This is a genomic window from Azospirillum sp. CT11-132, from assembly GCF_047302835.1.
In the GTDB taxonomy this organism is placed as follows: Bacteria; Pseudomonadota; Alphaproteobacteria; order Azospirillales; family Azospirillaceae; genus Azospirillum.
Window position 1 is genome coordinate 57672 of the sequence record NZ_JBGLZA010000009.1, and the last position, 229133, is coordinate 286804.

A 229133-nucleotide genomic window follows, 5' to 3' on the forward strand; every position below is an offset into this window, starting at 1 on the left:
GACCGGCTGCGCGCCGTCGGCATCGAGGAGGCGGTGGCGGTCGATCTGACCAAGCCCGAATTTGGTATCCCCGTCGTGCGCGTCGTCGTGCCTGGGCTGGAGGGTGCCGACGAATCCCCCGATTACCTGCTGGGTGAACGCGGCCTGCGCGTGCTCGGCACCCAAGCCATGGAGAAGGCGGCATGAGCGGCGTCTATGTCTTTCTCGGCCCCACCCTGCCGCGCGAGGACGCGGCGCTGGAGCTGGACGCCACCTATCTGCCGCCGGTCGCCCAGGGCGACGTTCTGCGGTTGTGCGCGGAAAAGCCGGCGGCCATCGGCATCATCGACGGTTTCTTCGAAAGCGTGCCGTCGGTCTGGCACAAGGAAATCCTCTACGCCATCCATGCCGGCATCCCGGTGTTCGGCGCCTCCAGCATGGGGGCACTGCGCGCGGCGGAGCTGTATCCCTTCGGCATGGTCGGCGTCGGCGCCATCTTCGAGGCGTTCCGCGACGGCCGGTTGGAGGATGACGACGAGGTGGCGGTGATTCACGGCCCGGCCGAGCTGGGCTACACCTCCCTGTCTGAGGCGATGGTCAACATCCGCCGCACCCTGTCCGACGCGATTGCCGACCGGGTGCTGACCGCCGAGACGGCCCTGCGCCTGGAATCCATCGCCAAGGAACTGCCCTACCGCGAGCGCGGCTATGGACGAATGTTGCGTCTGGGTGGCGATATCGGCCTGCCGGCGTCCGAATTGGTGGCTTTCCGCAGTTGGCTGCCGCAGGGCCGGTTCGACCAGAAGCGCGAGGATGCCAAGGCGATGCTGCGCACCATGGCCCGGCGGCTGGGCCGTTCGACGGGTGACGATGCGGCACCGGAGGCCCGTTTCCACTTCGAGCGCACCGTCCTTTGGGAACGTGCCCTGCGCGACGCGGCTCCGCTCGCGATGTAAGGGCGTATCCGCTAGACTGATCGCGCCGGGGTGGCGATGACCGCCAGCCCCGCGCGAAACTGTGCCTGGACGGACGGATGAACGCGCCGATGGATGTTGCGGCGGTGCTGAGGCGCAACCGGCTGCTCGGGGAACTCGATGCCGAGCAGATGGCGGAAATGCTGACGCTGGGCCGTATCGCCCGCTTCGATGCCGACCAGATCATCTTCGACAAGGGGGACCCCGGCGACAGCCTGTTCGCCGTGTTGAAGGGGCAGATCGCCATCCGCACCTCCTCGGCGGACGGCAAGACGATGCTGCTGAACATCCTGGAAGCCGGCGATGTGTTGGGCGAGATCGGCCTGATCGACGGACGGGAACGCACGGCGGCCGCGATCGCCCTGCGGCCGGTCGAGCTTTACCGGATCGACCGCTCCGACTTCATCCCCTTCCTGGAGCGCCACCCGCGCCTGTGCACCCGCATGATGATCGTGCTGTGCGACCGGCTGCGCTGGGTATCGGAGAACATCGAAGACGCGGTTTTCCACGACGTGCCGCGCCGGCTTGCCCGCCGGTTGCTGCTGCTGTCGGACAGCTACGGCCAGCAGACTCCGACCGGCCTGCGGCTGACCCTGCCGTTGTCGCAGGAATCGCTGGCCAACATGTTGGGCGTTACCCGTGAAATGGTGAACAAGTGCCTCGGCGCCCTACGAAAGGCCGGAGTGGTGACATATGCCAAAGGGTTTATCGTCATCAACGATCTGGCATTGCTTAAGGACATGGCCGGTGACCCCGAACGGGTTCCCTAGGGGGAATCCTTACCTGCCTAAAGTTTTGTTCCCAAAACCGGTTGTGGTCGCGTTATAGTGTGCATGCGTTGGGGGCAATCGCACGGGTAGCACGAGGGCTTAAGAGCATGTCGAGCGAAGGGAACAGGAAATCTCGCGTCGATCAATCTACGGGCGTCGCTTCACTGACTTCCCGCACGCTCAAATTGTCCGGGCGCGATGTCACAATCAGATTGGAGCCGTCCTATTGGGAAGGGCTCGAAGAAATTTGCCGTCGGGAGGATCTGACGGTGGACGAACTCTGCTACGACGTCCGTGACCGCATGGAGCAGCAGGGCCGCCGCTCTTCCCAGGCCGGCGTGTCGCTTGCCAATGCCTTGCGCGTGTTCGTGGTCGGCTATTTCAGGCAGGCGGCGACCGAACGCGGCCATGCGCGTGCCGGTCATGGCCAGGGCCGCCCCTTCATCGCGACCCCCTTCGACATCGTCCCGGTCACCAGCGACAGCTGACACCTGAAAAAAGCCGGTACTCTTGGGGACAGGCCTTTCGACCCGCCCCCAATGTGTTGTACCGACCGTCTTATTGGGCGGTCCAGCCGCCATCCATCGTCAGGGCCGCACCGCGCATGTTGCCGGCGGCCTCCGAGCACAGGAACACTGCCAGTTCGCCCAGCTGTTCCGGCGTGACGAAGGATTTGGACGGCTGCTTCTCGCTCAGCAGCTCGCGCCCGGCCTCCTCCACCGACAGGTTGCGCGAGGCAGCCAGCGCGTCGATCTGCTTCTGCACCAGCGGCGTCAGCACCCAGCCCGGGCAGATGGCGTTGCAGGTGATGTTGGTCTCCGCCAGTTCCAGCGCTGTCACCTTGGTCAGGCCGATCACGCCATGCTTGGCGGCGACATAGGCCGACTTGTTGACCGACGCCACCAGCCCGTGCACCGACGCGATGTTGATGACCCGGCCCCAGCCGCGCGCCTTCATGCCCGGCAACGCGGCGCGGGTGCCGTGGAAAACGGCCGACAGGTTGATGGCGATCACCGCATCCCAGCGTTCCACCGGAAAGGCATCGACCGGCGCCACATGCTGGATGCCGGCATTGTTGACCAGCACGTCCAGCCGGCCATAGGCCGCCTCGGTGGCGGCGACCATCGCCTCGATCTCCGCGGGCTTGGACATGTCGGCGCCGTTGTGGGCGACGCGCACACCGAACTCCGTCGACAGCGACCGGCACAGCTCGGCGATGTAGCCGGCATCGCCGAAGCCGTTCAGCATCAGGTCGGCGCCCTGCCCCGCAAGCTGCCGTGCGATCCCAAGGCCGATCCCGCTGGTGGACCCAGTAACGAGCGCGGCCTTCCCCTTCAGATTGGTCATTCTTCTTTATCCTTCGATCGGCATGGAACGGAGGTCCGGGGCGACGATCAACTCGCACCCGGTGTTGGCGATTACCTGCTCCACCGTGACACCGGGGGCGGTTTCCTTCAAGACGAGCCCGACGTCGGTCGGCTCGATGACGGCGAGGTCGGTCACCACCAGGTCGACCCGACGGACCGAGGTCAGCGGCAGGGCGCAGCGTTCGACGATCTTCGCCTCGCCCTTGGCGCTGTGCTGCATGGCGACGATCACCCGGCGGGCGCCGGTGACCAGATCCATCGCCCCGCCCATACCCGGCACCATCTTGCCAGGCACCATCCAGTTGGCGAGCCGCCCCTCGCGGTCCACCTGCAGGCCGCCCAGCACGGTGACGTCAAGATGGCCGCCGCGGATCAGCCCGAAGGAGAGGGCGCTGTCGAAGGACGCCGCCCCCGGCAGGGCCGAGATGGGCGAGCCGCCGGCGTCGGTCAGGTCATGGTTCTCCGCGCCGGTGATCGGGCCGGACATGCCGACGATCCCATTCTCCGACTGGAAGAACACGTGGCGTCCGACGGGGACATAGCGGGCCACCAGGGTCGGCAGGCCGATACCCAGGTTGACGAGGTCGCCGTCCCTCAGTTCCAGCGCGACGCGCTTGGCGATCAGGGTCTTTTCATCCATGGCTCGATACTCCCCGATCAGCGCGGCTTGGAGGTGACGATGTGGTCGACCAGAACCGACGGTGTCATCACCGCGTCGGGCGGGATGCAACCGACGGGCAGGATGTCCTCGGCCTCGGCGATGACGGTGGCGCCGGCCATCGCCATCAGTGGGTTGAAATTGCGCGCGGTCAGCGCGTAGGTCAGGTTGCCGTACAGGTCGGCCTGTTTGGCGGCGACCAGCGCGAAATCGGCCTTGATCGGCATTTCCAGCAGATAGGTCACGCCGTCGATCTCGACCTTGCGCTTGCCCTCCTCCACCGTGGTGCCGACGCCGGTGGGGGTCAGGACGCCGCCCAGCCCGACGCCGCCGGCGCGGATACGCTCGGCCAGCGTGCCCTGCGGCACCAGTTCCACCTCGATGTCGCCGGCGATCATCTGCTTCTGCGTCTCGGGGTTCAGGCCGATGTGGCTGGTGACGACGCGGCGCACCAGCTTCTCCACCACCAGCTTGCCCAGTCCGTTGTTGGGCCGCGCAGTGTCGTTGGCGATGATGGTCAGGTCGCGCTTGCCCTGGCGGATCAGTTCGTCCACCAGCCGGTTGGGGCCACCGACGGCCATGAAGCCGCCGATCAGCAGGGAAGCGCCGTCCGGAATGCGCGCGACGGCCTCTTCCAGGGAAATGAGCTTGTTCATCGTCAGACGATCCCGGTCAGGTAGTAGACGGCGATCACGAAGAAGACCGCCAGCGTCTTGATGCAGGTGACGGCGAAGATGTCGCCATAGGACTGCCGGTGCGTCAGCCCGGTGACGCCCAGCAAGGTGATGACGGCACCGTTGTGCGGCAAGGTGTCCATGCCGCCGCTGGCCATCGAGGCGACGCGGTGCAGCACCTCCATCGGGATGCCGGCGGCATTGGCGGCGGTGATGAACTGGTCGGCCATGGCGGCCAGCGCGATGCTCATGCCGCCGGACGCCGACCCTGTGATGCCCGCCAGCACGGTGACCGTCACCGCCTCGTTCACCAGCGGGTTGGGGATGGCGGACAGCGCGTCGCGGATCACCAGGAAGCCCGGCAGCGCCGCGATCACCGCACCGAAGCCGTATTCCGACGCCGTGTTCATCGAGGCCAGCAGCGACCCGCCGATCGCGGCCTTCGTGCCCTCGGCGAAGCGCTGGGACACCGGCTTCCAGGCGAAGGCCAGCACCATCAGGATGCCGCAGAGCAGCGCCCCTACCACCGCCCAGATGCCGGCGACGGCGGAAACCTGCGTCACCAGCGGCTTGGCGCCGGGGGTCAGGACAACTTCGCTGGTCGTGCCGTAGATGACGGGGATCGCCATGGTGAACAGCTTGTTCAACACGCCGACGGCGACCAGCGGCGACAGCGCCAGGATCGGATTCGGCAGCAACTCGGAGGCCACCGGCTCCGGCTCGTTGGTGTGGCCGCTGCCGTAGCCCTCGCCGCGCGCGATGGCAGAGCGCACCCGCCATTCCAGATAGAGCAGGCCCAGCGTCAAGATGAAGACCGAGCCGATCAGGCCCAGCCAGGGGGCGGCATAGGCGTCGGTCTTGAAGAAGGTGGTGGGAATGATGTTCTGGATTTGCGGCGTGCCCGGCAGCGCGTCCATCGTGACGGTGAAGGCGCCCAGCGCGATCACGCCGGGGATCAGGCGCTTGGGGATGTCGCCCTGGCGGAACATCTCCGCCGCGAAGGGATAGACGGCGAAGACCACGACGAACAGCGACACGCCGCCATAGGTCAGCAACAGGCAGACCAGGACGATGGAGGTCACCGCACGCTCGCGCCCGACCAGCTTGATGACGGCCGAGACGATCGACTTGGAGAAGCCGGACAGCTCGATCACCTTGCCGAACACCGCGCCCAGCAGGAAGACCGGGAAGTACAGCTTCACGAAGCCGACCATCTTGTCCATGAACAGGCCGGTGAAGACCGGCGGCACGGCGGACGGGTCGGTCAGCAGCACCGCCGCCAGCGCCGCCACCGGCGCGAAGAGGATGACGCTGAAGCCCCGGTAGGCGACCAGCATGAGGAACGCGAGCGCTCCCAAGCAGATCAGGAAACTCATTTGGACGATGCTCCCTCGGTGATTCTTTTCGGATGGCCGACGTCTTGGATGTCGGTTCCGGGCGTTGCGGCTGAAACAGCCGGCGCAGCCTCTCGTGGTGGACCCGGCTACGGGTGCATGCATCGATATGAGCAAAGGTCGTGCCACTGGCAGGGAGCATGGTCGTCGCAAGCGAAACCTTTGACACCGCCGACTTTTTGCACTGCACACTAAACCGCCAGCCGGGCTCAATGTCTCAGGCTGGAGACTGCGCGCGGCAAAAAAGTCTCATTTTCGAGATATCGTCTCATTTTATGGACAGGGTAGCGACACGAGACGATCCCATCGGGCGGCGGTTGAGCGGGCCAATGGAATGCCGCTTGACCTTCCAATCGCTGGAAGGAGCAGCCTGTCCCCATCGAGCATCGCCAAACCGTCAAGGGAGAAGACCCATGCTGACATTGAAGGTTTCCGGAATGACCTGCGGCCACTGCGCCCAGACCGTGACCAAGGCTGTGGAAGCCGTTCCCGCCGTGGACCGCGCGCTGGTCGACTTGAAGGCCGGCCAGGTTGCCGTCGAAGGCAACGCTGATGAATCCGTCATCCGCCAAGCCATCGAGGATGCCGGTTATGAGGTACAAGGCCGGGCGTGAGACGTCATCACAAAAAAGAAAATGGGCGCCGGACCAATTGGCCGGCGCCCATTCTCGGTGACGTCTTCCCGGAAGGTTCGTTGAAGGTCTTTTATTTGGTCAGAATCAGCTTGTTGGCGCGGGTCACGCGCAGGCGGTAGCTCTGCCCGGCGTGCTGGATCACGATCTCGCGGCTGCCCGACATCAGGCGGGCGGATTCGACCACCGGCAGGGACGCGGCGATGAAGGAAGCCGGAGCGGAGACGGCGCTGTCGTGCATGGCGTGTCTTTCTTGCTGGACGGACGTTGCGGTCGGCGATGCCCGGGCGTGAACCCTGAACCGGACCCTACCTCTGCTCGCTCCTAATTGCAAGTCATTCTCATTCGCTTTTGTGGCGCGCCGCTCCGAATTCCTTGGTCAAACCCGGACCACACTGCGGACCATCCAGCGCAGGCCCACCACCAGCAGCTTGTTGTATTCGTTGACCAGCAGGTTCGCGGTGCCGGGCCACATCCACCAATCGTCCAGATGGACGGTGGGAGCGACGACGGGATGGGGGACCAGTTCCACGTCGGGCATCGCCATCGCCAGTTCCAGCATGCTGCGGCGCATGTGATAGTTGGCCGTCACGAGGCGAAGCGACCGGAACCCCTGGTCGCGCATCCAGTCCGCCGTCTCATAGGCGTTGCCGATGGTGCTGTCGGCGGAATAGCCCAATGTGATGCAGCATTCCATCTCGGTCGGGGAATGACGGGAGAGCTTCAGCAGTTCCTGCACCTCCACCCCGTCATAGACCCCGGACACGAAGAGCTTCTTCGCCCGCCCGGCAGCCAGCAGCTCCAGCCCGGTGACCAGCCGGTTGCTGCCGCCGGTCAACACGACGATGGCGTCGGTCCGCCGTTGGGCATCGGCGCCGGTGGGGGGCGAGCGCGGCACGTCGGCGGCATACCAGAACAGACCGGCCAGCCAGGCAACCGCCAGCACCAGCGCACCGGTCAACAGATGGCCGATCGCCCGCGCCATCACCCCGCTGCCGCGCTGCCGGTGGTGGGTGAGGCTCATCGCGACCCCGTCACGGCATCGACTCCAGCGTGCGCAGCACGGTCCAGCGCGCGGTCGCCAGCGCCAGCAGGGCCAGCGCCGCCGGGACCAGCAGCAGAACCACCCATTGCCAGGGCTCCAGCGCCAGATCCGGCAGCAGGCTGGCCCGCAGGCCCTGGGAGGCGCGGTGCAGCCCATACATGGTGCCGCCGGCCAGCAGCAGACCGATCCCGCCGCCGCGCAGGCTCAGGGATACCACGTGACGCTCGAACTGGCGGGAGACATAGCGGTCGGTGGCGCCCATCAGATGCAGCAGCTCCACCACCGGCCGATGGATGGCGAGGCCGGTGCGCACCGCGAAGACCACGGTCATCACCGCCGCCGCCCCGATCAGCAGCACCACGCCCAGCGCCGCCAGCCGGATCGCCCCGGCGAAGGAGCGCAGGTCGGCCAACCAAACCGCATGGTCGTCCAGCGTCGCCCCCGGCGCTGCCGAGGTCAGGCGCAGGCGCAGGCCCGCGATGTCGACCGGCCCGTTGGCGACGACGTCGATCATCCGCGGCATCGGCAGCAGCGGGTCCGAAGCCCCCGATCCCAACCAGGGCTCCAGCAGCCGGGCGATCTCACCGCCGCTCAGCAGGGTCGCCGATCCGATTCCGGGGGTGGAGCGCAGGACCGTCAGCGCCGCCTCCGTCCGCTCGTCCAGCGGTGCCACGGGAGCGCCCGGCATCGGCGCCACCTGCACGGTCAGCCCGCCGGCCAGCCCGCTGTCCCAGCGTTGCGCCATGTCCGAAACCAGCATGGCGCCGGCCAGCGCCAGAGCCGCCAGGAACGCCATCAGCGCGGTGATCCAGCCGAGAAAGCGCGAGGAGGGATCGACCGCCAGCGGCAGGTCGGACCGGGGCCGAACGGGACGAAGCGCCATGCCGCTACTCCCACCGCGGGTCATTGGCCCGCTGATCGTTGGCCCGCGCATCCTGCGCCCGGCCCTCATGCGTCCGGCCCTCTTGGACCCGGCTGCCGCGCGAGGGCACGACCATCAGCCGGCCGCTGTCGAGATGCAGGCGCGGATGGTCGAAACGGCGGATCAGCGCCTCGTTGTGGGTGGCGATCACCACGGTGGTCCCCAGCTTGTACAGTTCCTCGAACAGATAGAGCAGCCGCATGCCGATGCCGTCGTCGACGTTGCCCGTGGGTTCGTCGGCCAACAGCAGCCGCGGCCGGTTGATGACGGACCGGGCGATGGCGACCCGCTGCTTCTGCCCGCCCGACAGGGTCGACGGCTTGGCGTGCAGGTGGTTGCCCAGCCCGACCCAGCGCAGGATCTCGCTGCAATGGGCGACCACGTCGGCCTCCGGCGTACCGGCCATGCGCAGCGGCAGCGCCACATTGTCCAGTGCCGACAGATGGTCGAGCAGCGCGAAATCCTGGAACACCACGCCGATCTGGCGGCGCAGTTCCGGCAGGTCGCGGCGGGTCACCATCGCCATGTCGCGGCCGAACAGGGTGACCAGCCCGCGCGACGGCCGGTGAGCGAGATACATCAGCTTCAGCAGCGACGATTTGCCCGCCCCGCTGGCGCCGGTCAGGAAATGGAAGGATCCAGGCTGAAGGGTAAAGCTGATGTCGCGCAGCACCTCCGCCTCGGTGCCGTACCGCAAGCCGACATTCTCGAAACGAATCACGGTCCCACCACAGCTCGTCAACCCCTCCACGCCGGGGACAATGCACCCGGCCGGGGGCGGAGTCCACCCCGCCCCGCACCCTGCCACGATGTCCCGGACCTCGCGGAATACTTGAGAAGTCGGCGAAGACCTGACAAGTTGCCGGCCATGATCTGGATCCGGTCCCTCGCCTTCAACATCGCGTTCCATCTGTGGACCGCGCTGATGTGCTTCGCCCTGCTGTGGATGCTGCTGTTGCCGCGTCCGCAGATGGTCGCGGTGGTGAAATGGTATCTGCGCACCGTCGGCTGGCTGGAGCGCACGCTCGTCGGCATCCGGTATGAGGTGCGCGGGCGCGAGAACCTGCCCGACGGCCCCTTCCTGCTGGCGGCCAAGCACCAGTCGGCGTGGGAGACGATGAAGCTCCACCTTCTGGTGAAGGACCCGGCGATCATCCTGAAGCGCGAGCTGATGTGGATCCCGATCTGGGGCTGGTACGCCGCCAAGGCGAAGATGATCCCGGTCGACCGTGGCGCCGGCGGGGCGGCGATCAAGTCGCTGATCCGCAACTCCCGCCCGGTGCGGGACGAGGGTCGCCCGATCGTGATCTTCCCGCAGGGCACCCGCGTCGCGCCGGGCACCTACCGGCCCTACCGCATCGGCGTCGGCGTGCTTTACGACAGCCTGGGCATTCCAATCGTGCCGATGGCGCTGAACGCCGGGCTCTATTGGCCGCGCCACAGCTTCCTGAAGTATCCCGGCACGGTGGTGGTGGAATTCCTGCCGCCGATCATGCCTGGACGCCCGCGCGCCGAGGCGATGCACGACCTGGAGGAGCGGCTGGAGGCCGCGAGCGACCGTCTCGTCACCGCCGCCGGCGGCCCGCCGACCCTGCGCCCGTCGCAGCCGGAACCGGAACGGGGCAAGCGGACGGTGACCGCCGTCTCCTGACGGGCGGCATAAGAGCCGATCGCGACGGTTATCCTTGAGCGCGGCGGCGTATCTGCCTACGCTCGCGCAACGAATCGCCGGAAGGGCCGGTTGAACCGGCTCCGGATGACGCGCGAGAGGAAGATGACGCAAACCGAGAAGCCCCAAAGGCCCACCCGGCGTCAGGACCGCTGGACGGAGCGGTGGCGCGCCGCCGCCGTCGCCCTTCTGATGACGGTGCAGCCGCTGTCGGTCCCCGTCGGCGCAGTCCTCACCGCTCCCGCGGCCCCCGCTCCGCTTGCCATAGCCGCCACCGCGGCAGCCATCACCCTGACACCGGCGGACGCCGAAGCCCGTGCCGGCTCCAGCAGCCGGTCGTCGGGCGGCTATTCGCGACCGTCGCGCACTCCGTCCATCGGCGGCGGCAGCGGCGGCTACACCCGCCCCTCCGCCCCGCGCACGCCCTCCACCGGTAGCGGCGGCGGCTGGTTTTCCGGCGGGCCATCCAGTTCCAGCGGCGGCTATGCCCGGCCGGGCAACAGCGCCCCGTCGGTCGCCGCCCCGCCGACGTCGGCAGGTGACAAGGCCTTCAGCCAGCAGGGCTCGGCCGATGCGCTGAACCGCTACCGGACCAAGCAGGACGCCGACCGCACGCCGCCGGCGCAGCCAAGCGCTCCGCCGCCCGCCGCCTCCACCCAGGGCCGCAGCAACGGCTCGAGCGGGTCGGGCTGGGGGTGGGGCTGGGGATCGGGCGGCTCCTCCTACCGCACCCCGTCCACCCGGCCGGCGCCGGCCAATCCCTATGGCGGTTACGGCTGGAGCCCGCCGCCCTACACCTACAGCGCGCCGCGCCGTTTCGGCATCTGGGACGGGCTGTTCCTGTGGTTCATGCTCGACACGCTGACCCGGCCGGGCCATGCCGCCTTCTTCCACAACAACGCCGACGACCCCGGTTATCGCGAGTGGCGGCAGGAGGCCGACCGGCTGGCCCGCGACAACGCCGAGTTGCGCGGCAAGCTGGACCAGCTCGATCAGTCGATGGCCGCCCAGGCCGGAACCCCGCGCGAGGCGGGACAGCTGCCGCCGGACGTGCCCGCGGATCTGGCCCGCGCCGGCTCCGCCAGTTCGGTGGACAGCGCCAGCGCGGCACAGACATCGCGCGGATCCGGCGGGCATGGCTTCTGGTGGTGGGGCCTGCTGCTGCTTGGCGTCGCGGTGCTGTTCCTGCTGTGGCGGGCGCGGCGCCGGATGGAGTCGCCACCAAAATCGGGTCCAGTTTCCAACGGTCCCGTTTCCAAGGGAGGATCGGACGTGCCCCTGTTCGGAACGCTCGGCAACTACGTGAACCAGAAGCTCAGCGGCAAGGCCTACAGCCCGTCGCTGTTCCGGCTGGGCATGACGGTCACCATCGACCCCACCCCCTTCCTGCTGGCGGAGAGCGCCACCAAGGTCAAGGCGCCGGACACCGGCACCGACCGGCTGGTGTCGATCGAGGCGGTCGGCACCGTCACCTCCGGCCCGGCCACCGTCTACCGCCTGCACCTTCCGGGGGGTGGCTTCTTCCAGATTCACCTCGGCCCCGACGGGCAGCCGGACGAGTGCCGCTATTTCACCCCCATCGACAGCGTCACCCCGTCCGACGAGGGCGAGTGGGGATTCTGGCTGGACGATGCGGAGGGGATGATCGGCTGGCCGGAGTTCCAGACCAAGGACGGCAAGCTCTATCCCCGCGTCTGGCAGCCGGGAGCCAGCCGCATCCAGCCCTTCACCCTCAGCGAGGCGCGCCAGACCCTGCGCGGGACCGAGACGGTGACCAGCCAGTCGATGCTGTACGGCGCCACCACCGGAGCCGCAGCCCCGGCGCCCGCCACCGAATATATCCTGGTGGAGGCGGTGGAGCGGTCCGGCCGCGCGTCGGTCGAGATCGCCGCCGGCATCGACGTGAATCCCGCCTCCCTCTCCCTGTCCTAACCCACACGACAAGAGTGCCGGCCCCATGGAAAGCACCTTCGGTTCCATCCTGACCGCGCTCGGCACCGGCCTTCCGGTGCTGCTGGTCCAGCTCGCCGTCACGCTGGCGCTGCTGGTGGCGGGCGTCGCCGTCTACACCCGCATCACCCCCTTCGACGAGCGCCGGCTGGTGGCGGAAGGCAATGCCGCCGGCGGCCTGACGCTGGCGGGATCCATCGTGGCGCTCGCCATTCCGCTGGCGGCGACGCTGGCGACCAGCGCCTTCGTGCTGGACATCCTGTTGTGGGGTGTGGTGGCGCTGATCCTGCAGCTGGTCGCCTTCGCCGTGGCGACCCTGCTGATCCGCGACCTGCGCGGCCAGATCGAATCGGGCAACGTCGCATCGGCCGCGGCGCTGGTCGGCGTCCAGCTTGGGGTGGCGCTGATCAACGCCGCCGCCATGGCGGGATAAATCTCCCCCGAGAGGTAAGGATGGGGGTCTGGTTCCCGGATCGTCCCCTCCCCATCTGTGCAGGCGAAGCGTCCGCGCTTTCGTGCGGGCGCCTCCAACAACCCTCCTTCGACAGGAATCAGCCATGCTTGCCTTCATCCGCAACCTTATGGGTGTCAAGACCGACCAGGCCGTCCAGGGCGCCATGGAGGCGCTGGTGCGCTGGGATCCGAAGTCCGCGACCGAGGCGGAGCTGCGGACCATGGAGCAGCATCTCGACCAGCTGGGCCGGCAGGTGGCGGAAGCCCGCGCCATCCATGACCGCGAGCAGCGCGAAGCCGACGAGATCAAGGCGCTGTCGAACCAGCGCATGGCCGCGGCCGAGCATCTGCAGCGCCAGATCGACGCCGAGACCGACCCGTCGCGCAAGGCCGGCCTGGAAAAGAGCCTGGAGACCATCGTCGCGATGCTGGAGGAGATGGCTCCCGACATCGACCGCGAGGTCCGCGATGCGGTCGAGGCGCGCGAGTTCCTGGAGATGCTGGAGAAGAACTACGCCGACGCCGGCGCCAAGCTGAAGGCTGCCCGTGCCGACCTGACCCGCGCCCAGCGCGACATGGGCCGCGCCGACCAGCAGCGCGCCATGGCCGAGCGTCAGGCCGAAGCAGCCCGTCAGGCCGCCGGCCTTGCCGGTGCCACCAGCGGCCTGACCGTGGCGCTGAAGGCGATGCAGGACACCGCCGCCAAGGATCTGGCCGCGGCGGAGGCCGCCAACGCCAAGGCCAAGCTGCTGCGCCCGTCGGCCCCGGAGAAGGAAGACCCCAACATCGCCGCCGCCCTGGCCGCGGCGTCGGGCAAGACCGTACCGACCAGCCTGTCCGACCGTCTGGCGGCGCTGAAGGCCAAGCAGGGCTGAGAGTGACGGGATCGGCGGGGGCTCTCCGCCGATCCTTACCGCTTGGGGGATGGAACGACGTGGAACAGTTTCCGGCGGCTGTTTCATCTCAGCGGCGCCGTCCGCTCTACAGGCGGCGGAAGGCGGCCTTTCCGCCCCGACGCTCCTGCACCGAGCCGAGGTTGGGATAGGGATCGTCGGGGTTGAGGGTCCAGGGATAGACGCCCTTCGGCCCGGTCGATTCCGGGCGGGCCAGGATGGCGGCGACGGCGCGCGGGTCGGGCGGCGTACGCTCACGGATCGCGCCGGGGATGTGGTCGTCATCGTCCAGTTCGGTGACGATGTCGGCGGGCGGGTCTTCCGACGGCTGCGGGGTGACGGAGTCGGGCGGTTGGCGGAATTCCGCCTGTTGTGCCGGCTGTTTGGCAGAGGGGGCGCCGAGACCGTCGAGAAGACCGAGCCGGTCGGCCAGCCAGCGCACGGTCGACGGATCGCCGGCCGAGACCAGCCGTTCGATCTGCTCCGCCACCAGGGCGCGGAGAGAGGAGAGCCGGAGTTCGGCCTCACGGTTCAGCGCCTGCCGTTCCCACCACACCCTGTGACGGAAGTCCTTCGATCCGTAATAGGCGCGCCAGAGAGTCGTCCGGCTGCAGCCCATGGCGCGGGCGACATTGAGGAAACTGCTGCCGCGCGCCAGCATGCCGGCGGCCATGATCTGTTCCTCATGGAACTGCGAACCGGGGACCAGCGAGCCTTCGGAGGGCACCGGCGGCTCTTCGGCCCAGCAGGGGAAATGGTCGCCAAGAGCGTTGGGGGTCAGGGTACGGCTGTCGAGGGGCATGGGGTGGCTCCGCAAGGGGTTGGGACGGGGTGCGGAGAGGGTATAGGAAAGTTGTCTCTTGGTGGCGCGTTTTTGCGAAATCCGTGGCGAGCGATGGGTTGGGCCGTTGCACTGGAGCCAGTTACTGCGGGCCACTAGTTGAACTTCGTGGCTCTCCATAACGTCCAAAGGCTGTTCGGTTGGTAAGGGGAGGTAAGTCCCTGTTCCGCCACGCCTTCGTGCGGGAGGTGGAAGTTATTGGAAGGCCTGATAGGGCGGGTTCCCCAACATTGCGTCAAGTACCCCAGATTGCAGCCCGGCGCAGGTTGTATCCGGCTCAAATTACCCTGGTGGTTCGGGCACGAAAAACGCAGGGTAATCGCATATGGAAATTATAATCCTACACAAGGAAGCACCTCATTCCCGCGAAGGCGGGAATCCAGCCGTTTCAGTCGTTTTGCACGATAGTTTCCTGGATCCCCGCCTTCGCGGGGATGACGGAAGTCCTTTTATGGGATTCCGGATTCCATATGCGATTGCCCTGACGAAAAACGACCCGTCCCTTGCGGGATCCGGCCGTTCGCCGCATAGTGATCGTGCCGGTGATCGGGTGGTGAGACACCCGATCACCGGCTTGGTCTTCAGCCGCGCAACGCGCGGATGATGACCAGGATGCCGCCGATCAGGCGGACCCACAGCGTCCAGATTTCCAGACGCTCGCGGTCCAAAATCGACCGGCGAGGGGGACTCTTCATACGAGTACTCCATAACAATTGACGATGCGCTTCATGGATGCCGTGGGGGTTGGCGCCAACCTTTCCCCCACGGCCCCATGCGGCGTCACCTGCATGACACCCTCATCATTGCCCGGCCACCAACCCTCTGGCAAGATGAGAGTGAAGGAAAACCATAAGATTTTGTGTCTTTCTGGGTACCAGAGCGCAATATCCTTCGTTTTTTCCCATGAGCGCTACTTACGTACTCAAGTGCTTAATTGTGTACGCATGCTACACGCCGCATATTTTCCGGTGTTTCCCTATGTTCGTCTCTGCAAATAACATTCGCTAACGTCGCTAACGGTCGTATGATTTGCCTACGCGTCGTTACGCGCGTTTGCGTCAACGTTTTTGGCAAATTTGCATGAGCGTCGTTGCGCACGCTTGAAAATCGCTTTTAGGAAATTTGCCTGTGTGTCGTGGCGTACGTTTGCATCATCTGTCGTGGTAACCGCTCGGAACACTCAGTTCCGCGTCGCACGCTCGGTTGATTCCCACCTTCCCGTGAGATTCGATCCCCCCACCAGTTGGTCGCGACAGCCCCTCTTGACACCGCCTCGCACAAATTTTGTGTTCAACGCACCCAAAATTTGGGGCAGATTCAGTCGTCACCGATGGAGGCAAGATGAGGAAGCTGGCGACCATCCGGGTCTTCGGCAACGACCACCTTCCCCCGCATTTCCACGTCAAGGATACCGATTTCGAAGCACTGGTCTCGATCGAGACCTTCGAGGTCATCGCCGGGGACCTGCCCACCGCCATCCGCAAGGAGGTCCAGACCTGGGCCGCCGCCAACAAGGACCGGCTGGTGAGCGAATAGAACGCCTGGAACCCCAATATCCCCTTCGCCTGAAAGGAGGCGCGCCCATGATCCCGCCCGTCCTGCCGCAAGGCCCGCGCAAAATCCCTCGGCTCGCCGCGGTCGCGCCGGACGCCGGCGCCGTCCTGGCCCTGACCTGGGAGGATGGCCGCGCCGACCGCGTCGACCTGACCGGCTGGCTGGAGTCCGGACACCCCTATTTCCACCAGCTGCGCGATCCCACCGTCTTCGCCTCCGCCCGTCTGATCGACGCCACCACGGTGGAGTGGAACGGCGACGAGGATCTGGCCATCGACAGCATGCACTTGGCTCTGCTGGCCGAACAGCAACGCCCCTTCGGCCAGCCCGAACTGATCGCCTGGCAGGATCGCCACGACCTGTCCAACCAGGAAGCGGCCGACCTGATGGGGGTGCATGTCAACACCTGGTCGAAATGGCGCACCGGCGCCACCGCCGTGCCGGCCATGCTCGGCATCGTCTGCCGCGCCTTCAGCCGCGACCCGCTGCTGTTCGCCGCCCGCTACCGCCCCCGTCGGCCCGGCCGTCCGCCGGCGGCGGCCGAATAGGGGCGGCTATCGGCACAGCTGACCCGCTGTCCGCATCTCAATCATCCGCCCCTCACAGGAAGCGAGGGCTTAGCGGTCGCCTGCCTGCTGGGCAATCTCCCGGCGAGCGGCGGCGGCGAGAAAGCCGGCGCGGGACGTGTCGCGGCGCTTGGCCTCGGCGTCAATGGCAGCGAGCAAAGCCTCGTCGAACGTCACGTTGACGCGCACGGACCGGCCGGGCAGTTCACCGCGTACCAGCAGCCGGCCGGCCTCCACGACCTCCGGATCTGCGGGGACCTGATCGAGATCGGACGGCTCGGGGATGTCGTCGCCGTCCTCGATCATGCCGGCGATGTGCAGGGCAAGGCCAGCCTCGGCGTTGGCGGTGACGGCTGCCTTGGTGTCACCGAAGGCCGTCAGGCCAGGAAAGTCGGGGAAGGTCGCGTGGAGACCTTCGGAGCCTTGCTCCAGGATGATGGGGTAGTAGCGAGCGGGCATTGCGGGTCGTTCCTGTCAGGGGATAGCGAGGGGGAATGGAGCGGAGTTGGGGGAGGGCGAAACCCCGGTTTTCAACGGAGTTTCACACCTGACTGCTTTTCAATGGACTTGATATCCCCAATGCTGAGTTCTCTCACCGGGACCTGAACCGTGACGCGCCCTTTCTTCGTCGGATGCTTGAATTGCTTGTGACTGCCGACTTGGTTCACCTCGTACCATCCGTCGGCGATGAGGGCTGCGATGGCCTCACGGCTGCTGACAACCTTTCCCATCACCTCGCTCCATTATCACTGTGTGTAACCATACACACCACCAGCGAGGAAGGCAAATGGGGAGTGTGTATGAATGCGCATGCCGGTCAGCGCCGGCTGGACCCTTTTCACGTCGTGTTCGTACATCCCGGACGATCCGATCACTCTCGCGTAGTGCCCCTCGTCACAAGCGGCCACCCCAATCCTTACGTCTCGGGGGAGGCTACCTTCGCCGCCTTCGGCTTGCGCGCCGCCACCTCGAAGGCGACGTCCTCGATCATTCCGGCGGTGAGGGACGACAGGGCCGATTTCAGGCTCGGCCAGTGGTTCATGCGGGCGGTGTCGGCGACGGCTGGGTTTTTCGCCTTCAGGACGAGGCGGCGGCCGCCCTGGGGGGCTTCCTCCACCCGGTCCGGCTCCAGTTCGGCCAGCAGCGGGGCGGGGACCTTGCCCTTCAGGGCGTGCAGGACGGCGGCCCACAGGGCGGTCACGTCGTCGGCGTCGGGCAGCGGGCCAAGGTCGGCGAGGCCGGCTTCCACCGGATCGGCGGGGGCAACCGTGTCGACCTTGCCGATTCGGCGGGCGCGGCGGCCGGCGCTGTGGCGTTCGCGCTCCAGATAGGTTTCGGCCGCCTCTTCCTCGTCCTTGGCGTCGAAATCGAGGGTCACCGCCTCGATCTTGCGGCCTTTCCGCTTCATCTTGTCTTCCGGCATGCTGACGCGGAAGGGGGCGAGCTGGTTCACCTCGGAGATGGCGCGGTCGATGGTGCGGGTGCGCAGGATGCCGAAATCCTTGTAGGCGCCCTCCGGCACATTCATCAGCTTGCGCAGCGTGTCGATGTCCAGTTCCAGCGACGGATAGTCCATCTGGTAGCGCTGCATGCCGATCTCGTAGAGCTTCAGCGCGTAGGTGCTGGTGACCTTGACCATCGCCGGCCCGGACAGCTTGGCCCACAGCTGCGACGAGCGCTGGATTTCCAGGAAGGCGTCGGTGAACTGGAAATGGATGTCGGCGGCGTCGCTGTCCTCCTCCTCCTCCGGCCGGACATAGCTGGAGAGGATGCGCAGCTCGGCGCGCGACCGGCGGCCGCGGAAGGGGCCGATGACCACGAGGCTGGAGTCGAAGATCTCCTTCAGCGCGTCGAAGATCCGCTCGTTGCCCTTGTGGTTGCCGCGCACCACCCGCTTGGGCAGGCGGTAGAGCTTGTTGGCGAAATTCTGGCTGCCGGCCAGATGGATCATGAAATTCAGCATCTTCTGTGCCGGCAGCGACAGGCGCGTGCCGTTGGCGGGATAGCTGTAGACCGCCTCGGCCGCCTTGATCAGATGCTTGTAGCCGTCGCGCTCGAAGGTGGCGCTGGCGACGCGGGCAGTCAGGCCGGCGACCGGGGTGGCGGATTCGGTGCCGACCGCCGGCAGGGCGGCGGCGGCACCGTCGCCGTCGATCACCGCGCCGCCGGCCAGATCCTCCGGACCCAGCACGACGAGATTCGCAGCGGCCTTCACCGTGTTCGCCTTGGTGGGCGCAGCCGCGTCCGACGGGACGGACTCCTCCGTCACCGCACCGCGCGCCTTCCTGCGCCCCGTACCCGCCATCGCCTGCCTCCCGCGAAATCGAGCGAGGCTAAATCAATCCTTACCCCAAAAACAAGTAAGGAAAGGGTCGCACCGCAGAATCCTGAGCATCCTTACACCCTGGGGGCGGAACCCTTACGCCCCGGGGGGTGTGCGACTCGCCCCCACCCGGTAAGGCTGTTTCCCCCACCCTGTAAGGAAGATTCGATGCGACTCGCGGACTCTCCTGGAGATTCGCGCCGACGAATCCTCTTAAAAGGGAAAGGGAGAGGCGAGCGCCTGCTAAGTGCCGGATCTGCCGAGGCTTCCCCTGTGCGAATCTCGGCCGGACAGCCCGGTCGGGGAGCCTTCATGCCGCGAATCGCGGCGACTCGAGTCTGCAGAACGGTGTTATCGGGCGGGCTGTATCCTTACTGCCTGGGGGCGTTCAGGCATTTTTGCTGTTCGAGGGTTGGTGGACAAGCGCCATCCTTACGGCTTGGGGGCACCAAAGGCCGGATCCTGGCCCCCGAGAGGTAAGGATGACGGGAGTCTGCAGATCTGTCGGTTCGATTCTAGGGCGTGTCAGGAGTCTCAAGGGCTTATCCGCCCCCAGGATGTAAGGAAGCCCGCCCCCAAGCCGTAAGGATGGGAGGGCGGGCTTGATCGGCGGCTTCGGGGCGGGATCCGGCCCCCACGGAGTAAGGATGGAAAGGAGGAATAGGATAATAGATTGATTTAAAATGTGTTTTTCAATGGGCCGCCAGCAGGAACAGGCCCTGGCCGAGATAGACGCTGGCGGTTCCCATCACCAAATAGCGGCTCCACAGGCGGAATTGGGCGTCGCTCATGCGGTCCAGAACGCGGCGGGAGAGATTCGTGCCCAGCAGGGCCATGGCGATCGACATCAGGATCACCGTCGCTTCCACCGTCTCGCCGGCATGGCCGGCCACCAGCGGGGCGAAGTAAGCGATCTTGACCAGATGGCCGACCGACTGGATGGCGGCCTTGGTGGCGACCACGCTCTGGCGGGTCATGGCGCTGCGGATGAAGAAGGCGTCGAGCAAGGGGCCGGAGATCCCGGCGACCAGCTGGATGCCCATGCAGAGGAAGCCGCCCAGCACGCCATGCAGCGGCTTCTGCGCGTTCAGCGCCCAGCGGGCGGGAATGGCGAGCGCCAGGAAGGGCGTCAGGCCCAGAATCAGAAGCGAGACCGCACGGTCCGGCACGGCGCCGACCAGGGCGAACAGCAGGCCGGCCACCGATCCGCCCAGCGCGAATCGCAGGATGATCGGCCAGACCACATGACGCCGCCACAGCCACGCCCGCCAGCCGTTGGAGGCGAACTGGGTCACGCCATGCAGCAGCATCGCCGAGGGCACCGGCAGCAGGATCAGCAGCAGGCCCATCAGCACCATGCCGCCGGCCATGCCGAACAGGCCCGACAGAAACGAGGTCACGAGAACGGTGAGGCCAAGCCCCACCATCAGCGGAAGCGTCAGCATGAATCAGCCCAAATGTCGGAGATCAGGCTGAAAAACTCGCACGCGCGCGGTTGCGCCGCAAACGGCATTGTTCGATGCTCAGCCTCAGGAAAAGTTGGGGTGAAGTAAGGATGGACGCATGCGCCGATTGCCCTCGCTGAACGGCCTGCGCGCCTTCGAGGCGGCCGCCCGCCATGGCAGCTTCACCGCGGCTGCGGCGGAGCTGCATGTCTCGCAGGCCGCGATCAGCCGGATGGTGAAGCTGCTGGAGGAACGGCTGGGCTTCGCCCTGTTCGACCGGCGGGCCAACGCGCTGGTGCTGACCGAACGCGGCCGGGCGCTGCAGCCGGCCTTGACCGAAGCCTTCGACGGCATCGCCCGGCGGGTGGAACAGGTGTCGGCGATGCGGGCTGGGCCGGTGCTGACGGTGGGGATGGGGGCGACGGTGGCGGTGCGCTGGCTGATCCCGCGCCTGTCGAGCTTCCACCTTGCGCACCCGGAGATCGAGGTGCGGATCGCCACCGGCGGGGCGGGGGCGCCGATGAACGACGACTGGACCTGCGCGGTCCTGCTGGGCGACGGCCAGTGGCCGGGCTATGAGGCGGAGCGGCTGTTCTCCTCCAGCCTGCAGCCGGTCTGCGCGCCGCGGCTGGCGGCGGAGTTGCGCGGGCCGGCGGATCTGGCCGGCGCCACCCTGCTGCATGTGTCGCATTGGGGGGAGGACTGGCCGCGCTGGCTGGCCGCCGCCGGGGTGGCGGAGCCCTCTTCGAAAGGACTGTCCTTCGGCAGCTACGCCATGACCTTGCAGGCCGCCATCGACGGCGTCGGGGTGGCGTTGGCGCCGCGGCTCTATATTCTGGACGACATCGCCGCCGGGCGGCTCGCCACGCCGTTCGGGCTGGCGGTGCCGATGGTCCTGTCCTGGTATCTGGTCTATCGCGCCTCCCGTCGGGAGGATGCCGGCTTTGGGCCGTTCCGTGACTGGCTCTATGCAGTGTGCGCGGAGGTTGGATAGCCCCTTGGTCCTTTGGGCGCATGGCCGGGCGGCGCAATTGACCGATGCGCGGGCCGCAGGTGCCGACTTAGGCTGCGCGCTGTTTTGTGCCCGTTCCAAGCAGTCACGACCCTACAGGACCGCGCGATGCCGCCCACCGCTGTTCCCCATTCCACCGAAGAGGCAGCCCACCCTGCCCTGTCCCGCTCGCTCGTCGTGCTGATGGCGCTGGCCTGCGGCGTGGTGGTGGCCAACATCTATTATGCCCAGCCGCTGGTTGGGCTGATCGGACCGGCGGTCGGGCTGTCGCCGGAGACCGCAAGCCTCGTCGTCACTCTGACCCAGGTCGGCTATGGCGCCGGGCTGGTGCTGCTGGTGCCGCTGGGCGATCTGCTGGAGAACCGCCGGCTGGTGGTGGTGACCCTGTGCAGCACGGTGGTGGCGCTGCTGGTGGCGGCGGTCGCCCCGACCGCGTCGCTGTTCCTGACGGCGGCCTTCCTGATCGGCGTCACCTCCGTCGCCGTGCAGATGCTGGTGCCGCTGGCCGCCCACATGGCGCCGGAGGCCTCGCGCGGGCAGGTGGTGGGCAATGTGATGAGCGGGCTGCTGCTGGGCATCCTGCTGGCCCGCCCGGTGTCGAGCCTGATCGCCGACAGCCTGGGATGGCGGGCGGTGTTCGCCCTGTCGGCGGTGGTGATGGTCGGCTTCGCCCTGCTGCTGTGGCGGGTGCTGCCGCAGCGGCGGCCGAGGGGGCAATCCAGCTACGGCGCGCTGCTCGGCTCGCTGGGGCGACTGCTGGTGCGGACGCCGGTGCTGCAGCGGCGGACCGTCTATCAGACCATGATGTTCGCGGCCTTCAGCCTCTATTGGACCTCTGTCCCGCTGCTGCTGATGGGGGCGCCCTTCCACCTCAGCCAGCGGGGGATCGCGCTGTTCGCCTTGTCGGGGGCGGCGGGCGCCCTGGTCGCGCCGATCGCCGGGCGGATCGCCGACCGCGGCTGGACCCGGCCGGCCACCGGCTTCGCGCTGGCGATGGCGGCCTTGTCCTTCTTCGTGGCGCGGGCCGGCGAAGGGTCCATCGCGCTGCTGGTGCTGGCCGGGCTGCTGCTCGACATGGGCGTGCAGATGAACATGGTGCTGGGGCAGCGCGCCATCTATTCGCTGGGGGCGGAGACTCGCAGCCGGATGAACGCCATCTATATGGCGATCTTCTTCCTGGGCGGCGCGGCGGGCTCGGCGCTGGCCGGCTATGCCTTCGCCGTCGGCGGCTGGGCGCCGGTGACCTGGATCGGCTTCGCCTTTCCTGCCGTCGGGCTGCTGTTCTACCTGACCGAATTCCGTGGGCGGCACGCCGCCTGACCGGTGACCTTCAAAGGAGACGACGCAATGGATCGACGTCAACTGGGCCGCAGCGGCCTGACGGTGTCCCCGCTCTGCTTCGGCGGCAACGTGTTCGGCTGGACCGCCGACGAGGCCACCTCCTTCCGGCTGCTCGACGCCTTCGTCGATGCCGGCTTCAACTTCGTCGACACCGCCGACGTCTATTCGGCCTGGGCGCCCGGCAACTCCGGCGGCGAGTCCGAGACCATCATCGGCAAATGGATGAAGAGCCGGGGCAACCGCGACCGCATCGTCCTGGCGACCAAGGTCGGGTCGGAGATGGGGCCGGGCAAGAAGGGCCTGTCGCCGGCCTGGATCCGGACGGCGGTCGAGGATTCGCTGCGCCGGCTCCAGACCGACCGCATCGACCTCTACCAGTCCCATTGGGACGATCCCGAAACCCCGTTCGAGGACACGCTGGGCGCCTACAAGGAGCTGATCGACCAGGGCAAGGTCCGGGCGATCGGCGCCTCCAACCTGACGGCGCCGCGCCTGCGCGAGGCGCTGGAGGTCAGCGCCCGCACCGGCCTGCCCCGCTATGAGACCTTGCAGCCGGAATACAACCTGTACAGCCGCGAGGGCTACGAGGCGGAGCTGGAGGGGATTTGCCGGGAGAACGGGCTGGGCGTCATCCCCTACTATTCGCTGGCCGCCGGCTTCCTGACCGGCAAGTACCGCTCGGCCGAGGATGCCGGCAAGAGCGCGCGCGGCGGCGGGGTGGTGTCGAAGTATCTGAACGAGCGCGGCCGGGCCATCCTGGCGGCTCTGGACGAGGTCGCCGGGCGGCACAAGGCGACGCCGAGCCAAGTGGCGCTCGCCTGGCTGATTGCGCGGCCCGGCCTGACGGCGCCGATCGCGAGCGCGTCGAAGCCGGAGCAGATGGGCGACCTGATCGCCGCGGCCAGGCTGCGGCTGGATGCCGAGGACATCGGGCGGCTGGATCGGGCCAGTGCCTATTGAGGCGTCTGGTCACGGGGTGAATATCCCCTCTCCCGCCCCGGGAGAGGGAAGGGGCCCGCCGCGAAGCGGTGGGAAGGGTGAGGGGTGATCCAAGGAACCATGCGGTTCGGGATTCTTGGGTTCCCCCTCACCCTCCCCACTTCGTGGGTCCCCTCCCTCTCCCGGGGCTCTCAGCGGATCTTCGATCCGCCTGACGCCGTCAGCACAAACGAAGTTTGTGCGAGAGGCGGGAGAGGGCATCAGGGAGTGGGGATCGCCGCCGCTTTGGACGACGCCGGTTTGCCGGCCGCGTCCGTCTTCAGCACCGCCAGGAAGGCGTCGGCCATGGCGTGATAGACCGAATGCGGGCAGACCAGCCGCGACAGGGTGGTGGCGAGCGCGGCGCTCAGCATCAGCGGCAGCAGCATCTCGGGCGAGGCGCTCATCTCCGTCACGATGACGACGGCGGTCAGGGGGGCCTGCACCACGCCGGCGAAATAGGACACCATCGACAGCAGGACAATGGCGCCCAGCGAGCTGTCCGGCAGCAGCCCGCCGATAATCGAGCCGATGCCGGCCCCGACCGACAGCGAGGGGGAGAAGATGCCGCCGGGAATGCCGCAGATGCCGGACAGGACGGTCGCCAGCAGCTTTGCCGGGGCATAGTACCAGGGCAGCGTCTCCACCCCGTCCAGCACGGCGCGCGCCTGCTCATAGCCGGTGCCGAAGGTCAGGCCGCCGGTGGCGGCGCCGATCGCCGCCAGGGCAAGGCCGCAACCCAACGCGATGAGCAGCGGGTGACGGGCCAGCCGTCCACCCAGGCCGCAGCGGATCCAGCGCGTCAGCCACAGCAGCAGCGAGCTGAATCCCCCGCCGGCCAGACCGCCGACGACGCCGGTCGCCAGAACCGCTTCCCAGTCGTGCCAGCTGGCCGAGGCGGCGGTGTGGCCGAAATAGGCATAGTTGCCGAGCAGGCCGACGGCGACCAGACCGGCCGCCACCACCGCGATCAGGACAAGGCTGCTGGTCCGCCTTTCGAAGCTGCGGGCCATCTCCTCGATGGCGAAGACGATGCCGGCCAGCGGCGTGTTGAAGGCCGCGGCGACGCCGGCCGCGCCGCCGGCGAGGATCAGACCCGGCTCCCGCCCCAGCCCGGCGATGGAACCGGCCATCAGCATGATCGAGGCGCCGACCTGCACCGTCGGTCCCTCGCGCCCGATGGAGGCGCCGCAGGCCAGCCCGACCAGGGTCAGCAGGATCTTCCCCACGGCGATGCGCGGCGACAGCAGCCGGCGCTTGGCCGCCGGGTCCTGGACATGGCGCGCGGCGATGGCCTGGGGAATGCCGCTGCCCTGCGATCCCGGCACCACGCGAAGGGCGACCCAGGCGGAAAAGACCAGCCCCAGCGGAGTCAGCAGGAAGGGCAGCCAGGGAACTGCCCCGACGGCCAGCCGGAACAGCTGCTGGGCATAATCCGCGGCAACGGCGAACAGGACGGCGACCAGCCCGACCGCAGCGGCACCGGACCAGAACAGCAGGCGCCGCCGCCAGTTTCTGGGGGACATCCAGACATGGTGGGGCCGGCGCAGCCGGTTGGGCAGCGGGTGGTGCGGGCGATTGGCAGAAGGCATCGACGGGGGCCGGAAGCGGGGGAAAAGGACGGATGAAACGGCAGGGGGCCGAGTTTAGGTCCGTTTTTTTCCGCAGGTCCAGCCACGCTCGTGCAGATCTGGCCCGAAGAGGCCGTTCGTGCACGAAAATATGGCGTCAGCGGCGGGCGGTGCTGCCCGAATGGGGCTGGTGGGGCCGGGAGGAGCGGCCGCGCGATGCGATGGCGGCGCCTTGCAGGGTGCGCTGGCCGCGGCGCGCTTGCGCCTGCTCCACCTCGCGGCGGAAGTTGGGGCCGAGAGCCTCGTAGGCGGCCTTCAGCTCCGGGTCCTTCATCCAGAATTCCTGGCGATCCATGGTTTCCTCTTATATTGGCTGGCCGCCGGCCGAATGCCGGGCAGACCTGCGGCATGCCGCCCTTGCAGAAGCTGCTTCAGAAGCTGTTCCGGGGCGGGTCATCCGATGTTTTTATCGGGATGACGCCCACCTTCCTTTTCCGAAGGACGGGGCGGCATGACGACTGACAGGTTGGGGTGGCTGGTCTTCACTTCAAGATACCCCCGGTGTCTGACCGGGCGACTTTTCGAAAGCGATAACGTCCTGTCCACCCCAAGGTTCCAGCCGGCCCTCCCCCGGCCGCCGGTACTAGGACCGGCGGGGGGTATGGGAGATCTCCCTCTCCCCCCCGGGGAGAGGGTCGGGGTGAGGGGGGTGCATGGTGTGGATTCTATGGAGAATGGGGACCGCGCGATGCTTGAAAATCCTCGCCGCGCGACCCCCTCACCCTAACCCTCTCCCCGGGGGGGAGAGGGGATATGCGCCCGACGAAGGAGCAGGATCAGGCGTGCAGCAGGCCAATGTCATTGTAGGCGATGTGGTCGAAGCCATGGGCGTAGACCGGCGAGGTCGACGACAGGCTGAAGTCGTCCGCACCCGGATTGACGAAACCCGGGTTCAGCATCACCGAACCCTTGTCGTACCCGGCGGCCTGCCAGTTCGCCAGAGTGCCCCAGGCGCCGCTCGACATCACCTGCGGCCAGGCGTCGAACTCCTTCTCGGCGGTGTTCAGGCTGCTGTAGAAGTTGTCGTGGAGGTTGCCGACATTGGCCGGGCCGTAGATGTGGACGGCGGTGCCCTCGCGCACGTCGATGACGTTGCCGGAGATGTCGTTGCCGGTCATGGCGTGGCCCTTCCAGCCGCTCCAGGCCACCGGCTGCTGCAGGCCGATCTGGGCGCCGCTGTTGCCGGCGATCACGTTCTCCGTGACCGTGTTGTTCCAGCCGCCATGCAGGAAGACGCCGCCGATGTTGTCGTGGACGACGTTGCCCTTCACCGTGGTGCCGCTGGTCCAGTCGTCGAGATAGATGCCCCAGCTCGCCACCTGACCCGTCGGGTTGGTCGCGGTGGTGCCGGACACGTCGTTGTTGACGACGGTGTGATTGGCCAGATCCTGCTGGCGGTTGATCAGGTAGATGCCGCCGCCGTCGTTCGATTCCAGGTTGGCGTTGATCACCTTGTTGTAGGAGATGGTGACGCGATAGGCCGCGTCGCTGCCGTCGGTCTGGACCGAGCCGACGGCGATGGCCTTCTCCGGCGAATTTTCGATCTGGTTGTGGGTGACCTTGACGTCGGAGCTGCCGTTGACCCAGATGCCGGCGTCGCCGCGGTCGGCGGCGTTCGGGTGCCGGATCAGGTTGTCCGACACCTGCGTGAAGTTGGAGCCGGCCTTGACGAAGATCGACTCGGCGCCGGTGTTGTCGAACTGGTTGCCGGTGACCTTGCTGTTGGCGCTGTTCTGCACCGTGATGCCATAGCCGCCGCCCTTCACCACGTTGTTGGCGAAGGTCACGCCGGAGGCGTTGTCGGCGAAGACGTAATGGCCGGTGGTGACGCCGTCGGCGAAGCTCAGGCCTTCGATGGTCACGTTCTTGGCGCCGCCGAGGCCGAAGGACACCGACGCCGTCGAACTGCCGTGGATCACCGCCTTCTCATTGCCATAGCCGGCGAAGGTGACGCCGGAATCCTGGCTGTTCAGCCACAGCCCGTTCTGATGGTAGTCGCCGCCGCGGATGTAGGTGGTGTCGATGTTCGGATCGGCGCGCATCGCCGCCTGGGCCTTGGCGAGGCTGGCGAAGGGGCCGTCGGTGCCGGCGGCGTTGGGGGCGGCCAGCTTGCCCGACCAGCTGTCCTTGCCGTTGGTGGCGACGTAGAAGGCCGGGCCGGTGGGGGCCGGGGTGGTCGGCGTCGGCGTGGTCGGGGTGGGGGTGGTCGGCGTCGGGGTGGTGGTGGTGCCGGCCGGGAAGTCGGAGGCCGGGGCGTTGACCACCAGCGTGCCGTTCCACCACATCCCCTTCTGGCCGGCGATCACGTCCTTGCCGTCGAGCGCGCCCTTGTCATAGGTGACGGCGCTGCTGGTCGAGGCGTAGCTGTGGCCGTTGATGGAGATGCTGTTGACGGTCAGGCTGCGGTCCTGGCCGTTGACCATGGCATCGTTGTCGTACTGGACCTGCACCTTGTGCGCGACATGGTCGGCGGCATCGGTGGTGAAGGTGAAATTCTTGGCGGTGGTGCCGGCGGTCGCCTCGCCGATCTGCTTGCCGTCGACCAGCACCTTGAAGTGGGCGTTGACGCCGCCCGCCGCGGTGCCCGACGCGTTCACCACGATGGTGTCCTTGCCCGCCGTCGCGGCCGGGGCCGGGGTGGGGGTCGCGGCGGGGAAATAGCTCTTGTCGGCGTTCACCACCAGCGTGCCGTTCCACCACATGTTCGACTGGCCGGCGGCGACGTCGCGGCCGTCGAGCGTGCCCTTGTCGTAGCTGACGATGCCGGCGGTCGGCGCGATCGTCTTGCCGCCGATGCTGATGCTGTTGACGGTCAGGCTGCGGTCCTGGCCGTTGATGACGGCATCGTTGTCGTACTGGATCTGCACCTTGTGCGCGGTGTCGGCGGTCAGCACGGGCGTGAAGACGAAATCCTTCGCCGTCGTGCCGGCGGAGCCCTCACCCACCTTCTGGCCGTCGACCAGCAGGGTGAAATGGGCGTTCACGCCGGCGGCGGCCTTGCCCAGGGCGTTGACGACGATCTTGGTGGAGGTGGTGGCCATCGGTTCGGTGTCCTCGCCTGATGTGCCCCGGGGCATTGCCGTGCCCCTGGGGTCTGATGTCCGTTTTGGGCCTGAACCCGGATGCCGGCGGAGGATGGCGAGGAGCGGCGGGATCTTTGTGTGATGTTTTCGCTTAAAAGCGCCGAATCTGCGACAAATTGTGGCTAATCCTGCGGTGGGCCGATTTGCACGATGGTCATGATTGCAGTGCAGCATTTCCGCAACAGCGACCCGTGCGAAAATTGCGGCTTTCCCGTATTCCTGCAGGAAGCCGTTGAACGAAAGGTGCTTTTCCCGGATTGTTTGGAATAGCCACAACTGTCTGCCGCCGGAACGAGACGCGGTGACCGCGAGGCTTCGGACCCCCATATGTCCGGACGCCGAGCGGAACGAGGATTGACTGAGAGATGCACGAGTACAGCGAGCGGCCGCGCCGCGCCGACGATCACCCCAGCCACCGGCCTTTGCCGCCGGGCTGTTTCCGGGTGCAGCGGCCCATTCGCTTTTCCCACTGCGACCCGGCCGGCATCGTCTATTTCCCGGTCTATTTCGACATGTTCAACGGCGCGGTGGAGGACTGGTTCACCCAGGGGCTGGACATCGACTATGCGACGATGATCCTGCAGCGGCGGCTGGGCCTGCCGATCGTGCATGCCGAATGCGATTTCGTGATCCCCAGCCGCATGGGCGACACGCTGACGCTGGGCGTCCTGCTGGAGCGGCTGGGCCGCAGCTCGCTCAAGCTGCGGATCAACGGCGAGCATGAGGGGCAGGTGCGGCTGTCGGGCAGCCTGACGGTGGTCACCACCTCGCTCGACGATTTCGCCGCGGTGCCGATCCCCGACGACATCCGCGCCGCCATGCAGCGCTATCAGGCGGGTTGCGACGCGTAAGGGGGGGCTTGGGTATTTCCCCCCCTCTCCCGCCCCGGGAGAGGGAAGGGGCCCGCCGCAAAGCGGTGGGAAGGGTGAGGGGTATTGCAAGGAACCATGCGGTTCGGGATGCTTGGATCAACCCTCACCCTCCCCACTTCGTGGGGCCCCTCCCTCTCCCGGGACGGGAGAGGGCCTTTTTGTGCGCCCTGCCCTCTCTGACGGACCTCCATGGACGACATCGACCGCCGGCTGATCGATCTGTTGACGGTGAACGCGCGCACCAGCACGGCGGCGCTGGGCCGTGCGCTGGGGCTGTCGCGGTCCACCGTGCAGGATCGCATCGCCCGGCTGGAGCGGCAGGGGGTGATCTCCGGCTATACCGTGAAGCTGGGCGATCCGGCGCCGCGCCGCGGCGTGTCGGCGCTGGTGATGATCAGCGTGAACGCCCGGCTGGCCGACCGCGCCGTCCATGCCCTGCGCAAGATGCCGGAGGTGATCCGGCTGCACAGCATCAGCGGCCAATACGATCTCTGCGCCACCGTCGGCACCGAGACCCATGACGCGATGGATGCCGCGCTGGACAGCATCGGCCGCCTGCCCGGTGTGGAACGGACGATGTCGTCGATCGTGCTGTCGACGAAGATGGAACGGTAGGAGACGCTTCCCCCGTCCGGTAAGGAACGGGGGAAAGTCTCCTTGAGTCCTTACGCCTTCCCGTCCATCTGGATGACGCGCAGGTTGTTGGTGGTGCCGGCCTGGGCGAAGGGGATGCCGGCGACCACGACCATGGTGCCGATCCGGCCGGCGAACTCCTCCGCCCGCGCGGTGGAGATGGCGCGGTCGACCATCTCCTCGTAGGTGCGGATGTCGTCGGACAGCACGCTGTGGGCGCCCCACAGCAGGCAGAGCCGGCGCGAAACCGCCTTGTCCGGGGTGATCGCCAGGATCGGCACCTCCGGCCGCTTGCGGGCGATGCGCGCCGCGGTGGTGCCGCTGGAGGTGAAGGCGACGATGGCCGAGGAATGCAGGCTGTTGGCCAGATCGGCGGCGGCGGCGGCGACGGCGTGGGGCGGGCTGTGCTCCTCCCCCGGATGGGTCGCCTGGATCAGCGAGTGATAGAGCTTGTGCTGCTCGGTGGAGCGGATGATGCGGTCCATCATGGTGACCGCTTCGACCGGATACTGGCCCGACGCCGATTCGGCCGACAGCATCACCGCGTCGGCGCCGTCATAGATGGCGGTCGCCACGTCCGACGCCTCGGCCCGCGTCGGGGTCGGGGCGGAGACCATCGAATCGAGCATCTGGGTGGCGACGATCACCGGCTTCACCGCCAGACGGCAGGCGCGCACCAGCTCCTTCTGGCGGCCGGGCACGTCCTCGTGCGGGATTTCGACGCCGAGGTCGCCGCGCGCCACCATCACCGCGTCCGACAGGCGGATGATGTCGTCGATCCGCTCCAGCGCCTGCGGCTTCTCGATCTTCGCCATGATGCCGGCGCGGTCGCCGATCAGGCCGCGGCCCTCGATGATGTCGCCCGGCTTCTGCACGAAGGACATGGCGACCCAGTCGACGCCCAGTTCCAGCCCGAAGGCGAGGTCGGCGCGGTCCTTGGATGTGAGCGGCGACAGGTCGAGCACGGTGCCCGGCAGGTTGACGCCCTTGCGGTTGGAGATGGTGCCGCCGACGACGACGCGGGCCTCGATCCAGTCGTCGCCCAGCTCGGTCACCTCGACGCGGACGCGGCCGTCGTCGATCAGCAGATGGTGGCCCGGCATGATGGCGGCGAAGATTTCCGGGTGCGGCAGCGGGATGGAGCGCTTGTCGCCGTCGCTGCCCTGCAGGACGAAGCGGATCGATTCGCCGGTGGCGACGGCGATCTTGCCGTCGCGGATGGTGCCGACGCGGATCTTCGGGCCCTGGAGATCCTGAAGGATGCCGATGGGGCGGCCGACCTCCGCCTCCAGCTCGCGGATGGCGCGGTGGACCTTGGCGTGGTCGTCGTGGGTGCCGTGGCTGAAGTTCAGCCGGAAGGTGTCGACGCCGGCCAGGAACAGGGTTTTCAGCATCTCGGGCGAGTTGCTGGCCGGTCCGACGGTGGCGACGATCTTGGCGCGGCGATGACGGCGCATGTGGTTCCGGCCGCGGGGGCCGTCCTCTTTGGCTGGGCCGTCCGGTGCGCCGACGGGACGGCGGCCACCTTGGAGGGACGGCGGGGTGACTGGTCAGCAATGGAACGGCCGGAGCGCGCACCCGTTGGGGTAGCCCGTCGACTGTTCGCGTGCCTGAACAAGGTGTCGCCATCGCCGCCGGAAAGCAAGGCGACTGGCGGAATTGGAATTCTTCCAACTGCCCGTGCGGATCCTTGATGGTGCGGATGGGGGAGCGGCGGGGCTGCGCGTCTCGCAGCGGAAGGTCAGCGGCGGCGGGGTTGGGGATGGGCGGGTGGAGGGGAAGGTGACCATCGCCAGTCGAACGATTTGGGCGTGAAAGGAATATAATCTTTAACGCAATCCCTTAACGAAGCGGTCAAGCGACGTTGCGCGCCCACGATTGTTAACTTTTTTGCCGACGCGAAAGGCCATTTTCGAATTGGAATTACCTCCGTCGCTGTAGCCCGTCGTGCCGGATGTTTGCCAATCCTGTGTCCGAATGGATAAATATAATCGGCAATCATCTGGTGAAATCTCGGGCACATTTTGGAAGAATTATGCGCATAAGCGAGTTTGGTGGGATTGGTGTTGGTCTATGTCTTTTGAGATCATCTTGAGAAAGTGAGTGGAAGCAAAGCGGATACTGATGTGATGAAAAGAAGACTGTGTGTTGGATCGCAGAACCTGTGACCAAGATGGGATATAGTTTGCCAATCTGACTCCGCCCCCTTGAACGACCCTGTGATCGGCTGAGCCAAATTTGCCACAAGCTTCGAGAAAAGTTAACCGGACTTGGAAAGGTTTCGTTAACCATTCAAGCCCCAGCATGGCTTCAACACAACGGACATAGGATTGAAGTCATGAGCACGACCACCGCGCCGAGCAAGATCGTCGTCAACGCCTACGGCCAGTCCCAGGATGGCGTCGCGCCGCATTTCAAGCTGCTGGTGGATGGTCAGGAGGTCGGGTCGGCCAATGCGGCCGCCACCTCGTCGAAGGCATACAGCTTCACCGCCGACCTTGCGGCGAACACCGCGCATACGGTCCAGGTCGTCTACGACAATGACACTGTGAACGCTGCCAATCGCGACCTCTATGTTCAGTCGATCGAGGTGAACGGCCACACGCTGAAGCCGACCGACGCCATCTATGAGCGCCATGACGATGCCGCCCCGGCGCCGACCCAGGCCGGCCAGGAAGCCATGTGGTGGGACGGCGCGCTGACCTTCAAGACCCCCGCCGGCCATTACGCCGCCCCGGTGGCCGCCGCTCCGGCCGCCCCCACCACGGCCCCGGCCGCCGGCACCGCGCAGAACGTCATCACCGTGAACGCCGCCGGCGATGCGGCGGGCGGCGAAGGCGCGCACTTCACCGTGCTGGTCGACGGCAAGGCGATCGGCGAGGGCACGGCCACCAGCCCGGACGCCAAGGACTACACGTTCACCGCCGATCTGGCGCAGGGCACCGCCCATGCGGTCGAGGTGAAGTACGACAACGACGCCGTCATCGGCGGCAGCGACCGCAACCTGTATGTCCACAGCGTCGGCGTCGACGGCAAGACCGTGGCGGCCACCGATGCCGCAATGTCGGTCCACCGCACGGCGGACGGCGCCGAGCTGGGCGCCACCAGCGACCTCTATTGGGACGCCACGCTGACCGCCAAGCTGGACGCCAGCCATTTCGCGGCCACCGGCAGCAGCACGGGCGGCTCGACCGGCGGCTCCACCGATGCGGGCAAGGGCGGCAGCAGCACGGGTGGGTCCACGGGTGGGTCGACTGGCGGCTCCACTGGCGGCTCCACGGGCGGTTCGACGGGCGATGCCTCGCTGTCGCTGAAGGTCGGCAACGTCACGACATCCGATCCGGGCATGGTGCAGAGCAGCGGCTCGATCAACGGCTTCCTGCACACCAACGGCAACCAGATCGTCGATGAAAGCGGCAACAACGTCCGCCTGACCGGCGTGAACTGGTTCGGCGGCGAGGGCTACAACTATGTGCCCGCCGGCCTGTGGGCCGACAGCTACCAGGGCCACATCGACAGCATGAAGGGCCTGGGCTTCAACGTCATCCGCCTGACCTGGGCCGACGACATGTTCGACAGCGAGGCCGTGACCAACGGCATCGACTACTCGAAGAACCCGGACCTGAAGGGGCTGTCCCGCCTGCAGGTCTATGACAAGGTCATCGATTACGCCGGCAAGGTCGGCATGAAGGTGATCCTCGACCACCACCGCAACGACGGCGGCGCCGGCACCAACGAGCATGGGCTGTGGTACACCGCCAACAACCCGGAATCGAAGGTGATCGAGAACTGGAAGATGCTGGCCAAGCATTATGCCGGCAACGACGCGGTGATCGGCGCCGACCTGCACAACGAGCCCAGCGTCACCGCCACCTGGGGCGACGGCAACCAGGCCACCGACTGGGCCGCGGCGGCCGAGCGCATCGGCAACTCGATCCAGACCGTCAACAAGGATTGGCTGCTGCTGGTCGAGGGCACGGAGTGGAGCAGCACGCTGGCCGGCGTGAAGAACCATCCCATCGAATTCGACGTGCCGAACAAGCTGGTCTATTCGCCGCACGCCTATGGCCAGAGCGTCGGCAACTTCAGCTGGCTGAACGACCCGGCCTATCCGAACAACCTGCCGGCCCAGTATGACGGCATGTGGGGCTTCATCTATAAGAACAACATCGCCCCGGTCCTGATCGGCGAGTTCGGCGGCCAGATGAACAGCGCGGCCGAGCAGACCTGGGCCAACGCCTTCGTCAAGTACATGAACGGCGACTGGAACCTGGACGGCAAGAGCGACCTGCCGGCCGGCCAGCAGGGCATGAACTGGACCTATTGGGCCTGGACCCCGGAATCGGGCGACGTCGGTGGCCTGCTGGAGAAGGACTACAAGACCATCGATCCGACCAAGATGAACATCATCAAGGCGGGTCTGGCGTCCAGCTCCGGCCACTCCGGTTCGGTGCCGGGCAGCGACGAGGCGGTCTTCACCGTTCAGCTGGCCAAGGCGGTCACCACCGCCACCACCATCGACTACTCGACCGAGGACGGCACCGCCAAGGCCGGCAGCGACTACACCGCCGCCCACGGCAGCCTGACCTTCCAGCCGGGTGAAACCAGCAAGACGGTCTCCGTCCACATCAACGGCGACAACGCCACCGAGGGCACGGAGAACTTCCTGCTGCACCTGACCCACGGCACCGCCAACCTCGGCACCGCCACGGGCTACATCACCGACCACGCGGCGTAAGGGACAGGTTTTCTAACGCACTACCAAGCCGGTCCGCGTCGTCACTGACGCGGGCCGGCTTTTTCCGTTTTTGGGAAGAACTTTCGGGGAAACGGCGTTCGGCACGGAAGTTATGCGGTTGTTATGAGTGTTCGAGTATGTCGTTGCGCTCGATCTGTCTGATCCAGAACGGCCATCTTTGCGGTGAAAGGAGAGCAGGGAGCCATTTTTCACTGTGGTAGAACGCATCATGCGTATCTTCACTTGTGTCAGGTGCCATCTTTGGGGGTAATCTGACCGGCGGGGGAAAGCCCTGGGCTTTAAGCCTACTCAAGGAAGCGGATTGCACATCCACACATGTGAGGACCAGTAATGAGGCGGTTGAAGGTTGCGCTGGCGACGGTCGTGCTGGGGGCGTTGGGCCTGTCTGGGTGCGGCGGGACGAACAACGCATTGGCTACCAAGCAGCAACAGGTTGAGTATTACAGAATTTTCGACCTGAAGACCAATGCGGGCAGGCAGGTGATCGCCAAAGCCGCGACCGACGGCCTTGGGCAGAATACAGGAACGATCAATACAGCCATGCCTATCCCTGCCTCGGCGGAACCCCCGGAGAAGCCCGGCCGGTTCAAGGTGGTCAATCCGCTGGCGGGTTCCAGGCTCGGCATGCTTGCGGCTGCCGGCGGGGGGCTCGGGATGAAGATGGCCGATTGCGACGGGGCCGTCTGGACCGGAAACGCCATCCGCAAGGTGTCGAATTCTAACTCCCTGAACCTGTGGGCGTGCCTTTATCCGTATAAGGGTGGCTATCACCTCGACATGTATGCAACCTTCACCAAGGTCGAAGGCGGCCTTGCGGAGATCAGCCGTCAGATGGCCTACGCGGCGGTCGGCACGCCGGAGGAGTGGACCGAGAAGACGTTCACCGACGTCATCCGGCAGATCCATGATCAGACCTATGCCGACATCACCTATCTGGAGGGGTACCCCGATCCCGGCCCGCTTCCTTGGCACGATCAGGGAAGCCGTGCGGCGGCGGGCGTTCCAGTCAAGCAGGGACAGTGATCCCCGCCTGCCTCCCGTCTGTAGACAGGCTGACAGGAGGGAAAGGCCTAGCCCTCCGGGGCGTTTCCAAAGGGGGCCGCAACCATCGAAAACCCTCCGATAGGGGGCGGCCACCCAAGGCTCTCGACCGCCGGCCACTCCACCGCCGGATGCCCGGCCAGACGGTCGAGCAGGCGGTCCAGCAGGTCCCAGATCGCCGCGTCATGCACCAGATGGTGGGTCAGCAGGCCGATGGGCTCGGCGGGGTTGCCCCTGCCCTCTTGGCGGCCCTCGCGGCGATCGCGCAGTTCGCGGCAGAGGAGGTCCAGCAACCCATCCAACGGGACGGCAGAGCGGGTGCCGTGCCAATCGATCAGGTCGAGGTGGGTGTTGATCCAGGTTATGCCGTCTCCACCCTCTGCCCGGCTGGCGGGCGCCGGGCCGAAGGCGGAGACGGCGCGGTAGCCGGCGGCGGACAGGCGGGACGGCATGTCGGCGGCCATGCGGTTCCAGGGCGGGACGAACAGCGGCAGCAGGCGGTCGCCGAACAGGGCGCGCAGGACCGACAGGCCGCGTTCGGCCTCGGCATGGCGGATTTCGGCGGGGCGTTCCGGGCCGAACTCGCACTTCTTGGCGCCGGGGGCGGCGTGGTCGGTGTGGGACCAGCCATGGACCAGCGGGGTCGCGTGGGGCTGGCCGGCAAGCGCTTGCGCCAGCGAGGGCTCGGCGTCGGCGGGGATGACGGCGAGGCCGAGCGGGATGCCGGCCTGGGCGCAGCGATGCAGCAGCCGGTCGAGTTGCGGGCTGGCGGCGATTGCGTCGTCGTCGCGCAGCCAGAGGGAACAGCGGCGGCCGAGATCGGTCCAGCGCGCCAGTTCGTCTTCCACCGCGGTCCAGTTGGTCATGACGTCTTCTCCGCCAGCAGGGTTTCGACGATCTCCACGCTGCGCGCCGCACCGGCCAGCGAGGCGGGGCTGAGCGGTGGGATGCGGGCGCCCAGCACGGAGGTCAACGCGCGGGCGAGGCTGTCGGGCGTGAGGTCGGCCTCGCGCAGGGTGGCGATGCCGGGCTGGCGGGCCAGGATGGCGGCGCGGATGGTCTGTTCGACCTCCTTGCCGTCCTCGAAGGGGCAGAAGACGCTGGGGACGCCGGCGGTCAGGCAGTCCAGCGCGGTGTTGTAGCCGCAGCGGCCGACGGCGGCGGATGCCCGGCCCAGCAGGGCGCGGAAGTCGGGGCGCACCGGCTCCACCAGCAGGCGGTCGGCCGGGGCCATGGCGCGCAGCCGGTCGGCCAGCGCCGCGTCGCCCTTCGCCACCAGCAGGCGCCAGCGCTGCGGCAGGGCCCAGGATGCCGCACAGCGGGCCGCGGCCTCGAAGACCGGGCGGCCGACCGGGCCGCCGCCGGCGGTGACCAGGATCTCAGCATTGCCGTCGGTGCCGTCGTCGGGGACGGGCGGCGGCGGGACGACGAAGCCGGTGTAGCGCAGCAGCGGGCGCATCGCCGGGGTCAGCGGCCAGCTGTCCTCCAGCGGGATCAGGGTGGGGTCGGAATGGACCAGAACGCCGTCGTAGAAGCGGAGAAGGCGGTCTTCGGTCTCGGCGACGCGCTTCGGTTTGGAGGGCGGGGCCAGGATGTCGCGGATCGATGCCAGGGTCAGCGGCGGGTGCGGCAGGGCGCGGGCACGCTCCAGCAGGGCGTCGAACTCGGCGGCGAGAGCGCGGCGGCCGAAGGGGAAGAGTTCGGTGATGAGAACGTCGGGGCGGAGGCTGTCGAGCAGGCCGGTCAGCATCGCCTGGCGGACGGCGAAGAGGGCGGCATCGGCGGGGCGGCCATCAGCGGCCAGCAGGGTGGCGAAGTCGGCACCGTCGCTCGCCAGCGGCGGCAGCTGGTGCAGGGTGGCGCCGCTGCTGCCGAGATGGGGGGCGGGACGGCCGCCGCTGACCACATCGACGCTCCAGCCGCGGGCGGCGAAGGCTTCGGCCAGGGCGAGGGCGCGGCTGAGATGGCCGGTGCCGAGTAGGTGGGTGACGGCGATCATGAGCTTCATGACAGGCGTTGCCCCTCCCGTGGGCCGGCAGGGTGGAGCGTGCCGTCGGCGGCGAGCGCCATGGCGTAGAGGCGGTCGCGCTTGACCGGAACCGGCGGCGGGCCGCGGAAGTCCCAGCCCCAGGCGAGCGCCAGAGCGACGCGGATGACGCCGATGTGGGTGACGACGAGGTGGGGGGAATGCGTTTCCGCGGGGACAATCGCCCTCTCCCGCCCCGGGAGAGGGAGGGGACCCGCGCCGCAGGCGTGGGGAGGGTGAGGGGTGGGGCTAGGATCAGGAAGCGCATGGTTCCTTGGATCACCCCTCACCCTTCCCATGCTTTGCATGGGCCCCTTCCCTCTCCCGGGGCGGGAGAGGGAGTCTAGCCATCCAATCAACCGATCCCGCACGTCGGCGGGGCTTTCGCCGCCCGGGGGGCGGAAGTCCCAGCCCCAGTGTTCGAGGTCGCGGTAGCCGCTGGCGGGGTCGGCGCGGAGGTCGTGGCCGTGCCGGCCCTCCCAGGCGCCCCAATCCATCTCGATCAGGCGGAGGTCGGTGTGGACGGGGCGGTCGTTGCCGAGGAGGCGGGCGGTCTCGATGGCGCGTGAGAGGGGGCTGGCGTGCAGGGTGGCGTCGCGCCACTCCGCCGGCAGGGTCAGGCGGGCGAGGCGGTCGCGGCCCTGCGGGTCGAGCGGGATGTCGGTGCGGCCCTGGATGCGGCCCTCGCGGTTCCAGGCGGTGATGCCGTGGCGCAGGAATGCGAGGCGGATCATGACATCAGTCCGGTCAGCAGGCCGCGCAGACGCTCCGCCGCCGCCGGCAGGGCGTGGTGGGCCTCGACATGGGCGCGGGCGCGGTGGCCGAGCGCGTGCAGAGACGGCGGATCGGCCAGCAGGGAGGACAGGGCGGCGGCGAAGTCCTGCGCGGTCGGGCCGGTCAGCCGGCCGCCGATGCCGTCGCGGATGACGGTTCCGGTGCCGGCATTGTCGATGGCGAGCACAGGCACGCCGTGGGCCTGGGCCTCCAGATAGACCATGCCGAAGGCCTCGTTCAGGCCGGGCCAGACCAGCAGGTCGGCGGCGCGGTAATGGGCGGCGAGGTCGGCGGGCGGGCGGGCGCCGAGGAGACGCACGCGCTGGCCGAAGGGGGCGAAGAGGGCCGAGACCTCCGCCGCCGCCGAGCCGTCGCCGACGATGTCGAGCGTCCAGGGCGGGACAGCAAGACGGGACAGAGAGTCGGCGAGCAGGCGGTAGGAGGCCAGCTTGTCGCCAGGGCGCATCATGGCGACGGTCAAAAGCCGGGGCGGAGAGGCCGGTCCAGGGCGTTCGACGGCAGGGGGGAGGTCGAGAAATGGTGGCAGCATCGCCACCTGCTGGCTGGGCGGGCCATAGGCCTCCACCGCATGACGGTCCCGGGCGCTGACGCAGAGGACGAGGGCGGCCTGCTCGATGGCGGACTCGGCGGCGGCGGCGAAGGCGGACCAGGGGCCGGTCAGGCGCTTGCGGGCGCGGGTCGCCTCTACCACGACATAGGGGATGCCGAGGGCGCGGGCGACGGCCGGGCCGATCAGGTCGGGCGCCTTGTAATAGACATGGTAGCTGAGCCACAGCGCCGGGCGCCGCGCCGGTTCGGCGGCGTAGAGCGACAACAGGCGGTCGCACTCGGCGGCGGCGGCGGCGGTCAGGCGGGCCTGCGCGGCGGGGTCGCCGGTGCCGTCATAGACGCGCAGGCCGCTCGCCACCTCCACCGGTCCGGTGGACTGCAGCGCGCGCAAAATCAGCCGCGCCATCTGGCGGTCGCCGGAGGGGATGGGGTGGTCGACCGGTTTCAGCGGGGCATAGAAGGCGATGCGGGAGGCGGTCACGCCGCGGCCTCCTCCAGGCGGCGGACGAGGCGGTCGATGCCGGCGGTCATGCCGAACTCGGCGCGCAGGCGGTCATGGGCGGCCTCCCCCAACCGCAGGCGGAGCGCCGGGTCGGTGGCGAGCCGTTCCAGCGCGGCGGCGATGGCGGGCGGCGTGCCGTCGGTCAGCAGGCCGTGGGTGCCGTCGGCGATGAATTCGGGGATGGCGGAGACGGCGGTGGAGAGGATGGCGAGGCGCTGGCTCGCCGCCTCCATCAGCACGTTGGGCAGGCCGTCGCGGTCGCCGTCGCCGGCCACCACGCTGGTCAGAACGAACAGGTCGGCATGGCGCAGCGCCTGGATCACCGTCGCCTGATCCTGGGCACCGCGCCAATCGATGCGGTCGGTCAGGCCGAGCCGCTCGGCCTGGGCGCGCAGGGACTGCTTCAGATCGCCGGAGCCGATATGGACCAACCGCCAGTGCAGCCCGTCCGGCAGCGTCGCCAGCGCGTCGAGCAGCCGGTCATAGCCCTTCTTCTCCACCAGCCGGCCGACCGACAGGATCTCCACCGCAAGGGTAGGGGTGGAGCCGTCGCGGGCCGGGGCGTCCGCCCGGTCCGGCGGGGCGGGGAAGCGGGAGAGGTCGAGGCCGTGATAGACGAGGTCGATGCGGCCGGGGTCGGCGGCGAGGCCGCGCAGATGGGCGGCGCCGACGGCGGTGCAGGTGGCGCCGAAGCGGGCGTCGGCCAGCTTCTCGCGCTTCTCCCACTCCGGCGTCGTCCAGATGTCCTTGGCATGGGCGGAAAAGCCCCAGCCGATGCCGCGGATCGCGGCGGCATAGCGCCCGACCGACGCCGGGGTGTGGAGGAAATGGGTGTAGAGGAAGGGCACGTCGGCCGGCAGCTCCGCCGCGAGAACCAGGGCTTGGCCGAAGCGGCGGCCCCGGTTGGCGGTGCGGTCGCGGCTGAGGTCGCGCAGCCAGCCCACCGCCGTGCGGAGCAGACCGGCCGGGTGGCGGAGGATCAGGCGGCCGAGAGCGCGCAGGACGCGGCCCGGCTCGTCGCGCAGATATTCCGGCAGGTAATGGACGGGTGCGGTGATGCGGTCGTGCAGGGCATGGCGGCGGCTGTCGGTGGGGTGGCGCAACGACCAGATCGCCAGTTCGATGCCGCGCTGCTGCAGGGCCAGAAGCTCCTGCGCGATGAAGGTTTCCGACAGGCGGGGATAGCCCTTCACCACGACGGCGATCTTCAACGGCGAAAACGGCGAACGGGTCGGCACGCCGGACGGCGGGTGGCCGTCCTTCCCCAATCCAGGCGTCATGCGCGCTTGCCCGCCATCGCGCGGGACATCCGCTCCGCCGCCCGGCGGATCGGGGTGACGGGGGTGGCGCGGGCGATCACCGAGTCCGCCTCCAGCACCTCGCGGGTCAGGCCGACGATGCGGTCCAGCCCGCCGAGCAGGCCGGGCAGCGGGCTGGCCGAGGGCGGCGGCTGGCTCGACAGGGCGCGGATGGCGGCGGCCATCGCCAGCGGGTCGGTGCCGTCGCGGTCGCTGTCCAGCGTGCGCAGCAGGCCCAGGGCCTCCGCCGCCTCGGCACGGATGCGCTGTTCCAGGCGCGGGCGGGTGCGCGGGGCCAGGACCGACGGCTTGTCGAAGGACAGGATCTCGCAGAAGGTGTTGTAGCCGCCCATCGCCACCACGCCGATGGCCCCGGCATAGAGGTCCTCCATGCGGGAATGGAAGTTGATCGTCTCCACCCTGCCCTTCAGCCGGCGGATGCGGGTGGCGAACTCCTGGCGGCGGGCATCCTCCAGGAAGGGGCCGTAGACGATCAGGGCGCGGGGGGTGAGGTCCGGATCGGCTTCATAGGCGGCGATGGTCCAGTCGACCAGGGCCGCGCCGTCGCCGCCGCCGCCGGGCGTCACCAGCACATAAGGCGCCGCCATGGGCAGGTCCGCGGCCTGGACGGCACCGCCGCCCTCGGTCGGCTCGCGCTTCAGATAGCCGGTGTAACGCACCCGCGCCGCGATCTCCGCCGGCAGGTCGAGACCGTCGAGCGGGCGGTAGACCTCCGGCAGGCCGTAGATCCAGAGCTGGTCGTAATAGCGCTCGATGGCGGCGACCGCCTCCTTGCGCTCCCATTCCGGCTGCAGGGCTTCGGGCGCATCCAGCACGTCGCGCAGGCCCAGCACCACGCGGGTGTTGCCGGTCGCCCGCATCTCCTCCAGCGCCGGCAGGAATTCGCCGTGCAGGCCGGTCGGCTCCTTGTCGACGATGGCCAGCGTCGGGCGGAAGGCGCGGGCGGTGGCGCGGATGATCTCCGCCCGGATGGCGGCGGTCTCCTCGATCGGCAGGCCGAGGTTGCGGGCGGTGTAGCCGCCGTCCGGCAGCTTCACCACGCCGGGCAGGCGCACATGGTCGACCCGCTCCGGAAAATCGAAGCGGCCGGCGACCGGCGAGCCGGTGAGGATCAGTGCCGAGGCATCGGGAAAGGCCGACACCAGCGCTTGGGCAATCGTCCGCGACCGCCGCAAATGGCCCAGCCCGAAGGTGTCGTGGCTGTAGAGCAGGATGCGCGGCGGGGTGCGGTCGGGATGGATGGAGCGAAGGGGGGCCAGGGGCTGGTGCATGCTCGGACACTCCGCTTCAGCACTGCGTCGGAACCGAAAAGCCGTTGCAGAACAATTCACTGTGCTCGTCTGAGGACCGGCTCGGTCCCGGTGGTTGCGCGACTGGTCCAGGGACCGGCAGCAGCGCTCCAGCCTGGATAGAACCCCTCACATGGATCGGGCCGCGCATCAACCCGCCTTCCGGCCAGGAGGCGGCAACCCAGCTATGCGCTGTGATATATGAGTTATAGCCAAGCTCACGCTTCGGGGAGCCGGCCGTTTCGAGGGGTCAGTCGCCATGATAGGGATCCAGGGCGTCGCGCAGGCCGTCGCCGAAGAAGTTGAAGGACAAGACTACCAGGATCACCGGCAGCATCGGCAATGACACCCAAGGATAGGTTTCCACCGCCATAAGGTTCTGGGCGTCGTTCAGCATTACCCCCCAACTGGTCGCCGGCGGGCGCAGGCCCAGCCCTAAGAAGGACAGTGCGGTTTCGCCCAGGATCATCGCCGGGATCGACAGGGTGGCGCTGGCGAGCAGGTGGCTGGCGAAGTTGGGCAGCAGATGGCGGCGGATGATGCGGGCCGGGCTGGCGCCCATCAGCTCCGCCGCCATGACGAAATCCTCCTCGCGGAGCGCCAGGAAACGGGAGCGCACGGCGCGGGCCAGCGACGGCCAGTCGAGCAGGCCGAGGATGACGGAGATGCAGAGGAACACCGTCACCGGGCTCCATTGCGCCGGCACCGCGGCGGACAGAGCCAGCCACAGCGGCAGCTCCGGCAGGGATTTCAGGATTTCCGACAGGCGCTGCACCCCGGCGTCGATCCAGCCGCCGAAATAGCCGGCCATGCCGCCCAGCGTGATGCCGATGGCGAAGGACACGGCGATGCCGAGCAGCCCGACGGTCAGCGACAGTTGCGCCCCGATGGCGAGGCGGGAGAGCATGTCGCGGCCCAGCCGGTCGGTGCCGAGCAGATGCAGCGAGGCGTCCGGCGGCGGGCAGACCAGCCGCGTCCGCAACTCCACCAGCCCGAGGAAGCGGTAGGGAACGCCGGGGCAGAGGAACTCCAGCGGCATCGGCCGGCTGGTGTCGGTCTCGTAGCGCCAGCGATAGTCCTTCAGGTCGGGATGGCCGACGGTCGGGTAGACGAAGGGGCCGATGAAGGTGCCCTCGTGGAACAGGTGGATGCCCTGCGGCGGGGCGTAGAGATGTTCCACGTCGCGCTCGTTGGCGCCGTAGGGCACCAGGAAGTCGACGAAGGGCAGGCTGAGATAGGAAAGGCCGAGGAACAGGGCCCCCAGCACCGCCAGCCGGTGGCGCAGGAAGCGGCGCAGCATCAGCCGCCCGGTGGAGGCACCCGGATCGAAACGGGTGGCCGGGGCGTCCGGCGACTCCGGATCGGGATAGGGCCGGCTGTCGACGTAATGTTCCCAGCCGCCGCCCGTGGCCCCGTCCTTCATGGTCCCATCCTTCATGGCCCCGCCTTTCATGGCCCCGCCTTTCATGGCCTTGTCTTTCATGACTGGGCCTTCCTCGCCTTGCCCAGGCGGATGCGGGGATCGAGCAGGGCGAGCGCGATGTCGGAGACCAGCATGCCGACCAGCACCAGCAGCGAGATGAACATCAGGATGAAGCCGGACAGGAAGATGTCCTGCGCCCGCAGCGCCTCCAGCAGGGCCGGGCCGATGGTGGGCAGGCTGAGCACGACGGAGATCAGCACCGATCCCGACACCAGCGACGGCAGCAGCGAGCCGATGTCGGAGACGAAGGGGTTCAGCGCCATGCGCAGCGGATAGCGGGTCAGCCGGCGCAGCGGCGGCACGCCCTTGGCCTTGGCGGTGACGACATAGGGCTTGCCCAGCTCGTCCAGCAGGTTGGCGCGCAGGCGCCGCACCATGGCGGCGGTGCCGGACAGGCCGATGACGATGGTCGGCACGATCAGGTGTTCCAGCACCGAGCCGATCTTGGCCCAGCTGAGCGCCTGATCCTCATAGCGGGCGTCGACCAGCCCGCCGATGGGAAGCCCCAGCCATTTCTGGCCGTAATAGAGCAGGATCAGCGCCAGCAGGAAGTTGGGCGTCGCCAGCCCGATATAGCCGATGGCGGCGGCGAGGTAATCGACCCAGCTGTTGGCGCGGATCGCCGCCAGCGCCCCCAGCGGGAAGGACACCAGATAGACGAACAGCACGGCGGCGAGGTTGAGGATGACGGTGAACCACAGCGTCTCCCCCACCACCTCGACGACCGGCTTGTTGAACTCGAACGACCAGCCGAGATCGCCCTGCAGCAGGCCGTGGAAGCCGTTCGGCCCCGGCCAGACGCCGATCCAGACCAGATACTGCTCCGCCAGCGGGCGGTCGAGCGCATATTCGTGGCGCAGGAACTCCGCCTTCGCCAGACCGGCCTCCTGGCCGGTGGCGCGCAGTTCGGCGATCTGGTTGGACAGGTAGTCGCCGGGGGGGAGGTTGATGACGATGAAGATCAGCATCGACACCACGAGCAGTGTCGGCACCATCACCAGCAGCCGGTGCAGGATGAAGCGCAGCATGGGCGGTCACTCCCCCCCGCGGTGGCTGCCGGCCGGCTCCGGATCGGCCGGGCGGGCGTCGGCGAAATAGAACTCGTCGGGGCGGTAGACGCCGAGATAGGCGCCGGGATCCCACAGCCACAGCCCCTTGTCCGGGACGTTGCGCAGGCGGTTGGAGACGGCGATGGGCTGCGGCGTCTTCGACACCACGCCGATGGCGTAGAGCTGGTCGGCATGGATGTCGAGCAGCGCCGACCACAGGGCGCGCCGTTCCGTCTCGTCGGTGGTGTGGCGCCAGCGCCGTGCGAGTTCCATCAGCTCCTGCGGGATCGGCATGTCGATGGGTTCGCCGGCGCTGCCGGAGGTCTGGTAATACTGCCCCCATTTCGGCCAGCTGAAATTCTCCTGGGTCATCGGCGCCAGCTCCTCCGGACTGCTGTCGGGGGTCGGAACGCCGTTGTCCCAGCCGCCCCAAACCGCCATCATCGTCTGGCCGGCATAGACCCGGTTGCGCAGGACGTCGCGGTCCACCGTGCGCACCAGCAGCCGGATGCCGATGTCGCGCCAGGTCTCGGCGATGATCTGCAGCGCGTCGGCCACCTCCGGCTTCTCGCCGGCGGTCTCGACGATCACCTCCAGCGGCCGGCCGTCGGGAAGCTGGCGGTAGGCGGCGCCGCGCGGGCGCTTCAGCCCCATTTCGTCCAGCAGGGCCGCCGCTTGGCGCGGGTCGTAGCCGGTCCACACCCCGGTGCGCTCCGGCTTGTAGAGCGGGCTGCGCGGCAGCACGTCGACGCCGCTTTCCTCCGCCAGCCCGAAGAAGAGCGAGCGGTTGATGATGCGGCGGTCGATGCCCATCGACAGGGCGCGGCGGAACCGGACGTCGCGCAGCACGGCGCGCCAGACCGGATCGTTGTAGTTCAGGTTGGGATAGAGCGCGATCTCCGCCGCCTTGCCCTCCGGCCACAGCAGGGTGCGGTAGTCGCCGGCCTGCTCCCCCGCCACCAGAACCGGGACCTGGGAGAAGGTCAGCCCTTCGGCCTGCAGGTCGGCCTTGCCGGTGGCGACCTGGGCGGGGATCAGGCCGCCGGCCATCACCGTCACGTCCAGCCCGTCGGTGTAGGGCAACTGCATGCCGCGCGCGTCGAAGCGGTGGTAATAGGGGTTGCGCTGGAACAGCAGATGGGTGCCGGTGCCCTTGGAGATCGCCATCCAGGGCTGCAGCGTCGGCTCGTCCGGGTTCTCCATCCGGAACATGTCGTCGCGGGCGTTGTGCAGGGCCGCCCAGTTGCGGACCTTGTATTTGGCGATCAGCGGGGCGAGGTCGGCCTCGCTGGTGTAGCGGGCATGGAAGCGCTTCAGGTAATGGGCCGGGCGGTAGATGAAGGGCGGCCGGGCGGCGGCCAGCGCCGGGAGGAAATAGGGGTTCGGCTCCTCCCAGCGGAAGCGGGCAGTGACCGCGTCGGGGAAGCTGACCTCCGGCGGCTTGCCGTCCACCAGCATGAAGCGCGGCGGGCCGGACGGCGACAGCATCGGGTTGTTGGCGATGTCCTCCCACCAATAGCGGATGTCGTCGCTGGTGAAGGGGGCGCCGTCGGACCAGCGGTGGCCGGCGCGCAGGGTCAGGGTGAAGTCGCGGCCGTCATGGACCGTCACGTCCTTCAGGATGTCGGGCACGATCTCCCGCTTGGCATTGTAGCCGACCAGCCGGGCATAGCCGTAGAGCACGGCGATGCGGCTGTTGCGCCGCTGGGTGATGAAGGTGCGGATCCAGCCGCCGGAGCGGCCGAGGTCGCGGCCCTTCGCCTCCAGATCGACGATCAGCGGCTCCTCCGGCATGCGCTGGCGCACGGGGGGGATCAGGCCGTAGACGACCTCGTCGCGGAGAAGGGCCGGCTCCTGCGGGGTGAAGGCGGCGGCGGGGGTGGCGAGGAGGAGGATTGCGACTACCGCACTCCACTTCCCTCTCCCCCGCTCTCGCGCAAACGAAGTTTGCGCTGACGCGACAGGCGGACCATAGGTCCGCCGAAAGCGGGGAGAGGGTCAGGGTGAGGGGGATGCGTTGCAGGATTTTCGCAAGCATCACGCCACGCGTCCCCCTCACCCTTCCCACCGCAGAGCGGTGGGCCCCTTCCCTCTCCCCGGGGGGGAGAGGGTGATTCAGAGCGGCGGGGCGAAAGAGCGTCCTCATGCCGCCCTCCTCACGAAATGCCCGGGCGCGGCTTCCACCAGCGGAAGGGGCGCGCCGTCGGGGGTGGGGCGGAAGGGTTCGGGCCACAGGTCGGGGCGGCCGGCGCCCAAGGCCACGGTGGCGATGTCGATCGGACGGTCGACGTCCGGTTCCGGCGAGGCGGCGATCAGCGCGCGGGTGTAGGGGTGCAGCGGGGCGGAGAACAGCAGGGCCGGCGGCGCCTCCTCCATCACCCGGCCGGCGCGCATCACCGCGACACGGTCGGCCAGCCGCGCCACCACTGCCAGATCGTGCGAGATGAACATCAGGCTGAGGCCCAACCGCTGCTTGATCGATTCCAGCAGGTCGAGCACCTGCGCCTGCACCGACACGTCGAGTGCCGAGGTCGGCTCGTCGCAGATCAGCAGTTGCGGGTCGAGCGCCAGGGCGCGGGCGATGCCGATGCGCTGGCGCTGGCCGCCGGAGAAGGCGTGGGGATAGCGGTTGGCCCAGGCGGGGTCGAGGCCGACCTGCGCCATCAGCGCCCGCACCCGCTCCCGCCCCTCGCCGCGCCCGCAGACGCCGTGGATCGCCAGCGGCTCCGCGATGATCTCGCCGACGCTCATGCGGGGACTGAGGGAGGCATAGGGATCCTGGAAAACCATCTGGGCACGGCGGCGGTAGGCGGTCAGCTCCGGCCCGGTGGCGGAAAGGAGGTCGAGCGGCGGTTGCCCGGCGGAGGCGCGGAACAGCAGGCGGCCACCGGGATCCGGCCGCTCCGCCAGCATGGCCAGCCGCGCCAGCGTCGTCTTGCCTGATCCTGACTCGCCGACGATGGCCAGCGTCTCGCCGCGGCCGACCGACAGGTCGACGCCGTCCAGCGCGCGGATGCGCAGGTTGCCGCGCTCGTAGGTCTTGGCGACGCCGTGGAATTCCAGGATGGCATCGCGCACGTCCTCGCCCGGCGGCGCGCAGGTCATCGCGGGGATGGAGGGGGCGGCGGCCATCAGCTTGCGGGTGTAGCCGTGCAGCGGCCGGCCGAGAACGTCGGCGCAAGCCCCCGATTCCATGACCCGGCCGGCGCGCATCACCACCACGGCGTCGGCCATGTTGGCGACCACCCCCAGATCGTGGGTGACCAGCAGAACCGCCATGCCGGTCTCGCCCTGCAGCTCCTTGATGAGGGCCAGCACCTGGGCCTGCAGGGTGACGTCGAGCGCGGTGGTCGGCTCGTCGGCGATCAGCAGTTGCGGGCGGGCGACCATCGCCATGGCGATCATCGCGCGCTGGCGCAGGCCGCCCGACAGCTGGAACGGATAGGAGCGGAAGGCGCGCACCGGATCGGGGAAGCCCACCCGCTCGAACATGGCGAGGCAGCGTTCCCGCGCGCCGGCCCGGTTGCAGTTGCCGTGCAGCCTCAGCACCTCGATCGTCTGGTCGCCGATGGTGTGGAGCGGCGACAGCGCGCTCATCGGTTCCTGGAAGATCATCGAGATGCGGCTGCCGCGGATGTCGCGCAGGCGGGATGCCGGCAGGCGCAGCAGATCGACCGCCTCGGCACCCTGGCCGAACAGGATCGAGCCGCCGGTGACCGTCGCCCCGCGCGGCAGGATGCCGAGGATGCTGCGGCAGGTCAGCGTCTTGCCCGATCCGGACTCGCCGACCAGCGCGACGCTCTGGCCGGCGCCGATGGAGAAGCCGACGCCGTCGACCACCGGACGGGGGGCGTTGCGGAAGCGGATCGTCAGGCCCTCGACAGTCAGCATCTTGGCGCTCTCCCGCCTATTTTCGAAGGCAATTCCAATCCGGAGCCATACCCCCTCTCCCCCCCGCTCTCGCGCAAACTTCGTTTGCGCTGACGCGACAGGCGGACCGGAGGTCCGCCGAAAGCGGGGAGAGGGTCGGGGTGAGGGGGATGCGTGGCGTGGCTATCCCGAGAATCCTCGCTGTGCGCCCCCCTCACCCTAACCCTCTCCCCGGGGGGGAGAGGGGATGCTTGGCGTCCCTGCCCCATGGCGTTCATTCCATCAAGCTTGTGTTGCGGATTGGCTGTCGGCCGTGGTTTCGGCAGCCGATGCAGGGGCCGGGGCCTGGGCCGGAGGCGGAGGCGGGACGGCCGGCGCTTCGCTGGTCAGGCGCTTGCCGACCTGCTGGATCACCCGCAGCGGCAAATCCGGCACCGACGACAGCAGCCGCAGCATGTTCGCCCCGTCCAGCCGCAGCAGGCGCAGGTCGGTGCGGGCGCGGATGGTGGAGAAACGCCGCACGCCGGCCAGCAGCTCCAGATCGCCGATCACCTCGGGCGGCTTGATGTAGGCGATGTGCAGCGGCGGCTGGTTGTCGGGCATCAGCCGCACCAGCTCCGCCTCCCCTTCCGCAAGGACGAAGGTGAATTCCGACGGTTCGCCGCTGCGGTAGATGAAATCGCCGGCCGCCACCGTGCGCCATTCCGACGCCGTCAGCAGGCGGCGCAGCACCGTTTCCGGCAGGTCGGAGAAGACGGGGGAGCGCGACAGCAGGCGCAGGGCCGGCTCGTCGGTCTCCTCCGCCTCGCCCGGCATGGTGTCCTCGTCATGGTCGGCGCCATTCTGGCCGCGCCGGACCAGCCGGCCGTCCTCCAGGTCGTAGAGCGCGTCGAAGGCCGGGTTGTCGGAAATCCGCTCCTCCAGCACGATCAGCGTCATGGTCGGCAGCAACTCCTTCATGGCGAGGAAGATGCGCAGCCGTTCCTCCGGATCGTAGCTGTTGAGCGCCTGATAGATCACGAAGATGTCGGGCTTCTTCATCAGGCCGCGGATCAGCTGCACCCGCTGGCGCACGCTGATCGGCAGCAGCGAGCCGCCGATGCCGACCTCGCCCAGCGCCACCAGGATCAGCACGAAGGCGCGCGCGTCGGTCCGCTCCAGCGCCTCGTCCACCAAGGCCCGCAGCTGGGTGATGGCGCGCGGATCCTCCGTCGTGATGCGGCCGAACAGAAGGTTGTCCATCACGTTCAGGCGCGGGTGGTAGAGGTCGGGATCGAAGACGGCGACCTTGTCGCGCAGCTCGTACGGCATCTCGTTCAGCAGGCTGCGGCGGATCGCCAGGATCGCCTCGCGCTCCGCCGGGGGCACGAAGTCCATGCCGTCGCGCTTGGGCACGATCATCAGGAACATGGTGGCGAACAGCAGGGTGTCCGCCTCCTGATGGCGGCGCTGCGGCCGTTCGGAGCGGCGCTTCAGCCGGGTGACCGCCTCCACCAGCTCTTCGAACAGGGCGTCGTCGATGTGCGGGTAGCGCATGATCATGACGTCGCCGTCGGCGCTGTCGCGGTAGACGCCGACCACCCGCAGGGCGAAACGGCGGCCGATGCGGACGGCGGAGTCCCACAGCCCGTATGTTTCCATCAACTCGCGGACGGTCGGGTTGCAGACCATGCGGGCGACCGTCAGCCGCTTGCCGTCGGGCAGGCCGAACAGCATGTTCTCGGCAAGGCTGGCGTAGGGGTTGAAGCAGTCGCGTTCGAACCGGGCCAGCAGCTTGTCCATCCCGCGTTCGGTGATGGCGTCGCGCAGCCAGTGGCGGGCGCGCAGCAGCGGCTGGGCGACGAAGGGATAGTCGTCGGGGTCGAACACCTCGCGCAAGCCGCGCTGGTAGACGGCGGTCTCGCCGCCGGTCGCCGCCAGACACTGCATGAACCAGGGACGCAGGCTGGTCCAGTCGGTGGCGCCGATCATGGCGAAGTCGGTCCAGATCCCCTCCATGCTGTCGGTGGAGTTGCCCGACGCCTCGGCCTCCACGATCTCGCGCCGGCGGGCGGGCGACATGCTGTCCGGATCGTCGGCCGGCGGGCGGTGGCGCAGCCCGTAGGTGATGTTCTGCATCATGCTGCCGGTGAACATGCGCGGTTCCGGGCTGGCATAGGCCATGCGGCGGCCCAGCAGCTCCAGCGGAATGGCGTCCAGCGACTGGTCGCCGATGGTGATGCGGCCGGAGGTCGGCGGCGACAGCCGCACTAGCACCTCGGCCAGACGGCGCAGCGCCAGCGCGTTGGTGCCGGCTATGCCGACCAGCGAGCCCGGCGGCACCTCCAGCGACAGGCGCTGCAGCATGCGGTCGCCATATTCGTTGGCCCAGGTCACCGCCTCCAGCCGCAAGGGAGCCTTGAGGTCGGGGGGCGTGGCGGGCGTCGGCGGTGTCCACTCGAACAGGAAGGGAGGCGAGAACTGGTCGGCGATCTGCTCGTACTTGATCTGGGCGTCGATCATGTTCTGGTAATAGTCGAGCAGCTCCTTCCAGGGGGCGGTCAGGTCCTTGAAGGCGGAGAGTGCCGCCACCAGCGCGCCGATGGACATGTTCCCGTGCAGAACCAGATAACCGCCGATGGAGAACAGGAAGAAGGGGGTGATCTGGTTGATGAAGTTGTTCAGGAACTTGACGAAATACTTGCGCTTGTAGATCTCCAGCCTGATCCAGTAGATGCTGCCGAGATATTGGGAGAATTCCGCCATCACGTAGCGGACGGTGCCGTTGACGCGGACCTCGCGGACGTTCTCCACGCTTTCGCCGATGCGTTCGGACAGCTGGCGGACCTTGCGCACCCGCTCCTTGCCCAGCAGCTTCACCTTCATCTGAAGCTTGGGGATGATGTAGGCCTGCACCGGGATCAGCGCGACCGAGACGAGGCCGATGGTCGGCTGCTGGATGAACAGGAACAGCAGGATGGTGAGCATCGTGCCGCCCTGGTAGAGCGGCTGGGCGAAGGAATCGCCGATGAAGCCGGCCAGCGGTTCGGTTTCCGCCGAGATGGTGGAGATCAGCTCTCCCTGGCTGACCTTTGAGAAATGCGGCAGCGGGAAGCGCAGCATGCGGTCCAGCAGCATGAAGCGCAGGCGCCGCACCTGCCGTTCGCCGACCACGCCCTTGAAGGTGTTGATCCGCATCTTGAAGGCGCCGTTGGCCAGCACCAGCGCCAGGAAGGTGAAGCACAGCACCAGCAGGTAGGTCACCGGCCCCATGGACACGCCGAGGATCTCGCGCACCGGCTGGGGATCGGACAAGGCCCGGTTGATGATGATCTTCGGCAGTTCAAGCGAGGCGTAGAGCACCGGGAAGGACGCAACCGTCAACAGGGCGAGCAGGATCTGCTGGCGTCCACTGTGCTTCCAAATGAACTGAAATATGTTGCGGTCCATCAATGGCCTTCAGCGTCACGGCCGGTCAGGGCCGCAGGGGTCACGCGCGGGGGGATGAAGGACGGAAGATTGGCGTGGGCCGGGCCATTTTCCATCGGTGCTTTTTCCGCTGCCGCTTTCTCCATTACCGCCCGCTCAGCTTTCCACCTTCCAGGCGTAGTAGCTCCAGCGATCGTCGGGCGGCAGGGGCAGCGGGGTCCAGTTGGGGCGCTCCAGCGGACGGTCGGACAGCACGACGCCGCCGGGCAGCATCAGCGCGTCGATCAGCGGCGCCAGCCACGCCGCCTGTTTGGCGTCATGGTTGCGGTCGGTGCTGCCGAAATCGGCATGGGCCAGCCGGGCGCAGCGGCCGAAACGCTCGGCGGCGGCCGGCATGGTTTCCTGGAAATCGCCGACGAACAGGCGGTCCTCGTCCGGCGTCAGCTCCGGCGGCACGCGCACCCACATGTCGAAGACCAGGATGTCGCGCGGCGGGAACAGGTGGCGCAGATGGTCGAAGGTGCGGCCCTTGCCCAAGCCCACCTCCAGCACCATGCCGTCGCGCCCGGCGACCGCGCGCTGCGCCCAGGCCAGCGCGTCGCGCTGCACCGTCATCCGGTCGATCATCCGGTCGAGCAGCGACCGGCTTTCTACGGCATTCCCGATCGCACCAATACCAACATCGGCCGCCATCGGCCCCCTCCCCTTGCCAAGCGCCCGAACGGCACGACGCAGTTTGAAAGGCTGCGTGCGCGCCGTCGAGACAAATTGTCGCATGGTCGGGTCCGGCGGGTGCGGCTTCCCTGACTTCCGGCCGGCTTATGGCCGGTTCGGGTCGAAGCGCTTCGCCAGCCCCTGCCAGCAGCGGTAATAATCGTGCTGAAGCTCGGCAGTTTCCAGTGCGTGCCGCGTCGGACGGATGACGGCGCGGGTTTCGAACATGAAGGCCATGGTGTCGCCGACCCGCTGCGGCCGGGCGGTGTCGGCGGCAGTGGCCTTGGCGAAGGTCTCCGCATCGGGGCCGTGGCCGCTCATGCAGTTGTGCAGGGAGGCGCCGCCGGGCAGGAAGCCCTCCTCCTTCGCGTCGTAGACCCCAACGATCAGGCCCATGAACTCGCTGGCGATGTTGCGGTGGAACCAGGGCGGGCGGAAGGTGTCCTCCTGCACCAGCCAGCGCGGCGGGAAGATGACGAAGTCGATGCTGTCGACGCCGGGGGTGTCGCTGGGCGATTGCAGCACCAGGAAGATGGACGGGTCGGGATGGTCGAAGCTGATCGAGCCGATGGTGTTGAAGCGGCGCAGGTCGTATTTGCAAGGGGCGTGGTTGCCGTGCCAGGCCACCACGTCCAGCGGCGAATGGTCGATGCGGGCGGTCCACAGGGCGCCGTCGAACTTCGCCACCAGTTCGAACGCGCCGTCGACATCCTCGTACCACGCGTCGGGCGTCAGGAAGTCGCGCGGATTGGCCAGCCCGTTGGAGCCGATGGGGCCGAGGTCCGGCAGGCGGAAGGGCGCGCCGAAATTCTCGCAGACATAGCCGCGCGCCGTGCCGTCCGGCAGCTCGACGCGGAAGCGCAGGCCACGGGGGATCAGGGCGATCTCCTGCGGTTCGACCTCCAGCACGCCAAGCTCGGTGTAGAGGCGCAGGCGGCCCTGCTGCGGCACGATCAGCAGCTCGCCGTCGGCATCGTAGAAGAAGCGACCCTTCATCGACCGGTTGGCGGTGTAGAGATGGATGCCGCAGCCGGTCTGCGCCTGCGGCCCGCCATTGCCGCCCATGGTGGTGAGGCCGGCGACGAAGTCTGTCGGCGTGTCGGGCATCGCCGGCGGGTTCCAGCGCAGTTGGGTCGGCGGGGCCGGCACCTCGTCGAAGCGGCTGGTCAGGCGGCCGGACTCCAGCGGGCGGAAGGGTTCGTGCACGACCGCCGGGCGGATGCGGTAGAGCCAGGAGCGGCGGTTGTGGGCGCGGGGTGCTGTAAAGGCGGTGCCGCTGATCTGTTCGGCATAGAGGCCGTAGGGCGGGCGCTGCGGCGAGTTGCGGCCGACGGGCAAGGCGCCGGGCAGCGCCTCCGTCGCGAACTCGTTGCCGAAGCCGGACTGGTAGGTGAAGGCGGGGGACGTCATGCGGGCTGCTCCCTGTTCCGGGGGATGCGGCCGGCCTGGGCACCGGGCGCGACCATTTGTCGCTCATATAGTTTCTTCTGAAACTATGCGCCAGAGGAAAATGTAGAGATCCCCTCTCCCCCCGGGGAGAGGGTTAGGGTGAGGGGGATGCACAGAGAGGATTTAGTAGGGAGCGGAGAGTGCGCGGTGCTTGAAGATCCTCGCCACGCATCCCCCTCACCCCGACCCTCTCCCCGGGGGGGAGAGGGAGAATCCCCATCTCAGTTCATGGCGCGATCCGGCAGGTCCAGGATGAAGTCGCCGCCTTCGTCGTAGCCGGCGGTGCGGATCACGCCATATTGCGGGGTCTGCGGCGCCTCGCTGGTCACGTCCTGGCGGACTTCCTGGTAGAGCGCGTAGCCGTTGCTGTCCTTCGGCAGGGCCATCACCCGCTTCTTCAGGGCCACCGCGAAGGGCGAGTTCACCTCGCCGTCGGCGACCGGCTCGTCGCCGCCCGACGACAGGGCCATGACGGAGCGGCGCTGCCGGATCTCCTGCTCGTTGGCGAGGCGGCTGGCGTCGATCTTCTGTTCCTTGGTGAAGGCGCCGGAATAGCAGCTGTCCGACACCACCATCACATGCTTGGCCGGCATACGGCTGAGGAAGCGGCCGATGTCGTTGTTGGACACCCAGTTGCGGGCGCTGGTCGTCTCCGCATCGGCCGGCAGCCAATAGCCGGTGCCGGTCTCCGCCAGTTCATAGCCGTGGCCGGCGTAATAGACCATCACCTGATCCTGCTCGCCGACCTCGCGGCCGAGCTTGCGCAGCGCCTCGCCGATCTGCGCCTTGGTCGGGTTGCGCAGGGTCCGCGTCTCGTAGCCGAGATGGTCGTTCAGCGCCTGCGCCACCGCCTTGATGTCGGCGCCGGGCGTGGAGAGGGCCGGGATGGCGCTGTCGCGGTAGCTGTCGACCGCGATCATCAGGGCGATCTTGCGCGGCTTCGGCGGGGCGGCGGGATCGGGGGCGGCCGCCGCGCTGTCGATGGCGATGCGCTGCTCGGTGGTCTTGCCGGCCTCGTCGGTCATGGTCAGGGTGGCTTCGGTCGCCCCTGGGTCCACCGGGATGCTGGTGCGGAACTGGCCCTTCTCGTCGATGAAGACCCAGCGGCCGTTCACCCGCGCCTCCGCGAGGTTGGCGCTGTCGGCGACGATGCCGCGCAGGGTCATGCTGCCGCCGCGGGTGCGGCCGCCGCGCGCCTGCTGCAGGCTGGGCGGGGCCGAGGAAGCGGTCGGCCGGCCGAACATGTCCGCCGCCCGCGGGTTCGCCACCAGCTGCCGCAGCGCGCCCGAGAAAGCCTGGGTGCGCTGTTCGCGCTCCACCCGCTGCACCATGGCGAGGTAGGTGCGGGCGACCTGGGGCGGCAGGTTGGCCTGGGTCACCGCGGCCCGCACCTGGGCATAGCCGCCGGGCTGGCCGGACGCGCTGTTCTGCAGGATGCCGCCGACGCGCACCGCCACCGGATCGCCGCTGGCGGTCAGGCCGCCGATCAGGGTGGGGACGGGGACGCTGGCCAGCACCGCGCGCTGTTCCGGCAGCGAGAGGCTGCCGGTCGACAGACTCGTCACCGCCTGGACCATGCCGCCGCTGCCGGCCGCCTGGATGAGGGTGCCGGCCGCCACCTGCACCTGCGGCGCGGCGAGAAGCTGCGGCCCCGGCTGCGACAGGGTGGCGCCGGAGGCGTAGGCCTGCGTCGCCTCCGCCGTGAAGGTGACGGAGCGTCCGGACGGCAGCACCACCGTCGCCGGTGCGGGCGGCGGTGGCGGCGGAGAGGTCGGGCCGTTGCCGGCCGGCCGGGTGCCGTCGGAGGTCTGGCCGCCTTGCCCGGTCCCTTGCCCTGTCCCTTGCGCCGTCCCCTGCCCTGCCCCCTGCTCCAGCGCCGCCAGGAAGGTCTGCGGGGTGGTCGCGGTGGTCGAGGAGCCGGGGGATGAACCGGTTGTGACGGCGGCTGTGGTGCCGGCCGTGGTGCCGGTGGCCGTCGAGCTTGAGCCGGTGGCCGTCGTCCCCGTCGGGCTGGATGCGATCTGCGCCACCGTCTGCAGCACCGTCTGCACGGACGTGCTGCCGGTCGTGGCGGTCTGGCCGGTCGACGGCGATGTCGTGTCCGTCGTGCCGGTTCCGCCGGTGGTCGGCGTGCCGGTTCCGTCTCCATTGTCGGTGCCGGGGGTGGTCGGCGTGGTGGGCGTCGGGGGCGTGGTTGGAGTGGTCGGGGTCGTCGGCGTGGTCGGCGTGGTCGGGTCATCCGTGATCGGCGGCGTGATCGGCGGCGTGACCGGTGGTGTAACCGGGGGCGTCACCGGCGGCGGAGGGGGAGGTGGCGGCGGCGGAGGCGGCGGCGGGGAGCTGGTGACCACCACGTCCCCGTTGCTGTACAGCGCCGTCGCCTTTTCGCCGGTTCCGGCGGTGCCCTGAAGGCTCGCCTCTCCGCCGCCCGCGGCGATGCGGATGCTGCCGTCGGTTTCGGCATCGAGGCCGATGCCGGCGACCTCGTAATTGACGGCCGACGTGCCGCCCTTGCCGATGATGGCGAGGCCGCCGGACGAGGTGATCGTCGCCGTGCCTTGGACCTTCACGCCCCAGGCCTCCTCGGCATCCACCTGGGTGGCGTCGCCGTCGATCAGGATGGCGTCGGAGGCGGTGGAACTGGAGCGGATGATCGGGCTGCCGTCGTAGCCGGCGGCGATCAGCACGCCGGCATTCCAGCCATAGTAAGACACCGCCTTGCCGCGGATGGCGATCTTGCCGGTGCCGGAGAGAATCTCGCTGGTCCCGGTGATGGCGACGCCGTGGCCCTCGCTGTCGTAATCGGCCCCTTCGCCTCGGATGGAGATGGTGCCGCCGCCGGACTCCAGCTTGGCGTTCTCGATCGTCACGCCGGCCGGGCTGTCCGAATTGCCCTTGGCTGCCTCCTGCGTCGGATCGTTGCCGCCGCCCAGGGTGATGGCGCCGCCACTGGTGGTGATCGAACCGCCGGTAATCAAGATCAGGCCGCCGGAGGACGCACCGCTGTTTACGGTCACCGGCGTTCCGGAGGAGATGATGGTGGAGGACAGCAGCGAGACGCTGTTCCCTGCCTTGAGCGTCGTCGGGCCGCCGCCGGTCAGGGCCAGGGTCGACGCTTTCAGGTCACGCGCTGCGTCGACATGGATGGCTCCCGATTGGGTGGACACCGTCGATGAGTCCAGCACGATGTCGTCGTTCCACCCGCCGCCGCTCGTCAGGGTGATCGACGTGTTGCCGAGCCCGATCAATTGAGAGGACGCCTCGACCAGAATTGCCTCGTTGCCGGAGCCGAACTCGTTTCGGTCGGTTCCTCCCGCACCGGCGACGATGATGGCGCCATTGTCGCTCTCGAGCGTCGACGCTCTCAGTCGAACGCCGAAGGAATTCCCCGAAGAACAGCCAAGGTAGCAGTCCTGATCGTTGTGTCCGGCGGCACCCGTGACCGTGACGATGCCGCTCAAGCTCTGTACCGTCGCCGTGTCGAGCAGAACACCGAGGTTGTCGCCGGTGTACAGGTCGGGATCGCATCCCACTTCCGAGCAGGTGCTGGTTCCACCTGTGCCGGTGAGCGTGATGGCCCCGCTGCTGGTCAGCAACTGGCTGTTGCGGATCGCGATGCCGTGGTTTCCGCCACCATCATAGCGTCCACCTTGCCCGTTGACGGTGATGGAGCCGGCACCGGTATCCACCGTGGCATTGAGAAAATTGACGCCTGACGCATAGCCGGCGATCGACAGTCCGGTTGCCGGGTGGGTCGACGGATCCATCCCGCCTCCCACCAGAAACGAGCCGCCGCGGGTGTTGATCGAAATGGCTTCGCCTTCTTTGCCGATCTGAACGGCACCCTCATAGGTGTCCGGGTTTCCGGTGTGTCCAGCGTTCAGGATCAGGTTCAGCGCACCGGCGTCCGACCGGATGCTGCTGTTGACGATGATGTTCCGGTAGGCATTCAACGTCAGCGAAGCGTCGCCGCCGAACGACTTCACGATGGGCTGGTTGACGGTGATGTCGCCGTCTTCGGATCCATTCGTGTCGGTCTGCAGCGTGACGCTGGTTCCGCTGTTCAGCGAGGTCTGGATCGTGCCGGCGGTGATGGTGCCGCCGGTGTCCGCCACGATGATGTTGGTCGGGTCGAGCAGCCAGGAGCCACCCTTCCCCTGCCCTGCCCCGGCCCCTGCATCCACCCTGCCCCGCACATGCAGCGACAGTTTGCCGGAGGTTTCGACGAAGCCGCCGTCGCCGCCGGCCGTGCCGCCACGGGCGGAGACGGCGCCGTCGAAGCGGGTGGCGTTGTCGGCCCACACCACCACCTTGCCGCCCTTGCCCGCCTGGGTGGCGTCGGCCGCGATGGTGGCGCCCGGGGCCACCACGGTGTCGGTGGAGGGCGGCACCGGCTTGCGCGCCGGGCGGATGTTGTAGCCGGCCAGCGTGGCGGCGGACGCCTTGCCGCCCTGCACGTCGCCGCCGATCAGCACCTCCCCGCCCCCGGCCGGACCGGAGGCGTTGACGCGCGCCGATGCCGCCAGCGTGGTGCGGTTGCCGGACACGGTGACGGAGCCGCCGGCTTGGCCGGCACCGCTGCCGCTGGCGTCGAGCGTGCCGGAGACCTCGACCGCGCCGCCATCGCCGAGCAGGACGATGTCGCCGCCCTGCTGCTCCACCCGACGGGCCTGCACTGTGCCGGACATGTTGACGACGCGGTCGACCAGCCCCTTGGCTGCGCTGGCCGTCATCTGCACCCGGCCGCCGTCGGCGAAGATCTTGCCGCTGTTGCTGACCAGCGCATCCACCGGCTTGCCGTTGGCGCCGACGGGACGGGCGTCGGTCTTGGCATCCACCGCGATGTTGATCTTCTGGTCGCCGAACAGGTCGACGACGAAGCGCTTGCCCGAGGCCAGCGTCACCTCGCCCAGCCGGGCCTGGATGGTGCCGCGGTTGGCGACGCCGGGGGCGACCAGCGCCGCCAGCCCGGCCTGTGCCACCGTGATGGTGCCCTCGTTCTCCACCGTCGCGGTGGAGCCGGCGCGCCCCTCGAACTTGTAGCGGCCGGCCATGAAGTCGTCGTTGCGGATGTCGTGGGTGGTGGCGAGCAGCCCGCCGACATCGACCTGGGCGTTCGGCCCGAACAGGATGCCGTTGGGGTTGACCAGCCAGACCTGCCCGTTGGCGGTCAGCCGCCCCAGGATCGCCGACGGGTCGGGGCCGGTGACGCGGTTGAGGGTGATGGAGCCGGCGTCGGGCTGCTGGAAATTGGTGTGCTCGCCCTCACGGATGCCGAAGCGCTGCCAGTCGATCACCGCCTTGGAGGTCGACTGGATGATGTCGAGCCGGCCGGGGGCGGTCGGCCGGATGGTGGCGGTGCCGTCGGTGACCACGCCGCCTTCGGGATTGGCCAAGGCCGGGAGGGCCAGAGGGAGGGCCAGGGAGAGGGAGGTGATCGCGGCGACGATCGCGAAACGGGCCGCACCCGCCAGCGCCGTGCTGTGGCGCAACGCTGTCCGGTGCCGCGCCATGCCGCGCCGAACCGCCGTCCCGCCGAACGCCCCTGATACTCGCATCACCGATCCAATCCTCTCGCCGCCCCCGAAACCCGATGGGAAGGCAATACGCTGTCACAAACCAATGGATACGAAACATTTTAGCGACCCGACGGCCGCACGGAAATCCCGAAAGTGGTGACAGAATGTTTCGTGCCGGCAACAGAGGTTGCGCGTGTGCCGGCACCGGAAGCGTTACCGGTAACGGAAACGGAGTGGCAGGCGTTACCGGTAACGGTTTTTGCGGTACAGGAATGGCCTATTTCCATGGCGCAGGTATCGCCTTTGCCCTTTCGAGCCGTTCGCCGATCCGCTAATAAGAAGGCCATCAAGTAGACTGGCACGCGATGCAGGGGAAACAGATGGCCGATCCGACCGCCGTCGCCACGAGGAAGTCTGCGGGCAAATCGTCAGGTAAATCAAGCGGCAGGCAAGCGACCCAGGGCGCCGGAGCGCCGGTAAAGGCAGTCGCGCCGAAGCCGGCGCGCTGGGTGGTGTACAGTGCGCCGAAGGGCGGTACCGGCAAGACCACCAGCTGCAAGAACACCGCCGTCGCCGCGGCCAAGGACGGCATGCGGGTGGCGACTCTGGATTTCGATCCGCAGCGCACGCTGGGTCAATGGCACGAACTGCGCCGGCCGCACGACGTGGCGGCCATCGACCATTATGAAGGGACGCTGGACGAGATCGACGCCGCGCTCGCCCAGATCGACCCCGCCCGCTACGACGTGGTGTTCATCGACACGCCGCCGTCGGTGGAGCTGTATCCGGAGGCGACCAAGATCCTGCTGCGGCGCGCCGATCTGGTGCTGGTGCCGACCGGGGTCGGGCGCTTCGACAAGATGAGCGTCATCCCCTGGATGGAATTCCTGCGCGATTACGGCCGCCCGGCCGCCTTTCTGCTGAACCGGGTCAAGCGCCGCTCGGTCAGCCTGCGCGAAGCGAAGCTGGAGCTGGGCCGGGTCGGCCGGCTGGTGCCGCACGAGGTGCCGGACATCGAGGACATGCACCGGGTCGACGACATCGGCTGTTCGATCGTCGATGTCGGCGCGGTGAACGGTGCCGACGAATGCCTGGGCGCCTGGTACTTCATCCGGCACGAGCTGGGGATCTGAAGATGGCCAACGTGAAGTCCTTCATGAAGAAGGTGGCGGAGCAGGGCAAGACCGCTCCCCCGCCGGCGGCCAAGCCGGAGGTAGCGTCTACTCCTGTCCGGTCAGGGACGGCGGTGGCGCCGTCCAAGGCGGACCGCCGGGCGTCGGACATCAGCGACGCCATCGTGCCCTGCCACACCCGGCAGGAGTTCGCGCAGGAGATCCGGTATCACTGGAACCGCAGCCGCAAGGAGTTCCTGTCGATCGGCCGGTATCTGAACCGCGCCAAGGAAATCCTGCCGCATGGCGACTTCGAGGCGATGATCGAGAGCGACATGCCGTTTTCGGTCGAGACCGCCTTCCGTTTCCGCGCGGTGGCGGAGGCGGTGGACACCGGCCGGCTGTCGCTGGAGGTGCTGCCGGGGGCGGAAAGCGTCGCCTACCAGATCGTCACCATGACGCCGGACGAGTTGGAGCGGGCGAAGGCGCAGGGGCTGATCCGTCCCGACGTGACCCGCCGCCAGCTGATCGACTTCAAGCGGTCGCTGCGCCCGCCGAAGGACGTGACGCCGAACGACCGGCGCCGGCAGCTGCTGGCCGAATATGCCCGGCTGCGCGTCCGCATGGCGGAGGTCCGCGACGAGCTGCGCCGCGACCATGGCATCGATCCGGAGCATGACCATGGCCGGTCCGGCCGTACCGGCGTCACCATCGACGTCGAGGCGGAGGACATCGGCCCCGGTACGGACGGCGAGGCCTGATCCGCTTTAATGGTCGTGCGACGAGTGGGAGGCGATGCCGTCCCGGCTGCCGCTGCGGCCGGGGGAGGAGCCGCTGCCCAGCAGGTTGGTCAGCGCGTTGAAGTCGCGCTGGAAATTGCCGAAGAAATCGACGCCGCCGCCATTGCGGGACGCCCGCGCGGCGGAGGCCGTCATCTCGTGGGCTTCGCTGTGGCTGGACTGGCGGCTGGCGCTGCGCACGTGGCGCTTCGGGGCCTTCGGCTTGCGCAGCGGCGTGACCGCCGGCGGGGGAGGGGCGTCCGGAAGGGAGGCGGTTTCCGGTGCACTGGCGAAGGCGTCGTTGCACAGGCCGCGATCGGCCGCCCGCTCCAGCCGGTTGGGGTCGAGAATCCAGCAGTCGAAGGCGTCGGTCTGCGGCCGCTTCGGCGCCTGCACCGCCACAGCGACCGGGGCCCCCGGCGGTGCGGCCACCGGCTCCGGAGGAGCGGGGGAGGGCAGGGGGCTGGCGGTCTCCGGCGCGTGCAGCAGCGGTTCCGCAGCGGCCGGTCCTGCAACGGACAGCGCAAGCAGGGCGGCGAGTGCCGCCGCCATCATCGTCCCGCTTCCGGTCGTCGTCCGGCCCTCGCCCGGCATCCTCCGTCCTTTCGATCGTCGCGCTCGCGTCTCTCAACAGATAAACGCATCAGCGCGCCTCTTCGTCCGCGCGAAATGGGGGCGGTGCCCGGGAGACGCGGTACTCCTTCCGTGCGTGCACTTTCAGCAGCGGGCCGCTTCCAGGGTGCGGCGTTGTCGCAGGGGCGGGTTGGCGCTCTTGTCAGGCGGGCGGGTTGGTGGGAAAGTTCGGCCCCTGTTTCACCAGCGAGAATGGACGGCGGCGCCGGCGACATGGCCGATTTCAACTGGAACGACCTGCGCTTTTTCCTGGCGGTGGCCCGCGCCGGCACGCTGACCACGGCGGCCCAGCGCCTGCGGGCCGATCACACCACGGTCAGCCGCCGCATCACCGCGCTGGAGGACGCGCTGCGCGTCACCCTGTTCGAACGCCGTCCCAGCGGCTTCACCCTGACGCCGCAGGGCGAGCGGCTGAAACAGACCGCCGAGGTGATGGAGAGCGCGGCGCTTCTGGCCCAGGGGATGGTGGCCGACGGCGACCTGTCGCTGGCCGGTGCGGTGCGGATCGGCGCGCCGGACGGCTTCGGCAGCTGTTTCCTGGCGCCGCGCATCGGGGCGCTCTGTGAGCGGCATCCGGAACTGGAGGTGCAGCTGGTCGCCATGCCGCGCGTCTTCAGCCTGTCTAAGCGCGAGGCCGACATCGCCATCAGCCTGTCGCGCCCGCAGGAAGGGCGGCTCTATGCGCGGAAGCTGACCGATTACCGGCTGGGGCTGTACGGCACCGCCGCCTATCTGGACGCCCGGCCACCGATCCGCAGCCGTGCCGACCTGCGCGGCCATTCCTTCATCGGCTATATCGACGACCTGATCTTCGCGCCCGAACTGGATTATGTCGAGACCATCGGGGAGGTGGCGCCGCGCATCAAGAGCAGCAGCCTCGTCGCCCAGCTGAAGGCGACGCTGGCCGGCGCCGGCCTGTGCATGCTGCCCGCCTTCATCGCGGCCGGTGAGCCGGATCTGGTGCAGGTGCTGCCGGAAGAGGTGACGATCACCCGGTCCTTCTGGCTGATCGTGCACGAGGATCTGCGTTCGCTGGCGCGGATCTCGATGACCGCCGACTACATCGCCGATCTGGTGCGGCGGGAGCAGGCGCTGTTCCTGCCCCCAACCGCCACCTGACTTACCCTTCGCCGCGCAGCATGCGGATGATGCCGGAGAAGTCGGTGCCGCCTTCGCCTTGGGCGTTCATCATGGCGTAGAGCTGCGCCGCCGCCGCACCCAGCGGGGTGGGGGCGCCGGCGCTCTGGGCCGCTTCCTGGGCCAGCTTCAGGTCCTTCAGCATCAGCGCCGCCGCGAAACCGGGCTGGTAATCGCGGTTGGCCGGGCTGGTTGGCACCGGGCCGGGAACCGGGCAGTAGGTGGTCAGCGACCAGCACTGGCCCGACGAGGTCGAGGACACGTCGAACAGCGCCTGATGCGACAGGCCGAGCTTTTCCGCCAGGACGAAGGCCTCGCAGACGCCGATCATCGAGATGCCGAGGATCATGTTGTTGCAGATCTTCGCCGCCTGACCGGCACCGGCGCCGCCGCAATGGACGATCTTCTTGCCCATGGCTTCCAGGATCGGGCGGGCGCGTTCGAAGGCTTCCGGTTCGCCGCCGGCCATGAAGGTCAGCGTGCCGGCCGACGCGCCGCCGACGCCGCCCGACACCGGTGCGTCGAGCGAAGCGGCACCCTTGGCGGCGGCCAGCGCATGCGCCTTGCGGGCGGAGTCCACGTCGATGGTGGAGCAGTCGATCAGCAGCGTGCCCGGCTTCACCGCCGCGACGATGCCCTTGTCGCCGTCATAGACGCCCAGCACATGCTTGCCGCCCGGCAGCATGGTGATGACCACCTCCGCCGCGGCGGCGATGGCCGCGGGGCTGTCGCCGATGGTGACGCCGGCCGCCTTGGCCGCGTCGATCGCCGCCGGCGACAGGTCGAAGCCCGACACCTGATGCCCCGCCTTCACGAGGTTCGCGGCCATCGGGCCGCCCATGTTGCCCAATCCGATGAAACCGATCACCGCCATCGTCGCGTCTCCCGTTGGTTTGGTTTTTATGGTGCTTCCCCCTCTCCCCCCCCGGGGAGAGGGTCGGGGTGAGGGGGAGGCACATGCTGGATTTTTGTCGGAGGGCCGCCGCGCGACCCCCTCACCCTAACCCTCTCCCCGGGGGGGAGAGGGGATGAGGTTCCGTGTTGGTCAGGCCATCCGTCCGATCTCGCTGCGCGAGACGATCAGGCGCATGATCTCGTTGGTGCCTTCCAGGATCTGGTGGACCCGGAGGTCGCGGACGATCTTCTCCACGCCGTAATCGGCCAGATAGCCGTAGCCGCCGAACAGTTGCAGGGCGTTGTTCGCCACCTCGAAGCCGGTGTCGGTGGCGAAGCGCTTCGCCATGGCGCACAGGCGCGTCGCGTCCTTGCTCTTGGCGTCCAGCGCCGAGGCGGCGCGGTGGACGAAGGTGCGGGCGGCCTCAAGCTCCGTCGCCATGTCGGCGATGCGGAACTGCAGCGCCTGGAAGCGGTCGAGCGACTGGCCGAAGGCCTTGCGCTCACTCATGTAGGTCAGCGCCTTGTCCAGCGCGGCCTGGGCGCCGCCGATGGAGCAGGCGGCGATGTTGATGCGGCCGCCGTCCAGACCCTTCATGGCGAACTTGAAGCCCATCCCTTCCTGCCCCAGCAGGGCGGAGGCGGGGACGCGGGCGTCCTCCATGATGACGGCGCGGGTCGGCTGGGCGTTCCAGCCCATCTTGTGCTCGTTGGCGCCGAAGGAGAGGCCGGGGGTGTCCTTGGGAACCAGGAAGGCGCTGATGCCGCCGGGGCCGTCCTCGCCGGTGCGGGCCATGACGAGGTAGAGGTCGGAGCTGCCGGCGCCGGAGATGAACTGCTTGGCGCCGTTCAGGATGTAGCTGTCGCCGTCGCGCACCGCCCTGGTGCGCAAGGCCGCGGCGTCGGAGCCGGCGTTGGCCTCCGTCAGGCAATAGCTGGCCAGCCATTCCATGGTGCAGAGCTTCGGCAGCCAATGGGCCTTCTGCTCGTCATTGCCGAAATTGTCCACCATCCCCGCCACCATGTTGTGGATGGAGATGTAGGAGGCGATGGTCGGGCAGCCCTGGCTCAGCGCCTCGAAGATCACCACGGCGTCGAAGCGGCTGAGCGCCGAGCCGCCATGGTCCTCCGACACATAGATGCCGCCCATGCCGAGGTCTCCGGCGGCGCGCAGCGTGTCGACGGGGAAATGCTTCTTCTGGTCCCACTCGACGGCGTTGGGCGCCAGCTCGTCGCGGGCGAAGGACAACGCCATGTCGCGGATGGCGACCTGGTCTTCGGTCAGTTCAAAGGACATGCGTCACCTCGATCAAGGCCCTCTCCCGCCTCTCGCACAAACTTCGTTTGTGCTGACGGCGTCAGGCGGATCGAAGATCCGCTGAGAGCCCCGGGAGAGGGAGGGGACCCACCGTAAGGTGGGGAGGGTGAGGGGTGATCCAAGGATAAGCGCAATGATCCTTGTCGTCCCCCTCACCCTTCCCATGCTTCGCATGGGCCCCTTCCCTCTCCCGGGGCGGGAGAGGGAAGCTATGGACCCATCAATCCATGGTCGGAATGACGAAGCTGGCGCCTTCCTTGACGCCCGAGGGCCAGCGGGAGGTGACGGTCTTGGTCTTGGTGTAGAAGCGCACCGAATCCGGTCCGTGCTGGTTCAGGTCGCCGAAGCCCGAACGCTTCCAGCCGCCGAAGGTGTAGTAGGCGAGCGGAACCGGGATCGGAACGTTGATGCCGACCATGCCGACATCGACGCGGGACGCGAAGTCGCGGGCGGCATCGCCGTCGCGGGTGAAGATGGCAACGCCGTTGCCGTACTCGTGGTCGTTCGGCAGGGCCAGCGCTTCCTCGTAGCTGTCGGCGCGGACGACGGAGAGGACCGGGCCGAAGATCTCCTCCTTGTAGATGCGCATGTCCGGCTTCACCTCGTCGAACAGGCAGCCGCCCATGTAGAAGCCGTTCTCGTAGCCCTGCATCTTGAACTCGCGGCCGTCGACCGCCAGCTTGGCGCCTTCCTTTACGCCGAGATCGACGTAGGACTTCACCCGCGCCAGATGCTCGGCGGTCACCAGCGGGCCGAAATCGGCGCTGCTGTCGGTCGAGGGGCCGACCTTCAGGCCTTCCACCCGCGGGATCAGACGCTCCATCAGGGCGTCGGCGGTCTTCTTGCCGACCGGCACGACGACGGAGATCGCCATGCAGCGCTCGCCGGCCGCGCCGTAACCGGCGCCGATCAGGGCGTCGGTCGCCTGATCGAGGTCGGCGTCGGGCATCACCAGCGCGTGGTTCTTGGCGCCGCCGAAGCACTGCACGCGCTTACCGTTGGCGCAGCCGCGGTTGTAAATGTATTCGGCGATCGGGGTGGAGCCGACGAAGCCCACCGCCTTGATGTCGTGGTCGTCGAGGATGGCGTCCACCGCCACCTTGTCGCCGTGGACGACGTTGAGGATGCCCGCCGGCAGGCCGGCCTCCAGCATCAGCTCGGCCAGCTTGACCGGCACGCCCGGCGTGCGCTCCGACGGCTTCAGGATGAAGGCGTTGCCGCAGGCGATGGCCGGGGCGAACTTCCACATCGGGATCATGGCCGGGAAGTTGAACGGCGTGATGCCGGCGACGACGCCCAGCGGCTGGCGCATCGAATAGATGTCGATGCCGGGGCCGGCGCCGTCGGTGAACTCGCCCTTCAGCAGGTGCGGGATGCCGCAGGCGAACTCCACCACCTCAAGCCCGCGCTGGATGTCGCCCTTGGCGTCGATGATGGTCTTGCCATGCTCCAGCGACAGCAGCAGCGCCAGCTCGTCATAGTCGCGCTGGACGAGGTCGAGGAAGCGCATCAGCACGCGGGCGCGGCGCTGCGGGTTGGTGGCGGCCCAGCCGCGCTGCGCCTGCTTGGCGTTCTCGACCGCGGCGCGCATCTCCTCGACGCTCGCCAGCGGCACGCGGGCGCGCACCTCGCCGGTCATCGGGGAGTAGACGTCGGCGAACCGCCCCGACGTTCCGGAAACCAGCTTGCCGCCGATCAGGTGCTGAAGTTCGGTGGTCATCCTATTGTCCTCCCTCGGGATTGTTTGTCACCATGTGGACCTGAGCGGCCCTTTGGCGCGACCCGAAACTTTGCGCATCGGTTGTGCAGGAATGCGGCAAGCGCCCTCCGATGGCCGCCCGCAACCCTCGAACGTGTGGGGAGACTTGGGCGCGCCCGACGCTTATAGTGCGCCCGCGCTCCAGCCATGGGGATTCCTGGGGTGGGGCGGGGGATAGCCGCAGAAACGGCGAAGCGGAATGAACATGACCAGCCACGAAGACGTCTTCGACACGCCCGAGACACGGCAGCCGACCATCCTGTCGGTCTACAACCAGAAGGGCGGCGTCGGCAAAACGACCACCTCGGTGAACCTCGCGCTGGCGCTGGCGGCGCTGGGCAAGAGCGTCGTGCTGATCGATTTCGACCCGCAGAGCAGCGCCACCAGCAACTTCCTGCTGCGCGACAAGGCCAAGGTCGGCATCAACGACCTGCTGCGCAAGGAAACCTTCGTCGAGGACGCCATCACCCCGACCGCCTTCGACGGGCTGTCGATGATCGTCGGCGCGCGCAAGCTCTACTCGCTGGAACATGCGCTGGACAGCCGCGGCGGCTCGCAGCGGGGCTTGCGCAAGGCGCTGCATTTCTCGCGCAACCCGCCGGACTATGTCGTCATCGACTGCCCGCCGGCGCTGGGCCATCTGGCGGCCGGCGCGCTGGCGGCGTCGGACCGGCTGATCGTGCCGGTGTTTCCGGGGCGCTATGCGCTGGACGGTCTGCGGCGCACCCTGCAGGTGGTGGAGCATATCCAGAACGGGTTGAACCCCAGCCTGTCGCTGGCCGGCATCCTGATGCTGTCGATCACCAACGACGAGGTCGGGCGCGAATCGCTGACCCAGCTGCGCAACGAGTTCCCGGAGCAGATGTTCCGCACCGCCTTCCCCTATGACGTGGACGTGGTGAAGGCGACCTACCGCCGCATGCCGGCGATGATCTTCACGCCGGACGGGCGGACCACCAGCCGCTTCGCCGCGCTGGCCTGGGAGATCGTCCATGGCCGCGGCAGCACGCCCGACGACGCCCAGCTGAAGCCGGCGCTGGAGCGCATCCAGGCGTGGCACGAGGCGACCGACACCTCCTACAGCGCGCGGCGCGCGTCGTCGATCGACGAAGGCGACGAACCTGGCGGCGGCGGCAATGGGGCGCGGCAGGCGGAACGCGGGGGAGCGCGGTCGGGTGGCGGAATGGGGGCGGGGCTTGTGGGGCTGGTGATCGGGCTGGCCGGCGGCTTCGCATTGGGGGCGGCCGTGGGGCAGCCGATACTTGGGAAATTGCTGGGGCTGGGGGGATGAGATATCCCTCTCCCCCCCGGGGAGAGGGTTAGGGTGAGGGGGACGCGTGGCGAGGATTTTCAAGAGTAGCGAACCTCTGCACCCCACTTAATCCACACTATGCACCCCCCTCACCCCGACCCTCTCCCCGGGGGGGAGAGGGGGATAGGTGGATCCCATGGTCAACAAGAAGAGGGCACTCATGCTTCCTGTCGATGCCGTTCTGCGCAAGGTGGACGAGTCCTTCGAGGAGTCGGTCGGCCGGCTTTGCGAGCTGCTGCGCATTCCCTCGGTCAGCACCGATCCCGCCTATGCCGGCGAGGTCCGGCGCGCCGCCCGCTGGTGCTCGGACAGGCTGACGGCGATGGGCTTCAGCGTCACCATCCACGACACGCCCGGCCATCCGATCCTGGTCGCCCATCATCCGGGGCCGCAGGGGGCAGAGACGCCGCATGTGCTCTATTACGGCCACTACGACGTGCAGCCCGCCGATCCCATGGAGCTGTGGACCAGCCCGCCCTTCGATCCGGTGATCGTCGAGGCCGAGCGCGGCCGCCGCGTCGTCGCCCGCGGGGCCGCCGACGACAAGGGCCAGACCATGACCTTCATGGAAGCCTTCGAGGCCTGGCACGCCGTCCACGGCTCCATCCCGATCCGCGCCACCGTGCTGCTGGAGGGCGAGGAGGAGACCGGCAGCCCGTCGCTGCCGCGCTTCCTTAAGGAGCATGCGGACGAGCTGCAGGCCGACTTCTGCCTGGTCACCGACACCAACGCCTGGGACGTCGACACCCCGGCGATCACCACCCGGCTGCGCGGGCTGCTCTATCTGGAAGCCACCGTCACGGGCCCCAGCCACGACCTGCATTCCGGCCTGTTCGGCGGCGCCGTGCCCAACCCGCTGAACGTGCTGAGCGGCATTCTGGGCCAGATCCACGATGCCGACGGGCGGGTGCGCTTCGACGGCTTCTATGATGGCGTGCGCGAGCTGCCGGACGAGCTGCTGGCGCAGATCCGCGGCCTGCCGCTGGACGAGGCGCAGTTCCTGGGCGCGCTGGGCCTGACCCGCAGCCATGGCGAGGCGGGGCGGACGCTGCTGGAGCGCATCTGGACCCGGCCGACCTGCGACATCAACGGCATCTGGGGCGGCTATACCGGCGAGGGGTCGAAGACGGTCATCCCGGCCAAGGCGTCGTGCAAGCTGAGCTGCCGTCTGGTGCCCGGCCAGGACCCGGCGGCGATCGAGGCGTCGGTCCGGCGCTTCTTCGAGGAGCGGCTGCCGGCGGACTGCACGGTCAGCTTCCGGCGCTTCAGCTCGTCGCCGGGGATCGAGGTGCCGACCGACACGCCGTGGATGCAGGCGGTGCGCAGCGGGCTGAAGGAGGCGACGGGCCGCGACGGCGTGCTGATCGGCGGCGGCGGGTCGATCCCCATCGTCGGCTGGTTCCGCGAGCATCTGGGGCTCGACACCATCCTGGTCGGCTTCGGGCTGGACGACGACCGCATCCATTCGCCGAACGAGAAGTTCGAGTTGAAATGCCTGCGCAACGGTATCCGCAGCCATGCGGCGATAGTGGGCCGTTTGGCGGCCGGGCGGGTTGGCTGAGGCTGGGGCGGACCTAAATCTTCCCGATCTGCGGCAGGGGTGGGCTGACGCCTCATCTCCTGCCGCCACCGACAAGATCGAGACGGGAATTCGCATGTCCGCCCTGTTCACGCCCTTCACGCTGAAGGACGTCACCCTGCGCAACCGCATCGCGGTTCCGCCGATGTGCCAGTACAGCGCCGTCGACGGCGTCATCAACGACTGGCATCTCGTCCACTACCCCGGCCTCGCCCGCGGCGGCGCCGGTCTGGTGATCGTCGAGGCGACGGCGGTGTCGCCGGAAGGCCGCATCACGCCGGGCTGCACCGGCCTGTGGAACGACGCCCAGGCGGACGGGATGGCGCGCATCGCCGCGTCCATCGCCGCCGCCGGCGCCGTTCCCGGCATCCAGATCGGCCATGCCGGCCGCAAGGCCAGCGCCAACCGCCCCTGGGAAGGTGACGACCACATCACCGACGGCGATCCGCGCGGCTGGGAGACCATCTCGCCGTCGGCCGTGCCCTTCGGCCATCATCTGCCGAAGGTGCCGAAGGCGATGACGCTGGACGACATCGCCCGCGTCCGCGCCGATTTCGTGGCCGCCGCCGTGCGCGCCCGCGACGCCGGCTTCAAATGGCTGGAGCTGCATTTCGCCCACGGCTATCTCGGCCAGAGCTTCTTCTCGGTCCATGCCAACACCCGCACCGACCAGTATGGCGGCGACCTTGCCGGGCGCAGCCGCTTCCTGCTGGAAACGCTGGCGGCGGTGCGCGAGGTGTGGCCGGAAAACCTGCCGCTGACCGCGCGCTTCGGCGTGATCGAGTATGACGGGCGCGACGAGCAGACGCTGGCCGAGTCGATCGAACTCGCCCGCAACTTCCGCGCCGGCGGGCTGGACATGCTGAGCGTCAGCGTCGGCTTTTCCACCCCCGATGCCCGCGTTCCGTGGGGGCCGGCCTTCCTGGCCCCGGTCGCCGAGCGGGTGCGGCGCGAGGCGGAGCTGCCGGTGGCGGCCGCCTGGGGCATCGACGCGCCGAAGATCGCCAACCGCACCGTCGCCGACGGGCAGCTGGATCTGGTGATGGTCGGCCGCGCCCATCTGGCCAACCCGCATTATCCCTACCGCGCCGCCAAGGAGTTGGGCGAGGAGCGTCCGTCCTGGGTGCTGCCGGCGCCCTACGCCCACTGGCTGGAGCGTTACCGCGCCACTGATGCGGCGGAGTGAGGTTGGTGACTTTTTAGGACGGAGGAATCCCCCTCTCCCCCCCCGGGGAGAGGGTCGGGGTGAGGGGGATGCACCTCGTACCTTCTCAAGAATCCTCGCCGCGCGACCCCCTCACCCTAACCCTCTCCCCGGGGGGGAGAGGGGATAGCAGCCTTCCGGCGTCAGCCGGCCTCGGCGGCGGAAGAGGCGCTCCACAGGTTGATGCCGGCGTCGGCGACGGCGTGGGTGTCGATCTCCGCCAACTCCTCCGACGTGAAGGACAGGTTGTTCAGCGCGTCCAACGAGTTGTCGAGCTGCTCCACATTGCGGGCGCCGATCAGGGCGGAGGTGACGCGCGGATCGCGCAGGACCCAGGCGATGGCCATCTGCGCCAGCGTCTGGCCGCGCCGCTGGGCGATGGCGTCGAGCGCGCGGATGCGCTCCAGGTTTTCCGGCGACAGGAAGTTGGCGCGCAGGGTCCCGCCCTTGGCGGCGCGGGCGTCGGCAGGCTGGCCGCTCAGATACTTGTTGGTCAGCATGCCCTGGGCCATCGGCGAGAAGGCGATGCAGCCCATGCCGAGATCCTCCAGCGTCTCCAGCAGTCCGCCCTCAACCCAGCGGTTCAGCATGGAGTAGGAGGGCTGATGGATCAGGCAGGGGGTGCCCAGATCCTTCAGGATGCCGGCCGCCCGCCGCGTCATCTCCGGCGAGTAGGAGGAGATGCCGACATAGAGCGCCTTGCCCTGGCGGACGATGTGGTCGAGCGCGCCCATCGTCTCCTCCAGCGGGGTGCGGGGATCGACGCGGTGCGAATAGAAGATGTCGACATAGTCGAGACCCATCCGTTTCAGGCTCTGGTCCAGGCTGGAGACCAGATATTTGCGGGAGCCCCAGTTGCCGTAGGGGCCGGGCCACATCTCGTAACCGGCCTTGGTCGAGATCACCATCTGGTCGCGGTAGGGCCGGAAATCGGTGGCGAGGATGCGGCCGAAATTCTCCTCCGCCGAACCCGGCGGCGGGCCGTAGTTGTTGGCGAGGTCGAAATGGGTGACGCCGCGGTCGAAGGCCCGGCGCAGCACGGCGCGCCCGGTGGCGAACACGTCGGTGCCGCCGAAATTCTGCCAAAGCCCCAGCGAAATGGCCGGCAGGTCCAGCCCGCTGCGGCCGGTGCGGCGATAGCTCATGCCTTCGTATCGCCGTTCGGCGGCAAGATAGGGCGGCTGCATGGCGTTCTCCCGATGTGATCTTGAGTGATATATCAGCATAGGGCGGCAGTGGGGCCGGGCGCAATGGCGCGGCCGGTCATATCACTGCGGGAAGGGGCAGTGGCCGGCGGGGCGGGCCACGCGACCGGCACAATGCCACCATGACAATCCGGTGGTCCGGCCGCAACTTGTCACGCAAACCATCCGCAAGACAGAACCATTGCCGGGAAGACCGGTGGAACCCTTCGTTTCACAAGGATTTTCCAGTCTGTCCAAGGCAGCGCTTGTGCCTGTGGCCGAAAAGATACATCCGACATCGGAAATGTAATGGTGACAATGTTCCATTTGACCCCGCCGATTACGTCTCCATAATCCTGATTGTCTCGATTGTTCGAGCGATGTGCGCCAGATGATGGAGGATCCGATGCGCCACACCGACGTGACCCGCAGTTCCGGCCCGTACACGGCAGCCCCGGGCGCCGTCCCGGCCGCCGACCGCGTCACCCGTGTCGCCTCGCGCCCCTTCTGGCGGCTGCTCGACGTGTTGTTTTCCGCGATGGAACGGCGCAAACAACGTCATGCACTGGCAAGGCTCGACGACTATCTGCTGAAGGACATCGGCGTCAGCCGGTCCGAGGCGGAGCAGGAGGTGTCGAAGCCGTTCTGGCGGGGATGAGACGATGGCCAATGAATCCATACAGAGCCAACCCATTCAGATCGAATACGCAGTCGAACCGGACCTGAGCGCCGACGATTTCATCGACGTTCTGGAACGCTCCGGGCTGGCGGAACGCCGGCCCGTGGGCGACCGCCCCCGGGTGGAGGCGATGCTGCGCAACGCCGGCCTGATCATCACCGCGCGAGAGGATGGACGGCTGGTCGGCGTCGCCCGGTCGATCACCGACTTCGTCTACTGCTGCTATCTGTCCGACCTCGCCGTCGACCGCGCCCTGCAGGGGCGCGGCATCGGCAAGGAGCTGATGCGCCGCACCCGCGACGCGATGGGGCCGGGCACCATGTGCCTGCTGCTGTCCGCACCCAAGGCCATCAGCTTCTACGAGGAGGCCGGGCTGAAGCGGCACGAGCAGGCCTTCCTGTTCACCGATCTGGAATAATACCGGGGGGAGCACCGCCGCCATGCCCGACACGATCACCAGCACCGTGGCCGATACGACTGGCCTCGCCATCTCCTATGCCGATGTGGCCGGGGCGGCGGAGCGGATCGCCGGCGTCGCCCACCGCACGCCGGTGCTGACCAGCCGCACCGCCGACACGCTGACCGGCGGCGAGCTGCTGTTCAAGTGCGAGAACTTCCAGCGCACCGGCGCCTTCAAGATCCGTGGCGCCTACAACGCCATCGCCCGGTTCACGCCGGTGCAGCGCGCGGTCGGCGTCGTCGCCTATTCGTCCGGCAACCACGCCCAGGCCATCGCCCTGGCGGCGTCGATGCTGCGGGTGAAGGCGACCATCGTCATGCCGATGGACGCCCCGGCGTCCAAACTGGCGGCCACCCGCGGCTATGGCGCCGACGTGGTGCTGTACGACCGCTATGCCGAGCCGCCCGACGCCGCCGTCGCCCGCGTTCTGGAAGAGCGGGGCGGTATCTTCATCCCGCCCTTCGACCATGGCCATGTGATGGCGGGGCAGGGCACCGTCGCCAAGGAGCTGATCGAGGAGGTTCTGGCGAGCGGCGGCGCACCGCTGGACCTGCTGGTGGTGCCGACCAGCGGCGGCGGGCTGCTGGCCGGCTGCGCGGTGGCGGCGAAGGCGCTGAACCCCGGCTGCCGCGTGATCGGTATCGAGCCGGAGGCCGGCAACGACGCCCAGCAGAGCCTGCGCAGCGGCAGCATCGTCCGCATCGAACCGCCGAAGACCATCGCCGACGGCGCCCAGAGCCGCAATGTCGGCCAGCTGACCTTCCCGGTGATGCAGCGGCTGGTCGACGACATCGACACCGTCACCGACGACCAGCTGGTCGACGCCATGCGCTTCTTCGCCAGCCGGATGAAGATGCTGGTCGAGCCGACCGGCTGCCTCGCCGCCGCCGCGGTGCTGTCCGGCAAGATCGACGTGCGCGGCAAGCGCGTCGGCATCGTCGTCACCGGCGGCAACGTCGACCTCGGCCGCTTCGCCACGCTGGTGGCGGGCTAGACTCCCTCTCCCGCCCCGGGAGAGGGAAGGGGCCCATGCGGAGCATGGGAAGGGTGAGGGGTTAGGCACGAAGCCATGCGGTTCGGGATCCTTGCCCTACCCCTCACCCTCCCCACGCCTGACGGCGCGGGTCCCCTCCCTCTCCCGGGGCGGGAGAGGGAAATGACGCTTCATCGATAAATCGCCCCCAAGACGTAAGGAACGCTCGCCATGACCGGGAAAGCCATGCGCCTGCCCATCTATCAGGTCGATGCCTTCACCGACCGCGTCTTCGCCGGCAACCCGGCGGCGGTCGTGCCGCTGGAGTCCTGGCTGCCCGACGCGCAGATGCTGGCCATCGCGGCGGAGAACAATCTGGCGGAGACCGCCTTCTTCACCCGCAGCGGCCAAGGGGCGAGAGAGGGGTATGAACTGCGCTGGTTCACCCCGGCGGTGGAGGTCGATCTGTGCGGCCATGCCACGCTGGCGACCGCCTTCGTCATCTCCACCATCCTGGAGCCGGGGCGCGAGCGCATGGACTTCGCCACCCGGCAGGCCGGCACGCTGACCGTCACCCGCGACGGCGACCGCTACACGCTGGACTTCCCCAACCGTCCGGCCAAGCCGGCGGAGCGGGTCGATCCCAATCTGCTGGCGGCGCTGGGCGGACCGGCGCCGGTCGCGATCCTGAGCGGGCGCGACTATCTGGTGGTGTACGAGTCGGCCGACGCGGTGCGGGCGCTGGCGCCGGACATGGCGCTGCTGTCGAAGCTCGACCTGTTCGCGGTCTGCGTCACCGCGCCGGGAGAGAATGGGGTCGATTTCGTGTCGCGGCTGTTCGCCCCGGCCCAGGGCATCCCGGAGGACCCGGTCACCGGCTCCACCCACTGCATGCTGACCCCCTATTGGGCGGAGCGGCTGGGCAAGACGGTGCTGACGGCGCGTCAGGTCTCGGCCCGCGGCGGCGACCTGCTGTGCGAACTGGCCGGCGACCGGGTGAAGATCGGCGGGCAGGCGGTGCTGTATCTCGAAGGCTCGATCCGGGTGTGAGGAAGCGATGACCGTTCAGTTCGAGCGGGTGGCACCGATCCTGCCGGTCCGCGACGTCCGCGCTGCGCTCGCCCACTACTGGCAGCTCGGTTTCACAGTGACCGCCTATGACGAGGCTGCCGCGGACCCGGTCTATGGGTTCTTGGATTGGAATGGGGTGAGCCTGCATCTGGCGCGGATTCCGGACCTCGATCCGGAGCGCTCGGTCGTCGCTTGCTATCTCTATGTCAGCGACGCCGACGCCCTGCATGCGGCGTGGCAGGCGGCGGGAGTTGGCGGCCGGCTGACGGCGGTCGCCGACACGCCCTATGGCCTGCGCGAGTTCGCCCACATCGATCCGGACGGCAATTTGCTGCGCGTCGGGGCGGAAGCAAGGAGGGATGGCGATGGCTGACGATCCGGTCCTTCTGTTCTCCTACGGCACCCTGCAGCAGGAGAATGTGCAGATGGCGTCCTTCGGCCGGCTGCTGGCCGGGCGGGCGGATGCCATGCCGGGATACCGCCGCGACATGCTGGAGATCACCGATCCGGAGGTGATCCGCACCAGCGGCAAGCGCTTCCACCCCGTGGTGAGCGAAAGCGGCGATCCGGCCGACGAGGTCGCCGGAACCCTGTTCGAGATTACCGCGGAAGAACTGGCGGCTGCCGATTCGTACGAGGTCGCGGATTACAGGCGCGTCATGGTCCGGCTGAAGTCGGGGGCGGAGGCCTGGGTGTATGTGAAGGCGTGAGGGTGGAGGCGTGAGCGCGGGGCCCGTCACCGCTTGGCCGCCGCTGCTATCGCATCACCTTCTCGAAGCGGAACATCTCGCCGCCGCCGGGCAGGCCGGAGGGGCCGGGCCAATGCGGGTCGGGGTGACGGGCGCCGAAGAACTCGACGATCTTGAAGCCGCACTTGTTCACATAGAAATGGATGTTCCGTTTCTCGAAATAAGGCGTGTGGGTCTGCCAGACCAGCGTTCCGGGATAGCGCCGCTCGATCGCCATCCAGGCTTTGAAGCCCAATCCCCGGCCATGCTGCGCCGGCGACAGGAAGAACAGGTCCAGCGAATTGCGCTGCGTCGCCTCGTCGATCACGACGACGGCGCCGCCGACCCTTTGGCCATCGCAAAGGATATGCAGAAGCTCGGTGCCCGGCGCGTTCATCGACTCGTCGAGATCGCTGCCGCGGGGAATCGAATCGTCGGGAAGGCACCCGAACTCCTCGATGACGGCGACCGCGAAGGATGCCTCCATCTCGCTCTTGAAGGCCGGCAGATCGCTCGGATCGACGACCGCGAGCGTGACTTCGGTATCCTGCATCGTTCCCGTCATGACTCTGTTGCGGTGGCGGGGGACCTCCCCTTATGCCTCCGTCTCCATCTTCTGTTCGACCGCGGCTGCCTTGATTGCCTTCTGCAGCTTCTCGAAGGCGCGCACCTCGATCTGGCGGACGCGCTCGCGGCTGATGCCGTATTTCTGCGACAGGTCCTCCAGCGTCGTCGGTGCCTCGCGCAGGCGGCGTTCGGTCAGGATGTCGCGTTCGCGGTCGTTCAGCGCGGTCATGGCGTTCGCCAGCAGCTTGCGGCGCTTGCCCAGCTCCTCGCGGTCGGCCAGCGTGATCTCCTGGCTGGCCGTCTCGTCGACCAGGAAATCCTGCCATTCGCCCTCGCTCTCCGCACGCAGGGGGGCGTTCAGCGAATGGTCGGGGCTGGCGAGGCGCCGGTTCATGTTGACGACGTCCTGTTCCGGAACGTCCAACTTGGTGGCGATGGCCTGGACCTGCTCCGGCGACAGGTCGCCTTCCTCGATCGCCTGCATCTGGCCCTTCAGCCGGCGCAGGTTGAAGAACAGCTTCTTCTGGGCGGCCGTCGTGCCCATTTTCACCAGCGACCAGCTGTGCAGGATATATTCCTGGATCGCCGCGCGAATCCACCACATCGCATAGGTCGCGAGCCGGAAGCCGCGGTCGGGGTCGAAACGCTTCACCGCCTGCATCATGCCGACATTGCCTTCGGAGATCAGCTCCGACAAGGGCAGGCCGTAGCCGCGGTAGCCCATCGCGATCTTGGCCACCAGACGCAGATGGCTGGTGACGAGCTGATGGGCGGCGCCGGAATCCTCATGCTGCTGCCAGCTCTTGGCCAGCATGTATTCCCGCTCCGGCTCCAGCATCGGGAACTTGCGGATCTCCTGGAGATAGCGGGACAGATTGCTCTCGGACCCGATGGCCGGAAGATTGGATGCCGTCGCCATGACCAAACCCCTCTCCTGACGGCCGGTATACCCATGAGAAGGAATTCATGGGCACGCGGCCATTCTTCAGCGCGGGTTCCAAAGGCCCCTCGCAATGAGCGGGCGGCGGAACCTCGCCATTGACCGGGAGTCTATCCAAGAAAGATTACCCGGTGTACCGTTTTAAAGCGACTCCAAGGTGACAATTAGTTCATGAATATCCGCCGGAATTGGGGAGCGGAATGCCACAATTTCGCCACTGACCGGATGACGGAAGGTCAGCGCCGCGGCGTGCAGCGCCTGTCGCGGAAACCCAACAAGGGTGCCCCGAACCGGTTCCGGAAGTTGCGAGGCGAATTTGCCCCCCGGCCGCCCCGACCGGCCGCGGCCATAGAGCGGATCGCCGACCAGCGGGTGGCCGATGTGGGTCAGGTGGACGCGGATCTGGTGGGTGCGCCCGGTCTCCAGCACGCATTCGACCAGCGAGGCGGCCATGCCGAAGCTCTTCACCACGCGGTACTTGGTGGCCGCGGGTTTGCCGCCGCCGGTCACCACCGCCATCTTCTTGCGGTCGGCGCTGCTGCGGCCGATGTTGCCCTCGATCCGGCCCTGCGTCGGGTTGGGCACGCCCCAGACCAGCGCCAGATAGGTGCGGCTGAGCGTGCGGTCGGAGAACTGCTCCGACAGGCCGTGATGGGCGCGGTCGTTCTTGGCGACCACCATCAGGCCGCTGGTGTCCTTGTCCAGCCGGTGGACGATGCCCGGCCGCTTCACCCCGCCGATGCCGGACAGGCTGTCGCCGCAATGGGCCAGCAGGGCGTTGACCAGCGTGCCGTCCGGGTTGCCGGCCGCGGGATGCACCACCAGACCGGCCGGCTTGTCGATCACCAGCACGTCGGCATCCTCGTACACCACGTCGATCGGGATGTCCTGCGCCACCGGCTCGGCGGCCTCCGCCCCCGGCACCTCGACCTCGAAGCGCTGGCCGGGTTTGACCCTCAGGGACGGGTCCGTTATCGTCCGGCCGTCGCCGCGCACGCAGCCCTGTTCCAGCAGGGCCTGGACGCGCGACCGCGACAGGTCCGGCAGGCCCGCCGCCAACGCCTTGTCCAGCCGCTGGCCCGCCGCCTCGTCGGGAACCGTGTAGGCGAGGGCACGGGCAGTGGCGTAGGCGGGCGGGCCGGCGTCGTCGTCCGCATCGAGGAAATCGTCGGACAGATCGTCCGGGTTGGTGTCGTCCGGCATGTTGGCGGCCATCGGCTTTGCGTATCGCGTCCTGTTTCAATCGTCCGGGAGTGGACCCCAAACCGTGCAGATCCTCAAGGCACTCGTCGTCATCATGGGCGTTCTGATCATCGCCGGCTTCACTTATCTGGGGGTGGAGCTGTACAAGCGGATGTCGGACCCCAACCGCGCCTCCCTGACCGGGCCCTCCACCACGACCACCGTGATCGACCGCCCCGCCGAGGTGACGCTGGACGTCCCGGCCGGCGCCCGCATCGGCGAGATGCTGGTGGCGGGCAACCGCGTGCTGTTCAAGGTGACCCTGCCGCAGGGGCCGGACCGCCTCTATCTGATCGACCCGCGCACCGGCGCCGTCACCGCGACGGTCATTGCTGGCCCCTCTGGCGGCAAAGCCGCTCCGTAACAGACAGGTCTCGCGATCATGCATGATTTCCGCAGCGACAATGTCGCCGGTGCCGCCCCGCAGGTGATGACGGCGCTGGCGGCCGCGTCCGCCGGCACCGCCTCCCCCTACGGCAACGATCCCTGGACCGCTCGGGTGACCGAGCGGCTGTGCGCGATCTTCGAGACCGACGTCGCGGTCTTCCCCGTCGCCACCGGCACGGCGGCCAACTCTCTGGCGCTGTCGGCGCTGGTGCCGCCCTTTGGCGCTGTGCTGTGCCATGAGGACGCGCACATCATCATCGACGAATGCGGCGCGCCGGAATTCTTCACCGGCGGCGCCAAGCTGGTGCCGCTGGCCGGCGAGCATGGCAAGCTGACGCCGGAAATGGTGTCGCGCCACATCGCCAAGGCCGGCGTCGGCGTCGTCCACCGCGTCCAGCCCGCCGCGCTCAGCCTGACCCAGGCGACGGAGGCCGGCACCGTCTATACCCCGGCGGAAGTCGAGGCGCTGGTCGAGACCGCCCATTCCAACGGCATGGCCGTGCATATGGACGGCGCCCGCTTCGCCAACGCCATTGCCCGGCTGGGCTGCGCCCCTGCCGACGTGACGTGGCGCGCCGGGGTCGACGTGCTGACGCTGGGCGGTACCAAGGGCGGCTGTCTCGCCGCCGAGGCGGTGGTGTTCTTCAACCCGGCGATGGCCGAGGATTTCGGCTTCGGCCGCAAGCGTGGCGGCCATCTGGTGTCGAAGATGCGCTTCCTGTCGGCCCAGCTGGACGCTTGGCTGGAGGACGGGCTGTGGCTGCGCCTGGCCGCCCACGCCAACGCCATGGCCGACCGTCTGGCCGCCGGGCTGATGGCGCTGCCGGGCGTCGAGCTGGCACACCCGGTGGAGGCGAACGAGCTGTTCGTCCGGCTGCCCGGACCTTACGCCGAGGCGCTGGAGGGGGCCGGTTACGGCTTCTATCGCTGGGACGACGGCACGGCGCGCTTCGTGACGGCGTTCGACACGCCGGCGGCGGCGGTTGACGGTTTGCTGGGTATTTTGCGCAGCCTGCAAGAAAAGGCTTGATCGGCGGGGCTGGCTTGGTTAGAAACCCGCCCACGCCGATGACGTCCCCATCGTCTAGAGGCCTAGGACACCGCCCTCTCACGGCGGTAACAGGGGTTCGACTCCCCTTGGGGACGCCAACCTTCCAAGGTTGGGTCGCGCGGCCGGTGGCAGCCTCCACCGCCGCGAGTTGCGCATCGGGACCAGACGTCCCCTTCGTCTAGAGGCCTAGGACACCGCCCTCTCACGGCGGTAACAGGGGTTCGACTCCCCTAGGGGACGCCATCCACGCGCTGGATGCGTTGTTGAGCGCGGGCTTGAAGGTACAATGTCCCCGTCGTCTAGAGGCCTAGGACACCGCCCTTTCACGGCGGCGACACGGGTTCGACTCCCGTCGGGGACGCCACACTCCTTTTGCCCTCATGTACCAAGGGCTTCTGGACACCTCGCGCACGTTTTGCACACACGTCTGAGCGGTGGCTCGCGTACTTTCATCGGCCCGAATCGGTTTGCAACCATGATGCTGATCGCATTGCCGAAGCTCGGCCATCGCGCTACGATTTCGTTAGACAACGGCCGAGCGTGTACTTTGGCGCTAGCGCCGCGGCAAGCGCAGCGGGATCTCCTGCCGCGGGCGTAGTGGTTGCAAGCGCGTTCGATACCTATTGATAATTCTCTCGTAGAGATCAGTCATGCGTTTGTTCCTCAAAGTCAGGACCAAAGCAAACCGTGTTTGTGGATCCCTTCGGCCGCCATGCCCATGCTCTCGTGCTAGGTAACTAACATCGAAGGCAGGTTGGTTCAGAGAGGAGCTGCGTTTGGTTTTAGCTGCACTTAGAGTAGTTTCCCATTTTTGGGCGTCCTGGCGTCTCTCAACTTCAGTCGAATAAAAATCGTTCGCTCCAAAAAATGAGTCTGACGGAGGGGTGCGTGGTGTAATTAGCCGGCCATCTTTTTGATACGGCTTTCCCCTCTTCAGGGTATCCGGTCGAAATTGGATATCGAGTCCGGCGCGAGTGTAATTGAGTGCGTCTTCCGGGTCGATGTCACAGTAGTATGAGAAAGTGGCTTTTATGAAAACATCTCCTGTCATGCCGTCCGGTATGGGGAGATAAAGACGTACGGAACCTGTAAGTGGCATCTGGCGTTGGTAAATGATGTGGGCCTCTCCATCTCCGCATAAGACAAGGTCGTCCAGTTCATGAGAGAGACGCCCCCAACCCACCTCGTGCTTAGGGGCGCCTTCTGGATTGGCATGGTGCACCATCAGTGCTTTTATGGTCGGAGCCCACAAGTCCTCGGTAAACTTCGCACGTATCCCTGCCCCAGCGCGCATTGCCAAGGGTGCTGCAAAGCTTGTTCCCATGTCACCGCGACCCAAGCCCGGTGTATCGGCGTCGAGGACCAGAAACGGTGTGCTTGGGGAACCGCCAAAGGCTAAAAAGTCTGGCTTTACATAACCAGGGCTTCGGCCGGGCCCCGTCGCACTGTATGGTGCTCGACTCCATCCTGTCCCCACCGTGTCAGTGGCGCCAACGCCGATCATATTGACGCCGTCGGATGGCGGTTGCACACGGTTGAGGCCAAGCATGCTGTCCGCCTCGCCATTGTTTCCGCAGGCGACCGTGGCGACGGTCTTCCCCTCGACCAAAAGGCTATCTAGTGTGGACGTCCATGCGTTCACGTCGTCATCTTCTAGGGCGCAATCTGGGCCTAAGCTTATATTGATAAAATCGTAAGTCTTGGATTCCAGAACATCCTCTATGCGACTCAGGACGGAGTACAGTTCAAAATCATCGTGAACGGTATCGTCGCCAAGTACTCTCCAGTGCTCAACTCGGGAGAAAGGGCGCGGTGGTGTCGCCCCCGGCTTGAGTGGCCCGAAAAGAAATGCCGAGGTAACGGCCAAGCCATGGCTTTGATATGCTGGTACGGGAGTCCCAACGTCTGCCGCATCGTGTAGATCAACCCATCTGCCGAGCGCGTGGCCGTCCGGCAGGCCGCCATCGAAGATGGCGACGGCAAGGTCCGAAGCTAAAGGGTCTTCATCCGGTAAGGTTACCTGAAAGCCCGACGTCAGGCGGCGCACGAAAGGGTCGAGTGGCACCAGACGCGGCACGCGACGAAGCGCCCTCAAAAATGAGAACTTTGTAATCTCTGGCAGGGTTTCGTAAGGGGCAAGCATCGGTACGAAGCAGAGTCCACCGGTGTGTCGACGCCTTTTGAGATCGACGTCCAACCCAAGCGTCTTCACATAGTCTCTGAAGCCGGCAAGGATGGCCCTATTGTCCTGTCCGTTAGAAGCATGCAGTACCACTTCGAGGGGGACGATTGCGCCTGGGGAGCGGTACTGCTCCGGGATTGGTTTCAAGCGTTCCTCGCCGGGAAGCGAGACGAGTTCGATCTGCCGAAACTGGTCGGAAATGTCCTCATCGAATGGCGCCCAGCGATCTACCTCGGCAGCAAACCGTTTAATGCGATCGGCATCGGCTGCAAGGTAGTACTGTGGCGCGGGCTGTGGTTTGGCTTTGCCGAGTGCCGCTGCGGCTTGTGCCTTTGCGCCTGTGGTGCGCTCCGGGATGAGGTGTACGGCTCGACTCCCTACATGGCGTAGATCCAATGCCTCGAGCAACTTGTCGGGGTAGTAACTTTTTGCAAGATATGTCGGATGGAGCGTCAGTGAAATTACTGCTTGCCCCCCAGGGCAGGCGCGAGGCGGAAGGCTGCGCAATTTACTTGCCGCATCCTTCCACTGAGGGGCTAGGCGTTGCCGAGCCGTTTCGAAGGAATAAGGGTGAGCCTTGTCCCCTGGGTTGCGTCCTGGGCGAGGAACATCCTCCGCGAGTTGTTCGCCCCCACCAATGAGATAACGCGGAGCGGCCATGCTCACCTCCTAATTTAAAGAAATTATTGAGGGCTTTCCACAGATTTCCACATTTTTCGAAGTGTATCTCTGGCTAATCCTGTAATTTCATTGACTCTTCGGTCTGAAACTCCATCAGCATGCAGTTTTTCCGCAAGTAACCTGCGATCAACTGACGACGCATTACGCGCATCATCGGAAAGTGTATCAATTAGCACGTCTACAATGGGTCTAGTAAACACTACAGCCTGCCGCCGCATGCGCCGAACAGTGCGCATAATGTCGCTGTAAGATCTGCCTTCCCACATGCGGGTGAGCACGGGGATCCAGTCGGCCAGTGCGGTTCGGTCTTCACCGAGTGCCCGCTCTATCGCCTGTTGGCGAAGGTCGTCTTGGGGAACATCGAAATTCAGCACATCGTCAAACCGGCGCCACGCGGCGGGGTCTAGAAGCTCTCCATGGTTGGTGGCGGCGATTAGAAGGCTTGTATCGGGCCATTCGTCAACTTCTTGCAATAGTACGGTGACGAGGCGCTTTAGCTCACCAATTTCTCCCTCATCATCTCTACGCTTTGCTATAGCATCGAATTCATCTAAGAGAAGAACTGATTGTATACCTTTGGCATAATCCAGCACGTTTCTCAGATTGCTTCCGGTTTTTCCTAGGTAGCTGCTCATAACTGCAGAGAGATCCAGCACTAAGAGGGGGCGGTCGAGTTGTTGGGCAAGCCACCGAGCGCTCAAAGTCTTGCCCACCCCTGGCGGTCCTACGAAAAGCAGTGAGCGAGTCGGGCCAAGCCCTTCACGCTCCAATGCGGCAAGGTTGCGGCGTTCCGCAACTACCTGCTCAAGGCGCGTGCGAAGTTGCGTTGGAAAGATGGGCTCGTCGGCTAGGACGACAGGGTGCTCTTGCCGTAGGAGGTTGAGGCGGGAGTCCACATCAACGGGCACCATGCTCATTCCAGCGTCGCGGGTGGGCGCAGCCAAGTAGGGGGAACTGGCGAGTAGGTCACTGATTTGCCCCGTTAACTCGTCACCAGGCCCGAGCTTGCGGATGATCCGGCGCAGGTAGGCTTGCACATCCTGCGGCCGTCCAGACAACCCGAGTCGGGCTACCTGGACCAAAAATTCGTTCATATTGTTCATTTCGCCCGCTGCTTCGCTACGAAGCCCTTTCGTCCTCGTTTTTAGCATGGACGAGAAATTGTTCTCAAGAATGAATTCGTCCACCCACCTACACCAAATTGCTTGTGAGGTCGGCGGCTTTTTGGTGGGGACGCTGTTCCTGCTGCCGGTGCAGGCGATGCAGCACGACGCGCGCTGGTTCCCCGAACCGCTGGCCATCCGGCCGGAGCGCTTCGCGCCCGGCGCACCCCCCCATCCCGCGCGGCGCCCAGATGCCGTTCGGGGCGGGCCCGCGCGTGTGCCTGAGGCAGCATCTGGCGATGACCGAACTGACGGTGATCGCGGCCATGCTGCTGCAATGCTTCGCCCTTTTGGTCCCTGTCGGCGTGGCGCCGCCGCGCCCGGTCATGCGGCTGTCGTTGCGGCCGGACAAGCAGCTGTGCCTGCAGCTATCGCCCGTGACCGGCGGGTGAGCGGTCAGGGCAGGGGGGCGGTCCGATACAGCGTCACCCTGATCCCCCCGTTCGACACCGACACGCCCCCCTCCTCGAACGGCAACTCCGTTGCCTTCGCCAGGGCGGCTTCGTTGGTGATGATGCCCACGCGCCAGCCTGCAAACCGCGCTTTCAGGGTCTGGCCCATGGCGTGGTAGAGCGGGATCAGGGACTTGCCCTCGCCGATGCGGGCGCCGTAGGGCGGATTGACGATGACGAGGCCGGGGGGACCCTCGGGCGGGGTCAGGTCGCTGATGGCGTGGTGGGTGAACTCGGTCCAGGCGGAGACGCCGGCACGCTCGGCGTTGGCGCGGCTCATGGCTATGGCGCCGGCGTCGCGGTCGCTGCCGTGGAAACGGACGGTGGGCGTCGTGGGCGTGCCGCCGGCGCGCAGGCTCTGCCAGAGGGCGGGGTCGAAGTTGGCGAGCTGTTCGAAGGCGAAATGACGGGAGCGGCCGGGCTTCAGGCCGGCGGCGATCTCGGCGGCCTCGATGACGAAGGTGCCGGAGCCGCACATCGGGTCCACCACCGGCTCGCGGCCGTCATAGCCGCACTGGCGCAGGAACAATGCTGCCAGCGTCTCGCGCATCGGCGCCTTGTTGACCGCTTCCTTGTGGCCGCGCTTGTGCAGCGACTCGCCGGAGCTGTCGACGCTGATGGTGCAGAGGTCGTCGTCGATGCGGGCCTTGATCTGGACGGCGCGGGTGTCCTCCGCCTCCGTATCTCCGGCGGCGTCCTTGCGGGCGGTCTTGCCGGTCGGTTTGGGGGCGGCCTTGACGATGGGGGCGCCGAGTTCCTCGGCGATGGCGCGCTCGATGCGCTGCGCGGCGGCGCCGGCATGGTAGATGCGCGAGGCCTTGCAGGACGCCTCGACCCGCACCGGAACGTCGGCGCGCAGGATCTCGGCCCAGGGAACCCGGCGGGCGCGCTTGTCCAGCTGCGCCAGATGCAGGGCGCGGAAGCTGGCGATGCGCGCCAGCACGCGGGTGGCGCCGCGCAGCTCCAGATTGGCCCGCCAGACCTCCGGCCAGCCGCCGGTGACCGTCACCCCGCCCTTCACGGCGGTGGGGTTGGCGAAGCCGCGCTCGCGCGCCTCGGCGCACAGCACGGATTCCAGGCCGGGGGCGGCCACCAGGAAAATCTCGAAGGGCTGCGCGGCGCCGGTCTTGTCTTGGTCGGTGTTCATCCCGCCTACATAGCCCGAAGGCCGGCCGTCTACGACAGGATTCTCGCAGATCCGGGAGGGGCGCGGCCGACCCGGCAATTGACGGCGGGCCGCCGCCCCCTATGATCGGATTGGAACACGAACAATCAAGCCGGCTTTCGATTCCGAACACCGGATCGGCCGGCCAGCAGGGAGAGCGCACGTCATGACCGCAACCGACACCGCAACCAACACCGCTACCGACATCAGCAACTGGCCCGCCGACCTGCTTGCCCGGGAGTTCCGGGACAAGCGGGTGCTGGTCACCGGCAGCAGCCGCGGCATCGGTGCCGCGGTGGCGGTGGCCTTCGCCCAGCTCGGCGCCCGCGTCGCCATCCATGGCCGCGACCGGGCGGCGGTGGACGCCGTGGCGGCCTCAATGGGGGCAGGCATGGGCAACGGCGTGGTCGGGCTGGCCGGCGACTTCGCCGACAAGGGGCAGACCCGTGCGGTGGTGGAGCAGGCGGTGGATCGGCTGGGCGGGCTGGACGTGCTGATCAACAATGCCGGCACCATGCTGGGCCGGGTGGCGCTGGCCGACATCGACGATGATTTCCTGCAGCAGCAGTTCGACCTGAACGCCGCCTCGGCGGTCGTCGCCAGCCGCGCCGCCCTGCCGGCGCTGATCGAGTCGAGGGGGGCCATCGTCAACACCGGCTCCATCTCCGGCCGCACCGGCGGCAGCGCCGGCTCGTCGCTCTACAGCGCCGCGAAGGCGTTCCAGGCCAGCCTCGCCCGCTCGCTGGCGACGGAGTTGGCACCGCACGGCATCCGCGTCAACGCGGTGTCGCCCGGCACCATCGACACCGATTTCCACCAGCGCTACTCGACCGCGGACAAACTGTCGCAGACTGCGGCGCGCATCCCGCTGAAACGGCTGGGGACGGCGGAGGATTGCGTCGGCGCCTACCTGTTCCTCTCTTCCAACCGGCTGGCAGGCTATATCACCGGCCAGACGATCGAGGTGAATGGCGGTCAGTTCTATAACTAAAGGCTAGGATTTCGCGAATGCGAAGGTCAAGCTTTGGCAAAATGCAAAGCGATCTCAATGATCTTGGCAGAATGCGAAGGGTAGGTGGCGCAGTCTATTGGAAAGGGGTCATTTCACAGGGTAGAAAAACACCGCGGCGTTAATGGTCCTTTGGCATTGTTCTTGTAGGCTACCTCGTTGATAACCGATCGCACGAAAGATCGGAGAGTTGCCAGCAGCCGGGTCAGAAGACGAGGTCCCCAATCATGAACGCCGCCCACCCAAGCCGGCAGACCGCCGCCCAACCGACCAAAGCCGGTCCCTTCGCCAATCTGCGCACGGCGACCAAGATCTACACCGGCTTCGGCGTGACGCTCGCGCTGCTGGTCGGCTTGGGGGCGGTGTCCTGGACGGGCTTGCGATCGAGCGACGACGCGCTCCGCCGCTATGCCGGGCAGTCGCATGTCGCCATGGCGGTGGCGGAGGCGGACACCAACATGGCCGACGCCCTGGGGGCGGCGGAGGAGTTCGTGTCCAGCGGCTCCGCCGCGGTGGCCGACCGCTTCCGCGTCGACGTGGACAAGTTCGCCAGGAAGCTGGACGCCGCCACCACGCGCATGACCAGCGCGACCGACCGCCAGGCGGCGCAGGAGATCGCCAGCCTGCAGAAGACGCTGACCGGCGGCTTCGACCAACTGGTCGCCGCGCGGACGGAGCGCGACTCGATCGTCGCGTCGGTGGTGAACAAGCTGGGCGCCGACATCCGCCGCACGCTGAGCGAGACCGTCAAGGCGGAGAAGGATCTGGGCGATCTCGACCGCACGGTGCAGGCCGCCGATGTCAGCGAGCAGTACCTGCTGGTCCGCGTGCTGGTCGCCCGCTTCGTGGCGGAGACGCAGGCCGAGGATCTGGCGCGCATCCGCAAGGATCTGGCCGATGTGACCGCCAAGGCCACGGCGCTGCGCGACGGCATGGCGGACGGGCCGGTGAAGGCCAAGCTGTCCGATGCGGTCGCCAAGCTTCCGGCCTATGGCACCGGCATCGACCGCATCGCCAGCTTGAGCGACCAGCTGAAGTCGCTGAACAATGAGACGCTGGGCAAGGCCGGCAAGGAGATCGGCGACAAGATCGGCCTGATCCGCGACCATTCCGCCGATTTCCTGTCGCAGCTGGAGACCACCGCCGCCGCCGAGGTGAAGGCGGCCGAAGGGCGCGGCACAATGGTGACGGTCGCCGCCCTGCTGATCGGCCTGCTGCTGGCCTGGGCGATTTCGCGGGCGATCACCAAGCCGCTCGGCAACATCACGCGGGCGATGGGCCGTCTGGCCGAAGGCGACCTGAGCGTCGCCGTCACCGACGACGCGCGCCGCGACGAGATCGGCGCGCTGGCCCGTGCGCTCCAGGTCTTCAAGACCAACGCCTATGAGATGGAGCGGATGCGCAAGGCGCAGGAGGAGAGCGAGCGGCAGGCCGCCGCCCAGCGCCGCCAGACCATGATGCAGATGGCCGACACCTTCGAGAGCGCGGTGAAGGGCATCGTCGACACGGTCGCCAACGCCGCCACCGGCATGCGCGACGCCGCGACCGAGCTGACCGCCACCGCGCAGGAGGCGACCGAGCGGTCGCTGCTGGTCGCCTCGGCCTCCGAACAGGCCTCGGCCAATGTGCAGACCGTCGCCACCGCGACGGAGGAACTGTCGGCCTCCATCTCCGAGATCGGCCAGCAGGTGGAGAACTCCACCCGCATCGCCACCCAGGCGGTGGCCGATGCCGACGGCGCCGACCGCACCATGCGCGATCTGGTCTCCGCCGCCGAGCAGATCGGCGCGGTGGTCGAACTGATCAGCGGCATCGCCGCCCAGACCAACCTGCTGGCGCTGAACGCCACCATCGAGGCGGCGCGGGCCGGTGAGGCCGGCAAGGGCTTCGCCGTGGTGGCGAGCGAGGTGAAGGCGCTGGCCAGCCAGACCGCGCGCGCGACCGACGAGATCCAGGCCAAGGTGCAGGAGATTCAGCAGACCACCGGCGGCGCCCAGAAGGCCATCGGCAGCATCGGCAAGACCATCGGCCACATGAGCGAGATCACCACCGCCATCGCCGCGGCCATCGAGGAGCAGGCCGCCGCCACCCGCGAGATCGCCTCCAGCGTCACCCAGGCGGCGCAGGGCACCGAGGAGGTGTCGAGCAACATCGCCGGCGTCAGCACCGCCGTGCATGAGACCGGCGACGCCGCCGGCCGCGTCCGCGGCACCTCGCAGGAACTGGCGGTCGAGGCCGAGCGCCTGCGCCGGGAGGTGGGGACCTTCATCGCGACGGTGCGGGCGGCGTAGGGGGTGTTGCTATCCCCCTCTCCCCCTCGGGGAGAGGGTCGGGGTGAGGGGGATGCACCGCGTGGATTTGATAAAGGAGCCGGGGGTGCGCGATGCTTGAAGATCCTCGCCGCGCGCCCCCCTCACCCTAACCCTCTCCCCGCTTTCGGCGGACCAGAGGTCCGCCTGTCGCGTCAGCGCAAACTTAGTTTGCGCGTGAGCGGGGGGGAGAGGGGATTGTCTGCCGAACCCACGTCACCAGGGCCGGAAGCGGCATTGCGCCGGCGGTGCGGGCGATTTCGCGGCCGTGATGGACCAGGACCAGCGACGGGATGCTGCGGATGGCGAAGCGGCCGGCGAGGTCGGGAGAGGCCTCGGTGTCGATCTTGGCGAGGCGGACGTGGGGTTCCAGCTGGGCCGCGGCCTGGGCGAAGACGGGGGCCATCATGCGGCAGGGGCCGCACCACTCGGCCCAGAAGTCGATCAGCAGCGGCAGGTCGCTCTTCTCGGCATGCGCGGCGAAGCGGCGGGCGTCGAGCGCCACCGGCTTTCCTTCGAACAGGGCGTTGCCGCAGCGACCGCACTTGCCGCCGCCCAGACGGGCCGGAGGCACGCGGTTCAGCGTGTCGCAATGCGGACAGGCGATGTGCAGGCTGTCGGCGGCTGTGGAAGAACCGGGGCCTGTGGAAGACTGACCGGAAGCTTGGGCGGTGGGCGGCATGGCGGGGCTCCTTCCCCTGGCAGCTTGTCCACCGTCGATGTATGGGGCCGGAGCCGCCCGCTCAAGATCCCCTCAAGGCAGGCGGGCCTACTCCTGACGGCCCATTAGGCCTTCCAGCTTTGCGAAATCCACATATTGCGCCGGCCGGTCCTTCAACAGGTCCGGGGTCGCCTGGGCATTCTCCCGCGCGCATTCGGCGACGTAGCGGGCCAAGAGGTCGCGCATGACCTCGGCCAGAGGCGTCTGCCGCTGACGTGCGTAATTCTTGGCGACATCTTTGATTCGGCGGTCAACGCGCAAAGAGATCGTCGCCTTCTTTGGATGAAACGGATCTCCGATCATGACGATCCCCCACCAATCTTGCTGATCCACGTTATTTGGATATGCCGGATCGGTGGTGGATACAAGGATCCATGGGAAGGCAGGCGATAAAACTTGGGGATGATAACTTGTGAATTTGTGTGGATAAAATTTCCGCTGGTTTTCTTCTCCACAGAATCTGTGGATAGATGTGTGCGCAATCTCCGAACAGAATCATCCACACCCTTCCGGCTGGCCTGTCCGGCCTGTGGATGAGTGGGTTTGCCTATTTTTTGGGCGGATGGGACTGCTTCTCCGCCCCCGATCCGCCGACCAGCCGCAGCCGGCCGGCCGGGGACAGGTCGGGCAGGATGGACAGCACGGTTTCCTCGGTCAGTTCGCCGATCTGGCGGCGCTTGGCGCGGGCGGCGGAGGTCGCGGCGCGCAGGGAGTCGAAATCCACAGGCTCGGCCTGGAGCAGGGCGCGCACCCGCTGCCCGGCCTCGCGGTACTCCTGGGACAGCGCGTCGTAGCGCGGGCGCAGCGGCTCGAAGGCGGCGCGCAGGACAACGGCGTCGGCGTCGGACAGGTCGGCCGCCACATGCTCGACGAAGCGGTCAGGCATCGGCCGGTAGGGCGGGGGCGGCGGGTTGCGGATCGTCGCCACCAGCATGGCGCCGAGGAACAGGTTCAGCGCCAGCGATGCCAGGGCCAGCGTGCGCAGGCTGATCCGCTGGCGCAGTCGGGTCAGGACGGACGGCTGGGGGGCGGCGAAACCGCTCATCGGGAGTCTCCGTCGAACAGGGTGACGACCTCGTCGCTCAGCAGGGCCAGTTCCTGGCTGCGCGGCGCGGTGGGGGCGGGGCTGGCAAGCTGTCCGGTCAGCCAGCCGAGCGCGAGCAGGGCGACGCAGAAGCCGGCGACCGTCCGCCGCGGCATCCGGCCGAGCAGGAGCATCGCGATGCTGTCCTGCGGCATGGCGCGCGCCGCCTTGCCGACGGCGGCCAGCAGCCGGTCGACGCGGGCATCCTCCACCGGCGGGGCGGGGGTGGCGAGCAGGCGGTCGAAGGACTGCGCATCCTCCAGCGCCGTGCGCAGGGCGGGGGAGCGGGCGAGCGCGGCGTCGGCCGCGGCGCGCAACTCCGGCGGCCAGCGCTCCGGGGCGGCGCCGTACTCGTCCAGGTGGCGGAGGAAGTCTTCGTCGGTCATGGCATCCTCCCTCCTCATGGGGCGTCGGCGGCGGTGAGCGCGGTCTTCAGCGCGGCGCGGGCGCGGGCCAGCAGCGAGGCGAAGGCGCTTTCGCTCATGGTCAGGACCTCAGCGGCCTGCCGCAGGCTGAGCCCCTCCTGGTGGAACAGCACGACGGCGGCGCGCTGGCGGTCGGGCAAGGCGGCCAGCGCCCGGTTGACCCGCTCGGCGGTCTGGCGCTCGGCGATGCGGGTCAGCGCGTCGGGGGACTCGTCGGGCGGATCGCCGGCGTCCTCCAGCGGCGACCAACCGGGACGGCGGCCGCGGTCGATGGCGAGGTTCATGACGATGCGGTAGAGCCAGGTGGTGAAGGCGGCCCGCGCCCCGTCCCAGCGGCCGGCATGCTGCCAGACCCGCAGGAAGGCCTCCTGCGCGATCTCGTCGGCGTCGGACGGGTTGCCGGTCATCCGCTGGGCCAGCGCCACGGCGCGGCGCATGTGGCGGGCGGCCAGCCGGTCGAAGGCGGCGGCGTCGCCACCGGCCACGCGCTCCATCAACCCGTCGTCGCTGTCGGTGTCGTCGGCCACCGGGGCTCCGCTCATGCCGTGGGCGAGAACTATGCCCAAGAGGGGGGAGAGGCGCCACCTCCCTCTCCCCCCCGGGGAGAGGGTCGGGGTGAGGGGGATGCATTGCGGGACCTTTGGAAACGGGCCGCCGCGCGACCCCCTCACCCTAACCCTCTCCCCGGGGGGGAGAGGGGATCTCGCGGGGGTGATAAAGATTCTGAAAGTTGAGAGCATCGCACCCATCCGCCGCCCTCCTATTCCGCCGGAGCGGCGATGGCGTGCCGGCTGCTGCGCCGCAGGGCCAGACGCTCCAGGGTCAGATAGACCACCGGCGTGGTGTAGAGCGTCAGCATCTGGCTGACCAGCAGGCCGCCGATGATGGCGATGCCGAGCGGGCGGCGGATCTCGCCGCCGGTGCCGAAGTCGAAGGCGAGCGGAACCGCGCCGAGCAGCGCCGCCATCGTCGTCATCATGATCGGGCGGAAGCGGACCAGCCCGGCCTCGCGGATCGCCTCCAAGGGCGACAGGCCGCGTTCCCGCTCCGCCTCCAGGGCGAAGTCGATCATCATGATGGCGTTCTTCTTGACGATGCCGATCAGCAGGATGATGCCGATCAAGGCCACGATCGACAGGTCGTAGCCGGTCAGGATCAGCGCGATCAGCGCCCCCAGCCCGGCCGACGGCAGGGTCGACAGGATGGTCAGCGGGTGGATCAGGCTTTCGTAGAGCACCCCCAGCACGATGTAGATGGTGATCAGCGCCGCCAGGATCAGCAGCGGCTGGCTGGAGGAGGATTGCTGGAAGGCGCGCGCGTCGCCCTGGAAGCCGGCGCGGATGCTGGCGGGCATGCCGATGTCCTCCGCCGCGCGCTGGATCAGCTCGGTCGCCTGGGACAGCGAGACGCCGGGGGCGAGGTCGAAGGTCAGGTTGGCGACCGGGAATCCGCTCTGGTGCTGGATGCTGGCGGCCTGGTTGCCGATGACGACGCGCGACACCGCCGACAGGGGCACCATGCCGCTGCGGCCCGTCACAAAGATGCGCTTCAGGTCGTCGGGGCCGAGCGCTTCGGCGGGATCGACCTCCAGCACCACCTTGTGCTGGTTCTGCGCCAGATACATGGTCGAGACCTGCCGCTGGCCGAAGGCGTCGTAGAGCGTCGCCTCCAGGCTGCTGAGCGACACGCCGAGGCGGGTGGCGGCGTCGCGGTCGACGATGACGTTGGCCTGGATGCCGCCGTTCTGGCGGTCGTTGGCGACGTCGACCAGCTCCGGCAGGGTGCGCATCTTCTCCACCAGCTTGGGCGCCCATTCGTTGAGCGCGCCGATGTCGGCGTCCTGCAGGCTGTAGCGGTACTGGCTGCGGCCCTGGAAGCCGCCGACGCGGATGTCCTGCACCGGCATCAGGTAGAGCTGCACCCCCGGCACCCGGCCGGCGCGCTGGCGCAGCCGCTGGGTGACGGTGGGCAGGTCGTCGCGCTCCGCCTTCGGTTTCAGGGCGATGTAGATCTGGCCGGAATAGGTGCCGCCGGGACCGCCGCCGCCGATGGTGCCGCCGACGCTGGCAACTGCCGGGTCGCCGGAAACGGCCTCCTGCAACGCGCGCTGGCGCGTCACCATGGCGCGGAAGGAGATGTCGGGCGGCGGGTCGCTGAAGCCGATCAGCAGCCCGGTGTCCTGCTGCGGCACGAAGCCCTTCGGCACCTGCCCGTAGAGCCAGACGCTGACGCCGATGATGGCGACCGTCGCCAGCAGCATGGTGCGGCGGTGGGCCAGCACCCAGTCGAGGCCGCCGGCATAGAGGCCGAACAGGCGGTCGCCGATCCAGCCGAGGGCGCGGGCGAGGCGTCCGGGGGGTGCGCGTTCCGCCTCCGGGGTCAGCAGATGGGCGCACATCATCGGGGTCAGGGTCAGCGACACCACCGCCGACACCGCGATGGCGACCGACAGCACCACGGCGAACTCGCGGAACAGCCGGCCCTGGATGCCGCCCATGAACAGGATGGGGATGAAGACGGCGACCAGCGACAGGCTGATGGAGATCACGGTGAAGGCGACCTGCCGGGCGCCCTTCACCGCCGCCTCGAACGGCTTGGCGCCCTTTTCGATATGGCGGACGATGTTCTCGATGACGACGATGGCGTCGTCCACCACGAAGCCGACCGAGATGGTCAGCGCCATCAGCGAGAAATTGTCCAGGCTGTAGCCGACGATCCACATCACGCCGAAGGTGCCGGCCAGCGACAGCGGCACCGAGGCCGCCGGGATCACCGTCGCCCACAGCCGGCGCAGGAACAGTGCCATCACCATCACCACCAGCGCCACCGTGACCGCCAGCGTCTTCTGCACGTCGTCGATGGAGGCGCGGATGGTCGGTGTGCGGTCGGTGCGCACCGACAGGCTGACCCCCGGCGGCATCCAGCCGCGCAGGGTCGGCAGCTCCGCCCGGATGCGGTCCACCGTCTCCACCACGTTGGAGCCCGGCTGCTTCTGGATGTTGATCAGGACGGCGCGCTGGCCGTCCTGCCACGCTGCGGTGCGGCTGTTCTCCGGCGCCTCGATCACCTCGGCGACGTCGCCGAGACGGATGGTGGCGCCGCTCTTCTCGGTCACGATCAAGCGGCGGTAGGCGTCGGCGCCGAACAGCTGGTCGCTGGCGCCGATGGACCAGGACTCGTGGGTGCCGTCGAAACTGCCCTTCGGGCCGTTGGCGTTGGCCTGGGAGATGACGCTGCGGATCGATTCCAGGCTGACGCCCATGTTGGCGGCTGCGGCGGCGTTGACGCGCACGCGCACCGCCGTCTTCTCCGCCCCGTTGATGGAGACCTGGGCCACCCCCTCGATCTGGCTCAGGCGCTGGCCGATGATGCTGTCGGCGAGATTGTAGAGCTCCGCCGGGGCCAGCGTGGTGGAGGTCATGGCCAGCGTCATCACCGGCGCGTCGGCCGGGTTGATGCGCCGCATCTTGGGCGGGCTGGGCAGGTCGGCCGGCAGGTCGCCGCCGGCGGCGTTGATGGCGGCCTGCACGTCGCGCGAGGCCGATTCCACGTCGCGGTTCAGGTCGAACTGCACGACGACGGTGGTGCTGCCGAGCTTGCTGTTGGAGGTCATCTCCGACACCCCGGCGATGCGGGCGAGCCGGCGTTCCAGCGGCGTGGCGACGGAGGCGGCCATGGTCTCCGGGCTGGCGCCGGGCAGGGCGGCGGTGACGATGATGGTGGGGAATTCCACCTGCGGCAGCGGCGCCACCGGCAGGAAGCGGTAGGCCACCATGCCGAGGATCATCAGCCCGACCATCAGCAGCGACGTGCCGACCGGCCGCCGGATGAACAGGGCGGAAAGCGAGGCGGCGGACGCCAGCGGGTTGATGTTGAGGGAGGCCATGGTCGGCTACTCCGCCGCCGCCCGGCCGGGAGCCTGATCGTTGCCGGGCTCGGCCGCCGGCTTGCGCCGCCATGGCCGCAGCCAGCGGCCCAGCCGGTTGCCCAGCCGGTCCATGTAGAGATAGACCACCGGCGTGGTGTAGAGCGTCAACACCTGACTGAGCAGCAGGCCGCCGACGATGGCGATGCCCATCGGCTTGCGCAGTTCCGACCCGGTGCCGTTCTCCAGCGCCAGGGGCAGGGCGCCGAGCAGCGCCGCCATGGTCGTCATCATGATCGGGCGGAAGCGCAGGAGCGACGCCTCGTAGATCGAGCGTTCCGGCGCCATGCCCTGGTGACGTTCGGCCTCCAGCGCGAAGTCGATCATCATGATCGCGTTCTTCTTGACGATGCCGATCAGCAGCACGATGCCGACCAGCGCGATCAGCGACAGGTCATGGCCGGTCGCCATCAGGGCCAGCAGCGCGCCGATGCCGGCCGACGGCAGGGTCGACAGGATGGTGATGGGGTGGATCGTGCTCTCGTACAGCACGCCCAGCACGATGTAGACCGCGACCACCGCCGCCAGGATCAGCCAGGGCTGGGTGTCGAGCGAGGAACGGAATTCGGCGGCGGTGCCGGCGAAGCGGGCGGTCGCGGTGTCGGGCATGCCGATGCTGTCGCGCGCCTGCTGGATCGCCGCCACCGCCGCGCCCAGCGAGACGCCGTGCGCCACGTTGAAGGACAGGGTGACGGAGGGGAACTGGCCCTGGTGGGTGATGACCAGGGGAGCGGTCTTGCGCTCCACCGACACCACGGCATTCAGCGGAACGACGGTGCCGCCGCTGGCCTTCACATAGATCTTGGACAAGGACGCCGGGTCCATCTGGAAGGACGGCTCGACCTCCAGGATCACGCGGTACTGGTTGGTCTGGGTGTAGATGGTGGAGACCTGACGCTGGCCGAAGGCGTCGTAGAGCGTGTCGTCGATGGCCTGGGGCAGGACGTGCAGGCGGCTGGCGGCGTCGCGGTCGATGGTGAGATAGACCTGCAGGCCGTCCGGCTGCTGGTCGGTCGCCACGTCGGTCAGCTCCGGACGGGCGCGCAATGCTTCCAGAAGGCGCGGGGTCCAGTTTTCCAGCTCGCGCGGGTCGGCGTCCTGCAACACATACTGGTACTGGGTGCGGCTGACGCGGCTGTCGATCTGCACGTCCTGCACCGCCTGCATGAACAGCGACACGCCCTTGAGGTCGCCGGTGGCGGCGCGCAGGCGGGCGATGATCTCCTCCGCCGAGGAACTGCGCTGGTCGCGCGGCTTCAGCGCGATGGTCAGGTTGCCGGTGTTGGTGGTGGCGTTGACCGTGCCGGTGCCGACGAAGCTCGCCACCCCGGCCACGTCGGGATCGCGCCGCACGATGTCGGCGACCTCGCGCTGGCGCTCCGCCATCGCCTTGACCGAGATGGACGGGGCGGCGTCGGTCACGCCGATGATGACGCCGGTGTCCTGCTGCGGCAGGAAGCCCTTGGGCACCACGTCGTAGAGGTAGAGGGTGGCGGCCAGCGTCGCGATGGTGACCAGCAGCGTCGCCGGCTGGTGGCGCAGCACGAAGCGGAGCGAGGCGGCATAGCCGTTCAGCAGCGCGTCGAAGCCACGCTCGGTCCAGCGGAACAGGCCATTGGGCTTGCTCTCGGTCTCCGGTTTCAGCAGGCGGGCGCACATCATCGGCGTCAGCGTCAGCGAGATCACCGCCGACACCAGCACGGCGATCGACAGCGTGATGGCGAACTCGCGGAACAGCCGGCCGACCACCCCGCCCATGAACAGGAGCGGGATGAACACGGCGATCAGCGACAGGGTCAGCGACACGACAGTGAAGCCGATCTGGCGGGCGCCCTTAAGGGCGGCCTGCATCGGCTTCTCGCCCTGCTCGATGTAACGGACGATGTTCTCGATCATCACGATGGCGTCGTCGACGACGAAGCCGGACGCGATGGTCAGCGCCATCAGCGACAGGTTGTCGAGGCTGAAGCCGCACAGCGCCATGATGCCGAAGGTGCCGATCAGCGACAGCGGCAGGGCCGCGGCCGGGATCACCGTCGCCCACGCCTTGCGCAGGAACAGGAAGATCACCAGCACCACCAGCCCGGCGGTCAGCACCAGCGTCTTCTGCACGTCCACCACCGAGGCGCGGATGGTCTCCGTCCGGTCGGTCAGCACCGCCATGTGGATCTGCGGCGGCAGGCTGGACTGGAGCGCCGGCAGCAGCTTGCGGATGCGGTCCACCGTGTCGATGATGTTGGCGCCGGGCTGGCGCAGCACGTTCAGCAGGACCGCCGGCTTGCCGTCATGCCAGGCGGCGAGGCGGGTGTTCTCCACCGAATCGACCACGGTGCCGATGTCGGTCAACCGCACCGGGCCGCCGTTCTTATAGGCGACGATGATCGGGCGGTAGGCGGCGGCATTCTCGATCTGGTCGTTGACGCCGATCGACCAGGACTGGCGCGGGCCGTCGAAGCTGCCCTTCGGCGCGTTGACGTTGGCCTGGGTGATGGTGGTCCGCACATCCTCCAAAGTCAGGCCGAGACCGGCGACGGCGGCCGGGTTGACCTGAACGCGCACGGCAGGACGCAGGCCGCCCTCAATCCCGACATAGCCGACGCCGTCGACCTGGGACAGCTTCTGCGCCAGCAGCGTGTCGGCGGCGTCGCTGACGGTCTCCAGGCGGAGGCTGTCCGAACTCAGCGCCAGCACCATGACCGGCGTGTCGGCGGGATTGACCTTGTCGTAGACTGGCGGGTTGGGCAGGCCCTTGGGCAGCGTGCCCGACGCGGCGCTGATCGCCGACTGCACGTCCTGCGAGGCGGCGTCGATGTCGCGGGTCAGGTCGAATTGCAGGGTGATGACCGACAGCCCGAAGGAACTGGTCGACACCATGGAGGAAATGCCGGCGATCTGGCCGAGCTGGCGTTCCAGCGGGGCGGTGACGGACGACGCCATCACCTCGGGTGCTGCGCCCGGCAGCTGGGTGGTGACGCGCACCGTCGGGAAATCGACCGTCGGCAGCGAGGAGATCGGCAGCGCGCTGTAGCCCAGCAGGCCCAGCAGCACCACCGCCAGCATCAGCAGCCCGGTGGCGACCGGCCGCAGGATGAAGGGGGCGGAGATGTTCATGAGGGCTGCCGTCCCTCACGCTGCTGGCGGTCGCGCCGCCATTCCTCCTGCGGCGCCGGGGTGGTCGCCGACGCCGGTGCCTGTGGTGCCGACGAAGCGATGGGTTCAACGATGCGGATCTTGGAGCCGGGCTGCAGACGGTACTGGCCGTCGACCACCACACGCTCGCCGGGGGTCAGGCCTTCGTCGATGATGGCCTTGTTTTCCTCCTGGCGGGCGACCTTGATCGGGCGCTGTTCCACCGTCTGGTCGTCCTTGATGACATAGGCGTAGGTGCCCTGGGGGCCGCGCTGCACCACGGTCGCCGGCACGGTGGTGGCGCCGCGGCGGACGGTGGAGAGCAGGCGGACATTGACGAACTGGCCGGGCCACAGCTTTTGCGGATCATTCGGCATCTGCGCCTTCAGGCGGATGGTGCCGGTGCCGCTGTCGATCAGGTTGTCCACCACCGCCAGTGCGCCGGTGTCGAGAACGCGGCGGCCTTCCCGGTCCTGCGCCTCGACCGTCACCGCCCCTTGCGCCTGGGCGGCGAGCACGGCCTGCAACTGCTTTTCCGGCAGGGTGAAGAGGACGGCGATGGGCTGGATTTGCGTGATGGTGGCGATGCCGCTCTGGTCGCTGGCCCGCACCACGTTGCCCTGGTCGACATTGCGCAGGCCGATGCGGCCGCTGATCGGGGCGGTGATGGTGGTGTAGTTCAACTGGACCCGCACCGCCTCGACCGCCGCCTCGTCGGCGCGGATCTGCGCCTCGTACTGGGCGACCAGGGCGCGCTGGGTGTCGACGGTCTGGCGGGAGGCGAATTCCTTCAGGTTCATGTTGCGCTCGAGGTCGCGCCGCGCGTTGGCGAGCTGCGCCTCGTCCTGCGCCTTCTTCGCCTCGGCCTGGGCGAGCTGGGCCTGGAGCGGGCGGGAATCGATGGTCGCCAGCAGGTCGCCGGCCTTGACCAACTGCCCTTCCTGCAGGGAGACGCGCTGAAGCTCGCCATCGACGCGGGCGCGCACGGTGACGCTGTTGAAGGCCTGGACCGTGCCGATGCCGTCGAACCAGATCGGCACATCCTCCCGCGCCACGGTACCGGCCTGCACCGCCACCACGTTGCTGCGTGCGCCGGCCGGGGGGCGGCCCGGCTGTGTCGCTGCCTGGGGGGCCAGCTTTTGCTGAACCGCGTAGCCGACGCCACCGACCAGACCGGCGAGAATCACACCGGTGACCACCGGCTTCCAACGAATCGTCATGACCTGTTCCGACGCTTGCCCCGGCGCTTGACCGGACGGCGTTTTCGGCCGCCCCGGTCTTGCTGTTCCTCCCTGATACGCAGCGGCGGGAGGGATTCGTCGGAGGGCGGCGAAGATTTTTTACGGAGTGGCGTCGCTCATCGGGTCATCGCGGTCGTTTGCCAGGATCTCCGCCGCAAGAGCTTCCTCGTAGCGATCCAGATGCCTGGAGATCGCGGTCTTGAGGGAGTCGAGGTCCGTGGGGCCATCATCGACCAGAGCCGTCAGGCCCGGGTCGGTACGGGGCAGGCGCGCCGGCAGCAGATGGGTCCGGAGTTTCTCGTAGGAGAGGTATGGGTTCTCCTGCGTCGCGGCGGCGAGGATCTCGCCAATGGTCTTGCCGTGTTCGAGGAACGACCAAAGATCGAACAGGTCGCGCGATGTCGTCCGACGCAGGACGAGCTGGGACTTAAGAACGAAAATCCCGTCCGGCGGCATCACCTTGACGCAACGCAGGCGCGACGGCTCCAGTGCGTAGGGTTCGTGCCGCTTCGGTGAATAGTCGGCAAAGAAGGTCAGCTTGACGCCGGTCTCCGCTCTGCCAGTCCGGCAAAGCCAGTCCTGCTGGGTGTCGGCAAGGTCGTCGCCGTCGTTCTCGGCATACATGCGCGCCATCTCGCTGGAGATGTCCGAGATCCGCCAGCCCTGGGCATCGAGGCGGTCAAGAATGATTCGGCAGCTGTCGCGCGGCAGTTTGTTTCCGGGGAAGGCGAAATCGAGATCCTCGCTCCGGCGGTGCCCCCATGTCAGCGCCAGGGCCGTGCCCCCGATCAGCGTGAATCGACCGATTTCCGGAATGGCCGAAATCGCCTTGTGTCGTGGGAAAGTCCTAAATTGATGCCCAGACGGCCCGCCATTGGCGGGCCGTCTGGGCTGACCGACCCCGCAATCACCTTGGCGGACAGGCCGTGACTGAGCTCGGAGGCGGTCAGCCCTTCCTTGAAGTCCGAACGGTTGCTTGGGCTCGAGCCCGCACCACAAGGAAGGAACAGCAAGGATGTCCACCATCGAGATGGCCGCTGGTATTGACTGCGGCAAGCGCTTTTTGGATGTGGCGGTTTCCGCCACCGGTGACACGATCCAAGTCGCCAACACGCCTTCTGGGCATCAGGAACTGGCGGCGTGGTTGGCTCATCGAGGGATCACGGATGTCGGCATCGAGGCCAGCGGCGGCTACGAGCGGCCGGTCCGTGATGCGTTGCGCGCGGCGAGCTTGTCGGTGCGGGTGTTTGATCCGGCACGCGTGCGTTTTTATGCAAAAGCCATGGGGCGGCGGGCCAAGAACGATACCATCGACGCCGCCCTGATCGCGGCCTTCACCGCCTCCGGGGCTGCGTCGACCGCCACGCCGGTGGATCCGACCCGCGAGGAATTGGCCGGCTTGGTAAAGGCGCGTCGTCTGCTCGTCGACAAGCGAGGCGATCTGCGCCGCGCCTTGATCTCCGCTCCGGCAGCAGCCAAAGCGGCGCTGGAAGAGGCCATTGACGCTTTGACCGAGGCGCTGACCACGCTGGAAGCCGCGATCGAGCGCACGCTCGCCACCGTGCCGGTGATGGCTGAAACCGTGGCTGCGCTCCAGACTGCTCCCGGGGTCGGACCGGTGGTGGCGATCGGCCTCGCCGCTTTGCTCCCGGAACTGGGCCACACGACCGGTCGGAAGGTCGCCGCCCTGGTCGGCGTTGCGCCCTTCGATCATGACAGCGGGCAAGCGCATGGCCGCCGTCGTATCGGTGGCGGCCGCCCCGATGTTCGGCGAATCCTCTACATGGCCGCCGCCGTCGCAGCCCTCCATACCACCGGCGTGATCGCCGACCACTATGCCCAACTGACCAAGCGCGGAAAGCCGCCGAAGTTGGCTCTCGTCGCCTGCATGCACAAGCTGATCGTCCGCCTCAACGCTATGCTCGCAAAGGGACGGACCTGGGAGATCAAAACCGCCTGACGATGCCGGCGGTCGGCGCTCGCCGCCGACCCCATGCCAAACCCAATGAACCGGGTGCGCGGACGGGTCAAGGCCGCAGCCGCCCGAAGGGCGGGCGCGCGTCCGCGCGAGCCTTGACGCGGAGCACATCCGGTTCAAGCACGTTTCGTCATTAAGACGGTTGCTCAAGCAGCCGCTTGGTTTCGCCCGGCAGACAGTCGACGCGCAGCATCCCGGAACCCCTTTTCGACGTTGTCCAGGCGATGCCGCCATTCCGAAGCCAGCACGGGCGGGACGTCATTCTCCGCTTCGAGGTCGTTCAGGACACGGCGCACCCGGCCGACGCCATAAGCTTTGCAAAGCCGGGCGACGTCCCTGAAGGTCGGCCGGGACAGCGTCATGGCGATCAGGTGGTCGGGGTCGAACCTGCCGCCGGGATTGCTCCAGGCCCGGTTGAAGGCAAGACGCGGCTCCCCTTCCGGCAGGACGCGGTAGAGGCCACGCTGGATGGGTTCGAGCTTCTCCGCGGCGACGAGTTTCCTCAGCGCACGGCTTACCGTCGATGCGGACCCAAAACGCCCGACCAGCGTACCCGACGCGACGGTCACCACGCCGCTGCGGCGCAGGTCGTGGAGGATCCGCATCGGCAAGGTTCCGTTCATCGGCGCCGTCACGATTTGACATCCAGGGAAAATATCCAACTAGAATCAATATGATTGGTTGAACGTAGAGAGTCAATGAGCCGGTCGCTCGCGGGCGGTCGGTGCGCGCTGTCATGGCGCCGGTGGCGGCTCAGCGGTGATGGGACCGCCAGCAGGATGCGATTGTCGCGCCACATACGCGAATAGGCGTTGAATTTGAGAATGAGTTGCATTATGAGGGCTCTCAACTGCGAATGATTCTTATTCGTGCTGGGGGCAAGCAAGTGAAGAAACGGGTTGAGGGCGGCCGGGTGTCGCGTGGGGCGGCGTTCGGCGCCATGGTGCTGGGCGGTCTGATGGTGCCGGCGGTGGCGGGGGCGCAAAGCGCGGGCGGACAGAGCGCCGACAATGGCGCCGCGCTGCAGATGCCGGCGGTGACGGTGACCGGGCAGGGGGAAACGGCGCTGTCGCCGGTGACCGGCTATGTCGCCAACCAGCAGGCGACCGGCACCAAGACCGACACGCCGCTGATCGAGACGCCGCAGTCGATCTCGGTCATTCCGGCCGACCAGATCCGCGACCAGAACGCCCAGACGCTGAATCAGGTGGTGCGCTACACCGCCGGCGTGACGGCGGAGACGCGCGGCGCGGTGGCGACCCGCTATGACCAGCTGAAGGTCCGCGGCTTCGACGCCGACACCTATCTGAACGGGCTGAAGCTGCAGTCGCTCTACTACGCGGCGTCGCAGATCGACCCCTATCTGCTGGAACGGGCGGAGGTGCTGAAGGGCCCGACCTCCGTGCTGTACGGGCAGTCGCCGGCCGGCGGCCTGATCAATCAGGTTTCCAAGCGCCCGACCGCCACCGCGCTGAACGAGGTCGGGATCGAATACGGCACCGACAACCACTGGCGCGGCACCGCCGACTTCTCCGGCCCGATCGACAAGGACGGCAAGTTCCTCTACCGCCTGACCGCCGTCGGCCTCAGCGAGGACGGCCAGATCCGGATGACGGAGAACGAGCGCATCGCCGTCGCCCCGTCCTTCACCTGGAAGCCGGATGCCGAGACCAGCCTGACCCTGCTGGGCTTCTACCAGCACGATCCGAAGGGCAATTCCTATGGCGGCATCCCGCCGCAGGGCACGGTGCTGTCGAACCCGCTGGGCAGGATCCCGGTCGATTTCTATGACGGCGATCCGAATTTCGAGAAGTTCGACCGCCGTCAGGCCTCGGTCGGCTATGCCTTCGACAAGAAGCTGAGCGACATCTGGACCGTGCGGCTGAACGGGCGCTGGCTGAACGCCAAGGTCGCCTACGACAGCCTGTACGCCAACGGCCTCGCGCCCGACTACCGCACCCTCTATCGCGGCATCGCCACCTCGCGGGAGGAGATGAACAGCTACACCTTCGACAACCAGATCGAAGGGCGCTTCTCCACCGGTCCGGTCGGCCACACACTGCTGGCCGGCGTCGATTACCAGCGGCTCGACGGCCATTACACCGCCGGCTTCGGGCTGGCGCCGTCGATCGACGTGTTCAACCCGGTCTATGGCGTCGCCGTCACCCCACCGGCGGTCAACCGCACCGACATCGACGGGCGCCAGACCGGCATCTATCTGCAGGACCAGATGCGACTCGGCGGCTTCATCCTGACGGTGGCCGGGCGCCGCGACTGGGCGAAGACAACCTCCAACACGGCCTTCGGCAGCAGCACCCAGTCCGATCAGGCCTGGACCGGCCGCGCCGGCCTGACCTATGTCTTCGAGAACGGCATCGCGCCCTACATCAGCTATGCCGAGTCCTTCACGCCCAGCAGCGGCGTCGATTTCGCCGGCACGCCCTTCAAGCCGGAAGAGGGGACCCAGTACGAGGTCGGCGTGAAGTACCAGCCGCCCGGCCTGAACAGCCTGTTCACCGCGGCCGTGTTCGACCTGACCCGCAGCAACCTGACGACCAGCGATCCCGCCCACCCCGGCTTCTCCGTCCAGAGCGGCGAGGCGCGGTCGCGCGGCATCGAGCTGGAGGCCAAGGTCGGCGTGACCAGGGACCTGGAGCTGATCGGCACCTACACCTACCTCGACACCAAATACACCAAGGACAATGACGGGCTGGAGGGCAAGCGTCTGGCGGCGGTGCCGCGCCATCAGGCGTCGGCCTGGGCGATGTACCACATGCCGGAAGGCACCCCGCTGACCGGGCTCGGCGTCGGCGCCGGCGTGCGCTTCACCGGCAGCACCATGAACACGGCGAATACTTTCAAGGTGCCGTCCTTCACCCTGGTCGACGCCACCGTGTCCTACGACCTGGGCGCCCTGTCGCCGAAGCTGCAGGGGGCGGAAGTCACCGTCAACGGCAAGAACCTGTTCAACAAAGAATATGTCGCCTCCTGCTATTACGGCGAGTGGTGCGCCTACGGCTATCAGCGGACGGTGACCGCCGGCCTGCGCTACCGCTGGTAAGTGTCCGTGCCGATCCTTCCCCTTCCCCATTGGCAAAGGAAGCCGTCATGACGCCTGCGAGCCTGCGGGGCTGGCGCCTCGTCCACCGCTGGACCAGCCTGATCTGTTCGGCGAACCTGCTGATCCTCTGCGTGACCGGGCTGATCCTGGTGTTCCACCACGAGATCCAGCATCTGATGGGGGAGGAGCTGGACAGCAGCTACGCGGAGGGGCAGGCCCGCCTGCCGCTCCAGTCGCTGGTGGACATCGCGCAGAAGGCCGATCCGGCGCTGCAGCCCAAGCTGCTGTCCTTCGATCCGGAGGACAAGGCGGTCAACTACATCTATCTGGGACCGCCGGAGGAAAGCGGGTTCGAGCTGGGGCGCTGGGTGGTGCTGAACGGCTTCACCGGTGCCAACCAGATGCTGAAGCAGCCGACGGAGACGCTGGTCGGCTTCCTGCTGAAGCTGCATGTCGACCTGTTCACCGGCTTCGCCGGGCAGATGTTCGTCGGGGTGATGGGGCTGCTGTTCGTGGTCAGCACGGTCAGCGGGCTGGTCGTCTACGGCCCCTTCATGAAGAAGCTGGCCTTCGGCATCCTGCGCTTCGGGCGAGGGACGCGCATCGGCAACATCGACCTGCACAATCTGTTCGGCGTGGCGACGTTGGTCTGGGCCTTCGTCGTCGGGCTGACCGGCGCCATCCTGTCCTTTTCGCCGCTGATCACCGGCTATTGGCAGAAGACCGAGCTGGCGGCGATGACCGCCCGCCATCCGGAGCCGATGACCGGAAGCATGGTGTCGATCGACCGGGTGGCCGAAGCCGGGCTGGCGGCCTTTCCCGGCAAGGATCTGGCCTTCATCGCCTATCCCGGCAACGAATATGCCGGCAGCCGCCATTTCAGCGTGCTGGTGCGCGGCCACACCGAACTGACGCAGCGGCTGCTCAGTGTCGCGCTGGTCGATGCCGAGACCGGCGTGGTGGCGGAAACGGCCGGCACGCCCTGGTACATGACGGTGCTGATGCTGTCGGGGCCGTTCCATTTCGGCGATTACGGCGGGCTGCCGCTGCAGATCGTCTGGGCGCTGTTCACCATCGTCACCGGCGTGGTGACGGTGACCGGCTTCGTCGTCTGGCTGAAACGGCCGCGGGCGCGGGCGGTGCCGGCTGCACCCGGCGCCAAGCTGGGGAGCAAGGCATGACCGGCGTCTGGCGCATTCCGGCCGCGCTGGCCGTGCTCTCCGTCATCGGGCTGGCCGCCGCCATCCTGGGCGACGGGGTGTGGGACTGGCTGTGCTGGGCGACCCTGTCGGTGCCGCTGGCCGTCTGCGCGGCCAAGCTGTGCCGGCAGTGGCCCTCCTGACCGGCCGGCTCTCCGCCTGCTAGCCGATGCCGTTGCGGCCCGGCGACAGAACGCCGGCCGGGTCGCCCACCGCACGCAGCTCCGTCAGCAAGGCGGCGGCGGGTGATCGGCGCAGAGCCTCGGGCACCGGCAGGCCGTTCGCCAGCCGGTAGGGCGCGAAGCCCCGTTCCAGCGCCGTTTCGATCAGATCCCGGTACGCGGCGAGGGCGGCCTCGTCAGCCCCCGGCATCATCCGGTCGAACCCCAGGGTGAAATAGGTCAGCAGACAGCGGAAGCCGTTGGACTCGATCCCGACATTGAGGTCGATGCCGGCCGTTTCCAGCCGGTCGCGCGCCCAGCCCAGGTAATCGGCCAGCGCCTGGAACTCGAAGGGGAAGGCGAGGCAGAGCCAGATCAGGCCGCAGCCGTCGCGGTCGGGATCGGCCGTCGCGAGGTCGGGGTGCCGATCCTTGCGCCAATAGACCGTTCGCAGGTTGCGTCCGTCCGGCACGCCCAGCCAATCCTCGTATCCCTCGATCCAGGCGCCGTCCCGCCGGGCGACGTCCAGTTCCACCGCCTGGGACACCGCGGCGAAGCGGCGGGACAGGCGGTCGGCGCGGGCCTCCAGCACCTCCGGCGCCTCCGCGCGGACCAGGGCGGAGGCGTGCCACTCGTTCAAGGCCGCCGGGGCGAGCCGGTCGGTCGGGACGGAGGCGCGGACATCGTCCAGCGCCAGCCATTTGATGCCGTTCCACAGGGTCAGCGACCGGTCGGGCAGGGATTGCTCGCGTTGGCAGTCGCGCCACAGCTCCAGGAAGGCGGGCAGGGCGTCGAGGCCGCCGATGTCCACCGACAGGATGGCGAGGTCGCTGGGCATCGCCTCCAGCCGGATGACGGCGCTTGTCACCACCCCCAGGTTCGACTGGCTGAACAGCCCGTCGATCAGCGGCCCGGCCGGCGCCGGGTCGAGCCCGACCGTGCGGTCGGCCCCCAGCGGCCCGCAGCCGGTCCGCAGCCGCCGGCCGTCCGGCAGGGCGACGTCCAGCTCGCACAGCGAGGTCCAGCGCTCGCCCATGCTGCCGTCGCCGCGGTCAAGCGCGTTGGCGAGGGCGCTGGCCTCCGCCGGGCCGCCGATGACCGGGACGAAGAAGCGGTCGGTCCGCTCCGCCAGGAAGGCGGCCAGCGCCTGGAAGGTCACTCCAGCCTCGACCCGCACCAGCCCGCGCTCGCCATCGAAGCCGGAGATGCGGTCGAGCCGCCGGAGATCGAGCACCACCGCCCCGTCCCGCGTCGGCGCCCGCGACCCCAGCCCCCAGTTGGCGCCGCGGCTGACCGGATGGACCGGCAGGCGGTGCCGGGTGGCGACGGCGAGGCAGGCGGCGGTCTGGTCGGCATCGCCCGGACTGACGACGGCCGAGACCCGGACATCCGGCGCGAAGGTGCGCCGGCCCCAATCCAGGCGCTCGGCCTCCGCGGTTCGGACATGCTCCGGCCCGACGATGCGGCGCCAGTCCTCCAGCGCATCGGCGGGCGGTTCGCTGGCGGCAGGCGAAGCGGCAAGGAGGGTGGGCGGCGTGGGCATTTTGGGGCGGTCCCGATGCGGTCGTCGTGGCGGCGGTGCGGTGCATGGTGGCAGACTGCATACCGGGGAAGGCATCCCGTTTTCATGGTATGGCGATTTGCAGCCGCGGCCCGCTATGATGAATTCCGAATAGAAGATTCGATCCGACAGTCCGCATGGGGTCGTCACAGTGGATCAGGCACGATCGGCCGCCGGAACCGGCGGCGTCATCTCCGTGGTCCTCGTGGAGGACGACGCGCCGACCCGTGATTTCCTGGCCGCATCGCTGGCCGCGGGCGAGGGGATCCGTCTGCAGGCTTCGGTCGGAACGCTGGCGGAGGCGCGCGCGGCGCTGGAGCGCAGCCGTCCGCGCGTGCTGGTGACCGACCTGAAGCTGCCCGACGGCCATGGCAGCGATCTGATCCGCGAGGTGCGGCAACGCATGCCGGAAACGGAGATCATGGTGATCTCCGTGCTGGGCGACGAGCCGTCGGTGATGCAGGCGGTGCGGGCCGGCGCCTCCGGCTACATCCTGAAGGACGCGCGGCCGATCGACCTGATCGCGGCGGTCCACGACCTGACCAACGGCCGGTCGCCGATTTCCGCCTCCATCGCCCGCCACATCATCCGGCAGACCCAGTCCGCGCCGCCCGCCCTGGCGGAGGAGGCGCCGCCCGCCCTGACCCCGCGCGAGATGGACATCCTGTGGGGCATCGCCAAGGGCTTCACCTACAACGACATCGCGGCCCGGCTGGGCATCAGCCGGCAGACGGTTCCCAGCCACATCAAGAACATCTACCGCAAGCTTGAGGTTAATTCCCGAAGCGAAGCGGTCTACACTGCGGTGGAGCGGAGAATCATCAAGCTGTCGGACTGACGCACTTGAGCCAACACATCGCCGGGTTGCCGGCGTCCGGTCCGTCCCTGCCGCGGCGCCTGCGGGCTTGGCTGAGAGGCCGCGGCCCGCTGCTGCTTCTGTATTACGGGTTGGCCGCGATTTTCGGTCTCGGGCTGGTGACGGCGACCCCGGAGATGCCGGACGGCGGATTGGCCGTCGCCGAGGCGACCTTCGCCCCGGTGGCCATGGACCAGGCCATGGAAACTCCGCCGCCCGAGACGATGCCGCCGGGGGCCGCCGCCGTTCCGCTGCCTTACCGCTGCAAGGCGGTTCCCGATCCGGTCGGCTGTTCCGGCCTGTTCCGCCTGACTTTCCATTACGATCCCGTCGGCGAGGGCCGCGACGAGGGCCGCTGGTCGATCTACGTGCCGATCCTGTCCGGGCACGCGACGCTGTGGCTGAACGGGGCGCTGCTGGTCGACAGCGTGACCATCCAGTCCGACGTCGTCGTCAACCAGTCGCTGCCGCTGATCCAGCCGATCCCCCGGCCGCTGTTGAGGGATGGCGAGAATCGGATCGACATCCGCATCGCGGCCTGGAGTCAGTCCGGTGGCTTTCTCGACACGGTGGTGGTCGGCCCGGATCGTCTGCTTCGCCCCGCCTACAGCCAGCGAGAATGGATGATGGTCACGCTGCCGCGCCTGCTGGTGGCGTGGCAGGCGGCCCTGTGCCTGTCCCTGCTGATCGTGTGGGCCGGCCATCGCGACGAGCCGATCCATCTGGTGATGAGCCTGATCCTGGGCTTGGGCGTGCTCCAGGGCCTGCCGATGTTCGGCACCGAGCCGAACGGCCTGGAGCGGCTGTATCGCGTCCTCAACTTCGCCGGCCAGTGGCAGGGGGCGCTGCTGCCCTTCGTGATGTCCCGCCTGGTCGGGCGAGAACTGGCGGTTCCGCTCCGGTGGCTGCTGGTGATCCCGGCGGTGGTCGCCGGCGCGTTCCTGCTTGCAGCATTTGACCCGCCAACGTTGCAGCCGTGGTTCGCGTGGCTGTGGCTCGTCCTTGTGATCCCCTGGGCGGTGGCGATGCTGGGCTGGTCGGGCTGGATCGTGCTGTCGGCGGCGATCCGGCGGAACCATGCCGCCGCCCAGCTCGTGCTTGGCGGCCTGATCGTCATCGTGATGATGGCCGGCCACGACATCCTGGCGGTGACCGGCGTTCTGGACCTGCGGGTGCCGTCGATGACCCGCTACATGGCGCCGCTGCTGATGACGGTGGTCAGCGCGACGCTGATGTGGCGGTTCGCCCAGGCGCTGGGCGAGGTCAGCCGGTTCAACGACATCCTGCGGCGCGAGGTGGCGACGGCGGAGGCCGAGCTGCGGGCCAGTTTCGCCCGCGAACAGGCGCAGACCCGCGCCGTCGCGCTGGAAAGCGAACGGCTGCGCCTGACCCGCGATCTGCATGACGGGCTGGCCGGGCAGCTGGTGTCGATCGTCGCCCAGTGCGAGCTGCCGCAGCATGATTACCGCCGCATTTCTGCGGCGGCCCGGCAGGCGCTGGACGATCTGCGGCTGGTCGTGGCGTCGCTGGACGATGTCGGCAACGACCTGGGCATGATGCTGGCGCAGTTCCACGAGCGCATCGGTCCCCAGCTTCAGGCCCAGGGGATGGAACTCGACTGGCAGATGGCGCCGTTGCCCGACGTCGAGGGACTCAGGTCGGAACATGCCCTGACGCTGTTCCGCATCCTGCAGGAGGCCGTGACCAACGCGGTGCGCCATTCCGGCTGCCGCCGGGTCAGCATCGTCATGGCGCCGGCGCCGGACGGTGCCGCCACGGGTGTGACGGACGACAAGGGACGGTTCGCGGTCCGCATCGTCGTCGGGGACGAAGGCCGCGGCATTCCGGACGGAATTGCCGCCGCAAGGCCCGGCAAGGGGCTGAACAACATGCGCCAGCGCGCGGCATCGCTGGGCGCCGACCTGACCCTGGTCACCGGCCCGATTGGTACCCGCGTCGTCATCGATCTGCCATTCCGCCTGCCGGGCTTTTAAAGCATCCGATAGAAAAGACGCCTGCGACACGCCACCATAACTTGCGAAAATCCCGGTTTCGCCAGCTCTCCCATAAACATGGGATTACCTAGAACGGTTAGTCCTCATACAAAAGATTTGGCGCAAACCTTGCGCAAATCCCGGCGGCGGTGAAAGCCGGGGCGAATGACTTCCGATCATCCAATAACCAGGGATTGCAGGCATGAGCAAGACGCAGGCGGCGATGGTCGACATTTCCGATGACGAGCTTCTGGTGGTGGTGGGCGGAACCGGCTCGACCAACGCCCAGTCCGGTCATGCGCAGGAGGACGAGAACGGGGTCAGCGTCAGCGTCGGGGTCGAGGTCGCCAGCGCTTCGGGCAGCGTCGGCGTTTCCACCTCCTCCAGCCACGACATCGGCGGCGCCACCGTGACCACCGAGGTCGGGGCCGGCGCCAGCGGGTCGGCCGGCGTCACCGTCGGGTCGGGCGGCGTCACCGCGACGGCGGACGGCTTTGCCGGCAGCCACGGCAGCGTGACGGTGACCAACGGACCGGTTACCCAGACCATCAGCTATGAGGCCGGCGCCAGCGGCAGCGCCAGCGTGTCGGTTTCCTACACCGGGGTGGAAGCGTCGGCATCCGGCTCGGTCGGCGTTTCGGTGACGACCGAAACCACGGTCGGCGGCAATGTCGGCCATGGCGTGACGGTGGAGGGCTCGGTCACCCAGACCATCGCGGTCGGTGCCGGCGCCGAGGTCAGCGGCTCCATCGGGGCGAGCGGCGTCCATGGCGACGTCAGCACCTATGCCGGCAATTACGTCGAGGTGACGGCTTCGGTCACCGCCGGCAACAACGACATCAGCAGCACCACCACGGTCGGCGTTATCGATTCGGGGTCGGTCGGTGCCGGGACCGAGATCACCGCGGGCTATTCCGACGGCCATGTCACGCTCGGGCTCGGCGCCACGGCGGCGATCGGCATCGGCGGCGTCACGGTGGGCCAGGAGGTCACGGTCAACACCGCGCCGCTGGAACATGCCGGCGCCCAGGCGGTGGCCGCGGCCACGCCGGCCGTCACCGACGCCGCCCACACGGTCGCCAACACCGCGCAGTCGGTCGCGACCACCGCGGCCCCGGCGGTGACCGATGCGGCGCACACCGTCGCCAACACGGCGCAGAACACCGCCAGCACGGTCAGCAATACCGCGCAGTCGGCCGTTCACGACGTGTCCAGCACGGCGCAGAGCACCGTCAACAGCGTGTCGAACACCGCGAAGAGCGTCACCAACTCCATCAAGAAGAAGATGAAGAAGTGGTGATGCCGGGCGGATCGGCGGCATGAGCGACAGCGCGACGACTGAACGGCCGGCGGATCGGCCGGTGGCGGCATCTGCGCCGGCCGGCGGCGGTCCGGCCGCTTCCGGCGGCAATACCGGCAAGGCGAGCTTCCGGGCCGAAGCCGCGGAGGCCGCCACCTCCGTGTCGCAGGTGGACGATGCCCTGGAGGTGGTGCGGCCGCCGGTGCTGGCCTTCTGCGTCACGCTGGCCCTGCTGGTCGTCGGCGTCGTCGTGTGGGCGTCCTTCACCGACGTGCCGATCAAGATCACCGGGCAGGGCATCCTCGTCAGCCCGGGCGGCGTCATCGACGTGGTGTCGGAATCGAGCGGCCGGATCAACGACATCCGCTTCAAGCCGGGCGACCTGATCCACCCCGGCGACGTCGTCGCGCTGGTCGACCAGAGCGAGCAGAAGCTGAAGCTGGCGGAGGCCGAGGGCGAGTTGCAGGACGCCATCGCCGCCCGCGACGACATGCAACGCTTCCAGGAGCGCGACCTGCATGCCGACGAGGTCTGGCGGCAGGCGCGCGAGCAGGCGGTCAACGGCAACATCGCGTCGCTGCAGGAACGCCAGCGCATGATGAGCGAGCGCGAGGAGCTGGTCCGCCAACTCGCCGAACGCGGACTGATCACCCGCGACCGCGCCATCTCCGCCAAGATCGAGCTGTTCACCATCCGCTCCGACCTGGAGGCTCAGCGCAACGAGCTGCAGACCATGGCGCTCGACGCCGCCCGCCGCCAGACCCAGCGCGAGAAGGACATGCTGGCGGCCGAGCAGCGGGTGGCGACCGCCTCGCGCGCGGTGGAGTCCGCCCGCGACCGGCTGAAGCGCTATGCCGCGGTGCTGTCGCCCTATGGCGGCCGCGTGGTGGAGGCGAAGGCGAACATCGGGCAGGTGGTGTCGAGCGGGGCGCCGATCGTCAGCATCGAGCGAGACGGCGCGCTGGCCGGCCAGGGGGGCGATCTGGTGGCCCTGGTCTATGTCGGGGCGCAGGACGGCAAGAAGCTGCGCCATGGCATGGAGGCCGACGTGTCGCCGGCATCCGTCCGCAAGGAGGAGCACGGGCACCTGATCGGACGGGTCGACCGCGTGGCCGACACCCCCGCCAGCAGCGTCGGCATGCTGCGCACCCTGCAGAACGACGCGCTGGTCGGCGAATTCCAGAAGACGCTGCGCACCCCCTTCGAGATCATGATCCGGCTGGAGCGCGACCCGGCCGGGGCGCTGCGCTGGTCCACCGGCAATCCGCCGAAATTCTCGATGGATGGCGGCACGCTGGTGTCGGTGGAGATCACCGTGCAGAAGGTCCGGCTGATCGCGCTGGCCCTGCCGATCCTGCAGCAATGGCTCCGGCTGGATCTGACCGACGTGGCGCCCGCAGGGGCGCCGGCCGCGTCCGGGGCCTGAGATGCGCACCCCGTCGATCCTGCAGATCGAGGCGGCGGAATGCGGCGCCGCGGCGCTCGGCATCGTCGCCGCCCATTACGGCCGCTGGCTGACGCTGGAGGACCTGCGCGAACGCTGCGGCATCTCGCGCGACGGCAGCCGCGCCGCCAATCTGGTCCAGGCCGCGCGCGAGTTAGGCTTGCAGGCGCGCGGCGTGCGCACCGAGCCGGAGGGGCTGGCCGGACAGGCCGGGCCGATGATCCTGCATTGGGGAATGGACCATTTCCTGGTGCTGGAGGGGCGGCGCGGGCGCTGGTGGTATCTGAACGACCCGGCGCGCGGCCGGCGCCGCGTCGACGATGCCGAATTCCGCCGCCAATTCACCGGCATCGCCCTGCTGATGGCGCCGGGGCCGGAGTTCCGCAAGGGCGGTTCCGCCCCCAGCGCGCTGCGCGGCCTCGCCCGGCGGCTGCGCAAATCCTGGGGGGCGGTGTGGTTCGCCGCCGCGATCAGCCTCTTGCTGGCGATCCCCGGCATGCTGTTCCCCGCCTTCCGCCAGATCTTCATGGACAGCGTGCTGGTCGGCGGGCTGGCCGACTGGATGACCCCGCTGATCGGCGCGATGATGCTGGTCGGCGCGGTCACGCTGACCTTCACCTGGCTGCAGAAGAGCGTGCTGCACCGGCTGGAGACCCGTCTGGCCCTGCTGGGCGGCATCGGCTTCATGGAGCGGGTGCTGCGGCTGCCGATGGGCTTCTTCGGCCAGCGCGGCCCGGCGGCGGTCGCCGACCGCATCATGCAGAGCGACCGGCTGGCCGAGCTGCTGGCCGGCGAGATCGGCGGCTGCCTGTTCGCCATCCTGACCGCGCTGACCTATCTGGCGGCGATGGCCTTCTACCAGCCGGCGCTGGCGCTGGTCGCCGTGGCCGCCGCCGCCAGCCTCGCGCTGGCGCTGGCCCTGCTGTCGCGCCAGCTGGAGGAGGGGCAGCAGCGTCTGCTGAACGAATCGGCGCAGGAGGGCGCCGACGCCAAGCAGGGGCTGCGCATGATCGAGACCTACCGCGCCGCCGGGGCGGAGCGGCTGCTGTTCGAGCGGCTGGTCGCCCGCCATGCCCGCGTGCTGAACATCCGACAGTCGCTGATGCTGCGCCGCGCCGTTCTGCGGCTGCTGCCGGCCTTCGTCGGCGGGGTGGCGTCGGCCGCCGTGGTCACCGTCGGCGGCGGCATCGTCGCGGAAGGCGGCATGACCATCGGCGCCATGATGGGCTTCATGGTGCTGATGTCGGCCTTCCTGGCGCCGGTGTCGCGCCTCGTCCAGCTCGGCGCCCGCATCCAGGAGGCGCGGTCCTACCTGCGCCTGCTCGACGACACCATGCAGCATCCCATCGCCGAGGAATTCCGGCAGGCGCAGCCGCAGCAGGCCCCCGCCGTGCTGCGCCGGCTGACCGGGCGGATCGAGCTGCGCGACGTGACCTTCGGCCATTCCCGCCGGGCGCCGCCGCTGATCCGCGGCCTGTCGCTGACCATCGAGCCGGGCGAGCGGGTCGGGGTGGTCGGCGGCTCCGGCTCCGGCAAATCGACGCTGGCTCTGCTGACCGCCGGGCTTTACGAACCCTGGTCGGGCGAGGTGCTGCTCGACGGCAAGCCGCTGCGCGAGATCCCACGCCGGGTGCTGCGCCAGAGCGTGCAGGTCGTCGATCAGAACGTGACGCTGTTCGAAGGCAGCGTGCGCGACAACATCGCCCTGTGGGACCCGACGGTGTCGGACGAGCGGCTGTTCGCCGCCGCCCGCGACGCGGTGATCCACGACATCATCATCGATCGCCGCGACGGCTATGCCTCCCCGGTCAGCGAAGGCGGGGCCAATCTGTCCGGCGGCCAGCGCGCCCGCATCGAGATGGCGCGCGCCCTGGTGCAGAACCCGCGCATCCTGGTGATGGACGAGGCGACCGCCGCGCTCGACGATCACACCCAGGCGCAGCTGCTGTCCAACCTGCGCCGCCGGGGATCGACCATGCTGGTGATCGCCCACCGGCTGACGGCGATCCGCGACTGCGACCGGGTGCTGGTGATGCAGAGCGGCGAGATCGTCGGATCCCGACCACTGTTCACACGAAAACAAGCACCGCTGCACTCAGTGTGCCTGTGTGTGGACGCACAGGCACACGCTGGGGCTGGAATGGGCAACAGGAATGGCGGCCATGGCAGAGAGCATAACTACTACACCCGGATACGTATCCAGGTACAGGCGTGGTGCCTGTAATCAGCTACTCAGCAGCATGTGGTGGCACTCGGGAGGCCAAGGCTGAGATCGATCTGAATATGGAGGAACGGAGCCATCTGCCCGTCCCATATATGGGCGCTCAACTAATCGCACCCTGCCTGGCGCTCTTCAGCTCGCTGGTGGGTGGTGTGGGTGGCACTCCGTGCTGCCTGTGCGGGAATGCAGATGCGTGCTCCTCGGCGCCGGGTCAGAACGGGGGTATCAGAGCCGCTCGGAGAGTCGACCGGACACCCACGTGAGACCAGGAGGGGCTCAGGACGTGTCCCGGCCCTGGTCTCGGCATCTGCTGCTCTCTGCGACATCCTGTGGCCATCAGCCAACGGACGCTCGCATCGACGGATGGCTTCCCAACCGCCGAGCCTTCCGCCGATGGTGCAGGAGACCCCGGATGTGTTGCCGCAGTCCCACCCTCCCCAGCGCCTGCTGCTGGGGCTGGAGATCCATCCCTCCGAGCACTGTGCACCCTGCCCGTGTGGCTGAAGACGACAGACCGTCCGTGTCATGCTCGGCATATCCGCTGCTTCATTCACGAACTCACTTCACAGCCAAAACATCATAACGTACGAGACCTGAATAACAGAAGCCATATCGGAACAGATCCTCAACAAGACAGAAAGAGACAAACTCCTCTCACCAGCAGCATGCACCCAAAAGTAGGAATACCGCAGGCCTATCCATCAAACCATGGACGCAAAACTGCTCGATAACACCAGCAATAACAGCAATAAGCAAGACAAGAGCAACCCACTCTTGATCCATTCTGCAGCGTGACACTGTGCTGCCGATATACCCTTTTCAACCACGTAACGCCTGCGTGCGCCGGAAACCGTACTACGCGCGAGCGCGAGCCTGGTATTCGCTCGGCGCGCGATGAAGGAGATCGGCATGCCGCGCCTCGAAGACCTGGCATGGCGACCTGGTGACGCCTGCTGAAGGCGCCAGGCCGGGCGCCGGCGCCGCGCGAGATCGCCTGGTCGACCCGCGAGCACCTGGACGGCCGGCCGGTGGCGCTGCTGCCGAAGGGGCGCGGCTACGACCTGCTCGCCGGCGAGGGCGCCAAGCCGGTCCGCGTCACCGCGCCGGTCGCCGCCGGACTGTCGCCGTCGGCCTGGACCATGGTGGAGCCGCTGCCGGACCGGCCGCAGACTGTCGGGTCGCTGATGCGGTTCGTCCGGACCCCGCCGGCCTTCTGGCTGCTGACCCTGGCGGTGGCGGCGCTGGGCGCGCTGCTCGGCCTCGCCAGCCCGTTCGGGATGAAGTTCGCCTTCTCGTCGCTGGTGCCGGCGCGCGACCATGGCGGCCTGCTGGAGCTTGGCATCCTGCTGGGCTGCGTCGCCGCGGTCACGCTGGTGATCCAGCTGGTCGGCGAGGTGACGCGGCAGAGCATGCAGACGATGCGCGAGGCCGGGCTGCATGCCGGCCTGTGGGACCGGGTGCTGCGGCTGCCGATGCCGGTGCTGCGCCAGCATTCGGCCGGCGACATGGCGGCGCGGGTGGGGATGGCGATGGCGCTGCCTCTGGCCGCCCAGGGCTTCACCGTCGCCGGCATCGGCACCGGCGCGGTGCTGGTGGCCAGCATTTTCGCCATGGCGTCCTTCCATGGCGGCGGCGCGGTGGTGGCGGTGCTGGCGCTGGCGGTGCAACTGGGGTTGGCGGTGCTGTCGGCGGTGCTGCGGGCGCGGGTCTACAAGGTGGGCGAGGCGCTGAGCGGGCAGGCCGATTCCCTGGCCATGCAGTTCCTGACCGGCATCGCCAAGCTGCGTCTGGCCGCCGCCGAGCATTGGGCGCTGACCCATTGGTCGGAGCGCTTCATCGGCATGCGCGAGAAGCGCATGGAGGTGCAGGAGATCGAGGGCCGGATGGCGGCGGTCAACTCCGCCCTGCCGGTGCTGGCGATGGCGGCGCTGTTCCTGGTCTTCCATTCCGCCGGGACCGACAGCGCCAGCATCGTCGCGATGATGACCGCCTATATGATCGCCAACGGGGCGGCGGCGGCACTGGGCGACGGGTTCGGCGCCTTCTATCAGGTCTACGCCGCCCGCGCCTTCGCCGATCCGGTTCTGCAATGCGCGCCGGAGCCGGCGCTGGGACGGATCGACCCCGGCCGGCTGTCCGGGCAGATCGCGGTCAGCGGCCTGTACTTCAATTACGCCCAGGCCGAGACGCCGGTCTTCGCCAACCTGAACCTGTCCATCGCCGCCGGTGAGTATGTGGCGATCCTCGGCCGGTCGGGCTGCGGCAAGTCCACGCTCGTCCGGATTCTGCTGGGGCTGGAGCGGCCACGGGTGGGCAGCGTCACCTATGACGGCAACGACCTGTCCTCGCTCGATCTGGGGCTGTTGCGGCGGCGGGTCGGCACCGTGCTGCAGGGGGCGCAACTGCCGCCCGGTGCGCTGATCGACGTGGTGCGCGGCCTGAGCGACGCGACCGAGGCGGAAATCTGGGACGCGCTGGCGGCGTCCGCCATCGCGGATGAAATCCGGGCGATGCCGCTGGGCGTGCGCACCCCCATCGCCGATGCGTCGCGCACGCTGTCGGGCGGGCAGGTGCAGCGGCTTCTGCTGGCCCGCGCGCTGGTGACCAAGCCCGACGTGCTGATCCTCGACGAAGCGACCAGCGCGCTGGACAACGCCACCCAGGCGGCGACCATCCGCACTTTGTCGTCGCTCGACTGCACCCGGATCGTCATCGCCCACCGGCTGGAGACCATCCGCGGCGCCGACCGCATCCTGATTTTGGATGGTGGCCGCGTCGCCCATGCCGGCCGTTTTGCCGACCTGCAAGCCCGCGGACTGCTGGGCGCGTAGCGCATTTCCGCGTGTCGATCGGCGTCAGCCGCGCTTTCCGGCGCCGGACGCCGTCACCATGGCGAAGAACTGCGCCTCGTCGATGATGTCGGGCTTGCCGTATTTGGCGCGCCGGGCGGCGGCGGTGTCCAGCTTGGTGGCGCCGGGGGCGTGGCCGACGACGAGATAGTCGGTGTCCTTGCGGACGCTGGGATGCCAGTGTCCGCCCAGCGCCAGGATACGGGCCATCACCGCGTCGCGCGACAGGCCGGTCAGTTCGCCGGTGACGGCGAAGGCATAACCGCCGATGCCGTGCGTGATGGGAGCGGCCGATGGCCGGACCACCGGCGGCGGATCGATCTGGTTGGTCGGCGCCAGATGGGGAACCGCCAGCATCTCGGCGCTGCCGAGGATCATCTTCTGGAACAGGCGGCTGGTGATCTCGGCATCGACGAAGGCGCCGTGGAAGCGCGCCCGGATGCCGACATCGATGCCGAACAGGGTCGCGACCGCATCGAGCGACGCGCGCCCGGCCACCTGCGCCCGCGCGTGTTGCCCCCTTGCATATTGCATCGTGCAGACCGACTGGCCCGGTGCCCAGGGAAGGCCGCAGAGCCGGAATTCATGCCGCAGGAAGTCGATGTCGAAGCCGACATTGTGGCCGACCAGCACCGCGCCGTCGAGGAAGTCGCGAACGTCCTGGGCGACGCTGTGGAAGGGATCCTGGTGGCGCAGCAGGTGATCCGGCAGCCCGTGCACCCTCAGCGCATGCGGGTTCGACTTGCGGCCCGGATTGAAGATGAGGCTGAGACAGCGGCCGGTCGGCGTCGCCTCCGCCAGTTCGATCGCGGCGAAGCTGACCATGCGGTCGCCGCCGGCCGGCGACAGCCCGGTGGTCTCGCAGTCGATGACGACGAAACGGCGGGCGGAGGTCTGCGTCCGGGCGGCTTTCGCCGCTGCCGCCGGACGGGCACGCACTGCATCGATCAAACGGCTCATGACCTCTCGTTCCGGGGGCAGGACGGCCCTGCCACGTCAAACACGCGCCGACTATAGGCGGGTCCGCCACCGCAGGTCGAGAGTCCGTGCCGTCGCAGGGCCGGCGACCGTACGGTCGCCGATCTGCGGCCGATCCCGCCTCTTTCGACTCCGGCGCGCCCTGCGGCTTGGGGAGACGCATAGCCGATATGACGTGACGATCTGCTGAACCGGCTCAGTGATTCCGCAGGCCGCCTGTCATGGTGGCTTCTATCCGCCGGCAACGTTCGGTGGAGTCATGGTCGAATCAAACGAGGAAGGTGTCGTGTGGCACGGAGCCGGTGGCGTTCGCATCATACCGGAAAGGTCCTCCCAACGGCCTCCGGAACCGGACCGGGCCTGACGGTCTATGCGCAGCTTGCCGGGATCGTCCTGTTCTGGGGCGCCAACTGGCCGCTGATGAAGCTGGCGCTGGTCGACATCGGGCCGCTCGCCTTCTGCGCCGTGCGGCTGTTCGGAACCGCGCTGAGCGTCGCGGCGCTGGCGCCGATCCTGCGCTTTCCCCTGCTGCCCCAGCGCGGCGAGCGGCTGATGCTGGCGGTCGCCGGCCTGCTGCAGGTCGCCGGCATGATGGGGCTGAGCAACATCGGGCTGCAGTTCGTCTCGCCGGGGCGGGCGTCGGTGCTCGCCTACACCATGCAGATGTGGGCCTTGCCGCTCGGCCTGCTGCTGCTGGGCGAGCGGATCACCGGGCGGCGCGCCGCGTCGGCGGGGCTGACCTTCGCCGGGGTGGTCGTCTTCTTCAACCCGGTGCTGGTGGATTGGAACGACGCCAACGCGCTGATCGGCAACGGCCTGCTCATCGGCTGCGCGCTCAGCTGGGCGCTGGGGGCGACCCTGTACCGCCGGCGGGTCTGGCGCACGCCCTTCTGGACCCAGACCTTCTGGCAGATCGCCGCCAGCGCGCTGGTGATGGTGCCGCTGGCGCTGTCCACCGAATCCGGGCACCCGATCCACTGGTCGGGCTCCCTGCTGGCGGTCGTCGCCTACAACTGCCTGATCGCCACCGGGCTTTGCTATTGGTGGTGGGGCAAGGCGCTGTCGGTGATGCCGGCCAGCCAGGCCGGGCAGATCGTCTGTCTGGTGCCGATCACGGCCCTGCTGTTGAGCGCGATCTTCTACCACGAGCCGCTGAGCGCGGGCGTGCTGGCCAGCGTGGCGATGATCGCCGGCGGCATCGTCCTGTCGGCGCGGGCGCGCTGAGCGGACCCGGCGGCGCCGGAATAGGAATTGTGGTCGTCAGTTGGAGGCGGGATAGAGCGGCAGCAAATTCTGCTGGCGGCGCTGGTAGCGGACCAGTTCCAGCGCGCTCAGCGGACGGGCACCCTGCGCCCGGCAGGCGGCGGCGACCTCGAACATCAGCGCCTGCTGGTGGAACAGGGTGGCGTAGGCATCGCCCAGCCGGAATTCCGGATCCCACATGTGGATGGCCTCCGCCCCGGCGCCGTTGACCTCGATGATGCGGAAATCCTCGCCCACCGCCAGCCGCTCCACCGAGGCGAAGCGCACGTCGAAGCGGCCGAAATGGAAGCCCGGCATCTCGTCGGCGATCTCGTCGAAGCGGGCGGTCAGCGTCGCCGTGACATGGCCGCAGGCATCCTTGTAGAGGCCGCCGACCCGGCTGCTGCCGACCAGCGACAGCCGAACCGTGCGGCCCGCCTCCGGCACCTCGTCCAGCCGGTCGGCCAGCGCCTCGTGATGCAGCTCCGCCTTCCAGGAGGCGCGCGGGTCCGCGGCGATCAGCTGGCGCAGGGTGGAGCGGCCGTCGCCCACCACATGCGGGTAATAGCGGAAGGTCATGGAGAAGATGCGCCCGTGCCGCTCCCCCGGCTTGCGGACGTAGAAGATGCCGGCCTCGCCGGCGTAAGGCACATGCTCCTGCAGGATCAGGCGGGCGTCGGCCGGGAAGCCGCGGAGATAGGCGTGGAGGTCGGCGCTGTCGCGCACCAGCCGCACGCCGATGCCGCGCCAGCCGATGTCGGGCTTGGCGACCAGCGGGAAGGACAGGCCGGCGCCCGAGGCCAGCGAATCCAGTTGGGCCGGGGTCAGCGACGGGCGGTTGACCAGGGCGACGGATTGCGCGGCCCATCGCCGCGCCGCCGGCCCGATCAGGTCCATGCAGGCGATCTTCGATTCGCCCAGCAGGCCGCCGGCCTCAATCGACGGGTTGGCGGCGGTCGGCAGGGTCAGGCTGCGGTGGCGGATGCCGAGCGCGAACCACTGCGCCACCAGCGGGATGTAGAACAGCAGCGGCGGAATGCGCTCCGCCCAGCCGATGGTGGGGGCGCCGGCCGGCACCACCGGCAGGCCGGGCAGGGCAATGGCGCGCGGGGTCGGGCTGCCGTGCAGCGCATCGCGCAGTCCGGCGGGCAGATGCGGCTCCAGCTTCGCCCGGACGCGGGCGAACAGGGCGCCGGCGATGGCCTGGGCGCGCCGCGTGCGCAGGAGCATCAGCGCCGCCGCGCAGCCGATGCCGATCACCTGCACCTGCACCGCCGCCGATTCCAGCGAGGAGGTCATCAGCGTCAGCAGCAGCCCGACATGGACGCCGGCGGTCGCCAGGGTGATGGCGACGAACCGCAGGAACGGCACCCGCATGACGCCGCAGGCGAAATAGGTGGGGAACAAGACGCCGGGCACCAGCCGGCAAGTCACCAGCGTCGGCAGCAGGTTCTTCTGCAATGCGTTGCGGCAGCGCTCAAGCATCGGCCCTTCGGTCCGCCGCCGGATCCAGGTGACCCGCAGCGACAATAGTCCGAGGACATAAATGAACAGGTCGCCGGCAACGATCCCACACAGTAGCGTGAAGGCGGTCACGCCAATGCTGACGGTGCCGACGCTGACGAGGCTCGCACCCGCTGCAATCGCAACGTCTTCGTGCAAAAGCGTCAGCAAAGCAAGGCCCAGCAACAGGGGGAAACCAGCGAGGGCGGTTATTGGTTGCAATGCAGCAAACACGGGCGGGCTGTCCGTTGAAGTCGGGGCGGCAAGGATGCCACAGGCAAAATTGCATAGGAAAAGGTAAGCTTCACGTTAAAACTTTTGTAGAACCGTGCGGCATAGAGACTGTTTCCTTTAGGTCATATCGAAACGGTATGACCATGATAGAAAATATGTGTTTGCAGCTATGGCGCTGGCGCGGCACAGTGCGTCCCAATGAAGACCGGCCAATCGGTGACCGGCGGGCGAAGCGCCAGACGACACGACCCAGACGATACGACCAGGAGACGCACCGTGCAGAGCATCCAGTGGGACGACGCCTTTCTCCTTGAAGCCCAGCTGACCGAGGATGAGAAGCTGGTGCGCGACAGCGCCCGCGCCTACTGCCAGGACCGGCTGCAGCCGCGCGTCATCTCCGCCTTCCGCGAGGAGCGGTTCGACCGCGAGATCATGACCGAGATGGGCGAACTGGGCCTGCTGGGCCCGACCATCCCGGAGGAGTACGGCGGGCCGGGCGTCAGCCATGTCGCCTACGGTCTGGTCGCTCGCGAGGTGGAGCGGGTGGACAGCGGCTATCGCTCGGCGATGTCGGTGCAGTCCTCGCTGGTCATGCACCCGATCTACGCCTATGGCAGCGAGGAGCAGAAGAAGAAGTGGCTGCCGCGGCTGGCCACCGGCGAGCTGATCGGCTGCTTCGGCCTGACCGAGCCGGACCACGGCTCCGACCCCAACGGCATGAAGACCCGCGCCACCAAGGTCGACGGCGGCTATCTGCTGTCGGGCTCCAAGATGTGGATCACCAACTCGCCCATCGCCGACCTCGCCGTCGTCTGGGCGAAGTCGGAGGCCCATGACAACAAGATCAAGGGCTTCGTGGTGGAGCGCGGGACCAAGGGCTTCTCCACGCCGAAGATCGAGGGCAAGCTGTCGCTGCGCTCGTCGGTCACCGGCGAGATCGTGCTGGACGAGGCCTTCGTCCCCGAAGAGAACCTGCTGCCCAATGCCTCGGGTCTCGGCGGCCCGTTCGGCTGCCTGAACAAGGCGCGCTACGGCATCGCCTGGGGCGTGATGGGCGCGGCGGAGTTCTGCTGGCACGCCGCCCGCCAGTACACGATGGACCGCAAGCAGTTCGGCCGCCCGCTGGCCCAGACCCAGCTGGTGCAGAAGAAGCTGGCCGACATGATGACGGAGATCACGCTGGGCCTGCAGGCCTGCCTGCGCGTCGGCCGCATGATGGACGACGGCAGCTGGTCGCCGGAAGCGGTGTCGCTGATCAAGCGCAACAACTGCGGCAAGGCCCTGGACATCGCCCGCGTCGCCCGCGACATGCATGGCGGCAACGGCATCTCCGAGGAGTTCCAGGTCATCCGCCACATGGTGAACCTGGAGACGGTGAACACTTACGAGGGCACCCACGACGTCCACGCCCTGATCCTGGGCCGGGCGCAGACGGGCCTGCAGGCGTTCTCGTAAGGTCGCTTTTGTAAGGTAGCGATTTCCCTCTCCCGTCCCGGGAGAGGGAGGGGCCCACCGTGAAGCGGTGGGAGGGTGAGGGGTGAACCGAGAATCGGTGTGGTTGCGGATTCCCGGACTACCCCTCACCCTCCCCACTCCGTGGGTCCCCTCCCTCTCCCGGGGCGGGAGAGGGCGTTTTCAGGTTCCGGTCGCCTGCTGGCGGACCTCCGCCAGGAAGCGGTCGACCTCGGATGCCAGCGTGCGGGTCTGGCCGGACAGGCCGCGGGCGGCGTCCTGCACGCCAAGTGCGGTGCTGCCGGCGCTCTCCGCCGTGTGGGCCAGGGCGGCGATGGTCGCCGAAACGTCCTGGGTGCCGAGCGCCGCCATTTCCACTGCCCGCGCGATCTCCTGGGTGGCGGCGTTCTGTTCCTGCACCGACTGGGTGATGGTGCCGGAAATGCCGTCAATCTCGGTGATGGTGCTGCCGATGGCGCCGATGGCGTCGGCGGCCTCGCGGGTCACCGACTGCATGGCGTTGACCTGGGCGGCGATCTCGTCGGTGGCCTTGGCGGTCTGGTCGGCCAGCCCCTTCACCTCGGTCGCCACCACTGCGAAGCCCTTGCCGGCCTCCCCGGCGCGGGCGGCCTCGATGGTGGCGTTCAGCGCCAAGAGGTTGGTCTGCTTGGCGATGGCGTGGATCAGCCCGACCACCTGACCGATGCGCTCGGCATTGGCGATCAGGCCCTGGACGGTGGCGTTGGTGCGGTCGGCGTGGGACACCGCCTCGCCGGCGATGCGGGCGGAATGGCCGACCTGTTCGGTGATGCCGCCGATGGAGCTGGCGAGTTCGGTCGCCGCCGCCGCGGCGGAGCGGACGTTGGACTGGATGTCGTCGGATTCGCGGGCGACGTTGCGGGTCTGGCTGGACGCCTCGCCCACCACCATCGCCATGCGGTCGGCGCTGTCGGCCATGCCGGACGCCGACTCGGCGATGCCCTCCACCAGACGCTTCACCGTGCCCTGGAAGCGGTCGGCGAGGTCGAGCAATGCTGCGCGCTTGGCTTCCTCCGCCCTGGCGTCGGCTTCGGCCTGCGCGGCGTGCATGCGCGCGATGGCGCGGGCGTTGTCGCGGAAGACGGTGACTGAGCCGGCCATGGCGCCGATTTCGTCGGAGCGGCCATTGCCGGGCACTTCGACCGCGGTGTCGCCGTCGGCAAGCTTCGCCATCGCCGCCGACATGGCGCGCAAGGGGCGGATGACGATGCGGCCGAGCATGACATTCAGCAGGACGATCTGCACCACCAACGCGATCAGGCAGATGGCGATCTGGTTGCGCATCTGGGTGGCGATGGCGTCGATCTGCTGGTCCAGGCTCCAGGCGATCTGCAGGGCGCCGACCAGCCGGTTGCTCTTGCCGGTCACCACCGGCACGGTCACGACGATGTGGCCGCTGGCCGAGCGGGTCTGCGCCCCCTTGCCGGCCAGAACCGCCTCGATCAGATCCTTGTCGGCCTTCAGGTCGTACTTGGCGAAGCGCGGGTTGGAGAAGTCGGCCAGCGTGTCCGACGCGGTCGCGGCGCGCAGCGAGGCGAGCTGCACCTCGTGGCTGTCGGCCAGCGGCATGAACTCCGTCTCGATGGAGGCGCCGTCGCTGGCGATGAAGCTGGTCTTGGTGGCGTTCGCCAGCATGTCCGTCTTGACGCGGGCGTCGTGCGTGGCCAGCCGCACCGCGTCGTCATACTGCATCTTGGCCTGCAGCCCCATGATGACGATGAAGCCGCCGACGATGGCCGCCACGAAGGCCGCCGTCACTTTCCGCCCGACGCTCCAGAACCGACGCGGCCGGGATGCGGCCGCCTTGTCCACTGCCATGCTCTTGCCCTTCCCATGCCGCCTTCGCGTCGCATCGACCGTCAAGGCATGACGGATCAGCCGCCGGAATGACCGGCGTTCGCTGTCGAAGCGTCAACGAATTGCAAAATTTAAATGGTATTGTAACGGAACGTCATGGTCTGCGCCATGATCTTCTTCTCTGACTTTCGGATGGTTGCCAATTGACACAGCAATCCCAAAGTCGTGGGTCGGCGCGGCCAAAGTGAAGACGACGCCGTTTCGTTGACGGAACGGCGCCTTTCCATGCCGGATATATCGCTAATCCGGCTTCTGTTCTTTTGGTTGTGCGTTATGCTGGGGTGTCCGGGTCCTCCATGGGAACCGGGACACCCCAGGATCATGGCCCAGGATCATGGCGTCTCAGCCGCGGGCCGGCTTGCGCTCCCGCCAGCCGAACGGGCCGGCAGTCTCGTAGAGCCACGGATACTGGTTGACCATGCGCCGGGCGATGGCGATGCGATGCGCCGTCAGCGTGATGAGGCCGAGCACCAGCGTGTGGACGATGAAGCCCCACGGCGACAGCAGCTCCTCGCCGAACAGGCCCCAGGCCAGGAAGCGGTCGCCCACCCCCAGCAGCAGCGAATAGGCCAGCACGCTTCCCACCGGCTTCCAACCCTCCGCCAGCGTCTGGCCGGTCAGAACGCCGCAGCCGCCGAACACCAGAAGCGTCAGGAACACGAAGACCGGAAGCGAAGAACCCAGGATCGTCTCCATCTCAGTGACCCCCTTCCAGATAGGCGGACCGCACCTCCGGGTCGGCCAGAAGCTGCGCCCCGGTTCCCGTCATCGTGATTTTCCCCGTCACCATCACATAGGCCCGGTGCGCCAGCTTCAGCGCGTGGAAGGCGTTCTGCTCCACCATGAACACCGTCATCTTCTGTTCCCGGTTGATCTCCTGGATCACCTGGAAGATCTGCTTCACGATCAGCGGCGCCAGACCAAGCGACGGCTCGTCCAGCAGCAGCAGGCGCGGCTGGCTCATCAGAGCGCGGCCGATCGCCAGCATCTGCTGCTCGCCGCCCGACATCGTGCCGGCGCGCTGGTTGATGCGCTCCTTCAGCCGCGGGAACAGCGTCAGCACCCGCTCAAGCTCGCGGTCGAAGCTGCCGGGCTGCGCGACGATCGAGCCCATCTGCAGGTTCTCAAGCACCGTCATGCGCGGGAAAATGCGACGGCCTTCCGGAGACTGCGCGATGCCGCGCCGCACGATCTCGTGGGTCGGCAGGTCGGTGATGTCCTCGCCCTCGAAGAACACCCGGCCCTGGCGCGCCCGCGGGCTGCCGCAGATCGTCATCAGCAGCGTCGACTTGCCCGCCCCGTTGGCGCCGATCAGCGAGACGATCTCGCCGGCGCCGATCTCGATGTCGATGCCCTTCAGTGCCTCGATGGCGCCGTAGAAGGTGTGGACGCCCGATACCTTCAGCATGGCTCAGGCCCCCTTCTGCGCGAGGTTCAGGTCCGACGCGACCTCCGGCGGCAGCGCTTCGTCCTCGTCCTCGCCCAGATAGGCGCGGATCACCGCCGGGTCGTTCTTCACATGCTCCGGATCGCCGTCGGAAATCTTCCGGCCATAGTCCAGCACCACCACATGGTCGGAAATGCGCATCACCACGCTCATGTCATGCTCGATCAGCAGAACGCCGGTCCGGTGGCCCTGCGGGGTCTGCACATCACGGATGAAGGTCAGGATCTCGGCCAGCTCGCCCGACTCGCGCGGGTTCAGGCCGGCCGCCGGCTCGTCCAGGCAGAGCAGCACCGGCTCGGTGCACATGGCCCGGGCGATCTCCAGCCGGCGCTGGGCGCCATAGGGCAGGTTGCCGGCCTCCCAGTCGGCGAACTCGGTCAGCCGCACGCGGTCCAGCCAGTATTTCGCCAGCTCCACCGCCTCATGCTCGGCCTTGCGGAAGCCCGGCAGGCCGAGCAGGCCGCCGATGGCGAAGCCCGACGCCCGCATCAGCTTGTTGTGCTGGGCGACGATCAGGTTCTCCAGAACGCTCATGCCGCTGAACAGCCGGATGTTCTGGAAGGTGCGCGCCACCCCGGCCAGCTGGGCGATGCGGTAGCCCGGCATCCGCTCCAGCAGGAACTCCTTGCCCTGCGGGTGGCGCAGCGTCAGCCGGCCCACCGTGGGGGTGTAGAAGCCGGTGACGCAGTTGAACAGCGTGGTCTTGCCGGCGCCGTTCGGGCCGATCAGCGCGGTGATCTCGCCCGCCCGCGCCTCGAAGGACACGTCGTTGTTCGCCACCAGACCGCCGAAGCGCATGGTCAGGTGCTCGACGCTCAGCAAAGGCTTGTCAGTGCTCATCGGTGCGGCGCTCATTTCGCGGCTCCCGCCGGGATCGGCTTCTTGCCGCCATGCAGGAGGATGGTCGGGTCGCGGTGGGCCAGCAGGCCGCGCGGACGCCACAGCATGATCACCACCATGCCGGCGCCGAACGCCAGCATGCGGTAGTCGGCCAGCTCGCGGAACGCCTCCGGCAGGCCGATCACCAGCAGGGTGGCGACCACCACGCCGATCTGGCTGCCCATCCCGCCCAGCACCACGATGGCCAGGATGATCGCCGACTCGATGAAGGTGAAGCTCTCCGGGCTGATGAAGCCCTGGCGCGTCGCGAAGAAGGAGCCGGCGAAGCCGCCGAACATCGCCGCGATCGCAAAGGCCGCCAGCTTCATGTTGGTGCGGTTGATGCCGAGCGAGGCGCAGGCGATGTCGTCCTCGCGCAGAGCCTCCCAGGCGCGGCCCAGCGGCAGCTTGCGAACGCGCAGCGTGAACAGGTTCACCACCAGCGCCAGGGCCAGGATGAGGTAGTAGAGGAAGACGATGCGGTGCAGCGGCGAGTATTCCAGCCCGAACAGCTCGTGGAAGGCGGCCATGCCCTCGGCCGGGCTGCGGCTGAAGTCGGCGATGCCGAAGAAGCTCGGCCGCGGAATGCCGGAGATGCCGTTGGGGCCGCCGGTGAACTGGTACCAGTTGACCAGGATGATGCGGATGATCTCGCCGAAGCCCAGGGTCACGATGGCGAAATAGTCGCCGCGCAGACGCAGCACCGGGAAGCCCAGCAGCACGCCCGAACAGGCGGCCAGCAATCCGGCCAGCGGCAGGCAGACCCAGAAGCTGAGGCCGAAGTAATGGGCCAGCAGCGCGTAGGAATAGGCGCCGACCGCATAGAAGGCGACATAGCCGAGGTCGAGCAGGCCGGCGAGGCCGACGACGATGTTCAGGCCCCAGCCCAGCATGATGTAGGTCAGCAGCAGGATGCCGATGTCCAGCAGCATGCGGTCGGCCAGCGGCGTCATCGGCAGGACGGCGGCGAAGACCACGGCGACCGGGCCGATGTATTTGCTGGCGTGCTGCACCTTGGCGGCGATGCGGTCCATCCGCTTGTCGCGGTCGGCCTGGCTCAGCTTGGAGCGGCCGGTGGCCACCGTCATGGCGGCGCGCAGCGCGATGACGCCGCCGCCCAGCACCAGAACCAGCCGCAGCACCTGGGTCGGCATCGGCAGCACCAGCCCGACGCCGGCGCAGATCAGCGCCAGGATCAGCACCGGCAGCGCCATGCCCTGGCGGATCAGCCCGAGGCCGAGGCGGCCGAAGAAGACCAGGAGGAGGGAGGCGATCACCTCCTCCGGCCGGGCTTCGATGCCGAGACCGGTGGGGCGGTCGACCGTGCGCAGGCCGACCAGCGGCACGGTCAGCAGCAGGGCGACGAAGGCGGCGAGGCCGGCGTCCTTGACGGTGGCGGCCCAGTCGACGCCGGGGCGCTTGCCGTTGATGTGGAAATGGGGGTGCGACGGCGCGTGGGAAGGGGTGGTCATGGCGCTTACACCTTCTCGATCTCGGGCCGGCCGAGCAGGCCGGTGGGCCGGAAGATCAGGACGAGGACGAGGATGGAGAAGGTTGCGACGTCCTTCCATTCGGAGCCGACATAGCCCGACCAGAAGGCCTCGATCAGGCCGATGACCACGCCGCCGAGCATGGCGCCGGGCAGCGAGCCGACGCCGCCGAGCACGGCGGCGGTGAAGCTTTTCACGCCGGCGAGGAAGCCGATGTAGAAGTCGATGACGCCATAGATCAGCAGCACCATCATGCCGGCGACGGCGGCGAGCGCCGCGCCCATGACGAAGGTCAGCGAGATGACGCGGTCGACGTTGACGCCGAGCAGGCCGGCCATCTTCTTGTCCTGCTCGCACGCCCGCTGGGCGCGGCCCAGCGAGGTGCGGTTGATCAGGATGGTGAAGCCGACCATCAGGACCAGGGTGATGATGATGGTGGCGAGGCGGACGTAGCTGACGGAAACGGCGCCGTCCATCAGGGTGAGGTTGCCGGGCAGGATGGGCTGCAGCGGCTTGGAGCGGGCGCCCTGGAGGATCTGGATGTAGTTCTGCAGGAAGATCGACATGCCGATGGCGGAGATCAGCGGCGCCAGGCGGGGCGAGGAGCGCAGGGGCCGGTAGGCGATGCGCTCGACCGTCCAGCCATAGACGCTGGTGAACAGCATGGAGGCGACCAGCATGATCAGCAGGGCCAGCGGCACCCAGGTGACGCCGAGCGCGCCGATGGCCAGGAAGGTGATCAACGCGACGAAGGCGCCGATCATGTAAATCTCGCCATGGGCGAAGTTGATCATGCCGATGATGCCGTACACCATCGTGTAGCCAATCGCGATCAGGCCGTAAATCGCCCCAAGCGACAAGCCGTTGATCAATTGCTGTATGAAATAATCCATCAGACAGGCTTCTCCCACTCTCCCAGGACACCGATTAGGCAGGCACGCGAGACTTGGTGCTCAAGACTTGAATTAAGCCGTGTGCGGCAGCGGAGTTCCGATCCGGATGAACGGGGGAGAACATCCAGGACCGAGGCAGGGGACGCTTGGAACCCCGCCGCCGCACCCGGTTCTTGCCGAAGCCCCGCCGGATGCGGGATCCGGCGGGGCTTCGGGCGAATTCGTTATCGGGGACCGCTGCGGGTCTGCGTCTGGCGGGTCTGAATGTGTCGGCTCGGAATCGTCCGGCGGCCCAAGGTCGGGCCTTCCGTCGTCCGGATATGCGACGACAGCGCGGGGGTGCGGTTCTGCACCCGAGCGGCGTTCCGTCGTTCGACCATAGCCAACAGCTCCCACTTGCGCGGCACGGCCGGCGGCCGTGGCGTCCCCACCGGCATCGCTGCCGGACATCTTGTTGTGAATCTCGGCTCAGATCGGACGGAATGACCGCCCGGTCCGGACCAGTCGGCAAAAGGCGCCGCGCCTTACCCTGTTCAAAACTGTTCTTTGTCTTCGGCCCCGGCACTTAGGTGCCGGTTGCGTATGCTGTCAGTTTTCTTGACACAGACAGGTAATGCAACTTGATCAGTAGGCGCAACACTCTCTTTCCGCGGGCCGAAAAAAACAACAATCATTCTGAACACATGGAGATGTTCCGATGAAAATTTCTCGGATTTGTCTGTGCGGGAAACATCATTCAGATCCTTGTCAACAGCTGTTCACATCATCCGCCGACCAGGTCTCGGGGGTCGGTGAAGGGCTGTCCCAGGGCCTCGGCCACCGCCCGATAGGTCAGCCGGCCGGCCTGGACGTTCAGCCCGGCCAGCAGGTGCGGATCCTCGGCCAGCGCCCGTTTCCAGCCCTTGCCGGCCAGCGCCTGGACGAAGGGCAGGGTGGCGTGGTTCAGCGCCTCCGTGCTGGTGCGGGCGACCGCGCCCGGCATGTTGGCGACGCAGTAGTGGACGACGCCGTCGACCACATAGGTCGGGTCGGAATGGGTGGTGGCGTGGCTGGTCTCGAAACAGCCGCCCTGGTCGATGGCGACGTCCACCAGCACCGACCCGCGGCGCATGCCGGCCAGCTGGTCGCGGCGCACAAGCTTCGGCGCGGCGGCCCCCGGCACCAGCACGGCGCCGACCACCAGATCGGCATCGGCGACCAGCCGGTCGAGCGCGTCGGCGGAGGCATAGACCGTCTTCAGCCGCGGCCCGAACAGGTCGTCGAGCTGGGCCAGCCGCGGCATCGACCGGTCGGCGATGGTGACGTCGGCGCCCAGCCCCATCGCCATGCGGGCGGCATTGGCGCCGACCACGCCGCCGCCGATGACCAGCACCTTGCCGGGCAGCACGCCGGGCACGCCGCCGAGCAGGATGCCGGAGCCGCCGTTGCTCTTCTGCAAGGCGACGGCGCCGACCTGGATCGCCATGCGGCCGGCAACCTCCGACATCGGCGCCAGCAGCGGCAGGCGACCGGCGCGGTCGGTGACGGTTTCATAGGCGATGGCGGTGCAGCCGCTTTCCATCAGCAGCCGGGCCTGTTCGGGATCGGGGGCGAGGTGCAGGTAGGTGAACAGCACCTGATCCGGCCGCAGCCTGCGACATTCCGCCGGCTGCGGTTCCTTGACCTTCACGATAAGGTCGGCCTTCGCGAAGACCTCCTCGGCGGAGCCGGCGATCTCGGCCCCCGCCGCGCGGTAGGCCTCGTCGGAAAAGCCGATCTCGGCACCGGCGCCGCTCTGCACCAGCAGGGCATGGCCGTCCGCCGCCAGTTCGCGGACCGAGGCCGGCGTCAGCCCGACGCGGTACTCGTGGTTCTTGATTTCCTTGGGAACGCCGATGCGCGTGACCATGCGAGAACTCCCCGATCCGAGCGACTGCTCCAGCCAATCCGCCTGATCTGGTATCCGAGGAAACCATCGGTCTGGCTGATTGTCTCAGTAAAGTCACTATACGGCCGGCGGACGGAGAGAATCTCTGCAAAGCCTTGCATGAATCCCCCATAGTGTGGTGGTGCTTTCGCACGATCCTCCACGTCTTCGAATAAAGTTGCATGCACGCCCTGGATGCCCTGGACCACAAGATCCTGCGCCTTCTCCGCAAGGACGGCCGGATGAGCAACGCCAAGCTGGCGGCGGAGGTCGGGCTGTCGCCATCGGCCTGCCTGCGCCGCCTGCACATGCTGGAGCATTCCGGCGTGATCCGCGGCTATACCGCCATCATCGAAACGGCGGACGAGGAGCGGTCGGTGACGGTCATCGTCCAGATCACGCTCGAACGGCAGACCGACGATTACCTGCGCCGCTTCGACGCCGCCGTCCGCCGCTGTCCGGAGGTGCGGGAATGCTATCTGCTGTCGGGCAGTTCCGACTATCTGCTGCGGGTGGTGGCGCAGGACCCGGCCGATTACGACCGCATCTACAAGGACTCGCTGTCGCGCCTGCCCGGCGTGGTGCGCATCCAGTCGAGCTTCGCCATCCGCAGCGTGGTGCGGCCGGGCAGCCTGCCGGTGCTGGAGGAGCAGGCGGACTGACCGTTGAGGGAACGTCTTCCTCTCGCCCAAGGGGCAGGTTCGCTCAGGAAGGGCTTGCTTCAGGGAGTGGGGGCCGCGTGCCACCGTCGTGATCGTGTAATCCTTGAATTCCGGAGCGAACCTGTCCAAGCTCGGGGAACTATGACACTGCCGCCCCGCCATATCCGTAACCTCCTGCGTGCAGGCCGCGTTCACGCAGGCCCGCTCGCCCCGGATCTGGTCGCCTGAGGCAAGGCCCCCGGACCGTCCGGGGCCAACATCGTCTCCAAATCCAAGAGAGCCGCTCGAACCGCATCCATGCGGTAGCGGGTTTATCACGTGCAACCGCTGCATGACCGATGAGGCGTCCACCGGGGGGCGCCGCCTGGCAGTCGGTTGTGCATGCCGAGAAAAGCGAAGGAAGACCTCGATGCGTTCCGCAGACCAGTTTCCGCCCATCGTGCTGACCGCCACCGACCATGACCGCCTCTCGGCTCTGGTAGAGGCCGTTTCCGAGAGGTTGCCCGATGTATACGCGTACCTCACGGTCGAACTGGAGCGCGCTGCGGTGATCGATGCCAGCGAACTCGTGACGACGGTGGTCACGATGGGCGCGCGCGTGGCGTTCCGGGACGAGGTAACCGGACAGGAGCGGACTGTCACCCTGGTTTATCCGGGTGATGCCGACCTCGCGGCTGGTCGGGTGTCGGTGCTGACCCCCATTGGCGCGGCCCTCATTGGCGTCGCGAAAGGACAGTCGATCACATGGTACACGCGCGAAGGCGAGGCGAAGACCCTTACCGTTTTGGCCGTAGAGCCTCCCATTGCGGACAGGGGCGCCGTCGCCGCATGATCCGCGGTCGGACGAGCGACTGCATGCAAGACGCTTCACAACCGCTTCGTCGGCTGGGCGGCTATAGCCTCGCGACGTTGCACCGGTTCGTGCCGTCCGATGGGAAACACGCCCTGTGCCAAGGCCGCTGATCTTTCATGTTCCCTCTCACCCGAACAGGTCCAGTTCCGGATCCGGCGCGGTTTCCGGGTGGGTCAGGTCGGTGCAGCCGATGCCGATCAGGCGGAAGGCGCGGCCGTCCGCCTCGCGCTCCAGCAGGGCGATGCCGGCGGCGAGGATCGCGTCGGCCGAGCGGGTCGGCTCCACCCGGCGGGAGCGGGTCAGCTGCTGGAAATCCTTGGTCTTCAGCTTCAGAACCACGCTGCGGCCGAGCAGACCTTCGCGTTCCAGCCGGCGGGCGACCTTGTCGGCCAGCGGGCGCAGCTCCTGTGCCAGGGCGGGCAGGGTGGTGACGTCCCAGTCGAAGGTTTCCTCCGACGAGATGCTCTTGCTCGGCGACTCCGGATGGACCCGGCGGGAATCTTCGCCGCGGGCGTAGCTGTAGAGCACCCGGCCCATGGCGCCGTAGCGCTTGACCAGCCAATGCTCGTCCTTGTCCTGCAGGTCGCCGACGCGGGTGATGCCGTCGGCGAACAGCTTGCGCTCCAGCGCCGGGCCGACGCCCCACAGGATGGTGACCCGCTTGGGCGCCAGGAAGGCCGCCGCCTCCGCCCGGCCCAGCGCCGAGAAGCCGCGCGGCTTGTCGAGGTCCGACGCGATCTTCGCCAGCAGCTTGTTGTAGCTGAGGCCGATCGAGGCGGTGATGCGCAGTTCCCGCTCGAAGCGGCGGACGATCTCCACCAGCGCCTGGGCCGGGCTGATGCTGAGGCGATCCTCGACGCCGGTGAGGTCGAGATAGGCCTCGTCAATGCTGATCGGCTCGACCAGGGGGGTGAAGGCCTCCATGATCGCGCGGGCTTGGTGGCCGACTTCCCGATACTTGGCGATGTTGGGGCGGATGATGGTGGCGTCGGGGCAGCGGTCCAGCGCCTCGCGGATCGTCATGGCGGAGCGGACGCCCGACATGCGCGCGACATAGCAGCAGGCGGCCACCACCCCGCGATGGTCGTCGCCGCCGACGATCACCGGGCGGCTCGCCAGTTCCGGCCGGTCGCGCTTTTCCACGGTGGCATAGAAGCTGTCGCAGTCGATGTGGCCGATGGACAGGCTGTGCAGCTCCGCATGGCGGAACAGCCGCCGGCTGCCGCATTTCGGGCAGCGCGTCAGTTCACCCGGCTCTGCGCTTGGCGGGGCGGCGGCGCAGTCGCGGCAGACGCTGTGCAGGGCGGTGGTCATCGTGGCGGCAGCTTAGCAAAGGCGCGTGCCAACCGCCAGCTTATGCGTACAAAGGAAGAACAGAGTGTCTTGTCGGAGACGCAATCCGTCCATCGGCCGTCATTCCCGCGAAGGCGGGAATCCAGACGGTTCAGCGGCTTACCTGCGGAGCTTGCTGGATCCCCGCCTTCGCGGGGATGACTACCGAAGAGCGTTGTCGAAGAGGGGTGAGTCTTGGGCGGGGTTGATCAGCGCGACGGCGACTTCGCCCGGTCGCCGGCGGCGATGCGCGAGGCGAGGGCCTGCAAGCCGCCCAGCAGCAGCTTCGCCATTGCCCAGTGGTAGAGGGCCGACCCTGCCAGGACCGCCAACAGCGCGCTCCAACCGCCGATCCAGCCGGCGAGCAGGGAAACGACAAGGGAGACGGCGGCGGAGACGATCAACGCCACCAGGATCGTCAGCCCGTTGGCGCCGTTAATCCGGCCGAGGATCGCCGCCCGCACCATCGCCGCGGCACCGAGCAGGACGACCAGCGACAGGGTCAGCGACAGGCTGAGCAGTATGACCATGGCGGCGCTCGGGGTGCAGTCAGTGGAAAGAGGCGGGCATCACCGCAGCAGATCTCCGCCCACTGCCAGCCGGCCGGCGACGACGGCGGCCTGGGTGCGGCTGACCACGTTCAGTTTGCGCAGAATGCTGGAGACGTGGACCTTCACCGTCTGCTCCGACACGTTCAGCTCGCCGGCGATCTGCTTGTTCAGCTTGCCGTCGACGATCATCGTCAGGATGCGCAACTGCTGCGGCGACAGGGAGGCGAAGCGGCGGGCGGCGTCGGCCTCGTCGGCTTCGGACGAGGCGGCGGACAGCGGCGGCGCCCAGGTCTCGCCGGACAGGATGGCGCGGATGGCGTCGGCCATCGCCGGCATCGACAGCGATTTCGGGATGTAGCCCGAGGCGCCATAGGCGAGCGCCCGGCGGATGGTGTCGGAGTCCTGCAGGGCCGACAGGATGGCGACCGGCACGGTCGGGTGGTGGGCCAGCATCAGGAACAGGCCGGCGAAGCCGTTGGTGCCGGGCATGTTGAGGTCGAGAAGAACGAGGTCGATGTCGTCCGGCTGCCGTCCCACCGCGGTCATCACCGAGTCGAGGTCCGGGCATTCGATCACCCGCACCTCCGGCATCGCCTTGCCCAGCGCGTCGCGCAAGGCGGCCTGGACCAGCGGATGGTCGTCGCCGATGACGATCGTCGTTTCAGTGGCCGCTTCTGTAGCCGTCGCCTGTCCGGACGTCGTTGGTTCGCTTACCGCGCTGTCCTCGCCCATGGTTTCCGCACTCCCCCCATTTGCGGCCGCCCGGCTTTTGTCCGGTTCCGGCCTTATCGCTCGGCCACGGCCGCCGTCTGCAGCGCCGCCCCGTTCAGGAAGCGGCGCAAGGACGCCGGCTTCACCGGTTTGTAGAGCACGCCGCAGCCGCAACGCTCCGCCTCGGCCCGCACCGCTTCGGAACGGTCGGCGGTCAGCAGCAGCCCCTTGACCGGACGGTCCCACAATTCCCGCAACCGCTCCAGAACCGCAAGCCCCGTCTGGCCGTCACCGACGTGATAATCGACGCAGACCACGTCGGGAAGCGCCCCGTCGAAGGGAGCGAGCGCCGCCAGCGCCCCGGTGACGTCCGACGCCGTCGCCACCCGGCAGCCCCATTGGCCGAGCAGGGCGCGCAGGCCGGCGAGGATCGGCTCCTCATTGTCGATGCACAGGACCAGCAGCCCGGCGGACAGGGCGGCGGGGGTGGAGACCGGGCGGTCGACCGGGGTGGCGCGGGCCTGCTCCAACGGCACCTCCACCGCGAAGCCGGTGCCGCGCCCGACGGTGGAGCGCAGGGTGACGGGATGGCCGAGCAGCCGGGCGATGCGGTCGACGATGGCGAGGCCGAGTCCCAATCCCTTGTCGGCCGGGTTGCCGCCGCCGTTTTCGCCGCCCAGCCGGCGGAACTCCTCGAACACCTCGCGGCGCTTGGCCTCGGGGATGCCGGGGCCGGTGTCCCACACCTCGATGCGCAGCCGATCGCCATGAACAGGGTCGCGGCGGCGCCGGCAGCCGAGCAGCACCCGGCCCTTCGGCGTGTAGCGGATGGCGTTGGACAGGAAGTTCTGCAGGATGCGGCGCAGAAGCTGCGGGTCGGACCGCACCACGGCGCCGCATCCCACCACCTTCAGTCTCAACCCGCGTTCCTGCGCCAGGGCGGAGAACTCCACCCCCAGCCCGCCCAGCAGCTCGTCGATGGCGAAGCTGCGCATCTGCACCCGGACATTGCCGGCGTCCAGCGAGGAGATGTCGAGCAGCCCGCCCAGCAGCATCTCGGTCGAGCGCAGCGAAGCGGCGGCGTTGTCGATCATGCCGCATTCGGCCGACCGCTGCTCGGGCGTCGGCAGGGCCCCTCGCATGCTCTCCTCCAGCGCCGAGACGAACAGGCGGGCGGCGTTCAACGGCTGCAACAGGTCGTGGCTGGCGGCGGCGAGGAAACGGGTCTTGCTGGCGTTGGCCGTCTCGGCCTCCGCCTTCGCCTGCTGGAGGGCGTCGGTGCGCTCCTGCACGCGCTGCTCCAGGCTTTCGTTGGCCTCGCGCAGGGCCTCGGCGGCGCGGTAGCGCTCGGTCACGTCGGTGTAGGTGGAGACGTAGCCGCCCTCCGGCAGCGGGTTGGCGACAATCTCCAGAACCGTGCCGTCGGGGCGGCGGCGCTCGTAACGGTAGGGCCATTGCTGGTTGGCGGTGTCGCGGTTGGTCAGCAGCGCCTTCATGTCGTGGGCGCTGTATTCGCCGCGCCGCTCGTTGAAGCGGACGAGGTCGGCGAAGGGCACGCCCACCCGCACCATGTCGGCCGGCAGGTCGAGCAGTTGCAGATAGCGCTGGTTCCAGGCGGCGATGCGGTAATCGGCGTCGATCACGCAGATGCCCTGGCCGATGTTCTCCAGCGTCGCCTGCAGCAGTTTCCGGTTGAAGCGCAGCGCTTCCGACGCCTCGTCCAGCATCGCCATGGCGTCGCCGCGCGACAGCGAGCGGCCCTGCAGCGAGGCGGCCATCACCACCCGCGCCGACGCGGCGCCGATGGCGCCGGCGATCAATGTCTCGGTGAAGCGGACGGCGTCGAGGTCGGCCGGGCCAGCCTCGCCCTTGCGGCCGGCGGCATAAGCGTCGAAGGCGGCGTTGCCGCGCTCCGCCCCGACGAAGCGGATGGCGAGCGCGCGCAGGTCGGCCAGCTTGGCGAGAGCCTGCGGGGTGTCGTCCTCGTCCCGGTCGGCGGTGGCGGTGGTGTAGAAGACGGCCTGGGTGCGCTCCACCGCGCTGGGGCGGGCCAGCAGCGATCCGGCGACGAAGGCGATCAGGTTGGCGAGCAGGCTCCACAGGCTGGCGTGGGAGATGGGGTCCAGCCCGTCGATCCCGAACAGCGCCTGCGGGCGCAGCCAGCCGATGCCCCAGGGACCAAAATCCAGGAAATCGGCCGACACCGGGATGATGCCGCCCATCGACGGCACCAGCAGCGTGTAGACCCACAGCAGGAAGCCGGCGCCCAGCCCCGCCAGCGCCCCCACCCGGTTGGCGCGCGGCCAGTAGAGCCCGCCGAAATAGGCCGGCCCGAACTGCGCCACCGCGACGAAGGACAGGAGGCCGATGACGGTCAGCGGGTAATCGCGGTCGACCAGCCGGTGCATGATATAGGCGAGCAGCAGGATCCCCAGCACCGACAGCCGCCGCACCAGCAGCAGCGTGCCGACCATGTCGCGCCGGCCGACGCGGGCGGCGAAGCGGGGACGGCTGAGCAGCAGCGGCATCACCACGTCGTTGCACAGCATGGTGCTGAGCGACACCGCCGCGACGATGACCATGCCGGTCGCCGCCGACAGGCCGCCGATGAAGGACAGCAGGCTGAAGCCGCCGGCCCCCGCCGCGATGGGCAGGGTGATCATGAAGGTGTCGGGGTTGATGCCATCTCCGAAGGTGATCAGACCGGCCACCGCGATGGGGATCATCAGGGCGCTGAGCGCCAGCAGGTAGGTCGGGTACATCCAGGCGGCGGCGCGCAGATGGCGGGGGCTGTCATTCTCCACCGTCATCACATGGTACATCTGCGGCAGGCAGAGGAAGGCGATGATCGAGATCGCCGTGTTCGACCACCAGGTCGGGTCGGTGAAGTCGGGCGACAGCAGCGGGTCGGCCTGCGGCCGGGCGAGCAGGTCGGTGTAACCGTCGAACATGCCCCAGACGATGAAGGCCGCCACCGCCACGAAGACGGTCAGCTTCACCAGACTTTCGAAGGCGATGGCCAGCATCAGACCGCGGTGATGCTCGCTGGCGTTGATGTGGCGGACGCCGAACAGGATGGTGAAGACCGCCATCGACAGTGCCACCGCGAAGGCGGTGTCGCCCCAGATCGGCGGCGGCAGGGCGGCCGGGGCGGCCAGCGAGGGCGCCGTCAGCACGTCGAAGCTGGCGGCCACCGCCTTCAGCTGAAGCGCGATGTAGGGTAGCACGCCGACCAGCGCGGTCAGCGTCACCAGCGCCGCCACCGCCTGGCTCTTGCCATAGCGGGCACCGATGAAGTCGGCGATGGAGGTGACGTTCTGCGCCTTGGTGATGGCGATGGTCTTGGTCAGCACCGGCCGCGCCGCCAGCAGCAGGATCATCGGCGCCAGATAGATCGGCAGGAAATCGAAGCCGCTGGCCGACGCCCGCCCGACCGAGCCGTAGAAGCTCCAGCTGGTGTTGTAGATGCACAGCGTCAGCGCATAGAGGATGGCGGCCGTCCGCGGCGACGCCGACAGCAGCCCACCCCCGGCGGTGCGGCGGTCGCCCCACCAGGCGATGGCGAACAGCACCCCCAGATAGGCCGCCGAAACGGCCAGCACCAGCCAACTCTGCACGACCGACGGACCTGTTGTGGGAGGGAAGGAATCTCCCTCTCCCGTCCCGGGAGAGGGCATGGGAGCGAGCCTATCCCAAGGTTCGACCCGCCAACAACGGCCGGGCTCGATGTTGCCCAAAAACTGTGCAGCGCTGAACGAAGGTAGGGGGCACACATGGTTCGGCGTTCGAACTATTCTGCGCCTGCCGGACGCCGCCGTCCCGGTCGCCGCTGGTGCGACGGCCGGCGTTCCTGCGCCCGGCCTTGGGCATCCGCCCAGGGTCGGGGACCGCTGAAGCGGCCGTTTCCGTCTCCTCCCTCGTACGGGGACGGCCGCTTCCGCGCTTCCTGTTTTGGACCGGAAGAGTGGGGCAAACGGGGGTCCCGGTCGGTTTACTGCGTCGTCCTCGCTGGGAAAGCGCCACGAACGGTCCAATCTATGGCAAGATGGTCCATCGTGAGGGAGACCGGCCGTCGGTGCCGGACCCGGTGCGTGGCCTGAAACGGAAGACGGACGCCCAACAGAATGCTGATCGACGCCTATTTGGGATTCCGGGTCGGGGACGTGGTCCTTGACCGTGCGGAACTGGCGGCCGGCACCGCCACCATCAAGGAAATCCACGTCGTTCCCTGTGACTGGGCGCATGGCCTGACCGGCATCGCCGTCATGGAGAATGGTGCCGAGCGTTTCATCGTCCAGTTGAAGAAGGTGCGCCCGGCCGAGGAAGAGGTCGAGACCGAAAGCAACGTCCGGCCGCTGCGGCATCGCGCACGCTGAACGGCTCCCGCAATCGCCGAAAACGAACAGGCCCGCCGCCCCGGATCGGAGCGGCGGGCCTTCGTTTTCTCGGCGCCGGCGGAGTCGCCGGCCGCTCAGTGGCGAAGCTGGACGCGTCCGCCGTTCCTGCGCGCGTCGTCGACGCTGGCGATGACCGGAAGGCCGCGCAGGAAGGCGGCGCCGGTGTCGGTCGCCTCGAACAGGACATGACCCTGGCGGTCCTGGCCGCGGAAACGGGCCTCGGTCGCCATGCCGGCATTGCGGACGGCGGCCGACAGTTCGGACACGGCCCTCCAGATGCGGGCGCGGTGTTCGGCGGCGCTGGCGCAACCGGTCGCATCCGCGACGGCCAGCGTTACGGTGAAGGAATGAAGCTCGATCGCCATGGTGGCACCACGGAACTTGGAGTGCGGGATTGGAAAACCCGGATCGTTCCGGCCATCGCCGGATACGGTGCCGGCCCTAGGGATCGAGAAACTCAGTCGTAACGGGGAAGCTTCGACAGGACGATGTCGCTGATGAGGCCGCGGAGCTGGCTGACCGGGAGCTGTTCGACCGGAATGCAGACGGCGCGGGCGTAGGTCTCGCACACGTGCCAGGCGTGGTCGGGTTCGACCAGGATGTGCCGGGCAAGATCTTGGTCATCGGCGTTCGCCCGACCGGGGAGCGCCTTTTCACAAGCCAGGACGGTTTGAACCATGTCGCTGGCCAGACTGTGCAGATTCATGGATGGCACCTTCCCATGTTCGGGAATTTGTTGGGAACACGAACAGACTAGACCTTCGGACCGGTTTCCACAACGGTGCCTATGACGTTCGGCTGTGACAATTCAACGATGGTGCCACATCGCACGTCCCGGCGCCCGTTTCGGCGAAAACGCTTTGACGATGCCGCCGCAGGCCGGCCGATACCAGCATGAACATAGGTCGGGGCGAATTATTCCGCCTGTGACCGTTTCGCGGGTCTGACGCGGCAAATTCCGGCCCGGTCCTTCGGCAATCCCCTCTTGCGCCGGGAGCGGTTTTGCCCATGGGGTGGAGGCGGCGATTGCCGCCGGTCAGGTCCGGATCAGGCCGTCCTGCTTCGGCGGGGCCGGGGTTGGAACCGGAGCCGGAGCCGGGGTGGCGGGCGGCGAAAGCTGCCAAGTGTCCAGCGCCCGCCTCAGCGCGTCCAGCCCGGCGCCGGCGGAGGACTTCGCCTCGTCGGCGGCGCGGGTGATGGCGGCGCAAAGCGCGGCGCGGCGTTGCGGATCGTCGCGGCTTTCCTCCAGCGCGCGGCCGAGATCATCGGTCGTGTCGCCGCCCCTGGCATCGGGCTGCGCCGTTTTCGGGTCGATGCCCAGCAGCGGCAGCAGATACTCCCGCCCCTTCTCGCGCGCCACCGCCACCGCCTTGTCGCCGAACCGCTCCGCCGCCGCCAGACCGGTGTCCCAGGCGCCGAGCGCGGCCGAGACGGTGGGGCTGCAGCGGCCGGCCGGTTCCTCCGGGGGAGGCGCCGCGGGAGGTGCCGTCTGGGCGTGCAGCGGTGCGGCGCTCAGCAGCAGGGCGGCGATTGCTGGTATGCCAAGGCGGCGGAAGGGATTGGTCGGGCACGTCATGCGGGAGGACCTGCGGTCGAAGAGGGGGCTTCGGGAGATTTGGGGAGGCGGCGGGCGGCTTTCCATGGCCCCCTTATGGCGCGCGGTCTGGCCGGTGCGGTGGCGGGAAAAGCGGCGAAATGCCGCGACCTGTGGCGATTTTGCTACCGAATGACGTTTTCATGGCGTTTACATGACATGCCGCCGCTGCACCGCACCGCGAAGCGTGGTAAGAGCAGCCCGAAATCTCACCAGTCCCCTATCCAGATACAGGCGAGTCACCGTCCCATGCTGCTGCGCGCATTCCGTTCGCTGATGCCGAAGGAGGAACGCTTCGTCGACCAGTTCGTCGAGCAGGCCCGTCACATCGTGGCCGCCGCTGCTGCCCTGGAAGCGGTGATGGACGCAGGACCGGACGACCGCACGCAGAAGATCGCGGCGCTGAAGCGGGTGGAGAAGGACGCCGACCGCGTCGCCAAGGATGCGGGGCGCGACCTGCACCGGGCCTTCATCACGCCGTTCGACCGGTCGGACATCCTGTCGCTGATCAACGCGCTGGACGACGCCATCGACCTGATGGACGAGGTGCCGCGCCATGCCGGCCTGTACGGCGTCGAGGTGTTCGACGAGCCGATGCGCCGCTTCGTCGCCCTGATCCGCCAGCAGGCCGACGTGCTGCTGGAACTGATGCCGCTCCTGGGCGCCATCGCCCGCAACGCCGAACGGATCGACCATCTCTGCGGCCGGCTGTCCGATCTGGAGGACGAGGCCGACGACGTGCTGCGCGAGGCGCTGAAGGCGCTGATCGCGGAGAAGCCGGACATGATCGCCTTCCTCGGCCGGCGCGAGCTGTACGAGATGCTGGAGGCGGTGACCGACCGCTGCGACGACGTCGGCGACCTTGTCGCGGGCATCACGCTCGATCAGGTCTGAGGCCGCGTCGATGGAGGCCCTGCAACTCGGTCTGCCGGCGATCGTCCTCATCATTCTGGTGGCGCTCGCCTTCGACTTCATCAACGGCCTGCACGACGCGGCGAACTCCATCGCCACCGTGGTGTCGACCCGCGTGCTGTCGCCCAAGCTGGCGGTCCTGTGGGCGGCCTTCTTCAACTTCATCGCCTTCCTGTTCTTCGGCCTGCATGTCGCCACCACCATCGGCACCGGGCTGGTCGATCCGCTGGTAATGGACCCGGCGGTGATCCTGGCGGCGCTGATCGGCGCCATCGGCTGGAACCTGATCACCTGGTATCTCGGGCTGCCGTCCTCCTCGTCGCACGCGCTGGTCGGCGGCATCGCCGGGGCCGGCATCGCCAAGGCGGGATTCGGCGCCATCGTCGCCAGCGGCTTCACCAAGACGGCGGTCGCCATCGTGCTGTCGCCCGGCATCGGCCTGCTGCTGGCGCTGTTCCTGATGCTGGTGGCGTCCTGGGCGCTGCGCCGGGCCGCCCCCTTCACGGTCGACCGCCAGTTCCGCCATCTGCAGCTGGTTTCGGCGGCGCTCTACAGCCTGGGCCATGGCGGCAACGACGCGCAGAAGACGATGGGCATCATCGCCGTGCTGCTGTTCAGCCAGGGCATGCTGGGCGATACCTTCCACGTCCCCTTCTGGGTCATCATCGCCTGTCAGGTGGCGATGGGCATGGGCACGATGATGGGCGGCTGGCGCATCGTCCGCACCATGGGCTCGCGCATCACCGACCTGAAGCCCTATCAGGGCTTCTGCGCCGAGACGGCGGGCGCCATCACCCTGTTCGGCGCGACGTGGCTGGGCATTCCGGTGTCGACCACCCACACCATCACCGGCGCCATCGTCGGCGTCGGCTCCGCCCGCCGCACCTCGGCGGTGCGCTGGGGGCTGGCGGGCCGAATCGTCTGGGCCTGGGTGCTGACGATTCCCGCCTCCGGCATCGTCGCCTGGCTGTCCTACCTGCTGGTCGCCGCCCTGCTGCGCCCGTAAGGGCGCCTTTCCGGGGGGAGAACGCCCGCAGAACGATGGGGCGAACGGATAAGCCCTTCGTGATGCAGCGCGGCCTTGACCCGCAAGGGCGGGAACGGCAGGATCGGTGCGGTGGAGACAGGATACCGGTCATGCCGCATATCGAACGCACCGATCAAGGTGAGCAGTATGTGTTTCCCGGCACCGAACGCCGGACGGTCCCCGGCTTGCCCTATGCGGCGGAAGCCGACGGCCAGCTGACCCTGCATTTCTACGCCCCGCCCGAGAAGTCCGAACGCCGCCCCCGCCCGACCTCGGCGCGCGCGTTGTCGTCCACGCCCCTGCCGGTGACGGCGCTTCCGGCCAACGCGGCGATGCCCCCCGCGATGGCGCAGGCGCAGACGGCGCCGGCGGCGACCGACTCCGCGCCGCAGAGCCTGTTCGGCCGCCGGCTCGCCCATTTCCCGCGGGTGTTCGACCAGCCCTGAGCGGTTTCAGGCTGAGCGGCTTCAGGCTGCGCCGACCTCAGGCGGTGCCGGTGCGGCTCCGCGTGGCGTCCAGCATGCGGGCGACCTGACGCAGCAGGACCTCGCGGTCATAGGGCTTGCCGACATGCCCGTTCATCCCGGCCTCGCGGCATTCGCGCCGCTCCTCCTGGGACGAACCGGCGGTCAGCGCCAGGATCGGCAGGTCGCCGCGCGGCGGCGGCATCGCGCGGATGGCGCGGCTCGCCTCCAGCCCATCCATGCCCGGCATCTGCACGTCCATCAGCACGAGGTCGTAGTCGCCGGCTTCCACCGCCTCCACCGCCGCGGCTCCGTCGGCCACCAGATCGATGGCGTAACCGCTGTCGCGGAACAGCGCGGCCAGCAGTTCGCGGTTGATCGCCAAATCCTCGGCGATCAGCAGGCGCAGTGGTCCGGGGGAGCGTTCTTCGGTGGCAGGGGCAGTCGGATGGGCGGCGGGACGGGCCGCGGGGGACGGGGAGGGCAGACCGGCGGCCGTCGCCGGACGTGCGGCGCCGCCTTGCCGGGCGGCAATGCGGGCGAGCTGCCGGCGCAGGTCGTCGATGGCGAAGGGCTTGGCGATCATCGCGACGTCGGGGCCGAAGGCGGACGGGGTGCCGGCGGCATGGGCGGCGAAGCCGGAGGCCAGCAGCACCGGCAGGCCGGGGCGCATGCGGGCGGCGTGCCGCGCCAGTTCCGTCCCGTCCATGCCCGGCGGCATGACGACGTCGCTCAGCAGCAGGTCCAGCGGCTCAGGCCCGTCCAGCACCACCAGCGCCTCGTTGGCGTTGGCCGCCGCGATCACCCGATGCCCCCAGCCGCGCAGCAGCCCGGCCACCATGTCGCGCACCGTCGGGTCGTCGTCCACCAGCAGGACCGACAGCGGCCCGGAGGACGGCGGCCAGGACGGAACGGCGGCCGGAGCGGGAGGCGGCGCGGCAAAATTCACGGCGGTATCCGGGGTAAGGTCCGGGACAGAATTCTGGGTGGCGGCGGGCCCCACCGGCGGCGTCCCGGCCTCCCTGGGGGCCGGCTCCGCCGGCAGCAGGCGGCTCGCCGGCAGGCGCACCGTCACCGTGGTGCCGACGCCCAGCGTGCTGCGCAGAGCGAGAGTGCCGCCATGCAGTTCGACCAGCCGTTTGGTCAGAGGCAGGCCCAGCCCGGTGCCCTCCGCTTCGCGACTGGCGGCGTTCCCGGCACGGGCGAAGGGCTCCAGCACGCGGTCGATGTCCTCGGCCGGGATGCCAAGCCCGGTGTCGATGACGCGGATCACCGGCATGCCGTCGTCCAGGGCGGCGGACAGGGTCACCGACCCGCCCGACGGCGTGTATTTCACCGCGTTGGCGATCAGGTTCAGCAGGATCTGGCGGATGCGGCGGTCGTCGCCGTGCAGGTTGCGCACCGCCGGTTCCACCACCGCCGACAGAAGCACGCCGGCGTGTTCGGCCCGCGGGGTCAGCATGCGCACGGCGAAATCGGCGGCATCCTCCAGGTCGCAAGGTCCTTCCTCGAGCGTCAGCGCCCCGGCTTCCGCCCGCGCGTGGTCGAGGATCTCGTTGATCAGTTCCAGCACATGCTGGCCGGAATCGCGGACATTGGCGGCATATTGCCGGTAGGAGGGCGTGCCGACCGGCCCTTCCGCCTCGCGGGCGATCAGGTCGGAGAAGCCGATCACCGCGTTCAGCGGCGTGCGCAACTCGTGGCTCAGGCCGGCCAGGAACTCGCTCTTGTCATGGTTGGCGGCCTCGGCGGCCCGGCGCGCGGTCTCCGCCATGTCGCGGGCCTTGTCCAGCTCGGCGGCGAGTCGCGCGGTCTCGTCGCGCTCGGCGCTGGTCCGCTCCACGGCGCTGTGCGCCTCGGCCAGAGCCACCTGCGCCTTGCGCTCGCGGTCGAGGTAGCGCAGGCCCCAGCCCAGCATCGCCAGGATCGCCAGCAACCCGACGATCGTCTCCAGCACCGTGTGCAGGGTACGGGTGCGCCAGTCGGCCATCGCCTCGTCCCGGCCGATGCCGGTCAGCACCACCAGACCATAATCGCGCACCGTCCGGTAGGCGGCGATGCGCGACACCCCGTCCAGCACCGATTGCAGCAGGAACTGCCCTTCCGGCGCCTCACGCAGCTTGGATTGGAACAGCAGCCCGCCGGCCACCGATTTGCCTGCCGACTCCAGGGTGGCCGGGCGGCGGGCGATGACCTCGCCGGCCGGGCCGTAGACGCCGATCAGCGGATCGAACTCGACACCCAGCAGGGCGTAGAAATCTGTCAGCGAGTCCACCCGGATCGTTGCCGACGCCATCCCGACGAAACGCCCTTCATCGTCATACAGGGGACGCGAGACCGGGAAGACCGGCGGCTGGCCGCCGCTGCGGACGGTCTGCGCCGCACCGACATGCAGGCGCGCGCCGCCGCGCAGGGCCTCCAGCCCGGACGGATCGGCGAAGTCGGCGATGCGGTTGGGAAAGCTGGCCGATTCGAGAACGGCCCGGCCGTCGGCGTCATAGATCCAGATGGCGTCGGCGCCCTCGACCTGGGCGGCATATTCGCGCAGCCGGGTCCAATGTTTCAGGTCGCGGACCTTCTGCGGGCCGCCGGCTTCCGCCACCATCGCAGCGGTCTGGTCGAGCGCAACATCGGCGGTGTGCACCGTGCGGTGGACATGGTCGTCGACCAGCCGGGCCATGTCCCGGACCATGGCGAAGCGGCGCTGCAGCGTGTCCTGGTAATCGTGGTAGATCCGGTGGCCCGCATTGCCCGCCAACGCGGCCAGCACCACGACCATCACCAGCGCGCCCCGTAGGAAGCGTCCCACGAATCCCCCTTCTTATGCCGCCCTTATGTGCCGCCCTCATGTCCCAATGCGCGGTGCGGCCCGAACAATGCTTCAGGCTCAAACTATCACGAATCCGGGCGGTCGGATGCCGGATTCGACCGGGCGGACCCCTGGGGTTTGTCCTGATGGCCCGCCGATTTTCAGGAGGGATGGTCAGGCTTCCTGAACGGTTTCGATCTCCGACAGGTCGGACAGGCGGCGGGCCAGACGTTCGGTGCAGCGGATTTCGAGGATGCCGAAGCCGGCGTTGGGGGCGATCGTGTGCAGGTCGCCGGCCATGCCGTTCTCGCTGGCCAGCCGCCGCACCCGTTCCACCATGGCGTCGCGTTCCGGCCGTCCCGGACGCAAACCCGGCAGCGGGCGGGTGAAGTGGAGCTTGTAGCGCTTGAAGATCGAAGGGGCCATCAGGTCACGGGTGCGAAGTGGGGGCGGTCACGAGGGAGAATTGGGTCCCTGGATGCCGTCCCCCGGATCTCGCACAGGCCGGCGGTGCGATGCCAGCCCGAAAAGGCTTATTTCTTGGGTTCGACGTTTTCGGCACCGGCGCGGGTGCCGCCGAAGCGGTCGGCGCCCTTGGCGTCGGGGGCGTCCGGCTTCTTGTGGTTGCCGGTGTTCTGCTCGCCCTCGGTGTGGCGGACGGTCTGTTCGGTGTGGGGCTGCTTGTTCTGCTGGCCGGTCATCGGGTGAGTCTCCCTTATATAAGGTGTCCCCCCTTAACCGGATCGGCCGGCATTGGTTTCGGTCGTGGTTGCGGTTGACCTCAGCTTTGCCGGGCAATCGCCTGCGCCACCGCCATCCACCGCTCCTCCTCCGCCCACTCGTCCGCATCGCGCAGCGCGCGCAAGGGAGGCCAGATGCCGAGCCGGCTGGAGCGGCGCAGCGCGAAGAAGCGGTCGAGTTCCTCCCCGGTCGGCAGCCGGTCTTCCTTGCGCTGGTTGCAGCGGCGGTGCGCCAGCACGACGTTGGCCGGATCGTCGATCCCGCCATAGGCCTGGGGTATCAGATGGTCGAAGGTGGCTTTCGCCCCCACCGGCCCGTCGCAGAAGAAGCAGCGCCCGCCCTGCTGGACGTCCATCAGCCTGGCATCGTCCGGCGTCACGGGCATGGCGCTCTCCATCAGCGTGTCATTGGCGGTTGGCCAGGGTTACAGGTCGCGCTCGACGCTGCCCCACAGGTCGTATTCGTCGGCATGCTCGATGGTGACGTCGACCATGTCGCCCGGCTTCAGGCCGGTCTCGCCGTTCAGGAAGACGTTGCCGTCGATCTCCGGCGCATCGGCGTAGGAGCGGCCGATGGCGCCCTCCTCGTCGACCTCGTCGATCAGCACGCCCAGCGTATAGCCGACCTTCTGCTGGAGCCGCTCGGCGCTGATCGCCTTCTGCGTCTCCATGAAGCGCTCCCAACGCTCCTGCTTGACCTCTTCCGGGACGGCCCCGGGCAGATCGTTGGCGGTCGCGCCCTCCACCGGCTCGTACTTGAAGCAGCCGACCCGGTCGAGCTGGGCTTCCTTCAGCCAGTCCAGCATGAACTGGAAGTCCTCCTCCGTCTCGCCGGGGAAGCCGGTGATGAAGGTGGAGCGCAGGACCAGATGCGGGCACTCGTCACGCCACTTGCGGATGCGGTCCAGCTGCTTTTCCTGGGCGGCCGGGCGGCGCATCGCCTTCAGCACGGTGGGCGAGGCGTGCTGGAACGGGATGTCGAGATAGGGGAGGATCTTGCCCTCCGCCATCAGCGGGATGACCTCGTCCACATGCGGATAGGGGTAGACGTAGTGCAGGCGGACCCACAGGTCGAAATTCGCCAGCTCGTTGCACAGGTCGAAGAAGCGGGTGCGGACCTCGCGGTCGTACCATTTCTCCGTCTTGTACTTCACGTCGACGCCATAGGCGCTGGTATCCTGGGAGATGACCAGCAGTTCCTTGACGCCGGCGACCGCCAGCTTCTCCGCCTCGCGCAGGACCGAATGGATCGGCCGGCTGACCAGATCGCCGCGAAGGCTGGGGATGATGCAGAAGCTGCAGCGGTTGTTGCAGCCCTCGGAAATCTTCAGGTACGCGTAGTGGCGCGGGGTCAGCCGCAGCCCTTCCGGCGGCACCAGATCGGTGAAGGGGTTGTGCGTCGGCGGCACGGCGTCATGCACCGCGCTGACCACCTGTTCATACTGGTGCGGACCGGTGACGGCCAGCACGTCGGGGTGGATTTGCCGGATCATGTCCGATTCCACGCCCATGCAGCCGGTGACGATGACCCGCCCGTTCTCCTTGATCGCCTCGCCGATGGCGTCCAGCGACTCCTTCTTGGCGCTGTCGAGGAAGCCGCAGGTGTTGACCAGCACGACGTCCGCGCCGTCGTAGCTGGGGGAGATCTCGTACCCCTCCGCGCGCAGGCGCGTGAGGATGCGCTCTGAATCGACGAGCGCCTTGGGGCAGCCGAGGCTGACGATGCCGACCTTCGGGGCGCCCATGGTCTGGGCGGCGGCCGGCGATGCGGACTTCGGAACGGGGGATGTGGTCATCGCGCGCGTATACCGCCGAATCGAAGATTACGCCAGTGAAACATGGCGACGAAGCGAGTCGGCATGGCCGATATGCCGATTCCGCCTGCGTTTGCCTGGAGTCCGGGAACTCGGCTTCTCTTGCCGGGCTCAAAGCGATGCGACAATTTGCAACAAAAAGATGAAGTGTTCGATGTTCCGTTTTTCGTTTGAACGCGCTAATATATGTGCTGGTGTCATGATCGACGTGGCTGCCGCCTTACAGCGATAGCTGCCTGCCTTTTGATACGCCCATCGTATAGCCACTAAACCTTATAGAGTGGAACAAATGGACTTTGCAAAAGTGCGCGGCGTTGCTGCGGGCCGGATGGCGACGCGGAACAACGCGGCATCCATCGGCGCCGGCGTCACGGGAGCCGGATCCATCGGAGCGGCCATGGACTTCACCGAACCGGATCATGCCGGCGGCGCGTCGCCGCAGGCCATCGCCGACGTCATGCTTCAGATCGCCCACATCGCCGACAGCCTGGGTTATACCCACGGATTGAAGCCGTCGCAGTGGACGGCGCTGCGCTATTTCGCCGGCGCCAACAACAGCCAGCGCACGGTGTCGGCCTTCGCCGACTTCCACGCCACCACCCGCGGGGCCGCCTCGCAGATGGTGGAGGTGCTGGTGGGCAAGGAGCTGCTGGTCCGCGTGCCGGTTCCGGAGGACCGCCGCGTCACCCAACTGCACCCGACGCCGAAGGCGCTGGAACTGCTGCGCCACGACCCGCTGAACGACTTCGCCGGCGTCATCGCCGAACTGGCGGGCGACGACCAGTACAAGCTGGCCGAGACGCTGACCAGCCTGCTGCGCGGCCTGCTGGAAAAGCGGCAGTCTGTCTGATTCAGGGCAGTCCGATTCCGGGCCGTCTTAACCGGGGCCGCTCCGATCGCAGCCGTCAGGGCTTGCGGCAGGCGGCGACCGCGGCCTCCAGCCCGCGCTGATCGCGCTCGCTGAGGCGGTTGGCGACGAACCCCTCCCACACCCCGATCCGCGCCAGTTCCGACTGCACGCAGCGGCAATTGGCGGTGCAGGTCGCCGACGCCACCCCGGCGCGCTCGCAACTCGACACGCAGGCCGCCTGGAAATCGCGTGTGGCAGGCGTCTCCACCGGCGACAGCTGCGCCGCGGCCCAGGCGATGCCGAACAGCAGCGGCTGGTGCAGCAGATAGACCGCGAGGCTATGCCGCCCGGCCAGGGCCAGCAGCCGCCCGGCGCCACTGGTCACCTCGACGCCCTCGCCCATCGCCGGCCACAGCCGCGCCAGCCCGATCCCGGCCAGAACACCGCCGATCCAGGGCAGCAGCGGCACGAAGTCGTTGGAGTCCGGCGCCACCGTGGTCAGCCCGATCCAGCGCAGCCAAGGGCTGTCGAACAGCGGGAGGCCTTGCGTCGTCCCGATCAGCACCGCGGCAGCCGCCGTCGCCAGGGTCATGGCGGCCGGCAGGCGGACGAAGGCGAGGCCGATGACGCTCGCCACCGCGATGTGATGCAGCACGCCGAAGAAGATCGGGCTGTCGGGGAACAGGGCATAGGACGCCGCCGACACCGCCGCGGCCCCCGCCGCCACCCGTCCCAGACGACGCAGGAAGCGCCCCGGATCGAGGCCATTGCGGGTCGCCAGCACCAGCCCGATGCCGGCCAGCAGCAGGAAGCTCGACAGGATCACGGCGCGCGCCGCCAGCCACAGCGGGTCGCCCAGCAGGTCGAAGCGGGCGAACCCGAAATAGGTGGCGTCCCAGCTGCCGTGATAGGCCGCCATCGCGACCAGCGCCAGCCCGCGCGCCACGTCGATGGCCGGACGGCGGGAGCTGCGCGCGAGGTCCTGTTGTGCCGGCGCAATGCCGATTGCCGTCATGATCCGGTCGTCCCCACCCCGAAAATCCACCCTTCTTGCCGCCTTGCGGTGTCGTCCAGTCCCGGCGGCGTCCAGGCCGACGCCTTGGCCGCGAGCCAGCGCAGGCCGGCGGCCGACACCAGCGCGTCGCTGTCATGGTCGCTGACCATACCGGAGCGCCGCAAAGGGTGCGAGCCCAGCCGGCGCAGTGCCTCGTCCATTTCGGCGGCGTCGCGGATCTTGCGCTGGCCGAAGCCGGTATGCTTGAGGAACAGGCGCGGGTAGATCTCCACCATCACGCTTTGCCCCGGCGCCGGATCCTCGAAGGGCCAGACCGCCAGCCGGCCGGGCAGGGCGGTTCGCAGGGCGCGCAGCACCCGCATCCCGGCCAGGGCGCCCTTGCCGACCTGCCGCGAGCCGATCAGCTTGTAGGGGCTCTGCGGGTGGCCCAGCCCGTCGGCGCGGCAGGCCCATTCGGTGGCGCGGTGCGGGTCCTCGTACCAATCCGGCTGCGGCCCGCCATGCCAGAAGCCCAGCCCGTGCAGCGGGTGGCTGGCGAAGGGACCGCCGCCGAAGTCGGGTTCATCGGCGCAGACCGCCTCCACCGCGTCCCACAGGTCGAAGACGGTGGCCTCGCGCCCCGGAAAGCCGCGCGCCGCCACCGCGAAGGGCAGGGAGAAGGCGCAGTCGATCCCCACCAAGGCGGGTTCTCGTGGCAGTTCCGCACGCAGCCAGTCGAACACCGCCGTCCGCGACCACCAGCCGCCGGGACCCTCGACCAGCCGGGGTGCGGAATCGCCCACCACGCACTCCGCCACCGCGATGCCGGCGTAGCGCTTGGCCAGCGCGCCGGACCAGTCGATGGCGATGAAGCGGCCGAAGGCGGGCGCCGCCGTCCCGGTCAAAGCTCCGCCACCTCCACCACGCCCGGCACCGCCTTCAGGGCCGAGCGGCTTTGCGCGGTGATGGTGTAGCTGCCGGGCAACTCGATCTCGATCTCCTTCAGCGGGTCGACCTCCACCAGCACGTTGATGCGGCTCTTGCCGCGCGACAGCCGGTCGAGCGTGGCGCGCAGATGCTCGATCGGGCCGGGGTCGCGCAGCACCACGCGCAGGCCGGCGCTGACCGAGGCGACGGCCTCCTCCAGCGGCTTGATCTCCTGGCAGGTCAGGCGGACCTCCTCGCCGTTCAGCTGGGCGTCCACCGTCATCAGCACCGGGCGGCCGGGCTCCAGCAGGTCGCGGTTGGCGGCCAGCACCTCGGAGAACAGCGTCACCTCATAGCCGCCGGTGGCGTCCGACAGTTCGACGAAGGCGAAGCGGTTGCCGGACTTGGCGGTCTTCTCCTTCTTCGAGACGACGATGCCCGCCATCTTGTAGCGGGTGGAGCCGCCCTTCGCGATGGCGGTCTGCAGTTCGGCGGAGCGCACCACCTTCATGCGGCCGAGCGGGCCGGAATAGGCGTCGAGCGGGTGGGCCGACAGGTAGAAGCCGATGGCACCGAACTCGTGCTTCAGCTTTTCCAGCGGTTCCCAATCCTTGACCTTGGGCATTTCGGGTTCGGGCAGGCCGCCGCCACCGCCGCCGAACAGGTTGCCGATGCCGCTGTCGCGCTCCGCCGCCTCCGCCTGGGCGTAGCGGATGATGGTCTCCAGCGCGGCATGGACCTGGGCGCGGTTGGGGTTCAGCCCGTCGAAGGCACCGGCGCAGGCGAGATTCTCCAGCTGGCGCTTGTTGATGGTCTTGAGGTCCAGGCGGCGGGCGAAGTCGAACAGGCTCTTGAAGGGGCCATTCTTCCGCCGCTCCTCCACCACCGCCCGCATGGCGGGCTGGCCGACGCCCTTGACGGCGGCCAGCGCGTAGCGCACCGCCTTGGTGCCGTCGGGCAGCTGTTCCACCCCGAAGATGGAGTCGGATTTGTTGATGTCCGGCGTCAGCAGCTTGATGCGCAGCCGGGCCAGCTCCTGCCGGAAGACGTTCAGCTTGTCGGTGTTGCCGAGGTCGAGCGTCATCGACGCCGCCATGAACTCCACCGGGTGGTTCGCCTTGAGATAGGCGGTGTGGTAGGCGACCAGGGCATAGGCGGCGGCGTGGGACTTGTTGAAGCCGTAGCCGGCGAACTTCATGACCTGATCGAAGATCATGCTGGCCAGATCGGCCTTCACGCCGCGCGCCTCGGCGCCGTCGCAGAAGATCTTGCGCTGGTTGTCCATCTCCTCCTTGATCTTCTTGCCCATGGCGCGGCGCAGAAGATCGGCGCCGCCCAGCGAATAGCCGGACAGCACCTGGGCGATCTGCATGACCTGTTCCTGGTAGATCATGATCCCGAAGGTCTCCTTCAGGATGCCTTCCAGGCTGTCATGCATGTAGTCGGCTTTTTCCTCGCCGTTCTTCACCCGGATGTATTTCGGGATGTTGTCCATCGGGCCGGGACGGTAGAGCGACACCAGCGCGATGATGTCCTCCAGCCGGTTCGGCTTCAGCCGGCGCAGAACGTCGCGCATGCCGGAGCTTTCCAACTGGAACACGCCGGTCGCCTCGGCACGGCTGAGCAGCTGGTAGCTCTTCTCGTCGTCCAGCGGGACGGTGGTCAGGTCCGGTTTCTCGGGGATCAGGTCGACCGCCGTCTTCAGCACGGTCAGCGTCTTCAGGCCGAGGAAGTCGAACTTCACAAGACCGGCCTGTTCGACATACTTCATGTTGAACTGGGTGACCGGCATGTCGGAGCGCGGGTCTCGGTAGAGCGGCACCAGCTCCTGCAAGGGCCGGTCGCCGATCACCACGCCGGCGGCGTGGGTCGAGGCGTGGCGGTACAGACCCTCCAGCTTCAACGCGATGTCGATCAGGTGGCGCACGGTGTCGTCGCCGTCGCGCGCCTGCCGCAGCATCTCCTCGCTGTCCAGCGCCTGCTGCAAGGTCACCGGGTTGGCCGGGTTGTTCGGCACCATCTTGCAGATCTTGTCGACCTGCCCGTAGGGCATCTGCAGCACGCGGCCGACGTCGCGCAGCACGGCGCGGGCCTGGAGCTTACCGAAGGTGATGATCTGGGCGACGCGGTCGTAGCCGTATTTCTTCTGGACGTAGCGGATGACCTCTTCGCGGCGGTCCTGGCAGAAGTCGATGTCGAAGTCGGGCATCGACACGCGTTCGGGGTTCAGGAAGCGCTCGAACAGCAGGCCGAAGCGCAGCGGGTCGAGGTCGGTGATGGTCAGCGCCCAGGCAACGACGGAGCCGGCGCCCGACCCGCGGCCTGGACCGACGGGAATGTCCTGGTTCTTCGCCCATTTGATGAAGTCCGACACGATCAGGAAGTAGCCGGGGAACTTCATCTTGACGATGACGTCCAGCTCGAACTCCAGCCGCTCGAAATAGGTCTTGCGGGTCTCCTCGCGCTGTTCCGGCGTCATGTCGGGCGTGAAGACGACCTTCTCCAGCCGCATCTCCAGGCCGGCGCGCGACTGGGCGCGCAGCTCGTCATCCTCGGTCCGGCCGCCTTCGCAGGCAAAGGGCGGCAGGATCGGCTTGATCGGCTTCAGCAGGAAGGAGCAGCGCCGGGCGATGGCCACCGTGTTGTCCACCGCCTCCGGCAAATCGGCGAACAGCAGCCGCATCTCCTCCGCCGACTTGAAGCGGTGGTCGGGGGTCAGGCGGCGGCGGTCCTCCTGGCTGAGATAGGCGCCCTCGGCGATGCACATCAGCGCATCGTGCGCCTCGTACATGTCGGCGGTGGCGAAATAGCAATCGTTGGTGGCGACCAGCGGCAGGTCGTGGGCATAGGCGAGGTCGATCAGCGCCGGCTCGACGGCGTTCTCCACCGTGGCGAAATGGCCGCGCCCGCCCTCGTGCCGCTGCAGCTCGACATAGAGGCGGCCGGGGAAGAGGCGCTTCAAACGTTCCAGGACGTCGAGCGCCAGATCCTTCTGCCCCTCGTGCAGAAGCCGGCCGACCGAGCCGCCGGGGCCGCCGGTCAGCGCGATCAGCCCGGCGGACCGCCCCTCCAGCGCGTCCAGCGTCACCTGCGGGCCGGCCAGCGGGTCCGACTCCAGGAAGGCCTTGGACACCAGCGCCGTCAGGTTGCGGTAGCCCTCCTCGTTCTGGCAGAGCAGGACGAGCTGGTCGGGGGTGGCCGCCGCCTTGCCGGGCAGGCCGGGCTTCGTCTGGGCCGGGCCGACGCGGGTGATGCCCAGCACGGTGCCGATGATCGGCTGAACGCCGGCATCGGATGCCGCCAGCGCGAATTCCAGCGCGCCGAACAGGTTGCCGGTGTCGGTGACCGCGACGGCCGGCATCTGCTGTTTCAGGCAGAGCTTGACCAGCTCCTTCACCTTGATCGCACCTTCCGACAGCGAATAGGCGGAATGGACGCGCAGGTGGATGAAGTCGGCGTGGGGCATGGCAACCGGAGATTTGCTGCGAGAGGGGCCCCTGGTTCTAGCACAGGCCGGCGGCTTCCCGCGACCGTCGCGCTGGCGCATGCGAACGTGGTATGGAAGTCGCCGCATCATGACCAGGGATGGGGAGGACGCCGCGATGGATCGGCCGCACCTTGCACCCGTCGCCCGACTGCGGCCGGCCTTCAGGGACCGCCGCGCCGTCCGGGTGGCGACGCCGTTTGCCCTGCTGGCCGGCTTGACGCTGGCGCTCGCCGCCTGCGAGACCGTGCCGCCGCCGCCGGCCTCGCCGCCGCCCGCCGCCGGGCTGGAGGATGGGCCGGCGAAGCCCTTCGGTTCCGGCAAGGGCTGGACCGTCACCGTCCACTCGCCGCCGAGCGGCAAGCGCTTCTGCGTCGCCGAGCGCGGAATTCCGGTCGGGCAGAACGCCGCGCCGCGCCTGAGCTTCCGCACCGCCTCCGTCGAATCGGGCTTCATCCTGTCGGGCTTCACCCCGTCGGACAGCGGGGCCGTGGTGAAGCCCGGTGAACGCTATGACCTGACGGTCAGCGCCGACATGGGACCGCGCCTGTCGCTGAGCGCCCGCGGCCTGCCCAACGGCAGCCTCTATGTCGCCGTGCCGACCAAAGGCTTTCTGGAGGAGATGGAGCCGCTGGCCCGCGCCCACCGCGTCAGCTTCCGCAGCAGCGGGCTGGGGGAACTCGGCACGATGCTGCTGGGTGGATCGTCCTGGGCGATCAACGCGTCGGACGAATGCCGGATCCTGCACGCGGATTCGTGACGCCTGCCCGTGGTTGCGGGGCGCAGGTCAGCCACGCGGCAGGCGCGCCCTGCCGCCGATTGACCGCCGCCGCGGCGCCCGTTTAGCCTCCCGATCATGCGTGCTTCCCACATCCTGCTCGCCGTGGCGGTCGCCGCCGTCTGGGGCTTCAACTTCGTCGCGATCAAGGTCGGATTGCGCGATTTCCCGCCGCTGCTCTTCTCCTGCCTGCGCTTCGCGCTGGCGGCGCTGCCGGTGGTGGTGCTGGGCTGGGGCAAGGGGCCGCCGGTGGCGTGGCGCTATGTGATCGGCATCGGCGTGATGCTGGGGGTGGTGAAGTTCCCGCTGCTGTTCCTCGGTATCGACGTCGGCATGCCGGCGGGGCTCGCCTCGCTGGTGCTGCAGGCGCAGGCCTTCTTCACCGCCATCTTCGCCGCCTTCGTGCTGGGCGACCGGCCGGGGCCGCGGCAGATCGGCGGCATGGTCGTCGCCTTCGCCGGCGTCGGGCTGATCGCGCTGGAGATGCCGGCGGGCGATTCGCTGCTCGGCCTCGGCCTGACGCTGGCGGCGGCGGCGGCCTGGGGCGTGTCGAACATCGTCATGAAGCAGGCCAAGGCGCCCGACCTGTTCAGCCTGATGGTCTGGGTCAGCCTGATCCCGCCCTTGCCACTGCTGGCGATGTCGCTGGCGCTGGAAGGGCCGGACCGCATCGTCCATGCCTTCACCACCCTGACGCCGGTCGGGGTCGGCTCGCTGGTCTACATCGCGGCGGCGGCGACGCTGTTCGGCTTCGCCGCCTGGGGCTTCCTGATGCGGCATTACCCGGCCAGCCTGGTCGCCCCCTTCTCGCTGCTGGTGCCGATCTTCGGCATGAGTTCCAGCGCGCTTCTGCTGGGCGAAACCTTCACCGCGGCGAAGCTGGCCGGCGGGCTGCTGGTCTTCGCCGGGCTGGCGCTGTCGGTTCTGAAGCTGCCGTCCCCGGTACGGGCGCGGGCCTGATCGCTCGTACCCGCCGCGGGGCAGCGGTCTGGAGTCTGAAATCGTCAAGGTCCTATTAACCTTGACAAGCTTGACGCGGCGTTATGGCCTTTGGATCATTCCGGTCGATCGGTGCGTCACCAAACCATAGGCAAGCTTTGATCTCTCCCGAAAGGACCGCGCAGCCGGACGGTGGCACGCCGGTTCCGCCGGCCTATCATTGGTTGGCCCATCTGCGCGCCAGCCGGCCGTTGCGCATCCTGCTGCTGATCGGCGGGCTGTCGGTCGCCGTGCTGCTGACGGCGACGATCCACTACATCGTCAGCATGCGCGAGCGCGAACTGGCGGGGGCGGAGCGCGAGCTGTCCACCCTGAACCTGTCGCTGGCGGAACAGACGGCCAGCGCGACGCAGAGCGTCGATCTGGTGCTGACCACGATCATCGATCAACTGAAGACCGACGGCATCGCCACGCCCGAAGACTATGTCCGCCGGATGGGCGGGCGCGACACCTACCAGATGCTGCGGGCGCGGATCTCCGGACTGCCGCAGTTGGACGCGGTGACGATGATCGCCGCCGACGGCCACCTGATCAACTTCTCGCGCTATTACCCGATTCCGCCGGTCAACGTGTCCGACCGGGATTATTTCGCCTATCTGCGCGACCACGATACCGACGAGCCCTTCATCAGCGAACCGGTGCGCAACCGCGGCAACGGCAGCTGGACCATCTATCTGGCACGCCGGATCAGCGGCCCGGACGGCGGTTTCGTCGGGTTGGTGCTGGGCGCCATCGAACTGAGCTATTTCGAGCGGATCTACAAGGCGCTGCAGCCGGACGGCGACGGCAGCATCAGCCTGTGGCGGCGCGACGGCATCCTGCTGGCCCGCCATCCGATGATGCCGGACATCGGCCGGGCGGTGGGCCAGCGCCAGTTCCTGACGGTGCTGGAGCGCGCGAAGTCCGGCGTCTTCCTGTCCGCCAAGGGGCTGAACGACGGCGCCCGTCTGGTGGCGACGCGGGCGCTGGCCGACTATCCGCTGGTCGTCAACGTCACCCGCAGGCTGGACGCGGTGCTGAGCGAGTGGCGCATCCAGGCCTGGACCATCGGCGCCGCCGGAACCGCCGGCATCGCGGCGCTGCTGCTGTCGTTGTGGGCGCTGGCCCGCCAGTTCAGCGCGTACGAGGCGGCGACCTGGGCGATGGACGCCGCCCGCCGCGCCGTGGAAGGCCGGGAGCAGGCCGAACACGCCCTGCGCCAGAGCCAGAAGATGGAGGCGATCGGCCAGCTGACCGGCGGCGTCGCCCATGATTTCAACAACCTGCTGCAGGCCATCGGCATCAACCTGCATGTCATCGACAGCCGCACCGAAGACGAGCGCATCGCCGGACCGGCGCGGCTGGCCCTGCAGGCGGTGGAGCGGGGGGCAACCCTGACCCAGCATCTGCTGGCCTTCTCGCGCCGGCAGCAGCTTCGCCCGGTCCCGGTCGACGTCGCGGCGCTGGTGGAGCGGGTCAGCCGCCTGCTCGGCCGCACGCTGGGCCAGTCGGTGCGGATCGAGACGGAGGTCGCACCCGACCTGTGGCCGGCGATGATCGACCCGACCCAGCTGGAAATGGCGGTGCTGAACCTGGCGCTGAACGCCCGCGACGCCATGCCCGGCGGCGGCACGCTGTGGATCCTGGCCGGCAACCGGTCGGTCGGCGCCGGGCCCGTGCTCGGGATGGCGGCCGGCGACTATGTCGTGCTGCGGGTGCGCGACACCGGCACCGGCATGCCGGCCGAGGTGCAGGCACGCGCCTTCGAACCCTTCTTCACCACCAAGGAGGTCGGGCGCGGCACCGGGCTGGGCCTCAGCATGGTGCACGGGCTGGCGACCCAGTCCGGCGGCGGGGTGGAGCTGGACAGCCGGCAGGGGCTGGGCACCACGGTGACGCTTTATCTGCCGCGTGCGCGTCAGGAGGCGGATGCTCCTTCCGTCGGATCCGCGGCCCCGCCGGCGCCGGAGACGGCGAGGCCGGACGCGGCCGGCATCGGCGAGGGCTGCGCCGTCCTGCTGGTGGATGACGAGGAGCTGGTGCGCAGCGCCACCGCCGGCTATCTGGAACAGGCGGGTTTCGCGGTGCGCGAGGCGGCCGACGCGGCGGCGGCCCTCTCCCTGCTCGACCACGGCTTCCGGCCGGACGTGATCGTCACCGACCACATGATGCCGGGGATGACCGGGCTGGAGATGGCCCGCACCCTGCGCGCCCGTCGCGATGCGACGCCGATCCTGATGGTCACCGGCTATGCCGAGGATCTGACCTCCACCGCCGCGGCGCAGGAGGTGGAGCTGACCGTGCTGTCCAAGCCGATCGAGCCGTCCCGGCTGGTCCGCTCCATCCGCGACATGGCGGCGGTGGAGGGCTGAGCGCGGCCCCGTATGGTCTCCGGAGGGAACAGGAAGGGGCGTCACGGCGTTGGAAGGGCGGTCCCAGTCCATTTCAGCCCCGGAGCAGCCATGAACGCCCAATCCACGATCCGCGACGCTTATGACAGCGTGTTCGAAGGCCACACCAACTTGGGCATGGGCGAGCGCATCGTCTCGACCGGTCTCGGCCTCGCCGTCGCGGCGGGCGGCCTGCGCAAGGGCGCCAGCATCCCCGGCGCCATCATGGGGCTGGTCGGCGCCGCCCTGGTCGCCCGCGGCATGAGCGGCCACTGCCCGGTCAAGGAGCGCCTGTCCGGCCACCAGCATGACCGGCTGGGCCATGACGGCCCCCAGGGCTCCTATGGCGAGTCGGGTCATGTCGGCCATTCGCGCATGGCGGAGACCTACTGACCGGCGCCACGCCGGATCGGATCCGTTCACCGTCTGTCGCATTCCATTCACGGGGATGCGCGACGCCATTAACCCTGATGGTGAATTGTTGGGCAGACCAGCGACGGGGTGAAGACCGGGGAAGGCGGGTGTGACATCCTGCCTTCCCCCGGGCTGCGGCCCCCGACCTGACGTCCCGCTCAGGAGATTCACCGCATGTGGTTCCCCGCTATTCGATCCCGTTCCGCCGTTGCGGCGTTGGCGGCGCTCTGCGTCGGTTCGGCACTCGTGCTGCCGGTGCCGGCGCTCGCCCAGAAGGCCACCTCCGCACCGGCCTCGGTCCGCTACGACATCGGCTACGACATCTTCTATCCGGTTCGCGGCCAGAACGGGATGGTCGCCTCCGAACACCGGCTGGCGACCGAGATCGGCGTCGACATCCTCAAGCGCGGCGGCAATGCGGTCGATGCGGCGGTGGCCGTCGGCTTCGCCCTGGCGGTGGTGCTTCCGAACGCCGGCAATGTCGGCGGCGGCGGCTTCATGGTCGTCCATGACGCCAAGAGCGGCAAGGACGTCGCCATCGACTTCCGCGAGATGGCCCCGGCCAAGGCCTTCCGCGACATGTATCTCGACCAGCAGGGCAAGGTGGTCCCCGACCGCTCGCTCTACACCCATCTGGCGGTCGGCATCCCCGGCACCGTCGCCGGGCTGGCCCATGCGCTGGAAAAATACGGCACGATGAAGCTGGCCGACGTGATGGCCCCGGCGATCAAGCTGGCGCGGGAAGGCTATACCGTCACGCCGCAGCTGGCCGGCCTGCTGGAGGTCGAGCGCGACCATCTGGCGGCGTGGGACGCCACCAAATCCATCTTCTTCAAGGACGGCCGGCCGCTGACCGCCGGCGAGACGCTGGCCAACCCCGACCTCGCCAACTCGCTGGAGATGATCGCCCAGCAGGGGGCGAAGGCCTTCTATGAAGGCGCCATCGCCGAGAAGATCGCGGCGGAGATGGCCAAGCATGGCGGGTACATCACCAAGGAGGACCTGAAGGCCTACAAGGTGGTGGAGCGCGAGCCGGTCAGCGGCACCTACCGCGGCTATACGGTCAAGTCGATGCCGCCGCCCAGCTCCGGCGGGACGCACATCATCCAGATGCTGAACATCCTGGAACGCTGGCCGCTGAAGGACTACGGCCCCGACAGCGCCAAGGCGATCCACCTGATGGCGGAGGCGATGAAGCTCGCCTATGCCGACCGCTCCGAATATCTGGGCGATCCCGACTTCACCAAGGTGCCGGTGAAGGGCCTGACCTCGCGCAAATACGCCGACGAGCTGGCGGCGAAGATCGATCCGGAGAAGGCGACGCCGGCCAGCAGCATCAAGCCCGGCAAGCCGGCGCCCTACGAGAGCGACCAGACCACCCATTTCTCGGTGGCGGACAGCCAGGGCAACGTGGTCAGCACCACCTACACGCTGAACCTCAACTTCGGCAGCGGCATCGTCGCCGAGGGCACCGGCATCCTGCTGAACAACGAGATGGACGATTTCTCGGCCAAGCCGGGCGTGCCCAACGCCTTCGGCCTGGTCGGCGGCGACGCCAACGCCGTCCAGCCCTACAAGCGGCCGCTCAGCTCCATGTCGCCGACCATCGTGCTGAAGGACGGCAAGCCCTGGCTGGTCACCGGCAGCCCCGGCGGCAGCCGCATCATCACCACCACGATGGAGACGGTGATCGACCACATCGATTTCAACATGAACCCGGCCGAGGCCGCCGCCCTGCCGCGCGTCCATCACCAGTGGACCCCCGACGAGCTGCGGGTGGAGAAGGGTCTCAGCCCCGACACCGTGCGTCTGCTGGAGCAGATGGGCCACAAGGTGGCGGTGAAGCCGACGATGGGCCGCACCCAGACCATCCAGCTGCGCGATGACGGGCTGTACGGCTATTCCGACCCGCGCAACCCCGACGGCATGACGCTTGGATATTGATGGCGGCTACTGAGGACGGATACTGAGGGAGAGGAGCGACGAGGCGCCCGGCGCAGGTCGGGCGTCACAATTCCCGTATACAAAGAAAAAACAGCGTGCTTTGGTAACCTGCGATCTGCCTTGCCGGACGGCACGCGGCTGCGATGCGCCGTGCCTGTTCGGATAAGGCAACGGAACAGTTGGCTTAAGGCGGGCCGGTCGGTTAGCCTTTGCAGGAGTAAACCGGAGCATTTGCCGTGGACAAGGCCTTGGTCGAGAAGAACCGCGAGTGGACCTATCAGCGTGAAGGAAAGCAGCCCGTCACCATCCGGGTCGCCGATTTCGAGCGCGAGGGGAAGCGCATCGTCGCTTTCCTGGAACAGACCGACATCGCCAAGGCGGCCGGGTCGCCCCAGCCGGCCGTGAATGACTGGCCCCGCATTGCCGAGGCCTATGCGCAGGAACAGGGCGTGTCGCTGAGCGACATCTATTGGTACGAGCTGCACCCGCGCCGCTTCGCCAACGGCCGGCCCAACGTGTCGGAATACCGCCCCGGCATGGCCGAATGGCGGTTCGAGACCAGCATCCCGCTCGCCCGCGCCATCGTGGAGCAGCTGGGTTTCGACCCCGACAATCTGCCGCTCGACATCTGATCGTCCTGCATACCGCCCTCGACCGGGTCCCGCGCGCAGCCCCTGTGATGCGCCGCGGGACCGGTGTATGATGCCTGCCGGAGCCATGCGATCGGCGGGACAGCGGCCTCGCGTCGTGGCGGGAGAGAGATGATGAAGACGGTGCGGAGGGCGGTCGCCCTGGGTGCTGTGATGCTGGCGGCCGTGGCCGCCGCCGCGGTGATGTCGGTTCCGGGAGCGGCGCAGGCGCGCACGTCGGTGTCGGTCGGCATCGGCATCGGGCCGGTTTTCCCGGGCTACGGCTATTACCGCCCCTATCATTATTATGCTCCGCCCCCGCCGGTGGTGCAGTATTACGCGCCGCCGCCGGTCGTCTATGCGCCTCCGCCGGTCCGATACTACGAGCCGCCGCCGGCCGCGCTCGGCGTCGATCCGGCCGGTCCGGTCTATTATTCGCGCAGCGGTCAGCAATGCCGCGAATACCAGAGCCGCGCCATGGTCGGCGGCCGGTCGCAGCCGGTCTACGGCACCGCCTGTCTCCAACCCGACGGCACCTGGCGCATCGTCAACTGAGGGCGTGCCGTCGAGCGGTCCTGCCGGGGCCTCACGCCTCTTCGGGGATGAGCGCCGGCAGCTCGTCGGCGTTCTCGTGGTGGATCCTGCAGACATCGTCCCAGCGCGACAGGAAGGCGTCGAGCAGGGACGGGTCGAAATGCAGGCCACGGTTCTGGACCAGATAGGCGCGCGCCTCCTCCAGCGTCCATGACCGCTTGTAGGGGCGGGTGGAGGTCAGGGCATCGAACACGTCGGCGATGGCGACGATGCGGCCGGACAGCGGGATCGCGGTCCCGGCCACGCCGTTGGGATAGCCCGTTCCGTCAAATTTCTCATGGTGGCTGAGCGCGATTTCCGCCGCCAGACGCAGAAGCGGGATGTCGCTGTTGGCCAGGATGCGATGACCCATGGCGGCATGCTGGCGCATCACCGTCATCTCTTCCGGGGTCAGGCGACCCGGCTTCAGCAGGATCATGTCGGGAATGCCGATCTTGCCGATGTCGTGCATCGGCGCCGCCTTCATCAGCTCCTGGGCATAGGCGCCGCCGCAGCCGGCCGCTTCGGCGATCAGCCGGGAATAGAGCGCCATCCGTTCGATATGGGCGCCGGTTTCGGGATCACGGTATTCGGACGCGCGCGACAGGCGTTTGACCAGCTCCTCCCCCTGGCGCTGGAGGACGGCGGTCACCCGCTCCACCTCGTCGGCCAGCAGGGCGGCGCGGTCGCGCAGCAGGGCGCGGCTCTGGCGCAGGGCCAGCAGGTTGCGCAGCCGCGCCTGCACCTCCGGCACGACGACCGGCTTGGTCAGGAAATCGTTGCAACCCTCGTCCAGCGCCCGCACGCGGATGTCGACCGCCGTGTTGGCGGTGACCATCACCACCGGGACATTGTCCAGCCGCCCATCGTCGCGGATGTGGCGCAGCAGTTCCATGCCGTCCATGTCCGGCATCATCTGGTCCAAAAGGATCAGGTCAGGCTCGTTCCCGCGCAGCCACTCGACGGCGTCGAGCGGGCTTTCCATCGAGACCGGTTCGGCATCGTCCAGCCGCCGGACGATGGCGGCCATGATGAACAGGTTGGTGCGGTCGTCATCGACGATGAGGATGTTCACCCTGCGGCCTCCGCCTCGTGTTTCCCGGTCTTGTGTTCGCCGCTCTTGTGTTCGGCAATCCTGCCTTCCGCCGCCTTGCGGGCGGCGATCAGCCGGCCGGCTTCGGCCAGCAGGGCCTTCAGGTCGACCGGCTTTTCGAAGGCCGCCTCGGCACCCAGCAGCCGGGCCATCCCCGGCAGTTCCATCCGCAGGCGCAGGCTGCCGCCGGTCACCGCGATCAGGGGCGGGCGCGATTTCTGCTCCTTCAGCCGCAGGATCACCTCGTACCCGTCTGCCTCCGGCATGATGATGTCGGTCACCACCAGATCGACCGGATGGACGGCCATGATGGCCAGCGCGGCATTGCCGTTCTCCGCCTCCAGCACGCGGTAGCCGGCGCGGAGGAAGGCGATGCGCGCCATCTCGCGGAAATCGGGATCGTCGTCGACCAGCAGGACGGAACCGGCGGAAGCGGCGGCGGGCGCGGGTTTGGGAGCGGATTTGGGCCGCAGCTCGTAAAGGGTCATGTCCATGGTCGCCGCTTCCGTCTTCCGCCGCACACCGGCTGGTCGTGCCGGATGGAATTCGCTAAGCCTCACCATAGACGTCCACCGGCGCGCGCACCCGCTGTGTCTGGGATAGCGGAGGCGGGAAATGGGATAGTGGGGATATTATCCCGCGATCGGGGAAATAACCGTGCTGGCCGCGGCCGCGGAATATGACTGACGTGAAATATGGCAAAGCCACGAAAACTTAAGATTTCGGACGGCATAACAGGGAGTATTGATACCTTGGGATGAGCGTTGGCCGAGGGTGGCGGAGGCTGGTTGATGAAGATCTTGGTGGCAGACGACCATCCCCTGTTCCGGGACGCGCTCGAGCTGTCGATCCGTCAGGCGTGGCCGGATGCGGAAGTCGGCTGCATCGGTTCGTTATTGGAACTGCCCGTCTTGCGGAACCCGGACGACGATGCCCCCGCCGCGGTCTTCCGGTACGACCTCATCGTTCTCGACTGGCGCATGCCGGGTGCGGAGGGAAGCGACCCGATCAGCGTGCTGCGCCGGTCGGGGGTCCAGGGGCCGATCGCCGTCGTGACCGGGGCGGAGGATGCGCTGACCGCGCTGGAGGTGCTGCGCTGCGGCGCCGAAGCCTTCCTGCCGAAGACCACGCCGCGCCGCATCCTGGCCCAGGCCCTGCGTCTGGTGGCGGAAGGCGGCAGCTTCGTGCCGAAATGCGTGGCGCTCGACCTGATGCAGATGACCGACCTGTCGCTCGACATCGACGAGGCGGAGGAGGGCGAGGGCCCCTCCCCGGAGGGGGAGGGGGCGCCGTCGTCCCCCCTGACCGACCGGGAACAGCAGGTGCTGTCGATGCTCGCCACCGGTGCCACCAACAAGGAGATCGGGCGGCACCTCAGCCTTCAGGAGGTGACGGTCAAGCTGCACACCCGCCGCATCCTGCGCAAGCTGGGGGCACGCAACCGCACCGACGCCGTGCGCCGCGCCCAGCAGGCCGGCCTGCTGTCGCGCAGCCTGAACGAAGCGTCGACCTGACCCGCCGCCCGTCCGGGCTGCGGTGGATGAGCGGCATGGTCGCATGTGAGGTCGCATAGGGGGCCGTATAGGGGTGGTCCCAGCAGCATGATCCCATCCTTTCTGTTATGGTCACCTCCTGTTCGCTCTGCCCTGGTCGTCCATTTTCGTTCGCCGCCGCAGGGGCGGGCACAACCGCAATGCGGCCGCATTCCGAGTCGCTGCAACCCGAGTCGCTGATGAGCCCATCCGACCATTCCCTGTCCGGGCCGCGAGCAGGCCGAACCGTTCCGGCGGTTCCGGCCGGCGTTTCCGGCAGCGGCATGGCGGCGCCCGCGCCCGCACTCGCCGCGCTGGCCGGAGCGGCGGTGCTTCTGCTGTCCGCGCTCGACCCTGTGCGCGAGGCGTTGCCCTGGCTGCTCCCCCTGATGGCGGCCGGCAGCGGTGCGGCGGGCGGGCTGGCGCTGCTGTCGATCCGGAGCGCGCGCCGCCTTGCGGTCGGAGACGAAAGGCCGCAGGCCCATCCCGAACCGCTTCCCTCCGCATCGGCCGACAGGCAGGACGTGCCGGTGGCGGACAGCTCCGCCGCGATTGCGGCACTCGAGGAGGAACTGCGGGAGTGCGGCCGACAGGCCAACCAGCGGCTGCGCAGCCAGCAGATCGCGGCGATGGATGCCCGGGCCGACCTTGCCGGCGCCATCGTCCATGACATGAACAACGCGCTGGGCGCGGTTGCCGGCTATGCCGACTTCCTCGTCTGCGACCTGCCGGAGGGCTCGGCCCAGGCCAACTATGCGGGCCGCGTCGTCGTCGCCGTCGACCGCACCCGCTCCGGCCTCCGCCGGCTGGTGGCGGAAGCCAGGACGGAGCCGGTCAACCTGAAGCCCGAACCGGCCGGGATGGTCCTGGACGAGGCCGCGACGCTCCTGCGCTCGGTGCCGGCGCCGCCGGGCAGCCTTTCCATCCGCCATGACGCCGGTACTCCCGACCCCATCTGCAACGCCGGCCTGCTGGCGCGGACGCTGGCCGGACTGGCGGTGGAGATCCTCGCCGCCACCGGCAGGGGCGGCGACGCCCGGCTCTGCCTGCGCGCCTTCTTCCCGGCGGACGCGGACGATCCGGATGCCGACGCCGCCGTGGCCGGTTGGACCGTCCGCCCGCTGCTGACGCCGCTGCCGGGGCCGCACGCCCTGTTCGAGCTGCGGATCGACGGCCCGCCGCTGGCGGACGAGGTTCTGGCGGGGCTGGCCGATCCCCTGCTGGCCGTCCGCAGCTGCTATCGCCGTGGCCAGACGGCCGGGAAGGAGGACGCCCATTGGCCGGCGGCCCTGCAGACGGCGCGGCGCCACGACGGCGGCCTCAGCCTGCTGACCCACCCGGCGGAGGGCATGGCGGTGCGGCTCCACATCCCCGCCGCATCGCCGGCTCAGTCCCAGTTCCCGGCTCCGGCGGCGTCCTTCCCACGCGCGGCGAAAGCCCCGGCGCGGCACCTTGTCGCGCCGACATACAAGATCCTGGTGGTGGATGCCGATCCGGCATCCGGCGACCGGTTCCAGGCCGGGCTGGAGCGGCAGGGGTTCGAGGTTTCGGTCTGCGAGGATCTCCGCGAAGCGCTGGAGGTCGTCACCGACGAGCCGGGCTTCTTCGATGCGGTGGTGATCGGGCCGGGACTGAGCGCGCTTCCGGCTGGCCGGGCGCTGGCCGGCCGCCTGAAAGCGCTGCGGGCGGATCTGCCCTGCGTCCTCTATGCCGCGGCTGGCCCCGCTTCCGCGGGGCTGGGGGCCGAGGCCGGCGGTCCGGCCGACCTGCTGCTGCCGCTGCCGGTCGATCTGCCGCGGCTGGCGCGCGGGGTGGCGGCGCTCGCCGCGGGCGGTCCGCGGCACGCGGACGATGCAGACGGTCCGCGGCACGCGGACGATGCGGGAGAGCGGCGCTGATGGGCGGGCGCTTTCATCTGCATGGCTTCATCGCCGCCATCTGGACGGCGACCCTGGTGATCGCCGCCGGGCTGTGGGCGACCGCCCTGGCGCTCGCCCATTACGACAATGCCGAGGCGATGGCGCGGGCGGAGCGCGACAGCGGCAACCTCGCCCGCGTCGTCGCCGAGCAGGCGACCCGGACCATGGCCGAAGCCGACCAGATCCTGCTGTTCCTGATCGACGACTTCCACGAGCATGGCGACAGCTGGAACCCCGGCCTGACCCGCATGCTGCGCCAGGCGGTGGAGCGGTCGGGCATCCTGCTCCAGCTGGCGGTGATCGACGGGCATGGCGACCTCATCCACACCAGCGTGGAGGATGCGCCGGCCCGCGTCCGTCTGGCCGACCGCGAGCATTTCCGCGTCCACGTCAACAACCCGAATGCCGGGCTGTTCATCGGCAAGCCGGTGTTCGGCCGGGCGTCCGGCAAATGGTCGATCCAGCTGACGCGGCGCGTCGAAAACAGCGACGGAAGCTTCGCCGGGGTGCTGGTCGCGTCGATCGACCCCTTCTATTTCAGCCGCTCGCTGGAGGAGCTGGACGTCGGCCCCAACGGGGCGGTGGCGATCATCGGCACCGACGGCATCCTGCGCGCCCGTTTGCAGATGAACGACCGCATCGTCGGCCGGGATGTCGGCGAATCGCCGGTCCTGCTGATGGCGCGCCGCCAGCCCACCGGGTTCCTGCGCGTCGCCAGCGTGATCGACGGCATTCCGCGCCTCCAGTCCTTCCGGACCCTGACGACCTATCCGCTGATCGTCATCGCCGCCTTCGACGAGGCGTCCTTCCTGGCCGACACCAGAACGCGGCAGCGGCTCTATCTGCTGGCGGCGGCGGCCTGCAGCCTCGTGCTGGTCGGCATGGCGCTGCTGGCGACGCGGCAGACGGCGCGGCTCGCCGCACTGGCCCGCCGGTTGGCCCAGAGCGAGGAACGCTTCCGCGATCAGGCGGAGACCGCCTCCGACTGGTTCTGGGAGATGGACGCCGACCTGCGATTCTCCCATCTGGCCGGGCCGCTGGTGCCGCACGTCGCCAACGGCACGCTGCCCATCGGATTGCGGCGGGAGGATGTCGCCCTGCGCGAGCCGGGGGATGCCGCCAGGTGGGAGCGGCACCGCCAGCTGATGGAGCGGCGGGAGCCGTTCCGCAATTTCCGCTACCGGGTGATGACGGCGGCCGGCTTGCGCTATTTCAGCGTCAGCGGCCGTCCGATCTTCGACCAGGACGGCCATTTCCGCGGCTATCGCGGCTCCGCCACCGACGTCACCGAGCGGGAGATGGCCGCCAACCGGCTGGCCTCCAGCGAAGCGCGCTATCGCGCCATGTTCGAGGCGGTCGGCCAGCCGATCGTCACCATCGACGAGCATGGGACCGTCGACGCCTTCAACCGCGCGGCGGAGCGGCTGTTCGGCTACCGCGCCGCCGACGTGGTGGGCGGGCCGATGACCCGGCTGATGCCGAGCGCGGTCGGCGCGGTGCATGACGGGCTGCTGGCCACCTACCGCGGGAGCGACGCCGCGGTCCCGCGGTCGGAAGTGCGGGAGCTGACCGGCCGGCGCAAGGACGGCAGCGAGTTCGCGCTGGAGGTGACGCTGGCCGGCTGGCGCGAGGGCGACCGCCGCTATGTCACCGGCGCTTTGCGCGACGTCACCGCCCAGCGCGAGATCGAGGCCAGCCTGCGCCGCGCCAAGGAGGCGGCCGATCAGGCCAACCGCGCCAAGGGCGAGTTCCTGGCGACGATGAGCCACGAGATCCGCACGCCGATGAACGGGGTTCTGGGCGCGCTCGCCCTGGTGGACGGGCCGAACCTGAACGACGACCAGCGCCAGCTGCTGGACGTCGCCAACCGGTCGGGCAACGCGCTGCTGCAGATCATCGACGACATCCTCGACCTGTCCAAGCTGGAGGCCGGCAAGGCGGAGGTCGAGCCGGTCGATTTCGAACTGCGCGCCGTGCTGGGCGACAGCATCGACCTGCTGGAGCCGGCCGCCTGCGGGCGCGGCCTGATCCTGACGCGGGAGGTGGCGCCCGCCGTGCCCGACCGTGTGTGCGCCGACCTGCGCCGCATCCGGCAGGTGCTGGTCAATCTGGTCGGCAACGCGCTGAAATTCACCCACCGCGGCGGCGTCGCCGTGCGGGTCGGGCAGGAGGGGGAGGTGTCGGCGGACGGCACCTTCTTCCTCCGGTTCGAGGTGGCCGACACCGGGATCGGCATCCCGGAGGACGTGCAGCCGACCCTGTTCCGCCGCTTCACCCAGGCCGACAGCTCCACCACCCGGCGCTTCGGCGGCACCGGCCTGGGGCTGGCGATCAGCCGCGAGCTGGTGACGCTGATGGGCGGGCAGATCGGCGTGACCAGCGCCGAGGGCAAGGGCAGCACCTTCTGGTTCACCGTCCGCTGCGAACCCGCCGCCGATCCGTCGGCCGGCGTGCTCTCCGTGCCCTGCGGGCCGGAACCGGTGCCGGCGGAGGGCGGGGCGGCCCCGTTGCCGTCGGCAGCGTCGGCGAGCCTGCATGTGCTGGTGGCCGAGGACAACGAGATCAACCGCGACATCGTCGTCACCATGCTGCGCCGCGCCGGCCATCGCGTGACCGCGGTGGAGGACGGGCTGCAGGCGGTGCGGCTGGTGGAGGAGGGCGGCTTCGACCTCGTCCTGATGGACGTGCAGATGCCGGTGATGGACGGCGTCACCGCCACCCGGCACATCCGCGCCATGCCGGGCGAGGTGTCCCGCCTGCCGATCGTCGCGCTGACCGGCAACGTCATGCCCGGCCACCGCGCCGAATATCTCGCCGCCGGCATGACCGCCTATCTGACGAAGCCCATCGTGTCGGCCGACCTGTATGACGTGCTGAGGACGGCCGCCGCGCCGCGGGCGCAGGAGGATGGGGCGGAGGATGGGGCGGGCGCCGGACCGGACCGGACTGCGCCGCCGCAAGGGGAGCCGGAGCAGTCCTCCCCGGCGCGGACCGCCACCCTGCCGCCGCCCGTCCCGCCACCTGCACCATCCTCCGCGCCATCGCCCGGTGCCCCATCGCCCGGCGTTAGGGATCCGGAGCATTGGCGCACGGCGCCGCTGCTGGATGCCCAACAGGCCGACTCGCTGCGCTCGGTGATCGGCGACGAGGCCTGGATCCAGACGGTGGCCGCCTTCCGGCGGACGGTGGACGACAGCGTGGCCGCGATTCGCGATGGGGCGGGACGGGGTGGGGCGCCCCTGTTCCGTATGGCCCACACGCTGAAGGGAACCGCGGCCAACGTCGGCGCCGTGCGGCTCAGCCGTCTGGCCTCGCTGCTGGAACAGCGGGTGCAGAGCCTTGGCGGCTGCCCCGACGGCGATCCGCTGGCCGAAGCGCTCGGCACCGTCGCCGATGCCACGCTGGACGCGCTGTCGTCCCATAACCAGCCGGCGGCCGGCAGCGAAGCCGAACATGCGACGGTATGAGGAAATGAAACATCCTGCCGGCGATTGCTTTGTTTCTCGCGGACTGTGAAGTAATTTCTCAAGGAAAACAGCGGCCTACGGTCGCAGATTTCTGGGATTTCCAGTGTTTCCGATGACGAAATGATCTAGAAGGTCTAGAGTGCGTGGTGGTCGGCCGACGCCGATCATTCGTACTCTTAACAAATGAAGTCCTCAAACATGATCGCTGCCGGCAACATTCTCCACGTCATCTCGATCCGGGCGAAGGTTGTGGCGGTCGCGGTGTTCGTCTTCGCCGCGGTCGGCCTGTCCTCGGTCCTCACCATGCGCGACATGGGACGGCAGACCGATCGCCTGTCCGACGTCCAACGCGAGACGCACGAGGTGGTCGGCAGCATCATTCCCCTGGTGTCGCTGGTGGGCGAGATCCGGTTCGACGTGGCGCAGACGCAGCAGTGGCTGACCGACGTGTCGGCCACCCGCGGGCTGGACGGGATGAACGACGGGCCGGAAAAGGCGGCGGATTACGCCCGCCGGTTCGCGGAGCACGCGGGCAAGGCCACCGAACTGGCGCGGTCGCTGAAGCTGCCGCAGGTGGTGGCGGAGATCGAGCGCACCCACAAGGCCTTCGGCCCCTATTACGAGATGGGCCGGCGCATGGCGCAGGCCTATGTCGACGGCGGCCCGGCGGCCGGCAACCCGATCATGAGCCAGTTCGATCAGGTCGCCGACGCGATGGGCGACAGCCTGGAGGCGCTCGGCGCCAGCGTGGTCGCCGTCAGTTCGGACCGGCTGACGGAACTGACCGCGGACATCGAGGCGGTGCACGAGTCGGCGGACGGGCTGCGCCGGACCCTGATCGGCGCCGGGCTGGCCATCCTGCTGATGGCCGCGACCTGCGTCGTCTTCCTGGAAGCGGCGATGATCCGCCCGATGGAGCGGCTGCGCCGCGCCATGGTGGCGCTGGCCGGCGGCAACCTGGAGGTCGAGGTCGGCCTGACCGAGCGCCGGGACGAGATCGGTCACATGGCCGACACCGTCCGCGTGTTCCAGCAGGGCGCGCAGGAGAATGCGCGCCTGCGTGCCGCGCAGGAGGAGACCCGCCGCCGCGCCGAGGAGGAGCGGCGCCAGGCGCTGGAGTCGATGGCGGAGAAGGTGGAGCGCGAGACCCGCGTCGCCGTCGACCATGTGGCCGAACGCACCAGCCGCATGAGCAGCAATGCCGGCGCCATGGCGGAATCGGCGGTGCAGGTCAGCGACAACGCCCAGAACGTCGCCGCCGCCGCCCAGCAGGCGCTGAGCAATGCCGAGACCGTCGCCGCCGCGACGGAGGAGCTGTCGGCCTCCATCGGCGACATCGGCATGCAGGTGTCCGCCGCCACGCGGGTGACCGGCCGCGCGGTGGAACGGGCCGGGCTGGCGCGGTCCACCATCGAACGGCTGTCGGCCTCGGTCGAGCGGATCGGCGCGGTCGCCCGGCTGATCGGCGACATCGCCAGCCAGACCAACCTTTTGGCGCTGAACGCCACCATCGAGGCGGCGCGGGCCGGCGAGGCCGGGCGCGGATTCGCCGTCGTGGCGAACGAGGTGAAGAACCTCGCCAGCCAGACCGCGCGGTCGACCGAGGAGATCGGATCGCTGATCGCCGAGGTGGAATCGGTGACGGCATCGGCCGTCGGCGCCGTCGGCGAGGTGTCGGAAACCATCGACGAGGTGGCCGGAATCTCGTCCTCCATCGCTGCGGCGGTGGAGGAGCAAGCGGCGGCGACCCAGGAGATCGCCCGCTCCGTCAGCCAGACCAGCGACGCGGCGAAGGAGGTGTCGGTGCGCATCGGCCGCGTCTCCACCGAGGCCGACGCGACCCAGAGCCGCGCCGGAGAGGTGCGGACGGTCGCCGTCGACGTGGCCGGCGGCATCGACGCCCTGCGCAACGTGCTGATCCGCGTCGTCCGCACCGCCACTGCCGATGTCGACCGCCGCCAGCGCCCGCGCTTCGCCCTGTCGGTCGGCTGCGTGCTGGAGGGGGCCGGCGCCGGCCCGATGCGCGCCACCATCGCCAACCTGTCGGCGGGCGGCGCCATGCTGACCGGCGTGCCGGACCAGACGATCGGTGGCGTGACCGGCCGGATGCTGAGCTTGCGCATCGACGGGGTGGCCCGCCCGCTGACCGCCCGGATCAAGTCCAGCGAGCACGACCGGCTGCACGTGAAGTTCGACCTGTCCGAGGCCGATCAGGAGGCGTTCGACCGCGAGGTGGAGCGTTTGACGCGGGGCTTGACGCCGATGGCGGCAGTGGCCTGACTGGCAAGGCCGGGCGGACCGGACAGGCCGCTTCGCCGGGACGAACCGGCCGCCAGCCATGCCCGCCGCTCATTTCGCACCTGCGGAAATGACGGCCTGCGGCGGATTGCCTCAGCGGGGGTCCGGCAAATATCCTGACCTCGCCCCGGTCGCTTTCCGTCCCTCCCTGCCGCCGGGCCTTTCCCGTCCCCATCCTGCGCGACAGCGGAGTAACGACCATGGCTTCTGCCGGCCATAACGGCGACATGCGTGCCGGGGCACAGCTGGCCTCGGCCCATCCCGGGCTGGTGCTGCTGGCGCTCGCCATGGGCGGTTTCGCCATCGGAACGACCGAATTCGCGACGATGAGCCTGCTGCCCTATTTCGCCCAGGGCCTGGGCATCGACGAGCCGACCGCCGGCCACGTCATCAGCGCCTATGCGCTGGGCGTGGTGGTGGGGGCGCCGGTCATCGCGGTGCTGGCGGCGCGGATCGCGCGGCGGACCCTGCTGATCGGGCTGATGGCGGTCTTCGCCGCCGCCAACGTGGCCAGTGCCTTTTCGCCCTCCTATGGCTGGATGCTGGTCTTCCGCTTCCTGAGCGGGCTGCCGCACGGCGCCTATTTCGGCGTCGCGGCCCTGGTCGCCGCCTCGCTGGTGCCGCCGCAGCGCCGGGCGCAGGCGGTGGCGCGGACCATGCTGGGGCTGACGGTGGCGACCATCGTCGGCGTGCCGATGGCCAACTGGATCGGGCAGGTGCTGGGCTGGCGCTGGGGCTTCGGCGTCGTCGGGCTGCTCGCCCTGCTGACGGTGCTGCTGGTCTGGATCTTCGCCCCCAACGACCGGCCGCACCCGGAGTCGAGCCCGCTGCGGGAACTGGGGGCGCTGAAGCGGCGGCAGGTCTGGCTGACGCTGGGCATCGGCGCCATCGGCTTCGGCGGCATGTTCGCGGTCTACACCTATGTCGCCTCGACCCTGATGGAGGTGACGCAGGTGTCGCCGGCGGCGGTTCCGGTGGTGCTGGCGGTGTTTGGCGCCGGCATGACCGTCGGCACGCTGGTCAGCGCCTGGGCTGCCGACCGCGCCCTGATGCCGACCGTCGCCTTCATCCTGCTGTGGAGCGTCGGGTCGCTGGCGCTCTATCCCTTCGCCGCCGGCAATGTCTGGCTGGTGTCGGTGGTCGTCTTCATGATCGGCTGCGGCGGCGGGCTGGGCACGCCCCTGCAGGCCCGGCTGATGGATGTGGCGGAGGATGCGCAGACGCTGGCCGCCGCGCTGAACCACAGCGCCTTCAACGCCGCCAACGCGCTGGGCCCCTGGCTGGGCGGCATGGCGATCGCGGCGGGATGGGGATGGACCTCCACCGGCTGGGTCGGCGCCGCGCTGGCGCTGGGCGGTCTGGCGGTGTGGGCGGTGGCGATGCTGGACGACCGGATGACGGCGAGCCGGGCCGTCGATGCGGAACTGGCGGCCGAAGCCTGCGCCGGCGACTGAGGCTTTCAGCGTCCCGACAGATCCCAGGCGATGCGCGCCGGATGTTCGCCGAGGTCGAGGGAGCCGATGACGATCTCGCCCCGGCCGGACAGCGGCGCCACGTCGCCCAGCTTCAGCAGCCGCTGCTCGCCGTCCTGCGGCACCAGACGGGTGCCATTGCGGCTGAGATCCTCCAGCGTGAAGGCGCCGTCGCGCAGCCGCACCACCGCATGGCGGCGCGAGGCGGAGGCATGGTCCAGCACGATCCCGCAGTCGGCGGAACGGCCGATCACGACGTCTTCGCCCGCATCGCGCAGGGCCACCGTCCGGCCCTGGTAGCTGAGCGTCAGGCGGGGTGGCGGCGTCGACTGCATGTCGACGGTCATGTCCGTCGGCCGGGCCGACGGCGGGGCGGCGACACGCTGCCCAGCCACCACGCCGCTGCCGGTCACCGACACGCGCCGGTCGTCGGGGATGGTGGCGATCTTGGCGATCAGCCCGTCGGCCAGCGCCCGCGGGATGCCGGCGGCACGCAGGCGGCGGCCCAGCCCTTCGCGCACCTCCTGGATGGAGGCGCCGGGGGCCGCCAGTTCCGCCGCGGACTTCACCCGGTTGAACTCGTCGGCGACGCGCTGGATGACGACGCTGATCTTCTTGTGGCCGTAAGGGCTGGCGCCGAGGTCGAGCAGATAGCCGAGCCGCCCCGCCGCCGTGTTGAAGCGGCCGGCCAGCCGCATCATCGTCTCTTCGAAGGGCAGGTCGCTGCCGCCGGTCGCCCACACGGTCTTGCCGCGGCGGGTCAGCGATTCCGCCATCGCCGGGCCGCCCATGTAGCCGTCGAAGGCGACCATGCCGTCGACGATGGCGGAGAAGGCGCGGGCGTCGCTGGCCGCCCCGGTGCGGGTCAGCGGGGTCAGCCCGTCCAGCCCGCCGCGGATGCGATGCAGCAGCGCCTCGCGCGTCCGGGCGAAGCCGAGCCCCGTCCCGTCGGAGGCCAGGGTGTTGGACAGGGCCAGAAGCGGTTCGGTGTGGGGCAGCCGGTCGTCCAGGTCGCCGCGCAGCGCCGCCAGCAACGCCAGGATGGCGGAGGCGAGGTCGGGCGAATAGCCGATCAGGGCGCGGATCGGCTCCCGCCCGTCGACGATCTCCGCCGCGAATTCGTCGACCAGCCGCGTGCTCTCGCCGTCGTCCTCCTGGTGCAGGCGCAGGACGGCGGTCAGCTTGGCCCCCCATTCGCGGTGCGGTTCCAGCAGGGTGCCGAAGGCATGGGTGACGATGCGGTCGCGCTCCTCCACCGGGCGGTCGACAGCGGCCAGCAGCAGGCCGGAAACCCCGCCGCGCATCAGCGCCTGGTCGAAGGGGGCCAGCGTCTCCGATTTCTGGGCGAGGTCCTTCAGCGCGGTGAACAGGCGGCTGAGTTGGTCGTAGCGCTCATGCGGCTTCAGCCCCAGCATCGGCGCCTGGAGGGTGGCGAGCCGGCTGATCGAGGGGTTGAACAGCAGCGCCTCGCGCTCGAAGTAGCGCAACGGATAGTAGCGGTGCAGCTGCTCCGACGGAATGACGCCCTGGTCGTCCCAGTAACCGCGCAGCAATCGCAGCAGGGTCATCCGGCTGTCGAAGGAGAAGACCTGCAGCACGTCGGTGCAGAGGTTGGCACTCTCGATCGGCGAAATGGTCGTCAGCTTGGCGCCGCCGGAGGAGGACTTCTGGAAGATCGTCTCCTCCCGTCCGGTGCCGGTGACCTTCACCACGCGCACCACCGGGAACTTGGCAAGGCGCAACAGGAAGTTGGCGCGTTCCGTCGCCGACTTCTCGTCGTCGAAGACGCCGTCGATGTTGGGCTTGCCGCCCTGTTCGACCACCACCTCGAAGCGCGCTTCGCGCCGTTTGGACATCGCCATAGCGTCCCCCCTTGACCATGCCCCGATCCGGCATGGTTTCCGGCTACGTCCCCATCCGCTATTTCCAGCGATTTTTCACCAAAATACTTTATGAACCTTAACATCAGAAGCGGAAAGACCCTGACCTTGACCGCAAGCCAACAATCGGACTCCAACCCGTCCCGGCCGTCCCCCCGGCCATTGCTCGGCCGCCGCCCGCTCCTCGGACTGTTCGGGGGCGTGCTCGGGGCGCTGGCCCTGCCGGGTGGCGGGGCCTGGGCGGCAGGCCAGTCGAAAACCACCAGTGGTTTAGAAAGTGGTTCGCTCGGGTATTTCCTGTTCGATCCCGACAGCGGCCGGGCGCTGGAGGAGCGGGCGGCGGACACCGCCTTCATCCCGGCGTCGGTGGCGAAGCTGCCGACGGTGGCGGCGGCGCTGGCGCTGCTGGGGCCGGACCACCGCTTCGCCACCCGCCTGCTGGGCACCGGGCCGCTGGAGAGCGGGGTGCTGCGCGGCGACCTGATCCTGCAGGGCGGCGGCGATCCGGCCCTTGCGACCGAAGGGCTGCAGCAGCTGTTGGGCGCGCTTGGCGCCGCCGGTTTGCGGCGGGTGGAGGGGCGGTTCCTGTACGACACCGCGCTGCTGCCCGAACTGGCGGAGATCGATTCGGGACAGCCCTGGGCCGCGCCCTACAACACCGGGGTCGGGGCGCTGTCGCTGAACTACAACCGGGCCCTGCTGAGCTGGCGGCGCGGCGGCACTCCTGCCGGACCGGACGCGCTGACGGTCGCCGATGCCGGGCGGCTGCCGCTGGACAGCGTCACGGTCCGGCCGTTGGCCGCCGGCGGAGGCTTTCCGCTGCTGCCGGACGGGGTGGATCGCTGGCTGATGGCGCCGCCCTCCTCCGGCGAGGCGGGGGCCGCCTGGGTGCCGGTGGCGCGGCCGGGGCTGGCCGCCGCCACGCTGTTCCGCCGGCTGGCCGCCGATGCCGGCATCGCCCTGCCTGCGCCCGTCGTCGGCCGGGCGGCGGGTGGGGCGGCATCCGGGGCGGCTGCTCTGGCGGTGCTGGACAGCCTGCCGCTGGCGGAGCTGGCACGTGGCCTGCTGCGCCATTCCAACAATTTGTCGGCCGAGGTGATCGGGCTGGCGGCGTCGAGCCGGCTGGAGCCGTCCCGGCCCGAGCCGCCCGCCACCACCCTGGACCGGTCGGCGGGGCTGCTGCAGCGCTGGCTGACGCGGCAGCCGATTGGGGCGGTGAACTGGAACGGTCTGCGGCTGGCCAACCATTCCGGGCTGGGCACCGGGTCGCGCGCCACGCCGCGGCAGATGGCGGCGCTGCTGCGGGCCGGCGGACCCGCCCTGTGGGACCTGCTGCCGGGGGAGGAGGACGGCAAGGCGCTGCCCCCCGGCGTCCATGCCAAATCGGGCACGCTGGCCTACGTCAAGGGGCTGGCCGGGCTGCTGACGGCGGCCAGCGGCCGGAGGCTGGGCTTCGTCCTGTTCATCGCCGACCCCGCCCGCCGCGCGGCGATGGATGCCGCGCTCGACCGCCGGGTGACCGCGACACCTGCGGAGGCGCGAGCCTGGGCCGCCGGTGCCGGCCGGTTGCAGGGCGAGATTCTGGAGCGGTGGGTTTCCACCTATTGACTGACATAAGTCATAGGAGGGAAGATGGCGCCTTCGCTAAAATGCAGATCAAAGTTGAATTGGCCTCAAGCGGCCTGCAATGGATTGATCGCCGTCCCGGCCGCCCCATATCCGTGCACACCCGGCAGAGAGAACCCCAGACCCGATGATGACAGACCGTTCCTGCACCTCTACCGCGCGCAACGTCCTGCGCCGCCGGCTGGAACGTCAGGACGTCGCCGCCAACCGCTATCACGACCGGCGGCTGGGGGCGGAGGTCGTCAACATCGTCGTCGGCGGCTGCGTCGTCACCGACGACCCGAACGTCGTCATCACCACCACGCTGGGCTCCTGCGTCGCCGCCTGCCTGTATGATCCGGTGGCGGAGATCGGCGGGATGAATCATTTCCTGCTGCCCGACGCCGGGAGCGACACGCTGTCGCTGTCCTCGCGCTACGGCGCCACGGCGATGGAGCAACTGATCAACCGGCTGCTGAAGGTCACCGGCCGGCGCGACCGGCTGCGCGCCAAGCTGTTCGGCGGGGCGAACGTCAACCTGACCACGCTGCGCACCGCCAACATCGGCCAGCGCAACGTCGAATTTGTGATGGAGTATCTGGCGACGGAGGGCATTCCCACCGTCAGCTGGGACGTCGGCGGCGCCAGCCCGCGCGCCGTGCGCTTCTTTCCCACCACGGGGCGCAGCCAGCGCCGGCTGATCGGCGACGAGACGCTGCACGACATCGCCCGCAACGAATCGTCCTACATCGAGCATCTGCGCAAGTCGCGGATCGAAGGCGACGTCGAGCTGTTCTGATAAGCTCGACCGGCGGCGTTTCGCCAGCTGTGGGCTGCGCCGCCGACACCCGCCGTCCTTCCGCGGAGCCCTTCATGGCCGACACGCTGTTCCGGATCGCCACCTTCAACCTGGAAAACCTGGACGACGATGCCGACGAGCCGCCCTTCGAGGCGCGGATCGCCACGCTGCGCCCGCAGCTGGAGCGGCTGGAGGCCGACATCCTCTGCCTGCAGGAGGTCGACGCCCAGCATCCGGTGAAGAGCGAGCCGCGGACCCTGCGCGCGCTGTCCCGCCTGCTGGAGGGCACGCGCTATGCCGATTACCACGTCACCGCCGGCGACGCCCCGTCGCCGGCCGACCGCCACAATCCGGTGATCGTCAGCCGCTGGCCGATCCGGGCGGCGCGGCTGCTGCGCCATCATCTGGTGCCGCCGGCCCGCGTGCGCCTCGCCACCGCCGACCCGGCGGCGGACACGGAGACGGAGGTCGGCTGGGACCGGCCGGTGCTGCATGCCGAGGTGGAGATGCCGGATGGCCGCATCCTGCATGTCTTCGACCTGCATCTGCGCGCCCCCATCGCCGCGCCGGTGCCGGGGCAGAAGACCAGCGCCCAGACCTGGAAGACGGCGTCCGGCTGGGCCGAGGGCTTCTATCTCGCCTCGATCAAGCGGGCGGGGCAGGCGCTGGAGACGCGGATGGCGGTGGACCGGCTGTTCGACGCCGATCCCGATGCGCTGATCGTGGTGGCCGGCGACTGCAACGCCGATCTGGAGCAGACCGCCGTCCGCATCATCCGCGCCGCCTCCGACTTCACCGGCAATCCAGACCTGGCCGGCCGCGTGCTGGAGCCGCTGGAGGAGGCGATCCCGGAGGAGCGGCGCTACACCGTGTTGCATGCCGGCACGGCGGTGCTGCTGGACCATCTGATGACCTCGCCGCGCCTGACCGAGCGGCTGCGCGACATCGCCATTCACAACGAGGATCTGACCGACGAGGTCGACCATGCCGACGAGCCCTCGCCGGTCAGCTACCACGCGCCGGTGGTGGCGACCTTCTCGCTGTAAGCCGCCCCGCCGTCAGCTGCGGTCGATCATGTCCGGTCGATGACGATCACCCGGAAGTCGTTGACGTTGGTCCGCGTCGGGCCGGTGACGACCAGATCGCCCAGCGCCTTGAAGAAGCTGTAGCCGTCGTTGTTGGCGAGGAAGGCCTTGGCGTCGAGGCCGATCTCCTCGGCCCGCTTCAGCGTGTCGGGGCGCAGGATGGCGCCGGCATTGTCCTCCGTCCCGTCGATGCCGTCGGTGTCGAAGGCGGCGGCCCAGATGCCGGGCTGGCCGTCCAGCGCCACGGCGAGCGCCAGCAGGAATTCGACGTTGCGGCCGCCGCGGCCCTGGCCGCGCACCGTCACCGTGGTCTCGCCGCCGGACAGGATCACGGCGGGAACCGGGGCCGGCTGGCCGTGGCGGGCGACCTGCCGGGCGATGCCGGCATGGACCTTGGCGACCTCGCGCGATTCGCCCTCGATGGCGTCGCCGAGGATGACGGGGCTATAGCCGCGGTCGCGGGCGAGCGCCGCCGCCGCTTCCAGCGCGTCCTGCGGGGTGGCGATGATGGTGGTCTCGGCACCGGACAGGCGCGGGTCGCCGGGCTTCGGCGTCTCGTCCCCGGCGGCCTCCAGGAAGGCGGCGACGGCGGGCGGCGGGGTGATGCCGTATTTCGCCAGGATGGCGCGGGCGTCGGCGAAGCTGGTCGGGTCTGGCACGGTCGGGCCGCTGGCGATCACCGACGGGTCATCGCCCGGCACGTCGGAGACCAGCAGCGAGACGACGCGGGCCGGGTGGGCCATGGCGGCGAGCCGGCCGCCTTTCACCGCCGACAGATGCTTGCGCACGCAGTTCATCTCGCCGATGTCGGCGCCGCTCTTCAGCAGCGCCTTGGCGACAGCGCGCTTGTCCTCCAGCGTGATGCCGGGCGCCGGCAGCGCCAGCAGGGCGGAACCGCCGCCGGAAATCAGGCAGAGCACGAGATCGTCGGCGGTCAGCCCCTGCACCATCTCGACGATGCGGCGGGCGGCCTCCTGCCCGGCGGCGTCGGGCACCGGGTGGCTGGCCTGCACCACCTCGATCCGCTCGGTCGGCAGGTCATGGTCATAGCGGGTGACGACGAGGCCGGTGAGCAGCCCCGGCCAGTTGTTCTCCACCGTCTTCGCCATGGCCGCCGCCGCCTTGCCGGCGCCGATGACCACCGTGCGGCCCTTCGGCGGCTGCGGCAGTGCCGCCGGCAGCCGGGTCTCGGCGGTCACCGCGGTGAGGGCCGCCTGGAACAGGTCATGGAGCAGGGCGTCGGCATTCGTGGCGGTGGTGGTCATGGTCGCTCGGGCGTCGTGGGGTGCGGGGCGGGTAGAATGCACACAAATGAGGGGTGGGCCAATGGTTGGGGTGGGAATTGGTAAGGTGTCGGCTTGCGATGCCCCCACCCCAACCCTCCCCCGCTGGGCGGGGGAGGGGGCTGGTGCTGAGGCGGGAGAGTGGCGGCAGTCCCTCCCCTGCCCAGCGGGGGAGGTTAGGTGGGGGCAATCGAGGCCGACACCCACACCGGCAGTGCCCTCACTTCGACCCCACCTCGTGCCCGGCCAGCAGTTCCAGCGCGCGGAGCATGCCGGAGTGATCCCAGGCCGAGCCGCCCTGCGCGGCGCAGGCGTTGAACAGCTGCTGGCAGCTGGCGGTGTGCGGCAGCGACAGGTTCAGCGCCTTGGCGCCGCTCAGCGCCAGGTTCAGGTCCTTCTGGTGCAGCTCGATGCGGAAGCCGGGGGTGAAGTTGCGGTTGATCATCCGCTCGCCATGGACCTCCAGGATGCGGGAGGAGGCGAAGCCGCCCATCAGCGCCTGACGGACCTTGGCCGGATCGGCGCCGGCCTTCGACGCGAACAGCAGGGCCTCGGCCACCGCCTCGATGGTGAGCGCGACGATGATCTGGTTGGCGACCTTGGTGGTCTGGCCGTCGCCGTTGCCGCCGACCAGCGTGACGTTCTTGCCCATCTTGTCGAACAGCGGCTTGACCGTGTCGAAGGCCTCCTGCGGACCGCCGACCATGATGGTCAGCGAAGCGGCCTTGGCGCCAACTTCGCCGCCCGACACCGGGGCGTCGAGGTAGGAGCAGCCCAGGTCATTGATGCGCTTGGCGTATTCCTTGGTCTCGATGGGAGAGATCGAGGACATGTCGACCACGATCTTGCCCGACGACAGGCCGGCGGCGACGCCGTTCTCGCCGAACAGGGCGGCGCCGACATGGGGGGTGTCCGGCACCATGGTGATGATGACCTCGGCCGCCGCCGCGACCTCCGCACCGCTCGGGCAGGGGATAGCGCCCTTGGACGTCAGCTCGGCCGGGACCGGCTTGATGTCGTGGACATAGAGCGTGTGACCGGCGTCCAGCAGGTGCCCCGCCATCGGGGTGCCCATGATGCCGAGACCGATGAATCCGACCTTCATGACGGTAGTCCTTTCTCGCGTGATTTTGGGGGCGTCTCAGACGTGCGCCGGTTCGGTCTTGTAGGGGGCGAACCAGCCGAGCCCCTCGTCCGTCGTCGTCTTCGGCTTGTATTCGCAGCCGACCCAGCCGCTGTAGCCGATGGCGTCCAGATGCTTGAACAGGAAGGGATAATTGATCTCGCCGGTGCCGGGCTCATTGCGGCCAGGGTTGTCGGCCAGCTGGACATGGGCGATGCGGGCGAGGTTGGCCTCGATCGTGCGGGCCAGATCGCCTTCCATGATCTGCATGTGGTAGATGTCGTACTGCACGTACAGATTGTTGGAGCCGACCTTGTCGATCAGGTCCAGCGCCTGTTTCGTGCGGGTCAGGTAGAAGCCGGGGATGTCGCGGGTGTTGATCGGCTCGACCAGCAGCTTGATCCCGGCGCCGGCCAGCGCGTCGGCGGCATAGGCGAGGTTGCCGACCAGCGTGCTTTCGGCCGCGGCGGCGTCGCCGCCCTGCGGCAGGATGCCGACGAGGCAGTTGACCTGTTTGCAGCCCAGCGTGCCGGCATAGTCGATGGCGCGGGCGACGCCGTCGCGGAATTCCTGCACGCGGTCGGGCATGATGGCAATGCCGCGCTCGCCGCCACCCCAGTTGCCGGCCGGCAGATTGTGCAGGACCTGGGTCAGCCCATGCTGCCGCAGCTTCTCGGCCAGCGCGTCGGCGGGGAAATCATAGGGAAACAGATACTCGACCCCACGGAAGCCGGCATCGGCCGCCGCGGCGAATCGGTCGAGGAAGGGACGCTCGTTGTAGAGCATCGTCAGGTTGGCGGCGAATTGCACCATGACCGAACTCCCGGTTACGCGAATTGGCCGCCGCGGATGGAGGGGCGGCCCTTGGGAAGGGAGCTTGACCGCCGCGCAGGCCCTTGAGCCAGTTCGCCGGACGGCTTTTTCACACAGCGGAAAGCGGGGTGCGCGAACGATCGCGTTGAGGCGGTCACGGAACTCAGTTGACGCATACGTCACCCTGAACTAGGCTTCGCGACATCAATCATCCGTCTGCCTAGCGCCGCAAGAAGCGCGGGTTCCATAACCGGAGGAAGCGTCCCGTGACCCAGCCCGAGACCATGCCCGGCTCCCAGCCCTATCCGCATCTGCTGGCCCCGCTCGATCTCGGCTTCGCGGTGCTGAAGAACCGGGTGCTGATGGGGTCGATGCACACCGGGCTGGAGGATCGGCGCCGCCATTTCCCGCGGCTGGCCGCCTATTTCGCCGAGCGGGCGCGCGGCGGGGTCGGGCTGATGGTGACCGGCGGGTTCTCGCCGAATGTGGAGGGGTGGCTGTCGCCCTTCGGCTCCACCCTGGCCCGGCATGGCGCGGCGCGGGCGCATCGGGTCATCACCGACGCGGTGCATGCCGAAGATGGCAAGATCGCGCTGCAGATCCTGCATGCCGGCCGCTATGCCTACAGCCCGCTGTCGGTGGCGCCGTCGCGCATCAAGTCGCCGATCACCCCCTTCACGCCACGAGCCCTGACCGCGCGGGGGGTGGAGCGCCAGATCCGCGCCTATGTCCGCTGTGCCGAGCTGGCGCGCGAGGCCGGTTATGACGGGGTGGAGGTGATGGGGTCGGAAGGCTACCTGATCAACCAGTTCCTGGTGACCCACACCAACCAGCGCACCGACAAATGGGGTGGGCCTTACGAGAACCGCATGCGGTTTCCGGTGGAGATCGTGTCGCGCATGCGCGAGGCGGTCGGGCGCGACTTCATCATCATCTACCGCCTGTCGATGCTGGACCTGATCCCAGACGGCAGCAATTGGGAGGAGGTGGTGCAGCTTGCCCAGGCCATCGAGCGGGCCGGCGCCACCATCATCAACACCGGCATCGGCTGGCACGAGGCGCGGGTGCCGACCATCGCCACCAGCGTGCCGCGCGCCAACTTCGCCTGGGTGACGGGGAAGCTGAAGGGGGCGGTGTCGATCCCGCTCTGCACCACCAACCGCATCAACACGCCCGAGGTCGGCGACGCGGTGATCGGCGAGGGGCTGGCCGACATGGTGTCGATGGCGCGGCCCTTCCTGGCCGATCCGGACTTCGTCGCCAAGGCGGCTGCGGGCCGGCCGGAGGCGATCAACACCTGCATCGCCTGCAACCAGGCCTGCCTGGATCACATCTTCTCCGGCAAGACGGCCAGCTGTCTGGTCAACCCGCGCGCCTGCCACGAGACGGAGCTGGTGATCGCCCCCGCCGTGAAGCGCAAGCGCGTCGCCGTGGTCGGTGCCGGTCCGGCCGGCCTCGCCTGTGCCACCACGGCGGCGGAGCGCGGGCATGAGGTGCATCTGTTCGACGCGGCCGACGAGATCGGCGGCCAGTTCAACATGGCCAAGCTGATTCCCGGCAAGGAGGAGTTCCACGAGACCCTGCGCTATTTCCGCAACCGGCTGGCGGAGACCGGCGTGGCGCTGCATCTGGGGCGGCGGGTGACGGCAGAGGATTTGACGGGCGCCGGCTTCGACGAGGTGGTGCTGGCGACCGGGGTGGTGCCGCGCGACCCGAAGATCCCCGGCCAGGACCATCCCAAGGTGCTGACCTATGTCGACGTGCTGCGCGGCGCCAAGCCGGTCGGCCGGCGCGTCGCGGTGGTGGGGGCCGGCGGCATCGGCTTCGACGTCAGCGAATTCCTGGCGCAGGAGGAACCGTCGCCCAGCCTCGACCCGGCGCTGTGGCGGGCCGAATGGGGGGTGGCCGATCCGGCCGAGGCGCGCGGCGGCGTCGCCGGCATCCGCCCCCACCTGACGCCGCCGGCCCGCGAGATCGTGCTGCTCCAGCGCAAGGCGACCAAGCCCGGCGCGGGACTGGGCAAGACCACCGGCTGGATCCACCGGGCGCAGCTGAAGATGAAGACCATCAAGGCGCTGTCCGGCGTGAACTACGAGCGCATCGACGACGAGGGGCTGACCGTCAGCTTCGGCGAAAAGCGCGAGAAGGTGCAGACGCTGGCGGTCGATACCATCGTTCTGTGCACCGGGCAGGAGCCGCTGCGCGAGCTGCACGCCCCGCTGGAGGCCACCGGCATCGCCGTCCACCTGATCGGCGGCGCCGACGTGGCGGCGGAGCTGGACGCCAAGCGCGCCATCGCCCAGGGGACGCGGCTGGCCGCCGGCCTGTAACGGCAACGCGCCCTCTCTCCACAGCCATGGCGGGAGTGAGGGCGCCTTTGTCACACCCATGGGCGGACGCATCACGAGCGAAACTGCTTGCCGTTCTAGCTGATATATTAGTATTCTGAGGCATGTGCTTCTGAGGAGGCTGGACGCCATGCCATCGGGCAACCCGCCGGCCAAAACCGGTTCCATCGCGGTCCCCCCGCCATCAACGACGCCGACCCTGTCGGCCAAGGCCGCTCCGCTCTTGAGCCGCCCGCCGGCGCGCCGGGACATGCGGCGCGGTCCGACCGCCGCCGACGCCATCCACCGCGACCTGCGGGCGGAGATCGTGTCGCTGAAGCGCAAGCCGGGCGAACCCATCGCCGAGAAGCAGATCGCGGAGGCCTATGGCGTCAGCCGCACGCCGGTGCGCGAAGCGGTGCTGCGTCTGGCGGACGAGGGGCTGATCGAGATTTTCCCGCAGTCCGGCACCTTCGTCGCCCGCATTCCGCTGGGCGCCCTGCCGGAAGCCGGCGTGATCCGCAAGGTGCTGGAGCGGGCCACCGTTCGCTTCGCCGCCGAACGCGCCACCCGCAGCCAGATCGCAGCACTCCACGCCTGCCTGGAACAGCAGCGCGAGGTCGATGCGGAGGGCGACGCCGACGGCTTCCATCAGGCCGACGAGGCTTTCCACGCCCAGATCACCGAGATGGCGGGCTATCCCGGCTTCTGGGGCATCATCCAGCAGGCGAAGGTCCAGCTCGACCGCTGCCGCCGCCTGACCCTGCCGGTCCCCGGCCGCATGCGCACGGTGATCGCCGAGCATGAGGCCATCGTCGAGGCCATCGCCGGCCACGACCCCGACCGCGCCGAACAGAGCCTGATCCGGCATCTGGACAATTTGCAGATCACGGTGGACGACGTGCGCAACGCCGCCCCGCTCTATTTCTCCGGCAGCCTGACCGACGGGGCCGCCCTTCCCGACGGAGCACCCTGATGACGAACGAAACCCGCCGCCGCGTCGGCGTCATCGGTCTGGGCATGGCCTCGGCCCCGCATGCGCAGAGCCTGATCGATCTGGCCGGCCGGGTGGAGGTGGCGGGCTGCTTCAGCCCCTCGGTCGAGCGCCGCGCCGCCTTCTCTGCCCGCCACGGCCTGCCGGTGGTCGACCGGTTGGAGACGCTGCTGGAGGATCCGGCGCTGTCGGCCGTCCTGCTGCTGACCCCGCCCGACACCCATGCCGATCTGGTGGCGCGCTGCGCCGCCGCCGGCAAGCATGTGCTGCTGGAAAAGCCGCTGGACGCCACGCCGGAGGGGGCGCGGGCGGTGGTCGCCGCGATGGAGGCGGCCGGGCTGACGCTGGGCGTCATGCTGCAGCACCGCTTCCGGGCGTCGGTGGAACGGCTGGCGGCGCTGATGCGCGACGGCGTGCTGGGCCGGCCGCTGACGGCGGCGGTTTCGGTGCGCTGGTGGCGCGACGCCGCCTATTACGCCCAGCCCGGCCGCGGCAAGAAGACGCGCGACGGCGGCGGCGTGCTGCTGACCCAGGCGATCCACACGCTCGACGCCTTCGTCAGCCTGCTCGGCCTGCCGGATCAGGTCGCGGGATTTGCCGCGACGAGCGTCTTGCGCAGCCGGGACACGGGCATGGACACGGAGGATGTGGTCGCCGCCGCGCTCCGCTACGGCAACGGCCTGCTGGCGACCGTCGATGCGACGACCGCCGCCTATCCCGGCTATCCGGAGCGGATCGAGATCGCCGGCACCGGCGGCTCGGCGGTGCTGGCCGGCGACCGGCTTGAGGTGCAGCTGGTCACGGGCGAGCGCATCGTCGCGGGTCAGGACGGCGCCACGCTGGGCGGCGGGGCCGACCCGATGGCCTTTTCCCACCAGCACCACCGCGCCGTGCTGTCCGACTTCCTCGACGCGCTCGACCAGGGGCGCCGGCCGCGGGTGGACGGGCGCGAAGCGCTGAAGGTCCACCGGCTGATCGAGGCGCTGCTGGAGGCCGCAGGCAGCGGCAGAATCGTGGAGGTCGGCACTCCCTGATCCCCACTTCTCCCAGCGATTCCGGCGGTCGTAAGCGCGGCCTTGCGGAATCCACCACTTTGGCGTAAAGCGCCAGAACCAGGCCGGGCCCCTCTGGCAACCGTCACCGGTTGCGATGTCGGACTGGGAAGACAAGGAGCGGCCCGCGCCCCGTGCCCCTGACCGGCGCCTCCCGTCCGATGGTCTCGGCGTGACCCGACCGGTCGGCACGGACTTCGCGCGGCTTCTCCTCCCACATTCATCGTGATGCGAGGATTTCCGCTCAAATGACGGAACTATTCACCACAGAGGCGCTCTTTGCGCTGCTCCAGGTCATCATGATCGACCTGGTGCTGGCCGGCGACAATGCCATCGTCATCGGTCTGGCCGCCGCCGGATTGCCGCGGGAACAGCGCGGCAAGGCAATCCTGATCGGCATCCTGGCGGCCACCGTGCTGCGCATCGCCTTCGCGGCCGTCACCACCCAGCTTCTCCAGATCATCGGGCTGCTGCTGGCCGGCGGTGTGCTGCTGCTGTGGGTCTGCTGGAAGATGTGGCGCGAACTGCGCCAGTCGCACGAGGAGGACGAGGCGGTCGAGGCGCTGGAAGACGATGGCGGCGCCGAAGCCGCCGGGCCGCGCAAGACCCTCGGTCAGGCGGTCTGGCAGATCGTGGTCGCCGACGTGTCGATGTCGCTCGACAATGTTCTGGCCGTCGCAGGTGCGGCGCGCGAGCATCTGGGGGTGCTGGTCATCGGCCTGACACTGTCCATCGCCCTGATGGGCCTTGCCGCCAGCGTCATCGCCCGCGTCCTGCACAAGCACCGCTGGCTGGCCTATGTCGGCCTCTCCATCATCCTCTACGTCGCTCTGCACATGATCTACCGCGGCGCCATCGAGGTGTGGCCCCTGGTGAACGGCCACGCCTGATCGGCCAGGGCGACCGGGTGCCGCTTTCCAGCGGTCGGGGGGAGGTGCGTGAAGAGCGCTGAGGCTGAATGTCGCACTCGCCCCCCTGCGAGGATTTGTGATCTGGCTGAAACCCGCTCCTGCAGTCACTTTGTCCCTCTCCGCGCCAATCCGATTCTGTTTAATGTCCAAACGGTAGTTGCCTCTTTGAACTTTCAGGGTTGCGCGCAGATTGATATACTAATATCCTAAGAATCGAGAACAGGGCGCCGCAGCCAAGCGGCGGCTGGATATGGAGGGGGCGAGGGCAGGGCCGGCGGCGGCCAAGTGCGACTTCCCGGTCGCACGGTCCGGTCGCAGCGCTGCGAAAGCCGAGCGTCGCAATGGCCTCTCACCCGTGCTCCGCCTGCCGCCGGTCCCCAATTCGTCCAGTCACGTGCGGGCGGCCCGCCGCCCACCAGGTAAACCGGAAACACCAGAACAAGAGAGGCCGGATCGCGTAAGGCTCCGGCTCCGTAATCAGGAGGAGATCCTAATGAAGTTTGGTCTGACTTCGGTCCGCACTGCGATGCTGACCGCCTGTGCGATCTGCGGCATCCTGGCCGCTCCGATGCTGTCGGCGCCGGCCGATGCGCGTGACTTCCGATCCGCCGACATCCACCCGACCGACTACCCGACCGTCGAGGCGGTGCGCTATGTCGGCAAGCTGGTGGCCGAGCGCAGCAACGGCAAGCTGGGCGTCAAGGTGTTTCCGAACGGCGCCCTGGGGACCGAGAAGGACACCATCGAGCAGCTGAAGATCGGTGCGCTGGAGATGATGCGCATCAACGTGGCGCCGCTGAACAACGTGGTGCCGGAGACGATGGTCACCGCGCTGCCGTTCATCTTCCGCGACACCGGCCACATGCGCCGTGTCCTGGACGGCCCGATCGGTGATGAAATCCTGGCGGCGATGGAAAGCCAGGGCATGATCGGTCTGGCCTTCTACGACAGCGGCTCGCGCAGCATGTATTCGGCCGCCAAGCCCTACAAGACGCTGGCCGACATGAAGGGCGCCAAGATCCGCGTCCAGCAGTCGGACCTGTTCGTCGCCATGATCCAGGCGCTGGGCGCCAACGCCACGCCGATGCCCTTCGGCGAGGTCTACACCGCGCTGAAGACCGGCATCGTCGATGCCGCCGAGAACAACTATCCGTCCTATGAATCCTCGCGCCACTTCGAGGCGGCCAAGTACTTCACCCTGACCGAACACGCGATGGCTCCGGAAGTGCTGGTCTTCTCCAAGATCGCCTGGGACCGCCTGTCGAAGGACGATCAGGCCCTGATCCGCAAGGCCGCCAAGGACTCGGTGCCCTACATGCGCAAGCTGTGGGACGAGCGTGAGATGAAGTCCAAGGAGATCGTCACCCAGGCCGGCGCCCAGATCGTCGAGGTGACGAACAAGCAGGAATTCATCGACGCGATGAAGCCGGTCTACGCCCAGTTCGCGAACACGCCGAAGCTGCAGAGCCTCGTCCAGCGCGTCCAGGAAACCAAGTAACGACCTTCCGGTAACGTTAAAGAAGGGGTGACGCGGCTTCGTCCCAGGCAGGACGGGCCGCGCCTCGCCAGGGGAGCAGCGGCATGGATATCGAGCTGCAGGCAATGGACGTCAGTCCGCCATATAGCGGCGGCTGGCTGACCCGGATGAACGCGACGCTGGCCAGGACCGGCATGTATGTCGCCATCCTCGGCCTGATGATGATCGTCGGCGTCGTCTTTTATCAGGTGTTCGGCCGCTATGTGCTGAACAACTCACCGACCTGGGCGGAAAGCATGGCGATCCTGCTGGTGCTTTACGTCACGCTGATCGGCGCAGCCGTCGGCGTCCGCGACGCCGGGCATATCGGGCTGGAGTCGCTGCTGGTGATGCTGTCGGACAATGCGCGCCGCAAGATGGACATGCTGATCTACACGCTGGTCGGCATCTTCGGCGCCTGCATGGCCTACAATGGCTGGGTGCTCGGCAGTTCGGTGGCCCATTACACCATTCCCAACCTGCACATCTCCGAAGCCTTCCGCTATGTGCCTCTGGTGCTGTCGGGCGTGCTGATCGTGCTGTTTTCCATCGAGCATGTCGTCGCCATCGTGCGCGGCGAGGAGGTCAAGCCGTCATGGAACTGACCATCCTTTCAATCACCTTCTTCGGCTTCCTCATTCTCGGCATTCCGGTCGCCTTCGCCATCGGACTGTCGGCGCTCTGCACCATCCTCTATGAAGGCCTGCCCGTCGCGGTCGTCTTCCAGCAGATGATGTCGGGCATGAACGTCTTCTCGTTCCTGGCCATTCCCTTCTTCGTCTTCAGCGGCGAGTTGATGCTGCACGGCGGCGTCGCCGACAAGATCGTCGCCGCGGCCAAGAGCATGGTCGGCCATATCCGTGGTGGCCTGGGCATGTCCAACGTCGTCGCCTGCACGCTGTTCGGCGGCGTCGCCGGCTCGCCGGTCGCCGACGTGTCGGCCATGGGTGCGGTGATGATCCCGATGATGAAGCGGGAAGGCTACCACGCCGACTACGCGGTCAACGTCACCACCCACGCCGCGCTCGTCGGCGCGCTGATGCCGACCAGCCACAACATGATCATCTACGCGCTGGCCGCCGGCGGAAAGGCGTCCATCGGCGCGCTGATCGCCGCGGGGCTGATGCCGGCGCTGTTGCTGATGGTCTGCAACCTGGGTGCGGCCTATTACGTCGCGGTGAAGCGCGGCTATCCCAAGGGGACCTTCCCCGGCTGGGACATCCTGCTGCACAGCTTCGCCGCCGCGCTGCCCGGTCTGCTGATCGTCGTCATCATCCTGGCCGGCATCACCACCGGCGTGTTCACCGCCACCGAGTCGGCCTCGGTCGCCGTGATCTACGCGCTGCTGCTGACCACCTTCGTCTACCGCACGCTGAGCTGGGAGAAGTTCCTGGCCGCCGCCGCCAAGACGGTGAAGACCACTGGCGTGGTGCTGCTGCTGATCGGCGTGTCGACGATGTTCCAGTACCTCATGGGGCTCTATGAGGTGGCGGACATGACCGGCGAGCTGCTGGCCGGTGTGTCGACCAATCCGCTGATGATCTTCCTGCTGATCAACATCATCCTGTTCCTGCTGGGCACCTTCATGGACATGGCCAGCACCATCCTGATCTGCACGCCGATCTTCCTGCCGATCGCCATGCAGTACGGAATGGACCCGGTGCAGTTCGGCATCGTCATGCTGATCAATTGCGCCCTTGGCCTGAACACCCCGCCGGTCGGCACCACCCAGTTCATCGGCTGCGCCATCGGCGGCGTGTCGGTGGGCGAGGTGATGCGCTCCATCACGCCCTTCTACGGGGCGCTGTTCGTGGCGCTGCTTCTGGTCACCTATGTCCCGGCCTTCTCACTGTGGCTGCCGCGCATGCTGATGCATTGAGACGGAGCGGGTTTAGGCCCTCCTGAACGACTTCTCTCCTGGACTGGGCCATCGGGATCTTCCCGGTGGCCCTATTTTTATGCCCGCTCGGTCCTGTGCTAATCCCGAATTGGAGGTAATTGAGCGGGAGACTCCCCAATTCGGGAAAAAGAGTGGCAAGCCGCCGCAACAGGCTGAGCCAGCCGTATGGCGTCGAAATCGATCGTGGCTGTACTGCTTGCGCTTCCGGGGAGAAAAAGGTCGCCCGGCCGGAGCTGATGCTTCCCAAGGAATGATCGGCTTATTGGACGTTGTTCTGTGGACATGATCCCGTACATCACAGACGAGCAAAACGATTTCCAACAACTCCCCAGAAAGGGGTTTTCATGCACGGGATCATTCTTGCCGACGCCGGTCTGTCCGACATCGATGCGCTGATCGGCCGCCACGCGCCGGACATGACGGTGGTCCGGGTCGCCGCCGACGAGGACGCCGTCGCCCTGCTTGCCGAGGCGCTGGAAGCGGCATCGGCGACGGGTTCCACCGCGGTCCACCTGATCGCCCATGGCGCGCCGGGCGTGGTGAAGCTGGGGGCGATGCCGCTCGACACCAGCGCCCTGTTCGACCGCCGCTGGCCCGATGCGTCCGGCTGCGAGATCCTGATCCATGCCTGCGACGTCGGCGCCGGCAGCAACGGCCGCCGCTTCGTCGAGCGTCTGGCCGCCGTCACCGGCGCCCGCGTCGCCGCCGCCAGCCATCCGGTCGGCCATGCCGACCAGGGCGGTTCGTGGGATCTCGACGTGGTGACCGGCCCGATCCTGGCCGCCCGCCCGTTCGCGGGGGCGGAAGCCTGGCCGCACACTCTCGCCTACAGCGGCACGGCGACCAGCGGCAACGACACGCTGATCGGCGACAATGGCGGCAACACCATCAACGGGCTGGCCGGCAACGACAGCATCACCGGCGGCACCGGCAACGACAGCCTGATCGGCGGGATCGGCGACGACACGCTGGTCGGCGGCGGCAACAGCGGCCAGTCGGCCGGCGACACGCTGAACGGCGGGCTGGGCGCCGACCATTATGTCGGCGGCAGCGGCTTCAACATCGTCACCTACGAGAACGCCACCACCGGCCTCACCCTGGACCTGACCAACGGTGCCAACAACACCGGCGAGGCGGCCGGCGACACCTTCGTCAACATCCAGCGCTGGGTCGGCTCCGAATATGCCGACAGCCTGACCGCCGGCGACACCGCCGTGTGGTTCTGGGGCCATGGCGGCAACGACGTCGAGTATGGCGGCGCCGGCAACGACACGCTGGAGGCCGGCGACGGCAACGACACCATCTTCGGCGGCGGCGGCACCGACCTGATGTACGGCCGTGCCGACAATGACGAGCTTCACGGCGGGATCGGCAACGACACGGTGGCCGGCGGCGGCGGTGCCGACCTGCTCTATGGCGATGCCGGCAACGACCTGATGAAGGGCGACTGGGAACGCGACACCATCCATGGCGGTGACGGCGACGACACCATCCTGGCCGGCATCGTCAGCTCGGGCAGCTATGCCCAGACCCAGGCCGACACCCTCTATGGCGAGGGCGGCAATGACCGCTACATCGTGGTCAGCCAGTATGACGCCGGCACCGTCAGCTTCGACGGCGGCACCGGCACCGACACGCTGGAACTGCGGTCCGACAACCTGACCAGCTACAACGGCTACGACCTGGAATACTACACCGACGTTGCCTCGCCGAAGATCGACATCAGCGGCATGACGCTGACCAGCGTCGAGACGCTGGCCCTGACCGGCAGCAAGCGCCACACGGTGACGATGACGGCGGCCCAGGCCAACGGCTTCACCAGCGTCACCGGTGCCGTGACCGGCGACGCCTTCGCCATCGCCGGGGCGTCGCTGTCCGGCAGCGTCGGGTCCGGCACCGGCAGCGCGCTGCAGGCCGGACAGGTCCAGGCGGAGACGGTGAACGGCGTCACGCTGGTCCATGTCGGCCTGGATTCCACCGCCGGTGCCGACATGACCTTGCGCATCGCCGGCAGCTTCGCCGCCTCGGACATCAGCCTGTCGGGCAACACCATCACGCTGGGGCAGGCCGGTTCCGGCGGGTCCACCGGCGGCGGCGATACCGGGGGCGGCACCGGTGGCGGCACGGGTGGCGGTACGGGGGGAACGGGCGGTCTGACCCTGACCGGCACCGACGCCCGCGACTATCTGGCCGGCGGCAGCGGCAACGACACCATCATCAGCAACGCCGGCAACGACTACATGGTCGGCGGCGCCGGCAGCGACACCTTCGTCTTCAAGCCGGGCGACGGCTGGGATTACATCGGCGACTTCCAGGCCGGCAGCGGCGGCGACGTGCTGAACGTCGCCGGCTGGAGCGGGCTGAAGGACTTCGCCTCGGTGATGGCCGTCACCGTTCAGGACGGCGCCAACACCGTCGTCCGCTTCGACAACGGCAACAGCGCCATCCTGGCCAACGTCACCCGCAGCAGCCTGACCGCCGCCAACTTCTCCTTCACGACGGCGGGCGGTTCCACCGGGGGCGGCACGGGCGGGTCCACCGGCCCCACCGGCCAGACCATCACCGGCACCTCGGCCGGGGAGTTCCTGGCCGGCGGCAGCGGCAACGACACCATCACCGGCAACGGCGGCAACGACTACATGGTCGGCGGCGCCGGTCGGGACACCTTCGTCCAGAATCCCGGCGACGGTTGGGACTGCATCGGCGATTTCCAGGCCGGCACCGGCGGTGACGTCGTCGATCTCCGCAGCATCTCCGGCTTCTCCAGCCTGAACGACGTGCTGACCCACTCGGCGCAGAACGGCGCCGACCTGTCGATCGAACTCGGTACCTTCAACTCGATCAAGCTGATGGGCGTCGACCGCAACAGCCTGACGGCGGAGAACTTCCTGTTCGCCAGTTCGGTGGGGTGATCGGGGGGATCTGACCGCTCCCTCTCCCCCGCTCACGCGCAAACTTCGTTTGCGCTGACGCGACAGGCGGACCTTCGGTCCGCCGAAAGCGGGAAGAGGGTCGGGGTGAGGGGGATGCGCGGCGTGGCTATACCGAAAACCCTTGCTGTGCGTCCCCCTCACCCTAACCCTCTCCCCGGGGGGGGAGAGGGGATTTCGGGCCCTATCGCTTTACCGTTCCACCGCGACCGGCACGTTCAGGGCGTTGCGCTTCGATACCGCTTCGTAGACCGGCGGGAAGGCGGGGCGGTTGATGTAGCGGCCGGCGCCGCGCATGGCGCGGCTCTCGCCCAGCGCATGGACGATGCGGCCCTGGCTCAGCGTGTAGGCCGGGGTGCCGGTGACGGTCATGCCTTCGAAGATGTTCAAGCCCACCTTCTGCATCTGGGTCTTGGCCGAGATGGTCTTGGTCGCCTTCGGATCCCACACCACCAGATCGGCGTCGGCCCCGACGCTGACCGAGCCCTTGCGCGGGTAGAGGTTGAAGATCTTCGCCGCATTGGCGGAGGTCACGGCGACGAACTCGTTCATCGTCAGCCGGCCGGTGTTGACGCCGTGGGTCCACAGCGCGGTCATGCGGTCCTCGATGCCGGCCGTGCCGTTGGGGATCTTGGTGAAGTCGTTGCGGCCCATCGCCTTCTGCTCCGCACAGAAGCAGCAATGATCGGTGGCGGTGGTGTGCAGGTGCCCCGCCTGCAGGCCGCGCCACAGGGCGTCCTGATGCTCCTTGGGGCGGAAGGGCGGGCTCATGACGTGGCCGGCGGCGAAGTCCCAGTCGGGGTTGCGGTAGACCCCGTCGTCGATCAGCAGATGGCCGGCCAGAACCTCGCCGAACACGCGCTGGCCGTCGTTCTGGCCGCGCTCGATGGCGGCCAGCGCTTCCTTGGCCGAGACATGGACGATGTAGACCGGGACGCCGAACACCTTCGCCACCTGGATGGCGCGGTTGGCGGCCTCGCCCTCCACCTCCGGCGGGCGGGAGAGCGGGTGCGCCTCCGGACCGGTCAGGCCCTGGGCCAGCAGCTTCTTCTGGAGCTGGAAGACCAGTTCGCCGTTCTCGGCGTGGACGGTGGGGATGGCGCCCAGCTCCAGGCAGCGCTGGAAGCTGTTCACCAGCGTCTCGTCATCAGCCATGATGGCGTTCTTGTAGGCCATGAAGTGCTTGAAGCTGTTCACGCCATGGTCGGCGACCAGCGTGCCCATGTCCTGCCGCACGCTCTCGTCCCACCACGTCACGGCGACGTGGAAGCTGTAGTCGCCGGCCGCCTTCTCCGCCCAGCCGCGCCAGGTGTGGTAGGCCTCCATCAGGCTCTGCTTCGGGTTGGGGATGACGAAGTCGATGATCATCGTCGTTCCCCCGGCAAAGCCGGCGGCGGTGCCGCTGAAGAAATCCTCCGTCGTCACCGTGCCCATGAAGGGCAGTTCCATGTGGGTGTGCGGGTCGATGCCGCCGGGCATGACGTAGCAGCCGCCGGCATCCACCACTTCGGCCCCCGCCGGCATGTCGAGAGTGTCGCCCACCGCGGCGATGATGCCGTCCTGGCAGAGGACATCGGCGCGGCGGGTGTGCTCGGCGGTGACGACGGTGCCGCCGCGGATCAGGATGGTGGACATGCTCGGGCGCTCCCTCAGAGGTTTTGTGGGACGGAGTCGGTGGGCGTTTCGGAGAGGTCAGGTTCAGGCAGGCCGGCGGCGCGCAGGACCAGCCGCAGCACCTCCGCCGTCATGGCGGCAAAGTCCTGGCGGGTCAGGCTGCGGCGGCCCAGCACCTTGCGGATCTGGACGTCGAAGTCGGCGTAATGCTGGGTCACCGCCCAGATCATGAACAGGAACTGGCGGGCGTCCACCGGGGCCATGCGGCCGGCGGCGACCCAGCCGTCGATCACCGCGGCCTTGGCGTCGACCAGCGCTTTCAGATCCTCGGCCAGGAAGCGTTCGACCTGGGTCCCGCCATGCAGGATCTCGTTGGCGAAGACCTTGGAGGCGTGGGGCCGGGTGCGCGACGCCTCCATCTTGGCGGTGACGTAGGCGGTCAGCGTCGCCGCCGGGTCGGCGTCGGGGGTGAAGGAGGCGATCGGCGCCAGCCACATCCGCAGGATGTTGTCGAGCACCGCGCGGTAGAGGTCCTCCTTGGTGCCGAAATAATAATGCAGGTTGGCCTTGGGCAGGCCGGCCCGCTCGGCGATGTCGGCCATGGTGGCGCCGGCGAAGCCGGCCTCGGCGAAGACGCGCTCGGCCGCCTTCAGGATGCGCTCGATGTTCTCACGCCGGATGCGGCCCTGGGGCGACGTGGTGTCGGTGGTTTCGGCAGCCGTTCGCGCCATCGCGTTCGCCATTGCTGTTGTTCAAAGCCCTCTCCCGTCCCGGGAGAGGGAGGGGACCCGCGCCGTAGGCGTGGGGAGGGTGAGGGGTGATCCAAGAATCCCGAAGCGCGTGGCTTCGTGCCCGACCCCTCACCCTTCCCATGCTCCGCATGGGCCCCTTCCCTCTCCCGGGGCGGGAGAGGGAGAGTATCACGCGGGGGTTTTCACCTGTTCGGCCATGGCGTTGGCGCGGTCGAGCACGGCGTGCAGCAGCACCTCGCAGCCGGCGGTCGACCATTCCGGGGTCGTCTCCTCGACCTCGTTGTGGCTGATGCCGTCGATGCAGGGGATGAAGACCATGGCGGTCGGCGCGACCTTCGACAGGTAACAGGCGTCGTGGCCGGCACCCGAGACGATGTCGCGGAAGCTGTGGCCGGTGCGCTCCACCCCCTTGCGGACGGCGGAGACGCAGGTCTCGTCGAACTTGATCGGGGCGTAGTACCAGATCTGCTGGAAATCGGTCTCCAGCCCGATCTCGCCGGCGATGCGCTCGACCTCGGCGCGCAGCTCGCCGTCCATGGCGGCGAGGATGCCGTCGTCGGGATGACGGAAATCGACGGTGAAGAAGACGCGGCCGGGAATGACGTTACGGCTGTTGGGATGGATCTGCATCAGCCCGACCGTGGCGCAGGCGAGCGGGCCGTACTTCAGGCCGATCCGGTTGACCGCATCGACCACGCGCGCGGCGCCCAGCAGCGCGTCCTTGCGGCGGACCATCGGGGTCGGGCCGGCATGGGCCTCCTGGCCGGTGAAGGTGATCTCGTACCAGCGCTGGCCCTGGCAGTCGGTGACGACGCCGATGGTCTTGCCTTCGATCTCCAGGATCGGCCCCTGTTCGATGTGGGCCTCGAAATAGGCGCCGACCTTGCGGCCCCCGACCTCCTGGTCGCCGGCATAGCCGATGCGGGCCAGTTCCTCGCCCATCGTCTTGCCGTCGAGGTCGGCGCGGGACAGGCCGTAGTCCAGATCGAACACCCCGGCGAAGACGCCGGACGACACCATGGCCGGGGCGAAGCGCGAGCCTTCCTCGTTGGTCCAGACCGCGACCTCCACCGGGGCCTCGGTGACGTAGTTCATGTCGTTCAGGCTGCGCACCACCTCCAGCCCGGCCAGCACGCCATAGACGCCGTCATACTTGCCGCCGGTCGGCTGGCTGTCGAGATGGCTGCCCATGATGACCGGGGGCAGGCTGTCGTCGCGGCCGGGGCGGCGGGCGAAGATGTTGCCCATCTTGTCGACCGACACGGTGCAGCCGGCCTCCTCGCACCAGCGCACGAACAGGTCGCGGCCCTGTTTGTCGAGGTCGGTCAGCGCCAGCCGGCACACGCCGCCCTTGGGCGTGGCGCCGATCTGCGCCATGTCCATCAGGCTCTGCCACAGGCGCGAGCCGTTCACGGCGACATTCTGCGGGGTGGACATGTTGCTCTCTCCTGAACGTCGTTCTTATGAGGCGGCTTGTTATTCAGCGGCTTCGGGGACGCGCATCGGGTTGCGGGCGTCGTTGGGCCAGGTGACGTAGGGCAGGTCGGTCTGTTCCGGCACCATGGTGATGCAGTCCGGCACCGGGCAGACATGGCTGCACAGGTTGCAGCCGACGCACTCCTCGTTGACCACGGTGAAGACGCGGCGGCCCTCGCCTGCGTCGATGCGGATCGCCTGGTGCGAGGTGTCCTCGCAGACGATGTGGCAGCGGCCGCAATCGATGCACAAGCCGGGATCGATCACCGCCTTGGTCGAGAAGTTCATGTTCAGGTCGTTCCAGTTGACGACGTTGCGCACCGCCCGGCCGCTCAGCTCGTCGAGGGTCCGGTACCCCTTCTCGTCCATCCAGTTCGACAGGCCGCCGATCATGTCCTCGACGATCTTGAAGCCGTAAGTCATGGCGGCGGTGCAGACCTGCACGTTGGTGGCGCCCAGCGCCAGGAACTCCGCCGCGTCGCGCCATGTGGTGATGCCGCCGATGCCGCTGACCGGCAGGCCGCGGGTGTCGGGGTTGCGGGCGATCTCCGCCACCATGTTGAGCGCGATGGGCTTCACCGCCGGGCCGCAATAGCCGCCATGGCTGCCCTTGCCGTCGACCACGGGGGTGGGGGCCATGGCGTCGAGATCCACCGCGACGATGGAGTTCACCGTGTTGATGAGCGACACCGCGTCGGCGCCGCCGCGCTTGGCCGCTTCCGCCGACCACAGGATGTTGGTGATGTTGGGGGTCAGCTTGACGATCACCGGCAAATTGACGGCGCTCTTCACCCAACGGGTGACCTGCTCCACCATCTCCGGCACCTGCCCGATGGCGGAACCCATGCCGCGCTCGCACATGCCGTGCGGACAGCCGAGGTTCAGTTCGAGCCCGTCCGCCGCCCCGGTCTCGGCGACGCGGCGGGCCAACCCGGCCCAGGCCGTCTCGGTCATGGTCGCCATCAGCGAGACGACCATGGCACGGTCGGGCCAGTCGCGCTTGACCTGGATGATCTCCTGCAAATTCACGTCCAGCGGCCGGTCGGAGATCAGTTCGATGTTGTTGAAGCCGATCATCCGGCGGTCGGTGTCGAGATGCGCGCCGTAGCGGCTGGAGACGTTGACCACCGGCGGGTCCTCGCCCAGCGTCTTCCAGACGACACCGCCCCAGCCCGCCTTGAAGGCGCGGACGACGTTGTAGGCCTTGTCGGTCGGCGGGGCGGAGGCCAGCCAGAAGGGGTTGGGGGAGCGGATGCCGGCGATGGTGCTGCGAAGATCAGCCATGATGTGGGCTCCCTTTCCTCAGGCGGTCAGGTGGCTGTGGATGGCGAGTGCGGCGAGCTTGCCGTCCTGCACCGACTGGACCGTCAGATCCTCACCCGTCGCGACGCAATCGCCGCCGGCCCAGACCTTGGCGAGCGTCGTGCGGTAGGCGTCGTCGACGGCGATCTTGCCGCCGGTGATCTGCAGGCCGTCGAGTGCTTCTGCCGATAGTTTCTGCCCCACCGCCTTCAGCACCATGTCGGCCTGGAGGGTGAAGGTCTCGCCGGTGCCGGACAGGGTGCCGTCGCTCAGCCGGGTGCGTTCGAAGGTGATGGTGGTTTCGCCGATCTCTTTGGGGGCGGCGAAGGTCTTGAGAACGACGCCCTCGGTCTGGGCCAACTCCTGCTCCCAGGCGGTGGCGCCCATCTGGGCACGGCCGCGGCGATAGACCAGCGTCACGTCCTCCGCGCCCAGGCGCTTTGCCTGGATGGCGGCGTCGATGGCGGTGTTGCCGCCGCCGATCACCACGACGCTGCGGCCGACGGCGGGCGGCTGGCCGGGGGACGCCTGACGCACACGCTCGATGAAGGCGGTGGCGTCCTCGACGCCCGCGCGCTCCTCGCCGGGGATGCCGAGGCGGTTGTTGGCGCCGAGGCCGACGCCGAGGAACACCGCGTCGTAATCGGCACGCAGGCTGTCGAGCGACAGGTCGGCGCCCAGCCTGCGGCCATGCTCCACGCTGATGCCGCCGACGCCGAGGATGAAGGCGACCTCGCGCTGGGCGAAATCATCGGCCATCTTGTAGGGTGCGAGGCCGTATTCGTTGAGGCCGCCGGACTTCGCCTTCGCCTCGAACACCGTCACCTCATGGCCGAGCGTGGCGAGGCGGTGGGCGCAGGACAGACCGGCCGGGCCGGCGCCGACCACGGCGACGCGCTTGCCGGTCGCGGTGGCGCGCGGGAAGGGGTGGGCCGGTTCGCCATCAATCAGTCGGTCGGTGGCGTGGCGCTGCAGCCGGCCGATGGCGACGGGTCGGTCCTCCGCCCGGTTGCGCACGCAGGATTGCTCGCACAGCGTCTCGGTCGGGCAGACCCGGCCGCAGGTGCCGCCCATGATGTTCTCCGACAGGATCGTCGTCGCGGCGCCTTTCAGGTTGCCGGTGGCGATCGAGCGGATGAAGGCCGGAATGTCGATCCCGGTCGGACAGGCCTTGATGCAGGGGGCATCAAAGCAGAACAGGCAACGGTTCGACTCGGCCAGCGCCTGCACCGGCGTCATCGCCGGGCTGAGGTCGGTGTAGGGTGAGGCGCGGTCGTCTTCGGTGTCGGCGAGCGTAGCGATCAGGGTCATGGCGGATGGCTTCCCTTCGGTCGCAGAGCGGCGTGTCTACCGAAGTGTCAGCAACCCGCGTGCCAAGAGAACCAACCAGCACTGCCAAGGCACAGAGGCGGCGGAAAAGCTGACTGTTCGGTCAAGAACTGACGATATGGACAGGCATGGCTCCATCATGCCAGCCATGCGGATTGCACGCAACTCAGCCTTTCGGCGCCTCTTTTGGCGGCGTAGCGCAAGAAACGCATGGAAAATGGGGAGAGTGGGAACAGGAAATTACGCCGTATCAAAGGGTTGCATCCTGCGCCCGCTGCCTTCAATTTCGGCAGCGCTTTATGCGAGAGGATAGAGGGTGCCGTCATGTCCGCTCCGTCCAACCTGCTGATCGACCGCACCGCCACGCCCATCGGCGAACTGATCGTGATCGCCGACACCGACGGCGCCTTGCGCGCCATCGACTGGACCGACCATGAGGACCGGCTGCACCGGCTGCTGCGCCTGCACCATCCCGGCGGTTACGAATTGCGGCCGTCCGCCGATCCGGGCGGGCTGACGCGGGCGATGGATGCCTATTTCGCGGGCGAGCTTGCGGTGATCGACCGGCTGCCGGTGCGCACCGGCGGGACGCCGTTCCAGCGCGCGGTGTGGGCGGCGCTGCGCGGGATTCCCTGCGGCGGGACCATTTCCTACCGCGAACTGGCGGCACTGGCCGGACGTCCGGCGGCGGTGCGGGCGGCGGGGCATGCCAACGGCGCCAACCCGATCAGCGTCGTGGTGCCCTGCCATCGGGTGATCGGATCCGGCGGGGCGCTGACCGGCTATGGCGGCGGGGTGGAGCGCAAGCGCTGGCTGCTGGCGCATGAGGGGGCGGTGGTGGGGGAAATCTCCCTCTCCCCCCGGGGAGAGGGTCGGGGTGAGGGGGATGCATTGCGTGGCGATCCCGAGAATCCTCGCTGTGCGTCCCCCTCACTCTAACCCTCTCCCCGCTTTCGGCGGGCCAAAGGTCCGCCTGTCGCATCAGCGCAAACGAAGTTTGCGCGTGAGCGGGGGAGAGGGGATCTCTTCCTGCGTGTATCGTTTAGCGAAGGAAGAGGGCAATCATCACGCGCCGAAGCCGCCGTCGATGGTCTGGAACGAGCCGGTGATCATCGCGGCATGCGGGCCGGCGACGTAGGCGGTCAGTTCGGCGACCTCGTCGGCGTCGATGTGGCGCTTGATCGCCATGAAGCTGTGCATGGCGGGCGCCATCGGGCCGTCGGCCGGGTTCATGTCGCTGTGGGTCGGACCCGGCTGGATGGCGTTCACGGTGATGCCGCGATCGCCGAAATCGCGGGCGAGGCCACGCACCATGCCCTGGACCGCCGATTTGGTCAGCGCATAGGCGGCCCCGCCGGCGAAGGGCATGCGGTCGCCGTTGACCGAGCCGATCACGATGATGCGCCCGCCGTCATTCATGCGCCGGGCCGCTTCGACCGCCGCGTGGTAGGGCGCGCGGACGTTGATGTCGATCATCCGGTCGACGGCGTCGGGTTCGAAGGTGAGCGGATCGCCGAGGATCGCCGTGCCGGCATTGACGACCAGCACGTCCAGCGCGCCGCGGTCGGCCACGGTGGCGATCAGGGCGTCGCGGTCGGCGCTGTCGGTGCGGATGGCCTCCGCGCCGGCTTCGGCGGCAAGCGCCTCGGCGGCGTCCTTCGACCCGGCATAGGTGAAGGCGACGGTGCCGCCGGCCTTGGCGAAGCGGCGGACGATGGCCTTGCCGATGCCGCGGCTGCCGCCGAGGACCAGGATCTTGCGGCCGGTGAACTCACCCATGATGCGCTCCTTGATAAAATATAGTGATCGCTATATAAATTCAGGCAAGGGATTTGCGCAAGGAGAAAATATAGTGGTCGCTACAGAATCCTCCGGAGCGCGGGGACGGCGGCGCTCCTTCGATGTGGACGAGGCGGTCGAGACCGCGATGAAGCTGTTCCATGCGCGCGGCTACGACGCCGTGGGCGTCGCCGAGCTGGGGGCGGAGCTGGGGATCAAGCCGCCGAGCTTCTATGCGGCCTTCGGCAGCAAGGCCGGGCTGTTCGAGCGGGCGCTCCGGCGCTATGCGGCGGGGGAGGCGAACATCTTCGCCCGTGCGCAGGCCGAGGGCGGCAGCATGGCCGAGGTGATCGAGCGCACGCTGCTGCTGGCGGCGCGGCTCTATCCGGAGCGCAATGGGGTGGCGGGTTGTCTGGTGCTCGACGGCGCGCGCAACAGCGCCGATCCGGAGGCCTGCGCGCTGGCCGAGGCGATGAGAAAGGCCGGCGTGGCGGCGATCCGGGACTTCATCGCGACGGAGGAGCCGGAGCGGGCCGACGCGCTGACGGACTTCGTCGCAATCACGATGAAGGGAATGTCGGCGGCGGCGCGTGACGGCATGGGCGAGGAGGCGCTTACCGCTGTCGCTCAGATGGCGGGCCGCGCCTTCCGCCGCGAACTGGCGGCGGAAGGGTGACGTTGGGGGCTGGAACCGCGGTGTTTCAGGCCGGCATCGCCTCGCGCGGGATGATGGCGCCGCGGTGCTGGATGACGGCGGCAGCCAGCTTGTGGGCGGCGCGGGCGGCGTCGGCCGGACCCTCGCCGCGCAGGCGGGCGGCGAGATAGCCGGCACTGAAGCTGTCGCCGGCCGCCGTGGTGTCCACCACCGTGGCGACCTTCTGCGCGGGAACCTCGACGGCATTGCCGTCCTGGAACACGATGCAGCCGGGCTGTTCCAGCTTCAGCACGATCTCGGAGACACCGGCGTCGCGAACGCGGGCCAGCACGGCGTCGGCATCGGCATCGCCATAGAGGTCGCGCAGGTCGGTGACGCCGGGAAGCGCGATGTCGGTCAGCCGCAGCATGCGGTCGAAGGCGGCGCGGGCGGTCTCGATGTCCGGCCACAGGCGCGGGCGCCAGTTGGTGTCGAACGCCACTTTGCCGCCGCGCGCGCGGACCCGTTGCAGCACCTCGAACAGCCGCTCGCGGCCCTGCTCGCCCAGGATGGCGATGCTGATGCCGGACAGGTAGACGATGCCGTAGCCTTCCAGCGCCTTGGACAGCTCCGGCGTCTGCGGCAGGGCGAACAGCTCGCGCGCCGGGGCGCGGTCGCGCCAGTAGAGGAAGCGGCGCTCGCCGCTGGCATCGGTCTCGATCAGGTAGAGGCCGGGCAGGCGGTTCGGCACGCGCAGGACATGGCCGGTGCCCACCCCTTCGGCCGCCCAGGCGGCGATCATGTCCTCGCTGATGCTGTCGTCGCCGAGAGCGGTCACATAATCGACCGGCGTGCCCAGACGCGCCAGATAGACCGCGGTGTTCAGCGTATCGCCGCCGAACCCCATGGTCAGCGACCCGTCCGGCCGCCGGAACATCTCGATCATGCATTCGCCGAGCGCGGCGACGCGGTTGGGCGTGTCGGTCATGCTTGTTCTCCGCAAGCCGGGACTACCCCGGCAAATCCTTATTATTTCATGCCGCCGCAGCGCGGCGTTCCCGTGCCCGCATGCGTTCGCGATGCGCGGTGTAGAGGCCGCTGGCGATGATCACGCCGGTGCCGACGAAGGTCCAATGGTCGGGCACCGCACCGAAGACGAGGAATCCCAGCGCGGTGGACCAGATCAGCTGGACATAGGTGAAGGGCGCCAGCACCGATGCCTCGCCCTGGCGGTAGGCCAGGATCAGCAGCCATTGCGACAGGGTGTAGACCAGCCCGATGAAGACCCCCAGCAGCATCTCCCACGGCGTCGGCCATGCGGCGTGCAGGGGAAGCAGCGCCGTCAGCACGATCAGGCCGGTCAGCGCGCTCCACACCATGGTGGTCAGCGGGTTTTCCTGCACCGTCATCTTGCGCGTCGCCACAAGGCCGAGCGCCCAGCTGAAGGCGGTCAGGATCGGCAGCAGCGAGGCCGGCTGGAACCCGTCCGCCCCCGGCCGGATGACGATGATGACGCCGGCCAGCCCGACCAGCAGCGCCGCCCAGCGGCGGATGCCGACCTTCTCGCTCAGCAGCAGGATCGACAGCACGGTGACGAAGACGGGGGAGACGAAGCTGATCGCCGCGGCCTCGGCCAGCGGCAGATGCTGCATCGCCATGATGAAGAACAGCGCCGAGCCCAGCATGCCCAGGCCGCGCACGACCTGAAGCCCCGGCCGCGTCGTCCTCAGCACCCGGAGCGAGCCGCCGCGCAACGCCAGCGGCATCACCAGCGCGGTGAAGACGACATAGCGCATCCAGGCGATCTCGGCCGGCGGCAGGGTCCGGCCGAGATATTTCGCCGTGGCGTCGGAGCAGGACAGGCAGGCCACCGCCAGCACCACCAGCAGGATCGCCCGCATCGGCTCCGTGCCCTTGGACGCCGATCCAGTGGGCTGGATCGGCGTCTGCGGCGCGTTGACCGGCTGGGGGCCGGGATCGCGGTGTGGGCCAGAGAGAGGGGTGGAACTGTCAGGCATGGTGCCGGCTCTTCAACGGTTTCCGATAAGGGGGCGGACCCCTTACATAACCGCTCCCATCTGCCAAGGGGCGAACTCATCGGCGCCGACGCCGAGTTCCTCGCTCTTGGTCTTGCGGCCCGACGCGGTGTCGAGCACCAGCTGGAAGATCGCGCGGCCGACCTCCTCGATCGAGGCGTCGCCGGTGGCGATGGCGCCGCAATCGATGTCCATATCGTCCGGCATCCGGCGGAACAGCGTGCTGTTGGTCGCCAGCTTCAGGCTGGGCGTCGGCTTGCAGCCGAAGACCGAGCCGCGGCCGGTGGTGAAGCACAGCACGTTGGCGCCGCCCGCCACCTGGCCGGTCGCCGACACCGGGTCGTAGCCGGGCGTGTCCATGAAGACGAAGCCCTTGTCGGTGATCGGCTCGGCATAGCGGTAGACGGCGGTCATCGGGGTGGTGCCGCCCTTGGCGACCGCGCCCAGCGACTTCTCCAGGATGGTGGTCAGGCCGCCCTTCTTGTTGCCGGGCGACGGGTTGTTGTTCATCTCGCCGCCGGTGCGGCTGGTGTAGTCCTCCCACCAGCCGATGCGCTCGACCAGCGCCTCGCCCACCTCGCGGCGGACGGCGCGGCGGGTCAGCAGATGCTCGGCGCCGTAGACCTCCGGCGTCTCGCTCAGCACGGCGGTGCCGCCGTTGCGGACCAGCAGGTCGACGGCATAGCCCAGCGCCGGGTTGGCGGTGATGCCCGAATAGCCGTCGGAGCCGCCGCACTGCAGCGCCAGCGTCAGGTGGCTGGCCGGCAGGGTCTGGCGGGTGACGTCGTTGATCTCCGGCAGCAGCGCCTCGATCCGGCGGATGCCCTCGCGCGCCGCCGCGGCGGTGCCGCCCATGTCCTGGATGCCGATGGGGATGACGCGGGCGCCCGCCTCAAGGCCGGTGGCCTCCATCAGCTTGTCGATCTGGTTCACCTCGCAGCCGAGACCCAGCAGGATCACCGCGGCGAAGTTCGGGTGGCGGGCGTAGCCGGCGATGGTCCGGCGCAGCGTGTCCATCACCTCGCCGCTGCCGGCCATGCCGCAGCCATAGCCGTGGGTCAGCGCGACGACGCCGTCGATGTTGGGATAGGCCGCCAGCGCGGGCCCACGGAAATGGTCGGCGATCATCCGCGCCGCGGTGGCGGAGCAGTTCACCGAGGTCAGCACGCCGATGTAGTTGCGGGTGGCGACGCGGCCATCCGGGCGAACGATGCCCTGGAAGGTGGCGCGCTCGGCCTCCGGGATCATTTCGACCGGGTGGACGTCGGCGCCGAAGGCGTAATCGCGCTCGAAATCACTGCCCATGCCCATGTTGTGGACGTGGACATGGTCGCCCGGCTGGATCGCCGCGGTGGCGAAGCCGATGACCTGATTGTACTTGCGCACCGGCTCGCCCGGCGCGATGGCGCGCACCGCGACCTTGTGCCCGGCCGGCACCGGCCCGGTGGTCGCGACTTCTGTGCCGGGCAGGGCGGTGCCGGGCTCCAGGTCGGCGCCGGCGACGACGACGTTGTCGGCGGGGTGCAGGCGGATGGTCAGCGATGCCATGGGAAGATGTCCTTGAGGAGACGTATGTCGCGATGTCCCCTCTCCCCCGCTCACGCGCAAACTTCGTTTGCGCTGACGCGACAGGCGGACCTTTGGTCCGCCGAAAGCGGGGAGAGGGTTAGGGTGAGGGGGACGCACTGCGAGGATTTTCGGGATAGCCACGCCTTGCCTCCCCCTCACCCCGACCCTCTCCCCGGGGGGGAGAGGGGGATCTGGGCGTTACAGCTCAGCCAATCACAGCTTGTAGGCGTTCTTGGCGAGGCGGTAGGCGAGGTCGACGGCCAGTTCCGCGGCCTCGTCCTCGGCCAGCCGGTGTTCGGCGACCAGACGGGCGAGGAAGCTGCAATCGACGCGGCGCGACACGTCGTGGCGGGCCGGGATCGAGCAGAAGGCGCGGGTGTCGTCGTTGAAGCCCACCGTGTTGTAGAAGCCGGCGGTCTCCGTGATCATCTCGCGGTAGCGGCGCATGCCCTCGGGGCTGTCGTGGAACCACCAGGCCGGGCCGACGCGCAGCGCCGGATAGTGGCCGGCCAGCGGAGCCAGCTCGCGGGCGTAGCTGTCCTCATCGAGCGTGAACAGGATGATGGTCAGGTCGCGCTCGTTGCCGAAGCGGTCGAGCAGCGGCTTCAGTGCCCGCACATACTCGGTGCCGCTCGGGATGTCGGCGCCCTTGTCGCGGCCGAAGCGCTGGAACACGAGGTCGTTGTGATTGCGGAAAGACCCGGGATGGATCTGCATGACCAGACCGTCCTCCAGGCTCATCCGTGCCATTTCGGTCAGCATCTGGGCGCGGAACAGCTCGGCTTCTTCGGCCGTGGCGCCGCCGCGGCGGACGATGTCGAACAGCTTCTCGGCTTCCGCGCGGGCCAGATCGGCGGTCGCCGCCGTCGGGTGGCCGTGGTCGGTCGAGGTGGCGCCGTAGCTCTTGAAATAGAGGCGGCGGTCGGCCAGCGCGGCGAGATAGCCGTCCCAGGTCGCGGTGTCCTTGCCGGTGATGCGGCCCAGCTCGGCGAGGTTCTCGCGGAAGCCCTCGAACTCCGGATCGACGACCGGGTCGGGGCGGAAGGCGGTGATGACCCGGCCCTTCCAGCCGCTCTCGCGGATCGCCTTGTGGTGCACCAGCGGGTCGAGCGGCGATTCGGTGGTCGCCAGCACTTCGAGGTTGAAGCGCTCGAACAGGGCGCGCGGGCGGAATTCCGGCTTGCGCAGGCAGTCTTCGATCTGGTCGTAGATGCGGTCGGCGCTGGCGGCGCTCAGACGCTCGGTGACGCCGAACACCGTCTCGAAGGCATGGGTCAGCCACATCGAGGTGGGCGTGCCGCGGAACAGGTGCCAGTTGCTGGCCAGCAGGCGCCAGATCGCGCGCGAATCGGTCGAGGTCTCGCCACCATCCTTGCGCGGAACGCCCAGCTGCTCCAGCGGAATTCCCTGGCTGTAGAGCATGCGGAATGCATAATGGTCGGGCTTGACGAACAGGCTGGCCGGATCGGGGAACGCCTCGTCCTTCGCGAACCAGGACGGATCGGTGTGGCCGTGCGGGCTGACGATCGGCAGGGCGGCGACTTCGCCATACAGGCGGCGCGCGATGTCGCGTTGCGTCGGGTCGCTCGGGAAAAGACGGTCGGGGTGAAGCATCGGAAGCCTCTACGCTGCAAGAGAAGGACAAAAGCAGGGTGGGGAAAAGGCGGGGTCCGTGCGGGGGACCGTCCCTACCGGCTGGTCGTATAATATTAATATATCAGATTGGATTGCAAGCCCAATCGTTCCCATTTCGCGGCATCTGTGCCAGTGCGGCCTGCGCCCAGTCGCCGCACCCGATCCGTTTGAGAGGGTGGCGATGGATTTGACCTTGGTGAAGGGGGACGGGTAGATTGACGGGTATGACGAACATCCCACGGGCGGCGGTGCGCTGCCCGGATACATGCCTGCCGGAATGGAGCCATCGGTGAAGAAGGTCGCGACGACAGAGGATGAAGGCGGCCTGGTCTCCGCAACCGTGCGCCGCGCTGCGGCCCCGGCCGCGGCGGTCCGTCCGCCGCGCCGCGCCGCGACCGTGGCGTCGCGCATCTACCGCGATCTGCGGGCGGAGATCGTCTCGCTGAAGCGCAAGCCCGGCGACGCCATCGCCGAGAAGCAGATCGCCGAGGCCTATGGCGTCAGCCGCACGCCGGTGCGCGAGGCGGTGCTGAAGCTGGCCGACGAGGGGCTGATCGAGATTTTCCCGCAATCAGGCACCTTCGTGTCGCGCATCCCGCTGGACGCCCTGCCGGAGGCCTTCGCCATCCGCAAGGCGCTGGAGGAGGCGACGGTGCGCTATGCGGCGGCGCGGGCCAGCCGCAGCCAGATCGCCGCGCTCCGCGCCAATCTGGAATTGCAGCGGGAGATGCAGGAAACCGCCAACTATGAAGGGTTCCATCAGGCCGACGAGGCGTTCCACGCGCTGATCGCGGAGATCGCCGGCTATCCCGGATTCTGGACGCTGATCCAGCAGACCAAGGTGCAGATCGACCGCTACCGTCTGCTGACCCTGCCGGTGCGCGGCCGCATCGCCGAGGTGATCGCGGAGCATGCCGCCATCCTCGAAGCGGTGGCGGCCAACGATCCCGCGGCCGCCATCAAGGCGCTGGACGACCATCTGGACGACCTGCAGATCTCGATCGCCGACATCCGCCGCGACTATCCGCGTTACTTCACCGCGCCCGGCGATCCGGTTTAAGGGGCCGGTCTAAGAAGCCGTTTCGGGCCTACTTCGCGTCGGCTTCCGCGGCGTAGGCCACCGGCTCGCCCAGGAAGTCCTCGCGGATCGGCGTGAAGATGTCGAGCAGCACGCCCGGCTCCAGCGCGACCACGCCATGCAGGATGTTGGACGGCACCATATAGCCGTCGCCGGCGTTCAGGCGCTGGGTGCGGCCGTCGATGGTGACGTCGAAGGACCCCTTCTCCACCACGGCGCATTGGACATGGGGATGGCGATGCTGCGCGCCGATGGCGCCGGCCTCGAACTCCACCCGCACCATCATCATCGTGTCGTTGTAGCCGAGAATCTTGCGGCGAACGCCGTCGCCCAGATCCTGCCACGGAATGTCGCCCGCGGTGACGAACACGTCGGTGGTCATTATCCGTTTTCCTCCCATCGAATGCCCGTTCCGGCCCAGGCGTGACGCGCGCATCACACGGCGTGATGAACGTCCGGGACTGAAGGAACTTTGCGTCATCCCCGCGAAGGCGGGGATCCAGAGTTTCCAATGCAAATGCTTACAGTGTCTGGATTCCCGCCTTCGCGGGAATGACGGCCAAAGAAGCCTTTCACGTCCAGTGCGTCACATCGGCCATGATGCGAACGTCACGCAGCACTTGAGTGCCGAAAAGGGCCGTTATCGTCAGCGCGCCAGCCAGCCGCCGTCGACGGGCAGGATGGTGCCGTGGATGTAGTCGGCGGCTTCCGACGCCAGGAACACCGCCGGTCCGCCGATGTCGGACGGCACGCTCCAGCGGCCGGCCGGGATGCGGCCGAGGATCTCGGCGCTGCGGCTCTCGTCGGCGCGCAGAGCCGCGGTGTTGTTGGTGGCGACATAGCCCGGCGCGATGGCATTCACGTTGATGCCCTTGCCGGCCCACTCGCAGGCCAGAAGCTTGGTGATGCCGGCGACGCCGCTCTTGGAGGCGGTGTAGGACGGCACGCGGATGCCGCCCTGGAAGGACAGCATGGACGCGATGTTGATGATCTTGCCCTTGCGGCCTTCATTGATGGCGTAGCGGCCGAAGGCCTGGCAGAGGAAGAACACCGTCTTGATGTTGATGTTCATCACGAGGTCCCAGTCGGCCTCGCTGAAGTCGACGGCGTCGGCGCGGCGGATCAGCCCGGCATTGTTGACCAGGATGTCCAGCTTGCCGAACTTGCCGACTGTCTCCTCCACCAGCCCCTGGACCGGGGCGATGGAGGTCAGGTCGGCGTGGATGCCGTGGAACTTGCGGCCGGCCGCCTCGACCAGACCCTTGGTCTCGTCCAGCGACACCACGTCGACGGCGGCGATGTCGGCGCCGGCCTGCGCCAGCGCCACGGCGATGCCCTGGCCGATGCCGGTGTTGGCGCCGGTGACCAGCGCCACCTTGCCGGTCAGGTCGAACGAAATGCTCATGGTCGGTTTCCGTTCTTATGCGTTGGTTTCAAATCCGGGGTTTCAAATCCGGCGGCGCGTCAGCGCAGGCGGTCCATGGCGACGAAGTCCATGTCCGTGAAGTCCTGGTTGTCGCCGCCCATCGCCCAGATGAAGGTGTAGTTGCGGGTGCCGACGCCGGAATGGATCGACCAGGGCGGGGAGATCACCGCCTGCTCGTTGGCGACGACGAGGTGGCGGGTCTGCTCCGGCTCGCCCATCAGGTGGATGACGCGGGCGTCATCGGGCAGGTCGAAGTAGAAATAGACCTCGCAACGCCGGTCATGGGTGTGGCACGGCATCGTGTTCCACATGTTGTTCGGCTTCAGCACCGTCATGCCCAGCACCAGCTGCGCGGTGCGCACCACGTCGGGGTGGATCATCTGGTAGATGGTGCGCTCGTTCGACTGGGCCGGGTCGCCGAGATGCACGGCCTTGGCCTGACCGATCGAGATCTTCATCGTCTCGAACCGGGCATGGGCGGGGGTGCTGTTCAGGTAGAACTTGGCCGGCTCGCGGCGGTCCAGGCTCTCGAACGTGACGTCCTTGCTGCCCATCGCGACATAGAGCGCGTCGCGCGGCGCCAGTTCATAGACGGCACCGTCGACGGTGACGCGGCCGGCGCCGCCGACATTGACCACGCCCAGCTCGCGCCGGTCGAGGAAGTTGGGCGAGCCGATCTCCTTGGAGGACTCCAGCTTCACCGGGCCGGCGACCGGCATGGCGCCGCCGACGACGAAACGGTCGATGTGGCTGTAGGTGAAGACGGTCTCGTCGGCCTCGAACAGGGTCGGGACCAGGAAATGGTCGCGCAGCGTCTCGGTGTCGAAAGCGCGGACGGCATCGGGGTGCGAGGCGTGCCGGACGGAGATTTTCATGGGGTGGTCCTTTCAAATCTGTGCAGCCGGCTGTCCGGCAGGTCTGGCGCCATCATACTAATATACTAGTAAGCAGGGCAAGGCTTAATGATGGAAATCCGGACATTTCATCAAACGGAGGGTGCGACAAAGACGCCGGGGGCGGTCGAACCGTGAAGGGGCGGGGGCGCCGCGTTGCGCGGGCGGCCATGGTAATATATTAGTGGACGGTCCTCGTCCGGAGTGTCCAATCATGACCACCCAGCCATCTGGCCAGCAATCTGGCCGGCAGCCCCGCAAGCGCATCGCCCTCGTCGCCCACGACGCCCGCAAGGCGGACCTCATCGCCTGGATCGGCGCCAACATCGCGGCGCTGGACGGCCACGCCTTCTGGGCGACCGGAACCACCGGCCAGAAGGTGCGCGACGCCCATCCCGGCCTGGACGTGACCCCACTGAAGAGCGGTCCGCTGGGCGGCGACCAGCAGATCGGCGCGATGATCGCGGAGGGGCGGATCGACCTGCTGGTCTTCTTCGTCGATCCGATGACCGCCCAGCCGCACGACGTGGATGTGAAGGCGCTGACCCGGCTGGCGACGCTCTACAACATCCCGATGGCCTGCAACGAGGCGACGGCCGACATGATCGTCTCCTCCGCCCATTTCGCCAGCGGCTACGCCCCGCGCGCCGCCTGCTTCACGGCGTACGAGACGCGCAAGGTGTGAGCGCGCCCGCCATCCTCAGGCGGTGAAATACTGCGGATAGGTCTGCCGGACGTCGGCGATGCCCAGCTGCAGGTCGGTCAGGTGGTGGCGCAGTTCGCCCACCGCGCGGTCGGGGTCGCGGGCGGCGACCGCCTCGACGATGGCGCTGTGTTCGCCCAGTGCCTTGTCCATCCTGCCGGCGGCCGGCAGGGTCAGGTGGCGGTAGCGGTCGATCTGCCGCTTCACCTGCTGGGTCAACGCCCAGAAGCCGGGATAGCCGGAGATCTCCGCCAGCAGCGCGTGGAACGCCTCGTCGGCATCGTGGAAGCCGTCGAAATTGCCGGCCTCCTTCATCTCGCGCTGCAGTTCCAGATTGGCGCGCAGGCGGGCGATCTGGCTGCCGGTCGCCTGTTCGGCGGCGTAGCGCACCGTCGCCTCCTCCAGCGCGCGGCGGATGGCGATGGCCTCCGGCAGGGCGCTGAGGGGGATGCGGGCGACGAAAGTGCCGGACTGCGGGAACACCTCCACCAGACCTTCGTCGGCAAGCTTCAGCATCGCCTCGCGCACCGGCGTGCGGCTGACGCCATAGGCCTCCGCCACCTCCTTCTCGATCACTGGCTCGCCCGGCTTGCGGCGCAGCGAGACGATGTCATCGCGCAGGTCGCGATAGATGGTGCCCGACACGGTGGCGCCGCGATGGGCGGGTCTCGCGGTGGCGCTGGCGGGCCGGCGACGGCGGCGGCGCGCCGGTGCGGCCACGGCCACCAAATTCGAATCGCCCGCATTGGAATCCATGGTCGTCCCGTTCATGTCCTTCGGCCTGATGCCGCAATTACTAATATATCGCTGCGCTTCCATGGGCGAAAAGCCTTTTGCCGCCGGAAATTCATGGCTGCCCGGCGACAGCTCCTGTGACAGCTTGGGACGGGCGGTTCAGCAGGGTTGCAATGGCCGGGCTGCTTGTTTCACTCTCCACAACCTACCCATACGTATACCCACCTTTACACCGCCCATTGCGAGCCCGATCCGCATGACCGCAGCGCCGACCACCCCCTCGCCGTCGGAACGGCTGTTCCGCAAGGCGGCGCTCGACCGCCTGTCGTCGCCGGAGGAGCTGGACCGGCTGGTCACGCTGACCACGCCGCGGGGCTGGCTGGCCCTGACCGCGCTGCTGGGGCTGCTGGCGCTGGCTCTGGTTTGGGCGGTGGTGGGGAGCATCCCGACGCGGGTGACCGGCTCCGGCCTGCTGGTCAGCAGCGGCGGCCGGGTGTTCGACGCGGTCGCCAGCGCGTCCGGCGCGCTGGTGGCGCCGCTGGTGAAGCCGGGCGACACCGTGACCGCCGGCCAGCTGCTGGCCCGTGTCGACAAGGCGGGGCTTGAACAGACTCTCGACCACGCGCGGGCGGTGGTGAGGGAGCGGGAGCAGGATCTGGCGCGCCGCACCAATCAGCTGGAGCGCGAGGCACAGGCCCGCCGTGCCAACTTCGCCGCCCGTCGTGCCGCCCTGAGGCAGGTCGTGGCCGCCGCCGAGACACGCGTGCAGTTCCTCGACACCCTGCTGCGCGGGCAGGAGGACATCGCCAGCCGCGGCTTCACCACCCGCCAGCGGGTGGAGGACACGCGGCAGGAACTGGCCGCCGCCCGCCAGAAGGTCAGCGACGCCAAGAGCCAGCTTTTGCAGATCGACACCGAGGAGCTGGACATGGCCAGCCGGGCCGAGCAGACGCTGACCGAAGGTCGGGACCGCGTCGCCGACGCCCGCCGGCGGGTGGACGAGCTTGCCCTGCAGCTGGAACAGGACACGCGGATCCTCAGCCCGACCGACGGGCGCGTCACCGAATGGAAGGTGGCGGAGGGCGCGCGCGTCGCCGCCGGCACCCCGGTGGTCAGCATCGAAAGCGGGTCGCGCGGCCTGCAGCTGGTGCTTTATGTCCCGCCGGAGCATGGCAAGAAGCTGAAGCCCGGCATGGATGTCCGCATCGCGCCGTCGACGGTGCGCAAGGAGGAGTACGGCACGCTGGTCGGCCGGGTCGCCGAGGTGTCGGACTTCCCCTCCACCCCGCAGGGCATGCAGGCGGTGTTGCAGAACGACCGGCTGGTGACGCAGTTCTCCGCCAAGGGACCGCCGTTTGCCGTGCGCGTCGATCTGGTGCCGGAGGCCGGCACGCCGTCCGGCTACCGCTGGTCGTCCGGCGGCGGTCCGGCGATGACCATCACCAGCGGCACCCTGGCCGAGGGCGAGGTGACGGTGCGCGAACAGCCGCCGATGGCCTTCGTCATCCCGGCCCTGCGCAAGGCGACCGGCCTGTGAGCGCAAAGCCGCCGGTTCGCAAGCAGACCCGCGTGCGCACGCCCACGCTGCTGCAGATGGAGGCGGTGGAGTGCGGCGCCGCGTCGCTCGGCATCGTTCTGGCCTATTTCGGCCGCTGGGTGCCGCTGGAGGAGCTGCGCGTCGCCTGCGGCGTGTCGCGCGACGGCAGCAAGGCCAGCAACCTGCTGCGCGCGGCGCGGCGCTACGGCCTGACCGCCAAGGGCTTCAAGAAGGAGCCGGACGCGCTGGCCGACATGCCCTGGCCGCTGATCGTCCATTGGAACTTCAACCATTATCTGGTCTTCGAAGGCTTCAAGGGCGATCACGCCTATCTGAACGATCCGGTCACCGGCCCGCGCCGAGTCACCCGCGCGGAGTTCTCCGAGGCCTTCACCGGTGTCGCCCTGGCCTTCGAGAAAGGTCCGGAGTTCGTCGCCGGAGCGAAGCCGCCAAGCCTTGCCGGCATGCTGGGGCGGCAGTTGAAGCGGTCGCGCGCGGCGGTGGGCCTCGCGCTGGCCGCCAGCCTGGCGCTGGTGCTGCCGGGCATCGCCCTGCCGGCCTTCACCAAGGCCTTCGTCGACGAGGTGCTGATCGGCGGGCAGCGCAACTGGCTGGTGCCGCTTCTGCTGGGGATGGGCGCCACGGCGCTGCTGCGGGCGGCGCTGACGGCGCTGCAGCAGTCGGCTTTGCTGAAGCTGGAGACCAAATTCGCCATGGTGATGGCCAGCCGCTATGTCTGGCGGCTGCTGCAATTGCCGGTTCCCTTCTTCGGCCAGCGCCATCCCGGCGACATCGCCGGCCGCGTCGCCGCCAACGACCGGGTGGCGCGGCTGCTGTCGGGCGAGATGGCGACGGCGGCGATGAGCCTGCTGACGGTGGTCTTCTTCGGGCTGGTCATGCTGACCTACGACGTGGCGCTGGCGGCGGTGACCATCCTGCTGGTGCTGGGCAACGTGCTGTTCCTGCGCGGCGCCTCGCGCGGGCGGGAGGATGCCGGGCGGCGCCTGCTGTCGGAACAGGCCAAGCTGGGCGCCGTCACCATCGGCAGCATCCAGGCGATCGAGACGCTGAAGTCGGCCGGGCTGGAGGGGCAGGCGTTCGAGCGCTGGGCCGGCTATCAGGCCCGGCTGTTGTCGGTGCGCCAGACGCTGGGGGTTCATTCGGCGATGCTGACGGTGGCGCCGACCTTCCTCAATGCGCTGGGTACGGCGGCGATCCTGGGGCTGGGCGCGGTGCGGGTGATGGACGGGGCGCTGACCGTCGGCGCGCTGGTGGCGTTCCAGAGCCTTGGGGCCAGCTTTTCCGAGCCGGTTGCTAAGCTGGTCGGCATGGGCGGGACGCTGCAGCGGGTGAAGGCCGACCTGCAGCGGCTGAACGACACGCTGAACCATGCGCCCGACCCGCAGTCCGGTCTCGCCGCCGAGGGGGCGGAGGTTGCGGATGGGCCGGCGCGGCTGAGCGGAGCGGTGGAACTGGTCGACGTGTCCTTCGGCTACAGCGTGCTCGACCCGCCGCTGATCGAGGGGCTGTCGCTGGCGTTGGCGCCGGGGATGCGGGTGGCGCTGGTCGGCGGGTCGGGCAGCGGAAAATCCACCGTCGGCCGGCTGATCTGCGGCCTCGTCCAGCCCTGGTCGGGGCAAATCCTCTTCGACGGGCAGGCGCCGGCGGAAATCCCGGTGGGGCTGCGCGCCGCCTCCATCGCCTATGTCGACCAGGACGTCTTCCTGTTCGACGGCTCGGTGCGCGACAACCTGACCCTGTGGGACCGCACGGTGCCGGAAGCGGCGCTGACCCGCGCGCTGGAGGATGCCGCTATCCTGGGCGAGGTCGCCGGGCGCCAGGGCCAGCTCGACGCGCCGGTCGCCGAAGGGGGCGTGAATTTCAGCGGCGGCCAGCGCCAGCGGCTGGAGATTGCCCGCGCGCTGGCCGGCAACCCGTCGATCCTGGTGTTGGACGAGGCGACGGCGGCGCTGGACGTGGCGACGGAAAAGCTGATCGACGACAATCTGCGGCGGCGCGGCTGCACCTGCATCATCATCGCCCACCGGCTGAGCACGATCCGCGATTGCGACGAGATCATCGTGCTGAACCAGGGCCGGGTGGTGGAGCGCGGCAGCCACGAGGATCTTCTGGCGCGCGGTGGCGAGTACGCCTCGCTGATCGCGGCGGGGTGAGGCGATGGACGTTCTGGACAGCCCCGCGACCCTGCATGGCCCCATCCTGGTGGAGGGTGGCAACCACCGGCCGCTGACGCTGGACGACCCGCGGCTGGGATGGCGGGTGGAGGACGGCTATGTCGACCTGTTCCACCTCGCAGGCGGCAGCGGCCGGCGCCGCCACCTGTTCCGGGCGGAAACCGGGGCACTGCTGTTCGGGGTCGGCATGCAGGCCGGCGCGACCCTGGTTGCGGTCGGGTCCATCGGCTCGCGCCTCAGCGGGGTGGAGCGGGAGGCGCTGGCCGGGGCGGAGGATTTCCTGCCCCATGCCGAAGCCTGGATCCTGCGCCTGACCGATGCCGCGACCGGCGGCGAGGCGGTCTGGCCAGACCGGGTGGCGGAACCGGGCGCTCGCTCGCTCGGTCCCGGCGAACGGCTGTATGCCGACCCGCGCCGGCCGCTGTGGCTGACGGTGACGGAGGGGGAGGTCGCGTGGCTGGGCGGTCCGCCGACGGGGGTCGGTGAGCCGCCGCTGCCGATGGCCGACCGCGCCTGGATTGAAAGTACCGCAGGGGCCGCCGTTTCGGTCACCGAGGCATGGCCCGACGCCGCCACTCTGTGGCCGGCCTTCGACCGCTTCCATGCGCTGGTGCTGGACCGCATCGGCAGCCGCGTCGCCGCCCAGGCGGACAGCGAGGCGAAGCGCGCCCTGCGCAGCCGGGAATCGGCACGGGAGTCGCTGGCCCAGGCGCTGGGCGGCCTGTCCGACCTCGTCGACGGGCAGGCGTCCGCGGCCGCTCCGGTCCTTGGCGACCCGCTGTCGGGCGCGCTGGCCGCGCTGATGGCGCATATGGGGCTGGAGGAGCCGCTTCCCCGCATCGATGCCGCCGGCAAGCCGGCCTCGGAAACGCTGGATCTGATGCTGGCCGCCGCGCGCCTGCGCGGTCGCAAGGTGATCCTGCGCGACGGCTGGTGGCGCAGCGAAGGGGCGCCGATGCTCGGCTGGCTGGAGGAGGGCAGGGTGCCGGTGGCGCTGCTGCCCACCCCGGCCGGCTTCGACATGCTGGAGTCCCGCGGCCGGCGCCGCGTGACGCAGGCGGTGGCCGACCTGCTGGCGGCGGAGGGGCTGCACCTCTACCGCCCGCTGCCGGCCCGCGCGCTGGGTGCGGCGGAGGCGATCCGCTTCCCCCTGCGTGGTCTTGGCGGCGACGGGATGCGGCTGGGGCTGAGCGGGCTGGCGGTGGCGGTGCTGGGGCTGCTGGTGCCGGTCGCCACCGGCTTCCTGTTCGACAGCGCCATCCCGCGCGCCGATACCGGGCAGCTGTTCTTCATCATCGCCGGGCTGGTCGCCGCCGCCATCGGCGGCGCGGCGTTCGACATCGTCAAGGTGATGGCGGTGCTGCGGCTGGAAAGCCGGATCGACGGGGTGATGCAGGCGGCCTTCATCGACCGTCTGTTCGCCCTGCCGGTCGGCTTTTTCCGCCGCTACACCGCCGGCGACCTCGCCGACCGGGCGCTGGGGTTGCAGACCGTGCGCGAGATCCTGGCGGCGAGCACGGTGACCGGCCTGCTGGGCGCGCTGTTCGGGTCGATCAGCCTGGGGCTGCTGGCGGTCTATGACTGGCGCCTCGCCCTGATTGCGACAGGCTTGGCGCTGCTGTCGGCGCTGGTGACCGCGGCGCTGTCCTATGGCCAACTGCGGCATGAGCGGGAGCATATCCGCCGACAGGGCCGCTTGGACGGGCTGGTGCTGCAGCTGATCGTCGGCATCGGCAAGCTGCGCGTCGCCGGGGCGGAGCCGCGGGCGATGGCGGAATGGGCGCGCGGTTTCTCGGCGCAGAAATCCCGCGCGGTGGCCGCCCAGCGCTACGGCAACGCGCTGGAGACTTTCCACGCCGCCTTCCCGACGCTGGCGACCATCGCGGTGTTCCTGGCGGTGGCGCTGCTGATGGAATCGGACGCCAAGCAGCAGGCGCTTCAAGCTTTGGCGGCGACGCCGGGGCAGGAGGCGCCGGCCGCCTTCTCCACCGGCAGTTTCCTCGCCTTCATCACCGCCTTCGGCCAGCTGCTGGCGGCGCTGACCGAGATGGCGCACGCCCTGACCAAGAGCCTGACAGTCCTGCCGCTGCTGGAGCGCGCCCGTCCGATCCTGGAGACCGCACCCGAGGTTCAGGCCGGCCGCGACGCGCCGGGTGAATTGCAGGGCGGCATCACGCTCAGCCGTGTCGGCTTCCGCTACGCCCCCGATGCGCCGCCGGTGCTGCACGACCTCAGCCTGTCGATCGAACCGGGGGAGTTCGTCGCCATCGTCGGCGCGTCGGGCAGCGGCAAATCGACGGTGATGCGCCTGCTGCTGGGCTTCGAACGGCCGGACCAGGGGGAGGTGTTCTTCGACGGCCGCGCCGCCGAACGGCTCGACCTCGCCGCCGTGCGCCGGCAGATCGGCGTGGTGCTGCAGAACGGGCGGATCACGGCGGGCAGCCTGTTCCAGAACATCGTCGGCACCACACCGCTCGGGCTGGACGATGCGTGGCATGCGGCGCGGCTGGTCGGGCTGGACCGCGACATCGAACAGATGCCGATGGGCATGCACACGGTGCTGATGGACGGCGGCGGCACCCTGTCGGGCGGCCAGCGCCAGCGGTTGATGATCGCCCGCGCCCTGGTCCATCGTCCGCGCGTCCTGCTGCTGGACGAAGCGACCAGCGCGCTCGACAACCGCACCCAGGCGGTGGTGACGGCGTCGCTCGCCAAGCTCAGCGTCACCCGCGTGGTGATCGCCCACCGCCTCAGCACCATCCGCGACGTCGACCGCATCCTGGTTCTGGAGGCCGGGCGGCTGGTGCAGTCCGGGCGGTACGAGGATCTGATGGCGGTGGACGGGCCGTTCCGGACGCTGGCCAGTCGGCAGTTGCTTTAGGGGGAATGATGCGCAAGGTCCTGTATATCCTGGGCAATCTCAGCGACGAGGACATCGAGTGGATGGCCCGCGCCGGCCGGCGGCTCGATCTGGCCGGCGGGCAGGTGCTGGTGCGCCAGGGGGAGGCGGCGGACTCGCTCTACATCGTGCTGGAGGGCCATGCCACCGTCGATGTCGCCGGGGTCGGGACGGTGGCGCGGCTGGGCAGCGGCGAGGTGGTCGGCGAGGTGTCCTTCGTCGATTCGGCGCCGCCCTCGGCCACCGTGTCGGCGGACGGGCGCTGCATCGTTCTGGCGCTGGCCAAGCGGGAGATCGAGGCGCGGCTGCGCAGCGACGGCGGCTTCGCCGGGCGCTTCTACAAGGCCTTGGCGATCTTCCTGGCCGACCGCCTGCGCGGCACCGTCGACCGGCTGAAATACGGCAAGGGCCAGACGATGGACGCCGGCCGGATCATGGAGGACGAGCTGGACGAGGGGCTGCTCGATCAGGTCTCGCTCGCCGGTGCGCGGTTCGAGCGGATGCTGCGCACGCTGATGGCGGCGCGGGGGTAGGGGGAGGCTGTATTGCCCCCACCCCGACCCTCCCCCGCTCTCGCAGGGGAGGGAGAAGACGGGCGATGCCTTAAAGCTTGGCCGCCGCGTCGAACACCGCGTGGCTGTAGGCGCCTTCCGGCTTCTTCGAGATGACCGGGGTGGAGGCGCCCGACATCAGGATGTCCACCGTGCGGTTGAAGTCGGCCGGGTCGAGATAGCCGGTGCCCTTGGCGCCACCGTCGATCAGCTTGGCGACCTCCTGCATCATGGTGGTCTGGTGCTCCTCGGTCTGGGCGCCGGTGGTGTCGTTCTCCAGCACGATCTTCACCGCCTCGTCCTGGTTCTTGGCGGCGTACTCCCAGCCCTTGGCCGAGGCCTTCACGAACTTCGCCAGCTTCTCCACCATCTTCGGATCGGACAGCGCCTTTTCCGTGGCGTAGAGGCCATCCTCCAGGGTGGCGACGCCCTGGTCCTGATACTTGAAGACGGTCAACTCGTCGGCCTTCATGCCGGCTTCGATCAGCTGCCAATATTCGTTGTAGGTCATGGTGGAGATGCAGCTGGCTTGCTTCTGCAGCAGCGGATCGACGTTGAAGCCCTGCTTCAGAACCTTGACGTCCGGGGTCGAGCCGGAGGTGGAATAGCCCAGCTTGCTCATCCAGGACAGGAAGGGATATTCGTTGCCGGAGAACCAGACGCCCAGCGTGTGGCCCTTGAAGTCCTTCGGGTCCTTGATGTTGGCATCCTTGCGGCAGGTCAGCATCATGCCGGACTTCTGGAACATCTGGGCGATGTTGACCAGCGGCACGCCCTTTTCGCGGCTGGCGAGCGCCGACGGCATCCAGTCGACGATCACGTCGGCGCCGCCGGCGGCGATGACCTGGGTCGGGTTGATGTCGGGGCCGCCGGCCTTGATGGTGACGTCCAGCCCGGCGTCCTTGTAGAAGCCCTTGGCCGCCGCGACGTAATAGCCGGCGAACTGGGCCTGGGTGACCCATTTCAGCTGGAGCGTCAGCGGATCGGCGGCGGCGGCCGGCGCACCCCAGCCGGCGAGGCCGGTGAGCGCGGTGGCGGCGAGCAGGACGGCGGAGGCAAGGGTCTTCATCGCGTTCGATCCTCTTCTGGCTGGAGTTTGTCTTGGCTTGAGGCGGTCAGCGTTTGCGGAAAGACGGGTGCCAGGCGGTGACATGCCGCTCCGCCAGTGCAAGCGCACCGTAGAGCAGCGATCCGGTCAGGGCGGCGACGGCGATGGTCGCCCACACGACATCCAGATTCATCCGGGCGACCTGGGTGGAGATGCGGAAGCCCATCCCCACCACCGGCGTCCCGAAGAACTCGGCGACGATGGCCCCGATAAGTGCCAAGGTCGAGTTGATCTTCAGTCCGTTGAACAAAAAGGGCAAGGCGCAGGGAAGCCGAAGCATCGCCAGCGTGCGCCAGTAGCCGGCGCCGTAGGAGCGCATCAGGTCGAGCTGGATGCGCTCGGCGCTCTGCAGCCCGGCCAACGTGTTGATGAGCATCGGGAAAAAGGTCATCACCACGATGACGGCGGCCTTGGACTGCCAGTCGAAGCCGAACCACATCACCATGATCGGCGCGATGCCCACCACCGGCACGGCGCTGGCGAGATTGCCGAGCGGCAGCAGCCCGCGCGCCAGGAAAGGCACCCGGTCGGCCAGGATCGCCACGAGGAACCCGGCACCGCAGCCGATCAGGTAGCCGCGCAGGACGGAGGTCAGCACCGTTTGGCGGAAATCGTCCCACAGGTCGGCGGCATTGGCGGCAAAGGCGGTCAGCACGAGGCTCGGCGGCGGCAACAGGATGGTCGGCACCTGGAAGCCGCGGGTCAGGATCTCCCACAGCATGACCAGCGCCAGCCCGAACAGGGCGGGACCGGCCAGCCGCGCCGGACCGCTCACCCCCGCCAGCAGGGCCAGCACCCGCCACAGCAGCAGGGTGGCGCCGGCCATGGAGAGCCAAAGCCCGCCGGCCTGGGCGAGCGCGTGGCCCTGGCTCAGCAGCAGGAGCGGCGTGGCATAGGCGGCGGCGACTCCGGTCAACAGGAGCAGGGCTTCTCCCAGGGCGGAAGCGGGCAGGCGCCTCGCCAGAATGGTTGCGACGGTCAGTGCAAAAAGCCCCAGGGCTGCCGGTATCTGCGGCAGATACAGGGCGGTGCCGTCGAGCGTGGCGAAGGGCAGCAACGGGGCGGCCAGCATCACCAGCGGCCAAGGGGCCATGGCGGGGCGGGCTATTTTGGACCGAGTCATCGCGCACCTCCCCGGCCGCCCGGCACCAGCGCCCGTTCGGCGAGGCCGACGGCGGCGACCAGCGTGACGCTCAGCAATGCTGCCATCACCAGCGCGCTCCAGATCTGCACGGTCTGGCCATAGTAGGAGCCGGACAGCAGCCGCGCGCCCAACCCCGCCTGTCCACCGGTCGGCAACTCGGCGACGATGGCGCCGACGACGCTGGCGGCGACCGCGATCTTCAGGCTGGTGAACAGGTAGGGCAGGGAGGCCGGCAGGCGCAGCAGGCGGAAGGTCTGGGCGGTGCCGGCGCTGTAGGTGCGCATCAGGTCCAGCGTCAGCGGATCGGCGGAGCGCAGCCCCTTCACCATGCCAATGGTGATGGGGAAGAAGCAGAGATAGGCGGCGATGATCGCCTTGGGCAGCAGGCCGGTGAAGCCGATGTTGCCGAGGATCACCACGATCATCGGCGCAATCGCCAGGATCGGCACGGTCTGGGACGCGATGACCCAGGGCAGCAGGCTCGATTCCAGCGTGCGCGCCTGAACGATCCCCGCCGCCAGCGCCACCCCCAGCACCACCCCCATGCCGAAGCCGGCCAGCGCCGCCCCGGCGGTGACGCCGGTGTGGTAGAGCAGGTTGCGGATGCTGGTCACCGGATAGCCGGTCAGGGAATTGTAGAGGTCCAGCGCCACCTGATTCGGCGTCGGCAGGATCGGGCGCTTCATCGCCAGCGTGGCGCGGATCAGGTCGGCGGTGGTCCAGTCGTGGCCGGCGCGGTTCAGCGCGTCCGTCGCCATCGGCGCATTCAGCCAGACCGCACCGGCGTACCACAGCACCAGCACCGCCAGCGCCATCACGGCCACCGGCAGCGTCTTCTTAGTCGTCATAGCTGTGGCCCTCCATCAGCCCTTCGCGGACGCGGTGGGCGATGCGCTGGAACTCCGGGCTTTCGCGGATGTCGAATGTGCGCTCGCGCGGCAGGTCGCGGTCGCAGTCGATGACGTCGAGGATGCGGCCGGGACGCGGGCTCATCACCACGATGCGGGTGGAGAGGAACACTGCCTCGGCGATGGAGTGGGTGACGAAGATGCAGGTCTTGCGGGTGCTCAGCCACAGGCGGGTGAGCTGAAGGTTCAGATGGTCGCGGGTGATCTCGTCGAGCGCGCCGAACGGCTCGTCCATCAGCAGCAGGTCGGGGTTGAAGGCGAGAGCGCGGGCGATGGACACCCGCTGCTGCATGCCACCCGACAGCTGCCAGGGGAACTTGCGCTCGAAGCCCGACAGGCCGACGAGGTCCAACTGCTCGCGGGCACGCTGCTGCCGGTCGGCCTTGGGCAAGCCCATGATCTCCAGCGGCAGCATGACGTTGCGCTCCACCGTCCGCCAGGGGTAGAGCGCCGGGGCCTGGAAGACATAGCCATAGGCGCGTTTCAACCGTGCCTGTTCCGGCGTCATGCCGTTGACCGTCACCTCGCCGGAAGTCGGCTGTTCGAGGTCGGCGACAACGCGCATCAGCGTGGTCTTGCCACAGCCGCTGGGGCCGATCAGCGAGATGAAATCGCCCTTGGCAATCGACAGGCTGACGTCGTTCAGCGCGTAGACCGGATGATCGGCGGCCTGATAGGTCAGGGTCAGGTTGCGGATGTCGACGATGGTGCGCGGCGCGGGGTCTGCGCCCGGCGGAACCAGAGTGAGCGGTGCGGGCTGGGCGGCTGGCACGGCGGTCGTCCCTTCGCGTTGTCGTCTGTCGCGGGGGACGGGAGCAAAAAGTGAGCCAGATGGGGCGGGGGTGGGGAGGTGGGCGGGTAGAGTATTGTTATTGCGAAGAGAAAACCTGTCCATCGAGACAGGAACTGACGGGATGGACAGCGGTCCGGCGGGTGTGCTTTGCGAGGGGCGCACAATTTTCGGGCGGAGAGTGAGAGGGTGGTGAATTTTCGGGCAGAGGTGGGGAAATCTCCCTCTCCCCCCCGGGGAGAGGGTCGGGGTGAGGGGGATGCACATGCCGGACTTTTGTGGGAATCCTCGCCTTGCGACCCCCTCACCCTAACCCTCTCCCCGGGGGGAGAGGGGATTGGTGGTTGGGGAGAGAGGGAAGCTATGCCCTTGCCAGCCCTGCCCCGTCCCCGCTAACTGTTCGGACGGCCGACAAATGCACGGGTCCCATGCTCGACAGTTTCCTGCTCGCCTTCACCGCCCTGTTCTCCATCGTCAATCCGCTGGCGATGGCGCTGATCTTCAGTCAGGTGACGGCGGACAGCAGTCCACGCGATCGGGCGCGGCTGGCCGGGCTGGTCAGCATCTATTCGGCCATCGTCATGCTGACCGCGCTGTGGGCGGGTGCCTATGTGCTGAACTTCTTCGGCGTGTCGATGGCGGCGCTGCGGATCGCCGGCGGCTTCGTGGTGGCCGAACGGGCCTGGGCGCTGCTGACCGCGCCGGAACGGCACGAGGCGCGCAAGCAGGAACAGGCCGCCCCGACCGGCGACAACGACCGGCTGGCGGAATCGGCCTTCTTCCCGATGACGATCCCCTTCACCACCGGGCCGGGCACCATTTCGGTCGCCATCGCGCTGGGCTCCACCCGCCCGACGCACGGGGCCGGCGGGCTGATGGAGTTCTTCCTGGGCATGTCGGGGGCGGCGCTGGCGATTGCCGCCCTGGTCTGGCTGTCCTACCGCTCCGCCGACCGCATCGTCGCCTTCCTGGGTCCGACGCGGGTGCGGGTGCTGACGCGGCTGTTCGCCTTCCTGCTGTTCTGCGTCGGCGTCCAGATCCTGCTGACCGGTGTTCTGGACGCCTTCCCGCTGCTGTCGCAGAAGGGCTGAGGGCGAAGGGCTGACCTCAAGCCTTCGGACGCAGGTCCTGCACGCGCTTGGCCTTGCCGATGGACCGGGCGATGCCGCCGGGTTCGACGGCCTCGACGCGGGTGCTGATGCCGATCAGCGACTTGATCGAGTGCTGCAGGTGCTTGGCGTGGCCATCCCATTCCGACGGGTGGATGTCCTCGTGCATCTCCACCCGGACGGCGAGATTGTCCATGTGGCCGTCGCGGCTGACCACCAGTTCATAGTGCGGGGCGAGCGCCGGGATCTTGCAGATCAGCTCCTCGACCTGGGTCGGGAAGACGTTCACGCCGCGGATGATGAGCATGTCGTCGGAGCGGCCGGTGATCTTGTCCATCCGCCGCATGCCGCGCGCCGTCGGCGGCAGCAGCCGGGTCAGGTCGCGGGTGCGGTAGCGGATGACCGGCATGCCCTGCTTGGTCAGGGTGGTGAAGACCAGCTCGCCGTAGGAGCCGTCGGGCAGCACCTCGCCGCTGTCGGGGTCGATGATCTCGGGATAGAAATGGTCCTCCCAGATCACCGGGCCGTCCTTGGTCTCGACGCATTCCGACGCCACGCCCGGACCCATCACCTCCGACAGGCCGTAGATGTCGACGGCGTGGATGTTGAAGGTGCGCTCGATCTCCTCGCGCAGCGCGCCGGTCCAGGGCTCGGCGCCGAAGATGCCGACGCGCAGGCTGGTGCTGCGCGGGTCGATGCCCTGGCGGCGCATCTCGTCGGCGATGTTCAGCATGTAGGACGGCGTGACCATGATGATGGTCGGCTTGAAATCCTGGATCAGCTGGACCTGCTTCTCGGTCTGGCCGCCCGACATCGGGATGACGGTGCAGCCCAGCCGCTCCGCCCCGTAATGGGCGCCGAGGCCGCCGGTGAACAGGCCATAGCCGTAGGCGATGTGCACCCGGTCGCCGCGCGTGCCGCCGGCGGCACGGATGGAGCGGGCGACGACCTCCGCCCATACGTCGATGTCGCCCTTGGTGTAGCCGACCACCGTCGGCCGCCCGGTGGTGCCGCTGGAGGCATGGACGCGCACGATGTCCTCCATCGGCACGGCGAACATGCCGAAGGGGTAGGCCTGGCGCAGGTCGTCCTTCACGGTGAAGGGGAACAGCGCCAGATCCTTCAGTTCCTTGAAATCGTCGGGATGGACGCCCTTCGTCTCGCACTTGGCGCGGAAGGGGGCCACGTTGGCGTAGGAATGGCGGAGCGACCATGCCAGCCGCTCCGTCTGCATCGCCACGATCTCGTCACGGCTGGCGAACTCGTAGCGGTCCATGCCGGCTTTCGCGCCCTGGTTAACGCCGGTATCGGTCATGATGGACATGGTGCGCTTCTCCCCTTCGTACTGATGCCCGGCGCTTGGCGGCCGGTGATGCCGATTTTTGTTCAGACCCGCTCCACCATCATGGCGATGCCCTGGCCGACGCCGATGCACATGGTGCAGAGCGCGCGGGTCGCCTTGCGGTCTTCCAATTCCATCACCGCGCTGGCGACCAGACGGGTGCCGCTGGCGCCCAGCGGGTGGCCGAGAGCGATGGCGCCGCCGTTGGGGTTCACATGCTCGGCGTCGTCGGGCAGGCCCAGCATGCGCAGCACGGCGAGGCCTTGCGCTGCGAAAGCCTCGTTCAGCTCGAT

188 protein-coding genes, 3 tRNA genes and 2 pseudogenes (2 of these 193 cut by a window edge) are annotated in these 229133 nt (G+C 68.4%); 90 read left to right on the forward strand and 103 right to left on the reverse strand.

Annotated features, from left to right (window positions below):
* The 4 genes from ACCD06_RS31950 to ACCD06_RS31965 all read left to right on the forward strand — a co-directional run.
* Positions 1-186, forward strand: the 3' end of a protein-coding gene (locus ACCD06_RS31950) for a YcaO-like family protein (RefSeq protein ID WP_413346301.1). It extends 1086 nt beyond the left edge of the window; only the last 186 of its 1272 coding nucleotides appear in the window; its start codon lies beyond the left edge, outside the window; the stop codon is at positions 184-186.
* Positions 183-935, forward strand: coding sequence for a TfuA-like protein (locus tag ACCD06_RS31955; protein ID WP_413346303.1), 753 nt, complete (start codon positions 183-185; stop codon positions 933-935). Before ACCD06_RS31950 ends, ACCD06_RS31955 begins: the two co-directional genes overlap by 4 nt.
* 77 nt (positions 936-1012) lie before the next feature.
* Positions 1013-1723, forward strand: coding sequence for a Crp/Fnr family transcriptional regulator (locus ACCD06_RS31960; RefSeq protein ID WP_109073292.1), 711 nt, complete (start codon positions 1013-1015; stop codon positions 1721-1723).
* Between the two features lie 107 nt (positions 1724-1830).
* The gene (locus ACCD06_RS31965) at positions 1831-2211 is read left to right on the forward strand and encodes a ribbon-helix-helix domain-containing protein (protein ID WP_109073293.1); all 381 of its coding nucleotides are present in this window, start codon (positions 1831-1833) and stop codon (positions 2209-2211) included.
* 70 nt (positions 2212-2281) lie between these two features.
* On the opposite strand, the gene ACCD06_RS31970 is transcribed toward ACCD06_RS31965, so the two are convergent.
* From ACCD06_RS31970 to ACCD06_RS31985, 4 genes are read right to left on the reverse strand one after another with little or no spacing between them, the layout of a single operon-like run.
* Positions 2282-3070: a 3-hydroxybutyrate dehydrogenase gene (locus ACCD06_RS31970; protein ID WP_109073294.1), complete on the reverse strand. Its 789-nt coding sequence runs from the start codon at positions 3068-3070 to the stop codon at positions 2282-2284.
* A gap of 6 nt (positions 3071-3076) precedes the next feature.
* Positions 3077-3730 carry a 3-oxoacid CoA-transferase subunit B gene (locus tag ACCD06_RS31975; RefSeq protein ID WP_413346306.1) on the reverse strand — a complete coding sequence of 218 codons (654 nt, stop codon included), beginning with the start codon at positions 3728-3730 and terminating at the stop codon, positions 3077-3079.
* 17 nt (positions 3731-3747) lie between these two features.
* A complete protein-coding gene (locus ACCD06_RS31980; protein WP_109073296.1) occupies positions 3748-4404 on the reverse strand; it encodes a CoA transferase subunit A in 657 nt (218 codons plus the stop codon).
* Positions 4405-4406: 2 nt separating this feature from the next.
* Entirely contained in the window at positions 4407-5798 is a 1392-nt protein-coding gene (locus ACCD06_RS31985) for a GntP family permease (protein ID WP_109073297.1), read from the reverse strand.
* A 431-nt stretch (positions 5799-6229) separates the two neighbouring features.
* Between ACCD06_RS31985 and ACCD06_RS31990 the strand changes: the two genes are divergently transcribed.
* A complete protein-coding gene (locus ACCD06_RS31990) occupies positions 6230-6430 on the forward strand; it encodes a heavy-metal-associated domain-containing protein (RefSeq protein ID WP_109073298.1) in 201 nt (66 codons plus the stop codon).
* 91 nt (positions 6431-6521) lie between these two features.
* Here the strand turns inward: ACCD06_RS31990 and hemP are convergent, their stop codons facing one another.
* From hemP to ftsE, 4 genes are all read right to left on the reverse strand, one after another.
* Positions 6522-6689 (reverse strand): hemin uptake protein HemP, encoded by a 168-nt coding sequence (gene hemP / locus ACCD06_RS31995; protein ID WP_085091948.1) that lies wholly within the window; start codon positions 6687-6689, stop codon positions 6522-6524.
* Between the two features lie 138 nt (positions 6690-6827).
* Entirely contained in the window at positions 6828-7472 is a 645-nt protein-coding gene (locus ACCD06_RS32000; protein ID WP_413346309.1) for a YdcF family protein, read from the reverse strand.
* 10 nt (positions 7473-7482) lie between these two features.
* The gene (locus ACCD06_RS32005; RefSeq protein WP_136700947.1) at positions 7483-8376 is read right to left on the reverse strand and encodes a cell division protein FtsX; all 894 of its coding nucleotides are present in this window, start codon (positions 8374-8376) and stop codon (positions 7483-7485) included.
* 4 nt (positions 8377-8380) lie between these two features.
* Complete coding sequence (gene ftsE / locus ACCD06_RS32010; protein WP_109073301.1) at positions 8381-9136, reverse strand: cell division ATP-binding protein FtsE; 756 nt, start codon at positions 9134-9136, stop codon at positions 8381-8383.
* Positions 9137-9283: 147 nt separating this feature from the next.
* Here ftsE and ACCD06_RS32015 point away from each other — a divergent pair, with 147 nt between their 5' ends.
* The 4 genes from ACCD06_RS32015 to ACCD06_RS32030 all read left to right on the forward strand — a co-directional run bounded on the left by ACCD06_RS32015 (position 9284) and on the right by ACCD06_RS32030 (position 13362).
* Entirely contained in the window at positions 9284-10066 is a 783-nt protein-coding gene (locus tag ACCD06_RS32015) for a lysophospholipid acyltransferase family protein (protein WP_109073302.1), read from the forward strand.
* Positions 10067-10189: 123 nt separating this feature from the next.
* A complete protein-coding gene (locus ACCD06_RS32020; protein ID WP_413346312.1) occupies positions 10190-12016 on the forward strand; it encodes a DUF2491 family protein in 1827 nt (608 codons plus the stop codon).
* Positions 12017-12041: 25 nt separating this feature from the next.
* Entirely contained in the window at positions 12042-12467 is a 426-nt protein-coding gene (locus ACCD06_RS32025) for a DUF350 domain-containing protein (protein WP_109073304.1), read from the forward strand.
* 124 nt (positions 12468-12591) lie between these two features.
* A complete protein-coding gene (locus tag ACCD06_RS32030; RefSeq protein ID WP_109073305.1) occupies positions 12592-13362 on the forward strand; it encodes a hypothetical protein in 771 nt (256 codons plus the stop codon).
* A 106-nt stretch (positions 13363-13468) separates the two neighbouring features.
* Here ACCD06_RS32030 and ACCD06_RS32035 read toward each other — a convergent pair whose 3' ends face one another.
* Positions 13469-14182, reverse strand: a complete 714-nt coding sequence (locus tag ACCD06_RS32035) for a hypothetical protein (RefSeq protein ID WP_413346315.1) — start codon at positions 14180-14182, stop codon at positions 13469-13471.
* A 1380-nt stretch (positions 14183-15562) separates the two neighbouring features.
* Between ACCD06_RS32035 and ACCD06_RS32040 the strand changes: the two genes are divergently transcribed.
* Together ACCD06_RS32040 and ACCD06_RS32045 are read left to right on the forward strand one after the other, a co-directional pair.
* Complete coding sequence (locus ACCD06_RS32040; protein ID WP_413346317.1) at positions 15563-15757, forward strand: DUF4160 domain-containing protein; 195 nt, start codon at positions 15563-15565, stop codon at positions 15755-15757.
* A gap of 47 nt (positions 15758-15804) precedes the next feature.
* Entirely contained in the window at positions 15805-16323 is a 519-nt protein-coding gene (locus ACCD06_RS32045; protein WP_413346319.1) for a DUF2442 domain-containing protein, read from the forward strand.
* Between the two features lie 69 nt (positions 16324-16392).
* On the opposite strand, the gene ACCD06_RS32050 is transcribed toward ACCD06_RS32045, so the two are convergent.
* From ACCD06_RS32050 to ACCD06_RS32065, 4 genes are all read right to left on the reverse strand, one after another.
* A complete protein-coding gene (locus ACCD06_RS32050; protein WP_413346321.1) occupies positions 16393-16800 on the reverse strand; it encodes a type II toxin-antitoxin system HicB family antitoxin in 408 nt (135 codons plus the stop codon).
* Positions 16801-16871: 71 nt separating this feature from the next.
* Entirely contained in the window at positions 16872-17072 is a 201-nt protein-coding gene (locus ACCD06_RS32055) for a type II toxin-antitoxin system HicA family toxin (protein ID WP_413346323.1), read from the reverse strand.
* 185 nt (positions 17073-17257) lie between these two features.
* On the reverse strand, positions 17258-18646 hold the full coding sequence (locus ACCD06_RS32060; protein ID WP_413346325.1) for a replication initiation protein: 1389 nt from the start codon (positions 18644-18646) through the stop codon (positions 17258-17260).
* 710 nt (positions 18647-19356) lie between these two features.
* Entirely contained in the window at positions 19357-20109 is a 753-nt protein-coding gene (locus ACCD06_RS32065; protein WP_413346327.1) for a TSUP family transporter, read from the reverse strand.
* Positions 20110-20227: 118 nt separating this feature from the next.
* Here ACCD06_RS32065 and ACCD06_RS32070 point away from each other — a divergent pair, with 118 nt between their 5' ends.
* From ACCD06_RS32070 to ACCD06_RS32080, 3 genes are all read left to right on the forward strand, one after another.
* On the forward strand, positions 20228-21103 hold the full coding sequence (locus ACCD06_RS32070; RefSeq protein ID WP_413346329.1) for a LysR substrate-binding domain-containing protein: 876 nt from the start codon (positions 20228-20230) through the stop codon (positions 21101-21103).
* 126 nt (positions 21104-21229) lie between these two features.
* Complete coding sequence (locus tag ACCD06_RS32075; protein ID WP_413346331.1) at positions 21230-22441, forward strand: MFS transporter; 1212 nt, start codon at positions 21230-21232, stop codon at positions 22439-22441.
* Positions 22442-22468: 27 nt separating this feature from the next.
* Positions 22469-23422 carry an aldo/keto reductase gene (locus tag ACCD06_RS32080; protein ID WP_413346333.1) on the forward strand — a complete coding sequence of 318 codons (954 nt, stop codon included), beginning with the start codon at positions 22469-22471 and terminating at the stop codon, positions 23420-23422.
* Between the two features lie 239 nt (positions 23423-23661).
* Here the strand turns inward: ACCD06_RS32080 and ACCD06_RS32085 are convergent, their stop codons facing one another.
* The 3 genes from ACCD06_RS32085 to ACCD06_RS32095 form a co-directional block, all read right to left on the reverse strand.
* Positions 23662-25032 (reverse strand): chloride channel protein, encoded by a 1371-nt coding sequence (locus tag ACCD06_RS32085; protein WP_413346335.1) that lies wholly within the window; start codon positions 25030-25032, stop codon positions 23662-23664.
* Between the two features lie 136 nt (positions 25033-25168).
* Positions 25169-25366, reverse strand: a complete 198-nt coding sequence (locus ACCD06_RS32090) for a hypothetical protein (RefSeq protein WP_136700959.1) — start codon at positions 25364-25366, stop codon at positions 25169-25171.
* Positions 25367-25847: 481 nt separating this feature from the next.
* Positions 25848-28112 (reverse strand): right-handed parallel beta-helix repeat-containing protein, encoded by a 2265-nt coding sequence (locus ACCD06_RS32095; protein WP_413346337.1) that lies wholly within the window; start codon positions 28110-28112, stop codon positions 25848-25850.
* A gap of 407 nt (positions 28113-28519) precedes the next feature.
* On the opposite strand from ACCD06_RS32095, the gene ACCD06_RS32100 reads away from it, so the two are divergent.
* On the forward strand, positions 28520-29005 hold the full coding sequence (locus ACCD06_RS32100) for an acyl-CoA thioesterase (protein WP_247870848.1): 486 nt from the start codon (positions 28520-28522) through the stop codon (positions 29003-29005).
* A gap of 210 nt (positions 29006-29215) precedes the next feature.
* Positions 29216-29641 carry an Lrp/AsnC family transcriptional regulator gene (locus ACCD06_RS32105; RefSeq protein WP_413346340.1) on the forward strand — a complete coding sequence of 142 codons (426 nt, stop codon included), beginning with the start codon at positions 29216-29218 and terminating at the stop codon, positions 29639-29641.
* Positions 29642-29691: 50 nt separating this feature from the next.
* Here ACCD06_RS32105 and pyk read toward each other — a convergent pair whose 3' ends face one another.
* On the reverse strand, positions 29692-31116 hold the full coding sequence (pyk, locus tag ACCD06_RS32110; RefSeq protein WP_413346342.1) for a pyruvate kinase: 1425 nt from the start codon (positions 31114-31116) through the stop codon (positions 29692-29694).
* An 881-nt stretch (positions 31117-31997) separates the two neighbouring features.
* Between pyk and ACCD06_RS32115 the strand changes: the two genes are divergently transcribed.
* Together ACCD06_RS32115 and ACCD06_RS32120 are read left to right on the forward strand one after the other, a co-directional pair.
* Positions 31998-34397 (forward strand): cellulase family glycosylhydrolase, encoded by a 2400-nt coding sequence (locus ACCD06_RS32115; RefSeq protein ID WP_413346344.1) that lies wholly within the window; start codon positions 31998-32000, stop codon positions 34395-34397.
* A gap of 351 nt (positions 34398-34748) precedes the next feature.
* A complete protein-coding gene (locus ACCD06_RS32120) occupies positions 34749-35441 on the forward strand; it encodes a hypothetical protein (protein ID WP_413346346.1) in 693 nt (230 codons plus the stop codon).
* 47 nt (positions 35442-35488) lie between these two features.
* Here ACCD06_RS32120 and ACCD06_RS32125 read toward each other — a convergent pair whose 3' ends face one another.
* From ACCD06_RS32125 to ACCD06_RS32190, 14 genes are all read right to left on the reverse strand, one after another.
* On the reverse strand, positions 35489-36325 hold the full coding sequence (locus ACCD06_RS32125; RefSeq protein ID WP_247871476.1) for a polysaccharide deacetylase family protein: 837 nt from the start codon (positions 36323-36325) through the stop codon (positions 35489-35491).
* Complete coding sequence (locus tag ACCD06_RS32130; RefSeq protein ID WP_109076171.1) at positions 36322-37467, reverse strand: glycosyltransferase family protein; 1146 nt, start codon at positions 37465-37467, stop codon at positions 36322-36324. The genes ACCD06_RS32125 and ACCD06_RS32130 overlap by 4 nt, the downstream gene beginning before the upstream one ends.
* Positions 37464-38219 carry a histidine phosphatase family protein gene (locus ACCD06_RS32135; RefSeq protein ID WP_109076170.1) on the reverse strand — a complete coding sequence of 252 codons (756 nt, stop codon included), beginning with the start codon at positions 38217-38219 and terminating at the stop codon, positions 37464-37466. The genes ACCD06_RS32130 and ACCD06_RS32135 overlap by 4 nt, the downstream gene beginning before the upstream one ends.
* Positions 38216-39310: a glycosyltransferase family 4 protein gene (locus ACCD06_RS32140; protein WP_413346349.1), complete on the reverse strand. Its 1095-nt coding sequence runs from the start codon at positions 39308-39310 to the stop codon at positions 38216-38218. The genes ACCD06_RS32135 and ACCD06_RS32140 overlap by 4 nt, the downstream gene beginning before the upstream one ends.
* Positions 39307-40611 carry a glycosyltransferase family 4 protein gene (locus ACCD06_RS32145; protein ID WP_413346351.1) on the reverse strand — a complete coding sequence of 435 codons (1305 nt, stop codon included), beginning with the start codon at positions 40609-40611 and terminating at the stop codon, positions 39307-39309. The genes ACCD06_RS32140 and ACCD06_RS32145 overlap by 4 nt, the downstream gene beginning before the upstream one ends.
* On the reverse strand, positions 40608-41921 hold the full coding sequence (locus ACCD06_RS32150) for a glycosyltransferase family protein (protein ID WP_413346354.1): 1314 nt from the start codon (positions 41919-41921) through the stop codon (positions 40608-40610). Before ACCD06_RS32150 ends, ACCD06_RS32145 begins: the two co-directional genes overlap by 4 nt.
* Before the next feature lie 268 nt (positions 41922-42189).
* A complete protein-coding gene (locus ACCD06_RS32155) occupies positions 42190-43362 on the reverse strand; it encodes an ABC transporter permease (protein WP_413346356.1) in 1173 nt (390 codons plus the stop codon).
* Positions 43363-43418: 56 nt separating this feature from the next.
* Positions 43419-44450, reverse strand: a complete 1032-nt coding sequence (locus ACCD06_RS32160) for an ABC transporter permease (protein ID WP_109076164.1) — start codon at positions 44448-44450, stop codon at positions 43419-43421.
* Between the two features lie 6 nt (positions 44451-44456).
* Positions 44457-46277, reverse strand: coding sequence for an ABC transporter substrate-binding protein (locus ACCD06_RS32165; protein ID WP_413346358.1), 1821 nt, complete (start codon positions 46275-46277; stop codon positions 44457-44459).
* Positions 46278-46613: 336 nt separating this feature from the next.
* A complete protein-coding gene (locus ACCD06_RS32170) occupies positions 46614-48362 on the reverse strand; it encodes a dipeptide ABC transporter ATP-binding protein (RefSeq protein ID WP_413346360.1) in 1749 nt (582 codons plus the stop codon).
* Between the two features lie 261 nt (positions 48363-48623).
* Positions 48624-51770, reverse strand: coding sequence for an ABC transporter transmembrane domain-containing protein (locus ACCD06_RS32175; protein WP_413346362.1), 3147 nt, complete (start codon positions 51768-51770; stop codon positions 48624-48626).
* A 135-nt stretch (positions 51771-51905) separates the two neighbouring features.
* A complete protein-coding gene (locus ACCD06_RS32180) occupies positions 51906-52442 on the reverse strand; it encodes a class I SAM-dependent methyltransferase (RefSeq protein ID WP_413346364.1) in 537 nt (178 codons plus the stop codon).
* A 126-nt stretch (positions 52443-52568) separates the two neighbouring features.
* On the reverse strand, positions 52569-53873 hold the full coding sequence (gene hmgA, locus ACCD06_RS32185; protein WP_413346366.1) for a homogentisate 1,2-dioxygenase: 1305 nt from the start codon (positions 53871-53873) through the stop codon (positions 52569-52571).
* Positions 53874-54133: 260 nt separating this feature from the next.
* Positions 54134-59470 carry a filamentous hemagglutinin N-terminal domain-containing protein gene (locus ACCD06_RS32190; RefSeq protein ID WP_413346993.1) on the reverse strand — a complete coding sequence of 1779 codons (5337 nt, stop codon included), beginning with the start codon at positions 59468-59470 and terminating at the stop codon, positions 54134-54136.
* A gap of 341 nt (positions 59471-59811) precedes the next feature.
* Between ACCD06_RS32190 and ACCD06_RS32195 the strand changes: the two genes are divergently transcribed.
* Positions 59812-60564 (forward strand): ParA family protein, encoded by a 753-nt coding sequence (locus ACCD06_RS32195; RefSeq protein WP_247871481.1) that lies wholly within the window; start codon positions 59812-59814, stop codon positions 60562-60564.
* A gap of 2 nt (positions 60565-60566) precedes the next feature.
* On the forward strand, positions 60567-61304 hold the full coding sequence (locus ACCD06_RS32200) for a DUF3102 domain-containing protein (RefSeq protein ID WP_413346368.1): 738 nt from the start codon (positions 60567-60569) through the stop codon (positions 61302-61304).
* 6 nt (positions 61305-61310) lie between these two features.
* Here ACCD06_RS32200 and ACCD06_RS32205 read toward each other — a convergent pair whose 3' ends face one another.
* Positions 61311-61916 carry a hypothetical protein gene (locus tag ACCD06_RS32205; protein WP_413346370.1) on the reverse strand — a complete coding sequence of 202 codons (606 nt, stop codon included), beginning with the start codon at positions 61914-61916 and terminating at the stop codon, positions 61311-61313.
* 252 nt (positions 61917-62168) lie between these two features.
* Between ACCD06_RS32205 and ACCD06_RS32210 the strand changes: the two genes are divergently transcribed.
* A complete protein-coding gene (locus tag ACCD06_RS32210) occupies positions 62169-63074 on the forward strand; it encodes a LysR family transcriptional regulator (protein ID WP_109074436.1) in 906 nt (301 codons plus the stop codon).
* Between the two features lies 1 nt (position 63075).
* Here ACCD06_RS32210 and mmsB read toward each other — a convergent pair whose 3' ends face one another.
* From mmsB to ACCD06_RS32225, 3 genes are all read right to left on the reverse strand, one after another.
* Entirely contained in the window at positions 63076-63966 is an 891-nt protein-coding gene (mmsB, locus tag ACCD06_RS32215; RefSeq protein ID WP_413346373.1) for a 3-hydroxyisobutyrate dehydrogenase, read from the reverse strand.
* Positions 63967-64137: 171 nt separating this feature from the next.
* Positions 64138-65283 carry an isobutyryl-CoA dehydrogenase gene (locus tag ACCD06_RS32220; protein ID WP_413346375.1) on the reverse strand — a complete coding sequence of 382 codons (1146 nt, stop codon included), beginning with the start codon at positions 65281-65283 and terminating at the stop codon, positions 64138-64140.
* A gap of 241 nt (positions 65284-65524) precedes the next feature.
* Complete coding sequence (locus tag ACCD06_RS32225; protein ID WP_413346377.1) at positions 65525-67024, reverse strand: CoA-acylating methylmalonate-semialdehyde dehydrogenase; 1500 nt, start codon at positions 67022-67024, stop codon at positions 65525-65527.
* A gap of 244 nt (positions 67025-67268) precedes the next feature.
* Here ACCD06_RS32225 and ACCD06_RS32230 point away from each other — a divergent pair, with 244 nt between their 5' ends.
* The 3 genes from ACCD06_RS32230 (at position 67269) to ACCD06_RS32240 (ending at position 71140) form a co-directional block, all read left to right on the forward strand.
* Positions 67269-68354, forward strand: a complete 1086-nt coding sequence (locus tag ACCD06_RS32230) for a ParA family protein (protein WP_413346379.1) — start codon at positions 67269-67271, stop codon at positions 68352-68354.
* A 181-nt stretch (positions 68355-68535) separates the two neighbouring features.
* The gene (locus ACCD06_RS32235) at positions 68536-69936 is read left to right on the forward strand and encodes a M20/M25/M40 family metallo-hydrolase (protein WP_413346381.1); all 1401 of its coding nucleotides are present in this window, start codon (positions 68536-68538) and stop codon (positions 69934-69936) included.
* A gap of 94 nt (positions 69937-70030) precedes the next feature.
* Positions 70031-71140: an NADH:flavin oxidoreductase/NADH oxidase gene (locus ACCD06_RS32240; RefSeq protein WP_413346383.1), complete on the forward strand. Its 1110-nt coding sequence runs from the start codon at positions 70031-70033 to the stop codon at positions 71138-71140.
* A 161-nt stretch (positions 71141-71301) separates the two neighbouring features.
* On the opposite strand, the gene mgrA is transcribed toward ACCD06_RS32240, so the two are convergent.
* Positions 71302-72345, reverse strand: coding sequence for an L-glyceraldehyde 3-phosphate reductase (gene mgrA, locus ACCD06_RS32245; RefSeq protein ID WP_413346385.1), 1044 nt, complete (start codon positions 72343-72345; stop codon positions 71302-71304).
* A 403-nt stretch (positions 72346-72748) separates the two neighbouring features.
* Here mgrA and ACCD06_RS32250 point away from each other — a divergent pair, with 403 nt between their 5' ends.
* The 6 genes from ACCD06_RS32250 to ACCD06_RS32275 all read left to right on the forward strand — a co-directional run bounded on the left by ACCD06_RS32250 (position 72749) and on the right by ACCD06_RS32275 (position 76235).
* Entirely contained in the window at positions 72749-73000 is a 252-nt protein-coding gene (locus ACCD06_RS32250; RefSeq protein WP_413346387.1) for a DUF1127 domain-containing protein, read from the forward strand.
* A 4-nt stretch (positions 73001-73004) separates the two neighbouring features.
* On the forward strand, positions 73005-73439 hold the full coding sequence (locus tag ACCD06_RS32255; protein ID WP_413346389.1) for a GNAT family N-acetyltransferase: 435 nt from the start codon (positions 73005-73007) through the stop codon (positions 73437-73439).
* Between the two features lie 22 nt (positions 73440-73461).
* Entirely contained in the window at positions 73462-74475 is a 1014-nt protein-coding gene (locus ACCD06_RS32260) for a threo-3-hydroxy-L-aspartate ammonia-lyase (RefSeq protein ID WP_413346391.1), read from the forward strand.
* A gap of 210 nt (positions 74476-74685) precedes the next feature.
* Entirely contained in the window at positions 74686-75504 is an 819-nt protein-coding gene (locus ACCD06_RS32265; protein ID WP_413346393.1) for a PhzF family phenazine biosynthesis protein, read from the forward strand.
* 7 nt (positions 75505-75511) lie between these two features.
* Positions 75512-75898 carry a bleomycin resistance protein gene (locus ACCD06_RS32270; protein ID WP_413346395.1) on the forward strand — a complete coding sequence of 129 codons (387 nt, stop codon included), beginning with the start codon at positions 75512-75514 and terminating at the stop codon, positions 75896-75898.
* Positions 75891-76235 carry a gamma-glutamylcyclotransferase family protein gene (locus tag ACCD06_RS32275; RefSeq protein ID WP_413346397.1) on the forward strand — a complete coding sequence of 115 codons (345 nt, stop codon included), beginning with the start codon at positions 75891-75893 and terminating at the stop codon, positions 76233-76235. The genes ACCD06_RS32270 and ACCD06_RS32275 overlap by 8 nt, the downstream gene beginning before the upstream one ends.
* A 46-nt stretch (positions 76236-76281) precedes the next feature.
* Here ACCD06_RS32275 and ACCD06_RS32280 read toward each other — a convergent pair whose 3' ends face one another.
* The 3 genes from ACCD06_RS32280 to ACCD06_RS32290 all read right to left on the reverse strand — a co-directional run bounded on the left by ACCD06_RS32280 (position 76282) and on the right by ACCD06_RS32290 (position 78975).
* The gene (locus ACCD06_RS32280; RefSeq protein ID WP_413346399.1) at positions 76282-76806 is read right to left on the reverse strand and encodes a GNAT family N-acetyltransferase; all 525 of its coding nucleotides are present in this window, start codon (positions 76804-76806) and stop codon (positions 76282-76284) included.
* Positions 76807-76848: 42 nt separating this feature from the next.
* Entirely contained in the window at positions 76849-77739 is an 891-nt protein-coding gene (rpoH, locus tag ACCD06_RS32285) for an RNA polymerase sigma factor RpoH (RefSeq protein WP_085092002.1), read from the reverse strand.
* A 162-nt stretch (positions 77740-77901) separates the two neighbouring features.
* Entirely contained in the window at positions 77902-78975 is a 1074-nt protein-coding gene (locus ACCD06_RS32290; protein WP_413346401.1) for an RluA family pseudouridine synthase, read from the reverse strand.
* A gap of 52 nt (positions 78976-79027) precedes the next feature.
* On the opposite strand from ACCD06_RS32290, the gene ACCD06_RS32295 reads away from it, so the two are divergent.
* The 5 genes from ACCD06_RS32295 (at position 79028) to ACCD06_RS32315 (ending at position 80804) form a co-directional block, all read left to right on the forward strand.
* Positions 79028-79366 carry a hypothetical protein gene (locus ACCD06_RS32295; RefSeq protein WP_413346403.1) on the forward strand — a complete coding sequence of 113 codons (339 nt, stop codon included), beginning with the start codon at positions 79028-79030 and terminating at the stop codon, positions 79364-79366.
* Between the two features lie 18 nt (positions 79367-79384).
* The gene (locus tag ACCD06_RS32300; RefSeq protein WP_413346405.1) at positions 79385-80419 is read left to right on the forward strand and encodes a threonine aldolase family protein; all 1035 of its coding nucleotides are present in this window, start codon (positions 79385-79387) and stop codon (positions 80417-80419) included.
* A gap of 43 nt (positions 80420-80462) precedes the next feature.
* Positions 80463-80538 (forward strand) — tRNA-Glu (locus ACCD06_RS32305).
* A gap of 69 nt (positions 80539-80607) precedes the next feature.
* Positions 80608-80683, forward strand: a tRNA-Glu gene (locus ACCD06_RS32310).
* Between the two features lie 45 nt (positions 80684-80728).
* Positions 80729-80804, forward strand: a tRNA-Glu gene (locus ACCD06_RS32315).
* Between the two features lie 189 nt (positions 80805-80993).
* On the opposite strand, the gene ACCD06_RS32320 is transcribed toward ACCD06_RS32315, so the two are convergent.
* Positions 80994-83129: a S8 family peptidase gene (locus ACCD06_RS32320; protein WP_413346407.1), complete on the reverse strand. Its 2136-nt coding sequence runs from the start codon at positions 83127-83129 to the stop codon at positions 80994-80996.
* Positions 83130-83305: 176 nt separating this feature from the next.
* The gene (locus tag ACCD06_RS32325) at positions 83306-84490 is read right to left on the reverse strand and encodes an AAA family ATPase (RefSeq protein WP_413346409.1); all 1185 of its coding nucleotides are present in this window, start codon (positions 84488-84490) and stop codon (positions 83306-83308) included.
* Between the two features lie 20 nt (positions 84491-84510).
* Here ACCD06_RS32325 and ACCD06_RS32330 point away from each other — a divergent pair, with 20 nt between their 5' ends.
* Positions 84511-84858 (forward strand): cytochrome P450, encoded by a 348-nt coding sequence (locus tag ACCD06_RS32330; protein WP_413346411.1) that lies wholly within the window; start codon positions 84511-84513, stop codon positions 84856-84858.
* Between the two features lie 4 nt (positions 84859-84862).
* Here the strand turns inward: ACCD06_RS32330 and ACCD06_RS32335 are convergent, their stop codons facing one another.
* Positions 84863-86065, reverse strand: coding sequence for a THUMP domain-containing class I SAM-dependent RNA methyltransferase (locus tag ACCD06_RS32335; protein WP_413346413.1), 1203 nt, complete (start codon positions 86063-86065; stop codon positions 84863-84865).
* Positions 86066-86249: 184 nt separating this feature from the next.
* Between ACCD06_RS32335 and ACCD06_RS32340 the strand changes: the two genes are divergently transcribed.
* Complete coding sequence (locus ACCD06_RS32340; protein WP_413346415.1) at positions 86250-87074, forward strand: SDR family NAD(P)-dependent oxidoreductase; 825 nt, start codon at positions 86250-86252, stop codon at positions 87072-87074.
* A 245-nt stretch (positions 87075-87319) separates the two neighbouring features.
* Entirely contained in the window at positions 87320-89383 is a 2064-nt protein-coding gene (locus tag ACCD06_RS32345) for a methyl-accepting chemotaxis protein (RefSeq protein ID WP_413346417.1), read from the forward strand.
* A 184-nt stretch (positions 89384-89567) separates the two neighbouring features.
* Here the strand turns inward: ACCD06_RS32345 and trxC are convergent, their stop codons facing one another.
* The 9 genes from trxC to ACCD06_RS32390 form a co-directional block, all read right to left on the reverse strand.
* Positions 89568-90083, reverse strand: a complete 516-nt coding sequence (gene trxC / locus ACCD06_RS32350; RefSeq protein WP_413346419.1) for a thioredoxin TrxC — start codon at positions 90081-90083, stop codon at positions 89568-89570.
* Between the two features lie 87 nt (positions 90084-90170).
* On the reverse strand, positions 90171-90425 hold the full coding sequence (locus tag ACCD06_RS32355; RefSeq protein ID WP_246457282.1) for a hypothetical protein: 255 nt from the start codon (positions 90423-90425) through the stop codon (positions 90171-90173).
* A gap of 244 nt (positions 90426-90669) precedes the next feature.
* Positions 90670-91167, reverse strand: coding sequence for a periplasmic heavy metal sensor (locus ACCD06_RS32360; RefSeq protein WP_413346421.1), 498 nt, complete (start codon positions 91165-91167; stop codon positions 90670-90672).
* A complete protein-coding gene (locus ACCD06_RS32365; protein WP_413346423.1) occupies positions 91164-91592 on the reverse strand; it encodes a hypothetical protein in 429 nt (142 codons plus the stop codon). The genes ACCD06_RS32360 and ACCD06_RS32365 overlap by 4 nt, the downstream gene beginning before the upstream one ends.
* 14 nt (positions 91593-91606) lie before the next feature.
* On the reverse strand, positions 91607-92158 hold the full coding sequence (locus tag ACCD06_RS32370) for an RNA polymerase sigma factor (RefSeq protein WP_413346425.1): 552 nt from the start codon (positions 92156-92158) through the stop codon (positions 91607-91609).
* A 233-nt stretch (positions 92159-92391) separates the two neighbouring features.
* Positions 92392-95517, reverse strand: a complete 3126-nt coding sequence (locus ACCD06_RS32375) for an efflux RND transporter permease subunit (RefSeq protein WP_413346427.1) — start codon at positions 95515-95517, stop codon at positions 92392-92394.
* A 6-nt stretch (positions 95518-95523) separates the two neighbouring features.
* The gene (locus ACCD06_RS32380) at positions 95524-98667 is read right to left on the reverse strand and encodes a multidrug efflux RND transporter permease subunit (RefSeq protein WP_413346429.1); all 3144 of its coding nucleotides are present in this window, start codon (positions 98665-98667) and stop codon (positions 95524-95526) included.
* Complete coding sequence (locus ACCD06_RS32385; RefSeq protein WP_413346431.1) at positions 98664-99905, reverse strand: efflux RND transporter periplasmic adaptor subunit; 1242 nt, start codon at positions 99903-99905, stop codon at positions 98664-98666. The genes ACCD06_RS32380 and ACCD06_RS32385 overlap by 4 nt, the downstream gene beginning before the upstream one ends.
* 120 nt (positions 99906-100025) lie before the next feature.
* Positions 100026-100952 (reverse strand): nucleotidyl transferase AbiEii/AbiGii toxin family protein, encoded by a 927-nt coding sequence (locus ACCD06_RS32390; RefSeq protein WP_413346433.1) that lies wholly within the window; start codon positions 100950-100952, stop codon positions 100026-100028.
* Here ACCD06_RS32390 and ACCD06_RS32395 point away from each other — a divergent pair.
* Positions 100942-101886: an IS110 family transposase gene (locus ACCD06_RS32395; protein ID WP_413339775.1), complete on the forward strand. Its 945-nt coding sequence runs from the start codon at positions 100942-100944 to the stop codon at positions 101884-101886. The genes ACCD06_RS32390 and ACCD06_RS32395 overlap by 11 nt on opposite strands.
* Positions 101887-102050: 164 nt before the next feature.
* Here the strand turns inward: ACCD06_RS32395 and ACCD06_RS32400 are convergent, their stop codons facing one another.
* Positions 102051-102539 (reverse strand): hypothetical protein, encoded by a 489-nt coding sequence (locus ACCD06_RS32400; protein ID WP_413346435.1) that lies wholly within the window; start codon positions 102537-102539, stop codon positions 102051-102053.
* Between the two features lie 251 nt (positions 102540-102790).
* On the opposite strand from ACCD06_RS32400, the gene ACCD06_RS32405 reads away from it, so the two are divergent.
* From ACCD06_RS32405 to ACCD06_RS32415, 3 genes are read left to right on the forward strand one after another with little or no spacing between them, the layout of a single operon-like run.
* Positions 102791-104965, forward strand: coding sequence for a TonB-dependent siderophore receptor (locus tag ACCD06_RS32405; RefSeq protein ID WP_413346438.1), 2175 nt, complete (start codon positions 102791-102793; stop codon positions 104963-104965).
* A gap of 47 nt (positions 104966-105012) precedes the next feature.
* Entirely contained in the window at positions 105013-106146 is a 1134-nt protein-coding gene (locus ACCD06_RS32410) for a PepSY-associated TM helix domain-containing protein (RefSeq protein WP_413346440.1), read from the forward strand.
* Positions 106143-106307 carry a hypothetical protein gene (locus tag ACCD06_RS32415; protein ID WP_413346442.1) on the forward strand — a complete coding sequence of 55 codons (165 nt, stop codon included), beginning with the start codon at positions 106143-106145 and terminating at the stop codon, positions 106305-106307. Before ACCD06_RS32410 ends, ACCD06_RS32415 begins: the two co-directional genes overlap by 4 nt.
* A gap of 19 nt (positions 106308-106326) precedes the next feature.
* Here ACCD06_RS32415 and ACCD06_RS32420 read toward each other — a convergent pair whose 3' ends face one another.
* A complete protein-coding gene (locus ACCD06_RS32420; RefSeq protein WP_413346444.1) occupies positions 106327-107868 on the reverse strand; it encodes an FAD-binding oxidoreductase in 1542 nt (513 codons plus the stop codon).
* Positions 107869-108037: 169 nt separating this feature from the next.
* Here ACCD06_RS32420 and ACCD06_RS32425 point away from each other — a divergent pair, with 169 nt between their 5' ends.
* The 7 genes and pseudogenes from ACCD06_RS32425 (at position 108038) to ACCD06_RS32455 (ending at position 118532) form a co-directional block, all read left to right on the forward strand.
* Positions 108038-108724 carry a response regulator gene (locus ACCD06_RS32425; protein ID WP_413346446.1) on the forward strand — a complete coding sequence of 229 codons (687 nt, stop codon included), beginning with the start codon at positions 108038-108040 and terminating at the stop codon, positions 108722-108724.
* Between the two features lie 5 nt (positions 108725-108729).
* Complete coding sequence (locus ACCD06_RS32430; protein ID WP_413346448.1) at positions 108730-110736, forward strand: ATP-binding protein; 2007 nt, start codon at positions 108730-108732, stop codon at positions 110734-110736.
* A 202-nt stretch (positions 110737-110938) separates the two neighbouring features.
* Positions 110939-112036: a hypothetical protein gene (locus tag ACCD06_RS32435; RefSeq protein WP_413346450.1), complete on the forward strand. Its 1098-nt coding sequence runs from the start codon at positions 110939-110941 to the stop codon at positions 112034-112036.
* 19 nt (positions 112037-112055) lie between these two features.
* Positions 112056-113462 (forward strand): NHLP bacteriocin system secretion protein, encoded by a 1407-nt coding sequence (locus ACCD06_RS32440; RefSeq protein ID WP_413346452.1) that lies wholly within the window; start codon positions 112056-112058, stop codon positions 113460-113462.
* A gap of 1 nt (position 113463) precedes the next feature.
* Positions 113464-114732: pseudogene (locus ACCD06_RS32445) on the forward strand (cysteine peptidase family C39 domain-containing protein); the annotation flags it as partial.
* A 228-nt stretch (positions 114733-114960) separates the two neighbouring features.
* Positions 114961-115704, forward strand: a pseudogene (locus ACCD06_RS32450) (ATP-binding cassette domain-containing protein); the annotation flags it as partial.
* Between the two features lie 1025 nt (positions 115705-116729).
* Entirely contained in the window at positions 116730-118532 is a 1803-nt protein-coding gene (locus ACCD06_RS32455) for an ATP-binding cassette domain-containing protein (protein ID WP_413346454.1), read from the forward strand.
* A gap of 24 nt (positions 118533-118556) precedes the next feature.
* Here the strand turns inward: ACCD06_RS32455 and ACCD06_RS32460 are convergent, their stop codons facing one another.
* Positions 118557-119510, reverse strand: a complete 954-nt coding sequence (locus tag ACCD06_RS32460; RefSeq protein ID WP_413346456.1) for an exonuclease domain-containing protein — start codon at positions 119508-119510, stop codon at positions 118557-118559.
* A 306-nt stretch (positions 119511-119816) separates the two neighbouring features.
* Between ACCD06_RS32460 and ACCD06_RS32465 the strand changes: the two genes are divergently transcribed.
* Entirely contained in the window at positions 119817-120752 is a 936-nt protein-coding gene (locus ACCD06_RS32465) for a DMT family transporter (protein WP_413346458.1), read from the forward strand.
* Between the two features lie 36 nt (positions 120753-120788).
* Here the strand turns inward: ACCD06_RS32465 and ACCD06_RS32470 are convergent, their stop codons facing one another.
* Positions 120789-122432, reverse strand: a complete 1644-nt coding sequence (locus ACCD06_RS32470; RefSeq protein WP_413346460.1) for a VTT domain-containing protein — start codon at positions 122430-122432, stop codon at positions 120789-120791.
* A gap of 351 nt (positions 122433-122783) precedes the next feature.
* Here ACCD06_RS32470 and ACCD06_RS32475 point away from each other — a divergent pair, with 351 nt between their 5' ends.
* Positions 122784-123962: an acyl-CoA dehydrogenase gene (locus ACCD06_RS32475; protein ID WP_109076414.1), complete on the forward strand. Its 1179-nt coding sequence runs from the start codon at positions 122784-122786 to the stop codon at positions 123960-123962.
* A gap of 180 nt (positions 123963-124142) precedes the next feature.
* Here the strand turns inward: ACCD06_RS32475 and ACCD06_RS32480 are convergent, their stop codons facing one another.
* The 7 genes from ACCD06_RS32480 to ald all read right to left on the reverse strand — a co-directional run bounded on the left by ACCD06_RS32480 (position 124143) and on the right by ald (position 132452).
* Positions 124143-125816 carry a methyl-accepting chemotaxis protein gene (locus tag ACCD06_RS32480; RefSeq protein ID WP_413346462.1) on the reverse strand — a complete coding sequence of 558 codons (1674 nt, stop codon included), beginning with the start codon at positions 125814-125816 and terminating at the stop codon, positions 124143-124145.
* Positions 125817-126197: 381 nt separating this feature from the next.
* Entirely contained in the window at positions 126198-126551 is a 354-nt protein-coding gene (locus ACCD06_RS32485; protein WP_413346464.1) for a DUF6867 family protein, read from the reverse strand.
* A 1-nt stretch (position 126552) separates the two neighbouring features.
* Positions 126553-127263 (reverse strand): ABC transporter ATP-binding protein, encoded by a 711-nt coding sequence (locus tag ACCD06_RS32490; protein ID WP_042696422.1) that lies wholly within the window; start codon positions 127261-127263, stop codon positions 126553-126555.
* 3 nt (positions 127264-127266) lie between these two features.
* Positions 127267-128142 (reverse strand): ABC transporter ATP-binding protein, encoded by an 876-nt coding sequence (locus ACCD06_RS32495; protein ID WP_136701020.1) that lies wholly within the window; start codon positions 128140-128142, stop codon positions 127267-127269.
* An 11-nt stretch (positions 128143-128153) separates the two neighbouring features.
* The gene (livM, locus tag ACCD06_RS32500) at positions 128154-129653 is read right to left on the reverse strand and encodes a high-affinity branched-chain amino acid ABC transporter permease LivM (RefSeq protein ID WP_136702847.1); all 1500 of its coding nucleotides are present in this window, start codon (positions 129651-129653) and stop codon (positions 128154-128156) included.
* A 5-nt stretch (positions 129654-129658) separates the two neighbouring features.
* On the reverse strand, positions 129659-130564 hold the full coding sequence (locus ACCD06_RS32505; protein ID WP_085092041.1) for a branched-chain amino acid ABC transporter permease: 906 nt from the start codon (positions 130562-130564) through the stop codon (positions 129659-129661).
* Between the two features lie 763 nt (positions 130565-131327).
* Complete coding sequence (gene ald / locus ACCD06_RS32510) at positions 131328-132452, reverse strand: alanine dehydrogenase (RefSeq protein ID WP_109076214.1); 1125 nt, start codon at positions 132450-132452, stop codon at positions 131328-131330.
* A gap of 200 nt (positions 132453-132652) precedes the next feature.
* Here ald and ACCD06_RS32515 point away from each other — a divergent pair, with 200 nt between their 5' ends.
* Together ACCD06_RS32515 and rnk are read left to right on the forward strand one after the other, a co-directional pair.
* The gene (locus ACCD06_RS32515) at positions 132653-133132 is read left to right on the forward strand and encodes an Lrp/AsnC family transcriptional regulator (protein WP_109076213.1); all 480 of its coding nucleotides are present in this window, start codon (positions 132653-132655) and stop codon (positions 133130-133132) included.
* A gap of 409 nt (positions 133133-133541) precedes the next feature.
* Entirely contained in the window at positions 133542-133964 is a 423-nt protein-coding gene (gene rnk, locus ACCD06_RS32520; RefSeq protein ID WP_247882332.1) for a nucleoside diphosphate kinase regulator, read from the forward strand.
* A gap of 147 nt (positions 133965-134111) precedes the next feature.
* On the opposite strand, the gene ACCD06_RS32525 is transcribed toward rnk, so the two are convergent.
* The 4 genes from ACCD06_RS32525 to ACCD06_RS32540 form a co-directional block, all read right to left on the reverse strand.
* Positions 134112-135299 carry a DNA polymerase IV gene (locus ACCD06_RS32525; RefSeq protein WP_413346468.1) on the reverse strand — a complete coding sequence of 396 codons (1188 nt, stop codon included), beginning with the start codon at positions 135297-135299 and terminating at the stop codon, positions 134112-134114.
* 227 nt (positions 135300-135526) lie between these two features.
* Positions 135527-135847: a hypothetical protein gene (locus ACCD06_RS32530; RefSeq protein ID WP_413346470.1), complete on the reverse strand. Its 321-nt coding sequence runs from the start codon at positions 135845-135847 to the stop codon at positions 135527-135529.
* A 39-nt stretch (positions 135848-135886) separates the two neighbouring features.
* Positions 135887-136600 (reverse strand): LuxR C-terminal-related transcriptional regulator, encoded by a 714-nt coding sequence (locus ACCD06_RS32535; RefSeq protein WP_413346472.1) that lies wholly within the window; start codon positions 136598-136600, stop codon positions 135887-135889.
* A gap of 53 nt (positions 136601-136653) precedes the next feature.
* The gene (locus tag ACCD06_RS32540; protein WP_136701031.1) at positions 136654-140196 is read right to left on the reverse strand and encodes a NahK/ErcS family hybrid sensor histidine kinase/response regulator; all 3543 of its coding nucleotides are present in this window, start codon (positions 140194-140196) and stop codon (positions 136654-136656) included.
* Between the two features lie 507 nt (positions 140197-140703).
* Between ACCD06_RS32540 and ACCD06_RS32545 the strand changes: the two genes are divergently transcribed.
* Complete coding sequence (locus ACCD06_RS32545) at positions 140704-140955, forward strand: hypothetical protein (protein ID WP_109076207.1); 252 nt, start codon at positions 140704-140706, stop codon at positions 140953-140955.
* Between the two features lie 95 nt (positions 140956-141050).
* Here ACCD06_RS32545 and ACCD06_RS32550 read toward each other — a convergent pair whose 3' ends face one another.
* The 3 genes from ACCD06_RS32550 to ACCD06_RS32560 form a co-directional block, all read right to left on the reverse strand.
* Positions 141051-141341, reverse strand: coding sequence for a hypothetical protein (locus tag ACCD06_RS32550; protein WP_109076206.1), 291 nt, complete (start codon positions 141339-141341; stop codon positions 141051-141053).
* A gap of 92 nt (positions 141342-141433) precedes the next feature.
* Positions 141434-141682, reverse strand: a complete 249-nt coding sequence (locus tag ACCD06_RS32555; protein WP_109076205.1) for a hypothetical protein — start codon at positions 141680-141682, stop codon at positions 141434-141436.
* Positions 141683-142012: 330 nt separating this feature from the next.
* Positions 142013-142552, reverse strand: coding sequence for a hypothetical protein (locus tag ACCD06_RS32560; RefSeq protein WP_413346475.1), 540 nt, complete (start codon positions 142550-142552; stop codon positions 142013-142015).
* 267 nt (positions 142553-142819) lie between these two features.
* On the opposite strand from ACCD06_RS32560, the gene ACCD06_RS32565 reads away from it, so the two are divergent.
* The 3 genes from ACCD06_RS32565 (at position 142820) to ACCD06_RS32575 (ending at position 144955) form a co-directional block, all read left to right on the forward strand.
* Positions 142820-143464, forward strand: a complete 645-nt coding sequence (locus ACCD06_RS32565) for a DUF47 domain-containing protein (protein ID WP_109076203.1) — start codon at positions 142820-142822, stop codon at positions 143462-143464.
* Between the two features lie 10 nt (positions 143465-143474).
* A complete protein-coding gene (locus tag ACCD06_RS32570; protein ID WP_413346477.1) occupies positions 143475-144488 on the forward strand; it encodes an inorganic phosphate transporter in 1014 nt (337 codons plus the stop codon).
* Between the two features lie 131 nt (positions 144489-144619).
* Positions 144620-144955 carry a hypothetical protein gene (locus tag ACCD06_RS32575; RefSeq protein WP_109076201.1) on the forward strand — a complete coding sequence of 112 codons (336 nt, stop codon included), beginning with the start codon at positions 144620-144622 and terminating at the stop codon, positions 144953-144955.
* A 37-nt stretch (positions 144956-144992) separates the two neighbouring features.
* Here the strand turns inward: ACCD06_RS32575 and ACCD06_RS32580 are convergent, their stop codons facing one another.
* The 5 genes from ACCD06_RS32580 to rimO form a co-directional block, all read right to left on the reverse strand.
* Positions 144993-147782, reverse strand: coding sequence for a response regulator (locus ACCD06_RS32580; RefSeq protein ID WP_413346480.1), 2790 nt, complete (start codon positions 147780-147782; stop codon positions 144993-144995).
* Positions 147783-147956: 174 nt separating this feature from the next.
* On the reverse strand, positions 147957-148208 hold the full coding sequence (locus tag ACCD06_RS32585; RefSeq protein WP_109076199.1) for a hypothetical protein: 252 nt from the start codon (positions 148206-148208) through the stop codon (positions 147957-147959).
* Positions 148209-148315: 107 nt separating this feature from the next.
* Complete coding sequence (locus ACCD06_RS32590; RefSeq protein WP_167393469.1) at positions 148316-148483, reverse strand: hypothetical protein; 168 nt, start codon at positions 148481-148483, stop codon at positions 148316-148318.
* Positions 148484-148563: 80 nt separating this feature from the next.
* A complete protein-coding gene (locus ACCD06_RS32595; RefSeq protein ID WP_413346483.1) occupies positions 148564-148908 on the reverse strand; it encodes an HNH endonuclease in 345 nt (114 codons plus the stop codon).
* 39 nt (positions 148909-148947) lie between these two features.
* Positions 148948-150267 (reverse strand): 30S ribosomal protein S12 methylthiotransferase RimO, encoded by a 1320-nt coding sequence (rimO, locus tag ACCD06_RS32600; RefSeq protein ID WP_109076221.1) that lies wholly within the window; start codon positions 150265-150267, stop codon positions 148948-148950.
* Positions 150268-150733: 466 nt separating this feature from the next.
* Between rimO and ACCD06_RS32605 the strand changes: the two genes are divergently transcribed.
* Positions 150734-151186 carry a MarR family winged helix-turn-helix transcriptional regulator gene (locus ACCD06_RS32605; RefSeq protein ID WP_109076220.1) on the forward strand — a complete coding sequence of 151 codons (453 nt, stop codon included), beginning with the start codon at positions 150734-150736 and terminating at the stop codon, positions 151184-151186.
* Between the two features lie 55 nt (positions 151187-151241).
* Here ACCD06_RS32605 and ACCD06_RS32610 read toward each other — a convergent pair whose 3' ends face one another.
* From ACCD06_RS32610 to dnaE, 3 genes are read right to left on the reverse strand one after another with little or no spacing between them, the layout of a single operon-like run.
* Entirely contained in the window at positions 151242-152201 is a 960-nt protein-coding gene (locus tag ACCD06_RS32610; RefSeq protein ID WP_413346485.1) for a DUF1624 domain-containing protein, read from the reverse strand.
* The gene (locus ACCD06_RS32615; RefSeq protein ID WP_413346487.1) at positions 152198-153085 is read right to left on the reverse strand and encodes a hypothetical protein; all 888 of its coding nucleotides are present in this window, start codon (positions 153083-153085) and stop codon (positions 152198-152200) included. The genes ACCD06_RS32610 and ACCD06_RS32615 overlap by 4 nt, the downstream gene beginning before the upstream one ends.
* Positions 153082-156573 (reverse strand): DNA polymerase III subunit alpha, encoded by a 3492-nt coding sequence (gene dnaE / locus ACCD06_RS32620; RefSeq protein WP_413346489.1) that lies wholly within the window; start codon positions 156571-156573, stop codon positions 153082-153084. The genes ACCD06_RS32615 and dnaE overlap by 4 nt, the downstream gene beginning before the upstream one ends.
* A gap of 109 nt (positions 156574-156682) precedes the next feature.
* Between dnaE and ACCD06_RS32625 the strand changes: the two genes are divergently transcribed.
* The 7 genes from ACCD06_RS32625 (at position 156683) to ACCD06_RS32655 (ending at position 164279) form a co-directional block, all read left to right on the forward strand.
* Positions 156683-157351, forward strand: coding sequence for a hypothetical protein (locus tag ACCD06_RS32625; RefSeq protein WP_413346491.1), 669 nt, complete (start codon positions 156683-156685; stop codon positions 157349-157351).
* 96 nt (positions 157352-157447) lie between these two features.
* Positions 157448-158329 (forward strand): EamA family transporter, encoded by an 882-nt coding sequence (locus ACCD06_RS32630; RefSeq protein ID WP_109076193.1) that lies wholly within the window; start codon positions 157448-157450, stop codon positions 158327-158329.
* A 203-nt stretch (positions 158330-158532) separates the two neighbouring features.
* The gene (locus tag ACCD06_RS32635; protein ID WP_158282019.1) at positions 158533-160719 is read left to right on the forward strand and encodes a hybrid sensor histidine kinase/response regulator; all 2187 of its coding nucleotides are present in this window, start codon (positions 158533-158535) and stop codon (positions 160717-160719) included.
* Between the two features lie 90 nt (positions 160720-160809).
* Positions 160810-161130: a DUF2892 domain-containing protein gene (locus ACCD06_RS32640; RefSeq protein WP_136701041.1), complete on the forward strand. Its 321-nt coding sequence runs from the start codon at positions 160810-160812 to the stop codon at positions 161128-161130.
* A 195-nt stretch (positions 161131-161325) separates the two neighbouring features.
* A complete protein-coding gene (ggt, locus tag ACCD06_RS32645; protein WP_413346494.1) occupies positions 161326-163095 on the forward strand; it encodes a gamma-glutamyltransferase in 1770 nt (589 codons plus the stop codon).
* Positions 163096-163331: 236 nt separating this feature from the next.
* Positions 163332-163727 (forward strand): hypothetical protein, encoded by a 396-nt coding sequence (locus tag ACCD06_RS32650; RefSeq protein WP_085092067.1) that lies wholly within the window; start codon positions 163332-163334, stop codon positions 163725-163727.
* A 129-nt stretch (positions 163728-163856) separates the two neighbouring features.
* Positions 163857-164279 carry a hypothetical protein gene (locus ACCD06_RS32655; protein WP_247871700.1) on the forward strand — a complete coding sequence of 141 codons (423 nt, stop codon included), beginning with the start codon at positions 163857-163859 and terminating at the stop codon, positions 164277-164279.
* A gap of 31 nt (positions 164280-164310) precedes the next feature.
* Here the strand turns inward: ACCD06_RS32655 and ACCD06_RS32660 are convergent, their stop codons facing one another.
* Positions 164311-165372: an HD domain-containing phosphohydrolase gene (locus tag ACCD06_RS32660; protein ID WP_109076188.1), complete on the reverse strand. Its 1062-nt coding sequence runs from the start codon at positions 165370-165372 to the stop codon at positions 164311-164313.
* A complete protein-coding gene (locus ACCD06_RS32665; protein WP_413346497.1) occupies positions 165369-165884 on the reverse strand; it encodes a response regulator in 516 nt (171 codons plus the stop codon). The genes ACCD06_RS32660 and ACCD06_RS32665 overlap by 4 nt, the downstream gene beginning before the upstream one ends.
* A gap of 297 nt (positions 165885-166181) precedes the next feature.
* Here ACCD06_RS32665 and ACCD06_RS32670 point away from each other — a divergent pair, with 297 nt between their 5' ends.
* The 5 genes from ACCD06_RS32670 to ACCD06_RS32690 all read left to right on the forward strand — a co-directional run bounded on the left by ACCD06_RS32670 (position 166182) and on the right by ACCD06_RS32690 (position 176060).
* Positions 166182-166904, forward strand: coding sequence for a LuxR C-terminal-related transcriptional regulator (locus ACCD06_RS32670; RefSeq protein ID WP_413346499.1), 723 nt, complete (start codon positions 166182-166184; stop codon positions 166902-166904).
* Positions 166905-167122: 218 nt separating this feature from the next.
* The gene (locus tag ACCD06_RS32675) at positions 167123-168820 is read left to right on the forward strand and encodes a hypothetical protein (protein ID WP_413346501.1); all 1698 of its coding nucleotides are present in this window, start codon (positions 167123-167125) and stop codon (positions 168818-168820) included.
* Positions 168820-172308 carry a PAS domain S-box protein gene (locus ACCD06_RS32680; RefSeq protein WP_413346503.1) on the forward strand — a complete coding sequence of 1163 codons (3489 nt, stop codon included), beginning with the start codon at positions 168820-168822 and terminating at the stop codon, positions 172306-172308. The genes ACCD06_RS32675 and ACCD06_RS32680 overlap by 1 nt, the downstream gene beginning before the upstream one ends.
* A gap of 198 nt (positions 172309-172506) precedes the next feature.
* The gene (locus tag ACCD06_RS32685; RefSeq protein ID WP_413346505.1) at positions 172507-174588 is read left to right on the forward strand and encodes a methyl-accepting chemotaxis protein; all 2082 of its coding nucleotides are present in this window, start codon (positions 172507-172509) and stop codon (positions 174586-174588) included.
* Between the two features lie 218 nt (positions 174589-174806).
* The gene (locus ACCD06_RS32690) at positions 174807-176060 is read left to right on the forward strand and encodes an MFS transporter (RefSeq protein WP_413346507.1); all 1254 of its coding nucleotides are present in this window, start codon (positions 174807-174809) and stop codon (positions 176058-176060) included.
* A gap of 5 nt (positions 176061-176065) precedes the next feature.
* Here ACCD06_RS32690 and ACCD06_RS32695 read toward each other — a convergent pair whose 3' ends face one another.
* On the reverse strand, positions 176066-177940 hold the full coding sequence (locus ACCD06_RS32695; RefSeq protein ID WP_413346509.1) for an FHA domain-containing protein: 1875 nt from the start codon (positions 177938-177940) through the stop codon (positions 176066-176068).
* Between the two features lie 126 nt (positions 177941-178066).
* On the opposite strand from ACCD06_RS32695, the gene ACCD06_RS32700 reads away from it, so the two are divergent.
* From ACCD06_RS32700 to ACCD06_RS32710, 3 genes are all read left to right on the forward strand, one after another.
* A complete protein-coding gene (locus tag ACCD06_RS32700) occupies positions 178067-179566 on the forward strand; it encodes a D-alanyl-D-alanine carboxypeptidase/D-alanyl-D-alanine-endopeptidase (RefSeq protein ID WP_413346511.1) in 1500 nt (499 codons plus the stop codon).
* Positions 179567-179711: 145 nt separating this feature from the next.
* Complete coding sequence (locus tag ACCD06_RS32705) at positions 179712-180362, forward strand: chemotaxis protein (protein WP_136701048.1); 651 nt, start codon at positions 179712-179714, stop codon at positions 180360-180362.
* A gap of 74 nt (positions 180363-180436) precedes the next feature.
* The gene (locus tag ACCD06_RS32710; RefSeq protein WP_413346513.1) at positions 180437-181408 is read left to right on the forward strand and encodes an endonuclease/exonuclease/phosphatase family protein; all 972 of its coding nucleotides are present in this window, start codon (positions 180437-180439) and stop codon (positions 181406-181408) included.
* Positions 181409-181434: 26 nt separating this feature from the next.
* Here ACCD06_RS32710 and ACCD06_RS32715 read toward each other — a convergent pair whose 3' ends face one another.
* From ACCD06_RS32715 to hyi, 3 genes are all read right to left on the reverse strand, one after another.
* Positions 181435-182712: a glycerate kinase gene (locus tag ACCD06_RS32715; protein ID WP_413346515.1), complete on the reverse strand. Its 1278-nt coding sequence runs from the start codon at positions 182710-182712 to the stop codon at positions 181435-181437.
* A gap of 238 nt (positions 182713-182950) precedes the next feature.
* Positions 182951-183835: a 2-hydroxy-3-oxopropionate reductase gene (glxR, locus tag ACCD06_RS32720; RefSeq protein WP_413346517.1), complete on the reverse strand. Its 885-nt coding sequence runs from the start codon at positions 183833-183835 to the stop codon at positions 182951-182953.
* 36 nt (positions 183836-183871) lie between these two features.
* Positions 183872-184666, reverse strand: coding sequence for a hydroxypyruvate isomerase (gene hyi, locus ACCD06_RS32725; protein ID WP_413346519.1), 795 nt, complete (start codon positions 184664-184666; stop codon positions 183872-183874).
* A gap of 266 nt (positions 184667-184932) precedes the next feature.
* Here hyi and ACCD06_RS32730 point away from each other — a divergent pair, with 266 nt between their 5' ends.
* The 8 genes from ACCD06_RS32730 to ACCD06_RS32765 all read left to right on the forward strand — a co-directional run bounded on the left by ACCD06_RS32730 (position 184933) and on the right by ACCD06_RS32765 (position 196278).
* Positions 184933-186996 (forward strand): FAD-dependent oxidoreductase, encoded by a 2064-nt coding sequence (locus ACCD06_RS32730; RefSeq protein WP_413346521.1) that lies wholly within the window; start codon positions 184933-184935, stop codon positions 186994-186996.
* Between the two features lie 148 nt (positions 186997-187144).
* Positions 187145-187969 carry a GntR family transcriptional regulator gene (locus ACCD06_RS32735; RefSeq protein ID WP_109076179.1) on the forward strand — a complete coding sequence of 275 codons (825 nt, stop codon included), beginning with the start codon at positions 187145-187147 and terminating at the stop codon, positions 187967-187969.
* A complete protein-coding gene (locus ACCD06_RS32740; RefSeq protein ID WP_109076178.1) occupies positions 187969-189021 on the forward strand; it encodes a Gfo/Idh/MocA family protein in 1053 nt (350 codons plus the stop codon). Before ACCD06_RS32735 ends, ACCD06_RS32740 begins: the two co-directional genes overlap by 1 nt.
* A gap of 266 nt (positions 189022-189287) precedes the next feature.
* Positions 189288-189929, forward strand: a complete 642-nt coding sequence (locus tag ACCD06_RS32745; protein ID WP_109076177.1) for a TerC family protein — start codon at positions 189288-189290, stop codon at positions 189927-189929.
* Positions 189930-190443: 514 nt separating this feature from the next.
* A complete protein-coding gene (locus tag ACCD06_RS32750; RefSeq protein WP_109076176.1) occupies positions 190444-191448 on the forward strand; it encodes a TRAP transporter substrate-binding protein in 1005 nt (334 codons plus the stop codon).
* Between the two features lie 83 nt (positions 191449-191531).
* On the forward strand, positions 191532-192071 hold the full coding sequence (locus ACCD06_RS32755; RefSeq protein ID WP_109076175.1) for a TRAP transporter small permease: 540 nt from the start codon (positions 191532-191534) through the stop codon (positions 192069-192071).
* Positions 192062-193345: a TRAP transporter large permease gene (locus tag ACCD06_RS32760; RefSeq protein WP_109076174.1), complete on the forward strand. Its 1284-nt coding sequence runs from the start codon at positions 192062-192064 to the stop codon at positions 193343-193345. The genes ACCD06_RS32755 and ACCD06_RS32760 overlap by 10 nt, the downstream gene beginning before the upstream one ends.
* Positions 193346-193710: 365 nt before the next feature.
* On the forward strand, positions 193711-196278 hold the full coding sequence (locus ACCD06_RS32765; RefSeq protein WP_413346525.1) for a DUF4347 domain-containing protein: 2568 nt from the start codon (positions 193711-193713) through the stop codon (positions 196276-196278).
* A gap of 210 nt (positions 196279-196488) precedes the next feature.
* Here ACCD06_RS32765 and hydA read toward each other — a convergent pair whose 3' ends face one another.
* From hydA to ACCD06_RS32790, 5 genes are all read right to left on the reverse strand, one after another.
* Positions 196489-197931 (reverse strand): dihydropyrimidinase, encoded by a 1443-nt coding sequence (hydA, locus tag ACCD06_RS32770; RefSeq protein ID WP_413346527.1) that lies wholly within the window; start codon positions 197929-197931, stop codon positions 196489-196491.
* A 14-nt stretch (positions 197932-197945) separates the two neighbouring features.
* On the reverse strand, positions 197946-198641 hold the full coding sequence (locus tag ACCD06_RS32775; RefSeq protein WP_413346529.1) for a TetR/AcrR family transcriptional regulator: 696 nt from the start codon (positions 198639-198641) through the stop codon (positions 197946-197948).
* Positions 198642-198830: 189 nt separating this feature from the next.
* On the reverse strand, positions 198831-200099 hold the full coding sequence (locus ACCD06_RS32780) for a Zn-dependent hydrolase (RefSeq protein WP_413346531.1): 1269 nt from the start codon (positions 200097-200099) through the stop codon (positions 198831-198833).
* A 39-nt stretch (positions 200100-200138) separates the two neighbouring features.
* Positions 200139-201422, reverse strand: coding sequence for an NAD-dependent dihydropyrimidine dehydrogenase subunit PreA (gene preA / locus ACCD06_RS32785; RefSeq protein WP_413346533.1), 1284 nt, complete (start codon positions 201420-201422; stop codon positions 200139-200141).
* 18 nt (positions 201423-201440) lie between these two features.
* Complete coding sequence (locus ACCD06_RS32790; protein ID WP_136701060.1) at positions 201441-202751, reverse strand: NAD(P)-dependent oxidoreductase; 1311 nt, start codon at positions 202749-202751, stop codon at positions 201441-201443.
* A 342-nt stretch (positions 202752-203093) separates the two neighbouring features.
* On the opposite strand from ACCD06_RS32790, the gene ogt reads away from it, so the two are divergent.
* Complete coding sequence (gene ogt, locus ACCD06_RS32795) at positions 203094-203708, forward strand: methylated-DNA--[protein]-cysteine S-methyltransferase (protein ID WP_413346535.1); 615 nt, start codon at positions 203094-203096, stop codon at positions 203706-203708.
* Positions 203709-203834: 126 nt separating this feature from the next.
* Here the strand turns inward: ogt and bdcA are convergent, their stop codons facing one another.
* On the reverse strand, positions 203835-204548 hold the full coding sequence (gene bdcA, locus ACCD06_RS32800; protein ID WP_413346537.1) for an SDR family oxidoreductase: 714 nt from the start codon (positions 204546-204548) through the stop codon (positions 203835-203837).
* A gap of 73 nt (positions 204549-204621) precedes the next feature.
* Between bdcA and ACCD06_RS32805 the strand changes: the two genes are divergently transcribed.
* Entirely contained in the window at positions 204622-205224 is a 603-nt protein-coding gene (locus ACCD06_RS32805; protein ID WP_413346539.1) for a TetR/AcrR family transcriptional regulator, read from the forward strand.
* Positions 205225-205249: 25 nt separating this feature from the next.
* Here the strand turns inward: ACCD06_RS32805 and ACCD06_RS32810 are convergent, their stop codons facing one another.
* From ACCD06_RS32810 to uxaC, 4 genes are all read right to left on the reverse strand, one after another.
* Positions 205250-206170, reverse strand: coding sequence for a sugar kinase (locus tag ACCD06_RS32810; RefSeq protein ID WP_413346541.1), 921 nt, complete (start codon positions 206168-206170; stop codon positions 205250-205252).
* 46 nt (positions 206171-206216) lie between these two features.
* On the reverse strand, positions 206217-207200 hold the full coding sequence (locus ACCD06_RS32815) for a DMT family transporter (protein WP_413346543.1): 984 nt from the start codon (positions 207198-207200) through the stop codon (positions 206217-206219).
* 42 nt (positions 207201-207242) lie between these two features.
* A complete protein-coding gene (locus tag ACCD06_RS32820; RefSeq protein ID WP_413346545.1) occupies positions 207243-208766 on the reverse strand; it encodes a UxaA family hydrolase in 1524 nt (507 codons plus the stop codon).
* A 234-nt stretch (positions 208767-209000) separates the two neighbouring features.
* The gene (uxaC, locus tag ACCD06_RS32825) at positions 209001-210401 is read right to left on the reverse strand and encodes a glucuronate isomerase (RefSeq protein WP_413346547.1); all 1401 of its coding nucleotides are present in this window, start codon (positions 210399-210401) and stop codon (positions 209001-209003) included.
* Between the two features lie 298 nt (positions 210402-210699).
* On the opposite strand from uxaC, the gene ACCD06_RS32830 reads away from it, so the two are divergent.
* A complete protein-coding gene (locus ACCD06_RS32830) occupies positions 210700-211482 on the forward strand; it encodes a GntR family transcriptional regulator (protein ID WP_109073397.1) in 783 nt (260 codons plus the stop codon).
* A gap of 28 nt (positions 211483-211510) precedes the next feature.
* Here ACCD06_RS32830 and ACCD06_RS32835 read toward each other — a convergent pair whose 3' ends face one another.
* The 3 genes from ACCD06_RS32835 to kduI form a co-directional block, all read right to left on the reverse strand.
* Positions 211511-211882, reverse strand: a complete 372-nt coding sequence (locus tag ACCD06_RS32835) for a cupin domain-containing protein (protein WP_109073396.1) — start codon at positions 211880-211882, stop codon at positions 211511-211513.
* Between the two features lie 264 nt (positions 211883-212146).
* Positions 212147-212905, reverse strand: a complete 759-nt coding sequence (kduD, locus tag ACCD06_RS32840) for a 2-dehydro-3-deoxy-D-gluconate 5-dehydrogenase KduD (RefSeq protein ID WP_109073395.1) — start codon at positions 212903-212905, stop codon at positions 212147-212149.
* Positions 212906-212964: 59 nt separating this feature from the next.
* Positions 212965-213801 (reverse strand): 5-dehydro-4-deoxy-D-glucuronate isomerase, encoded by an 837-nt coding sequence (gene kduI / locus ACCD06_RS32845; protein WP_109073394.1) that lies wholly within the window; start codon positions 213799-213801, stop codon positions 212965-212967.
* A gap of 232 nt (positions 213802-214033) precedes the next feature.
* On the opposite strand from kduI, the gene ACCD06_RS32850 reads away from it, so the two are divergent.
* Entirely contained in the window at positions 214034-214504 is a 471-nt protein-coding gene (locus ACCD06_RS32850) for a methylglyoxal synthase (RefSeq protein WP_413346551.1), read from the forward strand.
* Between the two features lie 15 nt (positions 214505-214519).
* Here the strand turns inward: ACCD06_RS32850 and ACCD06_RS32855 are convergent, their stop codons facing one another.
* Positions 214520-215278 (reverse strand): GntR family transcriptional regulator, encoded by a 759-nt coding sequence (locus tag ACCD06_RS32855; protein WP_136701072.1) that lies wholly within the window; start codon positions 215276-215278, stop codon positions 214520-214522.
* Between the two features lie 235 nt (positions 215279-215513).
* Between ACCD06_RS32855 and ACCD06_RS32860 the strand changes: the two genes are divergently transcribed.
* The 4 genes from ACCD06_RS32860 to ACCD06_RS32875 are packed head-to-tail and all read left to right on the forward strand — an operon-like array spanning position 215514 to position 222421.
* Positions 215514-216794, forward strand: a complete 1281-nt coding sequence (locus tag ACCD06_RS32860; protein WP_413346553.1) for an NHLP bacteriocin system secretion protein — start codon at positions 215514-215516, stop codon at positions 216792-216794.
* Positions 216791-218968 (forward strand): NHLP family bacteriocin export ABC transporter peptidase/permease/ATPase subunit, encoded by a 2178-nt coding sequence (locus tag ACCD06_RS32865; RefSeq protein ID WP_413346555.1) that lies wholly within the window; start codon positions 216791-216793, stop codon positions 218966-218968. The genes ACCD06_RS32860 and ACCD06_RS32865 overlap by 4 nt, the downstream gene beginning before the upstream one ends.
* A gap of 4 nt (positions 218969-218972) precedes the next feature.
* Entirely contained in the window at positions 218973-221870 is a 2898-nt protein-coding gene (locus ACCD06_RS32870; protein ID WP_413346557.1) for an NHLP bacteriocin export ABC transporter permease/ATPase subunit, read from the forward strand.
* Positions 221871-221878: 8 nt separating this feature from the next.
* Entirely contained in the window at positions 221879-222421 is a 543-nt protein-coding gene (locus ACCD06_RS32875) for a cyclic nucleotide-binding domain-containing protein (RefSeq protein ID WP_109073401.1), read from the forward strand.
* 70 nt (positions 222422-222491) lie between these two features.
* Here the strand turns inward: ACCD06_RS32875 and ACCD06_RS32880 are convergent, their stop codons facing one another.
* The 4 genes from ACCD06_RS32880 to ACCD06_RS32895 are packed head-to-tail and all read right to left on the reverse strand — an operon-like array spanning position 222492 to position 226341.
* Positions 222492-223508 (reverse strand): ABC transporter substrate-binding protein, encoded by a 1017-nt coding sequence (locus tag ACCD06_RS32880; protein ID WP_136701075.1) that lies wholly within the window; start codon positions 223506-223508, stop codon positions 222492-222494.
* 46 nt (positions 223509-223554) lie between these two features.
* Positions 223555-224670 (reverse strand): ABC transporter permease, encoded by a 1116-nt coding sequence (locus tag ACCD06_RS32885; RefSeq protein WP_109073388.1) that lies wholly within the window; start codon positions 224668-224670, stop codon positions 223555-223557.
* On the reverse strand, positions 224667-225539 hold the full coding sequence (locus tag ACCD06_RS32890; protein ID WP_109073387.1) for an ABC transporter permease: 873 nt from the start codon (positions 225537-225539) through the stop codon (positions 224667-224669). Before ACCD06_RS32890 ends, ACCD06_RS32885 begins: the two co-directional genes overlap by 4 nt.
* Complete coding sequence (locus ACCD06_RS32895; protein WP_413346995.1) at positions 225529-226341, reverse strand: ABC transporter ATP-binding protein; 813 nt, start codon at positions 226339-226341, stop codon at positions 225529-225531. Before ACCD06_RS32895 ends, ACCD06_RS32890 begins: the two co-directional genes overlap by 11 nt.
* Positions 226342-226817: 476 nt before the next feature.
* Between ACCD06_RS32895 and ACCD06_RS32900 the strand changes: the two genes are divergently transcribed.
* Positions 226818-227480 (forward strand): MarC family protein, encoded by a 663-nt coding sequence (locus ACCD06_RS32900; RefSeq protein WP_109152197.1) that lies wholly within the window; start codon positions 226818-226820, stop codon positions 227478-227480.
* Positions 227481-227496: 16 nt separating this feature from the next.
* Here ACCD06_RS32900 and paaK read toward each other — a convergent pair whose 3' ends face one another.
* Together paaK and pcaF are read right to left on the reverse strand one after the other, a co-directional pair.
* Positions 227497-228822 carry a phenylacetate--CoA ligase PaaK gene (paaK, locus tag ACCD06_RS32905; protein WP_413346561.1) on the reverse strand — a complete coding sequence of 442 codons (1326 nt, stop codon included), beginning with the start codon at positions 228820-228822 and terminating at the stop codon, positions 227497-227499.
* Positions 228823-228884: 62 nt separating this feature from the next.
* Positions 228885-229133 carry the 3' portion of a 3-oxoadipyl-CoA thiolase gene (gene pcaF, locus ACCD06_RS32910; RefSeq protein ID WP_413346563.1) on the reverse strand. It continues 960 nt past the right edge of the window, so 249 of the gene's 1209 nt are visible here — the last part of the coding sequence; the start codon falls outside the window, past its right edge; it ends in the stop codon at positions 228885-228887.

What these genes read in the sequence shown, in the direction of transcription:
- ACCD06_RS32735 (WP_109076179.1), top strand. Translation starts at nt 187,145, where the DNA reads ATGCCATCGGGCAACCCGCCGGCCAAAACCGGTTCCATCGCGGTCCCC.
- ACCD06_RS32745 (WP_109076177.1), top strand. Translation starts at nt 189,288, where the DNA reads ATGACGGAACTATTCACCACAGAGGCGCTCTTTGCGCTGCTCCAGGTC.
- ACCD06_RS32755 (WP_109076175.1), top strand. Translation starts at nt 191,532, where the DNA reads ATGGATATCGAGCTGCAGGCAATGGACGTCAGTCCGCCATATAGCGGC.
- ACCD06_RS32885 (WP_109073388.1), bottom strand. Translation starts at nt 224,670, where the DNA reads ATGACTCGGTCCAAAATAGCCCGCCCCGCCATGGCCCCTTGGCCGCTG.
- ACCD06_RS32850 (WP_413346551.1), top strand. Translation starts at nt 214,034, where the DNA reads ATGACCACCCAGCCATCTGGCCAGCAATCTGGCCGGCAGCCCCGCAAG.
- ACCD06_RS32835 (WP_109073396.1), bottom strand. Translation starts at nt 211,882, where the DNA reads ATGACCACCGACGTGTTCGTCACCGCGGGCGACATTCCGTGGCAGGAT.
- ACCD06_RS32815 (WP_413346543.1), bottom strand. Translation starts at nt 207,200, where the DNA reads ATGCCTGACAGTTCCACCCCTCTCTCTGGCCCACACCGCGATCCCGGC.
- ACCD06_RS32155 (WP_413346356.1), bottom strand. Translation starts at nt 43,362, where the DNA reads ATGAAGGACGGGGCCACGGGCGGCGGCTGGGAACATTACGTCGACAGC.
- ACCD06_RS32790 (WP_136701060.1), bottom strand. Translation starts at nt 202,751, where the DNA reads ATGACCCTGATCGCTACGCTCGCCGACACCGAAGACGACCGCGCCTCA.
- ACCD06_RS32655 (WP_247871700.1), top strand. Translation starts at nt 163,857, where the DNA reads ATGATGAAGACGGTGCGGAGGGCGGTCGCCCTGGGTGCTGTGATGCTG.
- ACCD06_RS32395 (WP_413339775.1), top strand. Translation starts at nt 100,942, where the DNA reads ATGTCCACCATCGAGATGGCCGCTGGTATTGACTGCGGCAAGCGCTTT.
- ACCD06_RS31980 (WP_109073296.1), bottom strand. Translation starts at nt 4,404, where the DNA reads ATGAACAAGCTCATTTCCCTGGAAGAGGCCGTCGCGCGCATTCCGGAC.
- hemP (WP_085091948.1), bottom strand. Translation starts at nt 6,689, where the DNA reads ATGCACGACAGCGCCGTCTCCGCTCCGGCTTCCTTCATCGCCGCGTCC.
- ACCD06_RS32880 (WP_136701075.1), bottom strand. Translation starts at nt 223,508, where the DNA reads ATGAAGACCCTTGCCTCCGCCGTCCTGCTCGCCGCCACCGCGCTCACC.
- ACCD06_RS32705 (WP_136701048.1), top strand. Translation starts at nt 179,712, where the DNA reads ATGATGACAGACCGTTCCTGCACCTCTACCGCGCGCAACGTCCTGCGC.
- ACCD06_RS32435 (WP_413346450.1), top strand. Translation starts at nt 110,939, where the DNA reads ATGAGCAAGACGCAGGCGGCGATGGTCGACATTTCCGATGACGAGCTT.
- ACCD06_RS31955 (WP_413346303.1), top strand. Translation starts at nt 183, where the DNA reads ATGAGCGGCGTCTATGTCTTTCTCGGCCCCACCCTGCCGCGCGAGGAC.
- ACCD06_RS32575 (WP_109076201.1), top strand. Translation starts at nt 144,620, where the DNA reads ATGCCGCATATCGAACGCACCGATCAAGGTGAGCAGTATGTGTTTCCC.
- hyi (WP_413346519.1), bottom strand. Translation starts at nt 184,666, where the DNA reads ATGGTGCAATTCGCCGCCAACCTGACGATGCTCTACAACGAGCGTCCC.
- rimO (WP_109076221.1), bottom strand. Translation starts at nt 150,267, where the DNA reads ATGGGCGCCCCGAAGGTCGGCATCGTCAGCCTCGGCTGCCCCAAGGCG.
- ACCD06_RS32145 (WP_413346351.1), bottom strand. Translation starts at nt 40,611, where the DNA reads ATGACGCCTGGATTGGGGAAGGACGGCCACCCGCCGTCCGGCGTGCCG.
- ACCD06_RS32640 (WP_136701041.1), top strand. Translation starts at nt 160,810, where the DNA reads ATGAACGCCCAATCCACGATCCGCGACGCTTATGACAGCGTGTTCGAA.
- ACCD06_RS32230 (WP_413346379.1), top strand. Translation starts at nt 67,269, where the DNA reads ATGACCAGCCACGAAGACGTCTTCGACACGCCCGAGACACGGCAGCCG.
- ACCD06_RS31985 (WP_109073297.1), bottom strand. Translation starts at nt 5,798, where the DNA reads ATGAGTTTCCTGATCTGCTTGGGAGCGCTCGCGTTCCTCATGCTGGTC.
- ACCD06_RS31990 (WP_109073298.1), top strand. Translation starts at nt 6,230, where the DNA reads ATGCTGACATTGAAGGTTTCCGGAATGACCTGCGGCCACTGCGCCCAG.
- ACCD06_RS32830 (WP_109073397.1), top strand. Translation starts at nt 210,700, where the DNA reads ATGGAGCCATCGGTGAAGAAGGTCGCGACGACAGAGGATGAAGGCGGC.
- dnaE (WP_413346489.1), bottom strand. Translation starts at nt 156,573, where the DNA reads ATGCCCCACGCCGACTTCATCCACCTGCGCGTCCATTCCGCCTATTCG.
- ACCD06_RS32365 (WP_413346423.1), bottom strand. Translation starts at nt 91,592, where the DNA reads ATGACCGACGAAGACTTCCTCCGCCACCTGGACGAGTACGGCGCCGCC.
- ACCD06_RS32300 (WP_413346405.1), top strand. Translation starts at nt 79,385, where the DNA reads ATGCATGATTTCCGCAGCGACAATGTCGCCGGTGCCGCCCCGCAGGTG.
- ACCD06_RS32680 (WP_413346503.1), top strand. Translation starts at nt 168,820, where the DNA reads ATGGGCGGGCGCTTTCATCTGCATGGCTTCATCGCCGCCATCTGGACG.
- ACCD06_RS32505 (WP_085092041.1), bottom strand. Translation starts at nt 130,564, where the DNA reads ATGGATTATTTCATACAGCAATTGATCAACGGCTTGTCGCTTGGGGCG.
- ACCD06_RS31960 (WP_109073292.1), top strand. Translation starts at nt 1,013, where the DNA reads ATGAACGCGCCGATGGATGTTGCGGCGGTGCTGAGGCGCAACCGGCTG.
- ACCD06_RS32875 (WP_109073401.1), top strand. Translation starts at nt 221,879, where the DNA reads ATGCGCAAGGTCCTGTATATCCTGGGCAATCTCAGCGACGAGGACATC.
- ACCD06_RS31970 (WP_109073294.1), bottom strand. Translation starts at nt 3,070, where the DNA reads ATGACCAATCTGAAGGGGAAGGCCGCGCTCGTTACTGGGTCCACCAGC.
- ACCD06_RS32170 (WP_413346360.1), bottom strand. Translation starts at nt 48,362, where the DNA reads ATGCTGACTGTCGAGGGCCTGACGATCCGCTTCCGCAACGCCCCCCGT.
- hydA (WP_413346527.1), bottom strand. Translation starts at nt 197,931, where the DNA reads ATGTCCACCATCCTGATCCGCGGCGGCACCGTCGTCACCGCCGAGCAC.
- kduI (WP_109073394.1), bottom strand. Translation starts at nt 213,801, where the DNA reads ATGAAAATCTCCGTCCGGCACGCCTCGCACCCCGATGCCGTCCGCGCT.
- ACCD06_RS32550 (WP_109076206.1), bottom strand. Translation starts at nt 141,341, where the DNA reads ATGGCGATCGAGCTTCATTCCTTCACCGTAACGCTGGCCGTCGCGGAT.
- ACCD06_RS32025 (WP_109073304.1), top strand. Translation starts at nt 12,042, where the DNA reads ATGGAAAGCACCTTCGGTTCCATCCTGACCGCGCTCGGCACCGGCCTT.
- ACCD06_RS32595 (WP_413346483.1), bottom strand. Translation starts at nt 148,908, where the DNA reads ATGCCCGTGACGCCGGACGATGCCAGGCTGATGGACGTCCAGCAGGGC.
- ACCD06_RS32775 (WP_413346529.1), bottom strand. Translation starts at nt 198,641, where the DNA reads ATGGCGCGAACGGCTGCCGAAACCACCGACACCACGTCGCCCCAGGGC.
- ACCD06_RS32675 (WP_413346501.1), top strand. Translation starts at nt 167,123, where the DNA reads ATGAGCCCATCCGACCATTCCCTGTCCGGGCCGCGAGCAGGCCGAACC.
- ACCD06_RS32380 (WP_413346429.1), bottom strand. Translation starts at nt 98,667, where the DNA reads ATGAACATCTCCGCCCCCTTCATCCTGCGGCCGGTCGCCACCGGGCTG.
- ACCD06_RS32160 (WP_109076164.1), bottom strand. Translation starts at nt 44,450, where the DNA reads ATGCTGCGCTTCATCCTGCACCGGCTGCTGGTGATGGTGCCGACACTG.
- ACCD06_RS32585 (WP_109076199.1), bottom strand. Translation starts at nt 148,208, where the DNA reads ATGGCCCCTTCGATCTTCAAGCGCTACAAGCTCCACTTCACCCGCCCG.
- ACCD06_RS32080 (WP_413346333.1), top strand. Translation starts at nt 22,469, where the DNA reads ATGGATCGACGTCAACTGGGCCGCAGCGGCCTGACGGTGTCCCCGCTC.
- ACCD06_RS32485 (WP_413346464.1), bottom strand. Translation starts at nt 126,551, where the DNA reads ATGGAGACGATCCTGGGTTCTTCGCTTCCGGTCTTCGTGTTCCTGACG.
- ACCD06_RS32890 (WP_109073387.1), bottom strand. Translation starts at nt 225,539, where the DNA reads ATGACGACTAAGAAGACGCTGCCGGTGGCCGTGATGGCGCTGGCGGTG.
- ACCD06_RS32460 (WP_413346456.1), bottom strand. Translation starts at nt 119,510, where the DNA reads ATGAGCCGTTTGATCGATGCAGTGCGTGCCCGTCCGGCGGCAGCGGCG.
- ACCD06_RS32420 (WP_413346444.1), bottom strand. Translation starts at nt 107,868, where the DNA reads ATGCCCACGCCGCCCACCCTCCTTGCCGCTTCGCCTGCCGCCAGCGAA.
- ACCD06_RS32820 (WP_413346545.1), bottom strand. Translation starts at nt 208,766, where the DNA reads ATGGCATCGCTGACCATCCGCCTGCACCCCGCCGACAACGTCGTCGTC.
- ACCD06_RS32205 (WP_413346370.1), bottom strand. Translation starts at nt 61,916, where the DNA reads ATGCCGGGCGAGGGCCGGACGACGACCGGAAGCGGGACGATGATGGCG.
- ACCD06_RS32180 (WP_413346364.1), bottom strand. Translation starts at nt 52,442, where the DNA reads ATGGCGGCCGATGTTGGTATTGGTGCGATCGGGAATGCCGTAGAAAGC.
- ACCD06_RS32810 (WP_413346541.1), bottom strand. Translation starts at nt 206,170, where the DNA reads ATGACCGACACGCCCAACCGCGTCGCCGCGCTCGGCGAATGCATGATC.
- ACCD06_RS32360 (WP_413346421.1), bottom strand. Translation starts at nt 91,167, where the DNA reads ATGAGCGGTTTCGCCGCCCCCCAGCCGTCCGTCCTGACCCGACTGCGC.
- ACCD06_RS32265 (WP_413346393.1), top strand. Translation starts at nt 74,686, where the DNA reads ATGACCGGGAAAGCCATGCGCCTGCCCATCTATCAGGTCGATGCCTTC.
- ACCD06_RS32075 (WP_413346331.1), top strand. Translation starts at nt 21,230, where the DNA reads ATGCCGCCCACCGCTGTTCCCCATTCCACCGAAGAGGCAGCCCACCCT.
- ACCD06_RS32410 (WP_413346440.1), top strand. Translation starts at nt 105,013, where the DNA reads ATGACGCCTGCGAGCCTGCGGGGCTGGCGCCTCGTCCACCGCTGGACC.
- ACCD06_RS32120 (WP_413346346.1), top strand. Translation starts at nt 34,749, where the DNA reads ATGAGGCGGTTGAAGGTTGCGCTGGCGACGGTCGTGCTGGGGGCGTTG.
- ACCD06_RS32605 (WP_109076220.1), top strand. Translation starts at nt 150,734, where the DNA reads ATGGACTTCACCGAACCGGATCATGCCGGCGGCGCGTCGCCGCAGGCC.
- ACCD06_RS32030 (WP_109073305.1), top strand. Translation starts at nt 12,592, where the DNA reads ATGCTTGCCTTCATCCGCAACCTTATGGGTGTCAAGACCGACCAGGCC.
- rpoH (WP_085092002.1), bottom strand. Translation starts at nt 77,739, where the DNA reads ATGGCGACGGCATCCAATCTTCCGGCCATCGGGTCCGAGAGCAATCTG.
- preA (WP_413346533.1), bottom strand. Translation starts at nt 201,422, where the DNA reads ATGGCTGATCTTCGCAGCACCATCGCCGGCATCCGCTCCCCCAACCCC.
- ACCD06_RS32900 (WP_109152197.1), top strand. Translation starts at nt 226,818, where the DNA reads ATGCTCGACAGTTTCCTGCTCGCCTTCACCGCCCTGTTCTCCATCGTC.
- ACCD06_RS32020 (WP_413346312.1), top strand. Translation starts at nt 10,190, where the DNA reads ATGACGCAAACCGAGAAGCCCCAAAGGCCCACCCGGCGTCAGGACCGC.
- ACCD06_RS32480 (WP_413346462.1), bottom strand. Translation starts at nt 125,816, where the DNA reads ATGGCAGTGGACAAGGCGGCCGCATCCCGGCCGCGTCGGTTCTGGAGC.
- ACCD06_RS32105 (WP_413346340.1), top strand. Translation starts at nt 29,216, where the DNA reads ATGGACGACATCGACCGCCGGCTGATCGATCTGTTGACGGTGAACGCG.
- paaK (WP_413346561.1), bottom strand. Translation starts at nt 228,822, where the DNA reads ATGTCCATCATGACCGATACCGGCGTTAACCAGGGCGCGAAAGCCGGC.
- ACCD06_RS32085 (WP_413346335.1), bottom strand. Translation starts at nt 25,032, where the DNA reads ATGCCTTCTGCCAATCGCCCGCACCACCCGCTGCCCAACCGGCTGCGC.
- ACCD06_RS32415 (WP_413346442.1), top strand. Translation starts at nt 106,143, where the DNA reads ATGACCGGCGTCTGGCGCATTCCGGCCGCGCTGGCCGTGCTCTCCGTC.
- ACCD06_RS32515 (WP_109076213.1), top strand. Translation starts at nt 132,653, where the DNA reads ATGCACGCCCTGGATGCCCTGGACCACAAGATCCTGCGCCTTCTCCGC.
- ACCD06_RS32260 (WP_413346391.1), top strand. Translation starts at nt 73,462, where the DNA reads ATGCCCGACACGATCACCAGCACCGTGGCCGATACGACTGGCCTCGCC.
- ACCD06_RS32250 (WP_413346387.1), top strand. Translation starts at nt 72,749, where the DNA reads ATGCGCCACACCGACGTGACCCGCAGTTCCGGCCCGTACACGGCAGCC.
- ACCD06_RS32280 (WP_413346399.1), bottom strand. Translation starts at nt 76,806, where the DNA reads ATGCAGGATACCGAAGTCACGCTCGCGGTCGTCGATCCGAGCGATCTG.
- ACCD06_RS32375 (WP_413346427.1), bottom strand. Translation starts at nt 95,517, where the DNA reads ATGGCCTCCCTCAACATCAACCCGCTGGCGTCCGCCGCCTCGCTTTCC.
- ACCD06_RS32190 (WP_413346993.1), bottom strand. Translation starts at nt 59,470, where the DNA reads ATGCGAGTATCAGGGGCGTTCGGCGGGACGGCGGTTCGGCGCGGCATG.
- ACCD06_RS32870 (WP_413346557.1), top strand. Translation starts at nt 218,973, where the DNA reads ATGGACGTTCTGGACAGCCCCGCGACCCTGCATGGCCCCATCCTGGTG.
- ACCD06_RS32345 (WP_413346417.1), top strand. Translation starts at nt 87,320, where the DNA reads ATGAACGCCGCCCACCCAAGCCGGCAGACCGCCGCCCAACCGACCAAA.
- mmsB (WP_413346373.1), bottom strand. Translation starts at nt 63,966, where the DNA reads ATGGCGGTGATCGGTTTCATCGGATTGGGCAACATGGGCGGCCCGATG.
- ACCD06_RS32195 (WP_247871481.1), top strand. Translation starts at nt 59,812, where the DNA reads ATGGCCGATCCGACCGCCGTCGCCACGAGGAAGTCTGCGGGCAAATCG.
- ald (WP_109076214.1), bottom strand. Translation starts at nt 132,452, where the DNA reads ATGGTCACGCGCATCGGCGTTCCCAAGGAAATCAAGAACCACGAGTAC.
- ACCD06_RS32440 (WP_413346452.1), top strand. Translation starts at nt 112,056, where the DNA reads ATGAGCGACAGCGCGACGACTGAACGGCCGGCGGATCGGCCGGTGGCG.
- ACCD06_RS32860 (WP_413346553.1), top strand. Translation starts at nt 215,514, where the DNA reads ATGACCGCAGCGCCGACCACCCCCTCGCCGTCGGAACGGCTGTTCCGC.
- ACCD06_RS32015 (WP_109073302.1), top strand. Translation starts at nt 9,284, where the DNA reads ATGATCTGGATCCGGTCCCTCGCCTTCAACATCGCGTTCCATCTGTGG.
- ACCD06_RS32210 (WP_109074436.1), top strand. Translation starts at nt 62,169, where the DNA reads ATGGCCGATTTCAACTGGAACGACCTGCGCTTTTTCCTGGCGGTGGCC.
- ACCD06_RS32545 (WP_109076207.1), top strand. Translation starts at nt 140,704, where the DNA reads ATGCTGATCGACGCCTATTTGGGATTCCGGGTCGGGGACGTGGTCCTT.
- glxR (WP_413346517.1), bottom strand. Translation starts at nt 183,835, where the DNA reads ATGAAGGTCGGATTCATCGGTCTCGGCATCATGGGCACCCCGATGGCG.
- ACCD06_RS32555 (WP_109076205.1), bottom strand. Translation starts at nt 141,682, where the DNA reads ATGAATCTGCACAGTCTGGCCAGCGACATGGTTCAAACCGTCCTGGCT.
- ACCD06_RS32065 (WP_413346327.1), bottom strand. Translation starts at nt 20,109, where the DNA reads ATGCTGACGCTTCCGCTGATGGTGGGGCTTGGCCTCACCGTTCTCGTG.
- ACCD06_RS32590 (WP_167393469.1), bottom strand. Translation starts at nt 148,483, where the DNA reads ATGACCGGCCAGCAGAACAAGCAGCCCCACACCGAACAGACCGTCCGC.
- ACCD06_RS32005 (WP_136700947.1), bottom strand. Translation starts at nt 8,376, where the DNA reads ATGGCGCTTCGTCCCGTTCGGCCCCGGTCCGACCTGCCGCTGGCGGTC.
- ACCD06_RS32125 (WP_247871476.1), bottom strand. Translation starts at nt 36,325, where the DNA reads ATGACCAACTGGACCGCGGTGGAAGACGAACTGGCGCGCTGGACCGAT.
- ACCD06_RS32710 (WP_413346513.1), top strand. Translation starts at nt 180,437, where the DNA reads ATGGCCGACACGCTGTTCCGGATCGCCACCTTCAACCTGGAAAACCTG.
- ACCD06_RS32665 (WP_413346497.1), bottom strand. Translation starts at nt 165,884, where the DNA reads ATGGACATGACCCTTTACGAGCTGCGGCCCAAATCCGCTCCCAAACCC.
- ACCD06_RS32220 (WP_413346375.1), bottom strand. Translation starts at nt 65,283, where the DNA reads ATGTCCTTTGAACTGACCGAAGACCAGGTCGCCATCCGCGACATGGCG.
- ACCD06_RS32385 (WP_413346431.1), bottom strand. Translation starts at nt 99,905, where the DNA reads ATGACGATTCGTTGGAAGCCGGTGGTCACCGGTGTGATTCTCGCCGGT.
- ACCD06_RS32200 (WP_413346368.1), top strand. Translation starts at nt 60,567, where the DNA reads ATGGCCAACGTGAAGTCCTTCATGAAGAAGGTGGCGGAGCAGGGCAAG.
- ACCD06_RS32090 (WP_136700959.1), bottom strand. Translation starts at nt 25,366, where the DNA reads ATGGATCGCCAGGAATTCTGGATGAAGGACCCGGAGCTGAAGGCCGCC.
- ACCD06_RS32055 (WP_413346323.1), bottom strand. Translation starts at nt 17,072, where the DNA reads ATGGGAAAGGTTGTCAGCAGCCGTGAGGCCATCGCAGCCCTCATCGCC.
- ACCD06_RS32225 (WP_413346377.1), bottom strand. Translation starts at nt 67,024, where the DNA reads ATGACCACCGAACTTCAGCACCTGATCGGCGGCAAGCTGGTTTCCGGA.
- ACCD06_RS32690 (WP_413346507.1), top strand. Translation starts at nt 174,807, where the DNA reads ATGGCTTCTGCCGGCCATAACGGCGACATGCGTGCCGGGGCACAGCTG.
- ACCD06_RS32270 (WP_413346395.1), top strand. Translation starts at nt 75,512, where the DNA reads ATGACCGTTCAGTTCGAGCGGGTGGCACCGATCCTGCCGGTCCGCGAC.
- ACCD06_RS32045 (WP_413346319.1), top strand. Translation starts at nt 15,805, where the DNA reads ATGATCCCGCCCGTCCTGCCGCAAGGCCCGCGCAAAATCCCTCGGCTC.
- ACCD06_RS32290 (WP_413346401.1), bottom strand. Translation starts at nt 78,975, where the DNA reads ATGGCCGCCAACATGCCGGACGACACCAACCCGGACGATCTGTCCGAC.
- ACCD06_RS31975 (WP_413346306.1), bottom strand. Translation starts at nt 3,730, where the DNA reads ATGGATGAAAAGACCCTGATCGCCAAGCGCGTCGCGCTGGAACTGAGG.
- ACCD06_RS32150 (WP_413346354.1), bottom strand. Translation starts at nt 41,921, where the DNA reads ATGCACCAGCCCCTGGCCCCCCTTCGCTCCATCCATCCCGACCGCACC.
- ogt (WP_413346535.1), top strand. Translation starts at nt 203,094, where the DNA reads ATGTCCGCTCCGTCCAACCTGCTGATCGACCGCACCGCCACGCCCATC.
- ACCD06_RS32525 (WP_413346468.1), bottom strand. Translation starts at nt 135,299, where the DNA reads ATGACCACCGCCCTGCACAGCGTCTGCCGCGACTGCGCCGCCGCCCCG.
- ACCD06_RS32740 (WP_109076178.1), top strand. Translation starts at nt 187,969, where the DNA reads ATGACGAACGAAACCCGCCGCCGCGTCGGCGTCATCGGTCTGGGCATG.
- ACCD06_RS32135 (WP_109076170.1), bottom strand. Translation starts at nt 38,219, where the DNA reads ATGATCCGCCTCGCATTCCTGCGCCACGGCATCACCGCCTGGAACCGC.
- ACCD06_RS32750 (WP_109076176.1), top strand. Translation starts at nt 190,444, where the DNA reads ATGAAGTTTGGTCTGACTTCGGTCCGCACTGCGATGCTGACCGCCTGT.
- ACCD06_RS32535 (WP_413346472.1), bottom strand. Translation starts at nt 136,600, where the DNA reads ATGGGCGAGGACAGCGCGGTAAGCGAACCAACGACGTCCGGACAGGCG.
- pyk (WP_413346342.1), bottom strand. Translation starts at nt 31,116, where the DNA reads ATGCGCCGTCATCGCCGCGCCAAGATCGTCGCCACCGTCGGACCGGCC.
- livM (WP_136702847.1), bottom strand. Translation starts at nt 129,653, where the DNA reads ATGACCACCCCTTCCCACGCGCCGTCGCACCCCCATTTCCACATCAAC.
- ACCD06_RS32760 (WP_109076174.1), top strand. Translation starts at nt 192,062, where the DNA reads ATGGAACTGACCATCCTTTCAATCACCTTCTTCGGCTTCCTCATTCTC.
- kduD (WP_109073395.1), bottom strand. Translation starts at nt 212,905, where the DNA reads ATGAGCATTTCGTTCGACCTGACCGGCAAGGTGGCGCTGGTCACCGGC.
- hmgA (WP_413346366.1), bottom strand. Translation starts at nt 53,873, where the DNA reads ATGACGTCCCCCGCCTTCACCTACCAGTCCGGCTTCGGCAACGAGTTC.
- ACCD06_RS32715 (WP_413346515.1), bottom strand. Translation starts at nt 182,712, where the DNA reads ATGACCACCACCGCCACGAATGCCGACGCCCTGCTCCATGACCTGTTC.
- ACCD06_RS32670 (WP_413346499.1), top strand. Translation starts at nt 166,182, where the DNA reads ATGAAGATCTTGGTGGCAGACGACCATCCCCTGTTCCGGGACGCGCTC.
- ACCD06_RS32560 (WP_413346475.1), bottom strand. Translation starts at nt 142,552, where the DNA reads ATGACGTGCCCGACCAATCCCTTCCGCCGCCTTGGCATACCAGCAATC.
- ACCD06_RS32050 (WP_413346321.1), bottom strand. Translation starts at nt 16,800, where the DNA reads ATGCCCGCTCGCTACTACCCCATCATCCTGGAGCAAGGCTCCGAAGGT.
- ACCD06_RS32340 (WP_413346415.1), top strand. Translation starts at nt 86,250, where the DNA reads ATGACCGCAACCGACACCGCAACCAACACCGCTACCGACATCAGCAAC.
- rnk (WP_247882332.1), top strand. Translation starts at nt 133,542, where the DNA reads ATGCGTTCCGCAGACCAGTTTCCGCCCATCGTGCTGACCGCCACCGAC.
- ACCD06_RS32240 (WP_413346383.1), top strand. Translation starts at nt 70,031, where the DNA reads ATGTCCGCCCTGTTCACGCCCTTCACGCTGAAGGACGTCACCCTGCGC.
- ACCD06_RS32040 (WP_413346317.1), top strand. Translation starts at nt 15,563, where the DNA reads ATGAGGAAGCTGGCGACCATCCGGGTCTTCGGCAACGACCACCTTCCC.
- ACCD06_RS32275 (WP_413346397.1), top strand. Translation starts at nt 75,891, where the DNA reads ATGGCTGACGATCCGGTCCTTCTGTTCTCCTACGGCACCCTGCAGCAG.
- ACCD06_RS32630 (WP_109076193.1), top strand. Translation starts at nt 157,448, where the DNA reads ATGCGTGCTTCCCACATCCTGCTCGCCGTGGCGGTCGCCGCCGTCTGG.
- ACCD06_RS32685 (WP_413346505.1), top strand. Translation starts at nt 172,507, where the DNA reads ATGATCGCTGCCGGCAACATTCTCCACGTCATCTCGATCCGGGCGAAG.
- ACCD06_RS32625 (WP_413346491.1), top strand. Translation starts at nt 156,683, where the DNA reads ATGACCAGGGATGGGGAGGACGCCGCGATGGATCGGCCGCACCTTGCA.
- bdcA (WP_413346537.1), bottom strand. Translation starts at nt 204,548, where the DNA reads ATGGGTGAGTTCACCGGCCGCAAGATCCTGGTCCTCGGCGGCAGCCGC.
- ACCD06_RS32780 (WP_413346531.1), bottom strand. Translation starts at nt 200,099, where the DNA reads ATGTCCACCCCGCAGAATGTCGCCGTGAACGGCTCGCGCCTGTGGCAG.
- ACCD06_RS32115 (WP_413346344.1), top strand. Translation starts at nt 31,998, where the DNA reads ATGAGCACGACCACCGCGCCGAGCAAGATCGTCGTCAACGCCTACGGC.
- ggt (WP_413346494.1), top strand. Translation starts at nt 161,326, where the DNA reads ATGTGGTTCCCCGCTATTCGATCCCGTTCCGCCGTTGCGGCGTTGGCG.
- mgrA (WP_413346385.1), bottom strand. Translation starts at nt 72,345, where the DNA reads ATGCAGCCGCCCTATCTTGCCGCCGAACGGCGATACGAAGGCATGAGC.
- ACCD06_RS32765 (WP_413346525.1), top strand. Translation starts at nt 193,711, where the DNA reads ATGCACGGGATCATTCTTGCCGACGCCGGTCTGTCCGACATCGATGCG.
- ACCD06_RS32530 (WP_413346470.1), bottom strand. Translation starts at nt 135,847, where the DNA reads ATGGTCATACTGCTCAGCCTGTCGCTGACCCTGTCGCTGGTCGTCCTG.
- ACCD06_RS32565 (WP_109076203.1), top strand. Translation starts at nt 142,820, where the DNA reads ATGCTGCTGCGCGCATTCCGTTCGCTGATGCCGAAGGAGGAACGCTTC.
- ACCD06_RS31965 (WP_109073293.1), top strand. Translation starts at nt 1,831, where the DNA reads ATGTCGAGCGAAGGGAACAGGAAATCTCGCGTCGATCAATCTACGGGC.
- ACCD06_RS32060 (WP_413346325.1), bottom strand. Translation starts at nt 18,646, where the DNA reads ATGGCGGGTACGGGGCGCAGGAAGGCGCGCGGTGCGGTGACGGAGGAG.
- ACCD06_RS32495 (WP_136701020.1), bottom strand. Translation starts at nt 128,142, where the DNA reads ATGAGCACTGACAAGCCTTTGCTGAGCGTCGAGCACCTGACCATGCGC.
- ACCD06_RS32335 (WP_413346413.1), bottom strand. Translation starts at nt 86,065, where the DNA reads ATGAACACCGACCAAGACAAGACCGGCGCCGCGCAGCCCTTCGAGATT.
- ACCD06_RS32855 (WP_136701072.1), bottom strand. Translation starts at nt 215,278, where the DNA reads ATGGATTCCAATGCGGGCGATTCGAATTTGGTGGCCGTGGCCGCACCG.
- ACCD06_RS32100 (WP_247870848.1), top strand. Translation starts at nt 28,520, where the DNA reads ATGCACGAGTACAGCGAGCGGCCGCGCCGCGCCGACGATCACCCCAGC.
- uxaC (WP_413346547.1), bottom strand. Translation starts at nt 210,401, where the DNA reads ATGCTTCACCCCGACCGTCTTTTCCCGAGCGACCCGACGCAACGCGAC.
- ACCD06_RS32000 (WP_413346309.1), bottom strand. Translation starts at nt 7,472, where the DNA reads ATGAGCCTCACCCACCACCGGCAGCGCGGCAGCGGGGTGATGGCGCGG.
- ACCD06_RS32070 (WP_413346329.1), top strand. Translation starts at nt 20,228, where the DNA reads ATGCGCCGATTGCCCTCGCTGAACGGCCTGCGCGCCTTCGAGGCGGCC.
- trxC (WP_413346419.1), bottom strand. Translation starts at nt 90,083, where the DNA reads ATGCCGCCCACCGCCCAAGCTTCCGGTCAGTCTTCCACAGGCCCCGGT.
- ACCD06_RS32610 (WP_413346485.1), bottom strand. Translation starts at nt 152,201, where the DNA reads ATGACGGCAATCGGCATTGCGCCGGCACAACAGGACCTCGCGCGCAGC.
- ACCD06_RS32490 (WP_042696422.1), bottom strand. Translation starts at nt 127,263, where the DNA reads ATGCTGAAGGTATCGGGCGTCCACACCTTCTACGGCGCCATCGAGGCA.
- ACCD06_RS32235 (WP_413346381.1), top strand. Translation starts at nt 68,536, where the DNA reads ATGCTTCCTGTCGATGCCGTTCTGCGCAAGGTGGACGAGTCCTTCGAG.
- ACCD06_RS32355 (WP_246457282.1), bottom strand. Translation starts at nt 90,425, where the DNA reads ATGATCGGAGATCCGTTTCATCCAAAGAAGGCGACGATCTCTTTGCGC.
- ACCD06_RS32130 (WP_109076171.1), bottom strand. Translation starts at nt 37,467, where the DNA reads ATGAAGCTCATGATCGCCGTCACCCACCTACTCGGCACCGGCCATCTC.
- ACCD06_RS32390 (WP_413346433.1), bottom strand. Translation starts at nt 100,952, where the DNA reads ATGGTGGACATCCTTGCTGTTCCTTCCTTGTGGTGCGGGCTCGAGCCC.
- ACCD06_RS32175 (WP_413346362.1), bottom strand. Translation starts at nt 51,770, where the DNA reads ATGGACCGCAACATATTTCAGTTCATTTGGAAGCACAGTGGACGCCAG.
- ACCD06_RS32695 (WP_413346509.1), bottom strand. Translation starts at nt 177,940, where the DNA reads ATGGCGATGTCCAAACGGCGCGAAGCGCGCTTCGAGGTGGTGGTCGAA.
- ACCD06_RS32255 (WP_413346389.1), top strand. Translation starts at nt 73,005, where the DNA reads ATGGCCAATGAATCCATACAGAGCCAACCCATTCAGATCGAATACGCA.
- ACCD06_RS32570 (WP_413346477.1), top strand. Translation starts at nt 143,475, where the DNA reads ATGGAGGCCCTGCAACTCGGTCTGCCGGCGATCGTCCTCATCATTCTG.
- ACCD06_RS32095 (WP_413346337.1), bottom strand. Translation starts at nt 28,112, where the DNA reads ATGGCCACCACCTCCACCAAGATCGTCGTCAACGCCCTGGGCAAGGCC.
- ACCD06_RS32035 (WP_413346315.1), bottom strand. Translation starts at nt 14,182, where the DNA reads ATGCCCCTCGACAGCCGTACCCTGACCCCCAACGCTCTTGGCGACCAT.